At 72.9% G+C, this 180,207-nt stretch carries 155 protein-coding genes, 3 tRNA genes, 2 pseudogenes and 2 riboswitches; of the genes and pseudogenes, 93 read left to right on the top strand and 67 right to left on the bottom strand.

The features are described 5' to 3' along the window. Positions 1-262 precede the first annotated feature (262 nt). Complete coding sequence (locus J2Z33_RS10175; protein WP_209840472.1) at positions 263-2,026, top strand: tannase/feruloyl esterase family alpha/beta hydrolase; 1,764 nt, start codon at positions 263-265, stop codon at positions 2,024-2,026. Positions 2,027-2,113: 87 nt separating this feature from the next. Next, a complete protein-coding gene (locus J2Z33_RS10170) occupies positions 2,114-2,656 on the top strand; it encodes a flavin reductase family protein (RefSeq protein ID WP_209840470.1) in 543 nt (180 codons plus the stop codon). Between the two features lie 10 nt (positions 2,657-2,666). Here the strand turns inward: J2Z33_RS10170 and J2Z33_RS10165 are convergent, their stop codons facing one another. The 6 genes from J2Z33_RS10165 to J2Z33_RS10140 all read right to left on the bottom strand — a co-directional run bounded on the left by J2Z33_RS10165 (position 2,667) and on the right by J2Z33_RS10140 (position 11,126). Next, complete coding sequence (locus J2Z33_RS10165) at positions 2,667-4,523, bottom strand: DEAD/DEAH box helicase (protein ID WP_209840468.1); 1,857 nt, start codon at positions 4,521-4,523, stop codon at positions 2,667-2,669. Between the two features lie 155 nt (positions 4,524-4,678). Further along, a complete protein-coding gene (gene glyA / locus J2Z33_RS10160; RefSeq protein ID WP_209840466.1) occupies positions 4,679-5,947 on the bottom strand; it encodes a serine hydroxymethyltransferase in 1,269 nt (422 codons plus the stop codon). A gap of 76 nt (positions 5,948-6,023) precedes the next feature. After that, positions 6,024-6,554, bottom strand: coding sequence for a sarcosine oxidase subunit gamma (locus J2Z33_RS10155; protein WP_209840464.1), 531 nt, complete (start codon positions 6,552-6,554; stop codon positions 6,024-6,026). Between the two features lie 10 nt (positions 6,555-6,564). Next, a complete protein-coding gene (locus tag J2Z33_RS10150) occupies positions 6,565-9,564 on the bottom strand; it encodes a sarcosine oxidase subunit alpha (RefSeq protein WP_209840463.1) in 3,000 nt (999 codons plus the stop codon). Further along, entirely contained in the window at positions 9,561-9,863 is a 303-nt protein-coding gene (locus J2Z33_RS10145) for a sarcosine oxidase subunit delta (protein WP_209840460.1), read from the bottom strand. Before J2Z33_RS10145 ends, J2Z33_RS10150 begins: the two co-directional genes overlap by 4 nt. A 9-nt stretch (positions 9,864-9,872) precedes the next feature. Next, complete coding sequence (locus J2Z33_RS10140) at positions 9,873-11,126, bottom strand: sarcosine oxidase subunit beta family protein (protein ID WP_209840458.1); 1,254 nt, start codon at positions 11,124-11,126, stop codon at positions 9,873-9,875. A gap of 121 nt (positions 11,127-11,247) precedes the next feature. Here J2Z33_RS10140 and J2Z33_RS10135 point away from each other — a divergent pair, with 121 nt between their 5' ends. Continuing rightward, positions 11,248-12,240 (top strand): GlxA family transcriptional regulator, encoded by a 993-nt coding sequence (locus J2Z33_RS10135; protein WP_209840456.1) that lies wholly within the window; start codon positions 11,248-11,250, stop codon positions 12,238-12,240. A 133-nt stretch (positions 12,241-12,373) separates the two neighbouring features. Beyond that, a complete protein-coding gene (locus J2Z33_RS10130) occupies positions 12,374-12,991 on the top strand; it encodes a trimeric intracellular cation channel family protein (RefSeq protein ID WP_209840453.1) in 618 nt (205 codons plus the stop codon). 37 nt (positions 12,992-13,028) lie between these two features. Here the strand turns inward: J2Z33_RS10130 and J2Z33_RS10125 are convergent, their stop codons facing one another. The 9 genes from J2Z33_RS10125 to J2Z33_RS10085 all read right to left on the bottom strand — a co-directional run bounded on the left by J2Z33_RS10125 (position 13,029) and on the right by J2Z33_RS10085 (position 22,539). Continuing rightward, positions 13,029-13,730 carry a GntR family transcriptional regulator gene (locus tag J2Z33_RS10125; RefSeq protein ID WP_342454160.1) on the bottom strand — a complete coding sequence of 234 codons (702 nt, stop codon included), beginning with the start codon at positions 13,728-13,730 and terminating at the stop codon, positions 13,029-13,031. Between the two features lie 75 nt (positions 13,731-13,805). Next, complete coding sequence (locus tag J2Z33_RS10120; protein WP_209840451.1) at positions 13,806-15,152, bottom strand: NAD(P)/FAD-dependent oxidoreductase; 1,347 nt, start codon at positions 15,150-15,152, stop codon at positions 13,806-13,808. Next, positions 15,149-16,651 (bottom strand): aldehyde dehydrogenase, encoded by a 1,503-nt coding sequence (locus J2Z33_RS10115; protein WP_209840449.1) that lies wholly within the window; start codon positions 16,649-16,651, stop codon positions 15,149-15,151. Before J2Z33_RS10115 ends, J2Z33_RS10120 begins: the two co-directional genes overlap by 4 nt. Then, on the bottom strand, positions 16,648-17,586 hold the full coding sequence (locus tag J2Z33_RS10110) for a dihydrodipicolinate synthase family protein (protein WP_209840447.1): 939 nt from the start codon (positions 17,584-17,586) through the stop codon (positions 16,648-16,650). Before J2Z33_RS10110 ends, J2Z33_RS10115 begins: the two co-directional genes overlap by 4 nt. Before the next feature lie 85 nt (positions 17,587-17,671). Continuing rightward, positions 17,672-18,511: an ABC transporter permease gene (locus J2Z33_RS10105; protein WP_245218745.1), complete on the bottom strand. Its 840-nt coding sequence runs from the start codon at positions 18,509-18,511 to the stop codon at positions 17,672-17,674. Next, the gene (locus J2Z33_RS10100) at positions 18,508-19,350 is read right to left on the bottom strand and encodes an ABC transporter permease (RefSeq protein ID WP_209840445.1); all 843 of its coding nucleotides are present in this window, start codon (positions 19,348-19,350) and stop codon (positions 18,508-18,510) included. Before J2Z33_RS10100 ends, J2Z33_RS10105 begins: the two co-directional genes overlap by 4 nt. Positions 19,351-19,364: 14 nt before the next feature. Then, positions 19,365-20,441, bottom strand: a complete 1,077-nt coding sequence (locus J2Z33_RS10095) for a quaternary amine ABC transporter ATP-binding protein (protein WP_209840493.1) — start codon at positions 20,439-20,441, stop codon at positions 19,365-19,367. Between the two features lie 67 nt (positions 20,442-20,508). After that, the gene (locus J2Z33_RS10090) at positions 20,509-21,363 is read right to left on the bottom strand and encodes a glycine betaine ABC transporter substrate-binding protein (RefSeq protein WP_209840443.1); all 855 of its coding nucleotides are present in this window, start codon (positions 21,361-21,363) and stop codon (positions 20,509-20,511) included. A 519-nt stretch (positions 21,364-21,882) separates the two neighbouring features. Beyond that, on the bottom strand, positions 21,883-22,539 hold the full coding sequence (locus J2Z33_RS10085; RefSeq protein ID WP_209840441.1) for a TetR/AcrR family transcriptional regulator: 657 nt from the start codon (positions 22,537-22,539) through the stop codon (positions 21,883-21,885). Between the two features lie 168 nt (positions 22,540-22,707). Between J2Z33_RS10085 and J2Z33_RS10080 the strand changes: the two genes are divergently transcribed. The 3 genes from J2Z33_RS10080 (at position 22,708) to J2Z33_RS10070 (ending at position 28,352) form a co-directional block, all read left to right on the top strand. Then, complete coding sequence (locus tag J2Z33_RS10080) at positions 22,708-23,895, top strand: efflux RND transporter periplasmic adaptor subunit (RefSeq protein ID WP_377109927.1); 1,188 nt, start codon at positions 22,708-22,710, stop codon at positions 23,893-23,895. Between the two features lie 25 nt (positions 23,896-23,920). After that, positions 23,921-27,049 carry an efflux RND transporter permease subunit gene (locus J2Z33_RS10075; RefSeq protein ID WP_209840439.1) on the top strand — a complete coding sequence of 1,043 codons (3,129 nt, stop codon included), beginning with the start codon at positions 23,921-23,923 and terminating at the stop codon, positions 27,047-27,049. A gap of 73 nt (positions 27,050-27,122) precedes the next feature. Beyond that, positions 27,123-28,352: a DUF305 domain-containing protein gene (locus J2Z33_RS10070; RefSeq protein ID WP_245218744.1), complete on the top strand. Its 1,230-nt coding sequence runs from the start codon at positions 27,123-27,125 to the stop codon at positions 28,350-28,352. 18 nt (positions 28,353-28,370) lie between these two features. On the opposite strand, the gene J2Z33_RS10065 is transcribed toward J2Z33_RS10070, so the two are convergent. Continuing rightward, positions 28,371-28,595, bottom strand: a complete 225-nt coding sequence (locus J2Z33_RS10065; protein ID WP_209840437.1) for a hypothetical protein — start codon at positions 28,593-28,595, stop codon at positions 28,371-28,373. 85 nt (positions 28,596-28,680) lie between these two features. Continuing rightward, on the bottom strand, positions 28,681-29,820 hold the full coding sequence (locus J2Z33_RS10060) for a penicillin-binding protein activator (protein ID WP_209840435.1): 1,140 nt from the start codon (positions 29,818-29,820) through the stop codon (positions 28,681-28,683). A gap of 416 nt (positions 29,821-30,236) precedes the next feature. On the opposite strand from J2Z33_RS10060, the gene gspD reads away from it, so the two are divergent. After that, positions 30,237-32,273 (top strand): type II secretion system secretin GspD, encoded by a 2,037-nt coding sequence (gene gspD, locus J2Z33_RS10055; protein ID WP_209840433.1) that lies wholly within the window; start codon positions 30,237-30,239, stop codon positions 32,271-32,273. Between the two features lie 306 nt (positions 32,274-32,579). Here the strand turns inward: gspD and J2Z33_RS10050 are convergent, their stop codons facing one another. From J2Z33_RS10050 to J2Z33_RS10040, 3 genes are all read right to left on the bottom strand, one after another. Then, positions 32,580-33,692 (bottom strand): SCO family protein, encoded by a 1,113-nt coding sequence (locus J2Z33_RS10050; protein ID WP_209840430.1) that lies wholly within the window; start codon positions 33,690-33,692, stop codon positions 32,580-32,582. Positions 33,693-33,701: 9 nt separating this feature from the next. Beyond that, the gene (locus J2Z33_RS10045) at positions 33,702-36,050 is read right to left on the bottom strand and encodes a multicopper oxidase family protein (RefSeq protein WP_209840428.1); all 2,349 of its coding nucleotides are present in this window, start codon (positions 36,048-36,050) and stop codon (positions 33,702-33,704) included. A 291-nt stretch (positions 36,051-36,341) separates the two neighbouring features. Then, positions 36,342-37,790 (bottom strand): GspE/PulE family protein, encoded by a 1,449-nt coding sequence (locus J2Z33_RS10040; protein WP_209840426.1) that lies wholly within the window; start codon positions 37,788-37,790, stop codon positions 36,342-36,344. A gap of 83 nt (positions 37,791-37,873) precedes the next feature. Here J2Z33_RS10040 and J2Z33_RS10035 point away from each other — a divergent pair, with 83 nt between their 5' ends. The 6 genes from J2Z33_RS10035 to J2Z33_RS10010 all read left to right on the top strand — a co-directional run bounded on the left by J2Z33_RS10035 (position 37,874) and on the right by J2Z33_RS10010 (position 42,280). Further along, positions 37,874-38,878 (top strand): PilN domain-containing protein, encoded by a 1,005-nt coding sequence (locus J2Z33_RS10035; protein ID WP_209840424.1) that lies wholly within the window; start codon positions 37,874-37,876, stop codon positions 38,876-38,878. Then, on the top strand, positions 38,875-39,405 hold the full coding sequence (gene gspM / locus J2Z33_RS10030) for a type II secretion system protein GspM (RefSeq protein WP_209840422.1): 531 nt from the start codon (positions 38,875-38,877) through the stop codon (positions 39,403-39,405). The genes J2Z33_RS10035 and gspM overlap by 4 nt, the downstream gene beginning before the upstream one ends. Further along, positions 39,405-39,926 carry a hypothetical protein gene (locus tag J2Z33_RS10025; protein ID WP_209840420.1) on the top strand — a complete coding sequence of 174 codons (522 nt, stop codon included), beginning with the start codon at positions 39,405-39,407 and terminating at the stop codon, positions 39,924-39,926. The genes gspM and J2Z33_RS10025 overlap by 1 nt, the downstream gene beginning before the upstream one ends. Before the next feature lie 104 nt (positions 39,927-40,030). Continuing rightward, entirely contained in the window at positions 40,031-41,239 is a 1,209-nt protein-coding gene (locus J2Z33_RS10020; protein WP_209840418.1) for a type II secretion system F family protein, read from the top strand. Next, a complete protein-coding gene (locus tag J2Z33_RS10015) occupies positions 41,223-41,609 on the top strand; it encodes a type II secretion system protein (RefSeq protein ID WP_209840416.1) in 387 nt (128 codons plus the stop codon). The genes J2Z33_RS10020 and J2Z33_RS10015 overlap by 17 nt, the downstream gene beginning before the upstream one ends. After that, positions 41,606-42,280, top strand: a complete 675-nt coding sequence (locus J2Z33_RS10010; protein ID WP_280922898.1) for a prepilin-type N-terminal cleavage/methylation domain-containing protein — start codon at positions 41,606-41,608, stop codon at positions 42,278-42,280. Before J2Z33_RS10015 ends, J2Z33_RS10010 begins: the two co-directional genes overlap by 4 nt. Here J2Z33_RS10010 and gspG read toward each other — a convergent pair. Beyond that, the gene (gspG, locus tag J2Z33_RS10005; protein ID WP_280922897.1) at positions 42,238-42,678 is read right to left on the bottom strand and encodes a type II secretion system major pseudopilin GspG; all 441 of its coding nucleotides are present in this window, start codon (positions 42,676-42,678) and stop codon (positions 42,238-42,240) included. The genes J2Z33_RS10010 and gspG overlap by 43 nt on opposite strands. Continuing rightward, on the bottom strand, positions 42,675-43,229 hold the full coding sequence (locus J2Z33_RS10000) for a prepilin peptidase (protein WP_209840410.1): 555 nt from the start codon (positions 43,227-43,229) through the stop codon (positions 42,675-42,677). Before J2Z33_RS10000 ends, gspG begins: the two co-directional genes overlap by 4 nt. Here J2Z33_RS10000 and J2Z33_RS09995 point away from each other — a divergent pair. After that, positions 43,228-43,875 carry a hypothetical protein gene (locus J2Z33_RS09995; RefSeq protein ID WP_209840408.1) on the top strand — a complete coding sequence of 216 codons (648 nt, stop codon included), beginning with the start codon at positions 43,228-43,230 and terminating at the stop codon, positions 43,873-43,875. The two genes, J2Z33_RS10000 and J2Z33_RS09995, sit on opposite strands and share 2 nt — an antisense overlap. Positions 43,876-44,062: 187 nt before the next feature. Further along, positions 44,063-44,953 (top strand): glycosyltransferase, encoded by an 891-nt coding sequence (locus J2Z33_RS09990; protein WP_209840406.1) that lies wholly within the window; start codon positions 44,063-44,065, stop codon positions 44,951-44,953. Between the two features lie 70 nt (positions 44,954-45,023). On the opposite strand, the gene J2Z33_RS09985 is transcribed toward J2Z33_RS09990, so the two are convergent. The 3 genes from J2Z33_RS09985 to J2Z33_RS09975 form a co-directional block, all read right to left on the bottom strand. Beyond that, positions 45,024-45,725 carry a sulfotransferase family protein gene (locus tag J2Z33_RS09985; protein ID WP_209840404.1) on the bottom strand — a complete coding sequence of 234 codons (702 nt, stop codon included), beginning with the start codon at positions 45,723-45,725 and terminating at the stop codon, positions 45,024-45,026. A gap of 472 nt (positions 45,726-46,197) precedes the next feature. Then, positions 46,198-46,273 (bottom strand) — tRNA-Lys (locus J2Z33_RS09980). A gap of 79 nt (positions 46,274-46,352) precedes the next feature. Beyond that, positions 46,353-46,428 (bottom strand) — tRNA-Lys (locus tag J2Z33_RS09975). Between the two features lie 80 nt (positions 46,429-46,508). On the opposite strand from J2Z33_RS09975, the gene dapF reads away from it, so the two are divergent. The 3 genes from dapF (at position 46,509) to J2Z33_RS09960 (ending at position 50,501) form a co-directional block, all read left to right on the top strand. Then, positions 46,509-47,345, top strand: a complete 837-nt coding sequence (dapF, locus tag J2Z33_RS09970) for a diaminopimelate epimerase (protein ID WP_209840402.1) — start codon at positions 46,509-46,511, stop codon at positions 47,343-47,345. Continuing rightward, the gene (mtaB, locus tag J2Z33_RS09965; protein ID WP_209840399.1) at positions 47,342-48,595 is read left to right on the top strand and encodes a tRNA (N(6)-L-threonylcarbamoyladenosine(37)-C(2))-methylthiotransferase MtaB; all 1,254 of its coding nucleotides are present in this window, start codon (positions 47,342-47,344) and stop codon (positions 48,593-48,595) included. The genes dapF and mtaB overlap by 4 nt, the downstream gene beginning before the upstream one ends. An 850-nt stretch (positions 48,596-49,445) precedes the next feature. Then, entirely contained in the window at positions 49,446-50,501 is a 1,056-nt protein-coding gene (locus J2Z33_RS09960) for an acyltransferase family protein (protein WP_209840398.1), read from the top strand. Between the two features lie 94 nt (positions 50,502-50,595). Here the strand turns inward: J2Z33_RS09960 and J2Z33_RS09955 are convergent, their stop codons facing one another. Further along, complete coding sequence (locus tag J2Z33_RS09955; RefSeq protein WP_209840396.1) at positions 50,596-51,252, bottom strand: outer membrane protein; 657 nt, start codon at positions 51,250-51,252, stop codon at positions 50,596-50,598. Between the two features lie 400 nt (positions 51,253-51,652). Here J2Z33_RS09955 and petA point away from each other — a divergent pair, with 400 nt between their 5' ends. From petA to J2Z33_RS09940, 3 genes are read left to right on the top strand one after another with little or no spacing between them, the layout of a single operon-like run. Beyond that, a complete protein-coding gene (petA, locus tag J2Z33_RS09950; protein WP_209840394.1) occupies positions 51,653-52,237 on the top strand; it encodes a ubiquinol-cytochrome c reductase iron-sulfur subunit in 585 nt (194 codons plus the stop codon). Positions 52,238-52,248: 11 nt separating this feature from the next. Then, positions 52,249-53,595: a cytochrome b gene (locus tag J2Z33_RS09945; RefSeq protein ID WP_209840392.1), complete on the top strand. Its 1,347-nt coding sequence runs from the start codon at positions 52,249-52,251 to the stop codon at positions 53,593-53,595. A gap of 14 nt (positions 53,596-53,609) precedes the next feature. Then, on the top strand, positions 53,610-54,482 hold the full coding sequence (locus tag J2Z33_RS09940; RefSeq protein WP_209840389.1) for a cytochrome c1: 873 nt from the start codon (positions 53,610-53,612) through the stop codon (positions 54,480-54,482). 129 nt (positions 54,483-54,611) lie between these two features. Here J2Z33_RS09940 and J2Z33_RS09935 read toward each other — a convergent pair whose 3' ends face one another. From J2Z33_RS09935 to thiB, 3 genes are read right to left on the bottom strand one after another with little or no spacing between them, the layout of a single operon-like run. Further along, positions 54,612-55,301, bottom strand: a complete 690-nt coding sequence (locus tag J2Z33_RS09935) for a thiamine ABC transporter ATP-binding protein (RefSeq protein ID WP_209840388.1) — start codon at positions 55,299-55,301, stop codon at positions 54,612-54,614. Further along, complete coding sequence (locus J2Z33_RS09930) at positions 55,288-56,835, bottom strand: ABC transporter permease family protein (RefSeq protein ID WP_209840489.1); 1,548 nt, start codon at positions 56,833-56,835, stop codon at positions 55,288-55,290. The genes J2Z33_RS09935 and J2Z33_RS09930 overlap by 14 nt, the downstream gene beginning before the upstream one ends. A gap of 20 nt (positions 56,836-56,855) precedes the next feature. Further along, positions 56,856-57,830 (bottom strand): thiamine ABC transporter substrate binding subunit, encoded by a 975-nt coding sequence (gene thiB, locus J2Z33_RS09925; protein ID WP_209840386.1) that lies wholly within the window; start codon positions 57,828-57,830, stop codon positions 56,856-56,858. A gap of 33 nt (positions 57,831-57,863) precedes the next feature. After that, a riboswitch (TPP riboswitch) is annotated at positions 57,864-57,965 on the bottom strand. A 228-nt stretch (positions 57,966-58,193) separates the two neighbouring features. On the opposite strand from thiB, the gene J2Z33_RS09920 reads away from it, so the two are divergent. Continuing rightward, positions 58,194-59,186 carry a potassium channel beta subunit family protein gene (locus J2Z33_RS09920; protein WP_209840384.1) on the top strand — a complete coding sequence of 331 codons (993 nt, stop codon included), beginning with the start codon at positions 58,194-58,196 and terminating at the stop codon, positions 59,184-59,186. A gap of 617 nt (positions 59,187-59,803) precedes the next feature. On the opposite strand, the gene J2Z33_RS09915 is transcribed toward J2Z33_RS09920, so the two are convergent. Then, positions 59,804-63,229, bottom strand: coding sequence for a chromosome segregation SMC family protein (locus J2Z33_RS09915; protein ID WP_209840382.1), 3,426 nt, complete (start codon positions 63,227-63,229; stop codon positions 59,804-59,806). A gap of 111 nt (positions 63,230-63,340) precedes the next feature. Then, positions 63,341-63,565: riboswitch (cobalamin riboswitch) on the top strand. 36 nt (positions 63,566-63,601) lie between these two features. Here J2Z33_RS09915 and J2Z33_RS09910 point away from each other — a divergent pair. The 3 genes from J2Z33_RS09910 to J2Z33_RS09900 all read left to right on the top strand — a co-directional run bounded on the left by J2Z33_RS09910 (position 63,602) and on the right by J2Z33_RS09900 (position 65,813). After that, positions 63,602-64,273: an energy-coupling factor ABC transporter permease gene (locus tag J2Z33_RS09910; protein WP_209840380.1), complete on the top strand. Its 672-nt coding sequence runs from the start codon at positions 63,602-63,604 to the stop codon at positions 64,271-64,273. Positions 64,274-64,344: 71 nt separating this feature from the next. Further along, entirely contained in the window at positions 64,345-65,364 is a 1,020-nt protein-coding gene (gene cobW / locus J2Z33_RS09905; RefSeq protein ID WP_209840378.1) for a cobalamin biosynthesis protein CobW, read from the top strand. Next, a complete protein-coding gene (locus J2Z33_RS09900; RefSeq protein WP_209840375.1) occupies positions 65,361-65,813 on the top strand; it encodes a GNAT family N-acetyltransferase in 453 nt (150 codons plus the stop codon). The genes cobW and J2Z33_RS09900 overlap by 4 nt, the downstream gene beginning before the upstream one ends. A 206-nt stretch (positions 65,814-66,019) precedes the next feature. Here the strand turns inward: J2Z33_RS09900 and J2Z33_RS09895 are convergent, their stop codons facing one another. Beyond that, a complete protein-coding gene (locus tag J2Z33_RS09895; protein ID WP_209840373.1) occupies positions 66,020-66,202 on the bottom strand; it encodes a hypothetical protein in 183 nt (60 codons plus the stop codon). 65 nt (positions 66,203-66,267) lie between these two features. Here J2Z33_RS09895 and cobN point away from each other — a divergent pair, with 65 nt between their 5' ends. The 7 genes and pseudogenes from cobN to ileS all read left to right on the top strand — a co-directional run bounded on the left by cobN (position 66,268) and on the right by ileS (position 77,262). Next, positions 66,268-69,951 carry a cobaltochelatase subunit CobN gene (gene cobN, locus J2Z33_RS09890; RefSeq protein WP_209840371.1) on the top strand — a complete coding sequence of 1,228 codons (3,684 nt, stop codon included), beginning with the start codon at positions 66,268-66,270 and terminating at the stop codon, positions 69,949-69,951. Beyond that, a complete protein-coding gene (locus tag J2Z33_RS09885; RefSeq protein WP_209840369.1) occupies positions 69,948-70,433 on the top strand; it encodes a GNAT family N-acetyltransferase in 486 nt (161 codons plus the stop codon). Before cobN ends, J2Z33_RS09885 begins: the two co-directional genes overlap by 4 nt. Positions 70,434-70,486: 53 nt before the next feature. Continuing rightward, positions 70,487-70,804: a hypothetical protein gene (locus J2Z33_RS09880; protein ID WP_209840367.1), complete on the top strand. Its 318-nt coding sequence runs from the start codon at positions 70,487-70,489 to the stop codon at positions 70,802-70,804. Positions 70,805-71,573: 769 nt separating this feature from the next. Further along, positions 71,574-71,837: pseudogene (locus J2Z33_RS18335) on the top strand (GNAT family N-acetyltransferase); the annotation flags it as partial. Between the two features lie 99 nt (positions 71,838-71,936). Beyond that, a complete protein-coding gene (gene cobO, locus J2Z33_RS18330; protein WP_245218755.1) occupies positions 71,937-72,569 on the top strand; it encodes a cob(I)yrinic acid a,c-diamide adenosyltransferase in 633 nt (210 codons plus the stop codon). 392 nt (positions 72,570-72,961) lie between these two features. Continuing rightward, positions 72,962-73,297, top strand: a complete 336-nt coding sequence (locus J2Z33_RS09870) for a DUF6766 family protein (RefSeq protein ID WP_209840363.1) — start codon at positions 72,962-72,964, stop codon at positions 73,295-73,297. 941 nt (positions 73,298-74,238) lie between these two features. Further along, on the top strand, positions 74,239-77,262 hold the full coding sequence (ileS, locus tag J2Z33_RS09865) for an isoleucine--tRNA ligase (RefSeq protein WP_209840487.1): 3,024 nt from the start codon (positions 74,239-74,241) through the stop codon (positions 77,260-77,262). Positions 77,263-77,298: 36 nt separating this feature from the next. Here the strand turns inward: ileS and J2Z33_RS09860 are convergent, their stop codons facing one another. Beyond that, positions 77,299-78,027: a CDP-alcohol phosphatidyltransferase family protein gene (locus J2Z33_RS09860; RefSeq protein WP_209840361.1), complete on the bottom strand. Its 729-nt coding sequence runs from the start codon at positions 78,025-78,027 to the stop codon at positions 77,299-77,301. A 166-nt stretch (positions 78,028-78,193) separates the two neighbouring features. Between J2Z33_RS09860 and truA the strand changes: the two genes are divergently transcribed. The 4 genes from truA (at position 78,194) to J2Z33_RS09840 (ending at position 86,220) form a co-directional block, all read left to right on the top strand. After that, positions 78,194-78,979 carry a tRNA pseudouridine(38-40) synthase TruA gene (gene truA / locus J2Z33_RS09855; RefSeq protein ID WP_209840358.1) on the top strand — a complete coding sequence of 262 codons (786 nt, stop codon included), beginning with the start codon at positions 78,194-78,196 and terminating at the stop codon, positions 78,977-78,979. Between the two features lie 94 nt (positions 78,980-79,073). Then, complete coding sequence (locus J2Z33_RS09850; protein ID WP_209840356.1) at positions 79,074-80,885, top strand: autotransporter assembly complex protein TamA; 1,812 nt, start codon at positions 79,074-79,076, stop codon at positions 80,883-80,885. Next, a complete protein-coding gene (locus J2Z33_RS09845) occupies positions 80,882-85,699 on the top strand; it encodes a translocation/assembly module TamB domain-containing protein (RefSeq protein WP_209840353.1) in 4,818 nt (1,605 codons plus the stop codon). Before J2Z33_RS09850 ends, J2Z33_RS09845 begins: the two co-directional genes overlap by 4 nt. Continuing rightward, on the top strand, positions 85,699-86,220 hold the full coding sequence (locus J2Z33_RS09840) for a GNAT family N-acetyltransferase (protein WP_209840351.1): 522 nt from the start codon (positions 85,699-85,701) through the stop codon (positions 86,218-86,220). The genes J2Z33_RS09845 and J2Z33_RS09840 overlap by 1 nt, the downstream gene beginning before the upstream one ends. A 107-nt stretch (positions 86,221-86,327) precedes the next feature. Here J2Z33_RS09840 and J2Z33_RS09835 read toward each other — a convergent pair whose 3' ends face one another. The 5 genes from J2Z33_RS09835 to J2Z33_RS09815 form a co-directional block, all read right to left on the bottom strand. Then, positions 86,328-87,338: an ABC transporter ATP-binding protein gene (locus J2Z33_RS09835; protein ID WP_209840349.1), complete on the bottom strand. Its 1,011-nt coding sequence runs from the start codon at positions 87,336-87,338 to the stop codon at positions 86,328-86,330. Continuing rightward, a complete protein-coding gene (locus J2Z33_RS09830; protein WP_209840347.1) occupies positions 87,335-88,327 on the bottom strand; it encodes an oligopeptide/dipeptide ABC transporter ATP-binding protein in 993 nt (330 codons plus the stop codon). Before J2Z33_RS09830 ends, J2Z33_RS09835 begins: the two co-directional genes overlap by 4 nt. Position 88,328: 1 nt before the next feature. Beyond that, positions 88,329-89,249: an ABC transporter permease subunit gene (locus J2Z33_RS09825; RefSeq protein ID WP_209840345.1), complete on the bottom strand. Its 921-nt coding sequence runs from the start codon at positions 89,247-89,249 to the stop codon at positions 88,329-88,331. Between the two features lie 12 nt (positions 89,250-89,261). After that, complete coding sequence (gene oppB, locus J2Z33_RS09820) at positions 89,262-90,185, bottom strand: oligopeptide ABC transporter permease OppB (RefSeq protein ID WP_209840344.1); 924 nt, start codon at positions 90,183-90,185, stop codon at positions 89,262-89,264. 97 nt (positions 90,186-90,282) lie between these two features. Then, entirely contained in the window at positions 90,283-91,914 is a 1,632-nt protein-coding gene (locus tag J2Z33_RS09815) for a peptide ABC transporter substrate-binding protein (RefSeq protein WP_209840342.1), read from the bottom strand. A 242-nt stretch (positions 91,915-92,156) separates the two neighbouring features. On the opposite strand from J2Z33_RS09815, the gene J2Z33_RS09810 reads away from it, so the two are divergent. The 6 genes from J2Z33_RS09810 to J2Z33_RS09785 all read left to right on the top strand — a co-directional run bounded on the left by J2Z33_RS09810 (position 92,157) and on the right by J2Z33_RS09785 (position 99,236). After that, positions 92,157-93,038, top strand: coding sequence for a LysR family transcriptional regulator (locus tag J2Z33_RS09810; protein WP_209840340.1), 882 nt, complete (start codon positions 92,157-92,159; stop codon positions 93,036-93,038). 85 nt (positions 93,039-93,123) lie between these two features. Next, positions 93,124-93,582, top strand: a complete 459-nt coding sequence (locus J2Z33_RS09805; RefSeq protein ID WP_209840338.1) for an NAD(P)H-dependent oxidoreductase subunit E — start codon at positions 93,124-93,126, stop codon at positions 93,580-93,582. Continuing rightward, the gene (locus J2Z33_RS09800; protein WP_209840336.1) at positions 93,579-95,108 is read left to right on the top strand and encodes a formate dehydrogenase beta subunit; all 1,530 of its coding nucleotides are present in this window, start codon (positions 93,579-93,581) and stop codon (positions 95,106-95,108) included. Before J2Z33_RS09805 ends, J2Z33_RS09800 begins: the two co-directional genes overlap by 4 nt. Positions 95,109-95,244: 136 nt before the next feature. Next, complete coding sequence (fdhF, locus tag J2Z33_RS09795; protein WP_209840334.1) at positions 95,245-98,163, top strand: formate dehydrogenase subunit alpha; 2,919 nt, start codon at positions 95,245-95,247, stop codon at positions 98,161-98,163. Between the two features lie 7 nt (positions 98,164-98,170). Continuing rightward, positions 98,171-99,022 (top strand): formate dehydrogenase accessory sulfurtransferase FdhD, encoded by an 852-nt coding sequence (fdhD, locus tag J2Z33_RS09790; RefSeq protein ID WP_245218742.1) that lies wholly within the window; start codon positions 98,171-98,173, stop codon positions 99,020-99,022. Next, complete coding sequence (locus tag J2Z33_RS09785; protein ID WP_377109756.1) at positions 99,012-99,236, top strand: formate dehydrogenase subunit delta; 225 nt, start codon at positions 99,012-99,014, stop codon at positions 99,234-99,236. The genes fdhD and J2Z33_RS09785 overlap by 11 nt, the downstream gene beginning before the upstream one ends. A 3-nt stretch (positions 99,237-99,239) precedes the next feature. Here J2Z33_RS09785 and J2Z33_RS09780 read toward each other — a convergent pair whose 3' ends face one another. Both J2Z33_RS09780 and J2Z33_RS09775 read right to left on the bottom strand, forming a co-directional pair. After that, positions 99,240-99,854 carry a phosphatase PAP2 family protein gene (locus J2Z33_RS09780; RefSeq protein ID WP_209840331.1) on the bottom strand — a complete coding sequence of 205 codons (615 nt, stop codon included), beginning with the start codon at positions 99,852-99,854 and terminating at the stop codon, positions 99,240-99,242. A 61-nt stretch (positions 99,855-99,915) separates the two neighbouring features. Continuing rightward, complete coding sequence (locus J2Z33_RS09775) at positions 99,916-100,716, bottom strand: glycoside hydrolase family 25 protein (protein ID WP_209840329.1); 801 nt, start codon at positions 100,714-100,716, stop codon at positions 99,916-99,918. A gap of 233 nt (positions 100,717-100,949) precedes the next feature. Between J2Z33_RS09775 and J2Z33_RS09770 the strand changes: the two genes are divergently transcribed. Both J2Z33_RS09770 and bfr read left to right on the top strand, forming a co-directional pair. Beyond that, positions 100,950-101,219, top strand: coding sequence for a (2Fe-2S)-binding protein (locus J2Z33_RS09770; RefSeq protein ID WP_209840481.1), 270 nt, complete (start codon positions 100,950-100,952; stop codon positions 101,217-101,219). Continuing rightward, positions 101,186-101,698 carry a bacterioferritin gene (bfr, locus tag J2Z33_RS09765; RefSeq protein WP_209840327.1) on the top strand — a complete coding sequence of 171 codons (513 nt, stop codon included), beginning with the start codon at positions 101,186-101,188 and terminating at the stop codon, positions 101,696-101,698. The genes J2Z33_RS09770 and bfr overlap by 34 nt, the downstream gene beginning before the upstream one ends. A 64-nt stretch (positions 101,699-101,762) precedes the next feature. Here bfr and J2Z33_RS09760 read toward each other — a convergent pair whose 3' ends face one another. Beyond that, the gene (locus J2Z33_RS09760; protein ID WP_209840325.1) at positions 101,763-101,990 is read right to left on the bottom strand and encodes a hypothetical protein; all 228 of its coding nucleotides are present in this window, start codon (positions 101,988-101,990) and stop codon (positions 101,763-101,765) included. 21 nt (positions 101,991-102,011) lie between these two features. Continuing rightward, on the bottom strand, positions 102,012-103,298 hold the full coding sequence (aceA, locus tag J2Z33_RS09755; protein WP_209840323.1) for an isocitrate lyase: 1,287 nt from the start codon (positions 103,296-103,298) through the stop codon (positions 102,012-102,014). A gap of 152 nt (positions 103,299-103,450) precedes the next feature. Here aceA and J2Z33_RS09750 point away from each other — a divergent pair, with 152 nt between their 5' ends. Then, a complete protein-coding gene (locus J2Z33_RS09750; protein WP_209840321.1) occupies positions 103,451-104,872 on the top strand; it encodes a helix-turn-helix domain-containing protein in 1,422 nt (473 codons plus the stop codon). A 179-nt stretch (positions 104,873-105,051) separates the two neighbouring features. On the opposite strand, the gene J2Z33_RS09745 is transcribed toward J2Z33_RS09750, so the two are convergent. Beyond that, the gene (locus tag J2Z33_RS09745; RefSeq protein ID WP_209840320.1) at positions 105,052-105,216 is read right to left on the bottom strand and encodes a hypothetical protein; all 165 of its coding nucleotides are present in this window, start codon (positions 105,214-105,216) and stop codon (positions 105,052-105,054) included. Positions 105,217-105,340: 124 nt separating this feature from the next. Then, positions 105,341-105,715: a rhodanese-like domain-containing protein gene (locus J2Z33_RS09740; RefSeq protein ID WP_209840317.1), complete on the bottom strand. Its 375-nt coding sequence runs from the start codon at positions 105,713-105,715 to the stop codon at positions 105,341-105,343. Between the two features lie 185 nt (positions 105,716-105,900). On the opposite strand from J2Z33_RS09740, the gene J2Z33_RS09735 reads away from it, so the two are divergent. Further along, positions 105,901-106,635: an HPP family protein gene (locus J2Z33_RS09735; RefSeq protein ID WP_209840316.1), complete on the top strand. Its 735-nt coding sequence runs from the start codon at positions 105,901-105,903 to the stop codon at positions 106,633-106,635. 7 nt (positions 106,636-106,642) lie between these two features. Here J2Z33_RS09735 and J2Z33_RS09730 read toward each other — a convergent pair whose 3' ends face one another. The 3 genes from J2Z33_RS09730 to J2Z33_RS09720 form a co-directional block, all read right to left on the bottom strand. After that, the gene (locus tag J2Z33_RS09730; RefSeq protein WP_209840314.1) at positions 106,643-107,029 is read right to left on the bottom strand and encodes a response regulator; all 387 of its coding nucleotides are present in this window, start codon (positions 107,027-107,029) and stop codon (positions 106,643-106,645) included. 149 nt (positions 107,030-107,178) lie between these two features. Next, positions 107,179-107,254, bottom strand: a tRNA-Ala gene (locus J2Z33_RS09725). Positions 107,255-107,360: 106 nt separating this feature from the next. Then, positions 107,361-107,681, bottom strand: coding sequence for a TIGR02300 family protein (locus J2Z33_RS09720; protein WP_209840312.1), 321 nt, complete (start codon positions 107,679-107,681; stop codon positions 107,361-107,363). 130 nt (positions 107,682-107,811) lie between these two features. Here J2Z33_RS09720 and J2Z33_RS09715 point away from each other — a divergent pair, with 130 nt between their 5' ends. From J2Z33_RS09715 to J2Z33_RS09655, 13 genes are all read left to right on the top strand, one after another. Further along, the gene (locus tag J2Z33_RS09715; protein ID WP_342454159.1) at positions 107,812-108,504 is read left to right on the top strand and encodes a M48 family metallopeptidase; all 693 of its coding nucleotides are present in this window, start codon (positions 107,812-107,814) and stop codon (positions 108,502-108,504) included. Beyond that, positions 108,501-109,169, top strand: a complete 669-nt coding sequence (locus J2Z33_RS09710; RefSeq protein ID WP_245218741.1) for a GntR family transcriptional regulator — start codon at positions 108,501-108,503, stop codon at positions 109,167-109,169. Before J2Z33_RS09715 ends, J2Z33_RS09710 begins: the two co-directional genes overlap by 4 nt. A 4-nt stretch (positions 109,170-109,173) precedes the next feature. Then, the gene (locus tag J2Z33_RS09705) at positions 109,174-109,449 is read left to right on the top strand and encodes a hypothetical protein (RefSeq protein WP_209840308.1); all 276 of its coding nucleotides are present in this window, start codon (positions 109,174-109,176) and stop codon (positions 109,447-109,449) included. 163 nt (positions 109,450-109,612) lie between these two features. Beyond that, positions 109,613-109,780: a hemin uptake protein HemP gene (gene hemP, locus J2Z33_RS09700; RefSeq protein WP_209840306.1), complete on the top strand. Its 168-nt coding sequence runs from the start codon at positions 109,613-109,615 to the stop codon at positions 109,778-109,780. Further along, a complete protein-coding gene (locus J2Z33_RS09695) occupies positions 109,777-110,223 on the top strand; it encodes a hypothetical protein (protein ID WP_209840304.1) in 447 nt (148 codons plus the stop codon). The genes hemP and J2Z33_RS09695 overlap by 4 nt, the downstream gene beginning before the upstream one ends. Before the next feature lie 130 nt (positions 110,224-110,353). Continuing rightward, complete coding sequence (locus tag J2Z33_RS09690; protein ID WP_209840302.1) at positions 110,354-111,979, top strand: alpha-glucosidase; 1,626 nt, start codon at positions 110,354-110,356, stop codon at positions 111,977-111,979. A 43-nt stretch (positions 111,980-112,022) separates the two neighbouring features. Continuing rightward, positions 112,023-114,089 carry a hydantoinase/oxoprolinase family protein gene (locus J2Z33_RS09685; RefSeq protein WP_209840299.1) on the top strand — a complete coding sequence of 689 codons (2,067 nt, stop codon included), beginning with the start codon at positions 112,023-112,025 and terminating at the stop codon, positions 114,087-114,089. A 346-nt stretch (positions 114,090-114,435) separates the two neighbouring features. Further along, positions 114,436-116,061, top strand: a complete 1,626-nt coding sequence (locus tag J2Z33_RS09680) for a hydantoinase B/oxoprolinase family protein (protein WP_209840298.1) — start codon at positions 114,436-114,438, stop codon at positions 116,059-116,061. Next, entirely contained in the window at positions 116,058-117,248 is a 1,191-nt protein-coding gene (locus J2Z33_RS09675) for an NAD(P)/FAD-dependent oxidoreductase (protein ID WP_209840296.1), read from the top strand. Before J2Z33_RS09680 ends, J2Z33_RS09675 begins: the two co-directional genes overlap by 4 nt. A gap of 8 nt (positions 117,249-117,256) precedes the next feature. Then, positions 117,257-118,093, top strand: coding sequence for an NAD-dependent epimerase/dehydratase family protein (locus tag J2Z33_RS09670; protein ID WP_209840294.1), 837 nt, complete (start codon positions 117,257-117,259; stop codon positions 118,091-118,093). A 72-nt stretch (positions 118,094-118,165) separates the two neighbouring features. Next, positions 118,166-119,035 carry an AraC family transcriptional regulator gene (locus J2Z33_RS09665; protein WP_209840291.1) on the top strand — a complete coding sequence of 290 codons (870 nt, stop codon included), beginning with the start codon at positions 118,166-118,168 and terminating at the stop codon, positions 119,033-119,035. Between the two features lie 66 nt (positions 119,036-119,101). Next, positions 119,102-120,079, top strand: coding sequence for a deoxyribose-phosphate aldolase (gene deoC, locus J2Z33_RS09660; protein WP_342454158.1), 978 nt, complete (start codon positions 119,102-119,104; stop codon positions 120,077-120,079). A 140-nt stretch (positions 120,080-120,219) separates the two neighbouring features. Then, the gene (locus J2Z33_RS09655) at positions 120,220-122,556 is read left to right on the top strand and encodes an aldehyde dehydrogenase family protein (RefSeq protein WP_209840290.1); all 2,337 of its coding nucleotides are present in this window, start codon (positions 120,220-120,222) and stop codon (positions 122,554-122,556) included. 68 nt (positions 122,557-122,624) lie between these two features. On the opposite strand, the gene J2Z33_RS09650 is transcribed toward J2Z33_RS09655, so the two are convergent. Continuing rightward, on the bottom strand, positions 122,625-123,221 hold the full coding sequence (locus J2Z33_RS09650) for a DUF1523 family protein (protein WP_209840289.1): 597 nt from the start codon (positions 123,219-123,221) through the stop codon (positions 122,625-122,627). Positions 123,222-123,234: 13 nt separating this feature from the next. After that, positions 123,235-123,498 carry a hypothetical protein gene (locus J2Z33_RS09645; RefSeq protein ID WP_209840288.1) on the bottom strand — a complete coding sequence of 88 codons (264 nt, stop codon included), beginning with the start codon at positions 123,496-123,498 and terminating at the stop codon, positions 123,235-123,237. 119 nt (positions 123,499-123,617) lie between these two features. Here J2Z33_RS09645 and J2Z33_RS09640 point away from each other — a divergent pair, with 119 nt between their 5' ends. Continuing rightward, positions 123,618-123,965, top strand: a complete 348-nt coding sequence (locus J2Z33_RS09640; RefSeq protein WP_209840287.1) for a cupin domain-containing protein — start codon at positions 123,618-123,620, stop codon at positions 123,963-123,965. Positions 123,966-123,967: 2 nt separating this feature from the next. On the opposite strand, the gene J2Z33_RS09635 is transcribed toward J2Z33_RS09640, so the two are convergent. From J2Z33_RS09635 to J2Z33_RS18700, 3 genes and pseudogenes are all read right to left on the bottom strand, one after another. Then, positions 123,968-124,924 (bottom strand): L,D-transpeptidase, encoded by a 957-nt coding sequence (locus J2Z33_RS09635; protein WP_209840285.1) that lies wholly within the window; start codon positions 124,922-124,924, stop codon positions 123,968-123,970. 281 nt (positions 124,925-125,205) lie between these two features. After that, positions 125,206-126,435, bottom strand: a complete 1,230-nt coding sequence (locus J2Z33_RS18325; protein ID WP_245218751.1) for an aminopeptidase P family protein — start codon at positions 126,433-126,435, stop codon at positions 125,206-125,208. A gap of 450 nt (positions 126,436-126,885) precedes the next feature. Next, positions 126,886-127,383: pseudogene (locus J2Z33_RS18700) on the bottom strand (alpha/beta hydrolase fold domain-containing protein); the annotation flags it as partial. 81 nt (positions 127,384-127,464) lie between these two features. Here J2Z33_RS18700 and J2Z33_RS09625 point away from each other — a divergent pair. From J2Z33_RS09625 to J2Z33_RS09615, 3 genes are all read left to right on the top strand, one after another. Continuing rightward, positions 127,465-128,943, top strand: a complete 1,479-nt coding sequence (locus J2Z33_RS09625; protein WP_209840281.1) for an NAD-dependent succinate-semialdehyde dehydrogenase — start codon at positions 127,465-127,467, stop codon at positions 128,941-128,943. A 959-nt stretch (positions 128,944-129,902) separates the two neighbouring features. Next, positions 129,903-131,081: an MFS transporter gene (locus J2Z33_RS09620; protein WP_209840280.1), complete on the top strand. Its 1,179-nt coding sequence runs from the start codon at positions 129,903-129,905 to the stop codon at positions 131,079-131,081. A 156-nt stretch (positions 131,082-131,237) separates the two neighbouring features. Further along, complete coding sequence (locus tag J2Z33_RS09615; RefSeq protein ID WP_209840278.1) at positions 131,238-132,515, top strand: hemolysin family protein; 1,278 nt, start codon at positions 131,238-131,240, stop codon at positions 132,513-132,515. Between the two features lie 106 nt (positions 132,516-132,621). On the opposite strand, the gene J2Z33_RS09610 is transcribed toward J2Z33_RS09615, so the two are convergent. Both J2Z33_RS09610 and J2Z33_RS09605 read right to left on the bottom strand, forming a co-directional pair. Continuing rightward, a complete protein-coding gene (locus J2Z33_RS09610; protein ID WP_209840275.1) occupies positions 132,622-133,374 on the bottom strand; it encodes a hydroxypyruvate isomerase family protein in 753 nt (250 codons plus the stop codon). Between the two features lie 236 nt (positions 133,375-133,610). Next, positions 133,611-134,273, bottom strand: a complete 663-nt coding sequence (locus J2Z33_RS09605) for a DUF1285 domain-containing protein (protein WP_209840273.1) — start codon at positions 134,271-134,273, stop codon at positions 133,611-133,613. Positions 134,274-134,330: 57 nt separating this feature from the next. On the opposite strand from J2Z33_RS09605, the gene J2Z33_RS09600 reads away from it, so the two are divergent. From J2Z33_RS09600 to J2Z33_RS09585, 4 genes are read left to right on the top strand one after another with little or no spacing between them, the layout of a single operon-like run. Beyond that, positions 134,331-135,332 carry an AAA family ATPase gene (locus J2Z33_RS09600; RefSeq protein ID WP_209840271.1) on the top strand — a complete coding sequence of 334 codons (1,002 nt, stop codon included), beginning with the start codon at positions 134,331-134,333 and terminating at the stop codon, positions 135,330-135,332. Then, a complete protein-coding gene (locus J2Z33_RS09595) occupies positions 135,329-136,207 on the top strand; it encodes a DUF58 domain-containing protein (protein WP_342454157.1) in 879 nt (292 codons plus the stop codon). The genes J2Z33_RS09600 and J2Z33_RS09595 overlap by 4 nt, the downstream gene beginning before the upstream one ends. Further along, positions 136,207-139,032: a DUF4159 domain-containing protein gene (locus tag J2Z33_RS09590; protein ID WP_209840269.1), complete on the top strand. Its 2,826-nt coding sequence runs from the start codon at positions 136,207-136,209 to the stop codon at positions 139,030-139,032. The genes J2Z33_RS09595 and J2Z33_RS09590 overlap by 1 nt, the downstream gene beginning before the upstream one ends. A 25-nt stretch (positions 139,033-139,057) precedes the next feature. Further along, positions 139,058-141,133 carry a hypothetical protein gene (locus J2Z33_RS09585; protein WP_209840267.1) on the top strand — a complete coding sequence of 692 codons (2,076 nt, stop codon included), beginning with the start codon at positions 139,058-139,060 and terminating at the stop codon, positions 141,131-141,133. Here the strand turns inward: J2Z33_RS09585 and J2Z33_RS09580 are convergent. Next, positions 141,130-142,101 (bottom strand): hypothetical protein, encoded by a 972-nt coding sequence (locus J2Z33_RS09580; RefSeq protein WP_209840265.1) that lies wholly within the window; start codon positions 142,099-142,101, stop codon positions 141,130-141,132. The two genes, J2Z33_RS09585 and J2Z33_RS09580, sit on opposite strands and share 4 nt — an antisense overlap. A gap of 582 nt (positions 142,102-142,683) precedes the next feature. Between J2Z33_RS09580 and J2Z33_RS09575 the strand changes: the two genes are divergently transcribed. Then, positions 142,684-143,763: a glycosyltransferase family 2 protein gene (locus tag J2Z33_RS09575; RefSeq protein WP_209840263.1), complete on the top strand. Its 1,080-nt coding sequence runs from the start codon at positions 142,684-142,686 to the stop codon at positions 143,761-143,763. 1,294 nt (positions 143,764-145,057) lie between these two features. Here J2Z33_RS09575 and J2Z33_RS09570 read toward each other — a convergent pair. Next, positions 145,058-145,774 carry a DUF599 domain-containing protein gene (locus J2Z33_RS09570; protein WP_209840261.1) on the bottom strand — a complete coding sequence of 239 codons (717 nt, stop codon included), beginning with the start codon at positions 145,772-145,774 and terminating at the stop codon, positions 145,058-145,060. An 84-nt stretch (positions 145,775-145,858) separates the two neighbouring features. Here J2Z33_RS09570 and J2Z33_RS09565 point away from each other — a divergent pair, with 84 nt between their 5' ends. From J2Z33_RS09565 to J2Z33_RS09535, 7 genes are all read left to right on the top strand, one after another. Continuing rightward, complete coding sequence (locus J2Z33_RS09565) at positions 145,859-147,295, top strand: FAD-linked oxidase C-terminal domain-containing protein (RefSeq protein WP_209840259.1); 1,437 nt, start codon at positions 145,859-145,861, stop codon at positions 147,293-147,295. Between the two features lie 79 nt (positions 147,296-147,374). Continuing rightward, entirely contained in the window at positions 147,375-148,472 is a 1,098-nt protein-coding gene (locus J2Z33_RS09560) for an FAD-binding protein (protein ID WP_209840474.1), read from the top strand. Positions 148,473-148,493: 21 nt separating this feature from the next. Further along, complete coding sequence (gene glcF / locus J2Z33_RS09555) at positions 148,494-149,819, top strand: glycolate oxidase subunit GlcF (protein ID WP_209840257.1); 1,326 nt, start codon at positions 148,494-148,496, stop codon at positions 149,817-149,819. A gap of 33 nt (positions 149,820-149,852) precedes the next feature. Beyond that, the gene (locus J2Z33_RS09550; protein WP_209840255.1) at positions 149,853-150,641 is read left to right on the top strand and encodes a trypsin-like serine peptidase; all 789 of its coding nucleotides are present in this window, start codon (positions 149,853-149,855) and stop codon (positions 150,639-150,641) included. A gap of 90 nt (positions 150,642-150,731) precedes the next feature. Next, positions 150,732-151,211, top strand: coding sequence for an Hsp20 family protein (locus J2Z33_RS09545; RefSeq protein ID WP_209840253.1), 480 nt, complete (start codon positions 150,732-150,734; stop codon positions 151,209-151,211). A gap of 163 nt (positions 151,212-151,374) precedes the next feature. After that, positions 151,375-152,229, top strand: a complete 855-nt coding sequence (gene sseA, locus J2Z33_RS09540; protein ID WP_209840251.1) for a 3-mercaptopyruvate sulfurtransferase — start codon at positions 151,375-151,377, stop codon at positions 152,227-152,229. Positions 152,230-152,239: 10 nt separating this feature from the next. Beyond that, positions 152,240-153,421 (top strand): amino acid aminotransferase, encoded by a 1,182-nt coding sequence (locus J2Z33_RS09535; protein WP_209840249.1) that lies wholly within the window; start codon positions 152,240-152,242, stop codon positions 153,419-153,421. 174 nt (positions 153,422-153,595) lie between these two features. On the opposite strand, the gene J2Z33_RS09530 is transcribed toward J2Z33_RS09535, so the two are convergent. Together J2Z33_RS09530 and J2Z33_RS09525 are read right to left on the bottom strand one after the other, a co-directional pair. Then, on the bottom strand, positions 153,596-155,110 hold the full coding sequence (locus tag J2Z33_RS09530) for an ammonium transporter (protein WP_209840247.1): 1,515 nt from the start codon (positions 155,108-155,110) through the stop codon (positions 153,596-153,598). Between the two features lie 53 nt (positions 155,111-155,163). After that, positions 155,164-155,502 (bottom strand): P-II family nitrogen regulator, encoded by a 339-nt coding sequence (locus J2Z33_RS09525; protein WP_209840245.1) that lies wholly within the window; start codon positions 155,500-155,502, stop codon positions 155,164-155,166. 263 nt (positions 155,503-155,765) lie between these two features. Here J2Z33_RS09525 and J2Z33_RS09520 point away from each other — a divergent pair, with 263 nt between their 5' ends. Then, positions 155,766-158,015 (top strand): transglycosylase domain-containing protein, encoded by a 2,250-nt coding sequence (locus tag J2Z33_RS09520; protein WP_209840243.1) that lies wholly within the window; start codon positions 155,766-155,768, stop codon positions 158,013-158,015. Positions 158,016-158,028: 13 nt separating this feature from the next. On the opposite strand, the gene J2Z33_RS09515 is transcribed toward J2Z33_RS09520, so the two are convergent. Next, positions 158,029-158,640, bottom strand: a complete 612-nt coding sequence (locus J2Z33_RS09515; protein ID WP_209840241.1) for an MlaC/ttg2D family ABC transporter substrate-binding protein — start codon at positions 158,638-158,640, stop codon at positions 158,029-158,031. Here J2Z33_RS09515 and J2Z33_RS09510 point away from each other — a divergent pair. From J2Z33_RS09510 to J2Z33_RS09480, 7 genes are all read left to right on the top strand, one after another. Next, entirely contained in the window at positions 158,634-160,373 is a 1,740-nt protein-coding gene (locus tag J2Z33_RS09510) for a type I secretion system permease/ATPase (protein WP_209840240.1), read from the top strand. The genes J2Z33_RS09515 and J2Z33_RS09510 overlap by 7 nt on opposite strands. Beyond that, positions 160,370-161,689, top strand: a complete 1,320-nt coding sequence (locus J2Z33_RS09505) for an HlyD family type I secretion periplasmic adaptor subunit (protein WP_209840238.1) — start codon at positions 160,370-160,372, stop codon at positions 161,687-161,689. The genes J2Z33_RS09510 and J2Z33_RS09505 overlap by 4 nt, the downstream gene beginning before the upstream one ends. 57 nt (positions 161,690-161,746) lie before the next feature. After that, positions 161,747-162,208: a RidA family protein gene (locus J2Z33_RS09500; protein ID WP_209840236.1), complete on the top strand. Its 462-nt coding sequence runs from the start codon at positions 161,747-161,749 to the stop codon at positions 162,206-162,208. Continuing rightward, positions 162,205-162,972, top strand: coding sequence for a glycerophosphodiester phosphodiesterase family protein (locus tag J2Z33_RS09495; protein ID WP_209840235.1), 768 nt, complete (start codon positions 162,205-162,207; stop codon positions 162,970-162,972). The genes J2Z33_RS09500 and J2Z33_RS09495 overlap by 4 nt, the downstream gene beginning before the upstream one ends. Continuing rightward, positions 162,969-164,150: a GNAT family N-acetyltransferase gene (locus J2Z33_RS09490; RefSeq protein WP_209840233.1), complete on the top strand. Its 1,182-nt coding sequence runs from the start codon at positions 162,969-162,971 to the stop codon at positions 164,148-164,150. Before J2Z33_RS09495 ends, J2Z33_RS09490 begins: the two co-directional genes overlap by 4 nt. Before the next feature lie 96 nt (positions 164,151-164,246). Next, complete coding sequence (locus tag J2Z33_RS09485; protein ID WP_209840230.1) at positions 164,247-164,867, top strand: glutathione S-transferase family protein; 621 nt, start codon at positions 164,247-164,249, stop codon at positions 164,865-164,867. After that, positions 164,860-165,228 (top strand): 4a-hydroxytetrahydrobiopterin dehydratase, encoded by a 369-nt coding sequence (locus tag J2Z33_RS09480; protein ID WP_209840228.1) that lies wholly within the window; start codon positions 164,860-164,862, stop codon positions 165,226-165,228. The genes J2Z33_RS09485 and J2Z33_RS09480 overlap by 8 nt, the downstream gene beginning before the upstream one ends. A gap of 126 nt (positions 165,229-165,354) precedes the next feature. Here J2Z33_RS09480 and J2Z33_RS09475 read toward each other — a convergent pair whose 3' ends face one another. Next, positions 165,355-165,846, bottom strand: coding sequence for a peroxiredoxin (locus tag J2Z33_RS09475; RefSeq protein ID WP_209840226.1), 492 nt, complete (start codon positions 165,844-165,846; stop codon positions 165,355-165,357). Positions 165,847-165,923: 77 nt separating this feature from the next. On the opposite strand from J2Z33_RS09475, the gene J2Z33_RS09470 reads away from it, so the two are divergent. Beyond that, a complete protein-coding gene (locus tag J2Z33_RS09470) occupies positions 165,924-167,135 on the top strand; it encodes an NAD(P)/FAD-dependent oxidoreductase (protein ID WP_209840224.1) in 1,212 nt (403 codons plus the stop codon). Next, positions 167,132-167,695, top strand: a complete 564-nt coding sequence (locus J2Z33_RS09465; protein ID WP_209840222.1) for an RsmD family RNA methyltransferase — start codon at positions 167,132-167,134, stop codon at positions 167,693-167,695. The genes J2Z33_RS09470 and J2Z33_RS09465 overlap by 4 nt, the downstream gene beginning before the upstream one ends. Here J2Z33_RS09465 and J2Z33_RS09460 read toward each other — a convergent pair. Further along, a complete protein-coding gene (locus tag J2Z33_RS09460; RefSeq protein ID WP_209840220.1) occupies positions 167,692-168,261 on the bottom strand; it encodes a VanZ family protein in 570 nt (189 codons plus the stop codon). The genes J2Z33_RS09465 and J2Z33_RS09460 overlap by 4 nt on opposite strands. 158 nt (positions 168,262-168,419) lie before the next feature. On the opposite strand from J2Z33_RS09460, the gene J2Z33_RS09455 reads away from it, so the two are divergent. Next, positions 168,420-168,953: an acyltransferase gene (locus tag J2Z33_RS09455; protein WP_209840217.1), complete on the top strand. Its 534-nt coding sequence runs from the start codon at positions 168,420-168,422 to the stop codon at positions 168,951-168,953. Between the two features lie 33 nt (positions 168,954-168,986). Here J2Z33_RS09455 and J2Z33_RS09450 read toward each other — a convergent pair whose 3' ends face one another. Continuing rightward, positions 168,987-169,943: an N-acetylglucosamine kinase gene (locus tag J2Z33_RS09450; protein ID WP_209840215.1), complete on the bottom strand. Its 957-nt coding sequence runs from the start codon at positions 169,941-169,943 to the stop codon at positions 168,987-168,989. Between the two features lie 46 nt (positions 169,944-169,989). After that, positions 169,990-172,134 (bottom strand): lytic transglycosylase domain-containing protein, encoded by a 2,145-nt coding sequence (locus J2Z33_RS09445; protein WP_209840213.1) that lies wholly within the window; start codon positions 172,132-172,134, stop codon positions 169,990-169,992. Positions 172,135-172,314: 180 nt separating this feature from the next. Here J2Z33_RS09445 and dapA point away from each other — a divergent pair, with 180 nt between their 5' ends. Further along, on the top strand, positions 172,315-173,187 hold the full coding sequence (dapA, locus tag J2Z33_RS09440; RefSeq protein WP_209840211.1) for a 4-hydroxy-tetrahydrodipicolinate synthase: 873 nt from the start codon (positions 172,315-172,317) through the stop codon (positions 173,185-173,187). Here dapA and J2Z33_RS09435 read toward each other — a convergent pair. The 3 genes from J2Z33_RS09435 to hspQ form a co-directional block, all read right to left on the bottom strand. Further along, the gene (locus J2Z33_RS09435) at positions 173,184-173,828 is read right to left on the bottom strand and encodes an RluA family pseudouridine synthase (protein ID WP_209840209.1); all 645 of its coding nucleotides are present in this window, start codon (positions 173,826-173,828) and stop codon (positions 173,184-173,186) included. The two genes, dapA and J2Z33_RS09435, sit on opposite strands and share 4 nt — an antisense overlap. Positions 173,829-173,868: 40 nt before the next feature. After that, on the bottom strand, positions 173,869-174,327 hold the full coding sequence (locus J2Z33_RS09430; protein WP_209840207.1) for a GAF domain-containing protein: 459 nt from the start codon (positions 174,325-174,327) through the stop codon (positions 173,869-173,871). A 128-nt stretch (positions 174,328-174,455) separates the two neighbouring features. Further along, on the bottom strand, positions 174,456-174,782 hold the full coding sequence (gene hspQ / locus J2Z33_RS09425) for a heat shock protein HspQ (protein ID WP_209840205.1): 327 nt from the start codon (positions 174,780-174,782) through the stop codon (positions 174,456-174,458). 228 nt (positions 174,783-175,010) lie between these two features. On the opposite strand from hspQ, the gene J2Z33_RS09420 reads away from it, so the two are divergent. The 3 genes from J2Z33_RS09420 (at position 175,011) to J2Z33_RS09410 (ending at position 177,721) form a co-directional block, all read left to right on the top strand. After that, the gene (locus J2Z33_RS09420) at positions 175,011-175,592 is read left to right on the top strand and encodes a transglycosylase SLT domain-containing protein (RefSeq protein WP_209840203.1); all 582 of its coding nucleotides are present in this window, start codon (positions 175,011-175,013) and stop codon (positions 175,590-175,592) included. A gap of 69 nt (positions 175,593-175,661) precedes the next feature. Next, entirely contained in the window at positions 175,662-177,080 is a 1,419-nt protein-coding gene (locus J2Z33_RS18695) for a sensor histidine kinase (protein ID WP_209840201.1), read from the top strand. Beyond that, on the top strand, positions 177,071-177,721 hold the full coding sequence (locus J2Z33_RS09410; protein ID WP_209840200.1) for a response regulator: 651 nt from the start codon (positions 177,071-177,073) through the stop codon (positions 177,719-177,721). Before J2Z33_RS18695 ends, J2Z33_RS09410 begins: the two co-directional genes overlap by 10 nt. 17 nt (positions 177,722-177,738) lie before the next feature. On the opposite strand, the gene J2Z33_RS18690 is transcribed toward J2Z33_RS09410, so the two are convergent. Further along, on the bottom strand, positions 177,739-177,870 hold the full coding sequence (locus J2Z33_RS18690) for a hypothetical protein (protein WP_280922895.1): 132 nt from the start codon (positions 177,868-177,870) through the stop codon (positions 177,739-177,741). Between the two features lie 661 nt (positions 177,871-178,531). Here J2Z33_RS18690 and J2Z33_RS09405 point away from each other — a divergent pair. Continuing rightward, positions 178,532-178,840, top strand: a complete 309-nt coding sequence (locus J2Z33_RS09405; RefSeq protein WP_209840198.1) for a hypothetical protein — start codon at positions 178,532-178,534, stop codon at positions 178,838-178,840. A 303-nt stretch (positions 178,841-179,143) separates the two neighbouring features. On the opposite strand, the gene J2Z33_RS09400 is transcribed toward J2Z33_RS09405, so the two are convergent. Continuing rightward, the gene (locus J2Z33_RS09400) at positions 179,144-179,812 is read right to left on the bottom strand and encodes a hypothetical protein (protein ID WP_209840197.1); all 669 of its coding nucleotides are present in this window, start codon (positions 179,810-179,812) and stop codon (positions 179,144-179,146) included. A gap of 7 nt (positions 179,813-179,819) precedes the next feature. Here J2Z33_RS09400 and J2Z33_RS09395 point away from each other — a divergent pair, with 7 nt between their 5' ends. After that, a complete protein-coding gene (locus tag J2Z33_RS09395) occupies positions 179,820-180,152 on the top strand; it encodes a hypothetical protein (RefSeq protein ID WP_209840196.1) in 333 nt (110 codons plus the stop codon). Positions 180,153-180,207 lie beyond the last annotated feature (55 nt).

The following is a 180,207-nucleotide window of genomic DNA, read 5'->3' as shown; positions in this document are numbered from 1 at the left end:
AGCCGGCAGATCAGCGCGCTGAAGGCCGAGGGCGTCCTGGAGCTCGGCCCCCAGCGCCGCATCACCGTGCCCGACATCCGACGCCTCATGGCCGAAACCGGCGACGACATGGACGGCGGGATGGTGAGCTGACCCGCTCCTAAGAAATCTGCGGGCTCCCGGCAACGGAACCCGCCCCCCCGTTCGTTGAAGCCACAGGATCGAAGGCAACCCCGCCCGCCGGGACCACCCCGATCCGTTCCGGCAACGAACGGGGGACCCCTTGGCCAACGACCGATCCGACACTCGCACATCCTGGCCGAAGGCGTGGCTCGGTGCCCTGGCGCTCCTCCTCGTGGCGCTGACCGCCTTCGAGGCCCAGGCCCAGGCCGACCTCCCCGCCATCCCGCCCGCCATGGCCTGCGCCGACCTCCTCGGCACCGACCTCACCGACATCGGCGGCGAGGGCAGCCGCGTGACCGAGGCGCAGGAGATCACGAACGACCAGGGCATCGCCGCCTGTTCCGTCCGGGGCACGCTCGCCCCCGCCATCACCTTCGCCGTCGTGCTCCCCACGGACACGTGGACCGGCCGCTACCTGCAACTCGGCTGCGGCGGCCTCTGCGGGCGGCTGTCCCTGCGCGAGGTCGGCGCCGCCTCGGGCTGCACCCCTCTCCAGGCCGGCGGCGTCGCCATTGCCGCGACCGACATGGGCCACCAGGCCTCGGACGCCGGCTGGGGCGACGACCCGCAGAAACGCGCCGACTTCGCCCACCGCGCCCAGCACGTCACCGCCCTCGCCGCCAAGCGGCTGATCGAGGCCTTCTACGGCCAGCCCGCCCAATATTCCTACTTCAACGGCTGCTCGGACGGCGGGCGCGAGGCGCTGATCGCCGCCCAGCGCTACCCCGAGGACTTCGACGGCATCCTCGCCGGGGCGCCCGCCCTGAACTTCCAGGTGCAGAACGGCCTCTACCACGCCTGGCAGGCCACCGCGAACCGCGATGCCGACGGCCGGGCGATCCTGCTGGCCGCCCGCCTGCCGCTCCTGCACGACGCGGTGCTCTCGGCCTGCGACGACCTCGACGGCCTCGCGGACGGCCTCCTCGCCGACCCGCTCGCCTGCACCTTCGACCCCGCCACCATCCAGTGCGAGCCCGGCGCGACCGACACCGCCGCCTGCCTCACCCCCACCGAGGTGGAGGTCGTCCGAAAGCTCCACGACGGCCCCCGCGACCCCGCCACCGGCGAGCGCCTGACCCTCGGCGGCCCGCAATGGGGCTCCGAGCTGCGCTGGACCGTCTTCGTCCCCGAGACCCCGGACGCCACGACCGCGAGCCAGGACCACGCCCTCGAACACCTGACCGGCGTGGCCTTCCCCGAGAACCCGCCCGAAGGCTTCACCCTCGCCGACGTGACCTTCGACACGGCGTGGCTCCAGCGCCTCGCCGCCCTGCACCCGCTCTACGATGCGACGAACCCCGACCTGTCGGGCTTCCACGGCGCGGGCGGCAAGCTGATCCTCTACCACGGCTGGTCCGACACCGACATCTCGCCCCTGAACACGCTGACCTACTACGAGGCCGTCCGGTCGCACATGGGCGCGGACACCGCCGACACCTTCGCCCGCCTCTACCTCGTCCCCGGCATGTATCATTGCAGCCAGGGCGAAGGCCCCTACGAGTTCGACCTCCTCACCCCCCTGATGGCCTGGGTCGAGCGCGGCGAGGCCCCCGGCGCGGTGACTGCCCGCCAGCCCGCGCAGGACGAGGCCAGCGGCTTCGGCCAGTTCGGCCACGGCCGGGGCGGCCCGCCGCCTTCCGGCGCGACCGAGCCCCTGCCCGGCTACCCCGCCGCCGAGGCCCCGAGCGCCAGCGTCCTCCGCTCGCCCCCGCTCCTGCCCTACCCGGCGCTCCCCGCCTTCACCGGCCAGGGCGACCCGAACGACGCGGCGAACTGGACCGACGGCGCGACACGGGTGGAGTTCACCCCGCCCGCCTGGGCCGGCTCGGCCTTCTTCGAGCCCTACGCCCCCCTCGACCACTGAGGAGCCCCCGGCCGCCCGCGCTTGACGCGGGCGCCGATCCCGTCATCCTCCGCCCGGCGGGCGCCGAGCCCGAGGGAGACGCCACCGATGACCGACGTCCCGAGCCCCGAGCCCGACCTGTCGGAGGCCTTCAAGGGCGCGTTCCGCCAGCACCCCGCCGGCGTTGCGATCCTGACCGCCGACCCGGGCGACGGCCCCGTGGCCTTGACGGTGAGCTCGCTCATCTCGGTCAGCGCCGCGCCGCCGACCGTGGCCTTCTCGCTCTCCGAGGGCTCGACCAGCTCGGCCCCGCTCCTGCGGGCCGAGACGCTGGTGATCCACCTCCTGCGCCGCCAGGACCGTCCCTTGGCCGATCTCTGCGCCACCAAGGGCGCCGACCGCTTCGGCCCCGGCGTGCGCTGGGACCGCCTCCCCGGCGGCGAGCCGTTCTACATGGGCGTCGCCAACTGGTTCCAGGCCCGCATCCTGCACCGCTTCCCCGTCGCCGGGGCGACGCTGGTGGTGGCCGAGCTGATGGCGGGCCAGGTGGACCGCTCCGAGGCGGGGCACAAGGAGTCGCTGGTCTACCTCGACCGCCGCTGGCACGGCCTGCACCCGGCCCCCGAGCCGATGAGCGACCCGGCGGCCTGACCCCTCCGGGTCAGCGCTTGCCGCGTCCCTTGGGCTTGGGCCGATCCGCGTCCCACCCGGCGCGGGGACGCGCCGGAGCCCTCGGCGTCACCGACACCATCGGCTCCTCGGCCCGCGCCGGCTTGGCCTTGCGGGGCCGGGGGGCCGCGTCGCCCTCCGCGCCGGCCCCGGCGCGCGGGTCCTCGGCGTCGTCCCGGCGGCGCGGCGGCCCCTTGCGGTGGCCCGCCTTCTTCGGGGCCGGGCGGCCCGTCGCGTGGCCCGTCGTCTGGCCCACCGTCTGGCCCGCCGCCAGATCCGGCGCGCCCTCCAGCCGCCGGATGCCGACGCCCTCCTCGATCTCCGTGGCCCCGTCCAGCGCCTTCAGGAACCCCTCCACGCGGTCATCGGCGATCTCCACGAAGCTCTCGCTCGCCTGCACCCGGATCGCGCCGATCGCGTCCTTGTCGAGCCGCCCGGCGCGCAGCAGCAGCGGCAGCAGCCACCGCGCCTCGGCCCGGTCGTCCGCGCCCACCGACAGCGCGAACCAGGTGCTCGGCCCGAAGGGCTTGCGGACCTTGGGCTCGGCGGGCGCGTCGGCCCAGCCCAGCTCCTCCGGGGCCGAGGTGCCGGCCCGCGACAGCCGCAGGTAGGCCGCCGCGATCCGCTCGGGCGAATGCACCGCCAGGAGCTTCGCGGCGAAGGCCGCCTCCTCCTCCGAGGGCTCCTCGGACCAGACGGGATCGGACAGCAGCCGCTCCTCGTCCCGCCGCAGGATCTCCTCGGCCGAGGGCGCGACGGTCCACTCCGCCTGGATCTTGCCGATCCGCAGGAGGTTCTCGGCCTTGCGGATCATCCGGGGCGGCACGATCAGCACCGAGGTCCCCTTGCGCCCCGCCCGCCCGGTGCGCCCCGACCGGTGCAGCAGCCCCTCGACGTTGGTGGGCAGCTCGGCATGGACGACCAGCTCCAGGTTCGGCAGGTCGATCCCCCGCGCCGCCACGTCGGTCGCCACGCAGACCCGCGCCCGCCCGTCCCGCAGCGACTGGAGCGCGTGGGTCCGCTCCTTCTGGCTCAGCTCGCCCGAGAGCGTCACCACCGACAGCCCCCGGTTCTGGAAGCGCGCGCCCAGCCGGCTCACCATGGCGCGGGTGTTGGCGAAGACGATGGCCGTCTTGGCGTCGTGGAAGCGCAGGACGTTGATGATGGCGTTCTCGGCGTCGTTCGGCCCGACCCGCACCGCCTGATAGGCGATGTCGGCGTGCTGGCTGGTGGCCGAGACGGTCGCCACCCGCACCGCGTCCCGCTGGAACTGCGTCGCGAGCTTGACGATGGCGGCCGGCACCGTGGCCGAGAACAGGAGCGTGCGCCGCTCCTCGGGGGCCTGCCCGAGCATGAACTCCAGATCCTCGCGGAAGCCGAGGTCCAGCATCTCGTCCGCCTCGTCCAGCACGATCGCCCGGATCTGCCCCAGCTCCAGCGACCCGCGCTGGATGTGGTCGCGCAGCCGGCCCGGCGTGCCGACGACGATGTGCGCGCCGCGTTCAAGCGCGCGCCGCTCCTCGCTCATGTTCATGCCGCCGACGCAGGACACCACGCTCGCCCCCGCCTTGGCGTAAAGCCAGCGCAGCTCGCGCATCACTTGGAAGGCCAGTTCGCGCGTGGGCGCCACGACCAGCGCCAGCGGCGCCCCGGCGGGGCCGAGCGCCCCCGCCTCGCCCAGCAGCGTCGGCCCGATGGCAAGCCCGAAGGCCACCGTCTTGCCCGACCCGGTCTGCGCCGACACGAGGAGGTCCGAGCCGTCCAGCCCCGGCTGGGTCACGGCCTCCTGCACGGCGGTCATGGTGTCGTATCCACGCTCCGCGAGGGCATCGAGCAGGGTCTGGATCATGGCAGGGGTCCGATTCGGCTGAGGCGCGCGGCAGGACGGCGCGTCGGGAGGGGGTCCGCGCGAAGGCGCAAGGGTCGCGCCCCCACTGGCCCCCTTGGGCGCGCGGGTCAAGCTGGATATGTCGTCCCGCCGCCGATCCCGGCCCGAACGGCCCCTCAGTCGGCGTAGATCGGGAAGGCGTGGCACAGCGCCCGCACCCCGGCCAGCACCTCGGCCTCGGTCTCCGCGTCGCCCTCCGGCCCATGCTCCCGCAGGCCCTCCAGCACCCGCAGGATCATCCGGCCCACCGTCGCGAACTCGGCCTCGCCAAAGCCGCGCGTGGTCCCGGCGGGGGTGCCGAGCCGGATGCCCGAGGTGACGAAGGGCTTCTCCGGGTCGAAGGGGATGGCGTTCTTGTTGCAGGTCAGGCCCGCCCGCTCCAGCGCCTTCTCGGCGGCCTTGCCGGTCACGCCGAAGGGCCGCAGGTCCACCAGCACCATGTGGCAGTCGGTCCCGCCCGACACGATGCCCAAGCCCCCCTGGGTCAGCACCTCGGCCAGCCGTTGCGCGTTGGCGACCACCTGCCGCTGGTAGTCCTTGAACCCCGGCTCCAGCGCCTCGCCGAAGGCCACCGCCTTCGCCGCGATCACGTGCATCAGCGGCCCGCCCTGGTTGCCGGGAAACACCGCCGAGTTGAACTTCTTCGCCAGCGCCTCGTCGTTGGTCAGGATCATGCCCCCGCGCGGCCCGCGCAGCGTCTTGTGGGTGGTGGTCGTCACCACATGGGCGTGCGGCAGCGGATCGGGATAGAGTCCCGCTGCCACGAGCCCGGCGTAATGCGCCATGTCCACCATCAGGTAGGCCCCCACCTCGTCGGCGATGGCGCGGAACCCCGCGAAGTCCATCGCGCGCGGATAGGCCGAGGCCCCCGCGAGGATCAGCTTCGGGCGCGTCTCCAGCGCCAGCCGTCGCACCTCGCCCATGTCGATGCGGTGGTCGTCGGCGCGGACCTCGTAGCTCACCACGTCGAACCACCTGCCCGACATGGTGACGGGCGAGCCGTGCGTCAGATGCCCGCCATGGGCGAGGGACAGCCCCATGATCCGGTCGCCGGGCTGGAGCAGCGCCAGGAACACCGCCTGGTTCGCCTGCGCGCCCGAATGGGGCTGGACGTTGACCCATCCCGCCCCGAACAGCCGCTTCGCCCGCTCGATGGCGAGCGCCTCGACCTCGTCCACGTGCTCGCAGCCGCCATAGTAGCGCTTGCCGGGATAGCCCTCGGCATACTTGTTGGTCAGCACCGACCCCTGCGCGGCCAGCACCTCGCGCGAGACGATGTTCTCCGAGGCGATCAGCTCGATCCCGTCCTGCTGGCGGGACAGCTCGGCGGCGATGGCGCGGGCCACGGCCACGTCGCGGACGGCGGGGGAGGCGAGGTCCTTCATGGGACGGTCCTTTCGGGCAAGAGGAGGCCAGCGGCCCCGCAGCGCGGGACCGTCCGGGAAGACAAGAAGAAGGGGCTCAGAGCCCGAGCGCGATCTCGCGAGCGCCCTGCCGGAGCAGTTCCTCGACGTGCGAGGCGTAGCTGCGCCAGACGGCGAGGGTGAACCGTTCCTCGCCCTCGCGGACCAAGACCGCCTGCACCCCGTCGAAGACCGTGCGCGCGCCGCGCCCGACCTCCAGCCGCCGGACATCGCGGGCGATGCCGATGGCGAGGAGGTCGAGCGACCCCGGCCCCTCGATCAGGAACGTCACCTCGCGGTCGGTCACCTCGACGAGCGCGTGGGGGATGCCCCCCTCCAGCGCCCCGGCGACAGCCGCCGCCTCGGCGGCGGGCACGTCGAGCCGCCACTCGTCGGGGCCGAGGCAGAGCGCCCGACGGCCGCCCTGCTCCGAGGTGCGCCCGATCCGGTCGGGCAGCGGGAGCCCCAGCGCCGCCTCGGCCGCCTCGCGGCTGGCGGCCCGAAGGCGGAGCGAGAAGCGGGCCTCCAACGGCAGCACCGTCACGGCGACGGCGGTCGAGCGGGGGAAGGAATGGATCTGCGCGGTCATGGCGTGCCTCTCAGACCTTGAGCTTCTGGCCGTCGGGATCGACGAAGTTGGGGACCGTCACCTTGGCCCGCAGCGTGCGGCCCGGCATGGGGATGTGCAGCACCTCGCCCATGCGGTCGCGCCCGCCCTCGACCAGCGCCATGGCGATGGACCGACCCAGCGCCTCGGACCAGTAGGACGAGGTGACGTGCCCGATCATCGTCATCGGGATCGGCTGGTTCGGGTCGGCGACGATCTGCGCCCCCTCCTCCAGCACCACGGCCGGGTCCTCGGTCAGCAGCCCCACGAGCTGCTTGCGCCCCTTGGCCACGATATCGGGCCGGGCCAGCGACCGCTTGCCGACGAAGTCCGTCTTCGCCTTGCCGATGGCCCAGCCCAGGCCCGCGTCCTGCGGCGTCACGGTGCCGTCGGTGTCCTGGCCCACGATGATGAAGCCCTTCTCGGCCCGCAGGACGTGCATCGTCTCGGTGCCGTAGGGCACGACCCCATGCGCCTGCCCAGCCTGCCACAGCGCCTCCCAGAGCGCGCGGCCATGGCGGGCGGGGACGTTGACCTCGAAGCCCAGCTCGCCGGTGAACGACACCCGGAACAGCCGCGCCGGGAACCCGGCCACGGTGCACTCCACCACCGCCATGTGCGGGAAGGCGTCGTCCGAGAGGTCCAGCCCCTCGACCAGCGGCTCCAGCAGCTTGCGGGCGTTCGGCCCCTGCAACGCCACCACGGCCCATTGCTCGGTCGTGGAGGTCAGCCACACGTCGAGGTCGGGCCATTCGGTCTGGAGGTAGTCCTCCATCATGTTCAGCACCCGCGCCGCGCCGCCGGTCGTGGTGGTGACGTGGAACTTGTCCGCCGCCAGCCGGCCGATCACGCCGTCGTCGCGGATGAACCCGTCCTCGCCCAGCAGAAGGCCATAGCGGCACCGGCCCGGCTGAAGCTTGGCCCAGGGATTCGTATACATCCGCTCCAGGAAGGTCGCGGCGTCCGGCCCCATGACCTCGATCTTGCCGAGCGTGGAGGCGTCGAACATCCCGACCGCCGTCCGCACCGCCCGGCACTCCCGCGCCACGGCCTTGTGCATGTCCTCGCCGGCTTGCGGGAAGTACCAGGCCCGCCGCCAGAGCGACACCGGCTCGAACACCGCGCCCGTCGCTTCGGCCCAGGCGTCGATGGCCGTCCGGCGCGTCACCTCGAAGTGCCGCCCCTTGCGGAGGTTGGCCAGCGCCCCGAAGGTCGTGGGCGTGTAGGGCGGCCGGAAGGTGGTCAGGCCGACGGCAGGCGCCTCCTTGCCCAAGGCGTCGGCGGCGATCATCAGGCCGTTGATGTTCGACAGCTTGCCCTGGTCGGTCGCCATCCCGTTGGTGGTGTAGCGCTTGACGTGCTCGATGGACCGCATCCCCTCGCGCACGGCGAGGCGGATATCCTTGGCGGTCACGTCGTTCTGGAAGTCGATGAAGGCCTTCGCCAGTCCCGCGTCGCGATCAGTCGGCAGCTCCTTGGCGACCACGCCGCTTCCCGTCCGGTCGCCCTCGACCGCAAAGGTGCCGACGCCCGCGACCCGGCCCGGGGCCTTGGCCGCCGCCGCGCCGGCCCGCGCGCCGTCCTCCAGCGCTGCCGCGACGCCCCAGAGCCCCCGGCCCGCGCCAGCGATCTCGCATTCCTCGGTCTTGCGGTCGGGCAGGAAGGCCCCCGCCTCGGCGTCCCAGGCCAGCGACCCCTTGGTGTGGGAGAACAGATGCAGCGAGGGCGTCCAGCCGCCGCACATCAGCAGCGCGTCGCAGGCGATGGTCCGGCCCGCGCCGACGCGACCCCCTTGGACGGGGTTCACCCGCACGGTGGCGACGCGCAGCCGCCCTGTCGTGCCGGTGACGGTATGCCCGGTCAGCACCTCGATCCCCAGCGCCTCGGCCCGCGCGGTCAGGACGCGCGGCACCTCGGCCCGGACATCGACGATGGCCGCGACCTTCACCCCCGCATGAGCGAGGTCGAAGGCCCCGTGCCAGGCGCTGTCATGGCTCGTGACCACGGCGACGCGGTTCCCCACCTTGACGCCGAAGCGGTGGAGGAAGGTCTGCGCCGCGCCCGCCAGCATGACGCCGGGCCGGTCGTTGCCGTCGAAGACCAGCGGCTTCTCGATGGCCCCCTGCGCCAGCACCACCTGCCCGGCCCGCACGCGCCACAGCCGCTCGCGCGGGGCGCCCTCGGGCAGCACGTCGAGATGGTCGGTCAGCCGCTCGCAGAGGCCGACCATGTTCTGATGGTAGTAGCCGATGGCCGTCGTGCGCGACATCAGCCGCACGTTCGGCATCGTTCGCAACTCGGCCAGCGCCGCCGCCAGCCAGTCCCAGGCCCCCTGCCCTTCGATGCGGACGCCGGGCTCGGACAGCAGCGTGCCGCCGATCTCGGCCTGCTCGTCCACCAGCACGGTCTCGGCCCCCGACTGCCCCGCCGCCAGCGCGGCGGCAAGGCCCGCCGGGCCGCCGCCGACGATCAGCACGTCGCAATGCAGGTGGCGGCTCGCGTAATGGTCCGGGTCGGCCTCCGTCGGCGACTTGCCCAGGCCAGCGGCCTGCCGGATGAAGGGCTCGTAGACCTTGTCCCAGAAGCTGCGCGGCCACTTGAAGGTCTTGTAGTAGAACCCCGCCGGGATGAAGCGCCCCAGCCGGTCGTTGATCGCCCCCACGTCGAACGACAGCGAAGGCCACTTGTTCTGGCTCTCGGCGGTCAGCCCCTGGCGGACCTCCTGCATCGTCGCCCGCGTGTTGGGCTCGAACCGCCCCGGCCCCCGCGAGGTGCCGATGAGCGCGTTGGGCTCCTCCGAGCCTGCCGAGACGACCCCGCGCGGGCGGTGATACTTGAAGCTGCGGCCCATGAGATGGATGCCGTTGGCCAGCAGCGCCGAGGCCACGGTGTCGCCGCGCCGCCCCTCGACGGTCCGCCCGTCGAAGGTGAAGCGGACGGGCTGCGCGTGATCGACCCGGCCGTGGCCTGCGATGCGGAACGGCTGGCTCATTCGGCGGCCTCCTTGAGCGCGTCGAGGTTCGGGCGCGGCTCGCCCGCGCGGTAGGTCATCGCGAACTTGTCGCTCACCGTGTCGCGGACGGCGTTGAAGAAGCGCCCGCAGCCGTTGACGTGCCGCCAGCGCTCGAAATGGTTGCCGCGCGGGTTCGACCGGATGAACAGGAAGTCCCGCCACTCCTCGTCCGACAGCGCCATCGGATCGGCGGGCCGCGCGATATGCGCCTCGCCCGCATAGGCGAACTCGGGCTCGGGGAGGGTCTCGTCGCAGTAGGGGCAATGGATCAGGAGCATGGGGAACCTCTAGTGCGCGACGGCGGCGGCGGCGGCCTCGTCGATCAGCCGGCCGGTGGTGAAGCGTTCGAGCGTGAAGGGCGCGTTGATCGGGTGCGGCTCGTCCCTGGCGACCGTCCAGGCCAGCAGGTGCGCCGCGCCCGGCGTCGCCTTGAACCCGCCCGTCCCCCAGCCGCAGTTCACGTAGAGCCCCTTGACCGGCATCTTGCCGAGGATCGGCGAGCGGTCGGGCGTCACGTCCACGATGCCACCCCATTTCCGCAGCATCCGCATCCGCGAGAAGATCGGGAACACCTCGCAGATCGCCGCGACCGTGTGCTCGATCAGCGGCAGCCCGCCGCGTTGGGAGTAGCTGACATACTGGTCCGTGCCCGACCCGATCACCAGCTCGCCCTTGTCGGACTGGCTGATATAGGCGTGGACGGTGTTCGACATGACCACGCAGGGGAAGATCGGCTTGATCGGCTCGGACACCAGCGCCTGCAAGGGATAGCTCTCCAGCGGCATCCGCAGGCCCGCCGACTGCATCACGACGGACGTGTTCCCCGCCGCCGAGACCGCGACCTTCTTGGCCTTGATGAAGCCCTTGGCCGTGTCCACCCCGATCACCGCGCCGTCGGGGCCGCGCCGGATGGCGATGACCGGGCAGTTCTGGATGATGTCCACGCCCCGCGCCGCCGCACCACGCGCGTAGCCCCAGGCCACCGCGTCGTGCCGCGCCGTCCCCGCCCGCTTCTGGAGCGCCGCGCCGACCACCGGATAGCGCGCGTCCGGCGCGATGTTGAGCGGCGGGCAGAACGCCTTCGCCTCGGCGGCCGACAGCCAGCGGTTGTCCACGCCGTTCAGCCGGTTGGAATGGATATGCCGCTGGAAGCTCTGCACGTCATGGACGTTGTGCGCGAGCATCAGGACGCCGCGCTTGGAATACATGACGTTGTAGTTGAGATCCTGGCTCAGGTCCTCCCAGAGGTCGAGCGCGTGGTCATACAGCCGCGCGCTCTCGTCATACAGGTAGTTCGACCGGATGATGGTGGTGTTGCGGCCCGTGTTGCCGCCGCCAAGCCACCCCTTGTCGATCACCGCGACGTTGGTGATCCCGTGCTCCTTGGCCAAGTAGTAGGCCGCGCCGAGCCCGTGCCCGCCCGCGCCGACGATCACCACGTCGTATTCCGCCTTGGGCTGGGCGTCGGGCCAGTGCTCGCGCCAGTTCTTGTGGCCGGACAGGGCGTTCTTGAGGAGGGAGAAGGCGGAGTAATGCGTCATGGGGGACTCGCGGTCAGGGCGCGGCGTGTGACGGCACCATGACAGATTCCGCGCGCAGGGCCTGTATCCTTGCGTCAGAACCGTTGTATGTCCGGGACAGAGACGACATCCGGGACCCGCCATGACAACCCCCGCCCCGCGCCTTCGCATCGGCTTCCTGCTCGCGCCGCGCTTCACGCTCTGCGCCTTCGCGAACTTCGTGGACGTGCTGCGCCTCGCGGCGGACGAAGGCGACCGCTCCCGCCCGATCCTCTGCCGCTGGCGGGTGCTGTCGCCGACCATGGACCCGGTGGAATCGAGCTGCGGCGTCCGCGTCACCCCCGACGAGCGGCTGGGCGACCCGTCGCGCTTCGACTACATCGTGGTCGTGGGCGGGCTGGTGGACGAGATCGAGCGGCTCCTCCCCGACCACATCGCCTTCCTACGCCGCGCGGCCGGGGCCGGGGTGCCGCTGGTCGGCGTCTGCACCGGCACCTTCATCCTGCACCGCGCCGGGCTCCTGAACGGCTACAAGGCCTGCGTGAGCTGGTTCCACCACGAGGACTTCCTCCACGAGTTCGACGGCCTCGTGCCGGTCTCCGACCAGATCTTCGTGGTGGACCGCGACCGGCTGTCCTGCTCGGGCGGGGCGTCCTCGGCGCATCTCGCGGCCTTCCTGGTGGACCGCCACATCGGCCCGGCGGCGGCGCGCAAGAGCCTCGCCATCATGATCATCGACGAGGCCATGGGGGCCGAGCGTCCCCAGCCCGGCCTGCCGCTGGAGCTGACCACCCAGGAGCCGCTGGTCAAGCGCGCGCTCCTCGCCATGCAGCAGTCGATGGAGGCCCCGCTGGGCGTGGAGGAGCTGGCCCGCCGCCTCGGCGTGGGCCGGCGCAAGCTGGAGCGCCACTTCGCCGACGCGCTGGGCATGACGCCCCGGCAGGCCGACCGCCAGATCCGGCTGGCGCAGGTCCGCCACCTCCTCGGGCGCGGCAGCCGCTCGGTCGCCCGCATCGCCGCCGAGACCGGCTTCTGCGACTCCTCCCACCTGATCCGCGCCTTCCGCGAGGCCGAGGGCACCACGCCCGAGGCCTGGCGCAAGGCGCAGCAGGGCGAGGCGGCGCGGCCCTCCTGACCGGAGCGGCCTCGGCCACCCCCCGCCGTCCCGCAGGCCCCCGATCCCGCAAGTCCCGACCCCGCAAGCCCCCACCCCGCAAGCCCCGACCCCGCAAGCCCCGACCCCGCAAGCCCCGGCACGGAGCCCGACCATGGACATGACCGCGCTCCTCCAGGGGCTGGACCTCGTGGGCACCTTCGCCTTCGGCCTCAGCGGCGCGACGCTCGCCGTGCGCCACCGGCTCGACCTGGTGGGCGTGCTGGCGCTGGCGGTGGCGGCGGCGCTGGCGGGCGGGATGATCCGGGACGCCCTGCTCGGCGCGACCCCGGCGGCGGCGCTGACCGACGGGCGGCTCCTCCTGACCGCCCTCGGGGCGGGGCTCGCCGGCTTCTTCTTCCACCGCGCGCTGAACCGGCTGCGAAAGCCCGTCCTCGTCCTCGACGCCCTGGGCCTCGGCCTCTTCGCCGTCACGGGGTGCCGCAGGGCGCTGGACCACGGCCTCGACCCCCTGCCCAGCCTCATCCTCGGCGTCCTGACCGCCGTCGGCGGCGGCGCGGTCCGCGACGTGCTGGTGGCCGAGGTGCCCCGCGTCCTGCGCGAGGAGATCTACGCGCTGGCCGCCCTCGTGGGCGGGCTGGTGCTGGTCGCGGGCCTCCGCCTCGGCCTGCCCGAGCCCGCCGTGGCCCTGGCGGCGGTCGCCGCCGCCTTCGTCCTGCGGATCGTCAGCGTCCTGCGGGGCTGGAGCGCGCCGCGCCCGCCCGGAACCTGATGCGCCTCACCTGACCCGCCTCACCTGGCCGCGCCCATCAGCCCACGGCCGCCAGCCGCCCGCCCAGCGCGGGGGCGGCGACGAACTGCTGCATCTGCTCGCGCGACAGCTCCCAATGCGCGATGGCCAGCGCGGCCGAGGCCCCCGGGTCGCGGGCGGCGATGGCCTCGATCATGCGGTCGTGCTGGTCGGCGGCGATGGCCTGGCTCTCGGCGAAGCGGTCCGATCCGGCGGTGTAGAAGGTCATGCCGATGCGCGCGTGGTCGATCAGCAGCCGCTGGAGGCTGGGCATCAGGTATTCGTTGTCCGCCATCTCGCCGATGAGGGCGTGGAACCGCTCGTTGAGCGTGGCGCGCTGCGCCGCGTCGCCCGCCGCGATGGCCTCGCGGAACCGCGCCTGCACGGCCCGGAGCCGGGCGACCTGCGCCGCCGTCGCGTGCTGGGCCGCCAGCTCCGCGACCGAGGCGTAGATCATCGGCGCGACCATGAAGAAGTTCCGCAAGGTCTTGTGCGTCATGGGCGTGACCTGCGCGCCCCGGTTCTCCTGGATCAGCAGGAACCCCTCGCCGGCGAGCTGCCGGAAGATCTCGCGCAGCGGCGGCCGCGACATCCCGTAGGCCTGCGCCACCTCCGTCTCGTCGAGGTAGTCGCCCGGCGCCAGCTCGCAGGTCAGGATGCGGCGCTTGAGATCCTCGTAGCCCCGGCTCTTCCGGCTGGAGCCGCCATCCCCGTCCACCACCGCGCGCGTCCTCCCTTGCAGGCCCGGGGGCCGAGCCTAGGCCCACGCCCCCGCCATGTCCACCGACGCCGGCCGCTACTCCCGCGCCGCCCGCGCCTCGCGCCAGCGCAGCACCGCGTTGGCCCCCAGCGTCGAGACGGGCGGCGGCGGCAGCCGCGGGGGCTCCGCCTCGGCGCCGAAGTGCCGCGTCACGTCGCTCGCCACCCCCAGCGCCAGCTCGGCCGCGCCGATGCCGGTCAGCGTGCCCCGCGCCGTGCCCAGCCCGTTCTGGACGCAGGCGGCGAACAGCCCGTCGTCCAGCCGCCGCATCACCGAGACGCCGTTGCGGCTCAGGCACAGGTGCCCGGCCCAGGCGAACTCCATCGGGATGCCCCGGAGCATCGGGAAGCGCTCGTCGAACTTGCGCCGGTGCACGCGCGCCGCGCGCCGCAGGCCCGCCTCGCCGGGCTCCATGCCCGGCAGGAAGCTGCCGCAGCTCCGCGTGACGATGCGGTTCCCCCCCTGCGGCCCGTCGATCCGCCGCATGGTCGTGCCCATCGGGTCCGAGGGCGTGATCCCCCAGCGCGGCGCCCCGCCCAGCGCCTTCAGCGCCTCCGGCCCCAGCTCGGCAGTCATCGAGGCGTAAAGGAACACGTGCATGAGCCGCCCGCGCGCGAAGCCGAAGCTCTCCAGATGCCCGTTGGTGGCCAGGACGACCGCCCCCGCGCTCACCCGCCCGTGCGGGGTCGCCAGCTCCCAGCCCCCGCCCCGGCGCTCCAGCTTCAGGACCGGCGTCGTCTCCGCCACCATCACACCGTCGCGCCGCAGCCCCTCGCCCAGGCCGCGGATGTAGCCCGCCGGCTGCAACATCACCGTGCCGGGCGTGAAAAGGCCCGACACGTAGTGCCCGCTCCCCGTCAGCTCCCGCATCCCCCGCGCGTCCAGCCGCTCGCCGGGCTCGCCCAGTTGCGCCAGATGCGCGGCGTAGCTCGCGTTCAGCGCGTCCGCCGTCGCGCTCGCCGCGCCGTTCACCTTGCCGGCGCGGTCGAAGAAGGCCGGGGGGATGCCGAACCGCTCCACCGCCTCGCCCGCGAAGGCGATGGCCCGGCGGTTCAGCGCGATCATCGCCCGGTCGGCCTCGACCCCGTGGCCGGCGTAGTCGTCCGACGACAGGTCGTGCGGCAGGTCGATCATGAATCCCGAGTTGCGGCCCGAGGCCCCCTCGGCCAGCCGCCCCGCCTCCAGCACCGCGACCCGCAGGCCGGGGTCGATCTGCCGCAGCCGCAGCGCCGCCGACAGCCCCGCGAAGCCGCCGCCGACCACCGCCACGTCCACCACCGCGTCGCCGGCCAGCGGCACCGGCGCGGGCTGGCCCGGCAGGATCGCCGACCAGGCCGCCGGCCCGCGATGGACCGGCACCCGCCGCGCGACGTGCGTGGTCATTCCACCGCCTCGTCGGCGTCGTCCGACAGGTCCACCCAGATCGTCTTGAGCTGCGTGTACTGGTCGTGCGCGTGGATGCCGTTGTCGCGCCCGCCGAAGCCCGACTGCTTGAAGCCGCCGAAGGGCGTGGTGATGTCGCCCTCGCCGAAGCTGTTGACCGTCACCGTCCCGGCCCGGATCGCCCGCGCGCCCCGGATCGCCGTCTTGACGTTCGCCGTGAAGATCGACGCCGCCAGCCCATAGGGCGTGTCGTTGGCGAGCTGGATGGCCTCCTCGAAGCTCTCGACCGTCAGCACCGACAGGATCGGCCCGAAGATCTCCTCCCGCGCGGGCAGCGCGGCGGGGTCCGCGATGTCGAGGATGGTGGGCTCCACGAAGGCCCCCTTCTCGGTGCCCCCGCCCATCAGCACCGTCTCGGCCCCGCCCAGATACGACGCCACCTTGGCGAAGTGCCCCTGCGACACCAGCGCGCCGACCCGGTTGCGCGGGTCCAGCGGCTCGCCCATCGGCCATTCCCGCGCGTGGGCGATCATGCGGTCCAGAAGCTCGTCCTTCACGCCCTTCTGCACGATCAGCCGCGACGCGGCCGAGCAGTTCTCGCCCATGTTCCAGAACGCCCCGTTGACGACGTGCGCCGCCACGCGGTCGAGGTTCTCGGCATCGTCCAGCACGACGGCCGGGTTCTTGCCCCCCATCTCCAGCACGACCTCCTTGAGGTTCGACTCGCCGGCATAGGTCAGGAAGCGCCGCCCCGTGGCGGTGGACCCGGTGAAGGACACCATGTCCACGTCCATGTGCCGCCCCAGCGGCTCGCCCGCGCCGCGCCCCGATCCGGGGATGACGTTCAGGACGCCCGCCGGGAGACCCGCCTCCATCGCCAGCTCCGCCACCCGCAGCGCGGTCAGCGACGTTTCCGACGCCGGCTTGACGATGACCGAGCAGCCCGAGGCCAGCGCCGGCCCGATCTTCCAGGCCAGCATCAGCAGCGGGAAGTTCCACGGCAGCACGAGGCCCACGACGCCCACCGGCTCGCGCAGGATCATGGCGATGTGGTCGTCCGACGCCGGCGACACCTGGTCGTAGATCTTGTCGATCAGCTCCGCGTGCCACTTCAGGACATGGATCGTCTCGGGCACGTCCACCGTCTCGCAGTCGTAGATCGGCTTGCCGGAATCCAGGCTCTCCAGCACCGCCAGCTCGTGCGCGTGGCGCGTCATCAGCTTGGCGAGGCGGATCAGCACCTCCTTGCGCGCGCCCGGATGCAGCTTGCTCCAGCGCCCGTCCTCGAAGGCGTCCCGCGCCTTCTGCACGGCGAAGTCCACGTCCGCCGCCTCGCAGGAGGCGACCTCGGCGATGACCTCGCCCGTCGCCGGGTTCACCGTCGGAAAGGTCCGGCCCGAGATCGCGGGCCGGAACGCCCCGTCGATGAAGGCCCCCGTCGGCGGCACCACGTTCGCGGCGATGGCCGAGTATTCGTCGATGGTCAGAACGGCGTTCATTCGGCGGCCTCCGCGCGGATATGGGACACGTCACCTTCGGCCAGGATCGCGGCCACGGTGGTCTTGAGCACCCGGACGACCTGCTCCAGCTCGCGCTTGTCGTCCTTGTTCAGGCCCTTCAGCGGCGCGCGCGGCGGCCCGGCGCGCAGCCCTTCCATCTCCACCCCGTGCTTGATGCACTGGATGAACTTGCCGCCCTGCTCCAGCACGCGCATTAGCGGCAGCATCGCCGACATGATCCGCCGCCCCTTGGCGAAGTCGCCCTCCACCGCGCAGGCCCGCCACAGCGCGATATGCTCGGCCGGCAGGAAGTTCGACCCGCCGCAGACCCAGCTCCGGGCGCCCCAGGCGAAGAATTCGAGCGCCTGATCGTCCATGCCGCAGCTCATCTGGATATGCGGGTAGTCCCGCGCCAGCAGGTGGATGCGGTTCACGTCGCCCGAGCTTTCCTTAATGGCGCAGAAGTTGCGCGACCGGCCCACGCGGTCGAGGAACTCCTCGCCCATGTGGACGCCCATCCGCCCCGGATAGTTGTAGAGCATCACCGGCAGATCCGCCGCCCGGTCGATGGCCAGCGCGTTGAGCGCGTTCTCCCGCTCGGTCGGCACCGAATAGGGCGGCGAGCCGATCAGGATGGCGTCCGCGCCGATCCGCGCGGCGTAGGCGGCCATGCGGATCGACTCCTCCGGCTTGACCGCGCCGGTGCCGACGATCAGCGCCGCGCGCCCGCCGATGGCGTCCTTCGCCAGGGCGGCCAGTTCCTCGCGCTCCTCCAGCGACTGGACGTAGTATTCGCCCGTCGATCCGCCGACGATGATGCCATGCACCCCGGCGCGCACCAGATGCTCGATCACCGCCAGGAAGCCGTCGCGGTCGATGCCGCCGTCGTCGTCGTGCGGCGTGACCGCCGGCGTGTAGATGCCCTCGAACTTCATCCGATCACTCCTTGGCCGGGACCGCCCCGCTGGCCGGAACCTACCGGCATCCCGTCATGTCTACAATATGTATTACAGGCGCCGCTCATCCTCGCCGTCCGTCCAGCGAGGCCCGCGACAGCCGGTCGAGCAGCAGCGCGATGGCGACGATGGCCAGCCCCGCGCGCAGCCCCGGCCCCATCTCCATCCGGGTCAGGCCGCGCGTCACCTCCGCGCCCAGGCCCCCGGCCCCCACGAGTCCCGCCAGCACCACCATCGCCAGCGACAGCAGGATGCACTGGTTCAGCCCCACCGCCAGCGTCGGCCGCGCCAGCGGCAGCTCGATCCGCCACAGGATCGTGCGCGGCGCCGCGCCGCTGGCCTCGCCCAGCTCCAGGAACTCCCGCGGCACCTGCCGGAACGCGAGCGTCGTCAGGCGCAGCATCGGCGGGATGCCGTAGACCACCGTGGCGATCAGCGCGGGCGTCGGCCCCAGGCTGAAGATCATCACCGCCGGGATCAGGTAGACCCAGGGCGGCACCGTCTGCATCACGTCCAGCACGGGCCGCAGGCCGGCCTCGACCCTCGGCCGCCGCGCCGCCAGCACCCCCAGCGGGAACGCGATCAGCACCGACAGCGCCACCGCCACCACGACCAGCGCCAGCGTCTCCACCGACGCCTCCCACAGCCCCGCGCCCCGGCAGAAGCCCAGCGCCCCCGCCGCCAGCGCCGCCATCCGCCAGCCCCCGAGCCACCAGCCCAGGAGCCCCGCCGCGACGATCACCCCCCAGGCCGGCGGCCCCAGGAGCGCCGCCTCCATGCCGCCCAGCAGCCCCTCGACCGCCCGCGTCACGGCCGCGAAGGCCGGATGGAGGTTGACGTTCAGCCATTCCACCGCCGGCGCGACCCACGCGCCGGGCGACACCGCCAGATCCCCAAGGCTCATGCCCGCGCCCCCCTGTCCGCCAGGCCCTGCGTCAGCCGGTCCAGCACGATCGTCAGCACCACGATGGCCACCGACGCATCGACCGACGTGGCGATGTCCAGCGTGCGGATCGCCCCGTAGATCGTCTCGCCCAGGCCGCCCGAGCCCACGATCCCGGCGATCACCACCATGCCGAAGGCCATCATCAGGCTCTGGTTCACGCCCGCCATGATGCTGGCGAAGGCGAAGGGCAGCCGGATCTTGGCGAACATCTGCCAGGGCCGGATGCCGTTGGCCTGCCCCAGCTCTATGAACTCCTGCGGCGTGCGCCCGATGCCCAGCGCCGTCAGCCGCAGCGCCGGCGGCAGCGCGACGATGCAGGTCGCCGCCAGCGCCGTCGCCGGGCCATAGCCCAGCAGCGCGATGGCCGGCAGCAGATAGAGATACGGCGGCAGCGTCTGGATCAGGTCCAGCGCCGGCTCGGCCGCCCGCTTCACCGCCGGGACATAGCCCGCCAGCACCCCCAGCGGCAGGCTCACCAGCAGCGCGAAGACCATCGCCGTCACCACCAGCGCCAGCGTCTCCATGGTCTCGGCCCACAGGCCCATCGCCGCGCAGAGCCCCAGCCCCAGCGCCGCCAGCCCGCCGAACCGCCAGCCGACCACGCGCCACCCGGCGACCAGCGCCAGCGCCGCCACCGCCCAGAACGGCGGCGCCAGCAGCAGCCATTCCACGCCGTCGTAGACCCCCGCCAGCGCGTGCCGGATCGCGTCGAAGACGCCGCCGCCGTGGTCGTCGAGCCAGTCGAGCCCGCCCTCGACCGCGTCGTCGAAGGCTTCGATGAAGGCCGCGTCCGCCATGCCCCGCCCCTCCCTCAGACGACCGAAAGGTCGGCGGGCGCGGTGCCCCGGACCCCTTGCAGCAGCCCGCGCGGCGTCACCACGCCGACGATCCGCCCGCCGTCCACCACGGCGACGCCCTCCTGCCCCGACCCGACGACCATCCCGATCAGCGCGTCGATGTCGGCCTCCGGGTGTGTGCGCGGCAGCGCGCCCACGTCCACCTCGGGCCGCGCCCGCGCCCAGGCGGCGGGCTCGTACATCACCGAATGCGCCTTGATGAGATGCAGCCTGGAGATGCCCGCCACGAAGTCCGCCACGTAGCCGTCGGCCGGGTTCAGCACGATCTCCTCGGCGGTGCCCACCTGCACGATCACCCCGTCGCGCATGATCGCGATGCGGTCGCCGATGCGGATGGCCTCGTCGAGGTCGTGCGTGATGAACACCGCCGACTTGCCCAGCTCCTTGGTCAGGGACCGGAACTCGTCCTGCAACTGCCGCCGGATCAGCGGGTCGAGGGCGGAGAACGGCTCGTCCATCAGGATGATCTCCGGGTCGGCGGCCAGCGCGCGCGCCAGCCCCACCCGCTGCTGCATCCCGCCCGACAGCTCGCGCGGCAGCCGCCCGGCCCAGTCCGACAGCCCGACGCGGGCCAGCGCCTCGCGCGCCACCTCCAGCCGCCGGGCCCTGGCGACGCCCTGCACCTCCAGCCCGAAGGCCGCGTTCTCCAGCACGGTGCGGTGCGGCAGCAGCGCGACGCTCTGGAAGACCATGCCGATGTGCTTGGCCCTCATGTCGCGGAGCGCCTGCCCGCGCAGCCCCGACAGGTCCTGCCCCTTGACGGTGATGCGGCCCGACGACGGCTCGATCAGCCGGTTCAGCAGCCGGATCAGCGTGGACTTGCCGGACCCCGACAGGCCCATGACGCAGAAGATCTCGCCCCGCCGCACCTGGATCGAGGCGTCCGACACCCCCACCACGCAGGAGAACTCCTGCAGGACCTCGGTCTTGCTCAGGCCCCGGTCGGCGATGGCCCGCAGCGCCGCGCGGGCGTTGTCGCCGAACACCTTCCACACCGACTGGCAGTCGATCAGGACCTCGCTGGCCGCCATCGCGCTCATCCGCCCGCTCCTTTCCAGACAGGGACGCCCCCCCGGACCCGCCGGGGGGGCCCGCCGATCACTCGGCCTTGAGGTTGGACCAGCGGCCCACCAGATCCTCGTGCGCGGCCATCCAGTCGGCGACCGCCTGATCCATGGTCGCCCCGTCCGCGACCGCGCCGTTGATCGACAGGATGTCCTCCAGCGGGACATAGACGCTGGCGAGCTGCTCGCGCGCGTGGGGCTGCTCGGCCGAGAATCCGTCGCGCCCGATCCAGTAGTAGGACTGCGCCGACGGGAACACGCCCTTCGGGTCCGCGAGGAACTTCACGTCGAACTTCTCCATCATCCACGAGGGGGTCCAGATCGCCGCGACGATCCACTCCTCCCGCTCGATGGCCGACTGGAGCGCCGCCGTCATCGCCGCCGTGCTGCCCTCCACGAGGTCCAGCTCCAGCCCGTAGGCGTCCACCGCCTCGGCGGCGTCCTGCATCAGACCCGACCCCGGCTCGATGCCGACGATCTTGCCGCCGAACTGCTCGGCGTGGGCGTTCAGCTCCTCCATGGACCCGACGGGGACGTAGCTCGGCACCACCAGCGCCTGGTACAGCCCGTGCGACACCGGCGAGATCTTCTCCAGGTCGTCCTTGAAGCGGTCCCAGTAGTCGTGCGCCGCGTAGTCCGCCTGCGCGACCATGATGTCCACGTCGCCGTTGGTCAGCGCCGAGAAGGCGATGCCCCATTCCGAGAACTCGGTCACCTCGACGGTGTAGCCGGCCTTCTCCAGCACGGCCTTGGTGATCCCGGTGATGGGCGTGAGGTCCTCCCACGTCATCGTCCCGATCTGGATCTCCTTGCCTTCCTGGGCGATCGCCGGAGCGGCCAGCGCGCCGGCGACGGCCATCGCGCCAAGCGCGGTCTGCATGATGTTCATGGATGTAACCCCTGTTGCGGTTGGATCGGGCAGGCCCGCCGCGCGCCCTCGGGGGACGCCGCGCCCCCGGCCCCGGGGGGCGGCGACGCTCTGGACGAAGGACCCTGTCGGTCTCGGCGGCCTCTGCCGGGCCGCCTTGACCGCCTGATCTACAGGTTCGGAAGCCCCAAGTCAATCTTATGTATTCAATGAATAGACAAAGACGGCGGACAGCCCCCTCCGGCGCGGATCGGACGGCCCCGCCCTCCCGCGGGGCGGGCGTCCGCCCGCCGCCGTTCCCCGGCCGACCCCCCGTGCCGCGCGGCGCGAATCACCCCCGACCCCCGTTGCGCGAACCGGCCCCGAGCGTTCGTTGCTGTCGGATTCGGTTAACCCGCCTCGGGCATCCTGGTCCCATCAGACCCAAGGAGTGCCCGACCCATGACCGACCCGATTCGCCGCCCCGTCCTCCCGCGCCTCGCCGGCGTCGCGGCCGCGCGCCTGCGCCGGATCGGCCTCCCCGGCCTCGGCGCGCGGGCGTCAGGTCGCCGCGGGCCCGTCCGCGACGCCGCGCAGGAAGACGCGGATCGCCAGGTCGAACCGCGCCTGGATCGCCGCGTCGCCCGGCAGGCTCGCCGGGTCGATCAGCACGTCGAGAGGGCTGGGCCGGATCATGTCGGCCAGCAGCGCGGCGGCGGCCCCCGTGTCGGCGATCGTCGCCTCGCCCCGCGCCACCGCCCGGTCGAGCTCGGCCCGGATCAGCTCGCGGATCGCGCCCGGCCCCTCGGCGAGGAAGGTCCGCGCCATGTCGGGCCGCTCGGGCCCCTCGGCGATCATCGCCCGCAGGACGGCCAGCGGCAGGTCGAAGGAGCTGGCGTAGGCGCGCGGCGCGAGCAGCCGGCGCAGCCGCTCCTCCAGCGGCAGGGCCCGCGCCGCGTCGTCCAGGGGTTGCACGAACTCGTGGCGGAGCCGGCTCAGGTAGGCCGCGAACAGCGCCGCGCGGTCGTCGAAGACCTCATAGACCGTGCGCTTGGACATCCCGGCCCGGCGGGCGACGGCGGCCATGGTGGTGCCGCTCATGCCCGACTCGCGAAAGACCTCGGCCAGCGCGTCGAGGATCCTCTCCCGGCGCTCCCCCGCGCCGAGAGCGACGGGACGGCCCCGCCTCGGTCGTTCGCTGTCCTCCTCGGCGGCCATCACGCCTGCCTCCTTTCCGGGCACCGGCCCGTCCGGGCGCGTCGCCCCGGACCGGATCGCGCAAGGCGCTTGCATCGCGCGGGGCTCCACGTTTATGGAACCGCAAAGTTTCATATTGCAACTCCGGGCCGCCGCACAAGGGGCCCCGCCATCCGGGAGCTTCGATCCGTGGCCCTCCTCCCCAGAACGCTCCGCCTCGCGGCGACCGCCCTGCTCGGCCCCGCCCTGCTCGGTCTTGCCGCCGCCGCCTCGGCGCAGGACGCGCCGCCGCCGACGGCGGTGACCGTCGTGACGCTGCAACCGCAGTCGGTCACGCTGACATCGACGCTGCCCGGCCGGGTCGCGGCCTCGGCCTCGGCCGAGGTGCGCCCGCAGGTGGCCGGCCTCGTCACCGAGCGGCGCTTCCAGGAAGGCAGCCGCGTCGAGGCGGGCGAGGTGCTCTACACCATCGACCCCACCACCTACGAGGCGACCCTCGCCCAGGCCGAGGCCGCCGTCGCGCAGGCCCAGGCGCAGCTCGGCGCCGCCGAGCGCGAGGCGACGCGGGTCGAGGAGCTGCGGGAGCGCGACGTGGCCAGCCAGCAGGTCTTCGACGAGGCCATCGCCGCCCGCGACGCCGCCCGCGCCGCGCTCCAGGTGGCGCAGGCGCAACTGCTGTCGGCCCGGATCGAGCTGGAGCGCACCACGATCACCGCCCCCATCTCGGGCGAGATCGGCCTGTCGCTGACCAGCCAGGGCGCGCTCGTGACCGCGAGCCAGGCCGACCCGCTGACCGTGATCCGCCAGATCGATCCCGTCTACGTGGACGTGACGCAATCGGCCGCCGAGCTTCTGGCGTGGCGGCGCGGCCAGACCCAGGCCGACCTCGACGGGGCCGACCGCACCGTGCGCCTGATCCTCGCCGACGGATCGGAGTTCGAGCACACGGGCGAGCTCACCGCCGCCGAGCCCCAGGTGGACGAGCAGACCGGCGTCGTCGTGCTGCGGATGGAGTTCCCCAACCCCGACAAGCTGCTGCTGCCGGGGATGTACGTGCAGGTCGAGATCCCCACCGGCGCCGTGGACGACGTGTTCCTCGTCCCGCAGGAGGGGGTGGGCCGCGACCGCCGGGGCCGCCCGACCGCCCTGGTCGTCAACGCCGGGAACGTGGTCGAGGAACGCCTCCTGACCGTGCTCGAGGATCGCGGCTCGGACTGGGTGGTGAGCGACGGCCTCCAGCCCGGCGACCGGGTGATCGTGGCGGGCCTGCAACGGGCCGCGCCCGGCGCGACCGTCGCGCCCGAGGAGCGGCCGGAGGAGACGGCCATGGCGGACCCGCCGGCCGGGGCCGCCGCCCCGGACGCCGCCGCCGACTGACCCAGCCCGAACCAGGGAGCCGCGCATGGCCCGCTTCTTCATCGACCGCCCGATCTTCGCCTGGGTGATCTCCATCCTCATCATGGGCGTCGGCCTCCTGGCCATCCTGACGCTCCCCATCGCGCAATACCCGCAGATCGCGCCGCCCTCGGTGACGGTGCGGGCGACCTATCCCGGCGCCTCGGCCGAGACGGTGGGCAACACCGTCACCCAGGTCATCGAGCAGCAGATGACCGGCCTCGACGGGCTGCGCTACATCTCGTCGAACTCGACCTCGGCGGGCTCGGCCACCATCACGCTGACCTTCGAGACCGGCACGGACCCGGACATCGCCCAGGTGCAGGTGCAGAACAAGCTGTCCCAGGCCACCCCGCTCCTGCCCGAGCCGGTGCAGCGCCAGGGCATCGTCGTGCAGAAGTCCTCGGCGGGCTTCCTGATGGTGATCTCGCTCATCTCCGGGACCGAGGAGATCGGGCAGGCCGACCTCGCCGACTACATGATCAGCAACCTCGTGGACGACCTCAGCCGCATCGAGGGCGTGGGCAGCGTGCAGGTCTTCGGCGGGCAGTACGCCATGCGGATCTGGCTCGACCCGTCCAAGCTCGCGGCCTTCGACCTGACGCCGGGCGACGTGGTGGCCGCCGTGTCCGAGGAGAACGCCCAGATCTCGGCGGGCTCCTTCGGGGCGCAGCCCGCGCCCCCGGGCCAGCAGCTCAACGCCACCGTCACCGCGCAGTCGCTGCTCCAGACGCCCGAGGACTTCCGCCAGATCGTGCTGCGCGCCGAGACGAACGGCGGCCTCGTCCTCCTGGGCGACGTGGCGCGGGTGGAGATCGGGGCCCAAAGCTACGACTTCATCTCGCGCTTCAACGGCCAGCCCTCAGCGGGCATGGCGATCAGCCTCGCGCCCGGGGCCAACGCGCTCGACACCTCCGATCTGGTCAAGGAGCGGCTGGAGGAGTTCGCCGGATTCTTCCCCGAGGGGGTCGAATACGTCATCCCCTACGACACCACCCCCTTCGTGGAGATCTCCATCGAGGAGGTCGTCAAGACCCTGGTCGAGGCCATCGTCCTCGTCTTCCTGGTGATGTTCCTGTTCCTCCAGAACCTCCGCGCCACGCTGATCCCGACGCTGGCGGTCCCCGTGGTGCTGCTCGGCACCTTCGGCGTGCTGGCGGCGGCGGGCTTCTCGATCAACACGCTGACGATGCTCGCCATGGTGCTGGCCATCGGCCTCCTCGTGGACGACGCCATCGTGGTGGTCGAGAACGTCGAGCGCGTCATGGCCGAGGACGGCCTCGGCCCCCTGGAGGCCACGCGCAAGTCGATGGACCAGATCACCGGCGCTCTCATCGGCATCGCGCTGGTGCTGTCGGCGGTGTTCGTGCCCATGGCCTTCTTCGGCGGCTCGACCGGCGTCATCTACCAGCAGTTCGCCATCACCATCGCCTCGGCCATGGCGCTGTCGGTCGTGGTCGCGCTGACGCTGACGCCCGCGCTCTGCGCCACGATCCTGAAGAGCAACAGCCACCCCAAGGCGCGCGGCCCCTTCGGCCTGTTCAACCGCGCCTTCGACCGGCTGACGCGCGGCTACACCGGCAGCGTCGGCTGGATCGTGCGGCGGCCCGTGCGCGTCGGGATCGTCTACGTGGCGCTCGCGGTGGCGATGGGGCTCCTGTTCGCCCGCACCCCCACCGGCTTCCTCCCCGAGGAGGACCAGGGCATCCTCCTGACCATGGTGCAGGGGCCGACCGGCGCGACCTCCGAGCGCACGCTCGACGTGGTGCAGCAGATCGAGGACTACTACCTGACGCAGGAAAGCGCGGCGGTGGAGTCGGTCTTCGGCGTGGTCGGCTTCGGCTTCGCCGGCCAGGGGCAGAACATGGCGCTGGTCTTCGTGCGGCTCAAGGACTGGTCCGAGCGCGAGGACCCCTCGCTCGCCGTGCAGGCCATCGCGGGCCGGGCCTTCGGCGCCTTCAGCCAGATCCGCGACGCCATGGTCTTCCCCATCGTCCCGCCCTCGGTGATCGAGCTCGGCAACGTGTCGGGCTTCGACTTCTACCTCCAGGCGCGCGGCGGCCAGACGCACGACCAGCTCCTGGAGGCGCGCAACCAGCTCCTCGGCATGGCGTCGCAGAGCGGCCTCATCGCCTCGATCCGCCCCAACGGCATGGAGGACGCGGCGCAGTTCCACCTCGACATCGACTGGCGCAAGGCCGGGGCCATGGGCATCTCGGCCACGGATGTCGGCAACCTGCTGTCGGTCGCCTGGGCCGGGCAATACGTCAACGACTTCATCGACCAGGGCCGCATCAAGCGGGTCTACGTCCAGGGCGAGCCCGACTCGCGCGCGACGCCCTCGGACCTGGAGCAGTGGCGCGTCCGCAACGCCTCGGGCGGGCTCGTGCCCTTCTCCAACTTCGCCGAGGGCGCCTGGACCCAGGGGGCTCAGGGGATCAACCGCTACAACGGCGTGCCCTCCATGCAGATCCAGGGCTCGCCCGCGCCGGGGGTCACCACCGGCGAGGCCATGGCCGAGATCGAGCGTCTGGCCGCCCAGCTCCCCGGTGGCTTCGCCGTCGCCTGGACCGGGCTCTCGCTGGAGGAGCGCGAGTCGGGCAGCCAGGCCCCCCTGCTCTACGCGCTGTCGCTGGCAGTGGTGTTCCTGTCGCTGGCCGCCCTCTACGAGAGCTGGAGCATCCCTTTCGCGGTGATGCTGGCCATGCCCATCGGCGTGCTGGGCGCGCTGCTGGGCGCCTGGATCGGCGGCTTCGAGAACGGCGTGTTCTTCCAAGTGGGCCTGCTCACCGTCATCGGCCTGACCGGCAAGAACGCCATCCTGATCGTGGAGTTCGCGCGCGAGCGGCAGCAGGCCGGCGAGCCGCTGCTGCGGGCCGTCACCGAGGCGGCGCGGCAGCGGTTCCGGCCGATCATCATGACCTCGATGGCCTTCTCGCTGGGTGTGCTGCCCCTGGTGCTCAGCACCGGCGCGGGCTCGGGCGGGCGCACGGCCATCGGCTCGGGCGTGCTGGGCGGCACGATCTCGGCCACGGTGCTGGGCGTGCTGTTCGTGCCGCTGTTCTACGTCGTCGTCGCGCGGATGTTCCGCCTCGACCGGACGACCCCGGCCGGCGATGCGGCGCGGCCGGCCTGATCGCCGGGCCGCCGTGGACGGAAGGACCGCCGCGCCTAGGTGCTTCCACGAACGGTTCGTGGAGGCCCAGCCGATGGAAAGATGTTGGCCGAGCAAGCGGCGCAACCCGCGCGGCCTGGATGACCCGGGCATCGGCCGTCGCGCCGCGCCGCCGCTCGTCGCCGGCGCGGCGGCGCTGGGCGGCGCCCTGGCCTGGGCCGCCCCGGCGCAGGCCCACGTGAAGTGGTTCGCGCCCTACATCGTCGGCGCGCCGCCCCAGCCCGTCGGAGCCTCGCTGACGAACCCCTGGTTCTGGACCGCCATCGTCCTCGTGCTGGCCTTCTTCCTCGCCACCCGCGCCTTCGAGCGCGGCGCGGCCGGGCAGCGCGCCCTCGACGCCATGGACCGCGCGTCGGCCCCGCTCTGGACGCGGGCCGACGACTTCATGCGGGTGGCGGTCGGCACCTTCTTCGTCGCCATCTTCGCCGTGGGCGGCATCTACCTGACCCCCGACCTCGCCACGCCGAACGAATGGGTGTCGTGGTTCCAGCTCCTCATCGCGGCGGGGGTGTTCTGGCGGCGCACCATGCCGCTCTCGGCGCTGGGCATCCTGGTCCTCTGGGCCATCGCCCTGCGCGACTACGACCTGTTCCACCTTCTGGACTACCTCGCCCTCGGCATCGGCGTGGCGGGCTACCTCGTGCTCGCCGCCTCCGACCGCCCCGCCTGGAACCGCCACCGCTTCGAGGTCCTGCGCTGGGGCGTCGCCATCGCTCTCATGTGGTCCTCGCTGGAGAAGTTCGCCTATCCCGAATGGTTCTATCCCCTGGTCGAGGAGAAGCCCTTCCTCACCTTCGGGATGCCGCGCGACGTGTTCATCCCCATGGCGGGGGTGGCCGAGTTCACCATGGGCTTCGGCCTCCTCTGGACGCCACTGGTGCGGCGGCTCTCGGCGGTGGCGCTCATCGTCATCTTCCTGTCGGCGGTCTGGCCCTTCGGGCGGGTGGACATGGTGGGCCACGCGCTCATCATGTCGACGATCTTCCTCATCGCCCTCGACCCCGAGCGGGAGGTCCACTTCATCCCCCGCGTCCGGCAGGCCCTCGCGGGGGTGCCGCTGGGCCTCGCCACCGCCATGGTGGTGTTCGTCGCAGCCTACTGGGGCACGCACCGGACGATCTACGGACCCGACGGCGACCCGGACGCCGTGGCCGCCAGCGCCGAGATGTCCACCCACTCCCACAACCCCGAGGAGCCGCACGGGCCCATGGCGCCCGGCGGGATCGGAGCGCCGCCCGACCGCGGCCCCACGGCCCCGCCCTAAAGGGACCGGCTCCGGTCCTCAGCCCGTGCGCGCTCCAGGATCGCCGGACTCGCCGTCGTCCCCTTCGTCCTCCCCGGCTTGCAGGCCCAGCGGCACGTCGCGGCCGAGATGGGTGGCCGAGGCTCCCTCTCCGACGTCCGGCAACCCCTGGGCATGGGTCTCCGACGGAACGTCGGCGTCACGGACGCCGCGACGCGCGACGCCGGGACGCGGCGGGACGGGCAGGACAGGGTCGTCGGTCATGGTGGTCGCTCCGAGAGGCTTGCGTGCCGCCCCAACCGGCGAGCGGCGGCCCTGTTCCCAAACGGTCGGTGCCGTCGCGATGTCGTCAGGCCGAGGGGCTGCCGATCAGCGTCGTCGCGCCCTCGGCCACGTTCAGCACCGCGAGGGCCCGCTCGCACTGGCCCGAGGGCAGGAAGCGGTAGGGTCCGAGCACCCCGTCGAACCCACCCTCGCGCAGGAGCCCGTCACGGTCCTGCTGCCCGATCCGGCCCAGGAGCCGCGCCATCTCGACCGCGTCGAAGGCGAGGCCGGCCACGATCCCGGCCTCGGCGGCGACCTGCTCCTCGAAGGCGAGGGCGAAGGCCTCGAAGCGGATCGGGTCGGGCGCGGCGAACCAGGCACCGCGCAAGGCCGGGTTGCGCTGGGGCTCGATGGCCGACCACTGGTCCGAGCCCAGGATCTGGACGCCGGTCCCCGCCACCGCCTGGGCGATCTCCTCGAAGGGGCCGCCGACGACCGGGAGGTAGACGGCATCGGGCAGCGCCCCTCCCGAGGCGGCGGAGAGCGAGCCGGCAAGGCCAACCGCGCTCCCGGCCACGATCGGCGGAGCCAGGGTGAGGCCAAGGCCCGGCGCGACGGCCTGCGCCGCCTGGGCCGAGCGGGCCCCGAACTCGCCCGGCGGCACGACCACCGCGACACGGCGGAGGCCCCGGGCGGCGGCGAAGCCCAGGACCGCCCGCGCCGACTGGAGCGGCGTGATGCCGAACACGAAGAGGTTGCCGCCGGCGATGGCGCTGTCGTTCGACAGGGACACGACCGGCACGCCGCGCCCCACGGCCTCGGCCACGGCGCGGGACTGGCCCGAGAAGAGCGGCCCGAGCAGCATCCGCGCCCCGCCGTCCACTGCGGCCCGGGCGGCGGCGACGGCGCTCTCCTCGGTGGTGCCGGCGTCCAGAACCTCGACCTCGGCGGCGGGGCCGACCGGGTTGCCGCCCAGGCCCGCCGCCTGCTGCATGAGCTGGCCCAGGCTGGCCGAGGGGCCCGAGACCGGAGCGAGCAGCGCCGCCTTGCCCACGGTGCCCGCTGGCGGCAGGTCGGACCCGCCCCGGCGGCCGCAGCCGGCGATCCAGGGCAGGACCGAGGCGCAGGCGAGGCCCTGCAACAACCTGCGGCGCGACGGCGCGGACCCGTCCGACGCGGAGCCCCGGACCATCCCTGCGGCAGGCCGCCGCGACCGCTTCGACATCCCCAAGCCCCCCGTGGCGAGGCGGCGACCCCTGCGGGGCCGTCGCCGTTTCCCCGAGTCTAGTGGCCCTTGCCCTTCCGAGTCGAGCGGCCGAATCGGATTGCCCATTCCACGGCCGAACCCGCGGGCGATCCAGCGACCATGGCCGGGCTGTGGCGGGGCGGCATCAGGGCGGCTTTGCGGAAGGGCGTCGATGAGATAGGGCTGATCCGGATGGGGACAGGAAGTAGCATGGCCGCAAAAGGGCAGCGTCGCCGGGCGGGCCGGGCACGGGCCGGCTTGTCCGGGGGCGCGATCGGGGCAGGTGAGGGGTGGATGGGTCAACGCGGTCGATGGAGTCTCGATGGGATCGCGGTCCCTGGATGGGCTTGGGCGCGGCGGGCCGGGTCCGGTCCCCTGGCGCGGCCGGTCCTGCCATGATCCGCCTCCTCGTCCTGCTAGCGGCGGGCCTGCTCCTCGCCCTGTCGCCCGTACTGGCCAGGGCGCAGGAGCCCGGGACCTTCGTCATCAACCTGCGCGGGGCCGACATCTCGGTCCTCGCCGCGCAGGTCTCCGAGATCACCGGCCGCACGCTGGTCCTCGCGCCGGAGGTGACGGGCGAGGTCACCGTGGTCTCCTCCGAGCGGCTCGACGAGGCGGGGGTCTGGGCGCTGTTCCAGTCGATCCTGCGCTCGCGCGGGTTCGTCGCGGTGGAGACCGACACCGTCTGGCAGGTGGTGCCCGAGGCCGAGGCCCGCACCATCGGCGGCGCGAACCCCACGGGCGCGGCCGGGACGCAGGACGTGGTGACCGAGATACTGCGCCTGTCGCGCCTGCCCTCGGCCGAGGCGGTGCGGGTCCTGCGTCCCTTGGTGGCCGAGTCCGGCTACATCGAGGCGCTGGTCGATCCCAACGCCATCCTGCTCACCGACACCCGCGCCAACGTCGAGCGCATCCTCGAGATCGCCCGCGCCTTCGACGCGGAGACCGACGAGCAGTCCGAGGTGATCCGCTTCGCCAACGCCGACGCCGCCACCGTGGGCAACGCCATCCTGGGCGTGCTGGGCCCGGCGGGCACGAGCGCGCGCCTTTCGGTCGATCCGTCCTCGAACCTCCTCCTCGTGCGCGGCACGCAGGAGGAGGTCGACGAGATCCGCGACCTCGCGCGGTCCATGGACGTGCCGCCGCTGCGGCCGCCGCAGGAGGCCGTCACCACCACCGTGTTCCGCCTCCAGTATGGCGACGCAGCCATCGTGGCCGAGATCATCCAGGGCACCTTGGGCCAGGGGACGGACATCGTCGGCGCGGCAGGGTCCGGGTTCGGCCTGGGCCTGGGCACGAATCCGGGCACGGCCGAGCCGCTGGTCGCCGCCGCCGGAGCCGGAGCCGGGGCGGGCGAGGCCGAGGTGGCGGAGGGAGGCTCCATCCCGGCCGTCGAGCAGGTCGCGGGCGGCAGCTTCGTCCCGCTGAACCGCGCCGCCGACCCCGCGGCCGTCACCGTCCAGGCCTCCATCGAGACCAACTCCATCATCGTGCGCGGCACCGCCGCGCAGGTGCAGGAGGTGGGCAACCTCGTCCGCGCGCTCGACGTGCGCCGGCCGCAGGTGATGATCGAGGCCGCCATCGTCGAGGTCTCGGGCGACGTGGCCGAGCGGCTGGGCATCCAGCTCGGCTTCGCCGAGGCGGCGCAGCCGGGCGGCGTCGCCGCCACCTCGTTCAGCAACGGCGGCGTGTCGATCCAGAACGTGCTGACCGCCATCGGCGCGCCGGCCGAGGTCGCGCTGTCCACCGGGCTCACGGTCGGGGCGTCCAACGACGACTTCGGCATCCTGGTCCAGGCGCTGTCGCAGTCGAGCCAGGCGCGGCTGCTGTCCACGCCCTCGGTCACGACGCTGGACAACGAGCCCGCGACCATCGTCGTGGGCCAGAACGTGCCCTTCCGCACGGGGAGCTTCGCCACCGACGGCAACACCGTCACGCCCTTCACCACCATCGAGCGGCGCGACGTGGGGATCACCATGAACGTGGTGCCCCGGATCACCGCCGGCGGGGTCGTGCAACTGGAGATTGAGCAGGAGGTGTCGAGCCTCGTCAACGCCAACGTCGAGGGTGCGGCCGACCTCATCACCAACCGCCGGGTCATCAACACCACGGTGCTGGCCGACAACCGGGGGACCGTGGTGCTGGGCGGGCTCATCACCGACGACCAGACCTCGCAGGACCAGAAGGTGCCGGGCTTGGGCGACGTGCCGGTGCTGGGCAACCTGTTCCGGTCCCGCAACGACAACCAGACGAACCGGACGCTGTTCGTGTTCCTCCGCCCGACCATCCTGCGCGACCAGAACGACATCCGCCAGGCGGCCGAGGACCGCTACACCCGCCTTCGCGCCGCCGACGCCACCGAGCCGCCCCGGACCATCCTGGGCGAGCGCGAGGTCCGCAGCCTGCCGCTAGAGATCCAGGGGCTCTACTGACCGGCGCGGCCCCGACGGGGCCAGCTCGCCGAGGCCGCGCCGGGATGGCCATGGGGGCCCAAGGCGGCGTCCGGGGCGCGGGCGCACCTTTCCCCTCCTGCGGCCGCAGGGCCTTGCCGGGGCCCTCGCGTCCTTTCGGGGGGAACGCCCCGATTCGCGGTGCCTCAAGGATGACAGGAAAAGGTTAAGAGTCGGTCAACGCGCTTGGCCCGTCATCCGGTGCCTGGGAGCCCGGACGGCCGGCGCGGCCCGACCCCTCGCGTCGGCGCTCCAGGCCGGACAACGGCCCGGAGCGCCGGACGAGGGTCACGGCACGGCGGCGTGGTCGTGCGAGCCGTGGGCGTGGCCGGCGTCGGCCGGCATCGCCTGGGCTGGAGGAGCGGTGGCAGCATGGCCGGAATGGTCGTGCGCGGCCTCGCTGCCATGCGCGGCGTGGTCGTGAGAGCCGTGGTCGTGCGCGCCATGGTCGGCGGTGGCGAGGGCGGCGGCCTCGGCCTGCGCCTGCTCCACCGCGACCAGCTTCCGGTCCTCCTCGGCGAGGTAGGCCATCAGGATGTCCACCTCATCCTCTCCCAGGCCGATGCTGGGCATCCGTATCCCCGGATAGTCGGCATCGAGAGCGACGGCCACGGGGTCGCCCGCCGTCAACATGGCATCGGGCGCGAGGATGAACCGCCGGAGCCAGTCGGGATCGCGCCGCAGGGTCACGGACGCCAGGTCGGGCGCCAGCCGCACGCCCTCGCCGATCGTGTGGCAGGACGCGCATCTCCCCAGGAACAGCGCCTCGCCGAAATCGGGCGAATGATATTCCGGGCTGGCCGACGCAGAGGCCGGCGCCGGCGGCGCCGTCCATTCGGGGTCGAGCTCCAGGATCGACTGGAGCGCGACCGTCAGGCTGCCCATGGCCGACGACCGCCGCCAGACGCCGGTGCTGGCGTTGCCGATCACGAAGTCGGAGCGGTGCTGCTCCAGGGCCTCGCTGCGCTCGCCCAGCTTGTAGCGGATCGCGTCGATGTCCTCGCGCGTGCCGGTGAGGAAGGTCCAGCCCTTGTCCACGTTGAACGCCTTGGCGAAGGTCCTCAGGTCCTCGGGCGTGTCGTTCTCCGGGTCGAGCGTGATCGAGTAGAAGAAGATGTCGCGTCCCATCCGCTCGCCCAGCCAGTCGTAGACCTGCGCGAGCCGGGCCGTCCCCACCGAGCAGATGTTGGGGCAGTCGGTGTAGATGAAGGTGATGACGACGATCCTGTCCCGGAGCAGGTCGTCCCAGAACCGCACCGTCTCGCCGTCCTGTGTGACGAGCGGGCGGTTGGTGAAGTAATCCGCGTCGCGGATCTCGTCGGCGGCCTGCGCCGTGGTGGCGGCCAGGGCGAGGGCCAGCGCCCCCGCCCATCGCCGCAGGTTCATGCGGTCCCGTCCCATGATGCCCCCTCAGGTCGGTGCCGTGCTGGGGAAGGGCTCGAAGTCCGGGTGGAACGGATTGCCCTCGGGCAGCAGCTCGGGCGTCACGTAGGTTACGCCGTCCGGTGTCGGGTTGGGCGTCGGGATGACCGACACGTGGGTCTGCGAGTTCTTGGGATTGTTCGGGTCGGTCAGGATGTCGTAGCGCAGCAGCATCGCCGCATCCTCGTGGGCGGTGTTGTGGCAGTGCATGACGTAGGCGCCGCCGTACTCGCCGAACCGCACCTGGATGCGCACGTCGCCGTTCGTGCCCAGCCGCCAGACGTCCTTGCGGGAGTTCCGCTCGATCGCCGAGAGCGGGGTTGCCCCACGGTCGATGGTGCGGCCCTCCTCGAAGTGGAGGTGCACCGGGTGATCCCAGCTTCCCGCCGTGTTCCGCAGGATCCAGTGCTCCACCTCGCCCGGCTTGGGCACCAGGAACGACACCCGGTTGGCGACGGAGCCGTAGGTGCCTTCGCCATTGATCCGTATTCCGTAGGGGAACTCCGGCCGGATGGTCTCGTCCGGGCAACTGGGGAGGCACTCGCCCGTCACCGGATCGCGCGGCGAATCGGCGCCGGACTTGAACTCGATCACCCGGACGCGGGTCGGCTCGACGATCGGGATCAGGTCGGTCAGCTTGGCCGGCACCTGGCTGAGATCCCTGGTCGGGGTCCGGTGGATCACGCCGGGCACATCGACGCTGGCGACCTGCGACACGATCCGGAATTCGAGGGCCGCGCCCACCGCCGGATCGCCGGTCACCCGGCCGCTCAGCGCGTCGGCGACGCTGCGCGTCTGCTTCGGACGCTGGCCGACCTCGTGCTCCATCAGGTTGACCAGCCGCAGCTTGGAATTGACCGGCATCCCCGTGAAGTCCACGATCACGTCGAACCGCTCGCCCACCCCCTGCGGGTCGATCTGCGTGACCGTCACCGGCGCGGGCAGGAAGTTTCCATCGGTGGCGATCACCTTCATCGGCACGAGCTGGTTGGCCGAGTTGACGAGCGCGAACCTCCAGAACCGCGCCATGCCCGCCGCGAGGATGCGGAAGCGGTACTTGCGCGGGAGCACCTCGAAGTAGGGCTTGTAGGCGAAGTTGACGAGGACCTGGTCACCCACGAAGCCCTGGACATCGAAGATGTCGAAGAAGAGCTGGCCGTCCTGGTCCCAGACGGCGTCGCTGAAGGCCAGGTTCACGTCGAAGTCGATGTTGCCCCAGTCGAGCAGCGAGCCCGAGGGGAGCCTCAGGTTGACGCCGTCGCTCAGCACCTCGTTGCCGCGGTCGGGGCCGCTGTAGTAGTTCAGCATCCCCATGTGGCCCTTGTAGACGTTCTCGGCCGTGTAGAAGAAGCGGTGGTCGTGGAACCAGAGAGTGCTCTGCAGCTCCCGGTAGTCGCCCGGAACCTGGACGAGGCCGCCCTTGCCGTCCGGGCCCGAGGCGCGCTTAGCCGCATTGGTCACATTGGGCACACTGGGGGTCGGCATGTCGGCCCGCGCTAGCGTCGTGGTCCAGTGGTAGTCGTAGAACTGGCCGGGGAAGAAGTGCGCGTTCGACGCGCCGTCGCCGGTCGAGGCGTTGTGGCCGTTGTGGTTGTGGGTGGATTGGCTGTTGCTGCCGAAGCCGCCGTTGTCGGCCTCCTCGAGCGGCAGGTTGTTGTAGTGGCGGAAGATCACCGGCTCGCCGTAGCGCACCTTGATGAGCGGCGGCGCGCCCCCCTCGGCCATGCGGCCCGCGCCGAAGGACCAGACCTTGTTCTCGGCCTGATGGGGCAGGTCCTTGTGGAAGCAGAAGGTGTCGTCGGGCGGGCAGCCCAGCGACATCACGTAGGCCTTCTTGGGCAGGTATTCCCGCCACCGCTGCTGGCCGAAGTATTCGCCCGGAGGCCGGCCCTCCATCGGCCCCCGGCCGGTCAGCGGATTGACATGCTGGGTCCCGCCCGTGGCCGTGAAGTCAGTGTGCCACGACAGCCTCCTGGCGTCGGGCTCGCCCGAGCCGGCGGGGAAGCGGAGGTCCACCTCGGTCCCGCGCGTCCTCGGGGTCAGCGGCATCGGCGTCTGCAACGCCAAGCGCTGCAAGGGCTGGGTGAAGGGCTGGACCCCGAACGTCGGGCTCCTCGGCGCGCCGGTCGGCACGGCGGCCTCGACCTTGCTCGGCGCGAACGGGCTGAGGCCGTTGGTCATGGCCAGCGCGCCACCGGCCGTGAAGATGCCCCACTTGAACAGCTCGCGGCGCGAGACCTCTCCGATGGAGAGCGCCTTGACGATTTCGCCACGGTTGCGCCGTGCGTTCTCTGCCTCGCGCTGGCGGGCGCGGGAAGCCGATCGTTGCAAGTACATTGCACACCCCCTTGACGTCGCGCGGGTCGCGACGCGACGCATAACCTTGAACCCGAACCCCAAGGCCCCGTGGTTCCCCCCCGCGGCCTCCGATGCCCATGCTGCCATTTTGTGGCCATAATCATGGGCCGCAATACGTAATACTACTTACTTGAAACGGCCGAATTGGCGCTTCGTCCTTGTAATTATGGCGATAATGTGGCGAAGCCCGGTCCATTGGCACGTGACGGCGACGCACTGTCGCGGGCGAGGTCGATCAAAACGGCGGCACGCGCTCCCGCCGTGGGCGGATCAACCGGCCTCGATCAGGTCCAGCTCGACCCGTCGCGGCGCTACGCCGGTGAATCCGCAGCTCCGGCAGCCGCTCCCGCCGCAGTCGGGGCAGGTCGTCCGGGCGAGATTCTGCGCCAGCACGCCGCGCAGCACGTCGGCCACGATGTAATCGGGCACCCCGAGGTCCACGAGCCGCGTCGCCGCCCCCTTGGCCGACCGCGTGTGCAGCGTGGACAGGACCATCCGCCCGACCTGCGCCGCGCGGCAGGCGATCTCGGCGGTCTCCGCGTCGCGGATCTCGCCTACCATCACCACGTCGGGGTCGTGGCGGAGGATCGCGCGCAGCACCCGCGCGAAGGAAAGGCCGATTTCGTCCTGCACCTGGACCTGCTGGACGCCGGGCAGGCTGTATTCGATCGGGTCCTCGACCGTCACGATCTTGCGGCGGATCGAGTTGAGATGCGCCAGCGCGGTATAAAGCGTCGTCGTCTTGCCCGAGCCGGTCGGCCCCGTGACCAGGAACAACCCGTTGGGCAGCTCGATCAGCCGGGTGACGCGCGCCACCATCGCCGCATCGAAGCCGAGCTGGTCCCAGCCCAGCCGCAGCGCCTGGGGGTCGAGCACGCGGAGCGCCGCGCTCTCGCCGTGGCGGGTGGGAAGGCAAGACAGCCGGAAGTCGATCCTGCGCCCCGAGAACACGCCCGAGAACCGCGCGTCCTGCGGCAGCCGCCGCTCGGCGACGTTGGCGCGCGCCATGACCTTCAGCCGGGCGAAGACCGACGTGGCCGAGACCCCCGGATCGCCGGGCCGGAGCGACAGCACGCCGTTGATCCGCATCCGCACCGCGAATCCCACGGGCTCGGCCTCGAAATGGATGTCGGACGCGCCCATCGCCACGGCCTCGGCCAGCGTCTCGTTGACGAAGCGGATCACCGGGCCGTCGCCGCCGGCTCCCTCGCCTCCGGCCTCCGCCTCGCGCGTGGGGCCGGCCTCCGCCACGCCCGCGCGCGCCGCGTCGGCGTCCTCGGCCAGCAGCGCGCGGATCGTCCGCAGGAGCGCGCCGCAGGGCGAGATCGGGCGGTCGAGCAGGAACGCCAGCTCCTCGCGCTGCGCCACGTCGGCGGGGTCGGCCATCAGCACCGGCACCGGCCCCGCGCCGTCGGCGATGAGGGGGACGGCGGCGCGGCTCCGCAGGAAGGGCTCGGTCAGCCGCTCCGCCGCCGCGCGGTCCACGACGATGCCATGGCTCCGGGCGTCGGCGACGAAGGGCAGCCCAAGCGCCTCGCACAGGACCGGGAGCAGCGCCTCCTCCTCGACCGTCCCACCGTCGAGAAGGACCCGGTGCAGCGCTCGACCCTCGCGCCGCGCCATCTCCTGCGCGCGGCGCAGATCGCCCGCGTCGAGCACGGCCTCGGCCTCCAGCCGCGCGGCCAGGGCGTCGTCGAGCGAGATCACGTCCTGAAGCACCCGATTGCTCCGCGCCGCCTGGGCCACTACTGTTCACGGACAATGGACAGCGGGCGGCGTCGGCCCGTCAATGGGGTTGGTGCGTGGGTGCGTTCGGCGGGATCGGGAGCCAGGGGATCGCCTCGGCCGGCGCGCGGCTGCGCGGCGGGATCGACGCGGCGCTGCCGGCCGGCCTGTTCCGCGCCGGCCTGCCGCCGCGCCGGGTGCGGGTGCTGACGCTGGCCGCCCTGCCCCCCGACCCGGCGGCGACCGCCCTCCTCGCCGCGGCGGGGCGGGACGGTCGTCCCTTCGACGTGGCCCTCGCCCCGTCGCTGTTCCTCCGCAAGTCGGTCGCCATCCCCGCCGCCGCCCGCCGCGACGCCGAGGCCGCCATCGCGCTCCAGATGCGCCAAAGCCTGCCGGCCGGGGCCGCCGGGCTGCTCTGGCGCTCGCGCCCCGTCGGCACCCGCGCCGGGAAGGCGGACTACGAGGTCTTCGTGCTCAAGCAGGACAGCCTGACCGCGCTCCTGCGGGCCTGCCCCGCCGAGCCGCGTCGCGTCGTGGTCGCGGACAGGGCGGAACTGGCCCCCCTGATCGACAACCGCCGACGGGCCGACCGGCCGCAATGGGTCTGGAACCGCGCGGCGCCGATCCTGGCGGGGCTCGTGCTCCTTGCCGTGCTGGGCGCGCAGGCCTGGCGGCTGGCCGAGATGAACGCGGCCGAGCGGGCGCTCCGGGCCGAGATCGCGGCGCTCGGCGACCGCGCGGCGGCGGCCCGCGCCGAGGCCGAGGCGCGCGACAGCGCGGCGGCGGCGCGCATCCGCGACGAGGCCCGGCTGGTCTCGGAAAGCGGCCGGCTGGCCCAGCTTTCCGGGCTGACGCAGGCGCTCGACGATGGGGTCTGGATCTCCTCGCTGGCGGTCGATGGCCGGACGTGGCGGCTCACAGGCTTCGCGCGGTCGGACATCTCGGCGGTGATCGCCGCCCTCCAGGCGCTGCCCTGGGTCGCCTCGGTCGCGCCCGAGGGCAGCATCGTCCTCGATTCGTCCACCGGGGAAAGCCGGTTCCAGCTGACCATCGAGGCGGCCGCCCCGGCGGGCCTCGAATGAAGGGGCTCGCCCTCCTGCTCGCGCTGGTCGCGCTGGCGGGCGGGATCGTCGCCGGCCTGACCGCGCCGGGACAGGACCGGATCGAGGCGACGGTCGTCCGGATCGAGGCGCTGCGCGCCGAGGCCGAGGCCATCGCCGCCCGCATCCGCGAGCTGGACCGGGCCACGGCGGGCGACGCGCCGGGCCCGGAGATCGCCCGCCCCGCCGCGACGGCGGCGGACGCGGCGCTGGCCCTTCAGCAGGGCGTTGTCGATCTGGCCCGCCAGAACGGCCTGGAGCCCTCCACCTTCGGGGGCCAACCCCCGCCCGAGGACCTGACGCTGCCCGCCGTCGGCGTCGTGATCGAGGGGGAAGGCGAGCTGGCGGACCTCGCCCGCTTCCTCGCCGCGCTCGAATCGGCCCAACCGCCCATCGCGGTGTCGCAGCTCACCCTGCGCGACGAGGCGCGGCGGCGGGCCGAGGGGGGCCTTGCCCCCGTCGCGTTCCGGCTCGCGGCCTGGGGCTTCTGGACCGAGGGCGGCGGCTGATGGCGCTCCTCGGCTATTGGCCGCCCCTGGCGCATCTGGCGGTCGTCGCGGCCTGCGCGGCGACGGGCTGGTGGCGACTGGAGACGGCCCCGGCCGCGCCCTCCGGCGGCCCGGTCCTGGCGGACCCCGGCACGCCGCCCGAGGAGTCCGCCGGCGCGCCGGTGGACGCGGCCGCGCGCGACTGGCAGGCCGACGTGGAGGCGGTGGCATCCCGCGCGCTGTTCCGGCCGGGACGGCTCGCCACGGCGGACGCCGCCGCCCCGGCCGGCGCGGCCGCCCCCGCGCCCGTCGGGCCCGGCCCGGAGGAGGCCCCGGCCGACCTCGCGCCGCTCCGCATGGTGGGCTTCCTGGACCAGGGCGGCCGCCGGTCGGCCATCCTCCAGACGCTCGACGACGGCCAGAGCCATGTCGTCCGCGAGGGCGACGAGATCGCCGGCGCGCGCGTCCGCGAGATCGGCCCCGGCGCCGTGGTGGTCGAGGTCGCCGGCCGGCGGGTCACCATCGAGCTGTATCCCGACTAGCCGGGCCCCGGCGATAGGGGCGCGGGCCAGCGATCGCGCGCGAGAACGACGGCGTGAGGCGGGACGACGCCGGACCGATGCTCTGACCGACCAGGGAGGCCACCATGCCGATCTTCGCCTACAGGGCCTACACCGAAGCCGGCCGGGTTGAGACCGGCGAGATCGAGGCCCCGTCCGAGCAGGCCGCCTTCCGGACGCTCTCCGCCACCGGCCTCTCGGTGGTGGACCTGGGCGAGTCCCGGCACGCCATCCGCGTGCCCTGGTATCGCCGCGACATCCCCCTGTTCGGCACCCGCATGACGCTCGCCGCCCAGGCGGCCTTGGCCGAGGAGATGGCCACGATGCTGCGCGTGCGGTTGCCGGTGCTCGACATGCTGCACCTGCTGTCCGAGGGGGCGGAGGGCGCCGACACCCGCGCCCGCCTGTCCCGCGTCGCCCGCCTGGTGGCCGAGGGCACCGCCCTGCCCGACGCCTTCGCCCAGGCCGGCCCCCGCGTCGCCCCCGTGTTCCTGGCCCTCCTGCGCGCGGGCGAGGCCTCCACGGCGCTGGCCGAGCAACTGGCCGAGCTGGCCCGGCTGCTGCGGCGGCAGGACCAGCTCCGCTCGCAGGTGGCGGGGGCGCTGATCTACCCGGCGCTCCTGATCGCCGCCGCCCTGGCCGTGGTGCTGATCGTGGCGCTGACGCTCGCACCCGCGCTCGCCCCGATCTTCACGGCCCAGGACCGCCCGCCGCCCGCCGCCGTGGCGACCTTCCTCGCCATCGGAGACCTCGTGACGACGCGCTGGCCCTGGCTCCTGGCCGGGCTCGTCGGCGCGGGCTTCGTGGCCTACATGGGCTTCCGCGCGATCGGCGCGCGGCTCATGCTGGCCCTGCCGGTGGTCGGCGACCTCGCGCGGGACGCGGCGCTCCTGACGCTCCTGCGGTCGCTGGCGCTGCTCCTGCGGGCCGGCCGCCCTCTCGCCGGATCGCTGCGCGCCGTGGCCGAGTTCGACCGCGGCGCGCCCTTCGCCGCCACCGCCCTCGCCGCCGCGACCGAGCTGGAGAACGGCGGCCGCGCCCACGCCGCCCTCGCCGCCGACCGCCGCCTCCCGGCGATGGCGCGCGAGCTGTTCCGCATCGGCGAGGAGGCCAACACCCTCGTCCCGGTGCTCGAGTCCCTGGCCGAGACCCAGGCCGACCGGCTCGACCGGCGCAGCCGGCGGCTGCTGCAACTGCTGACCCCCGTGCTGACCCTGGTGATCGGCGGCATCGTCGGCACGCTCGTCTATTCCATCATGGATGCGGTCTTCGCGATCAATGACCTGGCCCTCTGACCCCCCCCGCCGCCCGGCGCGGCGCGGCTTCACGCTGATCGAGGCGCTGGTCGCCATGGCGATCCTCGCGCTCCTCGTCGGCACCGCGCTCTCCGGGGTGAGCTGGACCCTGGGCCAGTCCGCCGACCGCGCCGACCGCGCCTGGCTGGCCGAGCTCGCCCGGTCCGTCGCGGACGAATACCTCGTGACGCGCGACCCGGCCCTCGCCCAGGGGAGCGCCGCGCCCGACCTCCTCTGGCGGCTCACCGAGGCCGAGCCGTCGGCGGACCTCGGCGCGGGCCTCGTCGAGGTCACGGTGAGCGCCTGGCGCGACGGCCGCGAGGACCGGCCGGTGACGCTCCGGGTCCTGCTGCGCGAGGACGGGCCATGAGGCCCGGGCCGGGCCAACGCCCTCCCCGCGCGGGCGGGGCCCGGCCGAGAGTTGACAGCTGTCAACTTCGGCGCGGGCGGGGCCAGCGCAACCCCCGCGCGGGCATCTCGCTGCTGGAACTGATGCTGTCCCTGGCGCTGATGGCGGTCATGGCGCTGGCGCTCGCCACGCTGCTCGGCCTGACCGGCCGGGCGTCGCTGCGGGTAGGCGAGGCGGGCGCGGCGGCCGACCTGCTGCTGGCCCGGCACACGCTCCGGGGCTGGATCGAGGCCGCCCCGCGCACGGCCGCCTTCGAGGGCGATGCCGAGGCGCTCCGCTTCGAGATGCTGACCGACGCCCCCCCCTTCAGCGCCGCCGAGCCCTCCCGGGTCAGCCTGACGGCGGACGACGCCGGCGCGGCGGTGGTCGAGGTCGCCGCGCTCGACGGGACCGTCGCGCGGCGCGTGGCCTTGTCGTCCGGGGGCGGGCTGCGGATCGGCTATTTCGGCGACCCGACCCTCTCGGCCGCGCCGACATGGCAGGACGAGTGGCCGGCCACGGCCGGGCCGCCCGACCTCGTGCGGATCGAGTATGCCGGACCCGGGGGGCCTCTGCCGCCGCTGACCGTGATCCCCGCCCTCCTGGCCCGTCAGAGCGAGATGTCGCTGTCCTCGCCGCCGCCGCCGGACTGACCGTCGCGCCCGAAGGTGGCCAGCTCGAACGGCCGACCCTCCGCCCCCGGCGAGCGGTAGAGGAACGGCCGGCCCCAGGGATCGGTCAGGTCCTCGTCGCCGTCGAGATAGGGGCCGCGCCAGCCCGCCACGCCAGCGGGTGGCGCCATGAGCGCCCCGAGCCCCTCGGCCTCGGAGGGGTAGCGGCCGGTGTCTACGAAGTAGAGCTGCACCGCCCCCTTGAGCGAGGCCATCGCGACCTCGGCCGCCTGCGACCGCGCGCGGCCGAAGCTGTCGATCAGACGGGGCGCGCCCAGCCCGATCACCAGCGCGATGATGGCGAGGACGACGAGCATCTCGAGGAGGGTCACCCCGCGTCGAGGGTGGCGCCGGGCCTGCTGTCGGAGTTGAGGCGTCATGTGGAAACCGGACCTGCGATGGGAAACAACGTGAGGACGAGGATGGAGTAGGCCAGAAAGGGCCCGAACGGAATGCCCTTCGCCGCGTCCGGCCCGGCGCGGCGGCGGGCAAGCAGCCCGGCCGCGATCCCGCCCAGCGCGGCGACCAGCACGAGCGCCCAGAGCGAGGCGGCCCCGACCGCCAGCGTCCCCGCACCGATCAGCTTGGCGTCGCCGATGCCGAGGGCCTCCTCGCCCGTGCGGCGGAAGTGGAGCCCCCCGGCCAGCCAGAGGAGCCCGGTCGCCAGCGCCGCCGCCGCGGCCTCGGCCAGGAGCGGCAGCCCCAGGCCGAGCCGATGCCACTGGAAACCCAGCCCCGCGAGAGCGATGATCGCCACGGACTCGTCGGGGATCTCGCCCCGGCGGAGGTCCGTCGCGCTGAGCCAGACGAGGGCGGGGACGAGGCACAGGCCGAGCGCCACCCGCCGGGGCTCGGCCACGCCGGCCGCGACGGCGAGGCTCGCGCCATGGGCCAGGGCGATCGCCGGGAGGAGGAAGGGGCCGAGGGTCATGATGCGTCATCCTAGCAGGTCGCGGTCGTCCCGAAAGGGCTTCGCGCTCCTCGTCGTCCTCGTCGGCGCGGTGCTCGTCGCCGGGCTGGCGGCGACGCTGCGCGCCCGGGGCGTGGCGCAGGCCCAGGTGCTCGGCCGGATCGAGGAGCAGCACCGGCTCGCGCTGGGCCGCCAGTCGGTGGCGGCGCGGGTGGCCGCGAGCCTCGCGGGGGGTGGCGGGGAGACCCCGCCGACCGACGGCACGCCGGTCCTGATCGCCCAGGACGGGCGCGACTGGGAGGTGCGGCTGGCCGACGTGGAAGGGCTGGTCGATCTCTACCTCGCCCCGCCCGAGGTGCTGGCGCTGCTGACCGGCGACGGCGAGGCCCTGGTTCGGCAGCGCGACGTGGCGCTCGCGGCGCTGGTCCCCGGCGAGAGGTTCGCCTCCGAGGAGCACACGCTCGCCCGGCTCGGCTTCGACGCCGCCCAGCGCGCCCGGCTCGCGCCCCTCGTGACGCAGCGCGCCCGCACCGGCGAGATCAATCCCGCGCTGGCCCCGCCGGAGCTGCGGGACGCGGCGCTCGCGCTTCGCGGCGACATCGCCGGAGGGGAGCTGGCCGAGCTGACGATCCGCGCCTCCCCCGGTGCCGCCGGGCCATCGCCCTGACCGGGCGGGCGCGACCGCCGCGGGCCGGCCGCCGCCAGGAAGCGGGAACCGGCGCCGTCCCTGGACAACGGGACGCACGGGCCGTCCGGCGGGGCACTGGCGCTTTTCGCCGGCAAGGTGCAGGACGGCGGCGAAGCGTTTGCCCGGGCCAGGGACGCGGCGGCGGAACGAGGAGGAGTGAGGCAACGTGGACATCAGCTCGCGGGCAGCCCCGGCCGACGGGGGACGCGCTTCGGCCAGGCCCCTGATCGTGATCACCATGCGGTTCAGCGTCCTCGTGGCGCAGCGGGAGTCCTGGGCGATCGGGCGGGGGCGGAGCGAGGCGGACTATCGCCGGACGCTGTTCGACGACGAGCGGCTGGCCCTGCACCACTTCCTCTTCGAGAACCTCACCCTGCCCTCGCTGGCGGCGCAGGTGCCGGCCCCTTCCGAGGAGTTCGTCCGCCTTTACGTGATCACGTCGAGCGAGCTTCCGCCCCGGCATCTCTCGGCGCTGGAGCAGGCCTGCGCCCGGCACCGCTGGGTGCGGATCGTCAGGGTTCCCCCCGACGCACGGTCCGTCGCCCATGGCGACCACATCCGGGACTTCCTGGCGGAGGCCGGTCATGGCGAGGGCACCTACGCCCATGTCCGACTGGACGACGACGACGCCCTGTCCTCCGACTTCCTGAGCCGGATCGCCGCCTTCGCGACGCCGGGGAACGTCGGGGCGTGCGTGTCGCTGGCCCGGGGCTACCTGCTGTCCTTCGACAGCGGCCGCAGGAGGCTGACGCAGGTCGTCGATTACCGCCTGCCGATGGCCGCCCAGGGGCTGGCCCACCTGGGCGCCTACAAGGACCGGGCGCCCGTGGGCAAGCCCGCCAACGTCTACGGCCTCGGACACCACCTACGGGTCGACACGAAGGTTCCCGTGATCCTGGACAGCCGGGCCCCGGCCTTCATCCGGACCAATCACGAGGGGTCCGACGTGCAGTTCGGCGGCAGGAAGAGCTTCCCCGCCGGGGAGCCCGTCGATCCGCGCGACCTGCTGACGCTGTTCCCCTCGCTCGCGAACCTCGCCGGCGGCGCCGCGTCCTAGAGGGACCGGACCAGGGGGACGGCCCCTCCGGCCGTCCCGGCGCCAGGGCCCAGGGCCTCGGGCGCCCCGATCAGGCGATGGCGTCCCACCGCGCGATCCAGTCCCGGGCGGGCTGGAAGCCGTAGCGGCTGGCGAGGGTCCTCACGTCGTCCCGCAGGAGGCTCCAGCTGAGAGCGCGTTCCGCATCCCCGAACTTGTCCGCGACCGGCCGGCTCCGGTGGCGGTGCGGGGCCTGCTCGCAGGCGAGCCGGCCGATTCCCAGAACCTCGGTGATGCGGTCGGCGAACCCCTGCGGATTGGACGAGATCTCCGCGAAGTCCAGGAGCACCGGCCGGAGCCCGGCCTGCTCGTAATGGGCGATCTGCTCCGCGTATCGGGAAATGTCGATCATCATGCGGAGGGTGCGGTCGCGATTCTCGACCGTCCAGCGCCCCCGCTTCACGGCATGGGCGACGTGCGACCGCACCCGGTCCACCGGGTCGCGAAGGATGTAGAACAGGGCCTTGTTGCCCGGATACGCCTGGATGCGGGCGGCGGCGGCCGGATGCTGGGACTTCTTGCCGTAGTTGGGGGACACGTCCAGCAACCACCTGGTCCTGGACGGGTCGGGCTCGAACTGATCGAGCAGGGCCTCGAAGCCCTCGTTCTCCCGGCAGAAGAAGTTGATCTCCTTGTTGCGGCTCGCGGCTATCTCGGGATGCTCGGACAGCATCTGATACGTCGTCGTCGTGCCCGCCTTCATGGCGCCGATGAAGATTGCAAGTGGCGGCATTCCCATCTCGGCGGTTCTCCTTGCCGTGCGTCGTTGATGAGCCCTTGGGACATGGAAACGGGTCGAGGCGCGGGCCATCCGCCTCGACCCGGCTGGATCGCCGCGATCTGCGCTACGTCATGGTCGTCCCGGACACGACGGCCTTCGGGCGGGCGGACCGATCCGTCCTCCGTCCGTCCGGCGCCGTCCCGCTTCCGCAATGAGGGCCCTGATGACGGCCCGGACGCGGCGGCCGGGTGCTGGCCTTGCACGGCCTCCATTCAACCAAGCCGACTCCCCCTCGCTTCGCAGTCCTGCCCCGAACGACCGGCAGGCCAAGCCTCCTAGCAGGCTTCCACCGGGGTTTGAATACCTCCGGGAAGACCGAGGGGATCGCGGCGACAGCCCTCCGCGTGCGCGCTCCCCATGGGTTTGCCCGAGCCCATGGCCGGCCTGACACGGTGGGGTGCAACGACCGAGCCCGGAGGCCGGATGGTGAGCCGTGCAGGATTCGAACCTGCGACCAACTGATTAAAAGTCAGTTGCTCTACCAACTGAGCTAACGGCCCGCCCGGGGCCGGACCTAGGCGGAGACGGCGGGAGCGTCAACCCGATAGTTGCGGAGCAGTTGGTAGAAGGAGGAGTGGGTGGTGAGCCGTGTAGGGATCGAACCTACGACAAACTGATTAAGAGTCAGTTGCTCTACCAACTGAGCTAACGGCCCACGCCGGGCGACATATGGCCCCGGGGCGGCGGGGTCAAGGGCCTCTGGAAAGGGCGGCGCATCGAGAGTAAGTGAGCGGGATGCGTGACATGATGGACACAGGCCTGCCCTTCGCCAAGATGCACGGGCTCGGCAACGACTTCGTGGTGATAGACGGGCGCTCCATGCCGGTGGAGGTGACGCCCGCGCTCGCCCGCGCCCTGGGGGACCGGCACCGGGGCGTGGGCTTCGACCAGCTCGCGCTCATCGAGGCCTCGGACCGGGCCGACCTGTCCCTGCGGTTCTGGAACGCCGACGGCTCCGAATCGTCCACCTGCGGCAACGCCACCCGCTGCGTGGCGCGGGCGGAGATGGAGCGGACCGGGCGCACGGCGCTGACCTTGGCGACCGAGCGGGGGGTGCTGGCGGCGCGGGACGAGGGCGGCGGGCGGACGGCCGTCAACATGGGGCCGCCGCGGCTGCGGTGGGACGAGATCCCGCTGGCGGACGCGGTGGACACGCTGGCGCTGCCCATCGAGGGGCGGCCGGTGGCGACCTCCATGGGGAACCCGCATTGCACCTTCTTCGTGCCGGACGCCGAGGCGGTGGACCTCCTCGCCTTCGGGCCGGCGCACGAGACGCATCCGCTGTTCCCGCAGCGGACCAACGTGCAGGTCGTGCAGGTGCTGGCCCGCGACCGCCTGCGGATGCGGGTCTGGGAGCGGGGGGCGGGATATACCCTGGCCTCGGGCTCGTCGTCCTGCGCGGTCGCGGTGGCGGCGGCCCGCAGGGGGCTGGCCGACCGGGACGTGACCGTGGTGCTGGACGGCGGGGAGTTGCGCGTCCGCTGGGGCGAGGACGGGGTCTGGATGACCGGGCCCACGGCGCACGTGTTCTCCGGGGTGCTCTCGCCCGCGTTCCTGGGGGCGCTCGCATGAGCGCGCCGATCTTCGCCACGCTGGGCTGCCGGCTCAACGCCTGGGAAACCGAGGCGATGAAGACGCTCGCCGCCAAGGCGGGCGTGGGCGATGCGGTCGTCGTGAACACCTGCGCCGTCACCGCCGAGGCCGTGCGGAAGGCCAAGCAGGAGATCCGCCGCCTCGCCCGCGAGAACCCCGGCGCGCGCGTCGTCGTCACGGGCTGCGCCGCGCAGGTGGAGCCCGAGACCTTCGCGGCCATGCCCGAGGTGTCCCTCGTCCTCGGCAACGCCGAGAAGATGGACCCGGGGGCCTGGACCCGGCTCGCGCCCGACTTCGTCGGCGAGACGGAGCGGGTGCTCGTGGACGACATCATGTCGGTGAGGGAGACGGCCTCGCACCTCATCGACGGGTTCGGGACGCGGGCGCGGGCCTATGTGCAGGTCCAGAACGGCTGCGACCACCGCTGCACCTTCTGCATCATCCCCTTCGGGCGCGGCAATTCGCGGTCCGTCCCCGCCGGCGTGGTCGTGGACCAGATCGCGCGGCTGGTGGACCGGGGCTTCCTTGAAGTCGTGCTGACGGGGGTGGACCTCACCTCCTGGGGCGCGGACCTGCCGGGGACGCCCCGGCTGGGCGACCTCGTGGGGCAGGTGCTGCGGATGGTCCCCGGCCTCGCGCGGCTGCGGATCTCGTCCATCGATTCCATCGAGGCCGACCCCCGGCTCATGGAGGCGCTGGCGACCGAGCCCCGGCTCATGCCGCACCTGCACCTGAGCCTTCAGGCCGGGCACGACCTGACGCTCAAGCGCATGAAGCGGCGGCACGGGCGCGACGACGCGGTGCGGTTCTGCGAGGAGGCGCGGCGGCTGCGGCCGGACGTGACCTTCGGGGCCGACCTGATCGCGGGCTTCCCGACCGAGACGGACGATATGTTCGACGGCTCCCTCCGGCTGGTCGAGGACTGCGGGCTGACCTGGCTCCATGTGTTCCCGTTCAGCCCCCGCAAGGGCACGCCCGCCGCCAAGATGCCGGCCGTCCCCGGCCCGGTGATCCGCGAGCGGGCGGCCCGGCTGCGCGCGGCCGGCGAGGCGGCGACGCGGCGGCATCTCGACGCCCAGGTGGGGCGGCGTCACCTCGTCCTGATGGAAAGCGCCACGATGGGGCGCACCGAGCAGTTCGCCGAGGTGAGCTTCGCCGAGGAGCGGCCCGTGGGGGCGCTGGTCGAGGCGGTGATCCGGGGCGTGGACGGGGGACGGCTCGCGGCCTGACGGCGCGAGGGCCGAGGACCCGACGGAAGCCGTGGCGCGGGTCGTCGCGTCCATGTCAGTCTGGGCAGGCACCTCCGCTTCGGCTTTGGCCGGGGCGTCCGGCGCCGCGTCCGCGCGGGTGGGCTCCGCGTCGGGGGCGGGCTCCGCCTGCGACTCGGCCAGCGCCCGCGCGTCCGCTTCCGCCCGTGCGTCGTCCTCGGCTGCCCATTCCGGGTAGCGGTGGCGCATGAACCAGGGGACGCGGGGGCGCTCGGGGTGGTCGGGGAAGTGGTAGCCGGCCTCCTCCCAGACCTGGCGCTGGATGAAGGAGCGGGCGATCCGGGCCTCCTCGCGCGGGTCGGCGATGCGGCGCTGGCCGAAGGGGGCCTCGGGGCGGCCGCGCAGGATCTCGGCCAGCCGGTCGGGGCGGTGCGGCGACGGGAGCGGCGCGTCGAGGAGGGCGAGGTCCTCGGCGGTGTAGGGCTGGGCGTGGTCGAGCGGCATGGGTCGGATCTCCGGGGTCTGTTGCGTGGCGGGGGGCCTGATGGGGGCCGTTGCGAGGAGGATGCCGGAGGGAGGTTAACGGGGCCTGACAGCAACGGGCGTTGCGTGGACGCCTCGCGCAACGCCCCCGGCGGTTGTGCGGGGGCAAGGCGAATCAGGGGGACGGGCGAGTGGGGGCCGTTCCGTGGGGGGCGTGGGTCCGGGGCCGAACGGCCCCGGGTTCACACCCCGTCGCGCGACGGATGAGGCGCGCGCGGGGCGTCGGGCGGGCGCGTCCTTGCCGGAACCCTGCTTCTTCGGGGCCGCCACGTTGACTCGTCCCCGCCGCTGCCTTCGGTTATGCTGCGCGTGCGAATGAGGGTGCCGGGTGATCCAGTCGATCCAATACCTGCGGTTCCTGGCGGCGGCGCTGGTGGTGCTTTACCATGGCACGCAGTCGCTCTCGAAGGACCTGCATTCCACCCTGTTCGAGACCTGGCACGCCGGGTCGCGGGGGGTCGATCTGTTCTTCGTCATCAGCGGGTTCATCATCCTGCACGTGACGGAGCGGTCGAACGCTTCGCGCGGGGCGTTCCTGCTGCGCCGGATGACGCGGGTCGCGCCGCTCTATCACGCCGCCACGCTGGCGATGCTGGCCGTGGCGCTGGTGGCGCCGAGCCTGCTGGCGACGACCCGGATCGAGCCGGGCCACGTCATCGCCTCGCTGCTGTTCATCCCGGTCGATCACCCGGTCGCCTTCTCGGCCTTTCCGCTGCTGCCGGTGGGCTGGACCCTGAACGCCGAGGCGCAGTTCTACGTGCTGTTCGCGCTGCTGCTGCCCCTTGCGCCCCGGGCGCGGGCGGTCGGGGTCGGGGGGCTGATCCTCGGCCTCGTGCTGGTCGGGATCGCGCTGCGGCCGGAGAACCAGACGCTCTCCTCGTGGACCGCGCCGATCCTGATCGAGTTCGTGTTCGGCCTGATCCTCGGGCGGCTGTGGCACGACCTGCCGCCGTCGCGCCGGTCGCCCGGCGGGCTGGCGGCCGCGCTGGCCCTGCTGGGCGTCGGGGTGGCGGGACTCGTCCTGGTGCCCGGAGAGGCCACGTCCGGGGTGCTGCTGCGCGACCTGCGCTGGCTGCTGGCGGGGCTGCCGGCGATGGCGGTGGTCGGGGGCCTGCTGCTGCTTGATCGGCAGGGGCGAATCCCGACGGTTCCGGCGCTCCGGCTGCTGGGGGATGCGTCGTATTCGCTTTATATCTGCCACTTCTTCGTGATCGGCCTGCTGCGGGCCGTCTGGCCGAGGGCGTGGCTGGGGACGTGGACGAGCGAGGCCGGGTTCCTCGCGGCGGCGCTTGCGCTGTCGGTGGTCGCCGCCTTGGCCACGCACCTCGCCTTCGAGAAGCCGATCGGCCGGATGGGCGCACGCCGGCGGGCGGTGGCCGCCTGAAGGCCTCGGCGGGCCGGGGACGCCGAGGCGCGGCCGGGGTCCAGTCGGGGTCGGGCCGCCGGGGGAACGGGCAGGCCGGGCCGTCGCCCGCCCGTCAGAAGCTGAAGCTGACGCCCACGTTCAAGGCGTTGGTCACGATGTCGGTGGACAGCGTGCCGCCGTCGTCGAGGTCGGCCTCGTTCTGGGAATACGTGCCCTTGTATTCGCCGAACACCGCCCAGCGGTCGGTGAGGGGGAGCGTCGCGCCGGCGATCCAGGCGACGGCGGGGCCGGTGAGCTGGTAGCCCCAGGTCCGCGCGCCGGTGTCGTCGTCCTCGACCTCCACGTGGGGGACGGCCACGCCGATCCCGCCACCGACATAGGGCGTCAGCCGGCCGAAGGCCCCGGGCCAGCGGCGGTAGCCGTTCACGGTCGCGACGTTGAGGCCGTCGCTGAACTCGAAATGCTCAAGGCCGGATTCCGCCAGCGTCCCGTCGTCGGCGTAGGCCTTGACGTGGTTCACGTCGAGGCCGAAGCCGATGTCGGCGTCGGTCCACCAGGTCGCGCGGAGGCCGGCGTGGATCGGGGCCTCGAAGGACCGCCCTTCCCACCCCGCCGTGAAGTCGTCGTCCACGCCGGCGGGGCCGCCGTCGATCGTGACCCCGGAATGGGGGGCGGACTGCCAGCCGCCGTAGAAGCTCAGCTCCACTTCCGCGAGGGCGGGGGTGGCGAGCAGGAGGGCGAGCGGCGCGAGGAGGCGAGCGTGGGTCATGGCACGGGCAAGATAGGCGAATCGCCGCTCTGCGGCAAGGATGCGCCCGCGGGGGTTGTGGCACGGGGGCCACAGCGCCGGGGCGGGGCGGGGGCCGCGGGAGCCCTGCCCCATTGGGGTTTCCCGAAGGCGGGGCCGGGCTGCGTCCTCGCGCCGCAGCCGGGGGGCGGGAGGGGCGGCCGGGAATCGGGGGCGGGGATGCCCGGCTGGCGCGGGGGCGGGGCCGCCCGGCGGACGCGGCTCCCCCATTCGTGTCCAACGCCTTGACCCTGCGCCGAACTGTCCGCTGGACCCTTGCGATTTTGGTGCTAAAGAGCCTTCGCATGATGGGACGGGCCTGCCTGCGCGCGTCCCTCCACCCATGGACGGCCCGCCCGCCCCTACCCCGAGAGAGGTCTCCTTGTCGCACACCGAAGCACCCCAGGGCACCCGCCGCGACTTCATCTACTACGCGACGGCCGGCGCCGGCGCCGTGGTGGCGGGCGCGGCGGTCTGGCCCCTCGTCAACCAGATGAACCCCACGGCGGACGTGCAGGCGCTGGCCTCGATCCGCGTGGACGTGGCCGGCGTCGCGCCGGGCACCCAGCTCACCGTGCTGTGGCAGGGGAAGCCCGTCTTCATCCGCGCCCGCACCGAGGAGGAGATCGCGGCGGCCCGCGAGGTTCCCCTTGAGGAGCTGGTGGACCCGCAGGCGAACAACGCCAACCTGTCGAACGCCGAATCCCCCGCCACCGACGAGAACCGCGCGCTGGCGAACCCGGAAGGGTCCGACCTGCCCGAGGGCACCTGGCTGGTGCAGATGGGCGTCTGCACCCACCTGGGCTGCGTGCCGCTGGGCGATTCCGGCGACTTCGGCGGCTGGTTCTGCCCCTGCCACGGGTCGCACTACGACACGTCGGGCCGCATCCGCCGGGGGCCCGCGCCCCGCAACCTGCCCGTCCCCGTCGCGACCTTCGTGGACGCGTCCACCATCCAGCTCGGCTGAGGAGCCTGCCCATGTCCGGAGTCCTCCACGACGACTACGTGCCAAAGACCCGCGGCGAGAAGTGGGTCGAGCGGCGGCTGCCGATCCTCTCGCTCCTCTACGGGACGCTGATGATCCGCACGCCGCGCAACCTGAACTGGATGTGGATCTGGGGCATCGTCCTCATGTTCGCGCTCATCAGCCAGATCGCGACGGGCGTGGTGCTGGCGATGCACTACACGCCGCATGTGGACATGGCCTTCGCGTCGGTCGAGCACATCATGCGCGACGTGAACGGCGGCCACATGCTGCGCTACGTCCACGCCAACGGCGCGAGCCTGATGTTCGTGGCGGTCTACGCGCACATCTTCCGCAATCTGTATTACGGCAGCTACAAGACCCCGCGCGAGATCACCTACATCATCGGCATCCTGATGTTCGTGCTGATGATGGGCATCGCCTTCATGGGCTACGTGCTGCCCTGGGGGCAGATGTCGTTCCACGGGACGTCCGTCATCACCGGCCTGTTCGGCGCGATCCCCTTCGTGGGCGAGTCGATCCAGACCTGGCTGCTGGGCGCGGGCGCGGTGGGCCAGCCGGCGCTGAACCGCTTCTTCTCGCTGCACTTCCTGCTGCCCTTCGTGCTGCTGGGGCTGACCTTCGTCCACGTCTGGGCCTTCCACACCACGGGCAACAACAACCCGACGGGCGTCGAGGTCCGGCGGTCGTCGGTGGCGGAGGCCAAGGCCGACACCGTGCCGTTCTGGCCCTACTTCATCCTGAAGGACTTCTACGCCCTGGCCCTGGTCATGGCGGTGTTCTTCGCGATCGTGGGCTTCATGCCCAACTACCTGGGCCACCCGGACAACTACATCCCGGCGAACCCGCTGGCGACGCCCGCGCACATCGTGCCGGAATGGTACTTCCTGCCCTTCTACGCGATCCTGCGCGCCTTCACCGGCGACGTGTGGGTGGTGATGGCCGTGGACTGGATCACCTTCGGCATCGTGGACGCCAAGTTCTTCGGCGTGCTCGCCATGTTCGGCGCGATCATCGTCATGGCGCTGGCGCCCTGGCTCGACACCTCCATGGTGCGGTCGGGCCGGTATCGCCCGATGTTCAAGTGGTGGTTCGCGCTGCTGCTGATCGACTTCGTGGTGCTGGGCTGGGTCGGCGCCATGCCGGCCGAGGGGATCTACCCCTACATCGCGCTGCTGGGGGCGACCTACTGGTTCGCCTACTTCCTGGTGATCCTGCCGCTTTTGGGCGTCATCGAGAAGCCGGTCGCGCCGCCCGTGTCGATCGCCGCCGACTTCGCGGCCCACTACGACCCCCAGACCGGGGGCACCAAGCAGTTCGCCGGCAGCCCCGCCGAGTGATGAGGACACCTGTGATGCTTAGAACGCTCGCCCTCGGGGCCGCCATCGCCCTTTCCGCTCCGGCCGCCTTCGCGGCCGGGGAAGGGGAGATCACCGACTACGCCTTCCCCCACGAGGGGCCCTTCGGCTCCTTCGACACGCTCCAGGTCCAGCGGGGGTTGCAGGTCTACACCGAGGTCTGCGCCTCGTGCCACGGCCTCAGCTTCGTGGCCTTCCGCAACCTCTCGCAGCCGGGCGGCCCCGAGCTGCCCGAGGACCAGATGCGCGCCTACGCCGAGCAATACGAGGTCTTCGACGAGACGCTCGCCGACGGCGAGGGGGACTTCCGCCCGGCGACGCCGGCCGACCGCTTCCCGCAGTCGTCGCTGGCCAACGCCCCCGACCTGAGCCTGATGGCCAAGGCGCGGGCGGGCTTCCACGGGCCCTACGGCACCGGGCTGTCGCAACTGTTCAACGGGATGGGCGGGCCGGAATACATCACCTCGCTGCTGGCGGGCTACGAGGAGCCGCCGGCCTGCGCGCCGGAGGACTTCGAGGGCTACTACAACGTCGCCTTCGCCGCGGGCGGCTTCCCGGAGGAGTGCGTGGACGAGGAAGGCCACCACACGGTGCCGGGCTCGTGGATCGCCATGCCGCCGCCGCTGTCGGACGACCAGGTGGAGTTCGCGGACGGGTCGCCCGCGACGGTCGAGGCGATGTCGCACGACGTGTCGGCCTTCCTGATGTGGGCCGCCGAGCCGCACCTGAACGCGCGCAAGCAGGCCGGGCTGACCGGGGTGCTGTTCCTCGCGGTGCTGGCGGTGCTGCTCTACCTGACCAACAAGCGCGTCTGGGCGCCGGTCAAGGCGGGCGGGCGGCCGATCGGCAAGGACCAGCACGGGGTCTGACCTTTCGGGTCGCGCGAGTTCGGGGGGCGTCCGGGGGACCGGGCGCCCCCTTTCCGTTGGGGGCGGAGGGGGGCGCTGCCCCCCGCGCTGGCGCGCTCCCCCCGGGATATTTGGGACCAAAGGAAGGGGTCAGGGGCCGAGATAGGCGCGCAGCGCCGGGGGCGGGGCGGCGAGGAGGCTGGTGGCGGGGGCAGGCGGATGGGCGCGGCCCTCGGCCACCACGATCACCGAGTCGGCGGCGGCGCGGGCGTCGGCGGGGTCGTGGGTGACGAGGAGGACCGTCGCGCCGCGCGCGGTCAGGGTGTCGCGGGCGAGGGCCAGCATCTCGGATTTGAGCGCCGGGCCGAGGGCGCCGAAGGGCTCGTCCATCAGCACCAGGGGACGGTCCTGGAGGAGGACGCGGGCCAGCGCGGCGCGGGCCTGCTGGCCGCCGGAAAGCTGGGCGGGGCGGCGGTCCTGGAGGCCCGCGAGGCCGACGCGGGCCAGCGCCTCGGCCGCGCGGGCGCGGTCGGGCGCGCGGGGGCGGGGGGAAAGGCCGAGGGCGACGTTCTGGACGGCGGTGAGGTGCGGGAACAGGTTGCCGTCCTGGAACAGGATGCTGAGGGGGCGCTGGCCGGGCGGCAGGGGGGCGAGGTCCTGGCCGTTCCAGAGGACGCGGCCCTGGGCGGGCGGCAGGAAGCCGGCGATGGCGGACAGGAGCGTGGACTTGCCGCCGCCCGACGGGCCGAGGAGGGCGGCCCAGGTGCCGGGGGGCACGGCGAGGTCGGCGGTCAGGCGGAAGTCGCCCTGCGCGAGGGCGAGGCTGTCAAGGCGCAGCATCGGCGCGGCCCATGCGGTCGAGGATCCAGAACAGCAGCAGCGCCATGGCGGCGATGAGGAGGCCCACGCCGGCCGCCGCGTCCATGCGGTAGGCGCCCATCAGGCGGGCCATGAGGAGGGGGAGCGTGGTCTGGTCCTCCCCCGCGAAGAGGGCGATGACGCCGAGGTTGCCCACCGACAGCGCCGCCGCGAGGCCGCCCGCGAAGCCGAGCGCCGGGCGGGCGAGCGGCAGGGTGAGGCGGCGGAGGCGCGACGGGCCGGTGAGGTTCAGCGAATCGGCGAGGCGGCCGTGGCGGGACTCGATCTCGGCGATGGCGGGGGCGAGGGATCGCAGCGCGAAGGGGAGCGCGGCGAGGGCGTCGAGGAGGGCGGTCACGGGGAGGGCCAGGGTCGCGGGGGTGGTCAGGGGGCGGAGGATGAGGAGGAGGCCGGTCCCGAGGACCAGGGACGAGGCGGCGAGGGGGAGCGCGCCGGCCAGTTGCGCGAGGCGGCCGCCGTGGAGGGCCAGCGCGAGGGCGAGCAGCAGCGTCAGGGCCGAGGCGGCGAGGGCCACGCCCAGGGAGCGGAGGGCAGCGGGGCCGGCCTCGGGCGGCAGGTCGGGGAGGCCGGCGAGGCCGCGCCAGCCCGCGAGGCCGAGGGGCAGGAGGAGGAACAGCGCGGCGAGGGCGATCCAGAGGGCGTCGGCGGCGCGGCCCTTGGCGTCCCATCGCTGGACGGCGCGGCCCGGGCCCCCCTGCCCCATCGCTCCGGGCGCGAGGCGCAGCGCGAGGAGCGCCGCCGCGCCGCAGAGGGCGTATTGCAGGAGCGCGAGGCGGGCGGCGGTGGGGAAGTCGGCCTCGAAGCGGATGGCCTGGTAGATGGCGAGCTCCAGCGTCGTGGCGGCGGGGCCGCCGCCGAGGATGAGGGCGACCGAGAAGCTGGTGAGGCAGAGGGCGAAGATCGTAGCGAAGGCTCCGGGGACGGTGCGGGCGAGCATCGGTCGTTCGATGAGCGCCCAGACCGGGGCGTTCAGGGCGGCGGCGAGGCGGAACCGCTCGGCGGGCACGTCGAGCCAGCCTTGCAGCAGGAGGCGGGTGGCGAGGGGGAGGTTCAGGAAGAGGTGGGCGAGGACGACTCCGTGCAGGCCGTAGATGGAGACGGGGGGCAGGCCGAGCGCCGCGAGGGCGGCGTTGAGGAGGCCGTTGCGGCCGAACAGGGCGAGGAGGCCCATGACGGCGACGAGGACGGGGAGGAGAAAGGGCGCGCCCAGCAGGGTGATGAGCGCGCCCCGGCCGGGGAAGCGGCGGCGGGCGAGGGCTCGGGCGACGGGGATGGCGAGGGCCACCGACAGGCCGGCGGAGAGCGCGGCCTGGAGGAGCGTGAAGCGCAGGGCCGCCGCGTCCGCCGCGCCGAGCCCCCCCTCGCCCGACCGCAGGAGGAGGGGGACGAGCGGCCCGAGGCAGAGCGCCGCCACGAGGAGCGCGGCGAGCGTGCCGGGGCGGCGGGGCGGTCCCGTGCGGGCGCGCGTCCCCTGCCCCGCCCGCCGGAGCGCCATCGGGAGGGGACGCGGCGCCATCAGCGCGACAGCGCCGTGCGCCAGGCCTCGACGGCGGGGGCGCGGGCGGCCTCGGCCTCCTCGGGGGGGAGGTAGAGGGTGGTGGCGGGGCGGAGGGACTCGAAGCCCTCGGGCAGGCCCGTGGCGGGCGTGACGGCGGGATACATCCAGTTGGTCGTGGGGATGGCGGACTGGACGGGCTCGGTTAGCAGGGCGGCGAGGAAGCGGTCGGCGAGGTCGGGCTGGTCGGTGGAGGCGACCTTGGCCGCGACCTCGACCTGGAGGTAGTGGCCCTCGGCGAAGGGGAGGGCGCGGATGGTGGCGTCGTTCTCGGCCAGCAGGTGGTAGGCGGGGGAGGTGGTGTAGGAGAGGACCAGATCCGCCTCGCCTTCGAGGAAGAGGTTGTAGGCCTCGGTCCAGCCGGGGGTGACGGTCACGATGTTGTCCGACAGCGCCTCCCAAATCGCGGGGGCCTCGGCGCCGTAGGCGGCGTGGAGCCAGAGGACGAGGCCCAGGCCCGGCGTGGAGGAGCGGGGGTCCTGGATGACGAGGCTCGCGTCGCTGGCGGCCAGCGCGCGGAAGTCGGTCGGCGCGGGGCCGTCCGCGCGGCCGACGAGGGCGAACCAGCCCCAGTCGAAGGGGACGAAGGTGTCGTCGGACCACGCCACCGGCAGGTCGAGCGGGGCCGTCCCGGCGTGGGGCGCGAACAGGCCCGAGGCGCGGGCGGCAGCGACGAGGTTGGAGTCGAGGCCGAGCACCACGTCGGCCTCGGTCCCCTCGCCCTCCAGCCGGAGCTGGGCGAGGAGCGCCGCGCCGTCGCCGGCGGCGACGAGGCGGAGGTCGCAGGCGCAGTCGGCCTCGAAGGCCTGCTCGATCACCGGGCCGGGTCCCCATTCGCTGAGGAGGCTGTCGTAGGTCAGCACGGTCAGGACGGGCTTCTCCTGCGCCAGGGCGGGCGCGGCGAGAAGGGCTGCGAGGGCGGCGGCGGTCTTCATGGGTTCGTCCTTTGCATGGCGGACGAACGAGGCCCCGAGGACGGCCACCTTCCCTCCGCCGGTATTAGCCGGTTCAGGTTCGACGGGTTCGCGGATCGCATCTCAGCCCGTGACCGGGCACCCCGAGGTGGCACGGAGCATAGCCGCGCGGCGGGCGGTCGCAAGGGGGTCCGCGCAGGCTCGGCAGCCGGGGCGCGAGGGGCTGGCCGGGGAGAAGGGCGTATTTGGGCCAAGTTGAAGGGGTGCCCTCTCAACTTGGCCCAAATACGCATCTTGCGACCGGGGGGCCGGCGGTGCGGCGGGGGTTTCCGGGGCGGGGGGACCGGCCTAGGTTCCCGCCCGCCAATGCCACGGAGAGATCGCATGGAATACCGCCGCCTCGGGAAGTCGGGCCTTCAGGTCAGCGCCCTCTCCTTCGGGTCCTGGGTGACCTTCGCCAAGCAGGTGGACACCACCCTCGCCAAGGAGCTGCTGACGGCGGCCTACGACGCGGGGGTGAACTTCTTCGACAACGCCGAGGGCTACGAGGCCGGGCAGTCCGAGGTGGTCATGGGCCAGGCGCTCAGGGAGCTGGACTGGCCGCGCGAGACCTGGGTCGTGTCGTCCAAGGTGTTCTGGGGCGGGTCCAAGCCCACGCAGCGGGGGCTGTCGGCCAAGCACGTCACCGAGGCCTGCCACGCGGCGCTGCGGCGGTTGCAGGTCGATCACCTCGACCTCTACTTCTGCCACCGGCCCGACATCGACACCCCCATCGAGGAGACGGTGCGGGCGATGGACAACCTGATCCGGCAGGGGAAGGTGCTGTATTGGGGCACCTCGGAATGGTCGGCGCAGCAGATCACCGAGGCGCACCGGGTCGCCCGCGAATGGCGGATGACGCCGCCCACCATGGAGCAGCCGCAATACAACCTCTTCGAGCGGGTGAAGGTCGAGGGGGACTACGCGCCGCTCTATGACACTTATGGGCTCGGGACCACGATCTGGTCGCCCCTCGCGTCCGGGCTGCTGACGGGAAAGTACAACGACGGCATCCCCGAGGGGAGCCGCGCGGCGCTGCCCGGCTATGAATGGCTGCGCGAGATCTTCGAGGGCGAGAAGGGCAAGCGGCGCATCGCCCAGATCCGCGAACTCCAGGGGATCGCGGACGGGCTCGGGATCAGCCTCACGCACCTCGCCATCGCGTGGTGCCTGCGGAACCCGCGCGTCTCGACCGTGATCCTGGGGGCGTCGCGGCTGTCGCAGTTGCAGGACAACCTCGCGGCGGCCGAGGCGGTGGGGAAGCTGACCCCCGACGTCATGGAGGCGATCGAGGGCGTCGTGAAGAACCGGCCCGCCGAGCCGCAGCGGTTCTTCTGAGGCGAGGCTGCCCGTTGTCCTGGCCCATCCCGTCCCGGAGAGGTTCGGGGCGGCGCGGTGCGGTCGAGGCGGCGGGGCACGAGGTCCGCGCGCCGGTCCTCCATGCCGAGGGCGTCGACCCGGTGATGGGGCGGCGGAGAAGGCGGGCGACGACGCGGCCTCGCTCGATGCCCTGCTGGCCGCCAGCAGCCCAAGGCCGCGTGGCTGGCCGGGATCGGTGACGGACGGGGCGCCACCACGGCGTGCCGGCGCGGCAGACGACCGTCGCGATGGACGAGGGGCGGGCTCGGGCCGCTGGTCCTGTCCGCGCGCCCAGCGACGCCCGCGGTCCGAGTCCCCCAGGACCGACCGCGCCGGCCTCCCTCGCGGCGCCCGCGCGGGCGAGGGTGGCGACCAAGGGGGCGGCGTGCCTCCCGAGGCCTGCCCGGACCGATCGAATCGGGCTGCCTCCGGCAGGTCGCACCGCGCAGATCCGGTCCCGTCCGGCGGGGGACGACCCGTCGGTGCCGGGCGAGGCAGGCAGGCGCCGCGGCGGAGGGCGCCGATGGTCCCGCATCGCCTGCCGGGCCGCCCGGCCCCGCCCGCAGGGGCGCGAACCAGGCTTGCCGCCGCCGCCCTCAGGCGACCATCGCCTCCGCCGCCCGCAGGTCCACGCTCACGAGCTGGCTTATCCCCCGCTCGGCCATCGTCACCCCATACAGCCGGTCCATCCGGGCCATCGTCACCGCGTGGTGCGTGATGACCAGGAACCGCGTCTCCGTCTCCCGCGCCATCGCCTCCAGCAGGTCGCAGAACCGCCCCACGTTGGCGTCGTCGAGCGGCGCGTCCACCTCGTCCAGCACGCAGACCGGCGCGGGGGCCACCAGGAACACCGCGAAGATCAACGCCAGCGCCGTCAGGGTCTGCTCGCCCCCGGACAGCAGCGAGAGCGTCCCCAGCGTCTTGCCCGGCGGCTGCGCCATGATCTCCACCCCCGCCTCCAGCGGGTCGTCCCCCTCCACCCAGGCCAGCCGCGCCTCGCCGCCCCCGAACAGGAGCCGGAACAGCCGCCCGAACTCGGCGTTGACGCGCCCGAAGGCCTCGCGCATCCGGTCGCGCCCCTCGCGGTTCAGCTCGCCCAAGGCGCGCCGCAGCTCCGCCACCGCCTCGGACAGGTCGGCGGCCTCGCGCAGCAGCCCGTCCTGCTCGGCCCGCAAGGCCGCCGCGTCCTCCTCGGCGCGCAGGTTCACCGCGCCCAGGCCGTCGCGCCGCTTCCGCAGCGCCTGAAGCTCCGCGTGAAGCGTCCCCTCCGACGGCAGGTCGGCGGGGCCGCCGAGCGAGTCCAGCAACTCGCGCGGGGACTGGTCCTGCTCCTCGCGGATGCGGGCCGTTGCCGCTGCCGCGACCTCCGCCGCCGCAGCCCGCGCCACCTCGGCGCCCGCCCTTGCCTCGCGCGCCCGGCCCGCCTCGCGCTCCGCCGCCCGCTCGGCGTCCTGCGCCGCCCGGAGCGCCGCCTCGGCCCCGGCCAGCGCCGCCTCGGCCTCCTCCCGCACCGAAAGCGCCTCCTCCAAGGCGTCCTGCACCGCCTCGGCCCGCTCCGCGATCTCGGCGGGACGCTCCCGCGCCTTGGCCAACTCCTCGGCCAGCCGACCGGCCCGCGTCGCGAGGTCGCGCGCCCGCGCCGCCGCTGCCTCGCGCCGCCCGCTCCAGAGCCCCTCCTCCCGCGCCACCTCGGCCCGCCGCCGCGCGCGCCCCGCCGCCGCCCGCCGCTGGTCCTCCTCGGCCCCGCGCGCGGACAGGAGCGCCGCCCGCGCGGCGTTCGCCCGCGTCTGCGCCTCGGCCACCAGGGCCCGCGCCGCGCCGGGATCCTCCAGCCCCGCCCGCGCCGTCCGTGCCTCCACCAGCGCCGCCGCCGCCACCTCGGCCGCCGCCCCGGCCCGCGCCCGCGCCTCGCGCGCCGCCTCGCCCTTGGCCCCGGCGAGCGCCCGGTCGGCCTCGGCCTTCCCGGCGGCCCGCGTGGCGGCCTGCGCCTGCGCCTCGGCCGCCCGCCGCTCGGCCCGCGCCGCATCGGCCCGCGCCTGCGCCCCGGCCAGCGTCCGCGCCGCCCGCTCCTGATCCGCCCGCGCGGTCTCCACCGCCTCCTGCGCGGCCTCGGCTTCCGCCTCCAGAACCGGAAGCCGCGCCGCCCGCCGCAGCGCCTCGGCCTCCTGCGCCGCCTCCGCCGCGTCCGCGGCCCGCTGCCGGAGCCCGTCCCAGCGCCACAGGTCCCCCTCGCGCGTCACCAGCCGTTGCCCCGGCCGCAGCGCCGCCCAGAGCGCCGGGGCCGCGTCGGCCTCCACGAGCCCCACCTGCGCCAGCCGCCGGGCCAGTTCGGGCGGGGCCTCGACCAGCGCCGACAGCGGCACCACCCCCTCCGGCAACCCCGGCGCATCCCCATAATCCGGCAACCGCACCCAGCCCGATCCGTCTCCCTCGGCCAGCGCCGCCCTCAGATCGCGCCCCAGCGCCGCCGCGACTGCCGCCTCCAGCCCCTCGGGCACCCGCAGCCCCTCGCCGACCTGCCCCCTGCGCGAGCCGTCCGCCGCCACGAGCCGTCCCAGCGCCCGCGCCTCGGCCACCAGCCCCGCCGCCCGCGCCTGCGCCTCGGCGACCACGGCCCGCGACCGCGCGTCGGCTTCCCGCGCCGGGGCCAGTGCCGCCTCGGCCCGCGCCAGCGCCTCCTCCGCCGCTTCCAGCACCGCTTCGGCCCGCTCCCGCGCCTCGGCCGTCGCCTCGCCCTCCGTTTCGGCACGGGCCAGCGCCGCCTCGGCCTCGGCCAGCGCCGCCGCCGCCCGCGTGGCCTCCGCCCCCGCCCGCTCCCGCGCGCCCGTCAGATCCCGGAGCCGCCGCTCCGCCGCCTCGACCTCGGCCAGCATCCGCGCCGCCGCCTCGGTCGCCGCCGACAGGTCCGCCTCGGCCGCGCGCAGCGCCCGCCCGGCCGCTTCCGAGGCCGCCGCCGCCTCGGCGATCCCCGCCTCCTCGCCCTCGCCCGCCGCCTCCAGCCGCTCCGCCTCGTCGCGCAGCCGCTCCAGCGCCTCGACGGCCTCGCGCGCCAGACCCGCCTCGCGTTCCTCGTCGCGGCCCAGGTCCCGCGCGGCGGTTTCGAGCTCCATCACCCGCTGCGCCGCCCGCCGCGCCTCGCCCGCCAAGGCCTCCCGTTCGGCCCGGAGCCGCGTCGCCCGCTCCGCCGCCTCCGACTCGCGCGCCCGCAACGGCGGCAGCGCCGCCTCCGCCGCCTCCCGCGCACCTTCGGCTCCGCGCGCCGCCTCCTCCGCCCGCGCCGCCAACCCCGCCCGGACCCGCGCCTCCCCCTCGGCCGCCGCGAGCGCCGCCGCCGCCGCCTCCCAGGCCCGCCACAGGAGCCGCCCCTCGGCCAACCGGATCGCCGCCGCGACCTCCCGGTAGGTCCGGGCGTTGCGCGCCTGCCGCTCCAGCCCCCGCAGCCGCTCGGCCAACTGCCCCGTCACCTCGCCCAGCCGCTGGAGGTTCGCCTCGGCCGCCCCGAGCCGCTGCGACGCCTCGCCCCGTCGCGCCTGGAGCCCCGCCACCCCCGCCGCCTCCTCGATCACCCGCCGCCGCGCCTGCGGCCGCGCGCCGATCAGCTCGCTGATCTGCCCCTGCCGCACCAGCGCCGGCGACTGCGCCCCCGAGGCCGCGTCCGCGAACATCGCCTGCACGTCCCGCGCCCGCGCCTCCCGGCCGCCCAGCCGATAGGCCGACCCGCCGTCCCGGGTGATCCGCCGGACCAGCTCCGTCTCCGTCCCGTCCCTCTCGAAGTGCAGCGCCACCTCGCCCCAGGGCCGCGGCCCCCGCCGGGCGGTGCCGGCGAAGATCACGTCCTCCATCCCCTGCCCGCGCATCTGCGTGGGCCGCGTCTCGCCCATGACCCAGCGCAGCGCCTCCAGCAGGTTCGACTTGCCGCAGCCGTTCGGCCCCACCACGCCGGTCAGCCCCGGCGCGATGGACAGCTCCGTCGGGTCCGCGAAGCTCTTGAAGCCGTTCAGCCGCAGCCGCGTCAGGCGCATGGGACCTCCCTCGGGGACGGGGAACCCTTCGGGACGCCGGGGCGCCCTGTCAACCGCCGCATCCCCGCGACCCCCCGTCGCAATCGCGCTTGACCGCGCCCGGCCCCGCGCCCACAACGGACCCCGCATGGTTCCCCCACGCGCCGCCCCAGGCGGCCGGGGACGAACAGGGAATGCGGAAGGGGCCGACCCAGTCCGGGGGCCCCCGCCCGCAGCCGCCCCCGCGACTGTCAGCGGAGAGCGCCCGCCGATCACGCCACTGGGCCCCGGCCCGGGAAGGCCGGCGAAGCGCCACGACCCGCGAGCCAGGAGACCTGCCATGCGCGACGAAACGCCAACCCCGTCGGTGGGACGGGAGCAGGAGAGACGACCATGCACATCGAACCGGGACTCGTCGCGGGCGCCAAGCTCGCCCTCGGAGCCATCACCGCCGCCGGCGCCCTCGGCGTCACCGCCAAGCTCGCCTGGGAGGGCGTCCGCGACCGCGGCCTCCCTTCGCTGGCCGCCCGCGCCGCCGCCGCGACGGCGCTGACCTTCGGCTTCTTCCAGGTGCTGCCGCACTACCCGGCCGGCGTCTCCGAGGTGCACCTCATCCTCGGCTCCACGCTCTTCCTCGTGTTCGGCGCCGCGCCCGCCGCGCTCGGCCTCGCGCTGGGCCTCCTGCTGCAAGGGCTGTCCTTCGCGCCCGCCGACCTGCCGCAATACGGCATGAACGTCACCACGCTGCTCGTGCCGCTGTTCGCCGTCGCCGCGCTGGCCCGCCGCGTGATCGCCCCCCGCACCCCCTACACCGACCTCTCCTATGGCCAGGTCCTCGCCCTTTCCACCGCCTACCAGGGCGGCGTGGTGGCCTGGGTCGCCGTCTGGGCCGTCTGGGGCCAAGGGTTCGCCGCCGTCCCGTCCATCGCGACCTTCGGGGCCGCCTACCTCCTCGTCATCGCGATCGAGCCGCTGGTGGACCTCCTCGTGCTCGGCGCCGCCAAGGGCCGGCGCAACCTGTCCCGCGCCGGCCTCGTGACCCCGCGCCTGCACCACCCGGCCTGATCCCCACCTCCTCGACCCGACACGGGCGGCCCCTCATCCGGGCCGCCCCTCGCCATTCAAGGGACTCCCCCATGCCCGCCAAGATCCCCGCCACCGTCGTCACCGGCTTCCTCGGCTCGGGCAAGACGACGATGATCCGCCACCTCCTCGACCACGCGAACGGCCGCCGCATCGCCCTCGTCATCAACGAGTTCGGGGAGACCGGCGTGGACGGCGACCTCCTCCAGGGCTGCTGCGCCCCCGGCGACATCATCGAGCTGTCGAACGGCTGCATCTGCTGCACCGTGGCCGACGACTTCCTCCCCACCATGGAGAAGCTGCTCGCCCGGCCCGAGCCCTTCGACCACATCGTGATCGAGACCTCGGGCCTCGCCCTGCCCCAGCCGCTCGTGCGCGCCTTCGCCTGGCCCGGCATCGCCACCCGCGTCACCGTGGACGGCGTGGTGACGGTCGTGGACGGCAAGGCCGTGGCCGAGGGCCGCTTCGCCGAGGACGAGGAGGCCATCCAGGCCCAACGCGCCGCCGACGCCTCGCTCGACCACGACTCCCCGCTGGCCGAGCTGTTCGAGGACCAGCTCGCCTGCGCCGACATGATCGTGCTCAACAAGACCGACCTGCTCGACGCCGCCGAGGCCGAGGCGGTGGCCGCGCGACTGAGCGCCGAGGCCCGCCCCGGCGCCCGCATCCTCCGCGCCCACAAGGGCGCGCTCCCCCTCGACGTGCTCCTCGGGATCAACGCCGCCGCCGAATCCGACATGGCGACCCGCAGCGCCCCCCACCACGACGCCGAAGACGATGACCACGACCACGACGAGTTCGAGTCCTTCGCCCTCGACCTCCCCGAGGTGGCGGACATCCCCGCCCTGACCGCCCGCCTGCGCGCCGCCATCGCGACGCACGACATCCTCCGCCTCAAGGGCTTCGTCGCCGTCGCCGGCAAGCCCCTGCGCCTGACCGTCCAGGCCGCCGGCCCGCGCATCGAGACCTACTTCGACCGCCCCTGGGGCACCGCCCCCCGCGTCTCGCGCCTCGTGGTGATCGGCGAGGCCGGGCTCGACCGCGCCGCCATCGAGGCCGCGATCCGGGGATGACGCTCACGGTTCGACCGGCGGACCCCCGCTCCGGGGAGGGCCGCGCCCTCCTCGGCCAAAGCCACGCGCTCCTGTCGTCGCTCTACCCGCCCGAGCACAACCACTACCTGTCCGTGGACGAACTCGCGCAGCCCCACATCGACTTCTGGATCGCCGCCGCCGGCGACCAGCCCCTCGGCTGCATCGCCCTCGCCCGCCTGGGCGACTACGGCGAGGTCAAGTCGATGTTCGTGGCCCCCGCCGCGCGCGGCCAGGGCGTCGGCGCGGCGCTCCTCGCCACGCTGGAGGACCACGCCCGCGCCCATGCCCTTCCCGTCCTGCGGCTGGAGACGGGCGACGACCTCTTCCCCGCCCACCGCCTCTACCGCCGCCACGGCTTTGCCGACTGCGGCCCGTTCGGCGACTACGAGCCCGGCCCGCACTCCGTCTTCATGGAAAAGCGGCTGTGAGCGACGGCCCCGCAGGGCGGGCTTCGGCCCGCCACGCGACCCTGCCCCATGGCGACCCCATGCCCGACCGGGCCTGGCGGGCTGAACCCCGCCCTACGCCGTCCCGGCAGCGCGGGACTTCGGTAGGGTGCGCTTCAGCGCACCACAGCCGGGCCGTCCATCGGGGATGGTGCGCCGAAGCGCACCCGACAGCCCCCGCGCCTTCGTTATCCCTGCCCTTCGGCGCCCTCGTCCTTCTTCCCGAGATTCGCCTTCATCCGCTCCAGCAGCGCCGCCTTCTCGGCCTTGCGCCCGAAGGGGTTCGCCGGCCCGCCGGGCTCGTTGTGCTCGCGGTGGGGCGGGCGGTTCTTCTGCGGCTTGCCGCTCTTCTGCTTGCTGTAGTCGGCCATCTTCGCCTCATGATCCGGGGCGACAGGCTTGCCCCGCCCCGCCGATATAGTCCAGAGCCCTCCTGATGCATCTCCTCGCCGCCACCCCCGGCGCGCTCGACACCGGCGCGCAGCCCGTCGATCCCCGTCAGACGCCCGCCGACCTGGTGGTCCTGTCGGCGGCCGACTCCGAGCTCGCCCTCCTTTCCGCCGCCCACGGCGACACGCCGGACTCCCCAAGCCTGCGTCTCTGGAACCTCCGCCACCTCGCGCACCCGCTCTCCGTGGACCTCCACGTGGACCAGTGCGCGCGCAAGTCCCGCCTCGTCGTCGCCCGCATCCTGGGCGGCCAGGGCTACTGGCCCTACGGCCTCGCCCAATATTCCGCCGCCCTCCACGCCGCCGGCGTCCCCTTCGTGGCGCTGCCCGGCGACGACAGGCCCGACGCCGAGCTGCGCGCCCTGTCCACCGTCCGCGACGCCGACTACGCCGCCCTCTGGTCCACTCTGGTCGAGGGCGGGCTGGAGAACGCCCGCCGCTTCCTCCTCCACGCCCGGTCCATGCTCGACGGCACGGACCCCCCGCCCCCCGCCAAGCCCCTCCTGAAGTCCGCGCCCTTCTGGCCGGGGATCGGCGAGACCGACCTCGCCACGATCCGCGAGAACTGGACCCCCGGCGCCCCCATCGTCCCCCTCGTCTTCTACCGCGCGCTGATGCAGTCCGGCGCGACCGCCCCCGTCGCCCACCTGACCCGCGCCCTGCTGCGGCAGGGCCTCAACCCCCTCCCGGTTTACGTCGCCTCGCTCAAGGACCCGCTCTCCCGCGCCACCCTCGCGGCGCTGTTCGCCGACGCCCCGCCCAGCGTCATCCTCAACGCCACCAGCTTCGCCGTCGGCACCCCCGCCGACCCCGGCGACAACCCCCTCGCGGGCACGGGGGCCAACGCCGCCCCCGTCCTCCAGGTCATCTTCTCCGGCTCCAGCGAATCGCAATGGGCCGAAGGCACGCGTGGCCTCTCCGCCACCGACATCGCCATGAACGTGGCCTTGCCGGAGATCGACGGCCGCCTCCTCACCCGCGCGGTGTCGTTCAAGGACGAGGCCCACTTCGACGACGCCACCCAGTGCCCCATCGTCACCAACACCCCCAAGGCCGACCGCATCCGCTTCGTGGCCGACCTCGCCGCGAACTGGGCGAGGCTTCGCGCCGCCGCGCCCGCCGACCGCAAGGTGGCGCTGGTCCTCGCCAACTACCCCAACAAGGACGGCCGCCTCGCCAACGGCGTCGGCCTCGACACCCCCGCCTCGACCGTCCACGCCCTGACGCTCCTGCAGGATGCCGGTTACGCCGTGGACCCGCCGCCCGACGCGACCGCCCTGATGGCCCGCCTCCTCGCCGGCCCGACCAACTGGCTCCCCGACCGCAAGGACAGGCAGGGCGGCGAGCGCCTGCCGCTGCCCACCTACCGCCGCTGGTTCGACGCCCTCCCGTGGGAGACGAAGCTGGCCGTCACCGACCGCTGGGGCCCGCCCGACGCCGACCCCTACCTCGACGGCGACTCCTTCGCCCTGTCGATCCACCGCTTCGGGAACGCCGTCGTCGCCCTGCAACCCTCGCGCGGCTACGACATCGACCCCAAGGCGACCTACCACGCCCCCGACCTCGTGCCCCCGCACCACTACCTCGCCTTCCATCTCTGGCTCCGGGACACCTTTGCCGCCCACGCCCTCGTGCACATGGGCAAGCACGGCAACCTCGAATGGCTCCCCGGCAAGGCCGTCGCCCTCTCCGCCGAGTGCTGGCCCGAGATCGCCTTCGGCCCACTGCCGCACCTCTACCCCTTCATCGTCAACGACCCCGGCGAGGGCACGCAGGCCAAGCGCCGCGCGCAGGCCGTCATCCTCGACCACCTGACGCCGCCCCTGACGCGCGCCGAGACCTACGGCCCCCTCCGCGACCTCGAAGTGCTGCTCGACGAGCTCGCGCAGGCCCAGACCACCGACCCCCGCCGCGCCGACCACCTTCGCCGCGAGATCGTGACGCTCGCCGCCGCCACCGGCCTCGCGCAGGACGCCGGACTCTCGGATCAAGGCGACATCCAGAAACTTGACGCGTGGCTCTGCGACATCAAGGAGGCGCAGATCCGCGACGGCCTGCACGTCTTCGGCCAGTCCCCCACGGGCCCCCTCGCCCGCGATCTCGCCCTCGCGCTCGCCCGCGTCCCGCGCGGCGACAGGCCGTCCCTGCTCCGCGCCCTCGCGCAGGACCTCGCCCTGAACTTCGACCCCCTCGCCCCCCACATGGCCGCCCCATGGCAAGGCCCCCGCCCCGCCGCGCTGAACCTCACGGACGATGCGTGGCGCACCGAGGGCGACACCGTCGAACGCCTCGAACTCCTGTCCATCGCCCTCCTCGACGGCCCCGCCTCCGCGCCCGGCCCCGCCAGCACGGCGGTCCTCCACGAACTCCGCGACACCCTGCTCCCCCTGATCGAAGCCTGCGGCCCCGCCGAATCCGCCGCCCTCCTGACGGCGTTGGACGGCCGCGCCATCCCCCCCGGCCCCTCCGGCGCCCCGACAAGGGGCCGCCCCGACGTCCTTCCCACGGGGCGCAACTTCTTCTCCGTGGACGCCCGCGCCCTGCCCACCCAGGCCGCCTGGACCTTGGGCCGCGCCAGCGCCGAACTCCTGATCGAGCGTCACCTCCAGGACCAGGGCGACTACCCCCGCGCGCTCCTCCTCACCGCCTGGGGCACCTCGAACATGAGGACCGGCGGCGACGACATCGCCCAAGGCCTCGCCCTCCTAGGCGCGAGGCCCACATGGGAGCCGATGTCCGGCCGCGTCACCGGCTTCGACATCCTGCCCCTGTCGCTCCTCGGCCGCCCCCGCGTGGACGTGACGCTCCGCATCTCCGGCTTCTTCCGCGACGCCTTCCCGCAGCTTGTCGCCCTGTTCGACAGCGCCGCCCGCGCGGTCCAGTCGCTCCCCGAGCCCGACGACCAGAACCCCGCCGCCGCGCGCGCGCGGGCCGGGGAGTCTCAGGCCCGCGTCTACGGCTCCAGGCCCGGCGCTTACGGGGCCGGCCTCCAGGCCCTCATCGACGAACGCCTCTGGTCCACCCGCGACGACCTCGGGGCCAGCTACCTCGACTGGGGCGGCTACGCCTACGGCGCGCACGCGGAAGGCAAGCCCGACCGCGACGGCTTCGCCACGCGCCTGCGCCACGCGGATGCGGTGGTCCAGAACCAGGACAACCGCGAGCACGACCTCCTCGACTCCGACGACTACTACCAGTTCGAGGGCGGGGCGCTGGCCGCCATCGAGACGCTGAAGGGCCAGCCCGTCCCCGCCTACCACAACGACCACTCCCGCCCCGAGCGCCCCGTCATCCGCACGCTGGAGGAGGAGGTCGCCCGCGTCGTCCGCTCCCGCGTCGTCAACCCGAAATGGATCGCCGGCGTCCTGCGCCACGGCTACAAGGGCGCCTTCGAGATCGCCGCGACGGTGGACTACCTCTTCGCCTTCGCCGCCACGACCCACGCCGTCCGCGACCACCACTTCGACGCCGTGGAGGAGGCGGTGCTGGCCTCCGACGAGGTGCGCGACTTCCTCGCCACCCACAACCCGAGCGCCCTGCGCGAGATCGCCGACCGCCTGTCCGAGGCCATCGACCGCGGCCTCTGGCGCCCCCGCTCCAACTCCGTCCGCGCCCGCCTCGACGCCGCGCGCGGCGGCCCCCGTCCCGACGCCGCCCCCCTCCTCCCATGACCGGGATCCGCCCCGCCGCCCCCTCGCCCGAGGTCCGCGACCGCATCCTCGCCGTCATCGTCGCGGCCGCGCAGGAGGCCCGCCTTCCCTTCGCCCCCGAGGAGATCGCCCTCGAAGCCTGGGACGGCCCCCGCTGGCAGGGCGGCCTCACCGCCCGCATCACCCAGCGCTGGCTCTTCCTCCACCTCCTCGCCGTCGCGCCCGAGGCGAGGGGCCAGGGCGTCGGCACGGCCCTCCTCCGCGCCGCCGAGGGGCACGCCCGCGCCCGCGACTGCCTCGGGGTCTGGCTCGACACCTACAGCTTCCAGGCCCCCGGCTTCTACGCGAGGATGGGCTTCCAGGAGGTCGGCCGCATCCCCGACCACCCGCCCGGCGCGGCGCGCGTCTTTCTCGCCAAACGCCTCGACGGCCGCCCCGTCGCGGGCGACGCCGCCCCCGCCCCCGAGGCGGCCCGCCGGGCCGAAAGGCTCCCCGGCCGTTAACGCGATCTTGACCGTTCAGCCCGATCCTCGCCGCGAACCGGACGGGAGGTCCCATGCGTCGCGCGTCCTTGCTGGTCCTGGCCCTGGGCCTCGCGGGCTGCGACACGCCCTCCGCCGGCTTCGTCGGCACGGAGCCGGTGCCCGTCCGGATCGGGCCAAGCTCCTTCGACATCCGCGTGAAGGGCGACCGGGCCGAGGCGATCCGCACCAACACCGAGGTCGGCTCCACCTTCGCCTCCATCGCCCCCCGCGCCGCCCTCGCCATGGAGCAGGCGAGCGGGTGCAAGGTCGTCCCCACCACGGTCGAGGGCGACGCGTCCATGGTCCGCGCCACCCTCGGATGCCCGCCCGTCCGCAAGGCTGGACCGTGATGGCCGGATAGCCGGACTCGTCCAGCGCCGGATCGGTGTTGGCCGCCGCGACGGCGCCGATGATGGTGGCCCCCAGAAGCCCGGTCCCCACCGCGTTGTCGGAGCGCGGGGCCGCCGTCAGGTTGAACGCATCGACGGTCACCGAGCCCGACAGGCCGCTGGCCTCGCACCGGATGAACAGAGCGGGCGAATCGGGGCCGTGATCCGGCACGCCCAGGTTGGCCGGGGTCGCAAAACTTGCCGTGTAGAGGCCGGTGTCCAGCACGCAGGCCGCGCCCGTGATCTCGGACGACCCATCGCCGTCGAGGTTGCCGAAGGCCCGGACCTGCACGGTCTCCTGGCCCCGGACGCGCGGCACCGGGTTGCCGGCGGTCCGGTCGCGGGCATAGACGTGGTTCCGACGGCGGCCGCGCGCTCTTGGCCGCGACCAAGGAGGACGTTTGGGTGATCCGGCCCCGCTCGCAGCCGGCCAGGACGACGAGACCGGCAACCATCGATGGAGCCACCTTCGCGGCATGAGAACCGACAGCCGCCCCGACCTCCGTCCACGGCGACGCGAGGGGCCACCTTGACCGGGTCAGCCGGCGCGGTCACGCGAAGCCGGCGACAGCCCGTGGCCTGACCCCATCCGTTCGACAGGACCGACCCCTTGACCCCGCCCCGCCGCCTCCTCCCCGCCGACCCCGCCCTGCCGCAGGTCCTCCCCCTGATCCGCACAGCCTTTGCCGAGCTGGACGGCGTCATTGACCCGCCCTCCTCGCTCCACCGCATGACCGAGGCCGACCTCCTCTGCCTCGCCACCGAGGGCGAGGTCTGGGCCACGGGCGACCCGCTCGTGGCCGTCGTCATCCTGTCCCCGCGCCCGGACGCCCTTTACGCCGGCCGCCTCGCCGTCCACCCCGCCCACCGCCGCCAGGGCCACGCCCGCGCGCTCCTCCGCCTCGCGGACGCCCGCGCCCGCGCCTGGGGCAAGCCCCGCGTCACCCTCGGCTGCCGGGTCGAGCTTTCCGCCAACCACGCCCTCTTCCGCGCCGAGGGCTTCGCCGAGACCCACCGCGAGACGCACGAAGGCCACGCCCGCCCCACCTCCGTCTGGTTCGAGAAGCGCCTTTCCCCCCAGGAGACCCCGCCCATGCCCGCCGACACCCCCGACGCCCCCGAGCCCGACGACGCCCGCCACGCCGAGAAGATGGCCAAGAAGAAGGCCGCCCGCGACAAGATCATGGCCACCAAGACCGAGGAGCGGGGGCTGGTCATCGTCCACACCGGCAAGGGCAAGGGGAAATCCTCCGCCGCCTTCGGCATGATCTTCCGCTGCATCAGCCACGGGATGCCCTGCGCCGTCGTCCAGTTCATCAAGGGCGCCATGTCCACCGGCGAGCGCGACCTGATCCAGGCCCACTTCGCCGACCTGTGCGAGTTCCACGCCATGGGCGAGGGCTTCACCTGGGAAACGCAGGACCGCGCCCGCGACGTGGCCGCCGCCAGCCGCGCCTGGGACAAGGCCAAGGCCCTCATCCGCGACCCCGCGCACCGCATGGTCCTCCTCGACGAGATCAACATCGCGCTGCGCTACGACTACATCCCGCTCGACGAGGTGCTGGCGTTCCTGCGCGACGAGAAGCCCCCCACGACCCACGTCGTCCTGACGGGCCGCAACGCCGACCCCCGCCTGATCGAGGCCGCCGACCTCGTGACCGAGATGGAGCTGGTCAAGCACCCCTTCCGCTCCGGCGTGAAGGCGCAGCCGGGGGTGGAGTTCTAGGGGCGACGCCACGCCCGAGCCATCGCCGCGCCCGCCCGTACCTTCGTAGGGCGGGGTTCACCCCGCCATGCCCGGCCCGGACCGGACCGGACCACCCCCGGTCCGCTCCAGCCCATGGACCCCGCCGGCATGAAGCCTCCGCTCCCACCCGGCCAACCCGTTCCGGGACCAGGGAAACCGCTCGGACGCCTCGTCCCGTCGAGGTCCGGCCCCGGACCCCGGCGCGACCGCCTGCGCCCTCTCCGGGTCCGCGCCGGGATTCCGGCACGGGGCCGATCTCGCCTCCGCGCCCCAGACAGCAGGGAGGCCAAGGAGGCCGCTCACGGTGGACGCGGGGCCAGGGCGCCCGCTTCGGGGGGGCCTCGATCTGGAGGCGCTACGGCCATCTCGGGGTGACGCTCCTCCTGGTCCTGGCCTCGCCCGCCGGGCACGGGTGGCTGGGCTGGACCGCCGACCTGGACGAGCAGCGGACCCATGGCCTGCCCCCGGACCTGTCCGGCTACCGCGCCGAGATGGGCCGCGACCCCCTGGAGAACCGGCAGTCCGAGTTCCTCCAGCGCATCTGGCGGGTCTCGGGCCTGGCCGTCCTCCTGCACGTCGGCTCGCCGCAACCGCGCGAGGAGGACGAGCGCCTGGAGGAGAAGCTCGACGCCGTGCTGCGCGCGCTGAGCCCCGAATCCGCCGACCGCGTCATCGCCGACCTCGGCGCCCGCTTCGACCGGACCTGAGCCGCCCCGCGACGGACGCCGCGCGCCGCCCGGCCCGGCCAGCCGCCCCTCCCCGCAGGGCGGGCTTCGGCCCGTCACCCGGCGCGACGCTGGCGGGCTGAATCGCACCCCCCACCCGGAGGCGCCCGGAGCCGCCCGGCGCGTCCTCCCCCTTGCGTCACCCTCCCCCTCCCGCCCGCGCCCGCGCGCCCTCCGCCGCCCGCGCGCGCCCCGAATCACCCGCCCCCTACCACGCCCTCGGGGGGCGTTGCGCGACAGGGCCACGCAACGCCCGTTGCTGTCAGGCCCCGTTAACCCCCCTCCGGCATCCTCCCCCCAAGCGCCCGCCACGGCTCCCCCGCCACGGGCCCCCCGCCACGCCCGCACAGGAGAGCCACCCCATGCCCCTCGACCACGCCGCCACCGCCGCCACCGCCCACGATCCCGCCTCCCACGACCCCGCCTCCCCCTACACCGCCTCCCCCTACACCGCCCAGGAGCTCGCCCTCCTCGACGCGCCCCTGCCCTCCCCCCACCAGCCCAACCGGCTGGCCGAGATCCTGCGCGGCCGCCCCGCCCGGGCCCCCTTCGGGAGCCGCCGCATCCTCGACCCCCGCACCGAGGACCAGGTCGCCCGCTCCTTCACCCAGCGCCGCGTCTACGAGGAGGACGGCTACCACTTCCCCCGCCACCCCGACCGCCCCCGCGTCCCCCGCCTCCTGCGCCCCCTCCACCCCGAATGGGCCAGGGAGGACGACGCCCGCGGCGCGGCAAGGCAGGCGGAGGCGCAGGCGCCCGCCGCGCACGCGGACGACGCGCCCGCGCCCGCCGCCCCGGCTCCGGGTCCGGCTCCGGCTGCGCCCGCGCCCGAACCCATCGCAGCCGCGCCCGCCCGCCCCCGCGCGGCTGGACGCGTTCGCGCGCTTCCCCTAAAGACCTCGCGATCCCAAGGAGGCGACCCGATGTCCCCCGACACCCGCACCGACTCCGTGGCCCCCGACTACAAGGCCACGCTGAACCTGCCCGAGACCGCGTTCCCCATGCGCGCGGGCCTCCCCGAGCGGGAGCCGCAATGGCTCGCCCGCTGGGCGCGGATCGGCGTCTACGACCGGCTGCGGGACAAGGCGGCGGGCCGCGCCCCCTTCACGCTGCACGACGGCCCCCCGTATGCGAACGGGCACCTCCACATCGGCCACGGGCTGAACAAGGTGCTCAAGGACATGGTGGTCCGCTCCCAGCAGATGATGGGCCGCGACGCCCGCTACATCCCCGGCTGGGACTGCCACGGCCTGCCCATCGAATGGAAGATCGAGGAGCAGTATCGCGCCAAGGGCCTCGACAAGGACGAGGTTCCCGTCGTCGCCTTCCGGCAGGAATGCCGGAAGTTCGCCGAGTCCTGGGTGGACGTCCAGCGCGAGGAGTTCCAGCGCCTCGGCATCACCGGCGCCTGGGACCGCCCGTATCTGACGATGGACTACCACGCCGAGGCCGTCATCGCCGGCGAGTTCCTCAAGTTCCTGATGAACGGCTCGCTCTACCAGGGCTCCAAGCCGGTCATGTGGTCCCCCGTCGAGAAGACGGCGCTGGCCGAGGCCGAGGTCGAATACCACGACACGACCTCGCACCAGATCTGGGTGCGGTTCCCGGTCGTGGACGCTAGAAACGTTTTGGCGCTGAGCGACGAGACGTTCCAGAATCTCGACTCGCGAGAGGCGAGTGACTCGATCGAGAAAAATGCCAAAGAGCTTGTTGGGGCGTCAGTCGTCATCTGGACTACCACGCCTTGGACGATTCCTCAGAACCGTGCTGTCGCTTTCGGAAGCAGCCTTAGCGATCATTACGGCCTCTATGAGGTCGCCGTTGACCTGCCCGAACACCCCTTCGTCAAGAAGGGTGAGAGGTTCATTCTCTTCGATGGGCTGGCTCAGAAAGTCTTTGAGCAGACTAAGATCCCGGCCTCAGCGGTAACTTACCACAGGCAAGTTATGCCTGCGGAATTAGAGTTGCTCACCCTCGCCCACCCCTTCAGGGAGATCGAGGGCGGGAACGGCGAATGGGACTACGACGTCCCCCTCCTCCCCGGCGACCACGTCACCGAGGACGCCGGCACCGGCTTCGTCCACACCGCGCCCAGCCACGGCGATGATGATTACAAGCTGGGCATCGAGCACAATCTTGAAATGACCTACAATGTCATGGAGGATGGAACCTACCGTGACACGCTGCCCATCTTCAAAGGCGCAGCAATCATCCGTCCTGATGGAAAATGGGGACCGGCCAATGGCATGGTCATCGAAAAATTGCGAGAAGTCGGCGCTCTTTTTGGGCACGATCCGCGATTCCGTCACAGCTACCCCCACTCGTGGCGCTCCAAGGCCCCGCTGATCTACCGCAACACCCCGCAATGGTTCGCGGCCATCGACAAGCCGCTCTCGGACGGCAAGGGCGACTACGGCGACACGATCCGCGCCCGCGCGCTCAAGTCCATCGAGGAACTCGTCACCTTCACCCCCGTTTCGGGCCGCAACCGCCTGCATTCCATGATGCAGGCCCGCCCCGACTGGGTGCTGAGCCGCCAGCGCGCCTGGGGCGTCCCCCTCACCTGCTTCGTGAAGCGCGGGGCCAAGCCCACGGACCCCGACTTCCTCCTGAGGAACGAGGAGGTCAACGCCCGCATCGTCGTCGCCTTCGAGTCCGAGGGCGCGGACGTCTGGTATACGGACGGCTTCAAGGCGCGCGTCCTCGGGACCATCGTGAACCCCGACGACTACGATCAGGTCTTCGACATCCTCGACGTGTGGTTCGACTCCGGCTCCACCCACGCCTTCGTCCTGCGCGACCGCGAGGACGGGAGCAGCGACGGCCTCGCCGACCTGTATCTGGAGGGCACCGACCAGCACCGCGGCTGGTTCCACTCCTCGCTGCTCCAGGCCTGCGGCACCCTTGGCCGCGCGCCCTACCGGGGCGTGCTGACCCACGGCTTCACGCTCGACGAGAAGGGCATGAAGATGTCCAAGTCGCTGGGCAACACCGTCGCGCCGGGGCAGGTGACCAAGGACTACGGCGCCGACATCCTCCGCCTCTGGGTGGCGCAGTCGGACTACACCGCCGACCTCCGCATCGGCCCCGAGATCCTGAAAGGAACGGCGGACAGTTACCGCCGTCTCCGCAACACCATGCGGTTCCTGCTGGGCAGCCTCGGCGACGTGACCGCCACGGACCACGTCGGCCCCGAGGCGATGCCCGAGCTGGAGCGCTGGGTCCTCCACCGCCTCGCCGAGCTCGACCGGACGGTGCGCGAGGGCTACGCCGCCTACGATTTCCAGGGCGTCTTCCGCGCGGTCTTCGAGTTCGCGACCGTGGACCTGTCGGCCTTCTACTTCGACATCCGCAAGGACACGCTCTACTGCGACGGCGACACGCCGCGCCGCCGCGCCGCGCGCACGGTCCTCGTCCACCTCTTCGACCGCCTGACCACCTGGCTCGCGCCCATCCTGGTCTTCACCATGGAGGAGGTCTGGCTGGAGCGTCACCCGGGCGAGGACTCCTCGGTCCACCTCCGGGACTTCCCCGAGACGCCGGAGACGTGGCGCGACGACGCGCTGGCCGCCAAGTGGCATTCCATCCGCGCCGCCCGCCGCACCGTCACCGGCGCTCTGGAGAAGCAGCGCACCGCCAAGGTCATCGGCGCGAGCCTGGAGGCCGCCCCGACCGTCCACGTCTCCGCGCCGCTGGCCGAGATGCTGAAGGGCACGGCCTTCGACGACCTCTGCATCACCTCCGGCATCGCGGTCACCACCGATCCGGCACCCGAGGGGGCGTTCCGCCTGCCGGACGTGCCCGACGTGGCGGTGGCCTTCGCGCTCGCCGAGGGCGACAAGTGCCAGCGCTGCTGGAAGATCCTGCCCGACGTGGGCACCCACGCCCATGCCGGCACCTGCGCCCGCTGCGACGAGGCGCTGGCCGGGCTGGCGATCCCGGCCTGACCTCGCCTCCGGCCCCTCGGAGGGGGCCGGGGGGCCTCAGCCTTCCTTGCCGTGGACGATCTGCTGCGCCGCCCCGGCGCCCAGGAGGTAGAACGAGGCCACCGTCAGCCCCCATTGCGCCCAGGACTCGGGGTGGAAGTCCACCCAGGCCGCCCAGCCCGCGAAGACCACCCACAGGAGCGCCATGGGCAGGGTCACCGCGCGCCACCGCTCGGTCCGCACCGGATGGACGAACTTGACGGGCAGGAACATCGTCGCCGCGAGGACCGCCACGATCAGGGTGATGAGCCAGAAGGCGTAGGGCTCGGGCTCCCCCGCCGACTCGCCGGGCCAGAACCAGGCGAAGAGCACCAGGACCAGCATGTTCCAGCAGGACGGGAAGCCCGAGAAGCTGTTGTCCTTGGTCTTCATCCGGGTGTCGGCGAAGTAGAGCGCCGAGGTGAAGGTGATGACGATGATCCCGAACCACCCCGTCCAGCCGCCCATGAGCCCCGAGTTGAACAGGGCGTAGGCCGGCACGAAGACATAGGTGAGATAGTCGATCACCAGGTCCATCAGCACCCCGTCGAACACTGGGGCGTTCGCCTTGACGTCGTATCTCCGCGCCAGCGGCCCGTCGATCCCGTCCACGAAGAGCGCCACGAGGAGCCACAGGAACATCATGTTCCAATCCTCCTGCACGGCCTCGAGCATGGCGAGGATGGCCCAGACGGCCCCGGTGGCGGTCAGGAGATGGACGGCGAGGGCTTTCTGCGCGGCGGTCATGCGGCCCGTGATGCCGCATCGGGGCGGATGGGGCAAGCGGTGGGGAGACCGCATCGGGCGCAAGGGGGCTCCGCCCCCGCGCGTTCCGCGCTCCCCCGGGATACTTGGAGCCAAAGAAGAGGCAGGGCGCATTGCGTGGAGGAAGGCGCGAGGCTAACCCCCCGCCATGCCCCGTTATGCGCTCAAGCTCGAATACCTCGGCGCCCCCTTCGCCGGCTGGCAGCGCCAGGCCGACCAGCCGTCCGTGCAGGGCGCGCTGGAGGCGGCGCTGCTGCGGCTCGATCCGGGGCCGCACGCCGTCGCGGCGGCGGGGCGGACGGATGCGGGCGTGCACGCCTGGGGGCAGGTCGCCCATTGCGACATGGGGCGCGACTGGGACCCGTTCCGGCTGTCCGAGGCGCTGAACGCCCATCTGCGGCCGCATCCCGTCGCCGTCACCGCCTGCGCGCGGGTCGCGGACGACTGGCACGCCCGCTTCTCGGCGCTGGAGCGCGGCTACCTGTATCGGATCGCGCTCCGCCGCGCGCCGCTGGTGCTGGGGGCGGGGCGGGCGTGGCGCGTGGGGCGGATGCTCGATGCCGCCGCCATGGCCGAGGGGGCGGCGCATCTCCTCGGGCGGCACGACTTCACCACCTTCCGCTCCTCCATGTGCCAGGCCGACAGCCCGCTGCGCACCCTGGACGAGCTGTCCGTCGCCCGCGTGGACGGGCCGGAGGGGCCGGAGGTCCACGTCCGCGCCCGCGCCCGCAGCTTCCTGCACAACCAGGTCCGCTCCATCGTCGGCAGCCTGGAGCGCGTGGGCGCCGGCGCCTGGACCCCCGCCCGCATGGCGGAGGCGCTGGCGGCCCGCGACCGTGCGGCCTGCGGCCCGGTGGCGCCGCCCGACGGGCTCCATTTCACCCATGTCCGCTACGACCCCGATCCCTTCGGCAGCGAAGCCACAGGGACGTGAGCGCGCCGTCGGGGAAATCTGGCTTTCCCCCGACGCCCTCCTAGCCTTAGCCTGAACGGGCGCATCCCCCGCGCTCCCCGTCCGCGAGGCCCGATTGCTCCGTTTCCCCCTGCTCGCCCTGGCCCTCCTCCCCCTGGCCGCCCAAGCCCAGGAGGCGACGCTGGTCCTCCCCCCCGGCACCGACGAGGCGCTGGGCACCGTGCTGCGGAACGCCTCGCTCACGCTGTCGCTGGAGGATCAGGGGCTGACGGCCGCGCAGGACTACGTGGCGGCGGCGCGCGCCGACTACCGACGGCTCCTCGCGGGGCTTTACGCCGAGGGCTACTACGGCGGAGTCATCTCCATCGCCGTGGACGGGCGCGAGGCCGCCGCCATCCAGCCGCTGGAGGCCCCCACCGCCATCTCCCGCGTCGTCCTGTCGGTCGATCCCGGCCCCCGCTTCACCTTCGGCCGCGCCGCCATCGCCCCGCTCCCCCCCGGAACCCAGCTCCCGGCCGGCTTCGCCCCCGGCGAGGTCGCCCGCTCCGAGACGGTGCGCGAGGCGGTGGAGGCCGCCATCGTCGCCTGGCGCGAGGAGGGCAACGCCAAGGCCGCCGTCGGCACCCAGGAGGTCGTGGCCCGCCACCCCGAATCCCGGCTCGACGCCCTGGTGGGCCTGCTGCCGGGGCCCGAGCTGACCTTCGGCCCCGTCGCCGTCACCGGCAACGCGAACGTCCGCCCCGGCCGCGTCAAGCGCATCGCCGGCATCCCCGAGGGCGAGGTCTTCTCGCCCGAGGCGCTCGACCGCGCGGCGACCCGCCTGCGCCGCACCGGCACCTTCGACAGCGTGGCGCTGGTCGAATCCGACACGATCGGCCCCGGCGACACCCTCCCCATCGAGATCCAGGTGGTCGAATCCCTCCCCCGCCGCCTGGGCTTCGGGCTGGAGATCTCCTCGCTCGACGGCGTGTCGGCCAACGCCTACTGGCTCCACCGCAACCTCCTGGGCGGGGCCGAACGCCTGCGCTTCGACGCCGAGGTGGCGGACCTGGAGACGAGCGCCGTGGACACGACCGGCGGCGGGCTCGACTACGCGCTGGGCGCGACCTACGCGCGGCCCGGCACCCTCGCCCCCGACGTGGACCTGACGGTCTCCACCCAGATCAGCCAGGAGGACGAGGACAACTACTTCCTCCAGCAGCTCACCTTCGACGTGGGCCTGACCCGCTACGTCGGCGAGGACCTGACCCTCACCCTCGCGCTCGGCGTCCTGACCGCCCACGAGGAGACCGCCATCGAGGAGCGGGACTACACCTTGCTCACGCTCCCCTTCACCGCCGCCTGGGACCGCCGCGACGACCCGCTGGACGCGCGGCGCGGCTTCTACATCAACGCCGAGGCGAGGCCCTTCGTCTCCGTCGCCGGGGAAACGGGGAACGGCGCGCGGCTCTACACGGATGCGCGCTACTACCGGACCTTCGGCACGCGCGTTACCCTCGCCGCGCGCGGGCAGATCGGCAGCGTGCTGGGACCGGACCGCGAGGACGTGCCGCAGGACTTCCTGTTCTTCTCGGGCGGCGGCGGCTCCGTGCGCGGCCAGCCCTTCCAGAGCCAGGGCGTCGAGGTCCCCGACCCCGGCAACCCCGGCGAGACGGTGACGCTCGGGGCGACCTCCTTCGCGGGGGCGCAGATCGAGGGCCGCGTGGGGATCACCGAGTCGATCAGCGCGGTCGGCTTCTACGACTTCGGCTTCACCGACGAGGACCCGCTGCCCACCAGCGGCGCGGACTATCAGGCCGGGTTCGGGATCGGGGTGCGCTATGCCACCTTCGTCGGGCCGATCCGGTTCGACGTGGCGACTCCCGCGACCGGCGACGACGCCTTCCGCTCGGTGCAACTCTATCTCGGCATAGGTCAATCGTTTTGAGGCTGCTTCCCGCCCTCGCGCTCTGCGCCGTCTTGCCGCTCCCAGCCCTGGCCCAGACCGCCGAGGAGGAGGGCGACCGCGGCTTCCTCGTCGGGCTCATCGAGGACGCGCTGTCCTCCACCGCCCGCACCGTGCGGGTCGAAGGGTTCGAGGGCGCGCTCTCCTCGCGCGCGACAGTGGCCTCCATCACCATCGCCGACCGCGAGGGCGTGTGGCTCCGCGCCACCGACCTCGCGCTCGACTGGAACCGCTCGGCGCTGCTGCGCGGGCGCATCGACGTGACGGAACTGACCGCCGCCAGCATTGAGATCCTGCGCCCGCCGCTCGCCGACCCGCAGGCCCCGACGCCCGAGGCCACGCCCTTCTCGCTCCCCGACCTGCCGGTGTCGGTGGAGATCGACGCGCTTCGCTCCGACCGCATCCTCCTGGGTGCGCCCTTCCTGGGCGAGGACCTGGCCCTGACCCTCGCGGGCTCCGTGAACCTCGCGGGCGGCGAAGGCGCGGCCGACATCGACGCCACCATCATCGAGGGCAGCGCCGGCCAGCTCTCGCTCGCCGCCTCCTACGCCAACGAGACGCGCGTTCTCGCCATCGACCTCGACCTTCAGGAAGAGGCCGAGGGCCTCGTCGCCCGCGCGCTGGGCCTGCCCGGCCTCCCCTCCGTCGCCCTCACCGTCGAGGGCACCGCCCCCATTGACGACTACGCCGCGCGCATCGCGCTTTCCACCGACGGCGAGCCGCGACTCAGCGGCGACGTCGCGCTCAAGACCACCGCCACCGAGGGCGGCGAAGTGACCGCCCGCGCCTTCGGCCTGGACGTTCGCGGCGACGTGACGCCCCTCCTCGCCCCCGAGGCCGGGGCCTTCTTCGGCCCCGACGTGCAGCTCCGCGCCAAGGGCATCCGGCGCGAGGACGGCTCGTTCGTGCTGACCACGCTGGGCATCGGGGCCGAGGCGCTGGACCTTTCGGGCCGCGCCGAGATCACGCCCCAGGGCTGGCCCGCCCGCATCGACCTGCAAGGCACCATCGGCGCGGCGGACGGCTCCCCCGTGCCGCTGCCCGGCGCGGGCGACGCGACGGTGACGGGGATCACGCTCGACGTGGCCTATGACCAGGAGCAGGGCGACGCCTGGACCGGCCTTTTCGTCCTCTCGAACCTCGTCCGGCCCGGCCTCTCCCTCCCCTCCCTCACGCTCGACGGCGGCGGCACCCTGATCCCCGCCACCGCCACGACGCCCGGCCAGATCACCGCCCTGTTCGACTACGCCGCCCGCGGCCTCTCGCTCGACGCCGAGGGCGCGACCGAGGCGCTGGGCGCCGACATCACCGGCCGGCTCGACCTCGCGCGCGGCGCGGACGGCGGCCCGGTCGAACTCCGCGCCCTCACCCTCGCCGCCCCCGGCCTCGACGCCCGCATCGAAGGGACCATCGCCACCGCCGAGGGCCTCGTGGCGCGAACCACCACGGTCCTCGACGCCGCCGACCTCGGCCGCTTCGCCGCGCTGACCGGGGCCGACCTCGGCGGCTCGGCCGCGCTCACCATCGACTCCGCCGTGCGCCCGCTCGACGGCATCTTCGAGGCCACCGCCACCGGGACCACGCAGGACCTCCGCCTCGGCATCGCGCAACTCGACCCCCTCCTCGCCGGCGCGGGCGACCTCGCGGTGACGGCGGCGCGGGACGAATCCGGCCTCCGCGTCCAGCGCCTCGACATCGCCACGCCCGCCCTGACCATCACCGGCACCGCCGACGTCACCAGCGGCGCGAGCACCGCCCGCTTCGACCTCGCCGTGACCGATCTCGGCCTGTCCTTCCCCGGCCTCACGGGCCCCGCCCAGGCGCGGGCCACCCTCGACCGCGCGGCCAACGGCGCGGCGACGCTGGCCGCCACCGCCACCCTCCCCGGCGCGTCCCTGAGCGTGGACGCCACGCAGGCCGCGCAAACGCTCGACGCCGAGGGCGACTCCCTCCCCGGCCTCGTCACCCTCGACGCGCGGGCGCGGGCCGACGACCTCGCCACCTACCGTCCCCTCCTCGACGCCTTCGCCCCTGGCCTGACCGTGACGCCCTCGGGCGGGGCGACCCTCGCCCTCACCGGCACCACGCAGCAGGACGCCACCACCTTCGACCTGACGCTGGACGCGCAGACCACCGACCTCGCCCTCGGCATCGCCCCCCTCGACGCGCTCCTCGCGGGCGAGGGCACCCTCGCCGGCCGAGTCCAGCGCAGCGGGCCGCAGTCCTTCAGCGTGGACGGCCTGCGCGTCGCCACCGACCTCCTGCAAGGCACCGTGACCGCCGCCCTGACCGAGGGCGTCGGCCAAGCCGACCTCGACCTGTCGCTCTCGGACGTGGCCCCGGTCCTCGGCGGCCTCTCCGGTCCCGGCCAGGTGCAGGGCACGGCGGCGCGGGCGGCGGACGGCTCGCTCGACCTCGACCTTTCGGCGACGCTCCCCACCGGGACGGCGCGCATCGACGGCACCCTCGCCCCGCCCGCCGAGGGATACGCCTTCACCGGCGACGTGAACGCCGACTTCTCGGACATCGCCCCCCTCGGCCCGCTCGTCGGCCGCACCCTCGGCGGCGCGGCGCGCTTGGACCTCTCCGGCACGGCCCGCCCCGACCTTTCGGTGCTCGACCTGACCTTCGACGCCGCCACCCGCGACCTCCGCCTCGGCCTGCCGCAGATCGAGCCCCTGCTCGCCGGCCCCGGCACCGCCTCGGGAAGCGTCCAGCGCAGCCCCGAGACCGGCCTCGACCTGTCCCTCGACGCCGCGACCCCGCAACTTCGCGCCCTCGCCTCCGGCACCTTCACCGACGCCTCCGGCAACGGCCGCTTCGATGTGACCGTGACCGACGCGGGCACCCTCGCCCCCGGCCTCTCCGGCCCCGCCCGCGCCACCGGCACCGCGACCCAAGGCCCCGACGGCACCATCGCCGTGAACGCCCAAGCCACCGCCCCCGGCGCCAGCGCCCTCATCGACGCCACCCTCGCGCCCGACCGCGACAACGAGATCACGGGCCGGGTCCAAGCCTCCGTGACCGACCTGCGCCCCTGGTCCCGCCTCGCCGGGCGACCCCTCGCCGGGGGCTTGGACGCCACCGTGACCGGCTCCCTCCTCCCCTCCCTCGCCCGCTTCGACCTCACCGTGGACGCCACCGCCCGCAACCTCGACCCCGGCCTGCCCGCGCTGGCCCCCGTCCTCGCCGGGACCGGCACCGTCGCGGGCCGCGCGCTCCGCGACGCGAACGGCGCGATCCGGGTCGAGCGTCTCGCCATCGCCTTCCCGAACCTCACCGCCACCGCGCGGGGCACCACCGGCGGCGCCGGAACGGACGTCACCTTCGACGCCCGCCTCGCCGACCTCGCCCTGTTCGTGCCGCAGTTCCCCGGCCCCGTCACCGCGCGGGGCACGGCCCGCCTCGGCCCGGACGGCACGACGAACCTCGACGCCCAGGTGGGCGGCCCCGGCGGCCTCACCGCCCGCGTCTCCGGCCCGCTCGGCGGAACCGCCACGACCCTCCGCGCCACCGGCACCGCGCCGCTGGAGCTGGCGAACGCCGTCCTCGACCCCCGCCGCCTCGAAGGCCCCGCCAGCTTCGACCTCCGCCTCGCGGGCGGCCTCGGCCTCGAGAACCTGTCGGGCCAGGTCACCGTGCAGGGCGCGCGCCTCTCCGACCCCGACCTCGCCCAGTCGATCACCGGCATCAGCGGCCGGCTCGACCTCGCGAACGGCACCGCCACCGCCAGCATCACCGGCGACCTCGCCGCCGGCGGCCGTCTGTCCGTCACCGGCCCCGTGAGCCTCACGCCCCCCCTCGACGCCAACTTGTCCATCACCGGCACCGGCCTCGTGATCCGCGATCCCGCCCTCTACGAGGCGCGCGGCGACGCCCGCCTCACCGTCACCGGCCCGCTGACCGGCGGCGCCCTCATCGCCGGGACGGTCGCCCTGTCCACCGTCGAGCTGCGCGTCCCCGCCTCCTCCGTCGGCGCCTTGGGCGAGCCGCTCCCCGTCTTCCACATCGAGCCCTCCGTCCCCGTCCGCGAGACGCTGGACCGCGCCCGCCTGTCCGTCACCGGCGGCGACGCGGCGGCGGACGCCGACACCGGCGGCGCGGGCTACGGCCTCGACATCCTCCTCGACGCCCCCGCCCGCGTCTTCGTGCGCGGCCGGGGCCTCGACGCCGAGCTGGGCGGCCAGCTCCGCCTGACGGGGACCACCGCGCAGGTCATCCCGATCGGCCAGTTCTCGCTCCTGCGCGGGCGGCTCGACATCCTGGGCCAGCGCTTCACGCTGTCCGAGGGCGCGGCGACGATCCAGGGCGACTTCAACCCCTTCCTCCGCGTCGTCGCCCAGACCCGCGCGCGCAGCGGCACCGACATCTCCATCATCCTCGAAGGCCCCCTCGCCTCGCCCACCGTGACCTTCACCTCCTCGCCCGAGCTTCCGCAGGACGAGGTTCTGGCCCAGCTCCTCTTCGGGGTGGACATCGCCTCGATCACGCCCTTGCAGGCCGTCCAGCTCGCGGCGGCGGCGGCCAACCTCGCCGGCGGGGGCGGCGGCCTGTCCGACAGCCTCCGCTCCGGCGTGGGCCTCGCCGACTTCGACGTGACCACGACCGAGAGCGGCAACGTCGCCCTCCGCCTCGGCCAATACGTGAGCGAGAACATCTACACCGACGTGCTTGTGGCCACCGACGAGACCGAGGCGACGATCAACCTCGACCTCACCCCCGACCTGACCGTGCGCGCGGGCGTGTCCTCTGAGGGCGGCACCTCGGTCGGCATCTTCTTCGAGCGGGATTATTGATGATCCGCGCCGCGACGGCCGACGACGCCCGCGCCATCTCCGAACTGGCGGTGGCGACGTGGCGCCACGCCTACGCGGGCCTCCTGCCTAAGAAGGTGCTGGCGGGCCTATCTATGGAACGGGGCACCGCCAACTGGCGCGCGGTGATCGAGACGCCCGGCGGTGCGGCGGTGGCCGTCGCCTTGGACGGCGACGCCATCGCCGGCTTCGTCTGCCACGGCCCGCAGCGGGACGACGGCCTCCGCGCGGCGGGCCACGACGGCGAGGTTCTCGCCCTCTACGTCGCGCCCGCTATCCAGGGACGAGGCCTGGGCCGCCGCCTCATGGTCCGGGCCGCCCGCGACCTCCGGGACCGGGGCTGCCGGGGCCTGGGCCTCTGGACCCTGCGCGACAACCATCCAGCCCGCGCCTTTTACGAGCGTCTCGGCGGATCACCGGGCATCGAGAAGGTCGGAGCGGTCGCCGGCCACCCCGTGACCGATGTGGCCTACACTTGGCCCACGCTCGACGATATCGCGTAGGGCGGGTTCAGCCCGCCACCGGCGCGACATGGCGGGCAGACGGCCCCCCCTACGTTCCCTGCCCGGCCCGTAGGGTGCGCTCCAACGCTCCCTACCAAGCTCGGCCCCTACTCCGCCGCCTGCACCATCGGCGTCGGCTCGTCCCAGTAGTGGCACGTCGCCACGTGCCCCGGCCCCACGTCGTAGGGCGGCGGCGGCTCGACGGCGCAACGCTCCCGCGCCTTCGGGCACCGCGTCCGGAACACGCAGCCGGACGGCGGCGACAGCGGCGACGGCAGGTCGCCCTCCAGCACCGGGCGGGGCCGCGCCTTCTCCAGCACCGGGTCCGGGATCGGCACCGAGGCGATCAGGAACTGCGTGTAGGGATGCCGGGGCGTCCCGACCACCGCCGGCGCGGGCGCCCGCTCCATCAGCCGCCCCAGGTACATCACCATGATCCGGTCCGAGATGTGCCGCACCACGCTGAGGTCGTGCGCGATGAAGATCATCGCGATCCCCATCTCGCGCCGCAGTTCGCGCAGGAGGTTCACCACCTGCGCCTGCACCGACACGTCCAGCGCCGACACCGGCTCGTCGCAGATCAGCAGCTTGGGGTTCAGGATCAGCGCCCGCGCGATGCCGATCCGCTGGCACTGCCCGCCCGAGAACTCGTGCGGGTAGCGGTTGACAAGGTTCGGCAGGAGCCCCACCCGCTCCATCAGCGCCTGCACGCGGGCGCGGACCTCGGCGCGCGGGGTCTTGGGAAAATGCGTCGTCAGCGGCTCGGCGATGATGTCGCCCACCGTCAGGCGCGGGTTCAGCGCCGCCAGCGGGTCCTGGAAGATCATCTGGATGTCCCGCCGCCGCGCCCGCCGCGCCTCGGGCGAAAGCCGCGTCAGGTCCTGCCCATCGAACAGCACCCGCCCGGTCGAGGGCACCGTGCCGACGATGGCCCGCGCCAGCGTGGACTTGCCCGACCCGGACTCGCCCACCACGCCCAGCACCTCGCCGGGCTGGAGGTCGAAGCTGATCCCCCCCACCGCCTGCAACTTGCGGGGCGGCGTCCAGGGCCAGCCGCCACGCACCGGCACGTCGAAGGTCACGCGCAGGTCATTCACCTGAAGGATGGGGGCACTCATTGCGCGGCCTCCCTGCGGGCCAGGATCTCCTCGACCGGCACGTGGCAGGCCCGCCGCCGCCCGTCGGGCAGCGTCACCAAGGGCGGGCGCAGAGCCGCGTTCTCGGGCCGCGCGAAGGCGCAGCGCGGGAAGAACGGGCAGCCCGGCGGCAGGCGGCTCATGTCCGGAGGCTCCCCGGCGATGGTCATCAGCTCCTCATCCTCGCGGTCGATGCGCGGCACGGCGGAGAGAAGCCCCAGCGTGTAGGGGTGCGTGGGCGTCGCGAAGATCGCCTCCGTCCCCCCCTCCTCCATGATCTGCCCGCCATACATCACCAGCACCCGGTCGCTCGCCCCGGCGACGATGCCGAGGTCGTGGGTGATGAGGATCATCGACGTCCCCAGCTCGCGCTTGATCTCGGCCAGCAGCTTCATGATCTGCGCCTGCACGGTCACGTCCAGCGCCGTCGTCGGCTCGTCCGCGATCAGCAGCTTCGGGCGGCACAGCAGCGCCATGGCGATCATGATCCGCTGCCGCATCCCGCCCGAGAACTCGTGCGGATACATCGTGATCCGCGCGCGGGCGTCGGGAATCCGCACCGCGTCCAGCATCCGGGCCGCCTCGGCCACCGCCTCGCGCTTGCCCATGCCCTTGTGGAGCATCAGCACCTCGGCCATCTGGTCCGACACCCGCAGGTAGGGGTTGAGGGAGGTCATCGGGTCCTGGAAGATCATCGCGATCTCCTGCGACCGGATGCGGTTCAGCTCGCGCTGCGGCAGCTCCAGCAGGTTCCGCCCGCCATAGCGCACGGTTCCCGTCGCCTGCCCGTTCCGCGCGAGCAGCCCCATCGCGGCGTAGGCCGTCTGCGACTTGCCCGACCCGCTCTCCCCCACGATGGCCAGCGTCTCGCCCTCGGCCAGGTCGAAGGACACCCCGTTGACGGCATTCACCTCGCCGTCGCCGGTGCGGAAGGTCACGCGAAGGTCCTCGACCTGCAGCAGTTGGGCCATGTCAGCGGTCCTTCGGGTCGATGGCGTCGCGCAAGCCGTCGCCCACGAAGAAGAAGGCGAACAGCATCACGACGAAGAAGAACAACGGGAACCCGAGCTGCCACGGCACCCCGTTCCCGATCTGCGACGCGCCCCGAGAGATCAGCGCCCCCAGCGAGGTGTTGGGCTCCTGCACCCCCAGCCCCAGGAAGCTGATGAAGCTCTCGTAGATGATCATCTCGGGGATCAGCAGCGTGGCATAGACGATCACCACGCCCGCGAGGTTCGGCACCACGTGCCGCAGGATGATCGTCAGCGGCCGGACGCCGGTCGCGACGGCCGCCTCGACGAACTCCTTGTTCTTGATGCTCAGCGTCTGCCCCCGCGCGATCCGCGCCATCGACAGCCACGAGATCAGCCCGATCCCGATGAACAGCATCAGCAGCGACCGCCCGAACATCACCAGCATCAGGATCAGCACGAACATGAACGGGATGGACATGAGCACGTCCACGATCCGCATCATCGCCCCGTCCACGCGCCCGCCCAGATACCCCGACACCGCGCCATAAAGCGTCCCCACGACGACCGCGACCAGCGACCCGACGATCCCGATCATCAGCGACAGCCGCGTGCCCTGCACCGTGCGGGCGTAAAGGTCCCGCCCCTCCTGGTCGGTGCCGAAGTAGTGCCCCGTCTCCAGCGACGGCACGCCCTGGGTCGCGTTCACCCCGATCAGCGTGAAGTCCACCGTCTCGCCGTCGAACTCGGTCAGGAGCTGCCCGAAGAAGGCGAAGAGCGCGATCAGCACCAGCGCCACCAGCGCGACCATCGCCGCGCGGTTGCGCGCGAAGCGCCGCCTCGCGTCGGTCCAAAGCGACCGCCCCTTGTCGGGATGCGCCGGCCGCTGGAGCGCCTCGGCCGTGGGATCATGGAACGCCATGCCGGGCCCCTCTCAAAGTCGGATCTTGGGATCGATCCAGGCGTAAAGGACATCGACCACGAGGTTGAACAGGATGGTCAGCACCCCCACGAGGATCGTCACCCCCATGATGACGGAATAATCCCGGTTCAGCGCCGAGTTCACGAAATACTGCCCGATCCCGCCGGTCGAGAAGAACACGTCGATCACCACCGACCCCGTGATCATCGCCACGAAGGCGGGGCCCAGATAGCTCAGCACCGGCAGCATCGCGGGCTTGAGCGCGTGGCGCAGCACGATGCGGTGCGTGGGCAGCCCCTTCGCCCGCGCCGTGCGGATGAAGTTGCTGTTCAGCACCTCCAGCATCGACGACCGCGTGATCCGCGCGATGGCGGCGAGGTAGGTCGTCGCCAGCGCCACCACCGGCAGCACGACATACTGCCATTGCCCGCCGTTCCAGCCGCCCCCCGGCAGCCAGCCCAGCCACAGCGTGAACACCAGCACCAGCACCGGCGCCAGCACGAAGTTCGGCAGCACCGACGCCCCGATGGCCGACCCGGTGGCGAGGTAATCGACCCAGGTGTTGTGCCGCAGCGCCGCCACCACGCCCAGCGCCACCCCCAGCACCACGGCGACCGCGAAGGCCCAGGTGCCGTAGGTCAGCGTCACCGGGAACCCCTGGAGGATCAGCTCGGTCACGCTGTAGTCGCGCAGCTTGAACGACGGCCCGAAGTCGAAATGGGCGACGATGTTCCACACGTAGTTCCAGACCTGCACCACATACGGCTGGTCCAGCCCATAGCGCGCCTCGATGTTCGCCATCACGGCGGCGGGCACCGGCCGCTCGCTGTTGAACGGCCCGCCGGGCGCGTTGAACATCAGCACGAAGGAGATGACGATCAGGATCAGGATCGTCGGGATCGCCACCAGAAGGCGGCGCAGGATGAAGCTCAGCATTTTCGGGGTCCTCGACGCCCTGACCGCCAACGTCCGGGCCGGGCCCGTGGGTCCGCCCCTCTAGGAAAGGGCGGACCCGAGGGCCATCAGCCGGCGATCACTCTTCCGCGACCCGATACAGCTCCTTGGCGTACCAGTTCTCCTGCGCGTTCTCGAAGGGATAGCCCTTGATCGAGGGATCGAGCAGGAAGTCCTCGGTGTAGAAGTAGATGGGCAGGATCGGCACGTCCCGCGCCAGGATCGCCTCGGCCTGCTGGTACAGCGGCAGCGGGTCGGCGGCGGTGCGCGACTCCTCCATCAGCGCGTCGTATTCGGGGTTCTCGTAGCGCGGATCGTTGGCCGAGTTGTCGGTCGTCATCAGGTCGAGGAAGCTCGACGCCTCGTTGTAGTCCGCGCACCAGGCGGCGCGGGCGATCTGGAAGTTGCCGTCCCGCCGGGTATCGAGGAAGGTCTGCCACTCCTGGTTCGCCAGCGTCGTCTCGACCCCCAGCGTCTGCTTCCACATCTGCCCGATGGCGACCGCGAGCTGCTGGTGCGCCTGGTCGGTGTTGTACATGATCTCGAAGGTCAGCGGCTCGCCGCCCTCGCCGTATCCCGCCTCGGCCAGAAGCTCCTGGGCGCGGGCGTTGCGCTCGGCCTGCGTCATGGACGCCGCCGGCACCTCGGGCGGCTCGTAGCCGGCGGTGGCCGAATGGGCGAGCGTGTAGGCCGGGATCTGCCCGGCGGCCAGGATGGCGTTCACGATCACGTCCCGGTCGATGGCGAGGCTCAGCGCCTCCCGCACCCGGACATCGAGAAGCGCCGGGTCCGAATCCGGCCGCACGTTCACCGCGTAGTAGTAGCTGCACAGGTTGGGGACGGCGTGGATCGCCTCGGGGAACTCCTCGCTCAGGCGGGGGAACTGCCCGATCGGCACGTCCGTCTGGTCCAGCTCGCCCGCCTGCCAGCGCGTCAGCCCCTGGCTCTCGTCGTTGATGACCAGCGCCGTCACCGTCTCGACGATGGTGTTGGCGTTGTCCCAATAATTCTCGTTGCGCGTCATCACCAGCCGCTCCTGCGGCACGCGCTCGCTCAGGACATAGGCCCCGTTCGACACCATGTTGCCCGGCTGGGTCCACTGGTCGCCGAACTCCTCGATGACCTTCTGCGGCACCGGGAAGGTCGTCGTGTGCGTCACCATCTGCGGGAAGTAGGGGATCGCCTGGCTCAGCGTCACCTCCAGCGTCTGGTCGTCCACCGCCCGAACGCCCAACTGGTCCGGCGGCATCTCGCCCGCGACCACCGCGCCGGCGTTCTCGACCTTCATCAGCTCGATGTACCACGAATACTGCGAGGCCGTGTTGGGGTCCGCCGCCCGCCGCCACGCATAGACGAAGTCGTTCGCCGTCACCGGATCGCCGTTCGACCACCTGGCCTCGGGCCGCAGCTTGAACGTCCAGGTCAGCCCGTCCTCGCTCGCCGACCACTCGGTCGCGACGCCGGGGATCACGTTCCCCTGCGGGTCCTGGTTCAGCAGGCCCTCGAACATCTGCCGCGCGACGTGGCTGCCCTCCACGTCCTCGTTGAGGCCGGGGTCGATGGTCGGGAACTCGTCCAGCACCCGGTAGGTGAAGGTCTGGTTCCCGGCCAGCGGCTCGCCGGTCTCGGGATGGGTGGCCTGCTGCGCCACCGCGCCGGCGGCGAGCATCGCGAGGAGCGACGCCGCGCCCCATGTGCTTCGGAGGGTCATCTGGGATTCTCCCTGTCGTCGGGGCGGCCGGGCCGGGCCGCGGTTCGGGGACGCGCCCGCCCCCGCGACCCGAGGGACGCAGGGGCGAACCTGCTGCGAAGCTTCGGGACCTCGCGCCGCCTTGGCAAGGGGGCGGCCCCTCCGCCGCCCTGTGACCTCGCGACATAACCCCCAAAGGAAGGCGCGACCGCCCCCAAAGGGTGGACGCGACGCCGCGCGCGGCCTCATCTACCCTGACTCGCATGATAGACAAATTCGAGATGTTCCTCGCCCTCGCCCAGGCCCGCCACTTCGGCCGCGCGGCCGAATCGCTGGGCGTGGCCCAGCCGACCATCTCCGCCGCCCTCCGCCAGCTCGAGGACCAGCTCGGCGCCGTCCTCGTCCGGCGCGGCTCCCGCTTCGAGGGCCTGACCCCCGAGGGCGAGCGCGTCCTCGCCTGGGCCCGCCGCATCGTCGCCGATTCCCGCGCCATGCGCGAGGAGCTGCGCGTCGGCCGCGCCGGCCTCTCGGGGACGCTGCGCCTCGCGGTGATCCCCACCGCCCTCGCCGCCGCCTCGCGCCTGACCGCCGCCTTCGCCCGCACCCATCCGGACGTGCGGGTCACGGTCCTCTCGGCCACCTCCGCCGCGCTGCTCGACGACCTCGACGGCCTGCGCGTGGACGCCGGCATCAGCTACCTCGACAACGAGCCGCTCGGCGCCAAGGCCACCGTCCCCCTCCACGAGGAGCGCTACGCCCTCATCCTGCGCGACGACCACGTGATGGCCGCCCGCCCCTCCGCCGCCTGGGCCGAGCTGGCGGGCCTGCCCCTCGCCCTCCTCACCCCCGACATGCAGAACCGCCGCATCGTCGCGGGCCTGCTGGCCGAGGCCGGCGTCCCCGCCGCCCCGCGGATCGAGACCAACTCGACCATCGTCCTGATCGGCCATGTCCTCTCGGGCGACTGGGCCACGATCCTGCCGCTCTCCACCGCCGAGGTCTTCCTTGCCCACGGCCCCCTGCGCGCCGTGCCCCTGACCGATCCCGACACCCGCCACCGCGTCGGCCTGATCGCCCCCGCGCGCGAGCCGCAGATGCCCCTGGTCGCCGCCCTCCTGGCCGAGGCCGCGCGCCTGCATCGATAGGCAAGATCTATCGATTCACGGAAGGTCGATCTTGATTCCCGGCGTGAACGGCGCGACCCTCCGCGCCAGCCAACCGGGAGCCTTCATGCTCGACGCAGCCGACCTGTCCGCGCGCCTCCACGAGATCATCGGGGCCCATCTGGGGCTCGAAGGCCCGCTCCTGCCGATCCTGCACGCCATCCAGGCCGAATGGGGCCACATCCCGGACCCCGCGATCCCCGTCCTCGCGAACGCCCTCAACCTCGGCCGGGCCGAGGTCCACGGCGTCGTCTCCTTCTACCACGACTTCCGCACGACCCCTGCTGGCCCCACCGTCGTCAAGCTCTGCGCCGCCGAGGCGTGCCAGGCCCAGGGCGGCCGCGACCTCATCGCCGCCACGCTGCGCGCCTTCGGCCTGTCCACCTACGGCACCACCCCCGACGGGAAGGTGACGGTCGAGCCCGTCTACTGCCTCGGCCTCTGCGCCTGCGGCCCCGCCGCCCTCGTGAACGACCGCCTCCTCGGCCGCGCCACGCCCGCCACCCTGCGGGAGGCCGCCCGATGAGGATCTACGTCCCCCGCGACGCCGCCGCCCGCGCCCTCGGGGCCGACGCCGTGGCCGAGGCGATCCTGGCCGAGGCCGCCCGGACCGGCCTCCCCGTCGATCTCGTCCGCAACGGCTCGCGCGGCATGGTCTGGCTCGAACCGCTGGTCGAGATCGAGACCCGGTCCGGCCGCACCGCCTTCGGGCCCCTGACCCCCGAGGACGTGCCCGCCCTCCTCTTCGAGGACATCACCACCCACCCCAAGGCGCTCGGCCCCGTCGAGGACATCCCCTGGTTCGCCCGCCAGACCCGCCTGACCTTCGCCCGCGTCGGCCTCATCGACCCGCTGTCGATGCCCGACTACGAACGCCACGGCGGCCTGTCCGGCCTCCGCCGCGCCCTCGCCATGACCCCCGACGAGCGTCTGGACGAGGTCAAGACCTCCGGCCTGCGCGGGCGCGGCGGCGCGGGCTTCCCCACGGGCGTCAAGTGGGGCACCGTCGCCCTCGCCCAGGCCCCCAGGAAATACATCGTCTGCAACGCCGACGAGGGGGACTCGGGCACCTTCGCCGACCGGATGCTGATGGAGGGCGACCCCCTCACCCTCATCGAGGGCATGGCCATCGCCGGCCTGACCGTCGGCGCGACCAGAGGCTACGTCTACATCCGCTCCGAATACCCCGACGCCATCCACCAGATGACCGAGGCGATCCGCGTCGCGACATCCCACGGCCTCCTCGGCCCGTCCCTGCTGGGCCAAGGCCCCGCCTTCGACCTGGAGGTGCGCGTCGGCGCGGGCGCCTATGTCTGCGGCGAGGAGACCTCGCTCCTCAACTCGCTCGAAGGCAAGCGCGGCACCGTCCGCGCCAAGCCGCCGCTGCCCGCGCTCCACGGCCTCTTCGGCCAGCCCACGGTGGTCAACAACGTCATCTCGCTCGCCACCGTCCCCTGGATCTTCGCCAACGGGGCCGGGGCCTACAAGGACTTCGGCCTGGGCCGCTCGCGCGGGACCATCCCCCTCCAGATTGCCGGCAACGTCCGCCACGGCGGCCTCTTCGAGACCGCCTTCGGGATGAGCCTCGGCGAGATCGTCGAGGACATCGCCGGAGGCACGGCGACGGGCCGCCCCGTCAAGGCCGTGCAGGTCGGCGGCCCCCTCGGGGCCTACTTCCCGCCCTCCAAGTTCGCGACCCCCTTCGGCTACGAGGAGTTCGACGGCCAAGGCGGCCTCATCGGCCACGCCGGGATCGTGGTCTTCGACGATTCCGTCGATATGCTCCAGCAGGCCCGCTTCGCGATGGAGTTCTGCGCCGTCGAGTCCTGCGGCAAGTGCACCCCCTGCCGCATCGGCGCGGTGCGCGGCGTGGAGACGGTGGACCGCATCGCCGCCGGCGACCCCTCGGCGCTCCCCCTCCTCGTGGACCTCTGCGACACGATGCGCGACGGCTCCCTCTGCGCGCTGGGCGGCTTCACCCCCTACCCGGTGATGTCCGCCCTCACCCACTTCCCCGACGACTTCGCGCGCCAGCGGGAGGCGGCGGAATGAGCCCCCGACCCGCCACCCCGGAGGTGTTGCGCGAATCGCCCCCTGACCGTTCGTTGCTGTCGGACGCCGTTAACGCTTTCATGCGATTCTCCCCCTCACACGCACAGGCAACCCAAAGGACAAAGGAGGCGCGGCCATGAAGGACTTCATCATCCCCGGACTCGACGGCGCTCCCGCGTTCTCGGACCGCGACTTCGGCACGCCCGCGCGCACCTCGCAACGGACCGTGACCCTCACCATCGACGGCTTCCCCGTGACCGTGCCCGAGGGCACGTCGGTGATGCGCGCATCCAACACCCTCGGCATCGCGATCCCCAAGCTCTGCGCCACCGACAACCTAGAGGCCTGGGGCTCCTGCCGCCTTTGCGCCGTGGAGATCGAGGGGCGGCGCGGCACCCCCGCCTCCTGCACCACCCCCGTGACCGAGGGGATGGTCGTCCACACCCAGACGCCCAAGCTGCACAAGCTCCGCAAGGGCGTCATGGAGCTCTACATCTCCGACCACCCGCTCGACTGCCTGACCTGCGCGGCCAACGGCGACTGCGAGCTGCAGGACATGGCCGGCGCCGTCGGCCTGCGCGAGGTCCGCTACGAGGCCCCGCCCCAGGCGCCCCTCGCCAACCACTTCCTGCGCCGTCAGGACGGGGACGCGAACCCGCAGTTCATCCCCAAGGACGATTCCAACCCCTACTTCACCTACGACCCGTCCAAGTGCATCGTCTGCTCCCGCTGCGTCCGCGCCTGCGAGGAGGTGCAGGGCACCTTCGCCCTGACGATTCAAGGCCGGGGCTTCGACTCCCGCGTGTCGGCGGGCATGGCCGGCGACTCGTTCCTGTCCTCCGACTGCGTGTCCTGCGGCGCCTGCGTCCAGGCCTGCCCCACGGCCACGCTTCAGGAAAAGAGCGTCATCGAGATCGGCACCCCCGACCGCAAGGTGGTGACGACCTGCGCCTATTGCGGCGTCGGCTGCTCCTTCGAGGCCGAGATGCGCGGCGACACCGTCGTCCGCATGACGCCGTGGAAGCACGGCAAGGCCAACCGCGGCCATTCCTGCGTCAAGGGCCGCTTCGCCTGGGGCTACGCGAGCCACGGCGACCGCATCACCGCGCCGATGATCCGCGAACGCATCACCGACCCCTGGGAAGTCGTGACCTGGGACGAGGCGATCACCTTCGCCGCGACCCGCCTCCGCGACATCCAGGCCCGTCACGGCGTCAAGTCCATCGGCGGCATCACCTCCTCGCGCTGCACCAACGAGGAGACCTATCTCGTCCAGAAGATGATCCGCGCCGTCTTCGGCAACAACAACACCGACACCTGCGCCCGCGTCTGCCACTCGCCCACCGGCTACGGCCTCGGCCGCGCCTTCGGCACGAGCGCCGGCACGCAGGACTTCGACTCGGTGGAACACACCGATGTCGTCATCGTCATCGGCGCGAACCCGACCGACGGCCACCCCGTCTTCGCCTCCCGCCTCAAGAAGCGCCTGCGCGAGGGCGCCAGGCTCATCGTCATCGACCCCCGCCGCATCGACCTCGTGCGCTCCCCGCACGTCGAGGCCGCGCACCACCTCCCCCTCCGCCCCGGCACCAACGTCGCCGTGGTGACGGCGCTGGCCCACGTCATCGTCACCGAGGGTCTCTACGACGAACGCTTCATCCGCGAACGCTGCGACTGGGACGAGTTCCAGCATTACGCCGAGTTCGTCGCCCAGGACCGCCACAGCCCGGAGGCCATCGCCCTCCTGACCGGCGTGGACCCGCAGGACCTCCGCGCCGCTGCGCGCCTCTTCGCCACGGGCGGCAACGGCGCGATCTACTACGGCCTGGGCGTGACGGAACACTCCCAGGGCTCCACCACCGTCATGGCCATCGCCAACCTCGCGATGCTGACCGGCAATCTCGGCCGCCCCGGCGTCGGCGTGAACCCCCTGCGCGGCCAGAACAACGTGCAGGGCGCCTGCGACATGGGGTCGTTCCCCCACGAGCTGCCGGGCTACCGCCACGTCAGCCAGGACGCCACGCGCGACGTGTTCGAGCGTCTCTGGGGCGCGGTCCTCGACAAGGAGCCCGGCCTCCGCATCCCCAATATGCTGGATGCGGCGGTCGAGGGCACCTTCAAGGGCCTGTATGTGCAGGGCGAGGACATCCTGCAAAGCGACCCCGACACCCACCACGTCGCGGCGGGACTCGCGGCGATGGACTGCGTGATCGTGCAGGACCTCTTCCTGAACGAGACGGCGAACTACGCCCACGTCTTCCTGCCCGGCTGCACCTTCCTCGAAAAGGACGGCACCTTCACCAACGCCGAGCGCCGCATCAACCGCGTCCGCAAGGTCATGCAGCCCCTGAACGGCTTCGCCGACTGGGAGGTGACGCAGCTCCTCGCCAACGCCATGGGCGCGGGCTGGGCCTACACCCACCCGGCGCAGGTCATGGACGAGATCGCGGCCACGACCCCCTCCTTCGCCGGCGTCTCCTACGAGCTGCTGGAGGAGAAGGGCTCCGTCCAGTGGCCCTGCAACGAATTGCACCCCGAGGGCACGCCCATCATGCACGTGGACGGCTTCATGCGGGGCAAGGGCCGCTTCATCGTCACCGAATACGTCGCGACCGAGGAAAGGACCGGCCCCCGCTTCCCGCTGCTGCTGACGACGGGCCGCATCCTGTCGCAATACAACGTCGGCGCGCAGACCCGCCGCACCGCCAACACCGTCTGGCACGACCAGGACGTGCTGGAGATCCACCCCCACGACGCCGAGGTGCGGGGCATCAAGGACGGCGACTGGGTGCGCCTCGCCTCGCGGGCGGGGGACACCTCGCTCCGCGCGCTCCTCACCGACCGCGTGTCGCCCGGCGTCGTCTACACCACCTTCCACCACCCCGACACGCAGGCTAACGTCATCACCACGGACTTCTCGGACTGGGCGACGAACTGCCCGGAATACAAGGTGACGGCGGTGCAGGTGGCGCTGACGAACGGCCCCTCGGACTGGCAGGTGGACTATGCCCGGCAGGCGGACCTCTCCCGCCGCGTCCTTCCCGCGGCGGAGTGACGGGACCATGCTCTCCGGCATGATCCCGGCCAGCGCCCCCACGGCCCGCGTCCGCGCGGTGTCGCCCGAGGGCGTGCACGTCTCCCGGTCCCTGCCGGAAGAGACGCCCGTGGCGCTCGTCTACAACGGCGGCACCCAGGCGGTGATGATGGCGACCCCCGCCGACCTCGTGGACTTCGCCCTCGGCTTCACCCTCACCGAAGGCATCGCGCCCCGCCACCTCCTGCCGGAGGTCGAGGTCGTCGCCCACGACACCCCCTCGGGCCCGGGCCTGGAGGCGCGGATGTGGCTCCCGCCCGAGGCCGAGCAGGCCCTTCGCTCGCGCCGCCGCGCCTCCGTCGGCCCGGTGGGCTGCGGCCTCTGCGGCATCGACTCGCTCGCCCAGGCGCTCCGCCCGCTCCCCGTCCTGCCCGAAGCCTACGCCGGCCTCACCACCGCCGACGCCCGCTTCGCGCTGGGGGAGCTGCGCGACTGGCAGCCCCTCCACGACGAGACGCGGGCCGTCCACGCGGCGGGCTTCTGGCAACCCGGTCAGGGCATCCTGCTGGCGCGCGAGGACGTGGGCCGCCACAACGCGCTCGACAAGCTGATCGGCGCAATGGCCCGCGCCGGCATCGACCCCTCGATGGGCGCCATCGCCCTGACCTCGCGCCTGTCGGTCGAGATGATCCAGAAGACCGTCATGGCCGGCTGCCCGATCCTCCTCGCCGTCTCGGCCCCCACCGCCCGCGCGGTGCGGATCGCCGACGCCGCCAACCTCACCCTTGCCTCCACCTCGCGGGGGGAGGTGCAGGTCTTCACCCACCCCCGCCGCATCGTCACCCGCCGCCGCCGGGAGGGACCGCGCTTTGTCCGCTGACGCCGCCAAGCTCGTCCGCATGGCGAACCAGATCGCCACGTTCTTCGCCTCCCAACCCGGCGACATCCAGGCCGAGGAGGTCGCGGCCCACCTCAAGGCCTTCTGGGAGCCCCGGATGCTGACCGCGCTCCTTGCCCACGCGGACGCCGGCGGCGCGGGCCTGTCGCCGCTCGCGCTCCGGGCGGTGGAGCGGCTGCGCGTCCCGACCGCCTGACCCTCAGCCCAGTTGGCGCCCGTGCAGCGCCGCCCGCGCGGCGTCGAGCAAGGGCTCGGCCGCTGGCCACGCACGGTCAACCGTCGCCTCGGCCGCCCACCCCACCAGAGCGCCCGCCGTCACGTCCGACGGGTAATGCGCGCACCGGGGAACCTGCGCCACGCCGATGGCCGCCGCCGCGCCATAGAGCGGCACGGCCGCCCCAGGCCAGACCCGCGCCACCGCCCGCGCCGCCGCCACCGCGTCCGCCGTGTGCCCCGACGGGAAGGAGTTCCACGGCCCCTCGTTCCGCCCCAGGAGGCCGCTCTCGTATTCCCCGCCATCGGCGAGCACATGGGGCCGCGTGCGGACCACCACGGCCTTGACCACGCTCTTGACCGCCGTGGCGAGCGCGACGGAAGCCAGGAGCCGCCCCCCGGCCTCGGCCAGCCGCCTTTCGTCGGCGAGCAGCCCGGCGGCGAGCGTCAGCGCGCCCAGGGCGAACATCGGCGGCTGGTCGGCCACCTCGCTCAGGTGGCCCAGCGCGCGGGTGACGGGATGGTGGCGAACCTCGGCCGCGGCTTCCGCCACGGCGAGGTCCGCCTCCTCGATGGTCTCGATGGTGTCCTGAAGGCTCATGCCACCGGAACGCGCCAGGCGCGCGGGCGGTTGCCTCCGCGCCCGGATGCCGCAGGCGACCTTACAGCGTCCGGTCCGCCACCCAGCGCGCCCAGGCGTCGGGCGTCCCGGCGAAGGCGTTCACGTCCACCGGCCCCTGCACGCCGGGCACCAGCCCGGTCCCGGAATACTGCCAGAACGTCCAGGCCGCGTCGCCGTAGACCTCGGACGGGTGCCGCGTCACCGCCCGCAGCCACTTGTCCATGCCGCTCAGCCGCCACATCTCGTTGCGCTCCCAGAAGTCCGGGGTCGTGTAGATGATCGGCCGCTGGTCGTAGTGCCGCCCGACGATGTTGAGCCAGGTCTGCACCTCGGCCCGCACGGTCTCCGGGTCGGGCCGGTACGACCCGCAGGTAGGCGAGGCGTTGTTCCATTCGAGGTCGAGCACCGGTGGCAGCGCCCCCCGTTCCTTGGGGACGTTGGCGATGAACCAAGCGGCCTGTGTCGTGGCGGGCCCGCACCAGTAGTAGAAATGGTACGCCCCGCGCGGCACGCCCGCCGCCCCCGCGCCCCGCCAATGCCCGGCGAATCCGGCATCCACCCGGTCCCCGCCCTCGGTCGCCTTGATGAAGGCGAAGCTCACGCCATGGGCGCGGGCGGTGCGCCAGTCCACCGGCGCCTGGTAGCGCGACAGGTCGATGCCATGAACCGGATAGGCGCGCGGAGACCGGCTCTTCCACTCCACCGGCTCCGCATCCCCGAAGGCCGGCGCGACGCCCGACGCGCGGGCCGAGGCCATCGAGGTTCCCGTCTCCATGTGCCGCCCGCCGCCTCCGCAGGCCGCCAGCGCCAGCAGGGCCGCCAGCCCACAGACCTTCGCCATTCCCGCCTTGACCCGCATCCCGCGAATCTCCTGTCCCCACACCTCCCGGTTGAGCCGGGACGCCCGCCTTTGCCCCATTCTGCGCCCGGGCCCCGGCCTCGCGCAAGGCGGAACCCGGCCTGGGCGCGGCATCACGTCGGCGTGAAATCCCTTCCGACCAAATTGGTCAGGATTGACGAACCCAAGCGATTTCGTCAGTCATGCTGCGACGCACCGCAGGAGCGCTCCGCGCCATGATGATCTGCCACTGCAACGGCCTGTCCGACAGCGACATCCATTCCGCCATCGACTGGATGCGCGCCGCCGACCCCGACACGATCATCACGCCGGGCAAGGTCTACCGCGCCCTGGGCAAGCGGCCCGACTGCGGCGGCTGCCTGCCGCTCTTCCTTGCCACCATGGAACGGAATGATAACCTGCAGGTCCCCGCCGGCGTTCCGATCCTGCGGGCGCAGCAGAGGGACAAGCAATGCAAGGCAACCCCGAGGTCATCGAGTATCTGAACCGGGCGCTCCGCAGCGAACTGACGGCCGTCAGCCAGTACTGGCTCCATTACCGTCTCCAGGAGGACTGGGGCCTCGGCCACCTCGCCAAGAAGAGCCGCGAGGAAAGCATCGAGGAGATGCACCACGCCGACCGGCTGATCGCGCGCATCATCTTCCTCGAAGGCCACCCCAACCTCCAGAAGCTCGACCCCCTCCGCATCGGCGAGACCGCCCGCGAGACGCTGGAGGCCGACCTCGCCGCCGAGAAGGAGGCCGCCGCGCTCTACCGCGAGGCCTATGCCTTCTGCGACAAGGTCGGCGACTTCGTGTCCAAGGAGCTGTTCATGGAGCTGCTGCGCGACGAGGAAGGCCACATCGACTTCCTCGAAACCCAGCTCGGCCTCTACGACCGCATCGGCACCCAGCACTACGAGCACCTCAACGCCGAACCCGCCAACGAGGCCAGCGCCGAGGATGGCGGCCAGGGCAAGGACTGACGCCCCCAACGAACAAGGGGGGCCATCAGGCCCCCCGCTCACTCGTTCCGCCCTCTCGCGCCCGTCAGACGCACTTCACGATGACGGGCTTCATCATGTCGCCCCAGCAGCCGCCGCCGCAGTGGTAGCGCTCGGACCGTTGCAGCTCCACCGACATCCCGGAGTCCACCGACTCGCGGACCGCCGCGTTCAGGCGGGTGATCTGGTCCGCCACCGCCTCGATGGCGGCGGTCTGGCGCTCGGACAGGGTCATGGTGTCTTGGTCCATCGCGTCGGGGGTCATGTCGTACATCGTAGGGCCTCCCTTTCTCGGTCAGGCGTGGGTGAACTGGGCGGTCTCGGTGGACTCGCCCATGGCGGTGGTGGAGGATTGGCCTTGGCTGATGGTGGTGGCGACCTGGTCGAAGTAGCCGGTCCCGACCTCGCGCTGGTGGCGCACGGCGGTGAAGCCCCGCTCGGTCGCCGCGAACTCGCGCTGCTGGAGCTCCGAATAGGCGTCCATGCCCCGGTCGCGGTAGCCGTCCGCCAGCTCGAACATCGACAGGTTCAGCGAGTGGAACCCCGCCAATGTCACGAACTGGAACTTGTAGCCCATGGCGCCCAGCTCGCGCTGGAACTTCTTGATCGTTTCGTCGTCCAGCTTCGCCTTCCAATTGAAGCTGGGCGAGCAGTTGTAGGCCAGCAGCTTGCCCGGATACCTGGCGTGCACCGCCTCCGCGAACTTCCGCGCGTCGTCGAGGTCGGGATGCGAGGTCTCCCACCACAGCAGGTCGGCGATCTCGGCATAGGCCAGCCCCCGCGCGATGCAGTGGTCGAGGCCCGTCCCCGCCTTCAGCCGATAGAAGCCTTCCGGCGTCCGGTTCTCGCGGTCGATGAACGGATGGTCCCGCTCGTCCACGTCCGAGGTGATGAGCTGCGCCGACTCCGCGTCCGTCCGCGCCACGGTGATCGTCGGCACCCCCATCACGTCCGCCGCCAGCCGCGCCGCGACAAGGTTCCGCTCGTGCGCCGCCGTCGGGATCAGGACCTTGCCGCCCAGGTGCCCGCATTTCTTCTCGGACGCGAGCTGGTCCTCGAAGTGGACCCCCGCCGCGCCGGCCTCGATGAAGGCCTTCATGATCTCGAAGCTGTTCAGCGGCCCGCCGAACCCGGCCTCGGCATCCGCGACGATCGGCACGTACCAGTCGCGGGTGACGTTGCCTTCGCTGGCCTCGATCTCGTCGGCCCGCCGCAGCGTCCGGTTGATCCGCCGGCACAGCTCCGGCGCGGCGTTCGCGGGATAAAGCGACTGGTCGGGATACATCGCGCCGGCGGTGTTCGCGTCCGCCGCCACCTGCCAGCCCGAAAGGTAGATCGCCTTCAGGCCCGCGCGGACCTGCTGCATCGCCTGGTTGCCGGTCACGGCCCCCAGCGCGTTCAGGAAGGGCTGCTCGTGCAGATCCTTCCACAGCCGGTTCGCCCCCCGCTCGGCCAGCGTGTGCTGGATGGTGAGAGAGCCACGCAGCTTGGCGACGTCCTCGGGCGAATAAGGCCGGTTGATCCCGTCGAAGCGCCCCTCGGGGGCGTGCGGGACGAGGTCCTGGAAGGTCAGTTCGGTCATGGGGGTCGGTCCCGTCTGTGCTGTTGTCTGGATACCATGTTGCGGCACCGCAGCATTCGGACAAGACGGACAGACCCTCCCAAAGGATGACTTGTAAAATCCATACAAGATGTAAATTGTAAATCTGTATCTCTTGTGACAGGAGCCCGCCCATGGACGCGCAGACCCGCCGCAAGATCATGGCCGGCGCGCAGCTCCGCCGCCTCCGCGCCACGCTGGGCCTCTCGCAAAGCGCCATGGCCGCGGAACTGGGCATCTCCGTCAGCTACCTGAACCTTGTCGAACGCAACCAGCGCCCCCTCACCGCCCAGCTCCTCATCCGCCTGTCCGAGACCTACGCCATCGACGCCCGCGACTTCGCCGGGGCCGAGGACGGCCAGGGCGCCGCCGAGATCGAGGAGGTCTTGGCCGACCCCCTCCTCGCCCCCCTTCAGGTCCCCCGCGCCGAGGTCAAGGCCGCGCTCGAACAGGCCCCCACCCTCCTCCAGGCCCTCAAGCGCCTCCACGCCGCCTACGCGGGCGCGGCCGAGCTCGGCTCCGCCCACGCCGGCGAACGCTCCGAGGCCGAACGCGGAGGCCCCCCCGCCATCGACGCCGTGGAGCAGGTGCGCGCCTTCCTCCAGCACCACGACAACCATTTCCCCGCGCTGGAGGACGCCGCCGAATCCCTCTCCGCCGAACTCGGCCAGGTCGAGGGCGACCTCCTCCACGCCCTGATCCTGCGCCTGCGCGCCCGTCACGGCATCCGCGTGCAGGTCCAGACCCACGCCGAGATGGGCGTGACCTTGCGCCACTACGACCGCCACCGCCGCAAGCTGATGATCTCGGAACTGGTCGAACCCGCCGGCCGCGCCTTCCAGGCCGCCTACCAGATCGGCCTGCTGGAGGCTGGCGACATCCTCGACGCCCTCCTCGCCGCCTCCGACCTCCGCGACCCGCAGGCCCGCCGCCTCGGGCGGATCACGCTGGCCAACTACTTCGCCGCCGCGCTGATGATGCCCTACGGCCGCTTCCTCGCCGCCGCCCAGTCGCTCGGCTACGACGCCGAGATGCTGGGCGCCCGCTTCGGCGCGAGCTTCGAGCAGGTGGCCCACCGCCTCACCACCCTCTCGCGCCCGCAGGCGCGCGGCGTGCCCTTCTTCATGGTCCGCGTGGACAACGCCGGGAACGTGTCCAAGCGCTTCTCCTCCGGGGCCTTCCCCTTCTCGCGCTTCGGCGGCACCTGCCCGCGCTGGAACGTCCACGACGTGTTCCGCCACCCCGGCCGCATCCTCACGCAATTGATCGAGATGCCGGACGGCAAGCGCTGGTTCTCCCTCGCCCGCACCGTCCGCCGCCTCTCCGCCCCCTGGGGCGAGCCCGAGGCCGCCTTCGCCGTGGGCCTGGGCTGCGAGGAGCGGTTCGCCCCCCAGCTCGTCTACGCGCGCGGCCTCAAGGAGATGCGCCCCACCGGCATCGGCGTGAACTGCCGCCTCTGCGAGCGCGCCAACTGCCCCAGCCGCGCCGCCCCCCCGCTCCTCGGCGGCCTCGACCTGTCCGAATCGACGCGCGGCGTGTCGCCGTTCGGGCGCTGAGGGCCACGGTCCCGACCGCCTCATGGGGGAACATGGCTGGCGGGCTGAAGCCCGCCCTACGGGTCAGGTCGTTGTAGGGCGGGCTTCAGCCCGCCATCTCCGGCTCCAAGCCCCGTAGGGTGGGATCCCACCCCACCACGCGCGCCCCGTCACAAGCGCTGCCCGACGACCGCCCCGCCCTACGCCTTCGGCGCGTCGCGCTCCGCCACCACCTGCGCCAGCCGGATCACCAGCGCCGCCCAGTCGATGCGCGGCGGGGGCGGCTCGCCCCCGTCGCCGGCCAGCCGCAGCCCCCGCAGCAGCGGCAGCTCGGGCAAGGCGGGGTCGTAGGTCAGGAAATCCATGCGCGTTCGGTCCTGTCCTCGAAGGGCGGGAGGCGCGTCCCGCCGGCTTGGCTCGCGCGGCCTGTTAGCCAAGGGCCGCGCCCACGCCAAGGGGCAGCAAAGCGCGCCGCCCCGCGACCTTTCGTCAGTCCTCCATCGGCCCGCCGGCGGCCTTCCAGTCGCCGATCCCGCCGATGTTGTGGACCTTCCCGAACCCCATCTCCTTCAGCGTCTTGCCCGCCAGAGCCGCCTGCCCGCCCGCGCCGCAGACGAGGTAGATCTCCGCGTCCTTCCTCAGCACCGGGTTGTGGTATTGCCCGCTCTCGTCCGCCGCGAACTCCAGGAAGCCGCGCGGCACCCGCGCCGCCCCGGCGATGGTGCCCGTCTTGGCGATGGCCGCCGAATCGCGCACGTCGATGAACAGCGCCCCGCCCCCGGCGTGCCGCGTCATCGCTTCCTCGACGGGGACGCGAGGCACCTCCCGGTTGGCCTCGTCCAGATATTCCTTGGCGGTCTTCATCGCGAAATTCCTTCCTTGGGGTGGCAGGTTGCCCCTGCTCGCTCCCGGTTATGGCAGCACCGCCGGGCCGCCGCCAAGTCCCATCGCGACGAGCCGCCGCGCCGGGGACCAAGGCCGGAGGGCTGGAACCCCGGCCGCCAAGCCGCTAAGGACGTGTCCCCGGTTCCGCCCCACGGAAAGCCTCCATGCCGCTCCCCGCCAAGCGCCGAAAGGTCCGCCTCCGCCGCGCCCTCCGCGCCCTCGGCCCCGCGATGCCGCGCCCCTCGGGCGGGGAACCCTTCCGCGCCGCCCTCGGCGCCGGCCTCGCGCTCCTCGCCTGCGGGGCGATGGTGGCGCTGGGCGGCCGCGCCGGCGCCTCCGAGGGCCTCATCCTGATCGCCCCCCTGGGCGCCACGGCCTTCCTGCTCTTCGCCGCGCCGAACTCGCCGCTCGCGCAGCCCTGGTCGGCGGTGGTCGGCAACACCGTCTCGGCCTTCGTGGCCGTGACCGTGGTGCTGATCGGCCCGCCCCAGGCCATCGCGGCGGGGCTCGCGGTGTTCTGGGCCATCGCCGGCATGGCCGCCGTCCGCGCCATGCACCCGCCCGGCGGCGCGGTCGCGCTCGCCACCGTCCTCGCCGCGCCGACCGTGACCGAGCTCGGCTACCGCTTCGTCCTCGCGCCCGTGCTGCTCGACACCGTGGCGCTGGTCGGGCTCGCCATGCTGTTCAACCGTCTCACCGGGCGGCACTACCCGTTCCGCCAGCCCCACCGCGACCCCGCGCACCGGCTGGGCCTCCAGCCCGAGGACCTCTCCGCCCTCCTCCACCGCCTGAACCAGAGCGCCAACATCGGCACCGAGGACTTCGGACGCCTCCTCGAAGCCGCCGAGGCGGAATCCGAGCGCCGCCGTCGCGGCCCCACGCCCTCGGTCGCCCGCTAGCCCAGTCTCAGCGCGCCCGGGCGACCCCGGCCAGCGCCAGCAGCAGCTCGCCCATGTCGAGAGGCTTCTCGCAATGCGGCAGGTCCTCGTAGGGCTCGGGCAGGCTCCAGTGCGGCGAGGCCGAGGCGAAGACCACCGGCACGCCCGCCCGCCGCAGCACGTCCACCAGCGGGAACACGGGGCCCCGGCCCAGCCGGACATCCAGGACGGCGGCGTCGGGCGGATCCTCGGCCGCCAGCCGGTCCAGGGCCTCCTCGACGCTGGGAACCGGCCCGATCACCGTCGCTCGCAGCGCCCCGAGCGCCACGCGCATCTCCTCCGCCTGGAGGTAGTCGTCCTCGACCACGAGGATGCGGCGCCCTTGCAGCCGGAGTCTGATGTAGTCGTCCGGCATCCGCCCGATCCTCCCTCGCGAGGGGGGAAACGTCCCGCGCCGGGCGCCGTTCCGCGCCCGCCGGGTGCCCCGACGGCAGCCCGCGACGCGCCCCGGACCAACGAAAAAGGCCCCTCGCGGGGCCTGTCGGATCGGTCGATCAGAAGGTTTGGTGGAGCCAAGCGGGATCGAACCGCTGACCTCTTGCATGCCATGCAAGCGCTCTCCCAGCTGAGCTATGGCCCCTTACCGTGTCGCCGGGCCTGGGTGGCACCGACGTGACGCTCTCTAGTGGCCGCCGGTGGGGAGCGCAAGGGCCTTTCCACAAGGCCCCCGCGTTCCCCGGCGGCAATCACTCGTCGTCGCCGGCGACGTCGCCGAGGTCCTCGAAGGACACTTCCTCGTCCTCGTCGTCCTCCAGCACCTCGTCCCCGAGGTCGTCCGCGTCGTCCGCCACGTCGTCGTCGTCGAGCAGCAGATCGTCCTCCTCGCCGACCTTGAGGCGCTTGGTCTGCGCGTCCTCGGCGTCGGCGACCATGGTGCGCGTCCGGCCCACCTCGATGCTGACGATCTGGCCCGTGTAGGGGCTGACGATGGGCGAGCGGTTCAGGTCGTAGAAGCGCTTGCCCGTGGTCGGGCAGATGCGCTTCTTGCCCCATTCTTCCTTGGGCATGGTCAGGTCCTTTCCGGTTCGTCGGAGGGCGCCGGGCGGGCCGGAGCAACCTCGCACTTGCAGCGCATCGGGGTGCCCTGCCATAGTCGGGGCCGGCTGTCAAAGGGCTTCGGACGGCAGGGGGCGCCACGTGGACGACGACCATATCCTTCCCGGCGACCCGCCGGTCGCGGTCGCCCTGCGCCGCTCGGCCCGCGCGCGGCGGCTGTCGCTGCGGATCTCGGGCACCGACGGGCGCGTGACGCTGACCCTGCCGCTGCGCGCCCGCCTGGGCGACGGCCTCGCCTTCCTGCGCGAGCGGGAGGGCTGGCTCCGCGACCATCTGGCGCAGGCGCCCGCGCTGATCCGCCCCGCCTTCGGCGCGCCCATCCCCTTCGAGGGCCGCGACCTCCTGCTCTGCCCCGCCGAGGTGCGGCACGCGACGCTGGCCTCCGACCGCCTGCTCCTGCCGCCCGACCCCGACCGCGTGGCCCCGCGCCTGTCCGCCTTCCTCAAGGCGCAGGCGCGCGACCGCCTCGCCGCCGCCTGCGACCGCCACGCCCGCGCGCTGGGCCGCAGCCACACGCGGCTCACCCTCCGCGACACCCGCTCCCGCTGGGGCTCCTGCACGTCGGACGGGCACCTGATGTTCTCCTGGCGGCTGATCCTCGCGCCGCCCGCCGTGCTCGACTACGTCGCCGCCCACGAGGTCGCGCACCTCGCCCGCATGGACCATTCCCCCGCCTTCTGGGCGCTGGTCGGCGACCTCTGCCCCGGCTGGGTGGCGCAGCGCGACTGGCTCCGGGCCGAGGGCGCGGGCCTCCACCGCCTGCGCCTGTCTTGACCGCCGACCCGCGCCCGCCCACCGCCGACCGCGCCCCCGACACGGCGGCCTGCGTCCACGACCGCATCTACCGCACCCTCCGCGCCCGCATCATGCACGGCGAGGTGGCCCCCGGGCAGGCCCTCACGCTCCGCGGCGTCGGCAAGGAGTTCGGCGTCTCCATGACCCCCGCGCGCGAGGCCGTGCAGCGCCTCGCCGCCGAGGGGGCGCTGACCTTCTCCCTCTCCGGCCGCGTCTCCACCCCCGCCCTCTCCAACGACCGGATCGAGGAGCTGGCCACCCTCCGCGCCATGCTCGAACCCGAGCTGGCCTCCCGCGCCCTCCCCCGCGCGCACTTCGCCCTGATCGAGCGCCTGGAGGCCATCAACGAGGGGGTGAGCCGCATGGTCGCCCGCCAGGACGCCACCGGCTACATCCGCATGAACCTCGAATTCCACCGCACGCTCTACCTGCGCGCCCAGTCCCCCGCGATCCTCGCGCTGACCGAGACCGTCTGGCTCCAGCTCGGCCCCACCATGCGCGCCCTCTACGGGCGCCTGCAACGCACCGAGCCGCCCCGCAACCACCGCCTGATCCTTGCCGCCCTCAAGGCCGGCGACGACCCCGGCCTCCGCCTCGCCGTGCGGACGGACGTGACCCAAGGGCTGCGGATGCTGAAAGGATGACACCTTGCTCCACTATCACCTGACCTGGACCGACCCCCGCCCCGACGAACCCGACTGGATGGCCTGCGAGGTGTCCGAGGAGGGCCACGTCACCCGTCTGGTCGAGCATTTCGCCCTCGGCTGGACCGACTGGCGCGAGGCCACGCGCGAGGAGCGGGACAGCCTCTGGGCCGACCCCTTCGCGCCGCCCGGCCCCGACGACGGCGTGGCGCTGCGCGAGATCGCCCCCGAGGACTTCGAGGCCCTCTGGAATCAGTCCGAGGCTGGCTCGGACGAGTGAGGCTCCGGCGCGGCGGCCCCAGCCCGACGTCGCGCCCGACGCTCCCCCCGACGCCGTTCGGGCCCGCTTGACATCCTGACTGTTTCACTCAACTATCCTCCTCAGCCATCCCGGCCCGGTCGGGACAGCCATCGCCCGTTCCGCGCTTCAGGAGGCTCCCCCGATGGCCACGCTCTCGCTCGTCCCCAACACCGCCCCGCGCATCCCCTCCGATCCCGTCCACGACGCCCGCGACCTCGTCGGCCCCTCGGGCCTCGGCCAGATCCGGCTGGACGGCCAGACCTACACCCTGCGGATCACCCGCGCCGGCAAGCTGATCCTGACGAAATGAGCGCCCCCGTCCCCGCCGGAGGCGCGCCCGTCGGCCGCCTCGACGCCCTCCCTCCGCTCGAAGGCCTGTCCGTCCGCGCGCTCCGCCGCTGGTGCGACGGCGGCCCCGAGGCCCTGGCCGAGGACTTGGCCGAGAGCCTGGGCACCCCCCGCGCCTCCGACCGCGCCGCGCAGGCCTTCGACGCGCTCTGCCGCCACTGCCTCGGCGGCTGCCGCCGCCCGCTGATGCGCCACGGCGGCAACTGCCTGTGCCTCGGCGCCGACGAGGCCGCCTTCGCCCTTCTGGTCCGCACCGCCACGGACGGCGAGCGCGAGGACGCCCTCATGCTCGCCGTCTGCATGGTCCGCCCCGACCTCGCCCCGGCGCTGGTCCAGCTCGCCCAGCAGGCCGGCCTCGCCCTCCGCTGCGCGCTGGTCCCGCCCCGCCCCTCCACGCTGCACTAGGCCGACTGCCTCGCCCAAGCCCGTCCCACGCCCGATCCACCTTCCACCGATAGCGGAAACAATCCCGCTAGCCGGACGCGCCGATCCGCGCTAAGGCCACGCTGCGGTGCAGCAAGCGGAGCGGGCAAGAATGCGCGAATGGTGGCGGGACGCGGTGATCTACCAGATCTATCCCCGGTCGTTCCAGGACTCGAACGGCGACGGGATCGGCGACCTGCCCGGCATCACCCGCCGCCTCGCCCACGTGGCCTCGCTCGGCGCCGACGCCGTCTGGCTCTCGCCCTTCTTCGCGAGCCCCGACCGCGACATGGGTTATGACGTCTCCGACTACACCGCCGTCAACCCGATCTTCGGCACGCTCGACGACTTCGACGCCCTGATCAGCGAGGCGCACCGGCTGAACCTCAAGGTCATCATCGACCAGGTCCTGTCCCACACCTCCGACCAGCACCCCTGGTTCCAGGAATCCCGCCAGGACCGCACCAACGCCCGCGCCGACTGGTATGTCTGGGCCGACCCCAAGGCCGACGGCACGCCGCCCAGCAACTGGCTGTCCGTGTTCGGCGGCTCCGCCTGGCAGTTCGACGCCCGCCGCCGCCAGTACTACCTCCACAACTTCCTGACGGAACAACCCGACCTCAACTTCCACAACCCCGAGGTCGTGGACGCCCTCCTGTCCGCGATGCGCTTCTGGCTCGACCGCGGCGTGGACGGCTTCCGGCTGGATACGGTGAACTTCTTCGTCCACGACAAGCGGCTCCGCGACAACCCGCCCTCCGAATGGACCGAGTTCCCCACGAACCCCTACGAGGCGCAGGACCACCGCTTCTCCAAGACGCGGCCCCAGAACATCGCCGTCCTCCAGCGCATCCGCGCGCTCACCGACGAATACCCCGACCGCATGACGGTGGGCGAGGTCGGCGAGGCCGGGCGCCAGATCGACATCATGGCCGAATACACCTCGGGCGGCGACAAGCTGCACATGGCCTACTCGTTCGAGTTCCTCGGCCCCGACCACACCGCCCGCCACTTCCGCTCCCGCCTCCAGGCCTTCCTGTCCAAGGCCCCGGACGGCTGGCCCTGCTGGTCCTTCTCCAATCACGACGTGCAGCGCCACGCGACCCGCTGGACCAAGCTAGGGGGCGACGTGGACGCCGTGGCCCGCCAGTCCATCGCGCTCCTCGCCAGCTTCCCCGGCACCCTCGGCCTCTACCAGGGCGAGGAGCTGGGCCAGACCGAGACCGACATCCTCTACGAGGAGCTGCGCGACCTCGGCTACATCACCTTCTGGCCCGAGATCAAAGGCCGCGACGGCTGCCGCACCCCGATGGTGTGGGAGCACGAGCAGACCAACGCCGGCTTCTCCACCGGCCTCCCCTGGCTCCCCGTCAAGGAGCCCCAGGCCGCCCGCGCCGTGGACCTGCAGGAGGCGCGGAACGACTCCGTCCTCCACGCCTACCGCTCCACCCTCGCCTTCCGCCGCCAGACGGACGCCCTCCGCCTCGGCGCGACCAGCTTCCTCGACCTGCCCGAGCCCATCCTCGGCCTTGTCCGCACCCACGCCGGCCAGACCGTCACCTGCATCTTCAACCTCAGCGAGCGTCCGCTCGACCTGACGCTCTCGGCCGAGGCCACCCTCGACGGCCCCCACCAGGCCACGCTCGACGGCGCGGCGCTGCACCTCCCGGCCCACGGCTTCGCCTATCTCGCCTCCGCCACGGCCCTCCGCGTCGCGACCGGGGCGGCCCCGGCCTGAAGGGGTTCCCATCCCCCGGTGGCGCGGCTAGCGTCGCGCCACCATGACCCATTCCGCGAACCTTGGCGTCGACATCGGCGGCACATTCACCGACGTGGTGCTCGAAACCGCCGGCCGCCTCCACTCCGCCAAGGTCCTGACGACCCATGCCGCGCCCGAGGACGCCATCCTCGACGGCCTCGCCCGAGTCTGCGCCCAGGCGGACCTCCCCCCCTCCGCCCTCACCCGCATCATCCACGGCACGACGCTCGCCACCAACGCCCTCATCGAGCGGCGCGGCGCCCGCACCGCCCTCGTCACGACCGAAGGCTTCCGCGACGTGATCGAGATGCGGACCGAGAGCCGCTTCGACCAGTATGACCTCAACCTCGTCCTCCCCGACCCCCTGATCCCCCGCGACGCCCGCTTCACCCTGCGGGAACGGATCGACGCGGGCGGCAACGTCCTGATCCCGCTGGACCGCGCCGAGGTCGAAGCCCTCGCCGATCGTTTGCGCGACTTCGACTCCGTCGCCGTCGGCTTCCTGCACAGCTACCTCCGCCCGGACCACGAACGCCTCGTCCGCGACGTTCTCGCGGACAAGCTCCCTCACCTCTCCGTCTCGCTCTCCTCCGACGTCTCCCCCCAGATGCGCGAATACGAGCGGTTCACCACCACCTGCGCCAACGCCTACGTGCGCCCGATGATGGAGTCCTACCTGTCCCGCCTCCGCGACCGCCTCGCGGCCACGGGCGCGACCTGCCCCATCTTCCTCATGCACTCCGGCGGCGGCATCGTCTCCCTCGAAACCGCCGCCCAGTATCCCGTCCGCCTCGTCGAATCCGGCCCCGCCGGGGGCGCGATCTTCGCCGCCGACGTGGCCCGCCGCCACGGCCTCCCCCGCGTGCTGTCCTTCGACATGGGCGGCACCACCGCCAAGATCTGCCTGATCCGCGACGGCCAGCCCAAGACCGCCCGCGTGTTCGAGGTCGCCCGCTCCACCCGCTTCAAGAAGGGCTCGGGGATGCCCATCTCCATCCCCGTCATCGACATGGTGGAGATCGGGGCGGGCGGCGGCTCGCTCGCCCAGATCGACTCCCTGCGCCAGATCCGCGTCGGCCCGGAATCGGCGGGCAGCGAGCCCGGCCCCGCCGCCTACGGGCGCGGCGGCACCCGCCCCGCCGTCTCCGACGCCGACCTCCTGCTCGGCCGCCTCGACCCCGACAACTTCGCCGGCGGCTCCATCCCCCTCCACCCCGACCGCGCCGCGCAGGCCCTCGCGGACCACGTCGGCGACCGGCTCGGCATGGACCCCGTGCAGGCCGCCTTCGGCGTCTCCGAGGTCGTGGACGAGAACATGGCCAACGCCGCCCGCGTCCACGCGGTCGAGAACGGCGAGGACCTCAGCGACTACACCATGATCGCCTTCGGCGGCGCGGCTCCCCTCCACGCGGGGCGCCTGTGCGAGAAGCTCGGCATCCGCCGTCTCCTCGTGCCCCCCGGCGCGGGCGTCGGCTCCGCCATCGGCTTCCTGCGCGCGCCCTACGCCTTCGAGGCCACCCGCTCCGCCTACATGCGCCTCGACGCCTTCGACGCGAGCGCCGCCCGCACGATCCTCCACGACCTCGCGCAGGAGGCCACCGCCTTCGTCCGCACCTGCGACGCCACCGCCCCGATCCTCACGGATTCCAAGCTCTACATGCGCTACAAGGGCCAGGGCTGGGAGATCCCCGTCGCCCTCGACGCCCCCCTCGCCGCCCATCCCACCGCCGAGGCCCTGCACGCCCGCTTCACCGCCGACTACGCCGCCCTCTTCGGCCGCCCCGTCGCCGGCCTCCCCATCGAGATCACCGTCTGGGCCGTCAACGCCTCCACGCCCCTCGCCGCGACGACGCCCACCCCCGACGCCCTGTCCACCGGAGAGGCCCAAGGCGCGCCCCGCCGCCTCTTCGACCCCGTGGCGGGCGGTTGGGCCGCCGGCGCGACGATCCCCCGCGACCGCCTGACCGACGGCATGATCGCCCACGGCCCCCTCGCCGTCACCGAATCCGAGACCACCGTGATCGTCCCGCGCGGCTTCACCGTGACCGGCCGCGCCGACGGCGTGCTCGACATCCGGAGAACGGCATGAACCCGCCCTTCGTAGGGTGGGGTTCCACCCCACCATGCGACGCCACCCCCCGCGCGCGGCGTCAGACCTTCTCCGCCCCCGTAGGGCGGGCTTCAGCCCGCCATGCCACGCCCGCCGCCCGCGCCCCGTGGCAGGCTGAAGCCCGCCCTACGAGGCTGGACCCGATTCGCCGCCACCGCACCACCGCATTAGCTTCCGTTCACACTCTTTTTCAATTCCCTCAATCAGTTACCTCCTCCCCTTCCAACCCCACGCAACGCTCGTTGCTGTCAGACCCCTTCAACCATTTTCCGGCATTCTCTCCCTCACACGCCCGCAACCAGCCCAGACAGAAAGGAGACCCGGCATGAGCGTCCAAGACCAGATCCAGTGGAACCGCCTGATCTCCATCGTGGAGGAGCAGGCCCAGGCCCTCATCCGCACCGCCTTCTCGACCTCCGTCCGCGAGGCCGGCGACCTGTCGGCGGGCATCTACGACCGGCGCGGCCGGATGCTCGCCCAGGCCGTCACCGGCACCCCCGGCCACGTCAACGCCATGGCCGCGGCGGTGGCCCACTTCATCCGCGAGATCGGCGAGCCCACGATGCGCGAGGGCGACGTCTACGTGACCAACGACCCCTGGATGGGCACCGGCCACCTCCACGACATCACCGTGACGACGCCGGTGTTCCACGGCGGCGCGCTCGTCGGCTTCTTCGCCTGCACCGCGCACGTCGTGGACATCGGCGGCCGGGGCTTCGGCGCGGACGGCGAATCCGTCTACGAGGAAGGCCTGCAGATCCCGATCCTCCGCTTTGCCGACAAGGGAGAGGTCAACCAGACCCTCCTCCAGATGCTCCGCGTCAACACGCGCGAGCCCGATCAGGTCATCGGCGACCTTTACGCGCTGGCCGCCTGCAACGAGGTCGGCCTCCGCCGCCTCCGCGCCATGCTCGACGAATACGCCCTCGCCGACATCGAATCCCTCGCCGACTTCATCATCGACGCCTCCCACACGGCGACCGTCGCCGCCATCGCCCGCCTGCCCCGCGCGACGGCCTCCAACGCCATGACGACCGACGGCTACGCGACCCCGATCCGGCTCGCCTGCACCGTGACGACCCACGACGACCACGTTCTCGTGGACTTCGCGGGCACCTCCGCGCCCGACCCCAAGGGGATCAACGTCCCCTTCATCTACACCTGCGCCTACGCGGCCTACGCGCTCAAGATCGTCCTCGCCCCCGAGGTGCCGAACAACGCCGGGAGCTTGGCCCCCTTCCGGGTGACAGCCCCCGAGAACACCATCGTCAACGCCCGCCGCCCCCACCCGGTCGCGCTCCGCCACGTCATCGGCCACCTGATCCCCGACACCGTGTTCGGCGCGCTGGACCAGATCCTGCCGAACACCGTCCCCGCCGAGGGCGCGGGCGCGCTCTGCAACTTCCAGGTCTCCCTGCGAGGGCAAGACGGCGAACGCTCCGAGGTCCTGACCTTCAACTCCGGCGGCACCGGCGCGCGCCCCACGCTCGACGGCCTCAACGCCACCGCCTTCCCCTCGGGCGTGATGACCATGCCGGTGGAGGCCACCGAGCACGCCGGCCCCATCGTCATCTACGCCAAGGAGCTCCGCCCCGACTCCGGCGGCGCGGGCCGCACGCGCGGCGGCCTCGGCCAGTTCATGGAGGTCGGCCCCCGCGAGGGCTACGCCATGGAGTTCCGCGCCCAGCTCGACCGCAAGGCCTTCCCCGCCCGTGGCCGCGACGGCGGCGCCCCCGGCGGCCCGACCGTGGTCCAGCTCTCCGACGGCACCGACTTCCCCGCCAAGGCCCGCTTCGCGGTGCCTTCGGGCCAGACGGTCAAGCTCGCCTTCCCCGGCGGCGGCGGCCTCGGCTCTCCGTCAAAGCGCGACCTCCAGGCCGTCGCCCGCGACGTCCGCCTCGGCTACATCACCGAGGAGGCGGCCAAGCGCGACTACGGGTGGCAGCCGTGACCCCCCAGCACAACGCCTATGATGTCGTCATCATCGGCGGAGCCATGATCGGCTCCTCCGTCGCCTGGTGGCTGTCCCGCGACCCCGCCTTCCGGGGCCGCGTCCTCGTGGTCGAGCGCGACCCGACCTACGCGCAGGCCGCCTCCACCCTCTCGCACTCCTCGATCCGCCAGCAGTTCGGGGCCGAGGTGAACGTCCGCATCTCCCGCTTCGCCGCCGAGTTCATCCACGGCTTCCGCGACTGGATGGCCGACCCCGAGGCCCCCGCCATCCGCCTGCAAAGCTTCGGCTACCTCTACCTCGCCACCGACGATTCCTTCGCGTCGGTGCTGCGCGACAACGCCGCCATGCAGAACCGCCTCGGCGCCGCGACCCGCATCCTCTCGCCCGCCGAGATCAAGGCCGAATGGCCCTGGCTCACCGTCGATGACCTCGTCTGCGGCTCCCACAACCCCGTGGACGAGGGCTACTTCGACGGCGCGACCGTCTTCGACTGGTTCCGCCTCAAGGCCCGCGCGAACGGCGTGGACTACATCCGCAACGAGGTCGCGGGCCTCCAGACCGCCAACGGCCGCGTCACCGCCGTTCGCCTCGCCACCGGCGACACGGTCGCCTGCGACTGGCTGGTGAACGCCGCCGGCACCCGCGCGGCCCGCATCGCCGCCATGGCGGGCCTGCCGCTCCCGGTCGAGCCGCGCAAGCGCACCTCCGTCCTCTTCTCCACCCCCGAGCCCCCGACCCGCGACATCCCCCTGACCATCGACCCCGCCGGGGTCCACGTCCTGCCCTCGGGCGCGAACTACCTCGCCGGCTGCGTTCCCGACCCCGACGTGGCGGCGGACCCCGACGACTTCGTGATGGACCATTCCCTCTGGGAGGAGGTCATGTGGCCGGCGCTGGCCGCCCGCATCCCCACCTTCGAGCGCGCGCGCGTCCTTTCCACCTGGGTCGGCCAGTACGACTACAACACGCTCGACCAGAACGCCGTCCTCGGCCCCGCGCCGGACCTGCCGAACCTGCTCTTCGCCAACGGCTTCTCCGGCCATGGCTTCCAGCAGGCCCCCGCCGTGGGCCGGGGCCTCGCCGAATGGATCAGCACCGGCGGCTGGCGCTCGCTGGACCTGTCCCCCCTCGGCTACGCCCGCGTCCTTCGCGGCGAACCCCTGCGCGAACGCGCCATCATCTGAGGTCCCCCATGCTGAGAAAGATCGTCCTCACCGGCGCCGCGGGCGCCCTCGGCTCCGCCCTCCGCGAGCCCCTGTCGCGGCTGTGCGAGGCCCTCGTCTCCATCGACATCAAGGACGCCCCCGCGACCCTCGCCGCCAACGAGACCTGGGCCGTGGCCGACTGCGCCGAGATGGACCAGGTCGCCCCCCTGATGGACGGCGCCGAGATGGTCGTCCACTTCGCCGCCATCCCCGACGAGCGGCCCTTCGAGGACCTGCTCCGCCCCAACTTCCTCGCCTCCTACGTCATCTGGGAGGCCGCGCACCGCGCCGGCGCCCGCCGCGTCGTCTACGCCTCCTCCGTCCACGCCGTCGGGATGCACGAGACCGCCGCCGGCATCGACACCGACGCCCCCCATCGCCCCGACACCTTCTACGGCCTCTCCAAGTGCTTCACCGAGGACCTCGCCCGCCTCTATTGGGAAAAGCGCGGCCTGGAGGCCGTCTGCTGCCGCATCTTCTCGGCGACCGAGACCCCGCAGAACCCGCGCGCCTTGGGCACCTGGCTCTCCCGCCCCGACCTCGTGCACATGGTGGAACGCGCGGTGGACACGCCCACCACCGGCTTCTGCATCGTCTACGGGGTGTCGGCCAACGACCGCGCCCCGGTGTCGAACGCCAAGGCGTCGTTCCTCGGCTACCGTCCCCGCGACAACGCCGAGACCCAGGCCGCCGCCATCCTGTCCAAGGCCGCCCGCCCCGACCCGCACGACCTCGCGCAGATGCGCCTCGGCGGCCCCTTCGCGACGGTGCCGCTCGGCGAGAGCGGGGTCGCCGGCATGGCAAGGCTGGTGAAGGGTGGCTGATGTCGCAGGGGGGCTCTGCCCCCCGTCTCCTGCGGAGCCTCCCCCCGGGATATTTGGAGCCAAAGAAAGGCCATGACCGAGGTGCTGCGAACGCTCCGCCACGCCGACATCCTAGGCTCCGACGCCATAGCGCTCTCCCGCGCCACGCTCGCCCCGTCGCGTCCCCCCGGCCTCCACGACCACGACTTCTTCGAGTTGCTCTGGGTCCAGAACGGCACCCTCCGCCACCACACCGCCACGGACCGCCGCGACCTCCCCGAAGGCACCCTCCTGTTCCTCCGCCCCGAGCACGCCCACGCCCTCCAGGGGCGTGGCGAGGACACGCTGGTCGTCTCCGTCACCCTTCACCCGGACCTGATCGACGCCCTCCCGGCCCGCCACCCCTCGCTGAACGGCCACCTGTTCTGGGGGCCCGCCCCCGCCATCCTCCCCCGCGACATCCGCCAGCGGACCGAGCTCAACCAAGCCGCCCTCCGGCTTGAGCGCGGCCCCCGCGACGCGCTGGCCGCCGAGGGCTTCCTCCTCCCCCTCCTCGCGTCCCTCACGGCCGAGGACGTGCCCCTCCCTCCCGACGCCCCCGACTGGCTCCGCGCCGCCTGCCTCGCCGCCCAGCGCCCCGAGGTGTTCCGCGAGGGCGCGGCAGGCTTCGTCCGCGCCGCCGGCCGCGCCCACCCGCACGTGAGCCGCAGCGCCCAGCGCTGGCTCGGCCAGACCCCCACCGACCACGTCAACGCCCGCCGCATGGCCCACGCCGCCCGCCGCCTCGCGGGGACCGAGGACCCCCTGCCCGAGATCGCCGCCGAGATCGGCCTCGACAACCTGTCCCACTTCCACCGCCTGTTCCGCGAGGCGCATGGCCTCACCCCCGCCGCCTACCGCCGCCGCCACCAGCGCGACGTGACCCAGCCCGACCGGGGCAAAGGCGACACCGACGAGATTTGACCGCCCGGTCAAACTTGCCTCGCCCCCCTCGCCGTGCGACATCTCCCCAAACCAGGGAGGTCGCCCGTGCAGATCGACAGACCGCAGACCCTCGTCGCCCATGAACCCCGCAACCCCGGCCTCCCCCTCGACATGGGCTGGGTCCGCCGCGTCCAGGCCAACACCTCGGCCATCGAGCGTCGCGCGGCCAGCCTCCCCGGCCGCCGGTCGGTCAAGAAGGACTGGCAGGCCGCCTGGCTCTGCCGCGCCGTCTCGCTCATCGACCTGACGACGCTGGCGGGCGACGACACCGAGGGGCGCGTCCGCCGCCTCTGCGCCAAGGCGAGGCAGCCGGTGAGCCCGGACCTCCTCGACAAGCTGGGGATGCAGGGCCTCACCGTCGGCGCAGTCTGCGTGTATCACGACATGGTGCCCGCCGCCGTCGCCGCCCTGCGCGGCTCGGGCCTCCCCGTGGCCGCCGTCTCCACCGGCTTCCCGGCGGGCCTGTCGCCCTTTCCTCTCCGCATCGCGGAGATCGGTGAATCGGTCGCCGCCGGCGCGCAGGAGATCGACATCGTCATCTCCCGCCGCCACGTGCTGTCGGGCGACTGGCAGGCCCTTTACGACGAGATGCGGCAGATGCGCGAGGCCTGCGGGGTGGCCCACGTCAAGGCGATCCTCGCCACCGGGGAACTCGGCACGCTGAGGAACGTCGCCCGCGCCTCCCTCGTCTGCATGATGGGCGGGGCCGACTTCATCAAGACCAGCACGGGCAAGGAAGGCGTCAACGCCACCCTGCCCGTGACACTGACCATGCTGCGCGCCATCCGCGACTACCACGACGCGACCGGCATCAGGGTCGGCTACAAGCCCGCCGGCGGCATCAGCAAGGCCAAGGACGCGCTGAACTACCTCGCCCTCGTGAAGGACGAGCTGGGCGACCGCTGGCTGCGCCCGGACCTGCTGCGCTTCGGGGCTTCCTCGCTCCTCGGCGACATCGAGCGCCAGCTCGAACACCACGTCACCGGGGCCTATTCCGCCTCCTGGCGGCACGCCTTGGCCTGATTCGCCGGGCTCTCCGAAGCAGTCGTTAATTTTCCGTTCGCGCAACGCTCGTTGGCCTAGGATCCCGTTCATCCCTTTCCGGTAGAACGGACGCACGAGACGAACCCCCGCCCGAACGGCCCAGGAAAGGACGCGCACCGATGACGATCAAGGAGATCTTCGAGACCATGGACTACGGCCCCGCCCCCGAGAGCGCGACCGAGGCCCTGGCCTGGATCGCCTCCCACGGGGGCCGGTTCGGCCTGTTCGTCGACGGCGCCTTCACGGAACCCGGCGAGACCTTCGCGACCCGCAATCCGGCGACCGGGGAGGCGTTGGCCGAGGTCACGCAGGCCACGCAAGCCGACGTGGACCGCGCCGTCGCCGCCGCCCGCGCCGCGCAAGCCCCCTGGGCGTCGCTGGGCGGCCACGGCCGGGCGCGCGTCCTCTACGCCATCGCCCGCCTCCTGCAAAAGCAGTCGCGCCTTTTCGCGGTGCTGGAGACGCTCGACAACGGCAAGCCCATCCGGGAAAGCCGCGACATCGACGTGCCCCTCGCGATCCGCCACTTCTACCACCACGCCGGTCACGCCGAGCTGATGGAGACGCAGCTCCCCGACCGCGCCCCTCTCGGCGTCTGCGGTCAGGTGATCCCCTGGAACTTCCCGCTCCTGATGCTGGCCTGGAAGGTCGCACCCGCGCTCGCCATGGGGAACACAGTCGTCCTCAAGCCCGCCGAGTACACCTCGCTGACCGCGCTGCTGTTCGCCGACCTCTGCCGTCAGGCCGGGGTCCCCAAGGGCGTCGTCAACGTCGTCACCGGCGACGGGGCCGTGGGCGAGATGGTGGTCCGCTCGGACGTGGAGAAGATCGCCTTCACCGGCTCGACCGCCGTGGGCCGCCTGATCCGCGAGGCCACCGCCGGCACCGGCAAGAGCCTGACGCTCGAACTCGGCGGCAAGTCCCCCTACATCGTCTTCGACGACGCCGACCTCGACTCGGCCGTCGAGGGGCTGGTGGACGCCATCTGGTTCAACCAGGGCCAGGTCTGCTGCGCCGGCTCCCGCCTCCTCGTGCAAGAGGGGGTGGCCGACGCCTTCCACCGCAAGCTCCGCGCCCGCATGGACCGGCTCCGCATCGGCGACCCGCTCGACAAGGCCATCGACATCGGCGCGATCGTGGACCCGGTGCAACTGGCGACAATCACGAAGCTGGTGGACGCCAACACCGAGGGCGAGCGCCACGTCGCCGCCTGTCCCATCCCGGCGACGGGCAGCTTCTACCCGCCGACGCTCATCACCGGCCTGTCCTCGGCCTCTCCGCTCATGCAGGAGGAGATTTTCGGCCCGGTGCTCGTCTCTACCACCTTTCGCACCCCCGCCGAGGCGGTGGAGCTGGCGAACAACACCCGCTACGGCCTCGCCGCGACGCTCTGGACCGAGAACGTGAACCTCGCGCTTGATGTCGCTCCCAGGTTGGCGGCCGGGGTGGTCTGGGTCAACGGCACCAACCTCTTCGACGCGGCCGCCCCCTTCGGCGGCGTGCGCGAGTCGGGCTTTGGCCGCGAAGGCGGATGGGAGGGCCTGACCGCCTACACCCGCCCCGCCCGCGCGCCCGGCGAGCCGCTGGCACCGGTCGCCCCCTTCACCGGCGAGGGCGAGCCCGCCGACCCGCTCGACCGTACCCACAAGCTCTACATCGGCGGCAAGCAGGCCCGCCCCGACGGCGGCCACTCCCGCGCGGTCTGGAGCCCCACCGGCGCGCTCCTGGGTCACGCGAGCCTCGCCAACCGCAAGGACCTGCGGAACGCCGTCGAGGCCGCTAATGCCGCGAGGTCTTGGGGCCGCACCACAGGCCACGCCCGCGCCCAGATCCTCTACTATCTCGCCGAGAACCTCTCCGCCCGCGCGTCCGAGTTCGCCCGCCGCATCGACGCCCTGACGGGCACAGGCGGCGCCGAGGAGGTGGAGCACGCCATCCGAGCCCTGTTCCGCTGGGCCGCCTGGGCCGACAAGGTGGGCGGCTGCGCCGCCGGCGTGCCGATCCGGGGCGTCGCCCTCGCCATGCGCGAGCCCGTGGGCACCCTCGGCATCCTCTGCGACGACCGCTCGCCGCTCCTGGGCCTCGTCGCCGCCATGGCCCCCGCCATCGCGCTCGGCAACCGGACGGTCCTCGTCGCCTCCGAGCCCTACCCCCTCGCCGCGACGGACTTCGTGCAGGTGCTCGAAACCTCGGACGTGCCGGGCGGCGTGGTGAACATCCTCACGGGTTCGCACAAGGAGCTGGCCCCGACCCTCGCCGCCCACTTCGACATCGACGCGGTGTGGTCCTTCTCCTCCCAGCCGCTCGCGGCCACCATCGAGGCCAAATCGGCCGGCAACCTCAAGCGCACCTGGGCCGAGACCCGCGCCCGCGACTGGACCCGGCCGGACGACCGCGCCTTCATCGACGCCGCCACCGAGGTCAAGACGATCTGGATCCCCTATGGCGAGGGCTGACGGCCTTCTTCGGCTTCAGATATCCCGGCGGAGTCGCGCGGCGCGCGACGGAGGCAGAGCCCCCTCCCTCACCGGAACCAGCCGCGCCGCGCCCTCTCCGGCTGCCACGCCGCCACCACCGGGTCGGCCCGGCGGCGCTGCCAGCGGCGCAGGCGGGACCAGATCGCCCAGACCACCGCGAGAAGCAGGATCAGGAGGACGATGTTGAACCAGGGGATCACGCGCACATCCGCGCTCGCCGCCGGCTCCATGGAGGTCGCGTTGGGGAAGGTCGACAGGAACGGGATGCGCCAGCCGTAGTAGCGCACGACCACCCACCGCGGCGTGTCGCGCGTGGACACCGCGTCCTGCGCCTCGGCCTGGAGGTTGGCGCTGTCGAACTTGAAGTAGGGCGGGAAGCCGAAGCCCGTATCCTCGTTGCGGAACACCAGCGGCGCCCCGTTCCGCTTGGTGGTGTTGATGAAGAACACGTCCGTGACGACCTGCCCCTGGGCATTGGCCGTCGCCTCGCCGAACGACCGGAACCCCCGCACCTCGTCCGGCGACACGATCCGGTTCTCGGTGGAGGTGACGTAGACCACTTCGTGCTTGGGCAGGACGTAGTGGAGGAACAGACCCACCACAGCCAGGACCAGCAGCCCGAACACCCATTTCACGACGCGCATCGGCTCTTCCTTCTCACGAGACATTGAGGAGATAGAGCACGACGAGCAGCCCCGCCATGGGCAGCGCGACGACCAGCCAGGGAAGCCAGCGCCAGAGCCGCCGTCGGTAGGCCGCCATCTCCTCCCGCAGGACCGTCTCCCGCTTCACCAGATGATCCCCCGCCTCCCACGCCTCGCGGAGGCGGCGGCGCTCGCGCCGCAGGAGCCAGGCCCCGAGGAGGAGCCCGACCGCCGTCAGCACGAGGGCCACCATCACGAGGACGCGCAGGAAGACCATCTCAGCCTCCTCGCGCCGTCCATGGAGTCCCGGTCATGTCGATCCCCTCCCGCGCTCGCGTTTCCGTGTTAGGTGAGGCGTGGAACCCGCACCGAATCGGCTCGTCCGGGAGAGCTAGGATGAACGACGACCTGTTCCGTTTCCTGTCGCGCAACGCCGCCGCGCCCGTGGTGTCGCGGCCGCCGCCGGGCCGCGTGGTGGCGGGCGATCCCGTCTTCACCACCTGGAACGCCGAGGAGCGCGGGACGCTGAACTGCGGGATGTGGCAGGCCACGCCCGGCAAGTGGCGCATCCAGTACGACGAATGGGAATACTGCCGCATCGTCGAGGGCCTGTCCGTCGTCACCGAGGACGGCGGCGCCGCCCGCATCGTTCGGGCGGGCGACAGCTTCGTGATCCGTCCCGGCTTCCGTGGCACCTGGGAGGTGCTGGAAACGACGCTCAAGGATTACGTCGTGCTGGAGTGACCTCAGCCCTGGGCGGGGGCCAGGGCCTCGGCGCTCGACAGGATCGGGGCCGCCGCGTCCTCTGGCAGCACGGCCGGCCGAAGCATGGTCCCGTCCTCGCTGTAGATATCGGTCGCGTCGGGGATGTAGGCGACGCCTGCCTGCGCCGCCGGGTTGCCATAGTAGTCCTCGGGGACCATGGCCTGCGGCACCGGCGGGCGCTGGCCCTCGCCCCGGTAGAAGGGCGGGAGCTGCACCCCGCGCTCGGCCATGAGCGGTCCCTCGATCCGGACCGAGTCCTCGTAGGACCGGATCACGACCCGGGCGCCCCCGTCCACGCGGTCGTAGAGGTCGATGGCGTCCTGGTTGAAGAGCCGGATGCAGCCCGCGCTGCCCGAGTTGCCGATCGAGGACAGGTCGTTCGTGCCGTGGATGCGGTAGTAGCTGTCCGCCGAGCCCCGGTAAAGATACAGCGCGCGGGCGCCCAGCGGGCTTTCCGGGCCACCGGGAACGCCGTTGCGGAACGGCCCATAGATCTCGGGCTCACGGCGAAGCATGTTGGCGGTCGGCGTCCAGCCCGGCCATTCGGCCTTGCGCCGGACGGTGAAGCTGCCGCGGATGCCTTCCCCTTCCCGGCCCACGGCGATCGGATAGCGGATGGCGGTGCCGTCGCCCTCGACCAAGTAGAGGAACTTGGCATGGGGATCGACCTCGATGGTGCCGGGCGGCTGTTCGCCCCGGTAGGCCACCACGGCGCGGCGGTTGACGCCGGCCAGGTAGTCGGGCGGGACGACCGGCAGGACATACTCTCCGTCCTCGATCCGGCCGTAGCCGGGCACGATCCGCGAGACGGGCACGTTGTCGATCATCGCTTCGGGCTCGGGCGGCGGAGGAGGCTCGGCGCAGGCGGCGAGGCTCAGGGCGGCGCAGAGGCCGAGCGCGCGAAACGCGATGCGGGCACCGAACGGGACGACAATCATCCGGGGGATCACCTTTGGCAGACGGGCACCGAATCACGGTAGCAGGTCGGAACGATCCTTCAATCCATGGACCGCCCGGGAGTTGTGGACAACTCGGCACGGGCACGGCGATTGGCGGCTTTCCGTGCACGGTCGTGCGCATCCCGACTGCCCGGCCAGGGTGTCGCGGGGCCAGGATCGCGTCGCGAGGTCCTTTCACCGCTCCGTCCGACGCTCACCTCCCCTTGACGCCCCTTGGCCCCCGTCCGGCTTGCGACCGGACCGGGGGCGGCGGCGCGGGATCAGCCCACCACGTTGAACTGGGGCCCGTAGGGGTAATGCGTGATGTCCTCGGCCCCGTCCTCGGTGATGACGAGGATGTCGTGCTCGCGGTAGCCGCCGGCGCCGGGCTGGCCCTCGGGGATCGTCAGCATCGGCTCCATGGAGATGACCATGCCGGGTTCGAGCACGGTGTCGATGTCCTCGCGCAGCTCCAGCCCGGCCTCGCGGCCGTAGTAGTGCGACAGCACGCCGAAGGAATGGCCGTAGCCGAAGGTCCGGTATTGCAGGAGGCCCCGCTCATCCAGGAAGGCGTTGATCCTGTGCGTGACCTCGGCGCAGGACGCGCCGGGCTTGAGGAGGCTCATGCCATACTCGTGGGCGGCGACGTTGGCCTCCCAGATCGCCAGCGAGGCCGGGTCCACCTCGCGCACGAACATCGTCCGTTCAAGGGCGGTGTAGTAGCCCGAGATCATCGGGAAGCAGTTGAGGCTCAGGATGTCGCCGACCTGAAGCTCGCGCGCCGTGACGGGGTTGTGGGCGCCGTCGGTGTTGATGCCGGACTGGAACCAGACCCAGGTGTCCCGATACTCGGCGTCGGGGAAGCGGCGGGCGATCTCCAGCTCCATCGCGTCGCGGCCCGCGATGGCCACGTCGATCTCGCGCGCGCCGGCGCGGACGGCCTCGCGGATGGCGTAGCCGCCCACGTCGGCGACGTTGGCCCCGGCGCGGATCAGCTCGATCTCGGCGGGGGACTTGTGCATCCGCTGGCGCATGGCGGCGGGGGCGATGTCCTCGGTCCGCGAGGGGGAGAGGAAGGCCTGGAGCTTCTGGCTTTGCAGGAGCGTCAGGTGGTCGCCCTCGATGCCCACGGCCTTGCCGGTGCCGCCGACCTGCGCCACCGCGCGCCAGAAGTTGTCGCGCGCCCAGTCCGTATACGTAAGATTGTCGCCGTGGCAGCGCCGCCAGGGCTGGGCCGCGTCGATGCCGGCGCTAATCGTGACGGATTCGGTCGGCGTCACCACGAGGCCGTAGGGCCGCCCGAAGGAGCAGTAGAGGAAGCCCGAGTAGTAGGCGATCCCGTGCATCGAGGTGAGGAGCGCGACCTCGACCCCGGCCTCGGCCATGAGGGCGCGGAGGCCCGCCAGCCGCGCCTCGTATTCGGCGGCGGCGAAGGGCAGCACGCGGTCGCCCTGGTGGAAGCGGTAGGTGGCGGGGCGGGCGTTCGTCTCGGAGTTGATCGGCGCGTTCATCGGTTCAGACCCTATCCGGGGGTCCGGGCCTGTCGCCGCGAGACCCCGAAAGGTCCCGGCGTACAGGACGGGGCGGGACGCATCCCGCGAGCGATGGGGCATGGCCCCTGCGGCGACGCCATCGCCGCAAGCTCGGGCGGGAGATTGGCAGGGGTCGGCCTGCGGCGCAAGCGCCGTGACGCCCACGACGGCGCGGGTCAGGGGGTGGCCGGGGTCGGACAGGCCGGCGATCACGTCGAAGTGGTGGCGGCCGGGCTCGACCGTAAGGGGGGCGTCCCAGGCGCGGGACAGCCAGAGGGACTGGTCGCGGAAGGCGGGGCGCTCGGACTCGCCGACCCAGACCGTCACGGGGACGGCGGGGCGGGGGTGGAACAGGGGGCTCTCGGCCACCGCCTCGGGGATGGAAAGGCGGAGGGTGGCGTTCATGGCCGTGTGGCGGAGAGGAAGGAGGTCGGAGAGGGGCGAGATCGGGACGGCTCGGGCGAGGCGGGCGCGGCAGGCGAGCGGCACGTCGGGGCAGAGGAGGCGCGCGACGATCTGGCCGCCGGCGGAATGGCCGGTCAGCGCGATGAGGCCGGGGATCAGGTTCGCCGCCACGTCCACGGCTCGGGCGACCGCCTGCACGATCTGGCCGATGCCTGCCTCGGGGCAGAGCGGATAGGCGGGCATCGCGACGGCCCAGCCGCGCGCGCGCGCCCCGGCCGCGAGGTGGGAGAAGTCGTTGGGCGAGCAGGCCATCCAGTAGCCCCCATGCACGATCGCGGCGAGGCCGTGCGGCTCGCCGGGGGGGCGGTAGAGGTGCAGCCAGTCGCGGTCGCCTTCGCCGGTGCGGATCGTGTCCGGCGCGTGGGCGGCGCGGAAGGCGGCGGCCTCCTGCTCCCAGCGCGCGGGGAATGCGTCGCCGTCCGGGATGTGGGCGGCGTTGGCGTAGGCGTCGGAGAGGTCCATTCCGGGCTCCGTCCTGTCGCGTTGAGGCTGGACGGAGGCCGCCCGGCGTGTTGTCTGGGGCCCATCGTAACGGAGGCCATCATGCTCGACCACACCACGCACCTCGCCTCGATGCTCAAGCGGCCCGACCTGCTGATCGAGCGCGCCCTTGTCGGCGGGGAGTGGATCGAGGCCGAGGGGGGCCGGACCTTCGACGTGACCAACCCCGCGCGGGGCGACGTGATCGCCCGCGTGCCGGACCTGGGCCGGGCCGAGATCGCCCGCGCCATCGACGCCGCCCATGCGAGCCAGAAGGCCTGGGCCGCGCGGACGGGGAAGGAGCGGGCCCGCGTGCTGCGCCGCTGGCACGACCTGATGATGGAGCATCAGGAGGACCTCGCGGTGCTGATGACCGCCGAGCAGGGCAAGCCGCTGGCCGAGAGCCGGGGCGAGGTCGCCTATGGGGCCGCCTATGTCGAGTGGTTCGGCGAGGAGGCCAAGCGCGTCTATGGCGAGACCATTCCGGGGCATATGCCGGACAAGCGCATCACCGTGCTGAAGCAACCCATCGGGGTGGCGGCGGGGATCACGCCCTGGAACTTTCCGAACGCCATGATCGCGCGGAAGGTCGCGCCGGCTCTGGCGGCGGGCTGCGCCTTCGTCTCGCGGCCCGCGTCGCAGACGCCGCTCTCGGCGCTGGCCATGGCGAAGCTGGCCGAGGAGGCGGGGGTGCCCGCCGGCGTGTTCAGCGTCGTCACCACCATGGATGCCTCGGGCGCGGGGAAGGAGTTCTGCGAGAACTCCAAGGTCAGGAAGCTCACCTTCACCGGATCGACCGAGGTCGGGCGCATCCTGCTGCGGCAGGCGGCGGATCAGGTGATGAAGTGCTCCATGGAGCTGGGGGGGAACGCGCCGTTCATCGTCTTCGACGACGCGGACCTCGATGCGGCCGTTCAGGGGGCCATCGTCAGCAAGTTCCGCAACAACGGGCAGACCTGCGTCTGCGCGAACCGCATCTACGTGCAGGCGGGGGTCTATGACGCCTTTGCCACGAAGCTGGCCGAGGCGGTCGGGCGCATGAAGGTCGGCGACGGGCTGGAGGCCGGGACGGACCTCGGGCCGCTGATCGAGCCCAAGGCCGTCGCCAAGGTGCGCGAGCATCTGGAGGACGCGGTCGCCAAGGGGGCCAAGGTCCTGACCGGCGGGCACGGCGATCCGCTGGGCGAGCAGTTCTTCGCGCCGACCATCGTCACCGGGGCGACGCGGGAGATGAAGGTCGCCCGCGAGGAGACCTTCGGCCCCTTCGCGCCGCTGTTCCGGTTCGCCGACGAGGCGGACGTGATCGAGCAGGCCAACGACACCATCTTCGGGCTGGCCTGCTACTTCTACGCGCGCGACCTGAGCCGGGTGATCCGCGTCCAGGAGGCGCTGGAATACGGGATGGTCGGGGTGAACACCGGGATCATCAGCACCGAGGTCGCACCCTTCGGGGGCGTCAAGCAGTCGGGCCTCGGGCGCGAGGGGTCGCGCCACGGGATCGAGGACTACCTGGAGATGAAATACGTCTGCACGCAGGTCTGACGGAGAGGGGCTTTGCCCCTCTCGGCCCTGCGGGCCTTCACTCCCCAGGATATTTGGAGCCAAAGAAGGGCCAGGGGCCGGGCGGGCGGCGTGGTGCGCCGAAGCGCACCCTGCGGGGGCGGATTCGGACGGGGCCAGGCGCGCGGATTCGGGTCGCTCGGGGGGCGGGGCGGGGGGCGGGGCGGGGGGCGCGCGCCAGAACTCGGGCGGGAGGGAGGCGTCGAGGACGGCGCGGCGGTGCCAGGCGGGCAGGCGGAAGGGCGCGGGCTCGGACAGGTCCCAGTCGAGCGAGAGCAGGGCGCTGTCGTAGTGCCTGAGCTCCTGCGCGGCGCCCTTGGCCACGGCCTCGTCGGAGCCGGGCGAGGCGGCGAGCGCCAGCGCGGCCCGGAAGGCGCGCAGGGCCAGCGCCCGCGCCCCGAGCGGGCCGGGGCCGGGCGCGGACAGGGCGGCGTGGAGCCGGTTGAGCGGCTGGCGGCGGTCGTAGGGCAGGCGCAGCGGGTCGCGGAGCAGGGTCTCGGGGTTCATGGGCGGTTTCTCCTTCTTCTTGGGTCGGGCTTCCTGGGTCGGGCTTCCTGGGTCGGGCTTGTCGGATGGGGCTTCCTGATTCGGGTTTCCTGAGTCGGGCGTGGGCGTTCGGGTGGCGTCGCGGACAGGATGCCCGTGAAAGGTTAACCGTTTCCGAGAGCAACGAACGGTCGGGGGGCGGTTCGCGCAACGCCCCCTTTGGGTGATTCGGGGAGGGTGGGTGGCGGGCCGAAGCCCGCCCTGCGGGGTGGCGAGCCGGCGGCCGGGGCGCGGGTGGGGGCGTCGCCGCGTGTCTGGGCCGGGTTGAGGGGGCGGGGGCGGGGTGGAAGCCCACCCTGTGCAGGCGCGGGCGGCGCGGCGATTCGGGGCTGGGATCGGGGGGCGGGGGGATGTATCGGAGGGCGGTCGCAAGCCCCGGACGAGACCCCCACCCCATGACCTTCCCGCCGCGCGAGTTGTCGCCCGAGGCGCGCACGGCGCTGTTCTATTCCACCCTCTTCATGGGGCCGGCGCTGAGCGCCGTCTATTCGGGCGTGTGGATGGCCGGGAAGGGGCTCGGGCCGGAGGAGATCGGCGTCGTCAACGCGCTGCCGCTGCTGCTGATGCTGCTGCTCAACCAGGGGGTCGGGCGGGTCGCGGACCGGGCGGCGGACTGGCGGGGGGTGATCGTCGGGGCCTCGTGGCTGGCGGCCGCCGCGGCGCTGGGGTTCCTGGCCGTGGACGGGTTCTGGGGCATCCTGCTGGTCTGGACGCTGGCGACCGTGCCGCACGGCGCCGTGGTGCCGGTGATCGACGCCGCCGCCGTGCGGATGACGGCGCGGCGCGGCTCGGCCTTCGGGGCGCTGCGGGCCTGGGGGACCATCGGCTACCTTGGGGTGCTGGCCGGGGCGGGCTGGGGGCTGGAGCGGCTGGGCGGCGGGGCCTACGTGCCGCTGCTGGTGGGGCTGGGGCTCCTGCGGGCGCTGGCGGCGCTGGGGCTGCCGCGGTTCCGGGCGCCGGAAGGCGGGGTGGCGGGCGGGGCGGCGGGGGCGACGACGCCGGGCGCGCGGTCGCTGCGCGAGGTGATGCGGCCCTGGTTCCTGCTGCCGCTGGTGGGCTGGGCGGCGATCTATGGGAGCCACACGGTCCTCAACGCCTTCCAGGGCCTCCTGTGGCAGGCGCAGGGGATCGGGCTGGGGACGATCGGGCTGCTGATCGGGGTGGGGGCGGCGGCGGAGACGGCCGTGCTGCTGGGCTACCGGCGGCTGTTCGGGCGGTTCCGGGCGCGGACGCTGATGCTGGCCTCGGCGGGGGTGACGGTGGCGCGCTGGGCGGCGATGGCGCTGGAGCCGGGGCTGCCGGTGCTGTGGGCGTTGCAGGCGCTGCATGGGGTGACCTACGCGATGGGGTTCCTGGCCTGCGTGCAGTTCATCGCCAACTGGACCTCCGAGGACATCGCGGCCGAGGCGCAGGGGTTCTTCGTCGTGCTCCAGCAGGGGATGTCGGTGGCGGCGATGGCGGGCTTCGGCTGGCTGATGGGGGACTGGGGCGCGGGGGCGCATTGGGGGACGGCGGGGTTCGCGGCGCTGGGGGCGGGGGCGATCTGGGCGTCGCGGCGGTTGCAGGGGCCGTGAGCCGGCGCGCGCCTTGGCGCTTGCCGCCGGGGGCGGGGGGCCATAGGTTCCGGGCGTCCGGCGGCGACTGGCCGGGCGCCACCCCTTGAGGCCCCCGCTGCCCCGCCCTCCCTGCCCGCCGGACCCCGCCCCGGACTGCCTCGCGGATTGCCCGCCGTGCTGACGGAAATCCTGATCGTCGTCGTGCTGATCCTGCTCAACGGGGCGCTGGCGCTGTCGGAGCTGGCGATCGTGTCGGCCCGGCCGGCGCGGCTGCGGGCGCTGGCCGACAGCGGCGACCGGGCGGCGCAGACGGTGCTGGACCTCGCCGCCGATCCGGGGCGGTTCCTGTCCACGGTGCAGATCGGCATCACCCTGGTCGGCGTGCTGTCGGGCGCGGTGTCGGGGGCGACGCTGGGCGTGCGGCTGGCGGGGGTCCTGGCGGCGCGGGGCGTGGACCCGGACTGGGCGCAGACGCTGGGCGTGGGGGGCGTCGTCGTGCTGCTGGCCTACCTGTCGCTGATCGGCGGCGAGCTGGTGCCCAAGCAGATCGCGCTGAAGAACCCCGAGGGCGTGGCGCGGCGCGTGGCCCCGGTCATGGCGGTGGTGAGCCGCGTGGCCGCGCCGGTGGTCTGGGTGCTGGACGCCTCGGGGCGGGGGGTGCTGCACCTGCTGGGCCAGGGCGGCGAGGAGCGGTCGGGCGTCACCGAGGAGGAGGTGCGCGGCATCCTGACCGAGGCGCACCAGGAGGGGGTGATCGAGCCCGGCGAGCGCGAGATGCTGTCGGGGGTCATGCGGCTCGCGGACCGGACGGCGCGCGGGCTGATGACGCCGCGCCGGGACGTGGAGATGCTGCGGGTGGACGCGAGCCCCGAGGCGACGCTGGAGGCGATCCGCCGGTCGGGCCGCCCGCGCCTGCCGGTCCAGGACCCCGAGACCGACGAGGTGCTGGGGGTGCTGTATGTCGTGGACGCCTTCGCGGCGCTGTCGCGGGGCGAGCCGCCGGACCTGCGGCGGCTCATGCGCGAGGTGCCGGTGATCTTCGAGAGCGCGGACGCGCTGGACGTGATCGACGCGCTGCGGAAGTCGCGCAACCACATGGGGCTGGTCTACGACGAATACGGCGGCTTCCAGGGGATCGTCACCACGGGCGACATCCTGGAGGCGATCACCGGCGCCTTCCGCGAGACGGCGGTGGAGGAGCCCGCCATGCACGAGCGCGAGGACGGGAGCCTGCTGGTGTCGGGCTGGATGGCGGCGGACGAGTTCTGCGAGCGGCTGGGCCTGCCGCGCGATCTGGCCGGGGACTACGAGACGGTGGCGGGGCTGGTGCTGAACCAGCTCCACCGGCTGCCGCAGCTCGGGGATGCCGTGGAGGCCGAGGGGTGGCGGTTCGAGGTCATGGACCTCGACGGGCGGCGGATCGACAAGCTGCTGGTGAGCCGGGCGGCGTGAGCGGGGCCCTGGCGGGGAGGGCCGCGCCCCCTGCCGGGGCCTTCTCGCGCCCTTTCAACTTGGCCCCAAATACGCACAGCGCGACGGCGGGGCCGGGCGCGGCCTGTCAGGCTCGCATCCAGCCCAGCCCGTCCAGCGTCGCGCCGCGCGGGTGGTATTCGGCGCTGACCCAGCCCCGGTAGCCGTCGGCGTCGAGGCGGGCGAGGAAGGACCGGAGGTCGATCTCGCCCGTGTCGGGCTCGTGGCGGCCGGGATGGCCGGCGACCTGGACGTGGGTCACGAGGGGGGCGACGGCGGCCCAGGTGGCCAGCACGTCGCCGGTGATGCGGTGGGCGTGGTAGGCGTCGAACTGGAGGCGGAGGTTGGGGGCGCCGACCTCGGCGATGACCTCGGCGGCGAGGGCGAAGTCCTGGAGGAAGTAGCCCGGCATGTCGTGGGGGTTGATGGGCTCGATGGTGAGGGGGAGCGAGGGGGCGGCGGCCGCGGCCCAGGCGAGGTTCTCGACGTAGGTGGCGCGGGCCTCGGGTCCCTCGGCGACGCCGGCCATGAGGTGGAGGCGCTCGGCCCCCAGCGTGGCGGCGTAGCGGGCGGCGCGGCGGAAGTCGGCGCGGAAGCGGTCGCGCGTCTCGGGCACGGCGGCGAAGCCGCGCGGGCCGTCGGCGTAGTTCGGCGGCGGGCCGTTGATGAGCGCGAGGCGGAGGCCGGTGCGGTCGAGCCGGTCGAGGATCTGCGGGGCCGGGAGGTCGTAGGGGAAGAGGACCTCGACGGCCTCGAACCCGGCCGCGCGGGCGGCGGCGAAGCGGTCGAGGAAGGGGAGCTCAGGGAACAGGAAGGTCAGGTTGGCGCAGAAGCGGGGCATGGAAGCGGTCCGGGCGTGAGGCGGGGGCATTTGGGCCGATCAGCGTGGGGGAGCAAGGGCCTTCGGGGAGGCGAGGGGAGCGCCCGACGCCGGGGGCCGGCGCGCAAGGGACGGGCGTCGCGGGGCGGGCGGAACCCCGCCCTGCGGGGGCTGGATCGGGGGCCTGATCGGGAGCCGGGGCGCGGGGGGAGAGGGCGCTTGCGTATTTGAGCCAAGTTGAGAGGCAGGGGGCCGGGTCAGGCGTCGGGCAGATCGGCGGCGGGGATGAGGGGGAAGAAGGTGTCCTGCGAGGTGACGCCGAACCAGTCGGCGCCCTCGTGGGGGCGGGTCTCGCCGAGGTCCGCGAGGCGGTGGAAGGTCTTGCGGTCGATCAGGGCTTCGAGGTTGGCGCGGACGAGGAGGTAGGGGCGGGGCTCGCCCGTCGCGGGGTCGTGCCGGAGGCGGAGGGGATGGGCGGGGCCGGCGGTCACCTCCTCGTCGACGTTGGTGCGGAAGGTGAGGGCGCCGTCGCGGGCGTCCACGTCCACGGCGACGAAGGGGGCGTCGTCCACGGTGATGCCGACCTTCTCGACCGGCGTCACCAGGACGTAGCCCTCGGGGTCGCGGCGGAGGATGGAGGAGAACAGGCGGACCATCGCCGGGCGGCCGATGGGGGTGCCCCCGTAGAACCACGTCCCGTCGCGGGCGATCCGCATGTCGATGTCGCCGCAATGGGGCGGGTTCCAGAGGTGGACGGGGGGCGGGCCCCTGCGGGTCGCAGCTTGCGCGGCGGCGAGGAGGGTCTCGGCGGGGCCGGTCCCGGTGTCGGTGGGCGCGGCGGGGCCGGTCCCGGCGGGCGGGGCGCTCGCGGCGGGGGGAGGCGCGGGGGCGCCGGTCTCACTCTTGTTTGTCTTTCCCATCCGGGGGCCCCGCTCTACCACTAGACACGGAAGCTAGGGGCAGCGAGGGGACTTGTCATGGGCGACGCGGATCTGGTGGGGCGGATCGAGAGCCTGGAGGCCCGCCTCGCCGAGGCCCGCTCGTCCATCGCGCGGCGCTTCATCGGGCAGGAGCGGGTCGTGGACCTGACGCTGACGGCGCTGCTGTGCGGGGGGCACGCGCTGCTGGTGGGGCTGCCGGGGCTGGGCAAGACGCGGCTGGTGGACACGCTGGCCACCGTCATGGGGCTGAAGGGCGGGCGCATCCAGTTCACGCCGGACCTGATGCCGGCGGATATCCTCGGGTCCGAGGTGCTGGAGACGGCGGCCGACGGGACGCGGGGGTTCCGGTTCATTCCGGGGCCGATCTTCTGCCAGCTTCTCATGGCGGACGAGATCAACCGGGCCTCGCCCAGGACGCAGTCGGCGCTGCTGCAGGCGATGCAGGAGCGGGAGGTGACGATCGCCGGCCAGCACCGCCCCTTGGGCCTGCCGTTCCACGTGCTGGCGACGCAGAACCCCATCGAGCAGGAGGGGACCTATCCGCTGCCCGAGGCGCAGCTCGACCGCTTCCTCGTGCAGATCGACGTGCCCTATCCGACGCGGGCGACCGAGCGGGACATCCTGCTGGCCACCACGGGGGCGGAGGAGGCGGCGGCGGTGCCGGTGTTCTCGGGCGGGGAGCTGCTGGACGCGCAGGCGCTGCTGCGGCGGATGCCGGTGGGCGAGGCCATCGTGGAGATGATCCTCGACCTCGTGCGGGCCTGCCGTCCGGGGGCGGACGCGCCCGCCCATGTCAACGAGCAGGTGGCCTGGGGGCCGGGGCCGCGCGCGGCGCAGGCGCTGATGCTGGCGGTGCGGGCCGAGGCGCTGCTGACCGGGCGGCTCGCTCCGTCGCCGGAGGACGTGGCGCGGCTGGCGGTGCCGGTGCTGGAGCATCGGATGGCGCTGACCTTTGCCGCGCGGGCGCAGGGGGCGCGGCTGACCGACCTGATCGGGCGGGTCGCGGCGCAGGTGACGCGCGTCGAGGCGGCGGCGTGAGCGAGGCTCCCGCCCGGCTGAGGGCCGAAGCCGAGACTCAGGCGGGGCCCCTGCCGGCGATGCTGGCCGAGGCGCAGCATCTGGCGGCGACGGTGGTGCTGGGCGAGCACGGGCGGCGGCGCGCGGGGATGGGCGCGGACTTCTGGCAGTACCGGCCCGCGCAGGCGGGGGACGATTCGCGGCTGATCGACTGGCGTCGGTCGGGGCGCGCGGACGCGGCCTTCGTGCAGGATAAGGAATGGCAGACGGCGCAGACGGTCATGGTCTGGGTGGACCGGGGGCGGGCGATGGGGTTCGCGTCGGGGCCCAACCTGCCGGCCAAGGGGCATCGGGCGCGGGTGATCGCGCTGGCCGCCGCGATCCTGCTGGTGCGGGGCGGCGAGCGGGTGGGCCTGGGCGGCGGCGACGGGCTGCCGCCGCGCCGGGGGGCCGCGATGCTGGACCGGCTGGCGGCGGCGCTGGGCGCGGACGAGGCGGGGGAGTATGTGGCGCCCGATACGGGCGGGATGCCGCCCCGGTCGCGGGCGCTGTTCGTGTCGGACTTCCTGGGCGACGCCGTGGGCGTCGAGCGGGCGGTGGCGGAGGCGGCCGACCGGGGGATCAAGGGAGCCTTGTTGCAGGTGCTCGATCCGCAGGAGGAGGCCTTTCCCTTCGAGGGGCGGACGATCTTTGAGAGCATGGGCGGGACGATGCGGCACGAGACGCTGAAGGCGGGCGAGCTGCGGTCGCGCTACCTCGACCGGCTGGCGGCGCGGAAGGACCGGCTGCGCAGCCTCGCGCGGGCGACGGGCTGGATGTTCGCGACGCACCACACGGACGAGGCGGCGTCGCGGGCGCTGCTGTGGCTTCATGCGGCGCTGGAGCGTCGGGCCTGATGTGGGTGCTGGGTCCCCTGGGGTTCACCGCGCCCTGGCTGCTGGTGGCGCTGGTGGCGCTGCCGGTGCTGTGGCTGATCCTGCGCGCCGTGCCGCCCGCGCCGATCCGGCGGCGGTTCCCCGGCGTGGCGCTGCTGCTGGGGCTGGAGGACCGCGAGGCGCAGGCGGATCGCACGCCGTGGTGGCTGATGCTGCTGCGGATGGTCGCGGTGGCGGCGGTGATCCTGGGATTCGCCGGGCCGGTGCTGAACCCGCAGGCGGAGCGGGGGGGCGACGGGCCGTTGCTGGTGGTGATGGACGGGACCTGGGCGGATGCGCGGGACTGGCCGGCGCGGATGGACCGGGCCGAGGCGCTTCTGGGCGAGGCGCAGCGCGACGGGCGGGTGGCGGCGGTCGTGGCGCTGACGGCTGTGGCGGGGGCTCCGGTCTTCGGGGACGCCGAGGCGGCCGCGCGGGAGCTGCCGAACCTGCGGCCCGAGCCGTGGCTGCCGGACGCCGTGGCGGATGCCGGGTGGGCCGAGGCGCTGGGCGCGGTCGAGGGCGGCTTCGATACGGTGTGGCTGTCGGACGGGCTGGCGCGCGAGGGGCGCGCGGCGCTGCTGCGGGTGCTGGAGGACAAGGGCGCGGTGACGGTGGTGCAGGCCCCGCGTCAGGTCGTGGCCTTGAGGCCGCCGACCTTCGAGGACGGGGCCATCGTGCTGTCGGCGGTGCGGACGCCGATGGGGCCGGCGGCGGAGGTGCCGGTGGCGGCCATCGGCCTCGATCCGGCGGGGACGGAGCGGCAGTTGGCGAGCGCCACGCTGGTCTTCGAGGCGGGCGCGGCGGAGGCCGAGGTGGCGGTGAACCTGCCATCCGAGCTGCGGAACCGGGTGACGCGCTTCGAGCTGACGGGCGTGCGGTCGGCGGCGGCGGTGGCGCTGACCGATGACGGGTTGCGGCGGCGTGAGGTCGGGCTGGTCGCAGGCGGGTCGGAGCGGGAGCAGTTGGAGCTGCTCGATCCGCTGCATTACTTGCGCGAGGCGCTGGCGCCGAACGCCGATCTGGTCGAGGCGCCCTTGGGCGACGTGATCCTGGCGAACCCGGACGTGATCGCGATGGCCGACGTGGCGCAGGTGCCGGAGGGCGAGGCCGAGGCGCTGACGGACTGGGTCGAGGCGGGCGGGCTGCTGCTGCGCTTCGCGGGGCCTCGGGTCGCGGCGTCGGACCTCGCGCGGACGGCGGAGGACCCGCTGTTGCCGGTGCGGCTGCGCGCGGGGGGCCGGGCCGTGGGCGGCGCGATGAGCTGGGGGGAGCCGAAGGCGCTGGCCCCGTTCGCGGAGGAGTCGCCGTTCTTCGGGCTGTCGATCCCGGAGGACGTGGTGGTGAACGCGCAGGTGGTGGCGCAGCCGGACCCGACGCTCGCGGAGCGGGTGGTCGCGCAGTTGCAGGACGGCACGCCGCTGGTGACGCGCAAGGCGCTGGGGGAGGGTCAGGTCGTGCTGTTCCACGTGACCGCCAACGCCGAGTGGTCGTCGCTGCCGCTGTCGGGGCTGTTCGTGTCGATGCTGGAGCGGCTGGCGGTGTCGTCGCGCGCCGCCCCGCCCGAGGCGGCGGAGCTGGCGGGGACGGTCTGGGTGCCGGAGGCGGCGCTGGATGCCTATGGGGAGCTGACGCCGCTGGACACGCAGCCGGGCGTGCCGGGCGAGCGGCTGGCCGAGGGGCGGCCGGGGCCGGACCTGCGGCCGGGGCTGTATGCCGGCGAGGACCGGCGCATCGCGGTGAACGCGGTGGCGGCGGACACGACGTTGGGGCCTGCGGCGTGGCCGGGGTCGGTGGCGGTGCAGGGGCTGGAGATGGCGCGGGAGCTGCCGCTGAAGGGGGCGCTGCTGGCCTTCGCGCTGGGGCTGCTGCTGGTGGACGTGGTGGCGTCGCTGATGCTGTCGGGGCGGCTGCGGGGCCCGCGCGCCGGGGCGGTGGCGGGGCTGGCGCTGGTGGCGATGCTGGGCGGGATGCCGGGCGGGGCGGAGGCGCAGGACGCGCCCGCGCCGGTGGTCGAGGCCCCTGCCCCGCCCGAGCCCGATCCTGAGGCCGAGGGCTTTGCCCTCGCGGCGACGGAGCGGGTGACGCTGGCGCACGTGCGGACGGGCGACGCGCGGGTGGACGAGATGGCGGCGGCGGGGCTGCGGGGGCTGTCGAACACGCTCTGGGCGCGGACGGCGGTGGAGCCGGCGGAGCCGCTGGGCGTGGACCTGGAGACAGACGAGCTGGCGTTCTTTCCGCTGCTTTACTGGCCCGTCACCGCCGACATGGCGATGCCGTCGCGGGCGGCCTACGAGAAGCTCAACCGCTACCTCGCGACCGGCGGGATGATCCTGTTCGACACGCGGGACGCGGATCTGGGGGGCTTTGGCACCGCCACGCCCGAGGGGGAGCGGTTGCAGGCCATCGCGCGGGGGCTCGACATCCCGTCGCTGGAGCCGGTGCCGCCGGACCACGTGCTGACGCGGACCTTCTACCTGCTGCGCGAGTTTCCGGGGCGCTTCAACGACCCGGAGATCTGGGTCGAGGCCTCGCCCCCCGACGCGGCGGCCGCCGAGGGGATGCCGTTCCGCGACCTCAACGACGGGGTGACGCCGGTGGTGATCGGCGGGAACGACTGGGCGGCGGCCTGGGCGGTGGACGAGGTGGGGGCGCCGATGCTCCCCGTCGGGCGCGGCATGGCCGGGGAGCAGCAGCGCGAGTTCGCGCTGCGGTTCGGGGTGAACCTCGTGATGATGGTGCTGACGGGCAACTACAAGTCCGATCAGGTGCACGTTCCGGCGCTGCTGGAGCGGCTGGGGCAGTGACGCCCCCCTTGGATAGGACAATGCCTTGACCGCCGACCGGATCATCCTCGACCCCCTGCTGGCGTGGCCCCTCGTCTGGGCGGCCGTGGCGCTGGTACTGCTGGCCGTGGCGCTGGCCGCGTGGCGGGGGCTGGCGGGGTGGTGGCTGCGGGGGCTGGCCGGGCTGGCTCTGCTGGCGGCGCTGCTGAACCCGTCCCTGCAGGAGGAGGAGCGCGAGCCCCTGTCCGACATCGTGGTGGCGGTGGTGGACGAGAGCGCCTCGCAGCGCCTCGGCGACCGGGGCGCGCAGGCCGAGGCGGCGCTGGCGCGGCTGGAGGCGGAGGTCGCGGCGCGGCCCGACACCGAGCTGCGGGTGGCGCGGGTCGGCGACGCCGAGGGGGACGGCGGGAGCCTCGTGCTGGGCGCGCTGGCCGAGGCGCTGGCCGAGGAGCCGGCGGGGCGGATCGCGGGCGTGGTGCTGGTGACCGATGGGCGGGTGCACGACCTCGCCGCCGCGCCGGCGCTGCCCGCGCCGATGAACGTGCTGCTGACGGGGCGCGAAGGCGACTGGGACCGGCGGCTGGTGGTGCGGAACGCGCCGGCCTTCGGCATCCTCGACGAGGAATTGACGTTGACGGTCCGGGTGGAGGACCAGGGGGCCGCGCCCGAGGCCGCGACGGTGCCGCTGACGATCGCGGTCGATGGCGGCGCGGCCATGCGCTTCGACGTGCCGGTGAACGAGGACATGGAGCTGCCGCTGGTGCTGCCGCACGGGGGGATGAACGTGCTCCAGTTCGCGACGCCCGAGGCGGAGGGGGAGCTGACGGGGCGCAACAACGCCGCCGTGGTGCAGATCAACGGCGTGCGGGACCGGCTGCGGGTGCTGCTGGTGTCCGGGGAGCCCCACGCGGGCGAGCGGACGTGGCGCAACCTGCTGAAGTCGGATGCGAGCGTCGATCTGGTGCACTTCACGATTCTGAGGCCGCCCGAGAAGCAGGACGGCGTGCCGGTCGAGGAGCTGTCGCTGATCGCCTTCCCGACCTACGAGCTGTTCGTCGAGAAGCTGACGGATTTCGACCTGGTGATCTTCGACCGCTACCGGCGGCAGGGCATCCTGCCCAACGAATACCTGCGGAACGTCGCCGACTACGTGCGGGCGGGCGGGGCGGTGCTGGTGGCGGGCGGGCCGGAATACGCGAGCGCGGAGTCGGTGTATCGCTCGCCCTTGGGCGAGGTGCTGCCGGGCGCGCCGACGGCGCGGCTGATCGAGGAAGGCTTCGTGCCGCGGCTGAGCGAGGTCGGGCAGCGGCATCCGGTGACGGAAGGGCTGGAGGACCTGGGGCCGCGCGCCGTGGCCGAGGACGGCACCCCCGGCTGGGGCCGCTGGTTCCGGCAGATCGACGTGGTGCCCGCGCCCGAGGCCGAGACGGTCATGGAGGGGCCGGAGGGGCGGCCGCTGCTGCTGCTCGACCGGGTGGGCGAGGGGCGGGCGGCGCTGCTGGCGACGGACCAGAGCTGGCTCTGGGATCGGGGCTACGAGGGCGGCGGGCCGCAACTGGAGTTGCTGCGGCGGCTGGCGCACTGGCTGATGAAGGAGCCGGAGCTGGAGGAGGAGGCCCTGTGGGTCGAGCCTTCGGGCCAGACCATGCGGATCATCCGGCGGACGCTGGGCGAGGAGGTGGCGCCCGTCACCATCACCGGCCCGGACGGGACGGAGACGGTGGTGGAGTTGGAGCCGATCTCGCCGGGGCGGTGGGAGCTGCTGTGGGAGGCGCCGGAGATCGGGCTTCATCGCCTGACGGACGGGACGGAGGAGGCGGTGATCGCGCTGGGGCCGTCCGCGCCGCGCGAGTTCGAGGAGACCATCGCGACGGGCGACGTGCTGGCCCCTATGGTCGAGCCCACGAACGGTGGCGTGCTGCGGATCGAGGACGGGTTGCCGGACCTGCGCGAGGTGCGGGCGGGGCGTCCGGCCGTGGGGCGCGGCTGGATCGGGATCACCCCGCGCGAGGCCTACGCGACGGCCGACATCCGGGTGGCGGCGCTGCTGCCGGCCTGGGCCTTCCTGCTGCTGTCGGCGCTGCTGGTGGTGGCGGCCTGGGTGCGGGAGGGGCGGCGCTAGGCCCGCCGTCGCGCCGCGAGGCCCAGCCCGGCGAGCGCCAGGGCCAGGAGCGGCAGGCTGGCGGGGAGCGGAACCGGCGCGGGGGTCGGCGGGGGCGTGAGCCCGTCCGTCTGCTCGATCAGGAAGCGGCCGCTGGAGGACAGGGCGAAGGGGTCGCCGATGGCGGCGACGTAGCCCGTCTCGCCGAAGCCGTTGCTGCCTTCGGCGAAATACTGGAAGTCGATGGTCACGGAGTCCCCCGGCGCGAGCGTCGCGACCGAGGGGAGCACCACGTCCTGTTCGTCCAGCGTGAAGCGGAAGGACGTGGAAAAGACCCCTTCCTCAATCTCCAGCCCCTCGGCGTCGGGGGACAGGGTGACGGTGCCGAGCTCGCCCGTGGCAGGGTCGCGTCCGACGATCATGCCGTAGTCGAACACCAGGTCGTCCTGAAGGGAGCCGTCGGCGCGGGTGAGCGAGGTGAAGATGCGCGCCGACACCTCGGCGGTGATGTCGCGCGCCTCGGCGCCGGGGGGCAGGAAGTCCCCGATCTGGCCGGCGAAGCGGATCTCGGGCGCGGGGATGAAGAAGCTGGTGCCCAGGGTGATGGTGTCGGGCGTGTCGTTGAGGATCGTCTCGGTGTAGCTGCCGAAGGCGAAGGCCTGGAACGCCGGATCGGCGCCGGTGAAGGAGAAGGTGTTGACGCCGACGCCGAAGTTGCCGAGCGCGTCGCCCGCCGCCGAGGCGAAGCCGGTGCCGACGCTGTTGGGCACCCCCGGGAAGGGCAGCGCGGCGGGCGCGAGGGCCTCGACCGACTGGAGGCCGTTCACGAGGACGGTGGCGGAGTCGAAGTCGTTCGCGTCGGGGAAGCCCGAGCCGCTGGTGAACCGGCCCGAGGCCGTGAGGTCGGCGAGGATGCGGCTGATGGTGGCCGCGCCCGAGGCGGTGGGCAGCAGGGCGGCGGCGAGGAGGGGAAGGGCGAGGGGCTTCATGGCGTCGGGTCTCCGAGCCAGAGGGAAGGGCCAGCGGGGTCTGGGATGGGATCGCGTCGCGTGGGAAGCCTGCGCCCGTTCGGGTCGGGAACCTAGCGGGAACTGGCGAAGTGACGTAGCGTAAGGAGGGATGCGGAGGCCCGGCGCGGCGGGGTGCTGGCGCGTGGGGTGGACGTGGCGTGCCGCGGATCAGGGACGAGGCGCCCTCGCTCCGCCACGCGACGCCGAAGCCGCCGCGCCGACCCGGCCCGCGACCCCACCGGGCGATCACGGGGCCCATCCGGGTCGCGGCGAAGCCAAGCGGACAATCCTTGAATTTGCCATGTTTCCGCCGCCGTGCAGGCGGGTTCGCCGGATATCGTCGATGTCATCGAGGCAAGTAGCCGTATTCAGCCACTTCGGATCGCGTCACGCGGAGTTCTTTGAATCTTAGAGAAAGCTTCCTGGCTGAAGCACACATCCGGCGGCGTCGATCCGTCCTCGAACGAACCCCCGAACTGCTGAGCCCGATGGAGGCGGCGGTGCCGTGGGGAGACGCGCTCGGCACGGAGTCCTTAAACGCATAACGAGGTAACTGGAGTCATGACCACCTATTCGACCGTCGTGGCGACGCGCAATCGCGCGGCGGCCCTGGCGCTTTCGCTGCCGCTGCAATTGGCCCAGTCGCGCCTTCCCGAACAGATCCTCGTGGTCGACAGCTCCGACGATCCCACCCCGAACCAGGACCTGATGGCGCGGCTCCGCCCGACGACCCGGGTCGCGCTCCGGCACATCGTCGCTCCGGCCGGCAGCTCGCTCCAGCGCAACATCGGCCTCGCGCAGGTGGACAGCGACGTGACCTTCTTCCCGGACGACGACAGCCTCGTCCATCCGGGCACGATGGACGCGCTGATGCAGGTCTATGACCGGGACGCGGACGGCCGGATCGGCGGCGTCGGCGGCCATGGCGTGGCCCGCGCCCCCGAAGGCGTCCTGAGCGCGCAGGCGCCCTATGCCATGCGCCGGTCGGACCGGCTCAAGGCGCGCGTGGCCTCCCAGCGGCTCCGCGCCGAGGAGTGGCTGTTCCCCGACCCCATCAAGCTCATCGCCCACCAGATGATGCGCCGTCTCCCGGCGGCGGAGCCGTGGCTGGCCGACCAGCAGGTGACGCGCGTGGAGTTCATCACCGGCTATCGGATGTCCTTCCGGACCGAGGCGATCCGCAAGGTGCGCTTCAACGAGTTCCTGGGCCGCTACGCCCTCCTCGAGGACGCGGACGCCTGCCTCGGCGTGCTGGGCGGCGGCCTCGCCCTCGTGACGGCGCACACGGCCCCCATCTACCACCACAAGTCGCCCGAGCGTCGGACCAACGGGCACCAGTTCGGCATGATGCACGTGCTGAACCGCGCCTACATCGCGTGCCGGACGGGCTTCGTGGACGACAGGCTGCGCGGCAGCATCAAGCGCCACGCCCGGTTCAAGATCATGCAATACTCGCTCGGCGCGGCGTCGCCCTTCGAGAGGGAGCGCCTGGCGGGCGCCAAGGCCGCGGCGAGGCTTCTGGACAGGCTCCTCGACGCGGCTCCGGCGACCCTGGATGCGACCTACCTGAGCCTTCGCGCCGCCTGCGAGCCGACAGCGCAGCGGGCCGAGGAACCGCGGAAGGCTATCCTCACGTCGTAGCGACCGGCGTTCTTGGGGTCGCGGCGAGCCGGGAAGGGTTCCGTGGGCGTTGCGGGCTCCGGGTAGGTCGGCCCGCGCGCCCAAGCCGGCCTCGCGGGCCTGCAGGAGCAGGGGACGGGTAGGACGCCTGTCCCGTCCCCTGCTCCCGCCGCCCCGGACCGAGGAGCGCTCGACCGCGTTGCCCACCGAGAGGACCGGCAAGCCATGGGCCGGTCGCGGGCGACGCGATGGGGCTTGCGGCTCCCGCATCACCGCGAGCCTGGTCCCCACCTTTAAGGACGGATCGGGGTCCAAGCCCCTTCCGTCACTCCTCTCGCGCCCAAGGCTTCCCCACCCGCAACGACGACAGCAGCAGGAGCGCCAAACCGGCGACAGCGGCGACACCCGGACGTCCTTCGTCGCGTGGACCCCGCTCGGGGTGATCCCGAGCCCGCCACGCACCCCGAGGCCAGCAGCACGGTGAGGGCTAGGGCCGTCGTCGCCACCGGCGAGCCGGGGGACAGGCCCTTGCGGGGCGCGGGACGGGGGGGCGCGGCGAGGCCTCGGCCCGGCCCGTCGGAACGCCGGCGAGGCCTGTCCACCTGACTCACCCGTCCGGCTGGGGTTCAGACCGGCCCTGCCGGACGGCGCAAGCCCGATCCGGGTCGGGACGGCAAGCCGGGGATGCCCCGTGGGCATGGTGGCTCATCAGCGAAGGTCCGGCGCCGCGGCCGTGACGCAACAAGGTCCGTCGAGATGAAACCATCCGCCCAGTTCCACGACTTCACTCCGGACCAGACGGCGCGGACCTCCTCGCTGCTGGAGGGCCGGACGTCTCGACCTTCGATGACCTTGTGGCCGTTCCGGCCCTCGACCCGCTCCAGGACAGGACCGGCCTCCGCATGGGGCCGACGCTGCCCATCTACGCGCCTCCACGGAGCTTCCTTCCGGAGTCCAAGCGACAGAGCATCGTCACCGATGTCGGTCGGAACTGCCCCAGGGAGATGGCGATACCGGACGATCTGCCGGTCGTGGACGAGCCCGTGCTCTTCATCGGCTCCCTGCCTCCCCATCATGGGCAGCTGACGCTCGACATGATGCGGGATGGCCGATTCATCCGACATGGGTCGCCCGCTCCCGGCCCGGCCGGGAGGTCCGTCCGGAAGGTCGGGCCGGAAGGTCGGGCCGGAAGGTCGGGCCGGAAGGTCGGGCCGGAAGGTCGGGCCGGAAGGTCGGGCCGGAAGGTCGGGATCGCAGGAGCCCGCACGAGCCTGTCGCGGACGGGAACGGGTCTCGGCCGCGACGGAGCGGGCCCCTACCGCTCCGCCAGGATGTCGTGGGGGACGGAGGCGAACTCGCGGCCCAGGAGGGTGACGGTGACGACGACCACCGCCACGGCGAGGGGGAGGGGGCCGGCGAGCCAGACGAGGGAGCACAGGGAGAAGTACATCGAGCGCAGGCCGCGGTTGAAGTTGTAGGCGGCGCGGATGTTGAGCTCGGCGGCGCGCTCGCCCCGGGGGGCGGAGCGGGGGTCGGCGGGGTCCATGGGGATCGCCGCCATCATCACCGAGCAGTAGCCGAAGACGCGGTTGGCCCAGACGAACTTGAGGAAGGCGTGGGTGAGCAGGAGCGCGCAGGGCAGCAGCCGGATCTGCCAAAGGAGGGCCGAGGTCTCCTCGCGGCCGATCTCCTCGGCCAGGCCGGTCAGCGGGGTCACGTTGCCGATGAGCGCGAGCACGCCGCCCACGGCGAGGATCGCGGTGGAGGCGAAGAAGGAGGTGCCCTGGCGGAGCGAGGCCATGATCTGCGCGTCGAAGATGCGGTTGTCGCGCAGGAGGAACTCGCGCATCCATTCGCGCCGGACCTGGGACATGAGGACGGTGATCGAGGGGCGGCCCTTGGGGGGATGCTCGGTGATCCAGCCGGTCGCGCCCCAGGCGGCCAGGAGCAGGAGCAGCGCGAGGGCGTCGCCCCAGCCGAGCGACTGGGCGAGGGTGGCGGGGAGGAGGCCGTTGGCGAGGGCGTCGAGCATGGCGGGAGCCTATGCGACGCCCGCGCCGCTTGCCAGCCGGGGGCGCGGGGCCTAGACACGGTGGGCCTTGGAGGAGGCCCCCGCATGGAGATGCCCGTTCCCAGCCCGGCGATCCTGGCGCGCAAGGCGCCGATCGTGGAGCGCCTGCGCGCGGTCCTGCCGTCGGGCGCGGTGATCGACGATCCCGCCGAGACGCGGGCCTACGAATGCGACGCGCTGACGGCCTATCGGTGCCCGCCGTTGTGCGTGGTGCTGCCCTGCTCCACGGCGGAGGTCGCGGCGGTGATGCGGGTCTGCCACGAGGAGCGGGTGCCGGTGGTGCCGCGCGGGGCGGGCACGTCGCTGGCCGGGGGGTCTTTGCCCACGGCGGACGCGGTGGTGCTGGGCGTGGCGCGGATGACGGCGGTGCTGGAGGTGTCGCTGGAAAACCGGTTCATCCGGGTGGAGACGGGGCGCACGAACCTGTCGGTTTCCATGGAGGTCGAGGCGGAGGGGTTCTTCTACGCGCCGGACCCGTCGTCGCAGCTCGCCTGCGCCATCGCGGGGAACATCGCGATGAACTCGGGCGGGGCGCATTGCCTGAAGTATGGGGTGACGACGAACAACCTGCTGGGCGCGACGGTGGTGCTGATGGACGGGACCGTCGTGGAGATCGGCGGGCCGGAGGGGGAGGCGCTGGGGCTGGACCTGCTGGCCGTCGTCTGCGGGTCGGAGGGGCAGTTGGGGGTAGTGACGGAGGCGTGCCTGCGCATCCTGCCCCGGCCCGAGGGGGCTCGGCCGGTGATGATCGCGTTCGACCGGAACGAGACGGCGGGCGACTGCGTGGCGGCGATCATCCGGGCGGGGCTGGTGCCGGTGGCCATCGAGTTCATGGACCGGCCCTGCATCGAGGCCTGCGAGGCCTTTGCCAAGGCCGGGTATCCGGTCTGCGAAGCGCTGCTGATCGTGGAGGTCGAGGGGTCGGAGGCGGAGATCGCCGACCAGCTTCGCCGGATCGCGGACATCGCGCGGGGGTTCGGGCCGCTGGAGATCCGGGAGGCGAAGGACGGCGCGGAGGCGGCGCGGATCTGGCTGGGGCGGAAGTCGGCCTTCGGGGCGATGGGGCAGATGGGGGACTACATCTGCCTGGATGGGACGATCCCGGTGTCGCAACTGGGTCCGGTGCTGGGGCGGATGCGGGTGCTCGCGGACGGTTATGGGCTGCGGGTGGCGAACGTGTTCCACGCAGGCGACGGCAACATGCATCCGCTGATCCTGTTCGACGCCAACAGCGCGGATGGGCTGAAGAAGGCCGAGGCGCTGGGGGCGGACATCCTGCGGCTCTGCGTCGAGGTGGGGGGGTGCCTGACCGGGGAGCATGGGGTGGGCGTCGAGAAGCGCGACCTGATGGTGGACCAGTTCCGGCCCGAGGATCTGGAGGCGCAGATGCGGGTGAAGGACGCCTTCGACCCGGACTGGCTGCTGAACCCGGCGAAGGTGTTCCCGCTGGCGGTGAGCGCGGGGCGGAGGGCGGCGGCGTGAGCGGCATCGGTCGGAGGGGGGCTCTGCCCCCCGCTGCGCTCCCCCCGGGATATTTGGGACCAAAGGAAGGGCAGCGGTGCTGAGACCGGCGAGCGAGGCGGAGCTGGCGGAGATGGTCCGCGCGGCGCGGGGGCCGTTGGCGGTAGGCGGGGGGTTCACGCGCGGGACTGTCGCCGGGGGGGAGCGGCTGACGGTCGCGGGGATCGCGGGGATCGAGTTGCACGAGCCGGGGGCGCTGACCCTGGTCGCCAAGGCGGGGACGCCGGTGGCGGAGGTGGAGCGAGTGCTGGGCGAGGCGGGGCAGCGGCTGGCCTTCGAGCCGATGGACCTGCGGGCGCTGCTGGGGACGGGTGGCGAGCCGACGCTGGGCGGGGTGATCGCGACCAACGCCTCGGGGCCGCGGCGGGTGCAGGCGGGGGCGGCGCGGGACGTCCTGTTGGGCGTGCGGTTCGTCGATGGGACGGGGATGGCCGTGTCGAACGGCGGGCGGGTGATGAAGAACGTCACGGGGCTGGACCTCGCGCGGCTGCTCGCGGGGAGCCATGGGACGCTGGGGGTCGTGACCGAGGTGGCGCTGAAGGTGCTGCCGGTGCCGGAGGCGGTGGCGACGCTGGCGTTCGGGGGGCACGATCCGGGCAAGGCGGTGGCCTGCATGGCGGCGGCGCTGGGGTCGCCGTTCGAGGTGACGGGGGCGGCGCATGACGCGGAGGCCGGGGTGACGCGGCTGCGGCTGGAAGGGTTCGCGGGAGCCGTGGCGGTGCGGGCGGAGCGGCTGGCGAAGCTGCTGACGGCCTGGGGGGTCGCGGAGGTCGTCGAGGGGCCGGGGCCCTGGGCGGCGATCCGGGACGTGACGGACTTTGCCGGGCGGCCGGGGGACGTGTGGCGGCTGTCGGTCAGGCCCTCGCGGATGGCGGAGGCGCTGGCGCTGGCCGGGGGGGCGCAGCGGCTCGACTGGGGCGGCGGGCGGGCCTGGGTGCTAGTGGCGGAGGGGACGGACTTGCGGGGGCGGCTCGGGGCGTTTGGCGCGCGGGCGGTGCTGGTGCGGGCCGCGGCGGAGACGCGGGCGGCGCTGGGGGCGTTCCCGGCGGAGGCGCCGGGGGTGGCGATGCTCTCGGCGCGGCTGCGGGAGCGGTTCGATCCGCGCGGCCTGTTCAACCCCGGCCTCGTGGCGGCCTGAGCGGCCCTTTCAGGAGTTCCGATGCAGACCTTCTTCACGCCTGAACAGTTGGCCGATCCCGGCACCGCCGAGGCGAACCGCATCCTGCGGAGCTGCGTCCATTGCGGGTTCTGCACGGCGACCTGCCCGACCTACATGGTGCTGGGGGACGAGCTGGACAGCCCGCGCGGGCGCATCTACCTGATGAAGGAGATGCTGGAGTCGGGGCGCGACCCGGACCCGGCAACGGTGAAGCACATCGACCGCTGCCTGAGCTGCCTCGCCTGCATGACGACCTGTCCCTCGGGGGTGCATTACCGGCATCTGGTGGACCACGCGCGGGCCTATATCGAGGCGCGGTATCGGCGGCCCCTGATGGACCGGGCGCTGCGGCGGGTGCTGGCCTGGGTGCTGCCGCATCCGACCCGGTTCCGGCTGGCGCTGCTGGCGGCGAAGATGGGACAGCCCTTCGTGGGGCTTTTGCCGGACGCGCGGCTGCGGGCGATGGTGCGGATGGCCCCCAAGGCGATCCCGCCGGTGAGCCGGGCGGAGGACCCGCAGACGCACCGAACCGACGCCCCTCGCAGGATGCGGGTGGGGTTGCTGACGGGCTGCGCGCAGCGGGCGCTGAACCCCGGCATCAACGAGGCGGCGATCCGGCTGCTGACGCGGGCGGGGGCCGAGGTGGTGATCCCCAAGGGGCAGGGCTGCTGCGGGGCGCTGACGCATCACATGGGGCGCGAGGACGAGGCGCGAGCCATGGCGCGGGCCAACGTCGCGGCCTTCGCCGCCGAGCACGCGCGGGAGCCGCTGGACGCCATCGTCGTGACGGCCTCGGGCTGCGGGACGACCGTGAAGGACTGGGGGCACCTGCTGGACGGCGAGCCGAACGCGGCGGCGATGGGGGCGCTGGCGCGGGACGTGACGGAGGTGCTGGCGCGGCTGGAGCTGCCGGAGCTGCCCGAGCGGGACATGAAGGTGGCCTATCACTCGGCCTGCTCTCTCCAGCATGGGCAGCGGGTGAAGGCGGAGCCGGTGGGGCTGCTGCGGCGCGCGGGCTTCGCGGTGGCCGAGCCGAAGGGGGCGCATCTCTGCTGCGGGTCGGCGGGGACCTACAACCTTTTGCAGCCCGAGATCGCGGGGGAACTGGGGCGGCGCAAGGCCGCGACGCTGGAGGCGACGGTGCCCGACGCCATCGTGGCGGGCAACATCGGCTGCCTCATGCAGATCGGGGCGAACACCGGACTGCCCGTTCTGCATACGGTGGAGCTTCTGGATTGGGCATATGGGGGTCCCCGTCCGGCCACACTCGACGGGAAAACGCCCGTTCCCGACCTGCGCCCTAGTTTCGCCGCAAGCGCCGCGTAACGCTGGACCCAACGGGACAGCGAAGGTGAACGGATGCGCGCGGTGGGGTGGCTGCTGGCGCTCGCGCTGGTGGGGCCGGCATGGGCGCAGGGCACGGGGTTGCATCTCATCGACCAGGAGGCCGAGGCGGCCGCCTGGGGCGCGGTGGGGCGGCTCGACATCGGGGACCGGGTGTTCTGCACCGGGTCGCTGATCGCGCCGGACCTCGTGCTGACCGCCGCGCATTGCCTCTATGACCGCCGCACCGGCGAAAGGGTGGAGCCGTCGCGCATCGCCTTCCGCGCCGGGCTCTGGGGCGGCGAGGCGGCGGCGGTGCGGGCGGCGAGCCGGGCGGTGCCGCATCCGGGCTACCGCTTCGACCGCGCGGCCGGGGCGGAGGACAGCCGCAACGACCTCGCGCTGGTCGAACTGGACGCGCCCATCGGCGGCCCCGGCGTGCATCCCTTCGAGACCGCGCCGGAGGTCGAGGCCGGGGCGGAGGTGAGCGTCGTCTCCTACGCGCTGGGCCGGGCCGAGGCGCCGTCGCGCGAGGATGGCTGCGACGTGCTGGGCGAGCAGCAGGGCGTCTTCGTGCTGACCTGCGACGTGGATTTCGGGGCCTCGGGCGCGCCGATCTTCCGCATGGACGGGAGCATCGCGCGCATCGTCTCGGTCGTGTCGGCGAAGGGCGAGCTGAAGGGGCACCGGGTGGCGCTGGGGACCTCGCTGACGGAGCCGCTGGCGGAGCTGCGGGCGGCGTTCGAGGCGGGCGACGCGATGGCGGAAACGCAGGTCGCGGCGGTCGGGGGGGACTTGAACAGGGCGGTGGCGCTTCCCAGATAATCGTCACCGGGGCGCCACTTACGGGCCTCGGGATGTCCGGCCAGTCCCCTGTGCGGGATGGCCCCACCGTTGTCGCTTTCGAGGATGACCATGCGTAGCTATGATCTTGCCCCGCTGTATCGGGCCACCGTCGGCTTCGACCAGATCGCCGACCTGATGGACCGCCTGCTGACCCAGGACGCGTCCGCCACCAACTACCCGCCCTACAACATCGAGAAGCTCGCCGATGGCGGCTGGCGCATCTCGATCGCCGTGGCCGGATTCTCCTCGGACGAGCTGTCGGCCGAGGTGCGCGAGAACGCGCTGATCGTGACCGCCCGCAAGGCGGATGACGCGAATGGCGTCGAATCGGGGCGCAAGTTCCTGCATCGCGGCATCGCCACCCGCGCCTTCGAGCGCCGGTTCCACCTCGCCGACCACGTGAAGGTCACGGGCGCGAGCCATGGGAACGGGATGCTGCACATCGACCTCGTGAAGGAGGTGCCGGAGGCGCTGAAGCCCCGCCGCATCGAGATCGCGAAGGCGCAGCCGCAAGAGGCGAACCTCGTCGAGGCCAAGGCCGTCAACTGAGGCGCAGGCCCGACAGGGTTCTCTCCTGACGGTTGAGGGGGCGCGGGCCGACGGGTCCGCGCCTTTTTCGTGCATCCAAGGTCACGGCCAAGGGGCGCGGTCCGGCGGGGCCGCGCCCTTTCCATGCTTGCGTCCGCGCGTCCCGGACCTTACGGAGCGGGCCATGCGCGACGATCCCCAGAGCCTCGTCTCGACCGGGTGGCTGGCCCAGGCCTTGGGCCGGGAGGATGTCGTCGTCCTGGATGCGTCGTGGCACCTGCCGGGCTCGGGGCGCGACGCCGGGGCCGAGTTCCGGGCGGCGCGCATCCCCGGCGCGCGGCGATTTGACATCGACGCGGTGTCGGAGCGCGAGAGCCCCCTGCCCCATATGGCGCCCTCGCCTGCGTCGTTCCGCGACGCGATGGCGGCGCTGGGGATCGGGGCGGACAGCCAAGTGGTGATCTACGACGCGGCGGGCATCTTCTCGGCCCCGCGCGCCTGGTGGACGTTCCGGCTGATGGGCCATGCAGCGGTCGCCGTGCTGGACGGGGGCCTGCCGAAATGGGTCGCCGAGGGGTGGCCGGTGGAGACGGGCGAGCCGGGGGCCGCGCCGGAAGCGGAGCCGCCGACGCCTGTTGTGGACCCCGCGCGGGTCGTGGACGCCGACGCGGTGGCGCGGGCGCTGGAGGGCGGGTCGGCGCAGGTGCTCGACGCCCGGCCGCGCGCGCGGTTCCGCGGCGAGGCGCCGGAGCCAAGGACCGGCCTGCGGGGAGGCCATATGCCGGGCGCGGTGAGCCTGCCCTTCGGCGAGGTGCTGAACCCCGACGGGACGATGAAGGACGAGGACGGGATTCGCGCCGCCTTGGCCGCCGAGGGGGTGGACCCCGCGCGGCCCGTCATCGCGACCTGCGGATCGGGCGTCACCGCCGCGATCCTGGCGCTGGCGCTCGAACGGCTCGGGCGCGGCGCCGCCATCTATGACGGCTCCTGGGCCGAGTGGGGAAGCGATCCCTCCCGGCCGGTAGCCACCGGACCCTGAGGAGATTCCGTTGCTCGACCAGTTGAGGGACCAGCCCGCCGACAAGATCCTGTCGCTGATGGCGGCGTATCGCGCCGACCCGCGCGAGGGCAAGATCGACCTGGGCGTGGGCGTCTACAAGGACGCCGAGGGGCGCACGCCCATCATGCGCGCCGTCCGCGCGGCGGAGAAGCGGGTCTGGGACGAGGAGACGACCAAGACCTACACCGCGCTGGCGGGCGATCCGGCCTTCGCCGACGCGCTGGTGCCGCTGGTGCTGGGGCCGTCGGTCGCGCGTGAACGGGTCGCCGCCGTGGCGACGCCGGGCGGCACGGGCGCGGTGCGGCAGGGGTTCGAGCTGATCGGCCTGATGAACCCGCAGGCGACCGTCTGGGTGCCCGAGCCGACCTGGCCCAACCATCTGTCGATCCTGAAGCATCTGGGGATGACGGTCAGGGGCTACCGCTACTTCGACGAGGCCACGCTAGGCGTGGACGCCGAGGGGATGCTGGCGGACCTGTCCGGCCTCCAGGCCGGGGACGCGGTGCTGCTGCACGGCTGCTGCCACAACCCGACCGGCGCGGACCCCGAGCCCGCGACCTGGGCCAAGCTGACGGACCTGCTGCGCGCCAAGGGCGCCCTGCCCTTCATCGACCTCGCCTATCTGGGCTTCGGCGACAGCCTGGAGCTGGACGCGGCGGCGACGCGGATGATCGCGGGGTCGGGCGAGTGCCTGATCGCGGCGTCCTGCTCCAAGAACTTCGGCATCTACCGGGAGCGGACGGGGCTCCTCATGGCGGTGGCGGGGGACGACGCGACGACGAGGCTCGCGCAGGCGAACCTTGCCTACCTGAACCGGCAGAACTATTCGTTCCCGCCCGACCACGGGGCGCGGGTGGTGGCGACGATCCTGACCGACGCGGAGCTGCGCGCGGACTGGGAGGCGGAGCTGGAGGAGATCCGGGCGGGAATGCTGACCCTGCGGCAGAGCCTCGCGGCGGAGCTGCGCCGGCTGACCAACTCGGACCGCTTCGACTTCCTGACGCGGCACAAGGGGATGTTCTCGCGGCTGGGGGCGACGCCCGAGCAGGTGGAGCGGATGCGCGCGGACCACGGCATCTACATGGTGGGCGACAGCCGGATCAACGTGGCGGGGCTGAACGCGCGCACGGTGCCGGTGCTGGCGAGGGCCATGGTCGAGGCGGGGCTCTAGGCCTTCCTTTGGTTTCAAATATCCTCGGGGGGTGAAGCGCCGCAGGCGCGAGGGGGGCAGACAGCCCCCCTTCTTCGTACCCGCCCGAAACGAAGCGGCCCGCGCGGGAGGAGTCGCGCGGGCCGTCGCCGGGCCGGGGTCGGGGGAGGGAGGCCCCTCCCCCGGTCCGAGGGGTCACAGGTTGTAGGCGGGCTCGCCGTGCTCGGCGATGTCGAGGCCCTCGCGCTCCACGTCGCCGCGGACTCGCAGGCCGACCAGGATGTCCACGATCTTGTAGAGCACGAAGGAGCCGATCCCCGACCAGGCCAGCGTCACCAGCACGGCCTTGAATTGGGCCATGAACTGAGTGCTGAAGACATACTCCGCAACTTGGAGCGTGCCCGGAACCGCATAGTAGTCGGCACCACCCGCGCCGCCCAGCGCTGGGTTCACCAGGATGCCGGTGGCCAGTGCGCCGATGATGCCGCCGATGCAGTGGATGCCGAACACGTCGAGGCTGTCGTCGAGCCGCAGCGCGGCCTTGACGTAGGCCACGAAGGCGAAGCAGACGACCCCCGCGACGAGGCCCAGGAGGATCGAGCCCATCGGCCCGGCAAAGCCCGCGGCCGGCGTCACCGCCACGAGGCCCGCGACCACGCCCGAGATCAGGCCGAGAAGCGAGGGGTGCCCCTTGAGCACCCACTCGGCCAGCAGCCAGGCGAGGCCCCCGGCGGCGGCAGCGACGAAGGTGTTGACGATGGCGAGCGCCGCGACGCCGTTGGCCTCCAGGTTGGAGCCGGCGTTGAAGCCGAACCAGCCGACCCACAGCAGAGCGCCGCCGATCATCGTCATGGTGAGCGAGTGGGGCGCGAAGTTCTCGCGGCCGTAGCCGACGCGGCGGCCGAGCACGATGCAGCCCACGAGGCCCGCGATGCCGGCGTTGATGTGGACCACGGTCCCGCCCGCGAAGTCGAGCGCGCCCATGTTCCAGATCAGGCCGTTACGAAGCTTGTTGGCTTCAGCTTGAGCGGCGGCAGCGGTGTCTCCGGCAGCCTGCGCGATCAGAGAAGCGGTGTGTTGCTCAGCGAGGTAATCGGGGCCGCCCCACCACCAGACCATGTGGGCGATCGGGAAGTAGATGACCGTCACCCAGAGGAGGACGAACAGGAGCAGCGCGCCGAACTTGATCCGCTCGGCGAAGGCGCCGACGATGAGGGCCGGCGTGATGCAGGCGAAGGTCATCTGGAAGGCGACGAAGGTGTATTCCGGCAGGTAGACGCCGTTCGAGAAGGTCGCGACCAGCGTGGTCGGGTCCACGCCGCGCAGGAAGGCCTTGTCGAGCCCGCCCACGTAGGAGTTCCAGGCCCCGCCGTCGGTGAAGGCCAGGGAATAGCCGTAGACGACCCAGACGATCGCCACCATCGCGGTGATCGCCATGACCTGCGTCAGCACGGACAGCATGTTCTTGGTCCGCACGAGGCCGCCGTAGAACAGGGCGAGGCCCGGCACCGTCATCAGCAGGACGATGACGGTGGACACGCTCATCCAGGCGACGTCGCCCTTGTCCACGGCCTGTTCGTAGGTGTAGGGCGCGAGGGTCGCGGCGGCGGCGGTGGCCTGCCCGCCGGCCTCCTGCGCCAGGGCGGGCAGCGCGGCGAGCGCGCCCGCGCCCAGGGCCGCGAGGCCGAGGAATGTCTTCGGTGTCGTCATCTGATCTGTCGTCCCTTGCCTGTTCCCTTGTCCCCGCCGTCTCGCAGCCCGTCTCACAGGGCGTCCTCGTCGGTCTCGCCGGTGCGGACGCGCAGCGCGGCCTCCACGTCCAGCACGAAGATCTTGCCGTCGCCGATCTTGTCGGTGCGGGCCGTGCGCGCGATCGTGGTAGTGACCTGCTCCACCAGCACGTCGGGAACCACGATCTCCAGCTTGACCTTGGGCACGAAGGCCACGGCGTATTCGGCCCCGCGATAGATCTCCGTGTGGCCCGACTGGGCGCCGAAGCCCTTGATCTCCGTCACCATCATCCCGCGCACGCCCACGGCGGTGAGCGCCTCGCGCACCTCCTCGAGCTTGAACGGCTTGATGGTCGCGATGATGAGTTTCACGTCCCTGTTCCCCTGCGATTGTCCGCTCGGGGCCACGAAGGCGTGAGGATTGGCGCAGGGGCAAGGAAAGCGGGCGCGCGGCGTGGGACGGGTTCCGAGACTCCGAAGCTTCCGCACAATCTTCGCGCATATTGAACAATTTTTAGGCGTTCGATTCACGGCTGGTTTCCGGGCATCCGGCCGACCCCCTTCGACAGCCGCCACGTCCTGGGTTAAGATCGCCGCTCAAAACGAGGGCGGCCCCGCGAGGGGGCCGGGGGCGCATGGGCAGACAAGGATCGGGGCGGCCGACGCTGGTGGCGGATCGGCGCTATTCCGGGGCGGCGAAGCCGGCCGGAAAGGCCGCGTCGGGGCCTGCGCGGCGGTCGCGGCGGGGCCGGACGGCGGCATCCCGGCGGCGCGGGCCGATTCGCTGGCTGCTGGGGCTGCTGTCCGGGCTCGTGCGGGTCGTGTTCGGGGCCGCCTGGGCGGTGGCCTGGCGGGCGGGCGCGGTGGCGGCGCTCCTGCTCGGGGTGGCGGTGGCGTGGCAGGCGGCGCGGCTTCCGTCCGTGACGGCGCTGGTGGACGGGCGGGCGCGGGGCTCGGTGACGCTGCTCGACCGCTCCGGGGAGCCCTTCGCCTGGCGGGGGGACCAGTTCGGCGGCATGGTCACGGCCGAGGAGGTGTCGCCGCACCTCGTCAACGCCGTCGTCGCCACCGAGGACCGGCGGTTCTGGTGGCATCCGGGCGTGGACCCGCAGGGCGTGGCGAGCGCCGTCCGCATCAACCTGAGCGAGGGGCGCGGGCCGCTGTCGGGGAACGGCGGGTCCACCATCACCCAGCAGACGGCGAAGCTGTTGTGCCTGGGGCGGCCCTTCGACCCCGACCAGTGGGAGGACGAGGCCGCCTACGAGGCCGACTGCCGGCGCACCACCCTGACGCGGAAGGTGCAGGAGGCGGTCTACGCCATGGCGATGGAGCTGCGCTATTCCAAGGAGGAGATCCTGACGATTTACCTCAACCGCGCGTATCTGGGCGCGGGGACGCGGGGCTTCGAGGCGGCGGCGCAGCGGTATTTCGGCGTCTCGGCGACGGACGTGACCCCGGCCGAGGCGGCGATGCTGGCGGGGCTCCTGAAGGCGCCGTCCACCTACGCGCCCACCAGCAGCCTGGAGCGGGCGCGCGACCGGGCGAGCGTGGTGCTGGCGCTGATGGAGGAGCAGGGCTTCCTCGACGCCGCGCAGATGCAGGAGGCGCGCGAGCACCCCGCCTCGCTGTCGGGCGCGGCGGCCAACCGCTCGGGCGGGGCCTTCGCGGACTGGGTGATGGATTCGGGGCCGGAGTTCTTCACCCGCGACACCACCGAGGACGTGACGATCCGCACCACGCTCGACCGGCGCATCCAGCGGGCGGCGGAGGAGGCGCTGGCCTCGGTGTTTCAGAACCAGGTGCGCGCGGGCAGCAAGGCCGAGGCCGCCATCGTGGTGATGAGCGCCGACGGCGCGGTGCGGGCGATGGTGGGCGGGCGCGAGGACGGGGCGGGCCGGTTCAACCGCGCCACCATGGCGCTGCGGCAGACCGGATCGAGCTTCAAGCCCTTCGTCTATGCCGCCGCGCTGGACCTCGGGATGAGCCCGATGGACCGGGTGGACGATTCGCCCCTGTGCATGGCGATTACCGGGTCGGGCACCTGGTGCCCGGACAACTACGACCGGCAGTTCAAGGGGCCGATCACGCTGACGCAGGCCATGGCCGAGAGCCGCAACATCCCCGCCGTGCAACTGAGCGAGCTGGTCGGGCGCGAGAACGTCCGCAACGTCGCGGCGGGCTTCGGCATCCAGGGCGACCTCGCGCTTGGCCCGGCGCTGGCGCTGGGGGCGTCGGAATCGACGCTGGTGCGGATGACGGGCGCCTATGCGGGCATCCTGAACGGCGGGTCCGCCGTGACGCCCTACGGGCTGATCGACCTGACGCTGCAAGGCGAGCAGGAGGCGCTGATGGGCCAGGGCGGCGGCATCCGCGAGCGGGTGATCCGCGAGGCGGCGGCGCGCGAGCTGACCTGGATGATGTGGCGGGTCGTCGAGGACGGGACGGGCCAGCGGGCACGCATCCCCGGGTGGCAGATCGCCGGCAAGACCGGGACCACGCAGGCGGCGCGGGACGCGTGGTTCATCGGGTTTTCCGCCGACTACGTCACCGGCGTCTGGATGGGCTACGACGACAACACGCCGCTCAAGGGCGTGACGGGCGGCGGCCTTCCGGCGGACATCTGGCGCGAGACGATGCTGCGGGTGCTGGAGGGCGAGGCGCCGCGCCCCCTGCCGATGGCCCCCCCGGCGGGCGGCGGCGGGGTCTTCGTGGACCCGAACGGGTTGCTGGCCGACGGCTCGGGCGAGCCGTTCCGCTCCACGGGCGATCCGGCGACGGACGCGGCGCTGGCGGCGGCCTTCGGGCAGCCCGCGCCGCAGGGCAGCTCGGAGGCCGAGAAGAACGCGGTGCTGGACACGCTGATGTCGATCCTGTCGGGGGAGTGAGGGGAGCGGTCCCCTACATCTGTGACAGGCCGGGGGTCAGGCGGTCGATGTCGCCGCCGCGCTGGTCGAGCATGGCCTGGATCTCCGTCCGTTCGGGCAGGAGCAGGTTCGCCCCCTCGACCCCGAGGTTGAAGGACCGGGGCTGGCCGGTGGCCTCGGACGCCCGGAAGTCCACGCGGAACGGGGCCGCGTTGGCGAAGACGGCGGTGGTCGTGACCTCGATGCCGTCGGGGACGGCGCGGGCGCCCTCGACCTGCACGCGCCCGCCGATGAACTCGCGGAGCCGGGAGCCATGCTTGCGGGCGATGTAGCTGGAGAAGGCCTGCGTGCAGCGCCGGAGCTGGTCGGGCGTGGCGGCGCGGGCGTCGGCGCGGTTGAAGGCAGGGACGCGGCGGCTGAGCCCTTCGTGCGGGTCGTGGATGCCGCTGGCCGGCGGCGCGCGGCGCAGCCCGCCGGCAGCGGGAGCGGAAGCACGATCTGTTGAACGCTGCGCGACATCACATCCCAGGGTTACCGATGGGTCATCCGTGGTATAGGAGCAGCGGCGCGATCGGTGGAACCCCTCGGAGGGGCATCCCCGCCATGCGCGCCGGACCGGGTGACGGGTTGCGAGGGACGATGGCAAACGATGACAGCGCCGCCAGGGGCGCCGCCGAACTGAGGGCCGCGCGGGCGGAAAGCCGGTGGCTCTTCTGGTCGGTGGCGATCTTCAGCTTCTTCGTGAACATGCTGATGCTCACGAGCCCCTTCTACATGCTGAACGTCTATGACCGGGTGCTCGGTTCCCGGTCGGTGGCGACGCTGATCGCGCTGTCGGCGCTGATGGCCTTCCTTTACGCCTGCATGGGCGTGCTCGACTACGTGCGGGGCCGCGTCATGGGGCGGATCGGCGCGCGGTTCCAGGCGCGACTGGACCGGCGGGTCTTCTCGGCGGCCTTGCGCGCGCCGCAGCTCGGCCGCGCCCCGCGCGAGGCGCAGTCGGGCCTGCGCGACCTCGAAGGGGTGCAGAAGGCGATCACCTCGCCGGCGACGATGGCGATGTTCGACCTGCCCTTCGCGCCGATGTTCTTCGCGGGGATCTTCGTGTTCCACCCCTGGCTGGGCTGGCTGGGCGTCGGCGGGGCCGTGGTGCTGGTCGCGCTGGCGCTGGCCAACCAGGCGATGACCCGGCGGCCCCTGGAGGTCGCGGCGCGGACCACCATGGCCGCCGAGACGATGGGCGCGCAGGTCCGGCAGGAAAGCGAGACGATCCAGTCGCTGGGGATGCGCGACGCGGCCTTCACCCGCTGGCAGGCGGCGCGGACGCGGTCGCTGGAGACCTCGATCGCCGCGCAGGACGCGGGCGGCGGCATCTCGGCCAGCATCCGGTCGGTGCGGATGCTGCTGCAATCGGCGATGCTGGGGCTCGGGGCCTATCTGGTGCTGCAAGGCCTGGCCACGGGCGGCGTGATGATCGCGAGCTCGATCCTGCTGGGCCGGGCCCTCGCTCCCGTAGAGATGATCGTTGGCCAGTGGGCGATGATCCAGCGGGGCCGCGAGGGCTGGCGCAACCTGTCGGTCCTCCTGGGCGAGATCCCGGAGGACTCGACGCGGACCGCCCTGCCCCGCCCCAAGGGCCGGCTGGAGCTGGAGCAGGTCACGGTCGTCCCGCCCGGCGAGCAGCAGGCCACGCTGCGCATGGTGTCCTTCAAGGTGGAGCCCGGGCAGGCCGTGGGGGTGATCGGCACCTCGGGCTCGGGCAAGTCCACGCTGGCCCGCGCCATCACCGGGAGCTGGCGCATCGCCGCCGGCAAGATCCGGCTGGATGGCGCGGCGCTGGACCAGTACGACCCGGACGTGCTGGGCCGCTACGTGGGCTACCTGCCGCAGCGCGTGGCGCTGTTCGACGGCACCATCAAGGAGAACATCGCCCGCCTGTCGCCGCAGGCCGACGACGCCGAGGTGGTCCGCGCCGCCAAGGCGGCGGCGGCGCACGAGATGATCCTCAAGCTGCCCGACGGCTACGACACGCGGGTCACCGCGAACGGCGGGCGGCTCTCGGGCGGGCAGATCCAGCGGATCGGGCTGGCGCGGGCGCTGTATGGCGACCCGGTGGTGGTGGTGCTGGACGAGCCCAACTCCAACCTCGACAACGACGGGTCGCTGGCGCTGAACGCCGCGATCAAGTCCCTCAAGGAGCGGGGGGCCGCCGTGCTCATCATGGCGCACCGCCCCGCCGCCATCCAGGAATGCGACATGCTTCTGATGATCGAGAACGGCGCGCGGCGCGCCTTCGGCCCCAAGGAGGAGGTCCTGCGCGACATGGTCGCCAACCATCGCCAGATCGCGGCGCAGGGCCAGACGGGAGGCGTGACGTGAGCGCCCCCGCCGAGAGCCGCGCGGCCAAGGCCCGCTGGTCGGCGCGGGGGCCGCTGCTGACGGGCGCGGCCTGCGTCGCCATCCTGGTCGGTGGCATGGGCGCCTGGGGCGCGACCTCGCGCATCATGGGCGCGGTGATCGCCCATGGCCGCGTCGAGGTGGCGCAGAACCGGCAGATCGTCCAGCACCCCGACGGCGGCGTGGTGGCCGAGATCCTCGCCCAGGAAGGCGGCACCGCGCAGGAGGGCGACCTCCTGATCCGGCTCGACGACTCGCAGCTCCGCAGCGACCTCGCGGTGGTCGAGGGGCAGCTGCTGGAGGTGCTGGCCCGCAAGGCGCGGCTGGAGGCCGAGGAGGCGGGCGAGGACCGGCTCGCCTTCGACCCGATGCTGATGGAATCGACGAACCCGGTGGCGGCCGAGCTGATGCAGGGGGCCGAGCGGCTGTTCCGCGCCCGGCTGGAGACCATCCAGCGCGAGACCGAGCAGCTGTCGCGCCAGCGCGACCAGATCGCCGACCAGATCGACGGCATCCGGGCGCAGCAGGCGGCCATCGCCACCCAGCTTTCGCTGATCGAGCGGGAGCTGGAGGACCAGCAGTCGCTTCTGGACCGCGGGCTCGCTCAGGCGGCGCGCGTGTCGGAGCTGGAACGGGAGCAGGCCAACCTCGAAGGCCGGCAGGGCGAGCTGACCGCCTCGGTCGCGCAGGCCGAGGGGCGCAGCACGGAGATCGAGATCGAGATCCTGCGGAACCAGTCGCAGCGGCGCGAGGACGCCTCCTCGGCGCTGCGCGACCTCGGCTTCAACGAGATCGAGCTGTCCGAGAAGCGGCGGGCGCTGCTGACCCGGCTCGACCGGCTCGACATCCGCGCGCCGGTGTCGGGGATCGTATACGGGCTGACCGTGTTCGCGCCGCGCTCGGTCATCAAGCCGGCGGACCCGCTGCTCTATCTCGTGCCGCAGGACCGCCCGCTCGTGGTGGCCGCGCAGGTGGAGCCGATCCACGTGGACGAGGTCCATGTCGGGCAGGAGGTGACGCTGCGCTTCTCGGCCTTCAACCAGCGCGAGACGCCCGAGCTGAAGGGCCGGGTCGTGCAGCTCTCGGCCGACGCCTTCCAGGACCAGGCCTCGCAGATGTCGTATTACCGCGCCGAGGTGGAGATCGAGCCCGGCGAGGTGGACAAGCTGCCCCAAGGGGTCGCGCTGCTGCCCGGGATGCCGGTCGAGGCCTTCGTCCGCACGGGCGAGCGCACGCCGCTGTCCTTCCTCGCCAAGCCGCTGACCGACTACTTCGCCAAGGCCTTCCGCGAGACGTGATGGACGCTCCCCGGAGGCCGGGCTAGCTTCCCGCCCGGACAGGACGGGGAGCGATCCATGAGCGACATCGAGGCGCGGCTGCGCGGGCTGGGGCTGGATCTGCCGGAGCCGGCGGCGCCGCTGGCGGCCTATGTGCCCTTCGTGCGGGCGGGGGACCTGCTGCACGTGTCGGGGCAGATCGCCCGCGACGGGTCGGGGGTGATCCGGGGCACGCTGGGGCAGGACATGGACGCCGAGGCGGGGGCGAGGGCGGCCCAGGTCTGCGCGCTGCACCTGCTGGCGCAGGTGCGCGCGGCCTGCGGCGGGGACTGGGAACGGCTGGCGCGGGTGGTGAAGCTCACGGGCTTCGTGGCAAGCGCGCCGGGGTTCTTCGACCAGCCCAAGGTGGTCAACGGCGCGTCCGAGCTGATGGTCGAGGTTCTGGGCGACGCGGGCCGCCACGCCCGGTCGGCGGTGGGCGTGACGGCGCTGCCGCTGGGCGCGGCGGTGGAGGTCGAAGGGGTGTTCCTGCTGCGATGACCCTGGCCGCCACTCCCCTGCCCGACGCCTTCCTGTCGCGCCCCATCGCGCATCGGGGCCTGCACGACCTCCGCGCCGGGCGGCCCGAGAACGGGCTGGCCGCGATTCGGGCGGCGATGGCGGCGGGCTACGGGATCGAGATCGACCTCCAGCTCTCGGCCGATGGCGTGGCGATGGTGTTCCACGACGAGGGCCTCCGCCGCCTGACCGGCGAGCAGGGGCTGGTGGCCGAGCGGACGGCGGCGGAACTGGGCCGCCTGCGGCTGGGGGGTGGGGACGAAGGCATCCCGACGCTCCCGGAGGTGCTGGCGCTGGTCGGCGGCCGGGTGCCGCTGCTGGTCGAGGTCAAGGACCAGACCGGGGTGCTGGGGCCGGTGGACGGCGTGCTGGAGGCGGCGGCGGCGCGGGCCCTGAACGGCTACGCGGGGCCGGTGGCGGTCATGTCCTTCAACCCCCATTCGGTGATGGCGCTGCGCGACCTCGCGCCCGACCTGCCGAGGGGGCTGACCACCGACGCCTTCGACCCCGGCGAATGGCCGGGCGTGCCGGAGGCCACCTGCGAGCGGCTGCGGGGAATTCCCGATTACGACGCGGCCTGCGCCGGGTTCCTGAGCCACGACTGGCGCGACCTGTCCCGCCCTCGCGTATCGGAGCTGAAGGCGGCGGGGGCGCGGCTGCTGTGCTGGACGGTCCGCTCGGCCGCGGAGGAGAGGGCGGCGCGCCTGGTGGCCGAGACCATCACCTTCGAGGGGTATCGCGCGTGACGGTCCTGGAGGTCACGGTCCACGACCGCATCGCCGAGATCGCGCCCGAGGTCTGGGACGCCTGCGCCGGACCCGAGGCGGCGGACGGCGGACGGCCCTTCGATCCCTTCACGACGCACCGCTTCCTGAAGGCGCTGGAGGACAGCCGCAGCGTCGGCGGGCGGTCGGGGTGGCAGCCCCGGCACCTCGCGGTGCAACTTGGGGGCGAGACCATCGCCGTCGCGCCGCTCTACGCCAAGGGCCACAGCCAGGGCGAATACATCTTCGACTGGTCCTGGGCCAACGCCTGGGAGCGGGCGGGGGGGAGCTACTATCCCAAGTTGCAGGTGGCGGTGCCCTTCACGCCCGTCACCGGGCGGCGGTTCCTCTGCCGTCCCGGCCACGAGGAGATGGGGCGCGCGGCGCTGGCGCAGGCGGCGGTGAGGATCGCCGAGGACAACGGCCTCTCGTCGGTCCACGTCACGTTCTGCACGGCGGAGGAGGCCGAGGCCGGCGCGGCCCTGGGCCTCCTGCCCCGCGCGTCCCAGCAGTATCACTGGGAGGATGAAGGATACGGCGACTTCGAGGGCTTCCTCGCGGCCCTGTCCTCGCGCAAGCGCAAGACGATCCGCAAGGAGCGCGAAGGGGCGCAGGCGTTCGGCGGCGAGATCGTCGCGCTGACGGGCGCCGGGATCGAGAAGCGCCACTGGGACGCGATGTGGCGCTTCTACCAGGACACCGGGGCGCGGAAGTGGGGGACGCCCTACCTGACGCGGGCCTTCTTCGACCTCGCGGCCGAGAGGCTGGCCGACGACTGCCTGTTCTTCCTGGCGCAGCGCGGCGGGCGTCCGGTGGCGGGAGCCTGGAACTTCGTGGGCCGCGACACGTTGTTCGGCCGCTACTGGGGCGCGACCGAGCCCATCCCCTTCCTGCATTTCGAGCTGTGCTATTATCAGGCCATCGACTGGGCGCTGCGCCACGGCCTGAGCCGCGTGGAGGCGGGCGCGCAGGGCGAGCACAAGATCGCCCGGGGCTACCGCCCGGTGGTCTGCCACTCGCTCCACTGGATCGCCGACGAGCGGTTCCGCGCCGCCATCGCCGACTTCCTGGAGCGGGAGAGGGCCGCCGTGGGCGAGGAGATCGAGGTGCTGACGACGCTCGGCCCCTTCCGGCGCGAGGCGCACGAGGAGCAGGACTGAGGCGGCCCTTCGCCACGTTCCGGCGGTGCCGGCCTTTGGGGCTGACGCAGGCCGCCATTCGGCTAGACTGCGCCTGCCCCAGACCGGAGTCGCGCCATGGCCCTCACGCTCTACACCAACCCGATGTCGCGGGGCCGCATGGCCCGCTGGATGCTGGAGGAGGTGGGCGAGCCCTACGAGGCGCGCCTCCTCGACTACGGGCCGCCGATGAAGGCGGCGGAGTATCGGGCGCTGAACCCGATGGGCAAGGTGCCGACGCTGGTCCATGACGGCGCGGTCGTGACCGAGGTGGCGGCGATCCTGTCCCATCTGGCCGAGGCCTTCCCACGGGCGGGGCTGATGCCCGAGGACCGGGCGGGGTTCTGGCGCTGGATGTTCTTCGGGGCGGGGCCGGTCGAGGCCGCCGTCACCAACAAGGCGCTGGACGTGGTGGTGCCACCCGAGCGGCGGGGCTTCGTGGGCTATGGCAGCCTGGAGACCGTGGTGGCGGCGCTGGCCGGGCACCTGACGGAGCGGACCTATTTCTGCGACGAGCGGTTCACCGTGGTGGATGTCTATGTCGGCTCGCAGATCGGCTGGGGGATGCAGTTCGGGACCATTCCCGCCGAGCCGGCGCTGGCGGCCTACTGGGACCGGATCAAGGGCCGCCCCGCCCTGGTCAGGGCGACGGAGACCGACGACCGGCTGATGGCCGAGACGGAGACGGCCAATGCCTGACCTCCTGACGGAGGCGGAGCGGCAGGAATTGCTGCCGCCCCTGGGCGTGGCGGGCTGGGGCGCGGACCCGACAACGGATTCGCTGCGGAAGATATGGAAGTTCCGCAGCTTCTCCGAGGCCTGGGGGTTCCTGAGCCGGGTGGCGCTGCTGGCCGAGACGCGGAACCATCACCCGGACTGGCGCAACGCCTACAACGTCGTGGACCTGCGGCTGACGACGCATTCGGCGGGCGGGCTCACCCGGCTCGACACCGAGATGGCGGCGGCCATCGACCGCCTTGCGGGGGCGGCCGAGGTGCAGCGGGACCAGACGGCGGAGATCCGGTGCCTGTGCGAGCTGCGCCATGGAGGCAGGCCGTAAGGCGGGCTTCAGCCCACCAAGCCCCGTGGGATTGGCGGGCGAGTGAACGCGCCGGCCCTGACATCGCCCACCATCAGGTCAGCCGACAGGGCGGGCCGAAGCCCGCCCTACGCGGATGGTTTCCCGTCAGCCCAGCGCGGCGAGCATCGCCTCGCCGGCGGTGGCCTCGCAGGTACCGGGGGCCGCCTCCTCGTTCCAGATCTTCACCACGCCGTCCTCGATCAGGGCCGAGAACCGCTTGGCGCGGCGATGCAGGCCGACGACGGGCGCGTCGAAGGCTTGGCCCATCGCCGCGATCCAGTCGCCCGAGGGATCGGCCAGCAAGGTGATTCCCGCCATCGTTGCCCCGGTCGCCTCGCCCCAGGCCTGCATCACGAAGGGGTCGTTGACCGAGACGCCGACGATCTCGTCCACGCCGCGCGCCGTCAAACCGGCCATCGCCCGGATGTAGCTGGGGACATGGGCGGTGGAGCAGAGGCCGGTGAAGGCGCCCGGCACGCCGAAGAGCACGACGCGCCGCCCGGCGAAGAGTTGCCGGCTGTCAACTTTCTCGGGGCCGCCCGGCCCCATCCGCATCAACGTCCCCTCGGGCAGCCGCCCGCCCACCTCGATCGCCATGACGCCGCTCCCTTTTGCGATTGCGCGCCGAGCAAGGGACGATAGGGTGCCCGCCGTCAAGCAGGGGAGGCGGGGCGATGACCCATGTGGTGGTGATCGGGGCGGGTCAGGCCGGGCTGGCGCTGGCGGCGCGGCTGCGGGCGGACGGCTTCGAGGGCCAGATCACCCTGATCGGCGCCGAGCCGCACCCGCCCTACCAGCGCCCGCCCCTGTCCAAGGACTACCTCCTGGGCGAGCTGGAGCGCGAGCGGCTGTATCTGCGGCCCGAGAGCTTCTACGCCGAGAACGGCATCGACCTGCGGCTGGGGGCCGGGGTGGCGGCCATCGACACCGGCCGGCAAGTGGTCATGATGGAGACCGGGGGCGAGATCGCCTACGACGAGCTGGTGCTTTGCACGGGCTCCTCGCCCCGCCGGCTGCCGGCGGCCATCGGCGGTGACCTGGACGGCGTGCTGGTGATGCGCGACATCCGCGACGCCGACGCGCTCGCGCCGTCGCTGGTGGCGGGCAAGCGCGTCCTCGTGGTGGGCGGCGGCTACATCGGGCTGGAGGCGGCAGCGGTCTGCGCCAAGCGGGGCCTGAGGGTCACGCTGGTCGAGATGGCCGCGCGCATCCTGCAACGGGTCGCCGCACCCGAGACCTCGAACTACTTCCGCGCGCTGCACGCGGCACAGGGGGTGACCATCCGCGAGGGCGTGGGGCTCGACCGGCTCATCGGCGAGGACGGGCGCGTGGTGGCCGCGCGGCTTTCGACCGGCGAGGAGATCGCGGTGGACCTCGTGCTGGTGGGCGTGGGGATCGCGCCCAACACCAGGCTGGCCGAGAGCGCCGGGATCGCGGTGGAGAACGGCATACGGACCGACGCCTATGGCCGCACCTCGGCCTCGAACGTCTGGGCGGCGGGGGACTGCGCCTCGCTGCCGCACGGCGACGGGCGCATCCGGCTGGAATCGGTCGGCAACGCCATCGACCAGGCCGAGGCGGTGGCGCGCAACATCATGGGGGCGGAGACGCCCTACGTGCCCCAACCCTGGTTCTGGTCGGACCAGTACGACACCAAGCTCCAGATCGCCGGGCTGAACACCGGCTACGACCGGGTGTTCGTGCGCCAGAACGGCGAGGCGCTGTCGCACTGGTATTATTGCGGCGAGAGGCTGGTGGCGGTGGACGCCATGAACGACTCGCGCGCCTACATGATCGGCAAGCGGCTGATCGAGGCCGGCAAGTCGCCCGCGCCCGAGGTGGTGATCGACCCGGCCACCGACCTCAAGGCGCTGCTGAAGGCGTGAGGATCGTCGGCGGCGAGAACCGGGGCCTGCGGCTCGCGGAAGTGGGCGAGGGCGACGCGGGCGCCCATCTGCGCCCGACGAGCGACCGGGTGCGCGAGGCGCTGTTCAACCTGCTGGGCGGCGGGCGCTTCGGCGATCCGGTGGCGGGGGCGCGGGTGCTCGACCTCTTCGCCGGGACCGGGGCGCTGGCGCTGGAGGCGCTGTCGCGCGGGGCGGCCGAGGCCGTTCTGGTCGAGAACGGGCGCGTCGGCCAGCGGCTCATCCGCGAGAACATCCGGCTGGCGCGGCGCGAGGGGCAGGCGCGGCTCCTGGCGGCGGACGCCGCGCGACTGCCCGCGCGGGAGGGGGACGCCTTCACGCTAGCCTTCCTCGATCCGCCTTATGGGCAAGGTCTGGGCCAGCGCGCCCTGACGGCGGCGCTGGCCGGGGGGTGGCTCGCCCCGGGCGCGGTCGTGGCCTGGGAAGAGGCCGGCCCGATGATGCCGCTGCCCGGGGCGGCTCTCCTCGATCGGCGGACCTATGGCGGGACGGCGGTGACGCTGCTGCGGGTCGGGGGCTAGGGCCGCAGGGGGGCTCCGACGCGGCGCGACCGTCGGGCCGCGACGAAGCCGAGGAGGACGCCCAGGACGTTCGTCATCAGGTCGTCCACGTTGAACTCGCGGTAGGCGCAGGGATAGAGGCCCCAGATCCCGGTGAGCTGCGTCAGCTCCACGGCCAGGGTGAGGCCCATACCGAAGGCCAGGGCGCTGCGGAGGCGGGTGCCGCTCCGGGCCAGGGCGAGGCCGATCGCCATGCAGACCACGACGTTCATCACCGTCGAGACGATCATCATGTTGCGCGCCCATTCGGTGGCGGGCGCGCCGGAGGACCAGAGCCGGACCACCGTGGGCCAGAAGTTGAAGGGCTGGACCTGCGGGATTCCGCTCGGGGACGGGCAGGACAGCGTTTCCGGATCGGGGAAAGGGTGTTGCGTCAGGAAGACGAAGGTCAGGGTGGTGAAGGCCACCGCCACGCCCGGCCCGCGCAGGGCGCGTCCCAGGACCCTCGCCATCGCGACGACGAGAGCCGTGCCGAGCGCGGCATAAAGGACCGCGAAACCGAAGAAGCCGATCACCCATGCGCCCATCGGCCAACCTCCATCGCGCCCTCGAGCCCCTGCCCGCGATAGGGTCCGCGACCGGAACTTGCAACCGGGGCTTGCGCTCGGGGCTTGCGTTCGATCTGGAATGCCGGTCTAATTCGCCCCTATCCGAAGATGCCGCGCGACGGGAGCGCTCTCCACCGATGACCTTTCGTTACACCGGCCGCTACCCGGACACCTTCTTCGAGGCCACGCGCAACTACGGCTTCCTCGCCACCTGCCGGACTCGGCTGCGGGACGTGGTGCTGCTGATCCAGCGGCTCTACCTCGTGAAGGTCTGGAAGATGGACATCCACCCCTACACGCTGGTGTCGCGCAAGGCGGTGCTCGACCGGACCTACCCGCGCGGCATCCACATCGGCGAGGGGAGCGCCGTGTCCTTCGACGCCGTGATCCTGTCGCACGACCACATCGCCGGCAAGCACTGCGACACCCGGATCGGCCGCTACTGCCAGGTCGGCGCGCGCAGCATGGTCATGCCGGGCGTCACGGTCGGCGATCACTCCGTGGTCGCGGCGGGGGCCATCGTCACCAAGGACGTGCCTCCGGGGTCGATCGTGGCCGGCAACCCGGCGCGGGTGATCCGCACGGGGATCATGACGACGAACTGGGGCAAGATCACCGACCGGGGCGTGTCGCCCAAGGCCGCCGTCCCGACGCCCCCTTCGGCGGCCTGAGCCGGCGAGGGACCAGCTCCTCCTGAGACCGACCTAGACCCAGGCGCGCAGGCTGGCCTCGACCCGTGCCGTCCAGCGTGGATCGGGGGACCAGCCCGCCAGCTCCGCCGCGTGGAGGAGGCCGCCACCCAGCGCCGACAGCCGGGGCGGGTCGGGGCCGCGCCCGAGATCCAGCGCCACCCCGTCGCGCAGGTGGGCGCTGGCGAAGACCCCGCCCGAGGCGACCCAGGGCAGCGGCCCCGGAAGGCCCGCGCGCGCCGCCGCCACCCGCGCCGCCCGCGCGAGTTCCCCCGCCGCGCGCCAGAGGAGTCGGCGGGCGGGCCCGCTCCCGTCGGAGGCGAGGGCGTCCACGTGCCGCGCCACCCCGGCCACGGCGGCGCGCGGGCTGCCCGGCTGGGTCATGATCCAGGCGAGGGGCGCGAAGTCGCCCGCCGCCTCGGGGCCCACGCGGGCGCAGAGCGCCCGGGCGAAGGCGAGGGCCTCGGGCGCGCGACCGTCGAGCGCGCGGGCGGCCAGGGCCAGCGCCTCGCGGCCGATCCAGGCGGCGCTGCCTTCGTCGCCCAGGATGTCGCCCCAGCCGCCGGCGCGGACGGTGCCGCGCGGCCCCCGCGCCAACGCCATCGAGCCGGTGCCGGACAGCACAAGCACCCCCGGCCCGCCGCCGAAGGCGCCCAGGTGGGCCAGGGCCACGTCGTTCATCGTCTCGAAGGGGATCGCCAGAAGCTCGCGCATCAGGGCGGATGCCGCCGCGTCGTGGGCTGGCACCTCGCCATGGCCGGGCAGGCCGAGCACGGCGGCGGCGAGGTCCCCATCGGCGTGGCGGGCGGCTCCGATCGCCTCGCGCAGCGCCGCGTCCCAGCCGGGACTGTCCTGGGGGTTGCAGCCCGCCGCCTCGGGAAGGATCGTCACCTCGCCGCGCCGGTCGGCCAAGGCCGCCGCCGTCGCGGTGCCGCCGCCGTCAAGCGCCAGGACCCATGCGCCAGCCGTCATACGCCCCCTCCCCGTCCGGTCAGGGTGCCACGGCGCGGCCACCGCGTCAGCCCGCCGCGTCGGGGCGGGGTCGCGCCTGGGGCCGCATGCGGGCGGCCTCGACGTCCTTGGCGGCCTCGCGCGCCAGGGCGGCGGGGGCGGTGGAGGTGGACAGCCGCTCCACGGGCACGAGCGTCGCGGCCTCCACCAGCCGGGGCCGCGACTCGGGCCGGATATGGGGCGGAGCGCCACGCAGGAGGCGGGTGAACTCCACGGGGCCGGTCTCGCCGGTCAGGCGGGCGCGATAGATCGGGATCGATTCGGCCACCCGCATGACATAGGTCCGCGTCTCGGCGAAGGGGATCGACTCGATCCAGTCCACCACGTCCACGTCGGCGCGGCGCGGGTCGCCGCGCTGGGCCATCCACTGGCGCGGACGCCCCGGCCCGGCGTTGTAGCCCGCCGCGACCAGCACGGGCGAGGTGCCGAACCGCTCCTCCAACGTGGCAAGGTACCGGGTTCCGAGCGTGGCGTTGTAGGCCCAGTCGGTCAGCTTGGCGCGCGCGTAGGGCAGGCCCAGCTCGCGCGCGACCTCGCGGGCGGTGCCGGGCATGAGCTGCATGAGCCCCTGCGCACCGACCGGCGAGGCGGCGGCGGCGTTGAACTCGGACTCGCGGCGGGCGATGGACAGCGCCAGCTCCGCCGTGACCGGCCAGTCGCGCGCGGCGAGCGGGTGCAAGGCGAAGTAGGCGGCGGGCACGATGATCCCCCGCTCCGCCGCCGCCTTGCCGACGAGCACGGCGAGATGGGGCTCCTGCATCTCCTCCAGGAGGGTGGCGAGCTGGCCCACGCCGTCGCGGTCCAGCGTCCGCGCGAGCTGGAGCGCGAAGCGCAGGGCGTCGTCGCGCTGGCCGGCGGTCAGCAGCAGCAGCATCGCCTGACCGAGATCGCCCGACAGCCGCTCGGAGCCGCGCCAGCCCCCGAAGCCCTCGCGCCCCGCAAGGCGCGGGTCCATGGGCAGGCCCGCCTTCTCGGCGGCGAGGAGACCGTAGAAGGCGGTCTGGTTGCGGCCTGCGCGGGCATAGGCCGCCTGCGCCTCGGTGGGACGGCCCAGAGCCTCCAATGCGCGGCCTTGCCAATAAAGCGCGCGCGAGAGCGAGATCGGCCCCTTCACCGCCCGCTCGGAGGCGCGGAAGTGGAGAAGCGCCGTCTCGGGCCGGTGCAGCCGGCGCAGAGCCGCGTAGCCCGCCACCCATTCGAGATCGGCGTAGATGTCGCTCGGCCCGTCGAGCCGGTGGCGCGAGGCGATGTCGTAGGCCTGCTGCGAGCGGCCCTCGCGCAGCAGCCAGCGGGCGATCTGCGCGCGCTGGACGGCCCAGCGGGCGGGCTCGCCCAGGGCGTCGGCCGAGCCGGTGCGGGTCCAGAGGATCGCCAGGGCGTCGCTGAACTCGCCCTCGCGGGCAAGGCGGTTGTAGCGGTCGAAGGCGAGGCCCGGATCGTCGCGGAGCGCGGCGGGAAGGCGGGCCGCCAGCGCCTCGGCGTTCCCCTGCCCGCGCAGCACCGCGAGGCGCGCGCGCACCAGGGCCCGCCGCTCGTCGGGGAGGAGTGGCAGCATCCGCTCGGCGTCGCCGGTCCGTCCGCGCCAGAGCATGGCGTCCGCGCGGGCGGCGTGGAGCGGCGCGAGCCAGCGGGGGAAGGCCCGGACCAGCGCCGCCTGCCCCCGGTCGGTCAGCGGCAGCGCGAGCCAGGCCGCCTCGACCGCCCGACGCGCCTCGGCCTCGCGGCCCTGGGCGAGGAGCGCGCCGGCCAGCGCGCGGACCCCCGGCCCCGTCTGCGGCGCGGCCTCCCCGAAATAGGCCAGCACCGCCTCGGGCGGGGCGCTGGCGGGGATCGCGGCCTCGCCGTTGGCGCGGAGGCCGTCGAGGTCGGGCCAGTCGGGATGGTCGGCCACGAAGCGGGCGTGCTCGTGGAACTCCCCGCCCGATTCGAGCAGGGCCTTCCAGTCGAGGATCGACTCGACCAGCGGGCCTCCCTGCTCGGCGGCGGCGAAGGCGCTTTCCCAGTCGCCCGACCGCGCCTCGCGCAGCGCCTCGCGCAGCGCCTCGCGTAGGGGCGGGACGGCGGCGGGCTCGGCGGGAGCGGCCGTCGCGACGCCCAGCGCCAGCACGACGGCCACGACGCGGCAAGGGGCCGCAAGATCCAGGAATCGCATGGAGGCGCAGGGTCCGGATGGGGGGCTTCGGGGGACAGTCATGGCAGCGTCGCAGGCCGCCGCGCAACCGGCAAGTCACCAACTTGGCACTGGGCGGAAAAGCGTCTAGGGCTTGGCCCGCCGCGACGCGGGGGCCCGGCGGCCCCGGCGTCCGACCATCCAACGGAAAGGACCGCCGCCATGTTCCAGGGCTCGCTTCCCGCCCTCGTCACCCCCTTCCGGGATGGCAAGCTGGACCTCGACGCGCTGGAGCGGCTGGTGGAATGGCAGATCGCCGAGGGCTCGCACGGGCTGGTGCCGGTCGGGACCACGGGCGAGAGCCCGACGCTGAGCCACGAGGAGCACGATTTCGTCGTCGAGACGGTGGTGCGGCTGGCCGCCGGTCGGGTTCCGGTGATCGCCGGAGCGGGGTCCAACAACACCATTGAGACGGTGCGGCTGGTGGACGCCGCCCAGCGCGCGGGCGCGCAGGCCGCGCTGGTGGTGACGCCCTACTACAACAAGCCCACGCAGGCGGGGCTGGTCGCCCACTTCCTTGCGGCGGCCGGGGTCGGCCTGCCCATCGTCATCTACAACATCCCCGGCCGCTCGGTCGTGGACATGACCCCCGCCACCATGGGCGAACTGGCCCGGCATCCCATGATCGTCGGCGTCAAGGACGCGACCGGCGACCTGAGCCGGGTGCCCAAGACCCGGATCACCTGCGGCCCCGACTTCTGCCAACTGTCCGGCGAGGACGCGACGGCGCTGGGCTTCAACGCCCATGGCGGGCGCGGCTGCATCAGCGTCACGGCCAACGTCGCGCCGCGCCTCTGCGCCGAGTTCCAGGAGGCGACCCTGCGCGGCGACTACGCGGCGGCGCTGGGCCTCCTCGACCGTCTGATGCCGCTGCACGAGGCGATCTTCCTGGAGCCGGGCGTCGCCGGGGCGAAGTACGCGCTCTCGGTGCTGGGAATGTGCTCGGAGGAAGTGCGCTCGCCGCTCCTGCCGCCGTCCGACCGCGTGAAGGAGGCGATCCGGGCGGCGATGCGCCACGCGGGGCTGGTCAACTAGAACGGCACGGGCGACGTGACCTTGAAGCTCCGTCCCCCGTCGGGGTGGCGGACCTGAAGGCTCTCGGCGTGGAGCATCAGCCGGTCGAAATCGCGCGCGGGCCCCTCGGCGTAGAAGGGGTCGCCCAGGATCGGGTGCCCCAGCGACAGCATGTGGACCCGGAGCTGGTGGGAGCGCCCCGTCTCGGGGAACAGCCGCACCCGCGTCTCGCCGCCGCCGCGCTTCAGCGCCTTCCAGCGGGTCACGGCGGGGCGGCCGTCGGGGTGGATCATCTGCCGGGGCCGGTTGGGCCAGTCCACCATGATGGGCCGGTCCACGACGCCCTCCCGCTCGGCCATCTCGCCCCAAAGGCGGGCGACATAGGTCTTCTTCGTCGTCCGCTCCTCGAACTGCCAGCCCAGGTGCCGCTGCGCGAGCGGCGTCAGCGCGAAGACCATCACCCCCGATGTGTCGCGGTCGAGCCGATGGACGAGGAGAACCGTCGGGAAGACCCGCCGCACCCGCTCGATCAGGCAGTCGGCCAGATGCTCGCCCTTGCCGGGGACCGACAGGAGTCCGGCGGGCTTGTCCACGAAGACCAGTTCATGGTCGTCGTGCAGGATCGTCAGGGGGCCTTGCGGCGGGTCGTAGGCGCTGTCCATGCCGCGCATCTGGCCGAGGCCGCCGCCGCTGGCAAGGGCGTCAGCGGAGGCGGCCGAAGGTGTCGCCGAGGATCGCCCCCAGCTCGCGCGCGTCCCCTTCGTCGAAGGCGGCGAGCCGGTCGCTGTCGATGTCGAACACGCCGATCAGCCGCCCGGCCCCGTCCCGGACCGGCAGCACGATCTCGCTGCGGGTGGAGGAGGAGCAGGCGATGTGGCCGGGGAAGGCCTCCACGTCGGGGACGAGCTGCACCTCGCCGGTGCGCGCCGCCGCGCCGCAGACGCCGCGCTCGAAGGCGATCGAAAGGCAGCCGTGCCCGCCCTGGTAGGGGCCGATCTTGAGCAGTCCGGGCGCGACCACGCGGTAGAAGCCGGTCCAGTCGAAGCGGTCGTCGGCGTGGTGCACCTCGCAGGCGACCGTGGCCATGAGGCTGACGGGATCGTCCTCGCCCTCGGTCAGGGCGGCGATGCGGCGCCGCAGGTCGGGGTAGTCGGCTCTCATGATGACGGGCTCCGTGGGCGGACCTGCATCACGACAGCCCGCCGCCCCGAAGGCAAGGCCCCGGCCGCCCCCGGCGGGCACCAGGGTCGCCTTCATGGCGCCGCGTCGGGCGGGTGGGTCGGCCCCGCCTAGTTGAACTGGGCCTGCATCTCGTAATGCCCGTCCTCGAACGATCCGAAGAAGTCGGGGAGGTCGGGATGGTCCACCGGCACCCCGGAGGTGTCGGGGACGAGGTTCTGCTCCGAGACGTAGGCAAGGTAGCTGCCATCCCCGTTCTCGGCCAGCAGGTGGTAGAAGGGCTGGTCGCGGCGGGGCCGACTTCCCTCGGGGATGGCGCGATACCAGTCCTCCGTGCTGGAGAAGCGCGGGTCGATGTCGAAGACGACCCCCCGGAAGTCGCGCGTCCGGTGCCGCAGGACCTGGCCCAATCCATACTTCGCGTAGGTCGGAATCATGGATCGTCCTCCATCTTGCCTGCCCATGAAACGCGCATAAGTCCGATTTGTCCATGTTTTCGCCTTTCTTTCGCCAGAAACAGTCCGTCTCCCGTGGCCCGACAGTGGCGGGACGGCTCCGATCGGGCGCGGCTCCGTCGAAGGCCGTTTCCCGACGGACGATCCTGCGCTAGAGTTGTCCCAAAACGGGCGGGGCCGACCCCGCCGACGAGTCGAGGGACATCGGGCATGAGCAAGAAACTGCGCGTCTTGGCGCTCGTCCTCCTTGTGGCGGCCTGCGGAGGGCAGCGCGACTACTCGGCGCCGCGGGATCTCGACAACGCCTGCCGCATCCTGGACCAGCGGCCCGGCTACTACCGGGCCTTCCGCGCCACGGAGCGGCGCTGGGGCGTGCCGGTGGCCGTCCAGATGGCGATCATCTACCAGGAGTCGAAGTTCGTCGGGAACGCCCGCACCCCGCACCAGTACGCGCTGGGCGTGATCCCCGTGGGGCGCCAGTCCTCGGCCTACGGCTACAGCCAGGCGCTCGACGGCACCTGGGCCGAATACCAGCGCGAGCAGGGGCGCGGCCGGCGGGACGACATCTTCGACGCCACCGACTTCATGGGCTGGTACATGGCGCAGACGGCGGCCGAGCTGGGCATCCCCCTCAACGACACCGAGAACCAGTATCTCGCCTACCACGAGGGGCGGGGCGGCTACGCCCGGCAGAGCTACCTGGAGAAGGCCTGGCTGATGCGCGTGGCCTCCGACCTCGACCAGCGGGCGGCGATGTACGACGCGCAGCTCCACGCCTGCCGGCGCGGCTGAGGCCGCGGCGGGTCGGGGCCTCGGACCAAAGGCTGTTTCCCCGGCGGACACGACGCGCAATAAAGAGGCATGACCGTTCTCGCCCCATCCCTGCGTCCCCGCGACGGACTGGGGGCCCTCTGGGCCCGCCGCTCGCTCGCGACCCGGTTCGCCTGGGCCTCGGGCGTGGTGCTGGTGCTGGCGACCCTGGCCATCGGCGCCGTCGTCACCGACCGGATCGAGGAGGCGGTGGTCCGCAACTCGGCCAACGCCACCGCGCTCTACATGGACAGCGTGATCGCGCCGATCAGCCAGCAGCTCTCGGACTCGGGCGAGCTGTCGCCGGGCGCGGAGCGGGCGCTGCACGAGATCCTGTCGAGCACCCCCCTGGGCGAGCGGATCGCGTCCTTCAAGTTCTGGAGCGGCGACGGCCGCGTCATCTGGTCCGAGAACCGTGACCTGATCGGGCGGGAGTTCGGGCTGGCCGACGACCTGCGCCGCGCCTGGGGCGGCGAGGTCGTGGCCTCGTTCGACGACCTGAGCGAGGAGGAAAGCCGCGCCGAGGCGGCGCTGGATCTGCCGCTCCTGGAGATCTACTCGCCCATCCGGGCGGTCTATTCCGGCCGCGTGATCGCCGTCGCCGAGTTCTACGCGGTCGCCCCCGAGCTGAAGCGCGACCTGCGGGCGGCGCGGGCCGGGGCTTGGGCGGCGGTGGCCACGACGACGCTGCTGCTGGGCGGCGTCCTTTACGCGATCGTCCTGGGCGGCAGTCGCACCATCGACGCGCAGCGCCGCGCGCTGGACAACCGCCTGCATGACCTGCGCGACCTGTCCGCGCGCAACCACGACCTGCGCCTTCGGGTGCAGGCGGCGGCGGCGCGGGCGGCGGCGCAGGCCGACCGGACCATGAGGCGCATCGGCGCGGACCTCCACGACGGCCCCGCGCAGCACCTGGCCTATGTCGCGCTGCGGCTCGACACCCTGCGGGAGCGGCTGGAGGGGCAGACGGCCGAGCGGGACCTCGCTCAGGTCGCCGAGGCGGTGTCGAGGGCCATGGCCGAGGTGCGGGCGCTGTCGCGCGGGCTCCAGTTGCCCGACATCGCCGGCCTGTCCCTGCCCGAGATCGTCGAGGGCGCGGTGGAGGCCCACGAGGCGCGCACGGGCCAGGAGGTCACCGTGCGGATGGACCGGGACCGGGACCCGCCGCTCGACCCCGCCGCCCGGCTCTGCGTCTTCCGCTTCCTCCAGGAAAGCCTGGGCAACGCTGGGCGCCACGCCGGCGGGGCGTGCCTGGAGGTGGAGCTGGCCTGCGCCGACCGCGAGTTGCGGCTGACGGTGCGCGACCGCGGGCCCGGCCTGCCGCCGGAACCGCGCGAGGGGGCGATGGGCCTGTCGGGCCTGCGCGACCGGGTGGAGAGCCTGGGCGGCACCTTCACCGCGCGCACGCGGGTGGATGGCGGCGCCGAGGTCGCGATGACACTGGACCTGGGGGGGCCGGCATGGACCTGATCCGCATCGTGGTGGCCGACGACCATCCGCTCTACCGCGACGGGGTGACGCGGACGCTGGCCGAATCGGGCCGCTTCGCGGTCGTGGGCGAGGCTGCCTCGGCCGCCGAGGCCGAGGCGGCGGTCTCGCGCGAGAGGCCCGACCTGGTGCTTCTCGACATCTCCATGCCGGGGGGCGGGATCGCGGCGCTGCGGCGCATCATGGCCGGCCCCCAGCCGCCGCGCTGCGCCATGCTCACCGTGTCCGAGGAGGACGACGACGTGATGCAGGCGCTCAAGGCGGGGGCGGCCGGCTACATCCTCAAGGGCGTCGGCGCGCGTGACCTGGTGGGCATCGTCGCCGACCTGGCCGAGGGGCGGACCTACGTGGCCCCCTCGCTCGCCATGAAGGTGCTGGCGGCGATGAACGCCCCGCGGCCCCAGAGGGAGACGACGCCCCTCGACACGCTCACCAAGCGCGAGGAGGAGATCCTGCGCCGAATCGCCGTAGGCAAGAGCAACAAGGAGGTGGCGCGCGAGCTCGACCTCCAGGAGAAAACCGTCAAGCACTACATGACGGCGATCCTCCAGAAGCTCCAGGCCCGCAACCGGACCGAGGCCGCGCTGATCGCCCGCGATAGCTGGCCCGACCGGCGGGGCTAGCGGGCGGCCAAGGGGGCCTAGCGCAGGGCGATCATGCGCCGGAGGTCCTCGCCCGTGGCCGGGCGCCGCACCACGAGCCGGCGCAGATGGTCGGTCAGCTCGTAGCGGCCCGCCACGATCCGTTCCGTCCAGCCGTCGGAGTGGCGCACCTCGATGTCGCGGGAGACGGCGGCGGATGCGTCGCGCGCAGCCGGACCGGCGCGGCGGCCCGACGAGCCCGACCGATCGTCGCGTCCTCCACCGCCGTTGCCGCCCCCGCCGCCGTCACCGCCGCCGTTCCGGTCTTCGGTTCCGCGCCCGCCCCGGCCCGGCTCGTCGCGTCCCGAGTCGTCGCGTCCGGAGTCGTCGCGTCCCGAGTCATCGGAGCCGCCATCATCCCCGCCGTCGCCCGAACGGCCGCGTCCGCGTCCCCGCCCGCGGCCGCTGTCCTCTCCGTCATCCCCGTCCCGCGCCCAGGCGGAGGGCGCCATGAGACGCCCTTGCGGCCCCACCCCGAAGGGAAGGGCGGCCAGCGTCGCCCCCCAGGCCAAGAGGGACAGCGCGCGGCGTCGGCTGGGGCGGAGTTCGAGGCTCATGCGGGTGGAACTCGGCACGGGTTCGGGCTCGCCCAAAGGTAGCACCGGAACGGCCGGAGCGCAGGACGGACCAAAGTCCCTTTCCGGGGCCGGCCGACCCGGAGGGGACCTTGGTCCGGACGTCGGGGGCCGCAGGTCGGGCCGGATCGGCAGACCGGGGTCCGTGCCGCGACGACCGCGCCCCGGTCAGACTGAAGGCATCGGAGAACCCGGACCCCAACGAAAGGAACACATCATGAGGACCTTCATCCTGAGTGGCGCGGTCGTCGCCCTTGTCCTGGGAACGCTTCCCGCGACGGCCGGAACGTTCGACGCCGGCTCCCGGATTGCCGGGCTCCAGGCCTTCGACGGCGCGGACCACGACAGCTTCGACCGGCGCGGCCGGGGCCGGGGCGGCGACGACAAGGGTCGGGACGACCGGGGTCGGGGCGACAAGCGGGACGATTCCCGGGACGACGACCGGGGCCGCCGGGCCCGGGTGCCGGGCGGATCGGGGTGCGACAGCGCGCGCGATCGCGCCGAGCATCCCGAGTGCCGGGGCTGACCCCCTCGATCCTCGGCACGGATAGGCCCCGGCTCCCCATGCTACTGGTTCCCTTCTACGGGGGATAGCTCCACGCCTGCCGACCCACCGGTCGGCAGGCGTTCGACATCCTTGAACAATTTCCCGGCTTTCTGCCGGCCTCGTCGAGATGGATCGTAGGAAGTCCTACGAGCAACACTCGCGAGAAATCGTGCCCGGAAATTTCCGTCTTCTCCGAAACGGCCAAGGTCAGGCTGCTTCCTCGGCAAGGGGAGCTCTCGCACGGCTATGAGCGGAGGTCAGACCGTGAAGTCCATTCCGAATCTATTGCTGGCGCAGATCTGCCCGCCGGCGGCGGGCCTGCTCAACTTCAACACCTGCCACGATCCCGACTGCGGCAACTTCGGCGTCGAGGCAGGTTTCGGGCTTCGTGCCCTTCTCGGCTCCAGCGCCGGTTCGCATGGGAGCAGCTTCGGCTCGAACGCCTAGGCCGTCGGCAGCCTGGGGCACTACAAGCTCGATGGCACGGCCGGCCCGAAGTATCGGCGGATCTCCTCCACCTTCGAGTATATGGGGGATCCCCACATTTGGCTCGACCGCAAGCATATCGAGTGCCAGTTCGATGGTGGGCGAGGGCCGTGCGGGACTCACTTCGAGCTTCTGTCGAATGAGCACCTCCGGGACGAGATCGAGCGCCTGCGCGATGCCAACGGCATCTTCGAGCGCCCGCGGTGTCGCGCCTGCCAGACCGCCTAACTCGACGCGCCGCACGAGTTCGCGCTCGACGGCGCGGAGTTCCCGAAAGCCCGGCGAGAGAAGGGCGCCAAGGGTCAAGCGGATCACGTCGGCGCCCGCGAGGTCGCCGAGCCTGCCGGGGCCGATCGGATCCGGCTCATCCACAAGCCCTGCAAGGGCCAACCCGGATCGCGGATCAACGCGACCCTGGACCATCGGCGTCAGAGGCAGACGGCGGACAACGTGGCCATGCTCCATCGACCCGGTGTCCCTGGTCGAGGGCGCGTATGCGACTCCCTCCGCCGCGGCCACGAACCTGCGGCAGGCCTACCGGCAGAAGTCAGGGCGCCGGTTCACCGCATCGAAGATGTCGCTCCAGAGACCGTCGGGACGCTTCGAGGAGCATCACCTCTTTGCGGCCGCCAAGCGCCAGCTCGTCATCTTCCGGGATCAGATGATCCAACGCATGCCAACCGACACCCCTCAGGAGAGGGCTGAGCAGGTTGCGGAGATCGCGGACATCGAAGATCGCATCTTCATGATCGAGGAGATCCACGAGTGTCCAGCGACATCAGGAACTGACCTCCTCGCGTCATAGAGAACTGACCCCCTCAGCGGTTGATGTTGTGGTGTCTTGCGCCGGAGCGGCCTTT

The sequence above is a fragment of the Rubellimicrobium aerolatum genome (genome assembly GCF_017872975.1).
Taxonomy (GTDB): Bacteria; Pseudomonadota; Alphaproteobacteria; order Rhodobacterales; family Rhodobacteraceae; genus Rubellimicrobium; species Rubellimicrobium aerolatum.
The sequence above is the reverse complement of the archived record's forward strand: the minus strand, read 5'-3'. Positions and strand labels throughout refer to the sequence as shown.

What these genes read in the sequence shown, in the direction of transcription:
- J2Z33_RS09695 (WP_209840304.1), top strand. Translation starts at nt 109,777, where the DNA reads ATGAGCGCCCCCGTCCCCGCCGGAGGCGCGCCCGTCGGCCGCCTCGAC.
- cobW (WP_209840378.1), top strand. Translation starts at nt 64,345, where the DNA reads ATGCCCGCCAAGATCCCCGCCACCGTCGTCACCGGCTTCCTCGGCTCG.
- J2Z33_RS09455 (WP_209840217.1), top strand. Translation starts at nt 168,420, where the DNA reads ATGACCTTTCGTTACACCGGCCGCTACCCGGACACCTTCTTCGAGGCC.
- ileS (WP_209840487.1), top strand. Translation starts at nt 74,239, where the DNA reads ATGTCCCCCGACACCCGCACCGACTCCGTGGCCCCCGACTACAAGGCC.
- J2Z33_RS10165 (WP_209840468.1), bottom strand. Translation starts at nt 4,523, where the DNA reads ATGATCCAGACCCTGCTCGATGCCCTCGCGGAGCGTGGATACGACACC.
- J2Z33_RS10170 (WP_209840470.1), top strand. Translation starts at nt 2,114, where the DNA reads ATGACCGACGTCCCGAGCCCCGAGCCCGACCTGTCGGAGGCCTTCAAG.
- hspQ (WP_209840205.1), bottom strand. Translation starts at nt 174,782, where the DNA reads ATGATTCCGACCTACGCGAAGTATGGATTGGGCCAGGTCCTGCGGCAC.
- J2Z33_RS09565 (WP_209840259.1), top strand. Translation starts at nt 145,859, where the DNA reads ATGGAGATGCCCGTTCCCAGCCCGGCGATCCTGGCGCGCAAGGCGCCG.
- J2Z33_RS09900 (WP_209840375.1), top strand. Translation starts at nt 65,361, where the DNA reads ATGACGCTCACGGTTCGACCGGCGGACCCCCGCTCCGGGGAGGGCCGC.
- J2Z33_RS09640 (WP_209840287.1), top strand. Translation starts at nt 123,618, where the DNA reads ATGAACGACGACCTGTTCCGTTTCCTGTCGCGCAACGCCGCCGCGCCC.
- J2Z33_RS09915 (WP_209840382.1), bottom strand. Translation starts at nt 63,229, where the DNA reads ATGCGCCTGACGCGGCTGCGGCTGAACGGCTTCAAGAGCTTCGCGGAC.
- J2Z33_RS10010 (WP_280922898.1), top strand. Translation starts at nt 41,606, where the DNA reads ATGAGGCCCGGGCCGGGCCAACGCCCTCCCCGCGCGGGCGGGGCCCGG.
- glcF (WP_209840257.1), top strand. Translation starts at nt 148,494, where the DNA reads ATGCAGACCTTCTTCACGCCTGAACAGTTGGCCGATCCCGGCACCGCC.
- glyA (WP_209840466.1), bottom strand. Translation starts at nt 5,947, where the DNA reads ATGAAGGACCTCGCCTCCCCCGCCGTCCGCGACGTGGCCGTGGCCCGC.
- J2Z33_RS10130 (WP_209840453.1), top strand. Translation starts at nt 12,374, where the DNA reads ATGGACATGACCGCGCTCCTCCAGGGGCTGGACCTCGTGGGCACCTTC.
- J2Z33_RS09910 (WP_209840380.1), top strand. Translation starts at nt 63,602, where the DNA reads ATGCACATCGAACCGGGACTCGTCGCGGGCGCCAAGCTCGCCCTCGGA.
- J2Z33_RS09410 (WP_209840200.1), top strand. Translation starts at nt 177,071, where the DNA reads ATGGACCTGATCCGCATCGTGGTGGCCGACGACCATCCGCTCTACCGC.
- J2Z33_RS09520 (WP_209840243.1), top strand. Translation starts at nt 155,766, where the DNA reads ATGGGCAGACAAGGATCGGGGCGGCCGACGCTGGTGGCGGATCGGCGC.
- thiB (WP_209840386.1), bottom strand. Translation starts at nt 57,830, where the DNA reads ATGAAGACCGCCGCCGCCCTCGCAGCCCTTCTCGCCGCGCCCGCCCTG.
- J2Z33_RS09690 (WP_209840302.1), top strand. Translation starts at nt 110,354, where the DNA reads ATGCGCGAATGGTGGCGGGACGCGGTGATCTACCAGATCTATCCCCGG.
- J2Z33_RS09760 (WP_209840325.1), bottom strand. Translation starts at nt 101,990, where the DNA reads ATGTACGACATGACCCCCGACGCGATGGACCAAGACACCATGACCCTG.
- J2Z33_RS09480 (WP_209840228.1), top strand. Translation starts at nt 164,860, where the DNA reads ATGCCTGACCTCCTGACGGAGGCGGAGCGGCAGGAATTGCTGCCGCCC.
- J2Z33_RS09550 (WP_209840255.1), top strand. Translation starts at nt 149,853, where the DNA reads ATGCGCGCGGTGGGGTGGCTGCTGGCGCTCGCGCTGGTGGGGCCGGCA.
- J2Z33_RS09545 (WP_209840253.1), top strand. Translation starts at nt 150,732, where the DNA reads ATGCGTAGCTATGATCTTGCCCCGCTGTATCGGGCCACCGTCGGCTTC.
- dapA (WP_209840211.1), top strand. Translation starts at nt 172,315, where the DNA reads ATGTTCCAGGGCTCGCTTCCCGCCCTCGTCACCCCCTTCCGGGATGGC.
- J2Z33_RS09650 (WP_209840289.1), bottom strand. Translation starts at nt 123,221, where the DNA reads ATGCGCGTCGTGAAATGGGTGTTCGGGCTGCTGGTCCTGGCTGTGGTG.
- J2Z33_RS18325 (WP_245218751.1), bottom strand. Translation starts at nt 126,435, where the DNA reads ATGAACGCGCCGATCAACTCCGAGACGAACGCCCGCCCCGCCACCTAC.
- J2Z33_RS09500 (WP_209840236.1), top strand. Translation starts at nt 161,747, where the DNA reads ATGAGCGACATCGAGGCGCGGCTGCGCGGGCTGGGGCTGGATCTGCCG.
- cobO (WP_245218755.1), top strand. Translation starts at nt 71,937, where the DNA reads ATGCCCGCCGACACCCCCGACGCCCCCGAGCCCGACGACGCCCGCCAC.
- J2Z33_RS09880 (WP_209840367.1), top strand. Translation starts at nt 70,487, where the DNA reads ATGCGTCGCGCGTCCTTGCTGGTCCTGGCCCTGGGCCTCGCGGGCTGC.
- J2Z33_RS09445 (WP_209840213.1), bottom strand. Translation starts at nt 172,134, where the DNA reads ATGCGATTCCTGGATCTTGCGGCCCCTTGCCGCGTCGTGGCCGTCGTG.
- mtaB (WP_209840399.1), top strand. Translation starts at nt 47,342, where the DNA reads ATGAGCGCGCCGATCTTCGCCACGCTGGGCTGCCGGCTCAACGCCTGG.
- hemP (WP_209840306.1), top strand. Translation starts at nt 109,613, where the DNA reads ATGGCCACGCTCTCGCTCGTCCCCAACACCGCCCCGCGCATCCCCTCC.
- J2Z33_RS09610 (WP_209840275.1), bottom strand. Translation starts at nt 133,374, where the DNA reads ATGCCCCGCTTCTGCGCCAACCTGACCTTCCTGTTCCCTGAGCTCCCC.
- J2Z33_RS10045 (WP_209840428.1), bottom strand. Translation starts at nt 36,050, where the DNA reads ATGTACTTGCAACGATCGGCTTCCCGCGCCCGCCAGCGCGAGGCAGAG.
- J2Z33_RS09830 (WP_209840347.1), bottom strand. Translation starts at nt 88,327, where the DNA reads ATGGCCCAACTGCTGCAGGTCGAGGACCTTCGCGTGACCTTCCGCACC.
- truA (WP_209840358.1), top strand. Translation starts at nt 78,194, where the DNA reads ATGCCCCGTTATGCGCTCAAGCTCGAATACCTCGGCGCCCCCTTCGCC.
- J2Z33_RS09735 (WP_209840316.1), top strand. Translation starts at nt 105,901, where the DNA reads ATGCCGCTCCCCGCCAAGCGCCGAAAGGTCCGCCTCCGCCGCGCCCTC.
- J2Z33_RS10060 (WP_209840435.1), bottom strand. Translation starts at nt 29,820, where the DNA reads ATGTCGAAGCGGTCGCGGCGGCCTGCCGCAGGGATGGTCCGGGGCTCC.
- J2Z33_RS09740 (WP_209840317.1), bottom strand. Translation starts at nt 105,715, where the DNA reads ATGAAGACCGCCAAGGAATATCTGGACGAGGCCAACCGGGAGGTGCCT.
- J2Z33_RS09420 (WP_209840203.1), top strand. Translation starts at nt 175,011, where the DNA reads ATGAGCAAGAAACTGCGCGTCTTGGCGCTCGTCCTCCTTGTGGCGGCC.
- J2Z33_RS09920 (WP_209840384.1), top strand. Translation starts at nt 58,194, where the DNA reads ATGGAATACCGCCGCCTCGGGAAGTCGGGCCTTCAGGTCAGCGCCCTC.
- J2Z33_RS09805 (WP_209840338.1), top strand. Translation starts at nt 93,124, where the DNA reads ATGCTCGACGCAGCCGACCTGTCCGCGCGCCTCCACGAGATCATCGGG.
- J2Z33_RS09495 (WP_209840235.1), top strand. Translation starts at nt 162,205, where the DNA reads ATGACCCTGGCCGCCACTCCCCTGCCCGACGCCTTCCTGTCGCGCCCC.
- J2Z33_RS10150 (WP_209840463.1), bottom strand. Translation starts at nt 9,564, where the DNA reads ATGAGCCAGCCGTTCCGCATCGCAGGCCACGGCCGGGTCGATCACGCG.
- J2Z33_RS10000 (WP_209840410.1), bottom strand. Translation starts at nt 43,229, where the DNA reads ATGACCCTCGGCCCCTTCCTCCTCCCGGCGATCGCCCTGGCCCATGGC.
- J2Z33_RS09775 (WP_209840329.1), bottom strand. Translation starts at nt 100,716, where the DNA reads ATGGCGAAGGTCTGTGGGCTGGCGGCCCTGCTGGCGCTGGCGGCCTGC.
- J2Z33_RS10065 (WP_209840437.1), bottom strand. Translation starts at nt 28,595, where the DNA reads ATGACCGACGACCCTGTCCTGCCCGTCCCGCCGCGTCCCGGCGTCGCG.
- J2Z33_RS09945 (WP_209840392.1), top strand. Translation starts at nt 52,249, where the DNA reads ATGTCCGGAGTCCTCCACGACGACTACGTGCCAAAGACCCGCGGCGAG.
- J2Z33_RS09800 (WP_209840336.1), top strand. Translation starts at nt 93,579, where the DNA reads ATGAGGATCTACGTCCCCCGCGACGCCGCCGCCCGCGCCCTCGGGGCC.
- J2Z33_RS10105 (WP_245218745.1), bottom strand. Translation starts at nt 18,511, where the DNA reads ATGAGCCTTGGGGATCTGGCGGTGTCGCCCGGCGCGTGGGTCGCGCCG.
- J2Z33_RS09655 (WP_209840290.1), top strand. Translation starts at nt 120,220, where the DNA reads ATGACGATCAAGGAGATCTTCGAGACCATGGACTACGGCCCCGCCCCC.
- J2Z33_RS09810 (WP_209840340.1), top strand. Translation starts at nt 92,157, where the DNA reads ATGATAGACAAATTCGAGATGTTCCTCGCCCTCGCCCAGGCCCGCCAC.
- J2Z33_RS10140 (WP_209840458.1), bottom strand. Translation starts at nt 11,126, where the DNA reads ATGACGCATTACTCCGCCTTCTCCCTCCTCAAGAACGCCCTGTCCGGC.
- J2Z33_RS09430 (WP_209840207.1), bottom strand. Translation starts at nt 174,327, where the DNA reads ATGAGAGCCGACTACCCCGACCTGCGGCGCCGCATCGCCGCCCTGACC.
- J2Z33_RS09745 (WP_209840320.1), bottom strand. Translation starts at nt 105,216, where the DNA reads ATGGATTTCCTGACCTACGACCCCGCCTTGCCCGAGCTGCCGCTGCTG.
- J2Z33_RS10070 (WP_245218744.1), top strand. Translation starts at nt 27,123, where the DNA reads ATGGAAAGATGTTGGCCGAGCAAGCGGCGCAACCCGCGCGGCCTGGAT.
- aceA (WP_209840323.1), bottom strand. Translation starts at nt 103,298, where the DNA reads ATGACCGAACTGACCTTCCAGGACCTCGTCCCGCACGCCCCCGAGGGG.
- J2Z33_RS09935 (WP_209840388.1), bottom strand. Translation starts at nt 55,301, where the DNA reads ATGCTGCGCCTTGACAGCCTCGCCCTCGCGCAGGGCGACTTCCGCCTG.
- J2Z33_RS09840 (WP_209840351.1), top strand. Translation starts at nt 85,699, where the DNA reads ATGATCCGCGCCGCGACGGCCGACGACGCCCGCGCCATCTCCGAACTG.
- gspD (WP_209840433.1), top strand. Translation starts at nt 30,237, where the DNA reads ATGATCCGCCTCCTCGTCCTGCTAGCGGCGGGCCTGCTCCTCGCCCTG.
- J2Z33_RS09955 (WP_209840396.1), bottom strand. Translation starts at nt 51,252, where the DNA reads ATGACCCACGCTCGCCTCCTCGCGCCGCTCGCCCTCCTGCTCGCCACC.
- gspG (WP_280922897.1), bottom strand. Translation starts at nt 42,678, where the DNA reads ATGACGCCTCAACTCCGACAGCAGGCCCGGCGCCACCCTCGACGCGGG.
- J2Z33_RS10075 (WP_209840439.1), top strand. Translation starts at nt 23,921, where the DNA reads ATGGCCCGCTTCTTCATCGACCGCCCGATCTTCGCCTGGGTGATCTCC.
- J2Z33_RS09885 (WP_209840369.1), top strand. Translation starts at nt 69,948, where the DNA reads ATGACCGGGATCCGCCCCGCCGCCCCCTCGCCCGAGGTCCGCGACCGC.
- J2Z33_RS10020 (WP_209840418.1), top strand. Translation starts at nt 40,031, where the DNA reads ATGCCGATCTTCGCCTACAGGGCCTACACCGAAGCCGGCCGGGTTGAG.
- J2Z33_RS10090 (WP_209840443.1), bottom strand. Translation starts at nt 21,363, where the DNA reads ATGAACATCATGCAGACCGCGCTTGGCGCGATGGCCGTCGCCGGCGCG.
- J2Z33_RS09720 (WP_209840312.1), bottom strand. Translation starts at nt 107,681, where the DNA reads ATGCCCAAGGAAGAATGGGGCAAGAAGCGCATCTGCCCGACCACGGGC.
- J2Z33_RS09940 (WP_209840389.1), top strand. Translation starts at nt 53,610, where the DNA reads ATGCTTAGAACGCTCGCCCTCGGGGCCGCCATCGCCCTTTCCGCTCCG.
- J2Z33_RS18695 (WP_209840201.1), top strand. Translation starts at nt 175,662, where the DNA reads ATGACCGTTCTCGCCCCATCCCTGCGTCCCCGCGACGGACTGGGGGCC.
- J2Z33_RS09530 (WP_209840247.1), bottom strand. Translation starts at nt 155,110, where the DNA reads ATGACGACACCGAAGACATTCCTCGGCCTCGCGGCCCTGGGCGCGGGC.
- J2Z33_RS09435 (WP_209840209.1), bottom strand. Translation starts at nt 173,828, where the DNA reads ATGGACAGCGCCTACGACCCGCCGCAAGGCCCCCTGACGATCCTGCAC.
- J2Z33_RS09460 (WP_209840220.1), bottom strand. Translation starts at nt 168,261, where the DNA reads ATGGGCGCATGGGTGATCGGCTTCTTCGGTTTCGCGGTCCTTTATGCC.
- J2Z33_RS09580 (WP_209840265.1), bottom strand. Translation starts at nt 142,101, where the DNA reads ATGAAGCCCCTCGCCCTTCCCCTCCTCGCCGCCGCCCTGCTGCCCACC.
- J2Z33_RS09485 (WP_209840230.1), top strand. Translation starts at nt 164,247, where the DNA reads ATGGCCCTCACGCTCTACACCAACCCGATGTCGCGGGGCCGCATGGCC.
- cobN (WP_209840371.1), top strand. Translation starts at nt 66,268, where the DNA reads ATGCATCTCCTCGCCGCCACCCCCGGCGCGCTCGACACCGGCGCGCAG.
- J2Z33_RS09770 (WP_209840481.1), top strand. Translation starts at nt 100,950, where the DNA reads ATGATGATCTGCCACTGCAACGGCCTGTCCGACAGCGACATCCATTCC.
- J2Z33_RS09750 (WP_209840321.1), top strand. Translation starts at nt 103,451, where the DNA reads ATGGACGCGCAGACCCGCCGCAAGATCATGGCCGGCGCGCAGCTCCGC.
- J2Z33_RS10025 (WP_209840420.1), top strand. Translation starts at nt 39,405, where the DNA reads ATGGCGCTCCTCGGCTATTGGCCGCCCCTGGCGCATCTGGCGGTCGTC.
- J2Z33_RS09620 (WP_209840280.1), top strand. Translation starts at nt 129,903, where the DNA reads ATGACCTTCCCGCCGCGCGAGTTGTCGCCCGAGGCGCGCACGGCGCTG.
- J2Z33_RS09895 (WP_209840373.1), bottom strand. Translation starts at nt 66,202, where the DNA reads ATGGCCGACTACAGCAAGCAGAAGAGCGGCAAGCCGCAGAAGAACCGC.
- J2Z33_RS09590 (WP_209840269.1), top strand. Translation starts at nt 136,207, where the DNA reads ATGTGGGTGCTGGGTCCCCTGGGGTTCACCGCGCCCTGGCTGCTGGTG.
- J2Z33_RS09635 (WP_209840285.1), bottom strand. Translation starts at nt 124,924, where the DNA reads ATGATTGTCGTCCCGTTCGGTGCCCGCATCGCGTTTCGCGCGCTCGGC.
- J2Z33_RS09730 (WP_209840314.1), bottom strand. Translation starts at nt 107,029, where the DNA reads ATGCCGGACGACTACATCAGACTCCGGCTGCAAGGGCGCCGCATCCTC.
- J2Z33_RS09605 (WP_209840273.1), bottom strand. Translation starts at nt 134,273, where the DNA reads ATGGGAAAGACAAACAAGAGTGAGACCGGCGCCCCCGCGCCTCCCCCC.
- J2Z33_RS09685 (WP_209840299.1), top strand. Translation starts at nt 112,023, where the DNA reads ATGACCCATTCCGCGAACCTTGGCGTCGACATCGGCGGCACATTCACC.
- J2Z33_RS09825 (WP_209840345.1), bottom strand. Translation starts at nt 89,249, where the DNA reads ATGGCGTTCCATGATCCCACGGCCGAGGCGCTCCAGCGGCCGGCGCAT.
- J2Z33_RS09570 (WP_209840261.1), bottom strand. Translation starts at nt 145,774, where the DNA reads ATGCTCGACGCCCTCGCCAACGGCCTCCTCCCCGCCACCCTCGCCCAG.
- J2Z33_RS10120 (WP_209840451.1), bottom strand. Translation starts at nt 15,152, where the DNA reads ATGACCACGCACGTCGCGCGGCGGGTGCCGGTCCATCGCGGGCCGGCG.
- J2Z33_RS09400 (WP_209840197.1), bottom strand. Translation starts at nt 179,812, where the DNA reads ATGGAGCATGGCCACGTTGTCCGCCGTCTGCCTCTGACGCCGATGGTC.
- J2Z33_RS09600 (WP_209840271.1), top strand. Translation starts at nt 134,331, where the DNA reads ATGGGCGACGCGGATCTGGTGGGGCGGATCGAGAGCCTGGAGGCCCGC.
- J2Z33_RS09510 (WP_209840240.1), top strand. Translation starts at nt 158,634, where the DNA reads ATGGCAAACGATGACAGCGCCGCCAGGGGCGCCGCCGAACTGAGGGCC.
- fdhD (WP_245218742.1), top strand. Translation starts at nt 98,171, where the DNA reads ATGCTCTCCGGCATGATCCCGGCCAGCGCCCCCACGGCCCGCGTCCGC.
- J2Z33_RS10110 (WP_209840447.1), bottom strand. Translation starts at nt 17,586, where the DNA reads ATGAAGTTCGAGGGCATCTACACGCCGGCGGTCACGCCGCACGACGAC.
- gspM (WP_209840422.1), top strand. Translation starts at nt 38,875, where the DNA reads ATGAAGGGGCTCGCCCTCCTGCTCGCGCTGGTCGCGCTGGCGGGCGGG.
- J2Z33_RS09930 (WP_209840489.1), bottom strand. Translation starts at nt 56,835, where the DNA reads ATGGCGCTCCGGCGGGCGGGGCAGGGGACGCGCGCCCGCACGGGACCG.
- J2Z33_RS10145 (WP_209840460.1), bottom strand. Translation starts at nt 9,863, where the DNA reads ATGCTCCTGATCCATTGCCCCTACTGCGACGAGACCCTCCCCGAGCCC.
- J2Z33_RS09670 (WP_209840294.1), top strand. Translation starts at nt 117,257, where the DNA reads ATGCTGAGAAAGATCGTCCTCACCGGCGCCGCGGGCGCCCTCGGCTCC.
- J2Z33_RS09625 (WP_209840281.1), top strand. Translation starts at nt 127,465, where the DNA reads ATGCTCGACCACACCACGCACCTCGCCTCGATGCTCAAGCGGCCCGAC.
- J2Z33_RS09815 (WP_209840342.1), bottom strand. Translation starts at nt 91,914, where the DNA reads ATGACCCTCCGAAGCACATGGGGCGCGGCGTCGCTCCTCGCGATGCTC.
- sseA (WP_209840251.1), top strand. Translation starts at nt 151,375, where the DNA reads ATGCGCGACGATCCCCAGAGCCTCGTCTCGACCGGGTGGCTGGCCCAG.
- J2Z33_RS09835 (WP_209840349.1), bottom strand. Translation starts at nt 87,338, where the DNA reads ATGAGTGCCCCCATCCTTCAGGTGAATGACCTGCGCGTGACCTTCGAC.
- J2Z33_RS09995 (WP_209840408.1), top strand. Translation starts at nt 43,228, where the DNA reads ATGATGCGTCATCCTAGCAGGTCGCGGTCGTCCCGAAAGGGCTTCGCG.
- J2Z33_RS10095 (WP_209840493.1), bottom strand. Translation starts at nt 20,441, where the DNA reads ATGGCGGCCAGCGAGGTCCTGATCGACTGCCAGTCGGTGTGGAAGGTG.
- dapF (WP_209840402.1), top strand. Translation starts at nt 46,509, where the DNA reads ATGCGTGACATGATGGACACAGGCCTGCCCTTCGCCAAGATGCACGGG.
- bfr (WP_209840327.1), top strand. Translation starts at nt 101,186, where the DNA reads ATGCAAGGCAACCCCGAGGTCATCGAGTATCTGAACCGGGCGCTCCGC.
- J2Z33_RS10085 (WP_209840441.1), bottom strand. Translation starts at nt 22,539, where the DNA reads ATGGCCGCCGAGGAGGACAGCGAACGACCGAGGCGGGGCCGTCCCGTC.
- J2Z33_RS09405 (WP_209840198.1), top strand. Translation starts at nt 178,532, where the DNA reads ATGAGGACCTTCATCCTGAGTGGCGCGGTCGTCGCCCTTGTCCTGGGA.
- J2Z33_RS09665 (WP_209840291.1), top strand. Translation starts at nt 118,166, where the DNA reads ATGACCGAGGTGCTGCGAACGCTCCGCCACGCCGACATCCTAGGCTCC.
- J2Z33_RS09860 (WP_209840361.1), bottom strand. Translation starts at nt 78,027, where the DNA reads ATGACCGCCGCGCAGAAAGCCCTCGCCGTCCATCTCCTGACCGCCACC.
- J2Z33_RS09985 (WP_209840404.1), bottom strand. Translation starts at nt 45,725, where the DNA reads ATGCCGCCACTTGCAATCTTCATCGGCGCCATGAAGGCGGGCACGACG.
- J2Z33_RS09645 (WP_209840288.1), bottom strand. Translation starts at nt 123,498, where the DNA reads ATGGTCTTCCTGCGCGTCCTCGTGATGGTGGCCCTCGTGCTGACGGCG.
- J2Z33_RS10050 (WP_209840430.1), bottom strand. Translation starts at nt 33,692, where the DNA reads ATGGGACGGGACCGCATGAACCTGCGGCGATGGGCGGGGGCGCTGGCC.
- J2Z33_RS09575 (WP_209840263.1), top strand. Translation starts at nt 142,684, where the DNA reads ATGACCACCTATTCGACCGTCGTGGCGACGCGCAATCGCGCGGCGGCC.
- J2Z33_RS09475 (WP_209840226.1), bottom strand. Translation starts at nt 165,846, where the DNA reads ATGGCGATCGAGGTGGGCGGGCGGCTGCCCGAGGGGACGTTGATGCGG.
- J2Z33_RS10015 (WP_209840416.1), top strand. Translation starts at nt 41,223, where the DNA reads ATGACCTGGCCCTCTGACCCCCCCCGCCGCCCGGCGCGGCGCGGCTTC.
- J2Z33_RS10100 (WP_209840445.1), bottom strand. Translation starts at nt 19,350, where the DNA reads ATGGCGGACGCGGCCTTCATCGAAGCCTTCGACGACGCGGTCGAGGGC.
- J2Z33_RS09780 (WP_209840331.1), bottom strand. Translation starts at nt 99,854, where the DNA reads ATGAGCCTTCAGGACACCATCGAGACCATCGAGGAGGCGGACCTCGCC.
- oppB (WP_209840344.1), bottom strand. Translation starts at nt 90,185, where the DNA reads ATGCTGAGCTTCATCCTGCGCCGCCTTCTGGTGGCGATCCCGACGATC.
- J2Z33_RS10135 (WP_209840456.1), top strand. Translation starts at nt 11,248, where the DNA reads ATGACAACCCCCGCCCCGCGCCTTCGCATCGGCTTCCTGCTCGCGCCG.
- J2Z33_RS10115 (WP_209840449.1), bottom strand. Translation starts at nt 16,651, where the DNA reads ATGAACGCCGTTCTGACCATCGACGAATACTCGGCCATCGCCGCGAAC.
- J2Z33_RS10155 (WP_209840464.1), bottom strand. Translation starts at nt 6,554, where the DNA reads ATGACCGCGCAGATCCATTCCTTCCCCCGCTCGACCGCCGTCGCCGTG.
- J2Z33_RS09450 (WP_209840215.1), bottom strand. Translation starts at nt 169,943, where the DNA reads ATGACGGCTGGCGCATGGGTCCTGGCGCTTGACGGCGGCGGCACCGCG.
- fdhF (WP_209840334.1), top strand. Translation starts at nt 95,245, where the DNA reads ATGAAGGACTTCATCATCCCCGGACTCGACGGCGCTCCCGCGTTCTCG.
- J2Z33_RS09680 (WP_209840298.1), top strand. Translation starts at nt 114,436, where the DNA reads ATGAGCGTCCAAGACCAGATCCAGTGGAACCGCCTGATCTCCATCGTG.
- J2Z33_RS09470 (WP_209840224.1), top strand. Translation starts at nt 165,924, where the DNA reads ATGACCCATGTGGTGGTGATCGGGGCGGGTCAGGCCGGGCTGGCGCTG.